At 65.8% G+C, this 170726-nt stretch carries 118 protein-coding genes and 6 pseudogenes; 67 read left to right on the top strand and 57 right to left on the bottom strand.

Annotated features, from left to right (window positions below; genetic code table 11):
* Positions 1-323: 323 nt before the first annotated feature.
* Both A7X12_RS22880 and A7X12_RS22875 read right to left on the bottom strand, forming a co-directional pair.
* Positions 324-1397, bottom strand: a complete 1074-nt coding sequence (locus A7X12_RS22880) for an ATP-binding protein (protein WP_064313748.1) — start codon at positions 1395-1397, stop codon at positions 324-326.
* Positions 1394-2071, bottom strand: coding sequence for a response regulator (locus A7X12_RS22875; protein WP_064313747.1), 678 nt, complete (start codon positions 2069-2071; stop codon positions 1394-1396). Before A7X12_RS22875 ends, A7X12_RS22880 begins: the two co-directional genes overlap by 4 nt.
* 128 nt (positions 2072-2199) lie before the next feature.
* On the opposite strand from A7X12_RS22875, the gene A7X12_RS22870 reads away from it, so the two are divergent.
* The 6 genes from A7X12_RS22870 to A7X12_RS22845 all read left to right on the top strand — a co-directional run bounded on the left by A7X12_RS22870 (position 2200) and on the right by A7X12_RS22845 (position 10712).
* Positions 2200-3324: an efflux RND transporter periplasmic adaptor subunit gene (locus tag A7X12_RS22870; RefSeq protein WP_232318659.1), complete on the top strand. Its 1125-nt coding sequence runs from the start codon at positions 2200-2202 to the stop codon at positions 3322-3324.
* 10 nt (positions 3325-3334) lie between these two features.
* Complete coding sequence (locus A7X12_RS22865; RefSeq protein ID WP_064313746.1) at positions 3335-6445, top strand: multidrug efflux RND transporter permease subunit; 3111 nt, start codon at positions 3335-3337, stop codon at positions 6443-6445.
* A 2-nt stretch (positions 6446-6447) separates the two neighbouring features.
* On the top strand, positions 6448-7842 hold the full coding sequence (locus A7X12_RS22860; RefSeq protein ID WP_064313745.1) for an efflux transporter outer membrane subunit: 1395 nt from the start codon (positions 6448-6450) through the stop codon (positions 7840-7842).
* Between the two features lie 13 nt (positions 7843-7855).
* A complete protein-coding gene (locus A7X12_RS22855; protein ID WP_064313744.1) occupies positions 7856-8404 on the top strand; it encodes a cytochrome b in 549 nt (182 codons plus the stop codon).
* 137 nt (positions 8405-8541) lie between these two features.
* On the top strand, positions 8542-10185 hold the full coding sequence (locus tag A7X12_RS22850) for an FAD/NAD(P)-binding protein (RefSeq protein WP_064313743.1): 1644 nt from the start codon (positions 8542-8544) through the stop codon (positions 10183-10185).
* Positions 10186-10211: 26 nt separating this feature from the next.
* On the top strand, positions 10212-10712 hold the full coding sequence (locus A7X12_RS22845) for a DUF1543 domain-containing protein (protein WP_064313742.1): 501 nt from the start codon (positions 10212-10214) through the stop codon (positions 10710-10712).
* Positions 10713-10835: 123 nt separating this feature from the next.
* Here the strand turns inward: A7X12_RS22845 and A7X12_RS22840 are convergent, their stop codons facing one another.
* Positions 10836-11549: a glutathione S-transferase gene (locus tag A7X12_RS22840; protein WP_269747841.1), complete on the bottom strand. Its 714-nt coding sequence runs from the start codon at positions 11547-11549 to the stop codon at positions 10836-10838.
* Between the two features lie 227 nt (positions 11550-11776).
* Here A7X12_RS22840 and A7X12_RS22835 point away from each other — a divergent pair, with 227 nt between their 5' ends.
* Together A7X12_RS22835 and A7X12_RS22830 are read left to right on the top strand one after the other, a co-directional pair.
* Positions 11777-12589, top strand: coding sequence for a glucose 1-dehydrogenase (locus tag A7X12_RS22835; RefSeq protein ID WP_064313741.1), 813 nt, complete (start codon positions 11777-11779; stop codon positions 12587-12589).
* Positions 12582-14393, top strand: a complete 1812-nt coding sequence (locus A7X12_RS22830; RefSeq protein ID WP_064313740.1) for a glycoside hydrolase family 15 protein — start codon at positions 12582-12584, stop codon at positions 14391-14393. The genes A7X12_RS22835 and A7X12_RS22830 overlap by 8 nt, the downstream gene beginning before the upstream one ends.
* A 113-nt stretch (positions 14394-14506) precedes the next feature.
* Here the strand turns inward: A7X12_RS22830 and A7X12_RS22825 are convergent, their stop codons facing one another.
* Entirely contained in the window at positions 14507-15997 is a 1491-nt protein-coding gene (locus A7X12_RS22825; protein ID WP_084445973.1) for a glycoside hydrolase family 30 protein, read from the bottom strand.
* Between the two features lie 615 nt (positions 15998-16612).
* On the opposite strand from A7X12_RS22825, the gene A7X12_RS22820 reads away from it, so the two are divergent.
* Both A7X12_RS22820 and A7X12_RS22815 read left to right on the top strand, forming a co-directional pair.
* Positions 16613-18991, top strand: coding sequence for a GH92 family glycosyl hydrolase (locus A7X12_RS22820; RefSeq protein ID WP_157105694.1), 2379 nt, complete (start codon positions 16613-16615; stop codon positions 18989-18991).
* Positions 18992-19139: 148 nt separating this feature from the next.
* The gene (locus A7X12_RS22815; RefSeq protein ID WP_084445991.1) at positions 19140-20123 is read left to right on the top strand and encodes a GGDEF domain-containing protein; all 984 of its coding nucleotides are present in this window, start codon (positions 19140-19142) and stop codon (positions 20121-20123) included.
* A 49-nt stretch (positions 20124-20172) separates the two neighbouring features.
* Here A7X12_RS22815 and A7X12_RS22810 read toward each other — a convergent pair whose 3' ends face one another.
* The 6 genes from A7X12_RS22810 to A7X12_RS22785 form a co-directional block, all read right to left on the bottom strand.
* Positions 20173-20430 (bottom strand): hypothetical protein, encoded by a 258-nt coding sequence (locus tag A7X12_RS22810; RefSeq protein WP_064313763.1) that lies wholly within the window; start codon positions 20428-20430, stop codon positions 20173-20175.
* A gap of 81 nt (positions 20431-20511) precedes the next feature.
* Positions 20512-21060 carry a 3'-5' exonuclease gene (locus A7X12_RS22805; RefSeq protein ID WP_064313738.1) on the bottom strand — a complete coding sequence of 183 codons (549 nt, stop codon included), beginning with the start codon at positions 21058-21060 and terminating at the stop codon, positions 20512-20514.
* Positions 21061-21123: 63 nt separating this feature from the next.
* Positions 21124-23511: an ABC transporter permease gene (locus A7X12_RS22800; RefSeq protein WP_064313737.1), complete on the bottom strand. Its 2388-nt coding sequence runs from the start codon at positions 23509-23511 to the stop codon at positions 21124-21126.
* A gap of 10 nt (positions 23512-23521) precedes the next feature.
* Positions 23522-25933: an ABC transporter permease gene (locus A7X12_RS22795; protein WP_064313736.1), complete on the bottom strand. Its 2412-nt coding sequence runs from the start codon at positions 25931-25933 to the stop codon at positions 23522-23524.
* 94 nt (positions 25934-26027) lie between these two features.
* Positions 26028-26708 carry an ABC transporter ATP-binding protein gene (locus A7X12_RS22790; RefSeq protein WP_064313735.1) on the bottom strand — a complete coding sequence of 227 codons (681 nt, stop codon included), beginning with the start codon at positions 26706-26708 and terminating at the stop codon, positions 26028-26030.
* 9 nt (positions 26709-26717) lie between these two features.
* Positions 26718-27965: an efflux RND transporter periplasmic adaptor subunit gene (locus A7X12_RS22785; RefSeq protein ID WP_064313734.1), complete on the bottom strand. Its 1248-nt coding sequence runs from the start codon at positions 27963-27965 to the stop codon at positions 26718-26720.
* 175 nt (positions 27966-28140) lie between these two features.
* On the opposite strand from A7X12_RS22785, the gene A7X12_RS22780 reads away from it, so the two are divergent.
* Positions 28141-29385 carry a sigma-54-dependent transcriptional regulator gene (locus A7X12_RS22780; RefSeq protein ID WP_064313733.1) on the top strand — a complete coding sequence of 415 codons (1245 nt, stop codon included), beginning with the start codon at positions 28141-28143 and terminating at the stop codon, positions 29383-29385.
* Between the two features lie 54 nt (positions 29386-29439).
* Complete coding sequence (locus A7X12_RS22775; protein WP_064313732.1) at positions 29440-30618, top strand: sensor histidine kinase; 1179 nt, start codon at positions 29440-29442, stop codon at positions 30616-30618.
* A gap of 51 nt (positions 30619-30669) precedes the next feature.
* On the opposite strand, the gene A7X12_RS22770 is transcribed toward A7X12_RS22775, so the two are convergent.
* The 6 genes from A7X12_RS22770 to A7X12_RS22745 all read right to left on the bottom strand — a co-directional run bounded on the left by A7X12_RS22770 (position 30670) and on the right by A7X12_RS22745 (position 40276).
* Positions 30670-31839 (bottom strand): pyridoxal phosphate-dependent aminotransferase, encoded by a 1170-nt coding sequence (locus A7X12_RS22770; RefSeq protein ID WP_064313731.1) that lies wholly within the window; start codon positions 31837-31839, stop codon positions 30670-30672.
* Between the two features lie 34 nt (positions 31840-31873).
* Positions 31874-32689 (bottom strand): sulfite exporter TauE/SafE family protein, encoded by an 816-nt coding sequence (locus A7X12_RS22765; RefSeq protein WP_064313730.1) that lies wholly within the window; start codon positions 32687-32689, stop codon positions 31874-31876.
* 90 nt (positions 32690-32779) lie between these two features.
* Entirely contained in the window at positions 32780-35386 is a 2607-nt protein-coding gene (locus A7X12_RS22760) for a TonB-dependent receptor plug domain-containing protein (protein WP_064313729.1), read from the bottom strand.
* A 695-nt stretch (positions 35387-36081) separates the two neighbouring features.
* Positions 36082-37611, bottom strand: coding sequence for a DHA2 family efflux MFS transporter permease subunit (locus A7X12_RS22755; RefSeq protein WP_084445970.1), 1530 nt, complete (start codon positions 37609-37611; stop codon positions 36082-36084).
* Positions 37612-37623: 12 nt separating this feature from the next.
* Positions 37624-38817 (bottom strand): HlyD family secretion protein, encoded by a 1194-nt coding sequence (locus tag A7X12_RS22750; protein WP_064313728.1) that lies wholly within the window; start codon positions 38815-38817, stop codon positions 37624-37626.
* Entirely contained in the window at positions 38810-40276 is a 1467-nt protein-coding gene (locus tag A7X12_RS22745; RefSeq protein WP_198162155.1) for an efflux transporter outer membrane subunit, read from the bottom strand. The genes A7X12_RS22750 and A7X12_RS22745 overlap by 8 nt, the downstream gene beginning before the upstream one ends.
* 113 nt (positions 40277-40389) lie before the next feature.
* On the opposite strand from A7X12_RS22745, the gene A7X12_RS22740 reads away from it, so the two are divergent.
* From A7X12_RS22740 to A7X12_RS22715, 6 genes are all read left to right on the top strand, one after another.
* Positions 40390-41007, top strand: coding sequence for a TetR/AcrR family transcriptional regulator (locus A7X12_RS22740; protein ID WP_232318657.1), 618 nt, complete (start codon positions 40390-40392; stop codon positions 41005-41007).
* Positions 41008-41028: 21 nt separating this feature from the next.
* Complete coding sequence (locus A7X12_RS22735) at positions 41029-41529, top strand: hypothetical protein (RefSeq protein ID WP_064313726.1); 501 nt, start codon at positions 41029-41031, stop codon at positions 41527-41529.
* Between the two features lie 351 nt (positions 41530-41880).
* Positions 41881-42393, top strand: a complete 513-nt coding sequence (locus tag A7X12_RS22730) for a hypothetical protein (RefSeq protein WP_064313725.1) — start codon at positions 41881-41883, stop codon at positions 42391-42393.
* Positions 42390-42653, top strand: coding sequence for a hypothetical protein (locus A7X12_RS22725; RefSeq protein ID WP_064313724.1), 264 nt, complete (start codon positions 42390-42392; stop codon positions 42651-42653). Before A7X12_RS22730 ends, A7X12_RS22725 begins: the two co-directional genes overlap by 4 nt.
* Before the next feature lie 71 nt (positions 42654-42724).
* The gene (locus A7X12_RS22720) at positions 42725-43378 is read left to right on the top strand and encodes a hypothetical protein (protein WP_064313723.1); all 654 of its coding nucleotides are present in this window, start codon (positions 42725-42727) and stop codon (positions 43376-43378) included.
* Entirely contained in the window at positions 43375-43743 is a 369-nt protein-coding gene (locus A7X12_RS22715) for a hypothetical protein (RefSeq protein WP_084445967.1), read from the top strand. Before A7X12_RS22720 ends, A7X12_RS22715 begins: the two co-directional genes overlap by 4 nt.
* Here A7X12_RS22715 and A7X12_RS22710 read toward each other — a convergent pair.
* From A7X12_RS22710 to A7X12_RS22700, 3 genes are all read right to left on the bottom strand, one after another.
* Entirely contained in the window at positions 43740-44138 is a 399-nt protein-coding gene (locus tag A7X12_RS22710) for a DoxX family protein (RefSeq protein ID WP_064313722.1), read from the bottom strand. The two genes, A7X12_RS22715 and A7X12_RS22710, sit on opposite strands and share 4 nt — an antisense overlap.
* A 4-nt stretch (positions 44139-44142) precedes the next feature.
* Positions 44143-45666, bottom strand: coding sequence for a fumarate hydratase (locus A7X12_RS22705; protein ID WP_064313721.1), 1524 nt, complete (start codon positions 45664-45666; stop codon positions 44143-44145).
* Positions 45667-45739: 73 nt separating this feature from the next.
* Positions 45740-46489, bottom strand: coding sequence for an EAL domain-containing protein (locus A7X12_RS22700; RefSeq protein WP_064313759.1), 750 nt, complete (start codon positions 46487-46489; stop codon positions 45740-45742).
* A gap of 165 nt (positions 46490-46654) precedes the next feature.
* Between A7X12_RS22700 and A7X12_RS22695 the strand changes: the two genes are divergently transcribed.
* The 8 genes from A7X12_RS22695 to A7X12_RS22660 all read left to right on the top strand — a co-directional run bounded on the left by A7X12_RS22695 (position 46655) and on the right by A7X12_RS22660 (position 58826).
* Positions 46655-47599 (top strand): hydrogen peroxide-inducible genes activator, encoded by a 945-nt coding sequence (locus A7X12_RS22695; protein ID WP_064313720.1) that lies wholly within the window; start codon positions 46655-46657, stop codon positions 47597-47599.
* 73 nt (positions 47600-47672) lie between these two features.
* Positions 47673-49364 carry an ABC transporter ATP-binding protein gene (locus tag A7X12_RS22690; protein ID WP_064313719.1) on the top strand — a complete coding sequence of 564 codons (1692 nt, stop codon included), beginning with the start codon at positions 47673-47675 and terminating at the stop codon, positions 49362-49364.
* Complete coding sequence (locus tag A7X12_RS22685) at positions 49348-50409, top strand: HlyD family secretion protein (RefSeq protein WP_064313718.1); 1062 nt, start codon at positions 49348-49350, stop codon at positions 50407-50409. Before A7X12_RS22690 ends, A7X12_RS22685 begins: the two co-directional genes overlap by 17 nt.
* Positions 50406-51791, top strand: a complete 1386-nt coding sequence (locus tag A7X12_RS22680; RefSeq protein ID WP_064313717.1) for a TolC family protein — start codon at positions 50406-50408, stop codon at positions 51789-51791. The genes A7X12_RS22685 and A7X12_RS22680 overlap by 4 nt, the downstream gene beginning before the upstream one ends.
* A gap of 138 nt (positions 51792-51929) precedes the next feature.
* Positions 51930-52751: an MlaA family lipoprotein gene (locus A7X12_RS22675; RefSeq protein WP_198162154.1), complete on the top strand. Its 822-nt coding sequence runs from the start codon at positions 51930-51932 to the stop codon at positions 52749-52751.
* A gap of 336 nt (positions 52752-53087) precedes the next feature.
* Complete coding sequence (locus A7X12_RS22670; protein WP_064313715.1) at positions 53088-56168, top strand: response regulator; 3081 nt, start codon at positions 53088-53090, stop codon at positions 56166-56168.
* Positions 56153-57025 carry a CheR family methyltransferase gene (locus A7X12_RS22665; RefSeq protein ID WP_064313714.1) on the top strand — a complete coding sequence of 291 codons (873 nt, stop codon included), beginning with the start codon at positions 56153-56155 and terminating at the stop codon, positions 57023-57025. Before A7X12_RS22670 ends, A7X12_RS22665 begins: the two co-directional genes overlap by 16 nt.
* Complete coding sequence (locus A7X12_RS22660; protein WP_064313713.1) at positions 57018-58826, top strand: response regulator; 1809 nt, start codon at positions 57018-57020, stop codon at positions 58824-58826. Before A7X12_RS22665 ends, A7X12_RS22660 begins: the two co-directional genes overlap by 8 nt.
* A gap of 3 nt (positions 58827-58829) precedes the next feature.
* On the opposite strand, the gene A7X12_RS22655 is transcribed toward A7X12_RS22660, so the two are convergent.
* From A7X12_RS22655 to A7X12_RS22640, 4 genes are all read right to left on the bottom strand, one after another.
* Complete coding sequence (locus A7X12_RS22655) at positions 58830-59816, bottom strand: LacI family DNA-binding transcriptional regulator (RefSeq protein WP_084445987.1); 987 nt, start codon at positions 59814-59816, stop codon at positions 58830-58832.
* Positions 59817-59854: 38 nt separating this feature from the next.
* The gene (locus A7X12_RS22650; protein WP_064313711.1) at positions 59855-61939 is read right to left on the bottom strand and encodes a phosphocholine-specific phospholipase C; all 2085 of its coding nucleotides are present in this window, start codon (positions 61937-61939) and stop codon (positions 59855-59857) included.
* A gap of 77 nt (positions 61940-62016) precedes the next feature.
* Positions 62017-63105: a PLP-dependent cysteine synthase family protein gene (locus A7X12_RS22645; RefSeq protein ID WP_064313710.1), complete on the bottom strand. Its 1089-nt coding sequence runs from the start codon at positions 63103-63105 to the stop codon at positions 62017-62019.
* Positions 63106-63417: 312 nt separating this feature from the next.
* A complete protein-coding gene (locus tag A7X12_RS22640) occupies positions 63418-63984 on the bottom strand; it encodes a Crp/Fnr family transcriptional regulator (RefSeq protein WP_232318656.1) in 567 nt (188 codons plus the stop codon).
* 1694 nt (positions 63985-65678) lie between these two features.
* Here A7X12_RS22640 and A7X12_RS22635 point away from each other — a divergent pair.
* The 8 genes and pseudogenes from A7X12_RS22635 to A7X12_RS22600 all read left to right on the top strand — a co-directional run bounded on the left by A7X12_RS22635 (position 65679) and on the right by A7X12_RS22600 (position 75339).
* Positions 65679-66250 (top strand): annotated as a pseudogene (locus A7X12_RS22635) (SRPBCC family protein).
* Positions 66250-67439 (top strand): annotated as a pseudogene (locus A7X12_RS22630) (zinc-dependent alcohol dehydrogenase). The pseudogenes A7X12_RS22635 and A7X12_RS22630 overlap by 1 nt, the downstream one beginning before the upstream one ends.
* A gap of 12 nt (positions 67440-67451) precedes the next feature.
* Positions 67452-68219 (top strand): annotated as a pseudogene (locus A7X12_RS22625) (SDR family NAD(P)-dependent oxidoreductase); the annotation flags it as partial.
* An 88-nt stretch (positions 68220-68307) separates the two neighbouring features.
* Positions 68308-69150 (top strand): HpcH/HpaI aldolase/citrate lyase family protein, encoded by an 843-nt coding sequence (locus A7X12_RS22620; RefSeq protein WP_064313709.1) that lies wholly within the window; start codon positions 68308-68310, stop codon positions 69148-69150.
* Positions 69151-69428: 278 nt separating this feature from the next.
* A complete protein-coding gene (locus tag A7X12_RS22615) occupies positions 69429-72584 on the top strand; it encodes a TonB-dependent receptor (protein WP_064313708.1) in 3156 nt (1051 codons plus the stop codon).
* Positions 72585-72746: 162 nt separating this feature from the next.
* The gene (locus tag A7X12_RS22610) at positions 72747-73466 is read left to right on the top strand and encodes a SapC family protein (protein ID WP_064313758.1); all 720 of its coding nucleotides are present in this window, start codon (positions 72747-72749) and stop codon (positions 73464-73466) included.
* Positions 73463-74497 (top strand): cupin-like domain-containing protein, encoded by a 1035-nt coding sequence (locus A7X12_RS22605; RefSeq protein ID WP_232318655.1) that lies wholly within the window; start codon positions 73463-73465, stop codon positions 74495-74497. The genes A7X12_RS22610 and A7X12_RS22605 overlap by 4 nt, the downstream gene beginning before the upstream one ends.
* Before the next feature lie 203 nt (positions 74498-74700).
* Positions 74701-75339, top strand: a complete 639-nt coding sequence (locus A7X12_RS22600; RefSeq protein ID WP_084445962.1) for a PEPxxWA-CTERM sorting domain-containing protein — start codon at positions 74701-74703, stop codon at positions 75337-75339.
* A gap of 69 nt (positions 75340-75408) precedes the next feature.
* On the opposite strand, the gene A7X12_RS22595 is transcribed toward A7X12_RS22600, so the two are convergent.
* Positions 75409-77277 (bottom strand): methyl-accepting chemotaxis protein, encoded by a 1869-nt coding sequence (locus A7X12_RS22595; RefSeq protein ID WP_064313706.1) that lies wholly within the window; start codon positions 77275-77277, stop codon positions 75409-75411.
* Positions 77278-77740: 463 nt separating this feature from the next.
* Between A7X12_RS22595 and A7X12_RS22590 the strand changes: the two genes are divergently transcribed.
* The 5 genes and pseudogenes from A7X12_RS22590 (at position 77741) to A7X12_RS22570 (ending at position 82540) form a co-directional block, all read left to right on the top strand.
* Positions 77741-77929 (top strand): hypothetical protein, encoded by a 189-nt coding sequence (locus A7X12_RS22590; protein ID WP_198162153.1) that lies wholly within the window; start codon positions 77741-77743, stop codon positions 77927-77929.
* A 32-nt stretch (positions 77930-77961) separates the two neighbouring features.
* The gene (locus A7X12_RS22585; RefSeq protein ID WP_064313705.1) at positions 77962-79251 is read left to right on the top strand and encodes an MFS transporter; all 1290 of its coding nucleotides are present in this window, start codon (positions 77962-77964) and stop codon (positions 79249-79251) included.
* 28 nt (positions 79252-79279) lie between these two features.
* Positions 79280-80698 (top strand): glucuronate isomerase, encoded by a 1419-nt coding sequence (gene uxaC / locus A7X12_RS22580; RefSeq protein WP_064313704.1) that lies wholly within the window; start codon positions 79280-79282, stop codon positions 80696-80698.
* 90 nt (positions 80699-80788) lie between these two features.
* Positions 80789-81539: pseudogene (locus A7X12_RS22575) on the top strand (SDR family oxidoreductase).
* The gene (locus tag A7X12_RS22570) at positions 81536-82540 is read left to right on the top strand and encodes a sugar kinase (RefSeq protein ID WP_064313703.1); all 1005 of its coding nucleotides are present in this window, start codon (positions 81536-81538) and stop codon (positions 82538-82540) included. The pseudogene A7X12_RS22575 and the gene A7X12_RS22570 overlap by 4 nt, the downstream one beginning before the upstream one ends.
* Positions 82541-82617: 77 nt before the next feature.
* Here A7X12_RS22570 and A7X12_RS22565 read toward each other — a convergent pair whose 3' ends face one another.
* Positions 82618-85725 carry a TonB-dependent receptor gene (locus A7X12_RS22565; protein WP_064313702.1) on the bottom strand — a complete coding sequence of 1036 codons (3108 nt, stop codon included), beginning with the start codon at positions 85723-85725 and terminating at the stop codon, positions 82618-82620.
* 434 nt (positions 85726-86159) lie between these two features.
* On the opposite strand from A7X12_RS22565, the gene A7X12_RS22560 reads away from it, so the two are divergent.
* The 3 genes from A7X12_RS22560 (at position 86160) to ybaL (ending at position 90549) form a co-directional block, all read left to right on the top strand.
* The gene (locus tag A7X12_RS22560; RefSeq protein WP_064313701.1) at positions 86160-88199 is read left to right on the top strand and encodes an amidohydrolase family protein; all 2040 of its coding nucleotides are present in this window, start codon (positions 86160-86162) and stop codon (positions 88197-88199) included.
* A 45-nt stretch (positions 88200-88244) separates the two neighbouring features.
* Positions 88245-88643 carry a hypothetical protein gene (locus A7X12_RS22555; protein ID WP_064313700.1) on the top strand — a complete coding sequence of 133 codons (399 nt, stop codon included), beginning with the start codon at positions 88245-88247 and terminating at the stop codon, positions 88641-88643.
* Positions 88644-88893: 250 nt separating this feature from the next.
* Positions 88894-90549, top strand: a complete 1656-nt coding sequence (gene ybaL, locus A7X12_RS22550; protein WP_064313699.1) for a YbaL family putative K(+) efflux transporter — start codon at positions 88894-88896, stop codon at positions 90547-90549.
* Here ybaL and A7X12_RS22545 read toward each other — a convergent pair.
* From A7X12_RS22545 to A7X12_RS22530, 4 genes are all read right to left on the bottom strand, one after another.
* Complete coding sequence (locus A7X12_RS22545) at positions 90525-92132, bottom strand: alpha-amylase family glycosyl hydrolase (protein WP_064313756.1); 1608 nt, start codon at positions 92130-92132, stop codon at positions 90525-90527. The two genes, ybaL and A7X12_RS22545, sit on opposite strands and share 25 nt — an antisense overlap.
* A gap of 5 nt (positions 92133-92137) precedes the next feature.
* Positions 92138-93931, bottom strand: a complete 1794-nt coding sequence (locus A7X12_RS22540) for an alpha-amylase family glycosyl hydrolase (RefSeq protein WP_064313698.1) — start codon at positions 93929-93931, stop codon at positions 92138-92140.
* Complete coding sequence (locus tag A7X12_RS22535; protein WP_064313697.1) at positions 93928-95439, bottom strand: tryptophan halogenase family protein; 1512 nt, start codon at positions 95437-95439, stop codon at positions 93928-93930. Before A7X12_RS22535 ends, A7X12_RS22540 begins: the two co-directional genes overlap by 4 nt.
* Before the next feature lie 64 nt (positions 95440-95503).
* Positions 95504-98320, bottom strand: a complete 2817-nt coding sequence (locus tag A7X12_RS22530) for a TonB-dependent receptor (protein ID WP_443029318.1) — start codon at positions 98318-98320, stop codon at positions 95504-95506.
* Positions 98321-98587: 267 nt separating this feature from the next.
* On the opposite strand from A7X12_RS22530, the gene A7X12_RS22525 reads away from it, so the two are divergent.
* The 5 genes from A7X12_RS22525 to A7X12_RS22505 all read left to right on the top strand — a co-directional run bounded on the left by A7X12_RS22525 (position 98588) and on the right by A7X12_RS22505 (position 107168).
* On the top strand, positions 98588-99616 hold the full coding sequence (locus tag A7X12_RS22525) for a LacI family DNA-binding transcriptional regulator (RefSeq protein ID WP_064313696.1): 1029 nt from the start codon (positions 98588-98590) through the stop codon (positions 99614-99616).
* Entirely contained in the window at positions 99613-101109 is a 1497-nt protein-coding gene (locus tag A7X12_RS22520; protein WP_064313695.1) for an MFS transporter, read from the top strand. Before A7X12_RS22525 ends, A7X12_RS22520 begins: the two co-directional genes overlap by 4 nt.
* Positions 101110-101449: 340 nt before the next feature.
* Entirely contained in the window at positions 101450-102631 is a 1182-nt protein-coding gene (locus tag A7X12_RS22515; protein ID WP_084445959.1) for an efflux RND transporter periplasmic adaptor subunit, read from the top strand.
* Positions 102628-105789: an efflux RND transporter permease subunit gene (locus A7X12_RS22510; protein WP_198162152.1), complete on the top strand. Its 3162-nt coding sequence runs from the start codon at positions 102628-102630 to the stop codon at positions 105787-105789. Before A7X12_RS22515 ends, A7X12_RS22510 begins: the two co-directional genes overlap by 4 nt.
* Positions 105786-107168: an efflux transporter outer membrane subunit gene (locus tag A7X12_RS22505; protein ID WP_064313693.1), complete on the top strand. Its 1383-nt coding sequence runs from the start codon at positions 105786-105788 to the stop codon at positions 107166-107168. The genes A7X12_RS22510 and A7X12_RS22505 overlap by 4 nt, the downstream gene beginning before the upstream one ends.
* 237 nt (positions 107169-107405) lie before the next feature.
* On the opposite strand, the gene A7X12_RS22500 is transcribed toward A7X12_RS22505, so the two are convergent.
* The 6 genes from A7X12_RS22500 to A7X12_RS22475 form a co-directional block, all read right to left on the bottom strand.
* Positions 107406-108062: a sensor histidine kinase gene (locus A7X12_RS22500; protein WP_064313692.1), complete on the bottom strand. Its 657-nt coding sequence runs from the start codon at positions 108060-108062 to the stop codon at positions 107406-107408.
* A gap of 112 nt (positions 108063-108174) precedes the next feature.
* Positions 108175-109320 carry an FAD binding domain-containing protein gene (locus A7X12_RS22495; RefSeq protein ID WP_084445953.1) on the bottom strand — a complete coding sequence of 382 codons (1146 nt, stop codon included), beginning with the start codon at positions 109318-109320 and terminating at the stop codon, positions 108175-108177.
* Positions 109317-109997 carry a DsbA family oxidoreductase gene (locus A7X12_RS22490; RefSeq protein ID WP_064313691.1) on the bottom strand — a complete coding sequence of 227 codons (681 nt, stop codon included), beginning with the start codon at positions 109995-109997 and terminating at the stop codon, positions 109317-109319. The genes A7X12_RS22495 and A7X12_RS22490 overlap by 4 nt, the downstream gene beginning before the upstream one ends.
* Positions 109998-110123: 126 nt before the next feature.
* Positions 110124-112361 carry a xanthine dehydrogenase family protein molybdopterin-binding subunit gene (locus A7X12_RS22485; RefSeq protein ID WP_064313690.1) on the bottom strand — a complete coding sequence of 746 codons (2238 nt, stop codon included), beginning with the start codon at positions 112359-112361 and terminating at the stop codon, positions 110124-110126.
* Entirely contained in the window at positions 112358-112834 is a 477-nt protein-coding gene (locus A7X12_RS22480; protein ID WP_064313689.1) for a (2Fe-2S)-binding protein, read from the bottom strand. The genes A7X12_RS22485 and A7X12_RS22480 overlap by 4 nt, the downstream gene beginning before the upstream one ends.
* Positions 112831-114135 carry a cytochrome c gene (locus A7X12_RS22475; RefSeq protein WP_064313688.1) on the bottom strand — a complete coding sequence of 435 codons (1305 nt, stop codon included), beginning with the start codon at positions 114133-114135 and terminating at the stop codon, positions 112831-112833. Before A7X12_RS22475 ends, A7X12_RS22480 begins: the two co-directional genes overlap by 4 nt.
* A 422-nt stretch (positions 114136-114557) precedes the next feature.
* On the opposite strand from A7X12_RS22475, the gene A7X12_RS22470 reads away from it, so the two are divergent.
* Entirely contained in the window at positions 114558-114938 is a 381-nt protein-coding gene (locus A7X12_RS22470) for a hypothetical protein (RefSeq protein ID WP_064313687.1), read from the top strand.
* Between the two features lie 23 nt (positions 114939-114961).
* Here the strand turns inward: A7X12_RS22470 and A7X12_RS22465 are convergent, their stop codons facing one another.
* On the bottom strand, positions 114962-115864 hold the full coding sequence (locus A7X12_RS22465) for a helix-turn-helix domain-containing protein (RefSeq protein WP_198162151.1): 903 nt from the start codon (positions 115862-115864) through the stop codon (positions 114962-114964).
* A 74-nt stretch (positions 115865-115938) separates the two neighbouring features.
* The gene (locus A7X12_RS22460) at positions 115939-116979 is read right to left on the bottom strand and encodes an AraC family transcriptional regulator (protein WP_232318654.1); all 1041 of its coding nucleotides are present in this window, start codon (positions 116977-116979) and stop codon (positions 115939-115941) included.
* Positions 116980-117081: 102 nt separating this feature from the next.
* Here A7X12_RS22460 and A7X12_RS22455 point away from each other — a divergent pair, with 102 nt between their 5' ends.
* Complete coding sequence (locus A7X12_RS22455) at positions 117082-121161, top strand: trifunctional serine/threonine-protein kinase/ATP-binding protein/sensor histidine kinase (protein WP_269747839.1); 4080 nt, start codon at positions 117082-117084, stop codon at positions 121159-121161.
* A 16-nt stretch (positions 121162-121177) separates the two neighbouring features.
* Here A7X12_RS22455 and A7X12_RS22450 read toward each other — a convergent pair whose 3' ends face one another.
* Both A7X12_RS22450 and A7X12_RS22445 read right to left on the bottom strand, forming a co-directional pair.
* Complete coding sequence (locus A7X12_RS22450; RefSeq protein ID WP_064313683.1) at positions 121178-121543, bottom strand: response regulator; 366 nt, start codon at positions 121541-121543, stop codon at positions 121178-121180.
* Positions 121544-121607: 64 nt separating this feature from the next.
* Complete coding sequence (locus A7X12_RS22445) at positions 121608-122297, bottom strand: response regulator transcription factor (RefSeq protein WP_332308575.1); 690 nt, start codon at positions 122295-122297, stop codon at positions 121608-121610.
* 339 nt (positions 122298-122636) lie between these two features.
* Here A7X12_RS22445 and A7X12_RS22440 point away from each other — a divergent pair, with 339 nt between their 5' ends.
* Positions 122637-123272, top strand: a complete 636-nt coding sequence (locus A7X12_RS22440) for a response regulator transcription factor (protein ID WP_064313682.1) — start codon at positions 122637-122639, stop codon at positions 123270-123272.
* 100 nt (positions 123273-123372) lie between these two features.
* Here the strand turns inward: A7X12_RS22440 and A7X12_RS22435 are convergent, their stop codons facing one another.
* From A7X12_RS22435 to A7X12_RS22425, 3 genes are read right to left on the bottom strand one after another with little or no spacing between them, the layout of a single operon-like run.
* Entirely contained in the window at positions 123373-123570 is a 198-nt protein-coding gene (locus A7X12_RS22435) for a hypothetical protein (RefSeq protein WP_064313681.1), read from the bottom strand.
* A complete protein-coding gene (locus tag A7X12_RS22430) occupies positions 123567-124139 on the bottom strand; it encodes an HdeD family acid-resistance protein (RefSeq protein WP_064313680.1) in 573 nt (190 codons plus the stop codon). Before A7X12_RS22430 ends, A7X12_RS22435 begins: the two co-directional genes overlap by 4 nt.
* 24 nt (positions 124140-124163) lie before the next feature.
* Complete coding sequence (locus A7X12_RS22425) at positions 124164-124874, bottom strand: hypothetical protein (protein ID WP_064313679.1); 711 nt, start codon at positions 124872-124874, stop codon at positions 124164-124166.
* Positions 124875-125282: 408 nt separating this feature from the next.
* Here A7X12_RS22425 and A7X12_RS22420 point away from each other — a divergent pair, with 408 nt between their 5' ends.
* The 3 genes from A7X12_RS22420 to A7X12_RS22410 all read left to right on the top strand — a co-directional run bounded on the left by A7X12_RS22420 (position 125283) and on the right by A7X12_RS22410 (position 127768).
* Positions 125283-126266 carry a cation diffusion facilitator family transporter gene (locus A7X12_RS22420; protein WP_232318653.1) on the top strand — a complete coding sequence of 328 codons (984 nt, stop codon included), beginning with the start codon at positions 125283-125285 and terminating at the stop codon, positions 126264-126266.
* Between the two features lie 525 nt (positions 126267-126791).
* A complete protein-coding gene (locus A7X12_RS22415) occupies positions 126792-127376 on the top strand; it encodes an outer membrane protein (protein WP_064313677.1) in 585 nt (194 codons plus the stop codon).
* An 89-nt stretch (positions 127377-127465) separates the two neighbouring features.
* On the top strand, positions 127466-127768 hold the full coding sequence (locus A7X12_RS22410; RefSeq protein WP_064313676.1) for a hypothetical protein: 303 nt from the start codon (positions 127466-127468) through the stop codon (positions 127766-127768).
* A gap of 218 nt (positions 127769-127986) precedes the next feature.
* Here A7X12_RS22410 and A7X12_RS22405 read toward each other — a convergent pair whose 3' ends face one another.
* The 8 genes from A7X12_RS22405 to A7X12_RS22370 all read right to left on the bottom strand — a co-directional run bounded on the left by A7X12_RS22405 (position 127987) and on the right by A7X12_RS22370 (position 139506).
* Positions 127987-130494, bottom strand: coding sequence for a TonB-dependent receptor domain-containing protein (locus A7X12_RS22405; RefSeq protein WP_064313675.1), 2508 nt, complete (start codon positions 130492-130494; stop codon positions 127987-127989).
* Positions 130495-130722: 228 nt separating this feature from the next.
* Positions 130723-131763, bottom strand: a complete 1041-nt coding sequence (locus A7X12_RS22400) for a glycosyltransferase family 2 protein (RefSeq protein WP_084445942.1) — start codon at positions 131761-131763, stop codon at positions 130723-130725.
* A complete protein-coding gene (locus tag A7X12_RS22395; RefSeq protein WP_064313673.1) occupies positions 131760-132674 on the bottom strand; it encodes a polysaccharide pyruvyl transferase family protein in 915 nt (304 codons plus the stop codon). The genes A7X12_RS22400 and A7X12_RS22395 overlap by 4 nt, the downstream gene beginning before the upstream one ends.
* Positions 132671-133750: a glycosyltransferase gene (locus A7X12_RS22390; protein ID WP_064313672.1), complete on the bottom strand. Its 1080-nt coding sequence runs from the start codon at positions 133748-133750 to the stop codon at positions 132671-132673. The genes A7X12_RS22395 and A7X12_RS22390 overlap by 4 nt, the downstream gene beginning before the upstream one ends.
* On the bottom strand, positions 133747-134673 hold the full coding sequence (locus A7X12_RS22385; protein ID WP_064313671.1) for a galactosyltransferase-related protein: 927 nt from the start codon (positions 134671-134673) through the stop codon (positions 133747-133749). The genes A7X12_RS22390 and A7X12_RS22385 overlap by 4 nt, the downstream gene beginning before the upstream one ends.
* A complete protein-coding gene (locus A7X12_RS22380) occupies positions 134670-135815 on the bottom strand; it encodes a glycosyltransferase (protein ID WP_064313670.1) in 1146 nt (381 codons plus the stop codon). The genes A7X12_RS22385 and A7X12_RS22380 overlap by 4 nt, the downstream gene beginning before the upstream one ends.
* A complete protein-coding gene (locus tag A7X12_RS22375) occupies positions 135812-137812 on the bottom strand; it encodes an HAD family hydrolase (protein WP_232318660.1) in 2001 nt (666 codons plus the stop codon). Before A7X12_RS22375 ends, A7X12_RS22380 begins: the two co-directional genes overlap by 4 nt.
* Before the next feature lie 413 nt (positions 137813-138225).
* Positions 138226-139506, bottom strand: a complete 1281-nt coding sequence (locus tag A7X12_RS22370; protein ID WP_198162149.1) for an MFS transporter — start codon at positions 139504-139506, stop codon at positions 138226-138228.
* Between the two features lie 117 nt (positions 139507-139623).
* Here A7X12_RS22370 and A7X12_RS22365 point away from each other — a divergent pair, with 117 nt between their 5' ends.
* The 3 genes from A7X12_RS22365 (at position 139624) to A7X12_RS22355 (ending at position 144407) form a co-directional block, all read left to right on the top strand.
* The gene (locus A7X12_RS22365) at positions 139624-140760 is read left to right on the top strand and encodes an ROK family transcriptional regulator (protein ID WP_232318652.1); all 1137 of its coding nucleotides are present in this window, start codon (positions 139624-139626) and stop codon (positions 140758-140760) included.
* 83 nt (positions 140761-140843) lie between these two features.
* Positions 140844-143351: a TonB-dependent receptor gene (locus tag A7X12_RS22360; protein ID WP_064313668.1), complete on the top strand. Its 2508-nt coding sequence runs from the start codon at positions 140844-140846 to the stop codon at positions 143349-143351.
* An 87-nt stretch (positions 143352-143438) separates the two neighbouring features.
* Entirely contained in the window at positions 143439-144407 is a 969-nt protein-coding gene (locus A7X12_RS22355) for a glycerophosphodiester phosphodiesterase family protein (protein WP_064313667.1), read from the top strand.
* 271 nt (positions 144408-144678) lie between these two features.
* Here A7X12_RS22355 and A7X12_RS26835 read toward each other — a convergent pair whose 3' ends face one another.
* From A7X12_RS26835 to A7X12_RS22340, 3 genes are all read right to left on the bottom strand, one after another.
* On the bottom strand, positions 144679-144873 hold the full coding sequence (locus tag A7X12_RS26835) for a hypothetical protein (RefSeq protein ID WP_084445934.1): 195 nt from the start codon (positions 144871-144873) through the stop codon (positions 144679-144681).
* A 108-nt stretch (positions 144874-144981) separates the two neighbouring features.
* Positions 144982-146055 carry an AGE family epimerase/isomerase gene (locus A7X12_RS22345; RefSeq protein ID WP_064313666.1) on the bottom strand — a complete coding sequence of 358 codons (1074 nt, stop codon included), beginning with the start codon at positions 146053-146055 and terminating at the stop codon, positions 144982-144984.
* On the bottom strand, positions 146052-146597 hold the full coding sequence (locus A7X12_RS22340; RefSeq protein ID WP_064313665.1) for a D-glycero-alpha-D-manno-heptose-1,7-bisphosphate 7-phosphatase: 546 nt from the start codon (positions 146595-146597) through the stop codon (positions 146052-146054). Before A7X12_RS22340 ends, A7X12_RS22345 begins: the two co-directional genes overlap by 4 nt.
* 268 nt (positions 146598-146865) lie before the next feature.
* On the opposite strand from A7X12_RS22340, the gene A7X12_RS22335 reads away from it, so the two are divergent.
* From A7X12_RS22335 to A7X12_RS25750, 6 genes are all read left to right on the top strand, one after another.
* Positions 146866-147573 carry a hypothetical protein gene (locus A7X12_RS22335; protein ID WP_232318651.1) on the top strand — a complete coding sequence of 236 codons (708 nt, stop codon included), beginning with the start codon at positions 146866-146868 and terminating at the stop codon, positions 147571-147573.
* On the top strand, positions 147570-148988 hold the full coding sequence (gene rfaE2 / locus A7X12_RS22330) for a D-glycero-beta-D-manno-heptose 1-phosphate adenylyltransferase (protein ID WP_232318650.1): 1419 nt from the start codon (positions 147570-147572) through the stop codon (positions 148986-148988). The genes A7X12_RS22335 and rfaE2 overlap by 4 nt, the downstream gene beginning before the upstream one ends.
* 60 nt (positions 148989-149048) lie before the next feature.
* Positions 149049-151217: a tetratricopeptide repeat-containing sulfotransferase family protein gene (locus A7X12_RS22325; RefSeq protein WP_064313663.1), complete on the top strand. Its 2169-nt coding sequence runs from the start codon at positions 149049-149051 to the stop codon at positions 151215-151217.
* Positions 151214-152407, top strand: a complete 1194-nt coding sequence (locus A7X12_RS22320; protein WP_064313662.1) for a hypothetical protein — start codon at positions 151214-151216, stop codon at positions 152405-152407. Before A7X12_RS22325 ends, A7X12_RS22320 begins: the two co-directional genes overlap by 4 nt.
* Positions 152408-152673: 266 nt before the next feature.
* Complete coding sequence (locus A7X12_RS22315) at positions 152674-160893, top strand: hypothetical protein (protein WP_157105689.1); 8220 nt, start codon at positions 152674-152676, stop codon at positions 160891-160893.
* Positions 160894-161069: 176 nt separating this feature from the next.
* Positions 161070-161243 (top strand): hypothetical protein, encoded by a 174-nt coding sequence (locus A7X12_RS25750; protein WP_157105688.1) that lies wholly within the window; start codon positions 161070-161072, stop codon positions 161241-161243.
* A 610-nt stretch (positions 161244-161853) separates the two neighbouring features.
* On the opposite strand, the gene A7X12_RS22305 is transcribed toward A7X12_RS25750, so the two are convergent.
* Entirely contained in the window at positions 161854-162060 is a 207-nt protein-coding gene (locus A7X12_RS22305) for a hypothetical protein (RefSeq protein WP_064313659.1), read from the bottom strand.
* On the bottom strand, positions 162033-162176 hold the full coding sequence (locus tag A7X12_RS26830; RefSeq protein ID WP_443029319.1) for a hypothetical protein: 144 nt from the start codon (positions 162174-162176) through the stop codon (positions 162033-162035). The genes A7X12_RS22305 and A7X12_RS26830 overlap by 28 nt, the downstream gene beginning before the upstream one ends.
* A gap of 129 nt (positions 162177-162305) precedes the next feature.
* On the opposite strand from A7X12_RS26830, the pseudogene A7X12_RS26510 reads away from it, so the two are divergent.
* A pseudogene (locus A7X12_RS26510) lies at positions 162306-163026 on the top strand (transposase).
* Positions 163027-163431: 405 nt separating this feature from the next.
* A complete protein-coding gene (locus A7X12_RS22295) occupies positions 163432-164034 on the top strand; it encodes a response regulator transcription factor (RefSeq protein WP_064313658.1) in 603 nt (200 codons plus the stop codon).
* Between the two features lie 154 nt (positions 164035-164188).
* Here A7X12_RS22295 and A7X12_RS22290 read toward each other — a convergent pair whose 3' ends face one another.
* Positions 164189-164515, bottom strand: coding sequence for a helix-turn-helix transcriptional regulator (locus A7X12_RS22290; RefSeq protein WP_064313657.1), 327 nt, complete (start codon positions 164513-164515; stop codon positions 164189-164191).
* Between the two features lie 1462 nt (positions 164516-165977).
* The gene (locus tag A7X12_RS25305; RefSeq protein ID WP_084445979.1) at positions 165978-166595 is read right to left on the bottom strand and encodes a tyrosine-type recombinase/integrase; all 618 of its coding nucleotides are present in this window, start codon (positions 166593-166595) and stop codon (positions 165978-165980) included.
* A 121-nt stretch (positions 166596-166716) separates the two neighbouring features.
* Here A7X12_RS25305 and A7X12_RS22285 point away from each other — a divergent pair, with 121 nt between their 5' ends.
* The 3 genes and pseudogenes from A7X12_RS22285 to A7X12_RS25735 all read left to right on the top strand — a co-directional run.
* Positions 166717-168081 (top strand): EAL domain-containing protein, encoded by a 1365-nt coding sequence (locus tag A7X12_RS22285; protein ID WP_064313656.1) that lies wholly within the window; start codon positions 166717-166719, stop codon positions 168079-168081.
* 100 nt (positions 168082-168181) lie between these two features.
* Positions 168182-168838 (top strand): DUF4019 domain-containing protein, encoded by a 657-nt coding sequence (locus tag A7X12_RS25300; RefSeq protein ID WP_232318649.1) that lies wholly within the window; start codon positions 168182-168184, stop codon positions 168836-168838.
* Between the two features lie 126 nt (positions 168839-168964).
* A pseudogene (locus A7X12_RS25735) lies at positions 168965-170726 on the top strand (hypothetical protein); the annotation flags it as partial.

The raw sequence follows: 170726 nt of genomic DNA, 5'->3' as shown, positions 1-170726 counted from the left end.
GCCGATGACGGCTTGTGGCATGGTATGGCTCCTGTCCATGTCGTGCGGGATCGGTAGTCCCAAGCAACTGTTCAGGGTTGTGACCAACGCGGAAGGGACCCTTGCTCCCTATCGGGCTCCAGACCCTCGGGGGGGACGGGCTCCCTTCCGCAACCTCTTCATACCACCATCCCATCAGACGGGGGGGGGATGAACGGCGGCAATGCCGAGCGATCCGCGATACGATGTCGGCGGCAGTTGAGCAGATGCAGCTTTCCCGCGTCGGACCTTGCAGGCAGCCTCCGCTGCAACGTGGTATCCGTTTGCGGCCCCGCTGCCGGGGGCTACGGCGCCTTGGAGTCCGGCAGGGGCAAGTTCAGCCTGAAAATGGATTGGGTCGCGGTCCGTGCGTATGCGGCATCGCCGCCGTGGGCGCGCGCGATGGCTCGGACAACGGCGAGCCCCAGTCCCGTTCCCTGCGTGTCCCGCGTGTCCCGCGTGTCCCTCGCGAATGGGTCGAACGCCCGATTCTGAAATCCGGAACGAAGGCCGGGACCTCCATCAATCACGCTGATCGCCGCGACGGAATCGATGAAATCGGTCTCGATCCGGAGCACGCACGGATCGGCATGGCGACGCGCGTTTTCGACGAGCGCGAGGATCGCCTGACGCAGCCGGGCTGGATCGGCGCGAACGAACCCGGGCCGCAGGTCCAGCGCCAGGCCGAAGCCCGCAGGCGCGAGCATCGATGCGAGGGCGGGCGCCAGCGCCTCGACTTCCGCCCTGACATCCACCTCCGTAAGCGTCAGCTCCAGCCGCCCACTGTCCGCCAGGCTGACGCTGCGCAGGTCCTCGACGAGGCGGGTGAGGCCGTCGACCTGCTGCAACAGTCCGGCGATCAGTTGCGCGTCGAGCGCGAATACGCCGTCCTGCGCGCCCTGCAACCGCCCGCGAAGGATCGTGAGAGGCGTGCGCAGCTCGTGGGCGATCTGGGCATTCCATGTCGAAACGTCTTCGGACATTCCCCGCAACCGTCCCGCCATCGCGTTGAAATCGGCGATGAGCAGCGCCGTCTCGCCATGGGCCTCCGGCATCGGCTCGATCCTTGTGGCAAGATCGCCCTCAGCGATGCGGCGCGCGGCGTCCCCCAAGGCGCGTAGCGGGCGGACGATCCGTCTGGACACCCACAGCGCGATCGCGAGCGCCAACAGCGCGCCGAAGAGGCAGCCGGTTAGGGTTATGCCGAGATCGAGGCTAGTGAAACCGTCGACCCCAGGTGGCAGCGGGGCGATGACCTGCAACCGTTCCAGCACCGCATACACGATGTAGAAGGTGGCCGAGGTGGCGACGATGGCCATTGTCGCCAGTGCCGCCATTGCGATTGCCAGCTGGCGGGCCAGGCTCATCCGCGTCTTCATGACCGCGACCAGAGCCTATAGCCTACGCCTCGTACGCCTTCCGGCATCTCGGGGGCGCCGGCCTGTTCCAGCTTGCGGCGCAGCTTGCTGACATGGCTGTCCACCGTCCGATCGAGCGCATCCGACCCCGGCAGGCAGGCGTCGAGCAGTTCGCTACGGCTGAACACGCGGGTGGGGGTGCGCGCCATGTGGGTGAGCAGGCGGAACTCGGTTAGCGTCAGTGCCACCTCGCCCCGGTCGGTGCGGACGAGGTGTGCTATCGTGTCGATCTCGACGGGGCCGATCCGCAACACCCCGCCGGACGCGCCCGGCCCGGCGCGGCGCCGCACCGCCTTCACCCGCGCCACGACCTCCACTGGGTTGAACGGCTTGACGACATAGTCGTCGGCGCCGATGCGCAGCGCCTGGAGCTTGTCGATATCCTGGTCGAGCGCGGTGAGCACCAGCACTGGCGTACCACCCCGTCGGCGCACTTCGGAGAGCACCTCCCAGCCGTCGACCAGCGGCATCGTGATGTCGAGCAGCAGCACGTCGGGCTTCAGCGCCAGGTGCAGGTCCAGCGCAGTGCGGCCTTCGCCCGCCTGCACCGTGCGGAAGCCCTCGCGCTCCAGATAGGCGCGGAGGATATCGGCAATGTCCTTGTCGTCTTCGGCGATCAGCGCGAGCGGGTTCATTCGGGGCAGGCTCCGACAGGCATGATGCGATCCCTATCAGCCAAAACGGAAGCGCCGCCAGTGCGTCTCCACAAACTCTCCACACAATGTCGACAGAGACGCAACCGAACGCGCGGATAGGCGCCGGCATGATGGCTCGAACGCTTTACCGAACCCTGCCGGTCGTGCTGGCGGCTGCCGGCGCGCTGGGCGCCTGCGCTGCCGACACCGCACCACTTCCGCCGACGCAGGAGGTGGAGGTGCTTACGCTGCGAATCATGGCGAGGCCCGTGGTGGCGAGCGACGAGCTGCCGGGCCGTGTCGTCGCGTTCCGCACGGCCGAGATCCGGCCGCAGATCGGCGGGATCCTGCAGCGCCGCCTGTTCGAGCAGGGCTCGACGGTGCGGGCGGGACAGGTGCTGTTCGAGATCAGCCCGGCGCCGTTCCGCGCCGATGCCGATATGGCACGCGCAACTGTGCAGAAGGCCACGGCCGCCTATGACCGCGCGCGGACCCAGGCTGAACGGCTGAAGCCGCTGGTCGCTGCCGATGCGATCAGCCGTCAGAGCTATGACGATGCCGTCGCCGCACGGAACCAGGCCGCCGCCGAGTTGGCTGAAGCGCGTGCCACGCTGCGCCGTCGCCAGGTCGACCTCGGCTTCGCCCGGGTGACCGCGCCCATCGCCGGCCGGATAGGCGCTGCCAACCTTACCGAAGGCGCGCTGGCGACTGCGGGAGACGCGACGCCGCTCGCAACGGTGCAGCAGATCGACAGGGTCTATGTCGACGTTCGCCAGACGGCCGAACGCTATGCCGCGCTGCGTGCTGCCGGCGGCGCGGCGGGGCCCGTCGAGATCATACTGGCATCGGGTGCGACGCATCCGATCCGGGGTCGCATCCTGTTTTCCGGTGTTGCCGTCGATCCGGCCACCGGCGATGCGCTGGTCCGGGTCGAGGTCGCCAATCCGGGCGAGCGCCTGCTACCGGGCATGTTTGTCCGCGCCCGCTTGCCGCGCGCGCCCATGCCTGCCGGGCTGACAGTGCCGCAACAGGCCGTCATCCGTGCCGATGACGGAGCGGCGCAGCTGGCGGTGGTGGATTCGCAGGACCGCGTGCATCTGCGGCGCGTGCAGCTGGGGTCGATGGTCGGCGGCCGGTACCTCGTGCTGTCCGGGCTTCGCGCGGGTGAGGTGGTGATCGTCGAGGGGCAGGACCGTGTGCAGCCAAACACCCCGGTGAAGCAGATCCCCTGGCGCGATCGCGGCGCAGGCTGAGGACGGAACCATGCCGCAATTCTTCATCGACCGCCCCGTCTTCGCCTGGGTCATCGCCATCGCGATCGTGCTGGCGGGCGTGCTGGCCATTCCGCAACTGCCGGTCGCGCGTTTCCCCAGCGTCGCACCGCCGACCGTCAGCATCTATGCCAGCTATCCCGGCGCCACCCCGCAGACGCTGAACGACAGCGTCGTCTCGCTGATCCAGCGCGAGCTTTCGAGCGTGAAGAACCTGCTCTATTTCGAGAGCTCCGCCGACAGCTCCGGTTCCGCCACGATCACCGCCACCTTCCGTCCCGGCACCAACCCGGAAATGGCGCAGGTCGACGTCCAGAACCGGCTGAAGGCAATCGAGCCGCGACTGCCGCAAGTGGTTCGGCAGACTGGCGTGACCGTCGAATCCGCGAGTTCCGGCTTCCTGATGATCGTCAGCTTGATGTCCGACGGGCCGCAGGATGAGGTTGCGCTGTCCGACTATATGACGCGCAACATCGTCGACGAGCTCAAGCGCCTGCCCGGCGTTGGCCGCGTCCAGAATTTCTCCGCCGAGCGGGCCATGCGGATCTGGATCGATCCGGCCAAGCTCGCCGGCTTCGGCCTGACGAGCAGCGACGTCACCGCAGCGATCACCGAGCAGAACGTCCAGATCGCGCCCGGTACGCTCGGCGCAGAGCCGACGGCGCAGGGGCAGCGCGTGCTGGTACCGCTTACCGCCGACGGCCAGCTCAAGACCATTGAGGATTTCGCCGGCGTCATCCTGAAGGCGAATATCGACGGATCGAGCGTCACGCTCGACAAGGTCGCCCGGATCGAGCTGGGCGCACAGAGCTTCGGCAACGCCACCCGAGAGAACGGTAAGGTTGCCGCTTCCGCTGCGATTCAGCTCAGCCCCGGCGCCAATGCCGTCGCTACCTCGCAGGCGGTGCGCGCGCGCATGGACGAGCTTGCGCACGCGCTGCCGGCGGGGATGAGCTGGTCGGTAGGTTTCGACACGGCGCCATTCGTACGCATCTCGATCGAGAAGGTGCTGCAGACGCTGGCCGAGGCGATGCTGCTCGTCTTTCTGGTGATGTATCTGTTTCTCCAGAAGGTGCGCTACACGCTGATCCCGGCGATCGTCGCACCGATCGCGCTGCTCGGCACGATCGCGGTGATGCTCGCGACGGGCTTTTCGATCAACGTGCTGACCATGTTCGGCATGGTGCTGGCGATCGGCATCATCGTCGACGACGCGATCGTCGTCGTCGAGAATGTCGAGCGGTTGATGCACGAGGAGCACCTCGGGCCCCGAGAGGCCACGCGAAAGGCAATGCATGAGATCACGCCGGCGGTGATCGGCATCACGCTGGTGCTTTCGGCGGTATTCGTACCCATGGCGTTCGCTGCAGGGTCGGTGGGCACCATCTATCGCCAGTTCTCGATGGCCATGGCGGTATCGATCCTGCTCTCCGCCTTCCTGGCCCTCACGCTGACTCCGGCACTGTGCGCCACGCTGCTCAAGCCGCTGGAGGACGAACCGCGCAAGAACCGCTTCTTCGCCTGGTTCGATCGCCAGTTCGAGTCTGCCACCCGACGCTATCAGGGCTGGGTGCGGGCGCTGCTGAAGCGTTCGCTGCGGATGATGCTGGTGTTCGGCGTGCTTCTCGGCCTGCTCGGTCTGGCCTTCACCCAGCTGCCCTCGTCCTTTCTCCCGGAGGAGGACCAAGGTTATTTCATGACCAGTTTCCAGCTCCCCGCCAATGCCACTGCCGCCCGCACCCGGGAGGCCGTGCAGGCGTTCGAGCGTCACATGGCCGGGCGGCCGGGCGTCGAGCGCACGGAGGCGATCCTGGGCTTCGGTTTCTCAGGGTCAGGTCCCAATGCGGCGATGATCTACACCATCCTCAAGGATTGGGGCCACCGCGGCGGCACCGACGTGCGTACGGAAGCCGCCGCCGCGGATGCGGCGATGCAGAAGACGGTGCATGAAGGCCAGGTAATGAGCATGTTGCCGCCGGCGATCGACGAACTTGGCACCTCGTCGGGTTTCGCGCTGCGGCTGGAGGATCGCGCGGGCAAGGGACGGCAGGCGCTGTTCGCCGCGCGGGATGCGCTGATCGCCGCCGCCGCGCGTAGCGCGAAGCTTGAGGGCGTCTATGCCGAGGGGCTGCCTGCCGGTGCCAGCGTACGGCTCGACATCGACCGCGCCAAGGCGCGCGCGCTGGGTGTGTCGTTCAGCGCGATCACCGACATGATCGGTACCGCGCTCGGTAGCAGCTATGTCAACGATTTCCCTAATAAGGGGCACCTGCAGCAGGTTATCGTGCAAGCCGATGCCAAGGACCGCATGACCGTGGACGACGTGCTGCGGCTGCGCGTGCGCGGTACCGAGGGCAGGACGGTCGCGCTCGCCGAGCTGGTCACGCCGATATGGACCACCAGCCCGCTCCAGCTTGCTACTTATAACGGCTACCCCTCCGTGAGCATCACCGGTACCGCCGCGCCGGGAACCTCGAGCGGCGACGCGATGCGCGAGATGGCGCGGCTGGCAGCGCAGCTGCCGCCCGGCTTCGCGATCGAATGGACCGGCCAGTCGCTTCAAGAGCGTGAGGCGGGTGCGCAGGCGCCGACGCTGATCCTGCTATCGATGCTGGTCGTCTTCCTGGTGCTGGCCGCGCTGTATGAAAGCTGGTCGATACCCATGGCGGTGATGCTGGTGGTGCCACTGGGACTGATCGGCGCGGTTTCCGCGGTGGTGATGCGCGGGCTGACCAACGACATCTTCTTCAAGGTGGGGCTGATCACGATTATCGGGCTGAGCGCCAAGAATGCGATCCTGATCGTCGAATTCGCCAAACAGTATCGCGCGAGCGGCAGCAGCCTCATCGAGGCCGCTATCGCCGCGGCACGAGTGCGCCTGCGGCCGATCGTGATGACGAGCCTGGCCTTCACCCTCGGCGTGCTGCCGCTGATGCTGGCGCACGGGGCTAGTGCCGAAACCCAGCAGGCAATCGGCACCGGCGTGTTCGGCGGCATGATTACAGGCACCGTGCTCGCGCTGTTGTTCGTGCCGGTGTTCTTCGTGGTGGTAGTGGGGCTGGCGGAACGCTGGCAGGGCCGTCGCAAGGATAAGGAGGCATGAGGATGCGCCATCTTTCGCTCGTGCTGCTGCTGGCGACGACCGGCTGCTCGATGACGCCGACGCTCACCTTGCCGACTCCACCCATCGCCGATGCCTATCCGGTGGCCGACGGTACGGAGGCGCTGCCCGAATGGCGGGGCATGTTCGGCGATCCGCGTCTGCAACGGCTGATTGCGCTATCGCTCGAAAGCAACCGCGACCTGCGCATCGCCGCGCTCAGCGCAGAGTCGATCCATGCGCAGCTGCGGGTGCAGCGCGCGCAGGCCCTCCCTGCGGTCAACGTCGACGGAAGCTATACCCGCCAGCGCCAGCCCGCGTCGGTTGCCGGCGCCGGTGTCGGCTTGGCGCCGGGCAGCGGTGCCACTGGGTTTGAATTCGGCCAGATTTCCGCGCAGGCGGCGCTAACCAGCTTCGAAATCGATCTGTTCGGGCGGCTGCACGCGATGAACGCGGCGGCGCTCCAGCGCTGGCTCGCCTCGGTCGAGGCGCGCCGAGCGGTGCGGCTGTCGGTAATCGGTGCGGTGGCCGACGCCTATTGGAACGAGCGGCTAGCCGAGGAGCAATGGGCCTTGGCGCGCGCGACGCTGGAGGACTGGAAGGCATCGCTGGACATTGCGCGTCAGCGCCGGGCGGCGGGGCAGGCGAGCGGCCTCGATATCGCCCAGGCAGAGGGGCTGGTCCGGCAGGCGCAGGCCGATCTCGCCCAGCGCGAGCGCGAACGGGTGCAGTCGACGAACGCGCTGACGCTTGCGGTGGGCGCACCGCTGCCCGCCGATCTGCCGCCCGCGCTGTCGCTCCTCGATCAGCCGGTCCGCACCGGGCTGGCGGCGGGCGCGCCCTCGGACCTGCTGGCACGGCGCCCGGATATTGCCCAGGCGGAGCATGAGCTGCGCGCGGCCAATGCCGATATCGGCGCTGCACGTGCCGCCTTCTTCCCGCGCGTCTCGCTGACGGGTGCGTTCGGATTCGCCAGCCTGGCGTTGGACAACCTGTTCCGCGGCGCCAACCGCAGCTGGTCCTATGCTCCGGCTGTCAGCGTGCCGATCTTCCGCGGGGGCGAACTGCGCGGCAATCTCGACCTTGCGAGGCTGCGAACGTCGAGCGCGGTCGCCAGCTATGAAAAGGCGATCCAGACGGGGTTCCGCGAGGTCGCCGACGGGATGGCCGCGCAGGCTACCTATACGGCGCAGGTTACCGAACAGCGCGCCGCGGTGGCCGCAGCCGAGCGCCGGACCGCGCTGGCCGCCATGGCCTACGCCGCGGGACAGACCAGTCGCCTGGAATTGCTCGATGCGCAGCGGACCTCCTACACGGCGCGACAGGCCGCGCTCCTGGCACGACGAGATCAACTGATCGCCGCCGCGGCGCTCTACCGCGCGCTGGGCGGCGACATTTGAGGAAAGGAACACGATGACGCACGCAAACTCGCGGTATCCGTTGCTGATGCGGCTGCTCCACTGGGCGCGCGCAGCGCTTCTTCTGGCATTGGTCGCGCTGGGCTGGACGATGACCAGCCTCCCCGACACCATGCCTGCGAAGTTCGCGTGGATGTACCCGATCCACAAGGAGTTCGGCGTCCTGGCGTTCGTGGTCGGCACTGTCGCGCTGGTCGTCCGCCTTCGTTCCGCCCTGCCGCCCCATCCTGCGGGGCTTTCTAAATGGGAGAGGGCGCTATCAGGCGGCGTCCATTACGCGTTGCTGGCGCTCGCGATCATCGTCCCTTTGATGGGGTATGCGATGTCCAGCAGTTTCACGCAAAGCGACGGCATACCTTTTTTCGGACACGAGCTGCCCGAAATGCTGCCGAAGAACGATCGTGCTTTTGCGGTGTTCGCGTTGGCGCACAAGACGCTCGCATACACGCTGCTTGCATTGGCTGCCCTCCACATCCTTGGCGTCATCAAGCATCGGTTCTTTGATCGCGGGCGCGAGACCGACGTGCTGCCACGAATGCTCTGACGTTACTCGGTTCTCTTTGGCAGCCCCCGTTCAGCGGCGCGTAACGCGGCTGCGGCTTCGCTGGGGGGCTGGGGCCTGCACGACAGGCATGCACCAAAGGGCATGGCACAAGGAGTCTCGTCGAGCTTTCAGACCCGATGCGCCCATCCATTGCCTTTGTCGGTGCTGGTCCGACGACGATCTACACGTTGCATGCTCTGCTGGAGGCCATGCACGGGGGCGCTGACATAACGATCTACGAGGCCCAGTCGCAGGCGGGTCTCGGCACGCCCTATCGACCTGGCTGGAACGATCCGGCGATGCTCTCGAACATCGCCAGTATCGAGATCCCGCCGATCCGGGAAACGCTGTGCGCGTGGCTCGAACGCCAGCCGAGACGACGTCTCCTGCGCCTGGGCGTTGATCCCGATGCGATTGACCCGCATGCGTTCTATCCGCGCGTGGCGCTCGGCGCATATTTCCAGGAACAGTTTGAATGGCTCGTCGCGACTGCCAGAGGGCGGGGGATGGCGGTGGACGTCGTTACCGGTGTTCGCGTGACGGATATCCGCGCCGACAGCAATCGGATCTGCCTCTCGCTCCTGCCCCGCAGAGGCACCAATTTTGAACGCGCGCACGATGAGGTCGTTCTGGCAACCGGGCACCAATGGCCGGAGGAGCCCGAGGTCAAACCCGGCTATTTCCTCAGTCCGTGGCCGGCCACCGCGCTGCAACGTATCCCGCCGGCCTCGATCGGCATTCTCGGCAGTTCGCTGACCGCTATCGACGCGGCGGTCACGATGGCGACGACGCATGGCGCGTTCGAGCAGGCCGAAGGCGAGGCGCTGCGCTACCGGATAGACCCGGACGCAGATGATTTCGCCATCACGATGATTTCCCGGAAGGGGTTGTTGCCGGAGGCGGATTTCTACCACCCGCTACCTTATGAACCGCTGGCCATATGCACCCCCGAAGCCATTTCGGCCCTGATCGAGCAGGGCGGCGAGGATTTGCTGGATCGGGCGTTCGCGCTGTTCCGCGACGAGCTTGCGGCTGCAGATCCCGTGTATGCCGAGGCTGTCGGTCTCTCTGCCGTGACACTGGAAACCTTCTGCGACCGATATTTCGCCGAGCGTCTGGCCGCGGATCCCTTTGACTGGGCGGCAGCGAACCTGGCCGAAGCACGAAGCCATTTCGAAAGCTGCCATACGGTGCCGTGGCGCTACGCGATCCTGCGGATGCATGAGACATTTGGACTGATTGCTCCGCATCTCGACGAAGAAGCACTGCATCGCTTCAACACTACGCTGAAGCCCGTCTTCGTCGACGATTACGCCACCGTGCCGCATCTCTCGATTGAACGCATGCTGGCGTTGCATCGCGCCGGCCGGCTGGAGGTCGTCGCGCTCGGGCAGGGGGGCAGTATCGATACGAAGTCTGTGCCGGGGGCGGTCGTAACGATTGCGGGCCGGCGCCGACATTTTCCGGCGTTCATCGATGCCACCGGCCAAGCCCCGCTCGGCGCGGAAGACTTTCCCTTCTCGACGCTTCTGAAGCAGGGCGTGGTCAAGGACGCGGCTGAGGCCGACGGCGCAGGCGTCAAAGGCATCGTCGTGGATGCGCAGTTCCATCCGTTGAGCACGCACCCGGCGCGGGCACAGCTTTTCTGCCTCAGCATTCCTTTCCTGCTGCAGCGACACCCCTTCATACAAGGCATCACCAGCTCCCACGAGATCGGGACGATCGTGGGCACGGAACTTGCGGCAGTGGCGGATGCCGCCTCGCTTGAAGCGGCGGCTTGAGGGATGAATGTTTGGGAGGCGGCTCGATGAAGCTGTTCGCGATCTATGTCGGCGGGGAGCATCCCTCTGCCCATATCGAGGTCCATGACATCAGGTTCGTCGTCGCGAACGCGATCCAGGACACATATGACCAGTTGCGCGCCGAATGGTGGGGTACGCCCGGCACACTGCATATCGACTGCTGGGCGGAAATTGATCGGGCCGATGGCCATTCGATCTTGCTGCGTCCCGAGCGGCCTGGCGCGCGGGAGAAACTGTGGTTCGTCAATCTCGGGGGCTATGACGGCGTCGATTTCGCCGAACGTCACAAGAACATGTTCGTGGTCGCCGGGTCGGCGAGAGAAGCAAAGGCTCGGGCACTGGCCGCCGTACCGGGGTGGAAGGATGCCCACCGCGACGATCTGTACGATGCGGACGCCATCTTCTGCCTCGACGGGTTGGCGGGCGACAGGCTGTACATCCATCTAGCACCTGCAGACGATGCAACGGTGCCTCGTTTCACCTGCAGGTATACGCCGCTTAAGTGATGGTCGCCGCGGTGCGTCCCGCTCGGAAATGGGGAACGGAATGCTCGCGACGGGCGACCTATCGAGATCGGGCATTACCCGCGTACGGCGGATCAAGCGCCCTTGGTTTCGATCATCGCGCGGTCAGCCGGCCACCTTGTGCAGGGAATGCTCGATCTCGCCGCCGCAATAGGTGTCGCCGAAATCGGCGGCGCTCTTCTGTCGAAGGGTGGCAAGCTGCGGGGTTTCCTGCATTCGGCCGGCTAGACCCCAGAGGGCAGGGGCCGCCTCCTCGCAGAGCGCCGCTGTCTTCGGCAAGTGATCTGCCATGGTGGTCCACAGAATGGACGTGATGATATCCGCGACGCCCGGCGTCGGCGTACCGAGCAGGAAACCTTTCGCCGCTGTCAGGCCTCTTCGCGCACCCATATCTTCAAAGATGTGCATCCACTTTTGCAATCGCGGTACGAAAGCGTTCCAACGCTCTTGCGTCCACATCTCGCGCCCGCCGTCCAGCGTGAGTTCGTCGATCACGTCATTGGCGTCGTTGGCGATCTTGGCAGTGCGCGCTCGATCTTCCGCCGAGGGAGGCAGCAGGTTCAGCCGCTCGCCCAGGTACATGGCAATTGCCGGCATTTGCGACAGCGCGACATCGCGTTCCCGGTCGACAAGCACCGGCGGCCCCATGAAGGCGACCGGCTGGTCGCTAGCGTCTTGCTCCATCAGCGCCGCGATCTCGTCCGCATCATGTTCGGTCCAGCGCGCCCCCGCAAAAGCAAGGATGGCTCGAAGGAACTGCCCTCGGAACGGCACCGGCCAGTAATACAGGTCGAATTCGCGCATCATGATCTCCGGCATCGGTGTGCCTCAAGAATGGCGGCGGGGCGGGATCGTTCCTGGAGGACGGCGCCGTCTTGTACGGGGCACGCCTTTGCGAGGGGCTTGGTCCCCGCATGGCCGACCGGCGATTCGCCCTTTCGGACTTCCCCTTGGAGCACCGGGTGCGATTTTCCCGATAGCCGTCGTGCTGGTTCGAGCGTTGTCGCGCGACGCGGCGCCTCGCCGTGCAGTTCTGGAGACGTTCCATGCAGACGAACAGAGGCTCTCTCGCGGGCCATGCCGCGATCGTTACCGGTGCGAGCTCCGGGATCGGCCTTGCGGTGGCGGAGGCGGTTGCTGCTGCCGGGGCCGCCGTTGCGGTGAACTATCATTCCCAGGCCGAACCGGCAGAGGCGCTCGTCCGGCGGATTGCCGAACAGGGCGGGAAGGCAATCGCCGTGCAGGCCGACGTGTCGGAGGAGGCGGAGGTCGTCCGCCTGTTCGACGAGGCCGCCGCCGCCTTTGGCCGCATCGACGTGCTGGTCTCCAACTCCGGCGTGCAGAAGGATGCCGCGGTCGCCGATATGTCGCTGGAAGACTGGAACACGGTCATCGGCATCAATCTGACCGGGCAGTTCCTGTGCGCGCGCGAAGCCGTGAAACGCTTCCGTGCGCAGCCGCAGCAGGGACGTCCCGCCCGCGGTGCCGGCGTGATCGTCGCGATGAGTTCGGTCCACGAAATCATCCCTTGGGCTGGGCACGTCAACTATGCGTCCGCCAAGGGCGGGTTGCGCATGTTGACCCGCTCGCTCGCCCAGGAAGTCGCCGCTGACGGCATCCGGGTGAACGCCGTTGCGCCGGGCGCCATCCGAACCCCGATCAACAAGGATGCGTGGGACAGCGAGGAAGCGCTCGCCAAGCTGCTTCGGCTCATTCCCTATGGCCGGATCGGGGAACCGGAAGATGTGGCGCGGGCCGTTGTGTGGCTCGCATCGGATGAAGCCGACTATGTCACCGGTACCACGTTGTTCGTCGATGGCGGTATGTCCCTCTACCCCGAATTCCGCGACAATGGGTAAGTCGCTCCGCACGATCGGCGATCACGGCATCATCGGCAATTTGGAGACCGCGGCTCTGGTCGCCCGCGATGGCACCATCGACTATCTTTGCTGGCCCGCGCTCGACAGCCCTACGATCTTCGCGGACCTCCTGGACGGCGAGCAGGGTGGCGCGTTCGAAATCGCGCCCGATCTCGACGATCCGCGTCCCTTGCAGCTCTATGTGCCCGACACCAACGTGCTGCTCACACGCTGGATCGCCGAGAACGGTAGCGCCGAGGTGGTCGATCTGATGCCGCACCCCGGAACGGGAAAAGGGCCGGACACCGATGCGCGCCGCCTGGTCCGGTTCCTGACGGTCACCAGCGGCAGGGTGACCTTCACCATGCGGTGTGCCCCACGGTTCGACTATGCCCGCGAAATCCCGCAGGTTTCGGCGATCGAGGGCGGGGTGCACTTCTCCGGCGACGATCTGTCGCTCCGTCTCTTCGCCTCGGTTCCCCTCGATCCGCAGCCGGATGGCGTGAGCGCGCGCTTCACCTTGTCCAAAGGCGAAAGTGCCTGGTTCGTTCTCGGCGACAATACCACGCCGCGCCCTGACCAGGGGGCAGTGCGGGGGCTGATCGCGGAAACGACGCGCGCTTGGCGCGACTGGGCGTCCCAATCGACCTACAAGGGGCGCTGGCGCGAACAGGTGCTGCGCTCCGCGCTGACGCTGAAGCTTCTGACGTCGGCTCGACATGGGTCGATCGCCGCCGCCGCTACCTTCTCGCTGCCCGAAACCAAGGGAGGCGAACGCAACTGGGACTATCGCGCGACCTGGATCCGGGATGCATCGTTTACCGTCTATGCCTTCCTGCGCCTGGGCTTTACCGAGGAGGCCGAGCATTTCTACCGATGGGTGAGCGGGCGCGTCGTGACCGCGGGCCGGGAAAGCCCGCTGCGCATTCTGTACGCGCTTGACGGCGGGTTGCCGGGCGAAGAGCGCGAACTCCAGCATCTTTCGGGATATGCCGGGAGCCGCCCGGTGCGGATCGGCAACGCCGCGAGCGAACAGAAGCAGCTCGACATTTTCGGCGACCTTCTCGACAGCGCCTATCTGGTCAACAAATATGGGCCTGCCATTCACCACGAGGGGTGGCAGCACGTTCGCGGCCTGGTCGAGTACGTGATCGAACATTGGCAGGAGGCCGATGCCGGCATTTGGGAGATGCGCTCCGAGCCGCGCCATTTTCTTCATTCGCGCGTGATGTGCTGGGTCGCGCTGGACCGCGCCATCCGGCTTGCCAAGAAGCGTTCGCTCCCGGCGCCGCTGGTCGCGTGGGCCGAGGCCCGCGACGCCATCGTCGACGATGTGTGGACCAATTTCCGGCATCCGGAGCATGGCTATTTCGTCCAGGAGCGCGGCGGGACCGCGCTGGACGCGGCGCTGCTGATGCTGCCGCTCGTGCGGTTCGTCTCGTCGACCGATCCTGTCTGGCTGAAGACGCTGGCCGCCATCGAAGCGGAGCTCTGCGACGACGGGCTGGTGTACCGCTACCGGAGCGGCGACGGCCTGACGGGCAGGGAGGGCGCCTTCACGACCTGCACCTTCTGGTATGCCGAATGCCTGGCGCGGGCCGGACGGCTGGACGACGCGCAGATGATACTGGCCAGGGGAATTGCCTACGCCAACCCGCTAGGCCTGTTCGCAGAGGAGACCGACGATAGGGGACTGCCGCTTGGCAACTATCCGCAGGCATTGACCCACCTGGCCTTCATCAGCGCGGCCTATTTCGTCGATCGACAGCTCGACCCGTCATACCGGCCTAGCTGGCAGCCCTGAGAGCGAAGGGCAGCCGGCTTTCGGTCGCTCGCCGTGTCGGCGAGACATCGCCGGCCCGTTTGCCGCGCGCGTACGGGCCGGTTTCCGCGGTGCCGCGTGGTGGCATTTGGCCGTCAAGGCAGCAGAACCGAGCCAAAGGAATCTGCGGGCAATCGTGTCTCCAGAATCGACCCGCCGATGCCGATGCGCAGGTTCATCTGCGCATTCGTGGGGTTGTGCGCCATGATCGCCAGGCTGCCATCGCGATTGCGGAAGGCCAGCACGTCCTCATAGCCGGTCCAGCTTACCGCTGGAATGCGCGTTGCTCCGGGGCGCACGATGCCCGCCAGATGCTTCAGCAGATAGAATTCGTGATTCCAGCGCCATCCGCGGGTCGCGCGGTTCACGCTGAGCAGCGAGTTCTGCGCCCAGCCCCAGCGGCTGACGCCTCCATCGACCAGCGCGATATTCCAGTAATTGTAGCCGCTGCAGCCGTTCGACAGGTAGCTCTTCATCAAGCTCCACACATAGCGCGCATAGCGCCAGTCGTTCCGACCGTCGCCGCATTCCTGCTCGCTCATGTAGAAGCGAAGCGTCGGATGGTTTCGTGCCAGGAAAGGCAATGCGCCGCGACCGGCCCACTGCACCCCGACGCCGCGGATGACAGCCGCCGCCGCCTTGTCGGCATAGACGGTTTCGAACAGCCGATCATCGGGGCGTTCCATCGTGCCGAAGAAAACGTCCACGTCCCGACGCGTCATTTCCCTTCCGAGGTGCGGGAGAAAGCGGGCGAGGCCGGACGGCGTCCAGCAGCAGCTGGGGAAGGGTTGCGCCGAATTGAACTCGTTCTGCGGCATGACCATGCCGATCCGAATGCCCCGTTTGGCATATTCATCGATGAACCTGCCGAAGTAACGCGCATAGGCATCGAAATAGCGCTCGTCCTGGACGAACATGTCGGTGCCTTCGGTGCCGACCTGATCCGGTCTGAGTCCATTGCTGGGCCAGCCTGTCCTGTTGGGCACCGAGGCATAATGGCCATTGGTCTTCATCCAGCTTGGAGGGCTCCACGGCGAAGCCCAGAGCCGAAGCGCCGGGCGGACATGCTGTGCCCGCTGGATGAAGGGGACGAGCGTCGCATCGTCGCGGGAGAGACGGAAGTCGCGGAGCGCGAAATCGCCCGGCGTCTCGTCATAGGAATACCAGTCACGGGCAAAATCATTGGCGCCGATCGGCATGCGGCACAGGGAAAAACCCAGGCCGGCATCGCCGAACAGCGCTTCAAAGATGGCGTCCTGATCGGCGTGCGGCAACAGGCTGATGGCATCCCACCCCATCTCGTTGAAGCAGGCGCCGAAGCCTTCCATGGTCTGTTGCGGACGATCGAACTGCAGCAGTACGTCGGCGGGATCCGCGCTGACGGAGGGGGTTAGCGCCGCCTTGTCGGCCAGTTGCCACGCGCTGGTTGCGCTCGTGACCACCCATTGCCCAGCGGGAAGCGCATAGTTTTGCCGCACCGAAGCGGCAGAAACTTGGCGTGGCAAGATCGAGGCAAGCCCGCTGGCCGCTGCCAGTGCTACGAAGTTTCGGCGATCTACCTGTGCTACCGTGCCATCTGAACGCATCGTCTTCTCCTGGAAGGGCCTGATAGCCCAAGGATGCAGGCGAACGTCTCTACCGCGCAGCCGGGCCGCTTTCCATCCTCGGCCTCGGATGGAAGGAACGCGCGCGGAAATGCCGCGGGAGAACGGCCAGGCGACCGTTCGCGGCACGTGCCGCCCGCCCCGAACATGATAGTGGCAGCGCCATCTTGCGCCCACCGTCGACCAGCGTCTCCCCGTACTTCGACGATGGAGAGATATGGAGGACCAAGCGCTGGCTGTCGGTCGCCGCGGGAGTTGCTTTCGCCGGCGCGGCATCGGCGCAGCCGGCGGCGCCCGCCCCCTTTGCGGTACAGATCGAGATGGATGCCGCCCGCCTCACGGGACCGTTGAACCGGGGAGGCCGGTTGGCCCGTCATTCTCGCGGTCGGGCAACGCCACGGCGGCAATTGCAGTGCATCACCCCCTGAACCGTCAGACCTGCAGCCGTTCGCGGGGGGGGGGATGCCCGTTCCCGCGGGAAACATCTGAATGCGCGATGCGGTCGAGGCGCGCGTCGCTTTAAGGCTTGCAGCCAGCACGATGGTCGAACACTCTCATGAATATCGTAAGCAAATGTTCTTTTGTGGGGGAATTGGCATGATGCGTGTCGTGGTCATCGCGGCGCTGGGGATCGCCAGCGTCGGGCAAGCTGCCGGCCAGCGCGACGCGGGCGGCGATCCCGCCAGCGACGTGAACCCGTTCATCGGCACGACCAATGGCGGCAACGTGTTTCCCGGCGTGTCGCTGCCGTTCGGCATGGTTGCCTTTAGCCCGGAAGAGACGCCTCTGCCGGGACAGCGCACGGCCTCCGCCGCGCCCGGGGGCTATGAGTGGCGTGCCAACGGCATTCGCGGCTTCAGCCTCACGCACGTGTCGGGCACCGGTTGCACGGGAGCTAGTGGCGATATCCCGATCATGCCTGTCACCGGCGCGGTCGAAATGTCCCCGGCATCGGCGGCCGCCGGCATGCGCTATGCCAGCATGCTCGATCATGCCGAGGAGACCGCGAGCCCCGGGCGCTACGCCGTCAGGCTAGGCAATGGCGTGAAGGTCGACCTCGGCGCGACGGACCGAACGGCCGTGGGGCGCTTCACGTTCCCCGCGGATCGGCCGGCCAATCTGCTGTTTCGCACCTCTGACAGCGAAGTCGGCAGCACCGCCTCGACCATCGCCATCGATCCCGTGACGCGCACCGTCACCGGATCGGTGACCAGCGGCAATTTTTGCGGGTATCTCGCCGCCGACCGGCGCGAGAGTTACTACACGCTGCACTTCGTCGCCGTCTTCGACCAGCCGTTCGAGGTCGGCGGCACGTGGCGCGACGACAAGGTGATGCCGGGCGCGGCGCAGGGCGGCGGCGGAACCAGCTATGGCACCGAAGGCCATCCGCCCGCCGGGAAGGGGGCGGGCGGCTGGATCCGCTTCGATCCGAAGCGCACGCCCGTCGTGACCATGCGGGTGGGTATCTCCTATGTCGATTCAGCTGGCGCCCGCGCGAATCTGGCGCGTGAAAGCCCCGCCGGCACCACCCTGGAGGCTACCCAGGTGGCGGGGCGTGCGATCTGGAACCGGCGCCTCGGCCAGATCGCGATCGAGGGCGGCGCACGCGACGAGCGGACCGTGTTCTACACCGCGCTCTACCACGCATTGCTGACTCCCAATCTCTACAGCGATGCGGATGGGCGCTACCGCGGATTCGACGGCGCCGTGCACCGGCTGTCGCGCGGGCAAGGTGCGCAATATGCCAATTACTCGGGCTGGGATGTGTACCGGTCCCAGTTGCAGCTGGTGACCCTGCTGGATCCACGGCGCGGCGCCGATATCGCCCAGTCGCTGCTCAACCAGGCGGACCAGAATGGCGGGGTGTGGGATCGCTGGACGCACCTTACCGGCGCGACGAGCGTGATGAACGGCGACCCTTCGCCGGCGTCCGTCGCCGCTATTTACGCTTTCGGCGGGCGGAGCTTCGATGCGAAGCGCGCCTACGCCTCGCTGAAGCGCGCGGCGACGGTGCCGACCGAGAAGGATCTGAGCCGCAAGGGCTGTCCGGTGCTCTGCATCGGGCAGCGCCCCGGCCTCGATCAGTGGCTGCGGCTCCATTACATGCCGGTCGGCGCCCCCGGATGGGGTACCGCGTCGGACACGCTGGAGCTGGCGGCCGCCGATTTCGGCCTGAGCGAACTGGCCCGTGCCACGGGGGACCGCGAGGGGGCACGTCTGTTCCGCGCGCGATCCGGCTGGTGGCGCAACCTGTTCAATCCCAAGGCAACCCCGCAAGGCGGGTATATCCAGCCGCGCAACGCCGATGGCAGCTGGCCCCGCTTCGATCCGGCCGGCGAAGACGCGTTCGTCGAGGGCAGCGGTGCGCAATATCTGTGGATGGTGCCATTCGATGCGGGAGGGCTGATCGCTGCGCTCGGCGGCCCCGCGGCTGCGTCCCGGCGGCTCGATGCCTTCTTCCGCAAGCCCGACGGCAGCTGGGCGGTGACCAAGTCGGGCCCGCTGCATGCGGAGATGGACAATGAGCCGTCGATCGCCGCGCCCTGGCTCTATCTGTTCACCGGCGAACCCTGGAAGACGCAGGAGACGGTGCGCGAGGCGATGCGACGCATCTGGACCAATACGCCGGCTGGCATCTCCGGCAACGACGATCTGGGGCAGATGTCGTCCTGGTATGTCTGGTCCGCGCTCGGCGTATATCCGCTCTACCCAGGTCGCGCCGATCTGGTAGTGGGCAGCCCTTCCTTCTCCGGCGTGACGATCCGCCGTCCTGGCGCGCGTATCGTCATCCGGGCGAAGGGCGCCGGGCCCGCGGCCCCCTATGTCCAGTCTCTCAAGGTCGACGGCCAGCGGCGCGAGCAGGCGTGGTTGCCGGCGCGCTTCGTCGAGCGCGGCGGAACGCTGGACTTCACGCTGGCGCCGACACCCGACCGTGCCTGGGGCAAGACGCCGCCGCCTTCCTTTTCTCCCGATTGAGGCCCCCGTCACCGGACGTACCCCGCAGCGTGATGCGAGCGTTGTCCGTCAATCCTACTGAAAGCTATTCATTTTTATGATGCGGTGAGCGCGTAGGCACCTCGCCCCCCCGCGATGCCCCTCCGTCGATTGAATGGACAAGAACGTGATGCCGCACAGAAATGCTCAAATCGACCATGTCGCGGCAGAGCCCGCCGTTGGGCCCGCCCGGGCAAGCTCCGGCCCGGAGGATGCCGTTTATCGGACGCTCCTGGAATCGACCCGCGCAATTCCGTGGAAGATCGACTGGGCGACGATGCGCTTTGCCTATATCGGCCCGCAGATCGCGGCGCTTCTTGGCTGGCCGCAGGACAGCTGGGTGTCGGTGGAGGACTGGGCCTCGCGTATCCATCCCGATGATCGGGAGCATGTGGTCAACTATTGCGTTGCGCAGTCGATCGCGGGCGTCGATCACGAGGCCGATTATCGTGCGCTGACGCAGGACCGCGGCTTTGTCTGGATCCGCGACGTCGTGCACGTGGTGCGCAACGCGGAAGGGGAGGTCGAAAGCCTGATCGGCTTCATGTTCGACATCAGCGAACGCAAGCGGATCGAGCAGGAACTCGCCAAGATGCAGCGCAAGCTGGAGGCCCTGTCGTTCGAGGACGGGCTGACCCGCATCGCCAACCGCCGACGCTTCGACGAGCGCCTCGAAACCTATTGGGAAGCGGCGCGCCGGTCGGGCCGACCCCTTTCGATGATCCTGTTGGATATCGATCACTTCAAGGGTTTCAACGACCGCTACGGCCATCTCCATGGCGACGAGTGCCTCGTGGCAGTGGCTGCGGCTTTGAAGGCGCTTGGGCGCGAGGAGGACGTAATCGCGCGGTTCGGCGGAGAGGAGTTCGTGCTGCTCCTGCCGGACACCGACGAGTCCGTGGCGTTGGAAATCGCACGGCGCTGCTGCCGCGCGGTCGAGGGGCTCGAGATCCCCAACGCCGCTTCGGATTGCAGCCCGTTCGTCACCGCCAGCCTGGGGGTGAGCACGGTGACACCTTTGGAAGGCGCGCTGGCGCGGGACTTTTGCGAGGATGTCGATCGGCTGCTGTACGGCGCCAAGCGAAACGGAAGAAATCAGCTGCTGAGCGCCTGACGAAGGGCGTCCGCGGGGCGTTGGAGCGGGCAGGCCGCCCGCCGCCAGGTCATGCGCCGATCGCTGCGAACCATGCCGCGTAGGGCGTGTTGCGCGCCAAATGTCGGTTATAGTCCGGGGCGCCGTCCTGCCACCAAGGCGGGCCGCGCTCGCCGAGCGCGCGCTTCGCCTGGTCCACGGCGGCATGGGCTGTTGCCTCTGCCGCTTCGTCCTGCGACCGCCGTGCGGCACCAACCGCGCGACGTGCGGCCATCAACGTCGCCACCAGTGTCGCGCGGTCCTTCTCCGCCAGCGCCGGATCGGACATGCGCCACAATCGCCCACGCACGACGAAATAGCGGCCGTCGGGCGTGACCGGATGCGCCGCCGGGTTTCCTCCGCCCAACGCTCACCGCCCGGCGAGATGCGCGGCGGCCGCTTCGCGAACGGCCAGCCATCGCCCTCGTTCGGCTTCCGCGTCGGCGAGCGCGCGGTGGGCGACGGCGCTGCGATCCCGCATCTCGGTGTGGACGAGCAGATCCTCGACGGTCGGCTCCAACAGCTCCGGCGGGAGGTGCGGGGCGAGCATGGCACGCGCCGCGTCGCGATGGGCATCGTCGCTATCGCGGAGCCGCAGGCTATTACGCGGCAGCCCTGCGGCGCGCAGGAGCGTGCTGAGCCACTTGCCGTCCCAGGACGGGGCGCTGGCCCGGAGATCGTGGCCGGCGAGTTGCTCGACCATCCGCTGGGCCACCGCCGCATGCGGCTCGCCGGATTCCAGCAGCGTTGCGCGGGGGATATGGTGGATCGCTTCCGCCGCGGGATCCCAATCCTCCCAATCGGGCGCCGGTCGGATCAGATGGCCTTCGGAGCGACCGTCTTCGAACACCCACGCCACTTCGATCGGATAGCTGCGCTTGCCGAGCGAAGACGCCTCGAAATCGAGAAATGCCAACATGTATGGGTAACGATAGCGACGCGAGTTTGGTTCAGGCAAGCGCGCTGGCCGCTGCGGTCCCTCCTATTCGTACCGGAGCGCCCGGGCGGGTTCGGCACGGGCGACGCGCAGCGACTGGCCCAGCACGGTGAGCACCGCGATGCTCGCCGCCAGCGCCGAGGCAGCCAGGAAATACCAGGGCGTCAGCGCGATCCGGTCGTCGAAGCCGGAGAGCCAGCGCTGCATCGCCACCCAGGCGAGCGGCCAGGCGATCAGGTTGGCGAGCAGCACCGGTCGCAGGAACTTGGCGACCAGCAGCTGGAGCACGTCGCGCGTCGAGGCCCCGAGCGCCTTGCGGATGCCGATTTCCTTGATGCGTCGTTCGGTATCGAAGGCGGCGAGGCCGTAGAGGCCGATGCAGCCGATCAGCACGGCGAGTACGGCACCGGCGGTGAACAGGCGGGCGCGTTCAAGATCCGCCCGGACATAGGTTTCGTAGAGCATCTGGTCGACCGTCTGTACCTTGAGCGGCACGGCGGGCGCGCCGCGGCGCCAGACCTGCTCGACCCGGTCGAGCACCGCGCGACTGTCGGTGCCGGCGTAGCGCAGGCTCAGGACCGGCGCGGTCAGGCCGGTGCCCTGCAGGGCATAGGCTTGCGGCTCCACCGGCTGGACCGGGCCCATCAGGCGCAGGTCGTCGATCACGCCGATTACCGTCTGCGGTGCGGTGCTGCCGGTCAGGACCTTGCCGATCGCGCCCGCCGGCGTGGCGAAGCCGAGGCGGGCGGCCGCGGTGCGGTTGAGCAGCACCGCATGCACCTTGCCTTCGCCTGCATCGTCGCTGGCGAAGCGCCGCGGATCGAACCAGCGGCCGGCGAGCAGTCGCGCGCCGTAGAGCCCGAAAAAGCCGGGACCGATCGATGCCTGGATCACCGATATCTTGTCGCCCCCGCCGCCCTCGCGCTGCATCTCGAGGATGCCGAAACTCCCGCCGCCCGGCGCGATCGAGGACTGGGCGACGCCGGTGACGCCGGGTAGCGCGGCGATTGCGGCGGCCAGATCGCGGCGCTGCGCGGAATCGAGCCCCGCGTCGCCGAACGAGGAGAGCATCGCCAGCCCCTGCCGGTCGAAGCCGAGATCGGCGGTCTGCACATGGCGGACCTGCGCGAGCAGCACGCCGGTGCCGATCATCAGTGCGATCGCGATGGCGAACTGCAGCACCACCAGCGTCGCGCGAAGCCGCCGCCCGCTGCGGCCACCGCCGGTTGCCCCGGCGCTTGCCAATACTGTCGCCGGGCGAAATCGCGACAGGACGAAGGCAGGATGCGCGCCGGCGATCAGCCCGACGATGGCGACCAGCGCGGTCAGCGGGGGCAGGATCGTCTCGCCGCCCCAATACTGCAATTTCAGATCGGTGCCGCCGATGGCGTTGACCAGCGGCAGCGCGATTTCGACCAGCGCGAGGCCGAGCAGCGCGGCGATCGCGGTGGTGGCGAGTGACTCCGCGAGGAACTGGCCGATCAGCGCGCCGCGGGTGGCGCCCAGCGTCTTGCGCATCGCCACCTCGCGGGCGCGCAGGCCGGCGCGTGCGGTGGCCAGGTTCACATAGTTGCCGATCGCGACGAGCAGCGCGAGCAACCCGACCAGTCCCAGCGTCGCCACGACGATACGGTCGCGCGGCGACTGGAGATGCAGCGAACCGAGCGGGACGAGGCGGTTGGTCAGGAGGAAGCGGCTGGCGACGCCGGTCAGGCTGGGATCGGGATGGCGCTGGTCGAACCGCTCGACCAGGCGGGTGGCTACAGGTGCGTCGGCGGGGTCGAGCCGCAGCAGCGTCTGCAGGCCCATGCCCTTGCCGAAAGGCGACGCATTCGGGCTGAGGCGAAGGAAGAGGTCGCCCGCAAGGCTCATCGCCTTGGGCAGGCGCACGACGGCGCCGACGCGGAACTGGCGCTGCTCGCCATCGACGGTCAGTTTGAGCATGCGGCCGATCGGCGCGCCGCCGGGCAGGTGGTTCTGCGCGATCCGTTCGGTGATGACCACGCCGTCGGGGGTGCGCAGCGTCGCGCCCGGATCGCCCGCGACGACGGGAAAAGGAAACAGCGCAAAGTAGTTGGCGTCGACCTGGCCGAGCTTGACGCTGGTGCTGCCGTTGCCGAGCTGCAGCGCCGCATCGTCCAGCTGCAGCCGCGTGCCGGTCAAGCCGGCATGATCCGCTTGGAGCTGGGCCAGCATCTCGCGGCGCGACGGGATGTTGACTTCGTTGGCGCCGGGGAATTGCAGCGTGCGACGCACGACCCACGTCCGGTCCCAGCCCGGCACGCCGTGATCGAACGTCGTCTCGGCGCGGACGAACAGCGCGAGGATCAGGAACACCGCCACGCCCAGCGCCAGCCCGCCGATGTTGACCAGCGTGAACAGCTTGTGCCGGGTGAACGAACGATACAGGGCGAGCCAGGCGAGGCGGTGCATCCAGCGATCCTTATTCGTAGCGCAGCGCGCGGGCGGGTTCGGCGCGGGCGACGCGCCAGGACTGGCCGATCACGGTGGCGACGGCGATCAGCACGGCCAGCCCCGAGGCGAGCAGGAAATAGGCCGGCGACAGGCCGATCCGATCGTCGAAGGTCGACAGCCAGCGCTGCATCGCCACCCAGGCGAGCGGCCAGGCGATCAGGTTGGCGAACAGCACCGGGCGCAGGAACTTCGTGACCAGCAGCTGGAGCACGTTGCGGGTGGAGGCGCCCAGCGCCTTGCGGATGCCGATCTCTTTGATCCGCCGCGTCGTGTCGAACGCCGCGAGGCCGTAGAGACCGATGCAGCCGATCGCGATCGCCAGCACCGCACCCATGGTGAACAGGCGAGTACGCTGCGTGTCCTGCTCGTAATAGCGCTTGTAGAGATTCTCTTCGACGGTGCGACCGCTGAACGGCTCGGCCGGTGCGATGCGCTTCCAAGCTGCTTCGATCGCATCGGCAGTGGTGCGAGGATTGCCGGTATAGCGGATGGTGGCGAAGGCACCCGTGAAAGCCTTGGTGCTGAAACGGTAGACGACTCCGCCCACCTGTTCGCGCGGACCCCGGAAGCGCAGATCCTCAACCACGCCGATCACCGTCATAGCGCCGTTGCCGTCCAGAGGCTTGCCGATCGCTTCCTGCGGACTCCGGAAGCCCAGCTTCGCGGCGGCATCGCGGTTGAGCACCACGCTGTAGGGTGTGTTGCTCCCCTTGGTGCGCAGCGCCAAGTCATCCCCCGGATGTGCCCGCTCGAACACCCGACCGGCGATAATCCGCGCCCCGAAGGTATCGAAATAGTTGTCGCCTACTTGCACATGCATCAGCGACGGCTTGATCGTGGATTCCTTGCCGGGTTGGAACATCGTTGTGTGGTTGGTCATGTTCTGGTCGCCAGGCGCATTCTCGGCCGTGGTCACGCCTGTCACGCCGGGCACGGCCGCGAAGGCGCGTAGCAGCGCCGCTTTCTGGTCCGGCCCCAGCGAATCCGAATAGAAGGAGCGGACGACGTACAGTCCGTCCCGCCGGAAGCCGAGATCGGCGGCCCGGACATGGGCGGTCTGCGCCAGCATCACCGTCGTGCCGATCGCAAAGGCGATGGCGATAGCGAACTGGACGATCACGAGGCCGGCGCGCAGGCGGGCACCGGCAATGCCGCCTCCCGGCGCGCGGGCCGAGGCCAGCACGGCTGCAGGGCGGAAACCGGCCAGTATCGCCGCCGGATAGAGGCCGGCGATCCCGCCGACCGCCACCACGAGCAGCATCAGCGCGGGCACGATGCTGTCCTCGCCCCAATAATGAATCGATAGGTTCAACCCGCCCAGGCTGTTGAGGAAGGGCAGGGCCAGCTCCGCCAGCGCCAGGCCGATCAGCGCGGCCAGGGCAACTGTCGCCACCGCCTCGATCAGGAACTGGCGCATCAGTGCGCGACGGGTGCCGCCCAGCACCTTGCGCACCGCTACCTCGCGGGCGCGCAGCCCGGCGCGGGCCGTGGCCAGGTTGATATAGTTGACGATCGCGATCAGCAGCGTCAACGCGCCAACGGCGCCGAGCGTGGTCACCACCGCGCTGTCCGCACGATCGAAGAGATGGTGCGCCGTCAGCGGCCGCAGCGACTGACTCCATTCGCCTTTCTTGATGTTGTCGCCGAACACCCGGCGCTCGGCGAAGCGGTGCAGCTCCCCCTCGAACGCCCTGGCCGCGGCCGCGTCTGGCAACCGCAACAAGGTTGTAAGCGACGTGCTGCCCCAATGATCGAACCATTCGTTGGCGAACCGGGCGCGGTTCATCGGCACGTAGATTTCGGAGGTCAGGCTCTGGTCCTTGCGGTTGTCCGAGATCACCGCGCCGACGCGGTAGTTGTACGTCTTGTCGCCGATCACGATGGAGAGCGTTCGTCCCAGCGGCGACTGAGTGCCGAAATAGGTGGTCGCGACCCGCTGGGTGATTACCATGGTGTCGGGATCGGCAAGCGCCCTAGTGGGGTCGCCGGCGGTCACCGGCAGCGGCATCAGCTGGAAATAGTTGGGATCGACCGCGGTCAGTTCCTCTGAACTGCTGACGGCACCTTGCCGGACGATGCCGCCCAGCGGCCAGAAGCGGGTCCCGACCAACTGCGGATAATCTGCGCGGAGATGCTCGAGTTCGGCCCCCATGCTGTACGGGCTCGGCCTCTCCGGGTAGCCCGGCATGTGGTAGGTTTCCTGGATGATGTAGAGCTGGTCGGCGCCGGGGATCCAGCGATCGAACCCCGTCTCGAACCGCACGAACAGGCCCAGCACCAGGAATACCGCGATTCCGAGCGCCAGCCCGCCGATGTTGAGGGCGGCGAACAGCTTGTGGCGGGTGAGCGAGCGGTAGAAGCTCGTAAAGGCAGACGTCATGGCGTCACTCCCGGTTCGCGGGTCTTGGAGAGATGGCGTAGCAGGGCGACGGCAAGGAGCAGCAGCACCAGCATCGTCAGCGCACGATCGAGCTTCACGCCGCCCGCCGTACGGCGGACAGAATCCGCCCGTCGAGCATGTGCACCGTGCGCTTGGCGATATCGGCATGGGCGGGGGAGTGGGTCACCATCACGATCGTCGCACCGTCGGCATTGAGCCGGGTGAGAATGTCCATCACCTGCGCGCCGTTCTCGGTATCGAGGTTGCCGGTCGGCTCGTCGGCGAGGATCAGCCTGGGTTCGCCGACGATCGCGCGAGCGATCGCGGCGCGCTGTTGCTGGCCACCGGAGAGCTGATGCGGATGGTGGTTGCGGCGATGCGCGATGCCGACCCGATCCATCGCGGCGTCGACGCGCTCGCGCTTCTCGCGTGCGGGCATCGACCGGTATGCCAGCGCCAGCGCGACATTCTCTGCGATGGTCAGCTCGTCGATCAGGTTGAAGCTCTGGAACACGAAGCCCAGCCGGTCGCGACGGAGCTTCGCCAGCTGCGCCTCAGGCACCTTGGCGATGTCCTCGCCCTCGAACAGATAGGCGCCGCTGGTCGGCCGGTCGATCGTGCCGAGGATATTGAGCAAGGTCGACTTGCCGCAGCCCGAGGGCCCCATGATCGCGAGGAATTCACCCGCCTGTACGGTCAGGTCGATCTCGGCGAGCGCGGTCGTCTCGACGTCGTCGGAGCGATAGGCGCGGTGGATGGCGTTGAGCTGGATCATGGCGGGCTCCTAGTGGATCAGCAGGGTCTGGTAGGGGGCGTAGGTGCCGAGCGGGGTGGTGATGATGCGGTCGCCGGGGGCGAGGCCGCTGGTCACTTCCACCTGATCGGGGTTGCGGCGGCCGGTGGTGATCGCCCGTCGCACGGCGCGGTTGTCGGCGGTCAGCACGAAGGCGGTGGTGCCGCCGGCGTCGAGCCAGCCGCCCGAAGGCGCGACCACGGCGGGGCGATCGGCGCCTAGGGTGAGCCGCACGTCTAGCGTCTGGCCGCGGTTCAGCCCCGCTGGTGCGGCGCCCTTGAAGCCGAGCTCGACACGAAATCGCCCCTCGGTGACTTGCGGCAGCACCTTGATCACGGTGAGCGGCAGGCTGCGCCCGTCGAGATCGGCGACGGCGGTAAGGCCGGTGCGCACGCGGCCCAGATAGAATTGGTCGATATCGGCGGTCAGTTTCCAGGCGCGTTCGGAATCGACCTGTCCCACCGTGTCGCCTGGCTTGATCATCTGGCCGGGCTGGAGGGTGAAGGCGGTCAGCCGCCCGGCGACCGGCGCGCGCACCACCAAGGCAGCGAGGCCGGCGCGAGTCATGGCGAGGCTCTCGCGCAGCTCACCGGCGGTGGCGTCGACGCCGGTGGACTGGTCGGCGAGCATCTTGCCCGCCTCCGCCGCGCTGCGGGTAAGCGCGGTCAGGCGCGCGCGCTGGTACGCCACCTCGTCGCGCAGCGGCGTGACCGCGGCGGCGGTGACGATCTGCTTGTCAAACAGGATCTGCTTCTGGCGGAGCAGCGCCTCGGCCTTGGCGAGTTCATTGCGGGCCGACGCGATGTCGCGTTCGGTCTGCTCGCGGCTTTGCTGGATCGAGAGGCGCTGGCCGCTGATCGAACTGAGCTGCCCGGCGATGTTGGCCGAGCGGCTGGCGACGTCGAGCGCGAGCGTAGGGTTGGCGAGCCGGGCGAGCGGCGCGCCGGCGGCGACCGACTGGCCGTCGCTGGCGATCAGCGCCTCGACCTGACCGCCGCTGATCGCGGTGACGTACACGGTCTGGAGCGGGGCGACCTGCGCGCGCAGCGGCACATAGTCGGCAAAGGCTGCGCGGGTAACGGGCGCGATGCGGATCGTGGCGGCGTCGACGGCGAGGCTGCCCGAGCTCGGCAGGAACCACCACAGCGCGGCCGCCGCGGCGACGACCGCCAGGCCGACGCCGATGCGAACGGCGAGTTTGCGGCGGCGCGCATGGGGGCGCTCGATCCGCCGGTCCATTGCGGCGCCATTGGTATGAAGAGGCGTAACGTCCATGGCGGACAGTGTACGATACGCCGACGTGTGATCCTAAGATGCTGATAATGATGGATAGTTCATAAGGGGCTGGCGCGGCCGGCGAACAATGTCCAAGCTAGTGTCCGATTCCGAACACTCAACTGGAGCGGTCAAGCCTGTGTCATCCGAATCGCCGACCATCCTGGTAATCGACGACGATCCCGACATTGTCCGCGCGGCGACATTGCTGCTCGAACGGAACGGCATGCGCGTTCTTGGCGCGCCCGACCCCAACGCCGCCTGGGTGCGGCTGGCGGAAGGGCCAGTCGACGCGATCCTGCTCGATCTCAATTTCGCGCGGGGACGCACCAGCGGGGAAGAAGGCTTTCGCATGCTGGATCGGCTGATCGCGGCCGATCGCAACGCGGTGGTCGTCGTCGTTACCGGTCATAGCGGTATCGCCGTGGCGGTGCAGGCAATGCGGGGCGGCGCGAGCGACTTTGTGATCAAGCCGTGGAGCAACGAGCGGCTGCTCGCAACCGTGGAGCGCGCGGTGGCGCTGCGCCGGGCGAAGCTGGCGGCGGCCCCGGCGCCGACAGGCGAGGAGGCGCTGCTGTTGCTCGGCGAGGCGCCCGCGATCGAGGCGGCCCGCGGCCTGATCGCGCGGGTGGGGCCGACCGATGCGGCAGTGCTGCTCACCGGCCCGTCGGGCACCGGCAAGACGCTGGCGGCACAGTTGCTGCACTGCGCCTCGGCCCGCGCCGATCGACCGCTGGTTACGCTGGATGCGGCGGTGGCCGATCTGGCGACGATCGAGGCGCGGGTCTCGGCGGCCGACGGCGGAACGCTGTTGATCGAGGCAGTGGACCAGCTTGCGCCGACCTTGCAGCCCGAACTTGCGCGGCGATTGGGCGGACTGCGCGTGCTTTCCACCAGCAGGCGCGATCGTGCCGGTACCCGGGCTGCACTGAGCGACGATCTGCGCTTCCGGTTGAACACCGTCGAAATCGACCTCCCGCCGCTTGCCGCCCGCGGCGACGACCCGCTGTTGCTCGCCCGGCATTTCTGCGCCTTGTACGCGGGGCGGTACGGTCAGCCCCCGCGTCCGCTGGCGGAGGAAGCGGCGCGCGCGATCGCTTCCGACAGCTGGCCCGACGGCGTGCACGGCCTGCGTCAGGCGATCGAGCGCGCGGTGCTGCTCGGGGGTGGCGACGCCATCGATATCCCCGCGTTGGGACTGGCCCTGCCTGAAGACACGCCGGAGCCGCGGGCGATCAAGGCGGATCTCAATCTGGGGCGTAGCGAGGCGACGCTGGTCGCCGCAGCGCTCAAGCGGCATGCCTTCAACGTCAGCCGGGCGGCGGCGGAACTGGGGCTGACCCGTGCTGCGCTCTATCGGCGGATGGCGAAATATGGGTTGTGAGCGAGGTTTTGCCCCTTCCGCAAGCGGCGGGGGGATTTGCAGGGGGTGGCGAGCATGACCATGCGGGGGTGGGCGGCACTGCTGCGCGGCATGTTGCTGCTGGTGGCGGGCGGCGCGTTCGCCGTCGCATGGAGCTCGGAGCTTTACGCCAGCGCGCTGGTTTCGGCGTTGGCGGCGCTGTGGGGGCTGGGGACGGGGATCGTCGAGGCGCAGCGGCCGAAGCTGGTACCGGTGGCCGCGCCGATGCCCGCGCCCGACCCCGCGCATCGCGAGCGGCGACTGACAGCGCTACTCGATCTTTCCCCCGCACCGATCGTGACGCTCGACGGAGAGGGGCGGCTAACCGCGATCAACCGCGCGGCGCGGCGGTTGTTCGGGGCCGCGGACCTCGTCGCCGATCCGCCGGCGCTGCTGGTCGAGGCGATCGGCGATGCCTCGGGCCGGGCGGCCACGGTGGCGATCGGTGGGCGCAGCTATGCGCTCACCACCAGCGACTTCGCGCTCGGCGGCGCACAGAGCCGGCTCGCCGCACTGATCGACATCGATGCCGAACTGAAGGCGGCCGAGGCGGCGACGCTGCGCGACCTGGTGCAGGTGCTGAGCCACGAGATCGTCAACGCGCTCACCCCGATCGCGTCGCTGAGCCGCACCGCCGCGGACATGCTGGAGGAACCAGCGCCGTCGATTCCCGCGCTTCGCGATGCAGTGGGGACGGTAGCGCGGCGTGCAGAGGGGCTGCAGCGGTTCGGCGAAGCGTATCGCTCGCTGGCCCGGTTGCCCGCACCGCGCTTCGCGCCGCTCGACCTCCGCGAGGGAGCGGAAGATCTGGCGCGCCTGTTCGCCACGCGCTGGCCGGCCCTGCCGCTGGCGTACGAGGCGGCAGCGCCGGTGCGTCTGCACGGCGATGCCGACCAATTGAGCGCCGCGCTCTGGGCGCTGCTCCAGAATGCCGCCGAGGCGGTGGGCGAAGGAGACGGTGGGAAGGTGGGCCTGTCACTGTGGCGCGACGAACGTGCCGCCTATTGGCACGTCTGGGATAACGGCCCCGGCGTCGCGGAGCAGGATCGTGCGGCGATCTTCCGCCCGTTCTTCACTACCAAGCCGCAGGGCAGCGGCGTGGGGCTTGCGCTCGCCCGGCAGATTCTGCTCGCCCATGGCGGTGACCTGGCGCTGCTGGGAGGCGAGGGCGGCGCGCGGTTCGAGGCGATGCTGCCGATCGCCCCACTCGGCTGACAACGGACCCGCGCCGCCCCGAGCGGCGGCGCGGGCCAGGCACCGCAATCCTCAGGCCATCAGCACCTTGTCGACGGCGATGCGGAACTTCTCCATGTCCGCCGCCGAGCCAACGGTGACGCGCGACATGGTCGGATAGGCGGTCCAGGAGCGGCCGATCTGCACGTTCTGGGCGAGCAGGGCGGCCATCATCTCCTTCGGCGCCTTCCCCTTCCATTCGACCATGAACATGTTGGCGTGGCTGCCCGGCAGCACCTTCAGCCCACGGTTCTGGAGATGGGCGATGGTCTTTTCGCGCACGGCGATCATCTCGTCCCGCCGCGCCTTGATCTCGGCGGCGAGCGGGATCGAGGCGGTACCGCAGGCGACTGCGGTCATCGGCAGCATGTTGGTCACCTGGAAGCCGTCATAGCGCATCATCTTGTCGTGCAATGCCGGCGACGCGAAGGTCAGGCCGAGGCGCATGCCGGCCATGCCGAACAGCTTGGAGAAGGTGCGCATCACCAGCACGTCGTCGCGGCTCGCCACCAGCTTCGCGGCATTGGGCGCATCGGCGAAGTGGATGTACGCTTCGTCCACGATCAGTACCGCGTCCTTGGGCTTGTTCTCGGCAAGCCAGACGATGTCGGCGATCGGGGTCAGCGTCCCGGTGGGATTGTTGGGCGAGCAGACATAATAGAGCCCGGCATTCGGATCGGCCGCGAGCATCGCCTTGACGTCATGCTGGTACTGGGGCCCGAGCGGCGCCTTGGTGACCTTGGCACCGATCCAGACGGCAGTGCGCCAGATCTGTTCATAGGTGGGATCGGCGGTGACGATGCCGCGCGTCGGGGAAGCGAAGGTGACGGCGGCGCGGTTGAGCGGGTCGCTGGAGCCGGGCCACGCCTTGATGTGGCTGGCCGGCAGGCCCTCGACCGCTGAAACGGCGGCGAACAGCTTCGCATGCTCGTCGTCCGGCTCGTAGCGATTGCCTTCGGTCACGATCTTCATCGCCGCATTCGCGCCGGCGGGCAGCGGCCCGGTCCAGCATTCGTTCGATCCGATGCGCACGGCGCCCACGACGGCTTTGGCCGATTGCTGGGCGAAGGCGGGTGTCGCCCGGCCGATTGCGACGGTGCCGCCGAGCAGGGCAGCGATGCGGGCCATGTCGCGCCGCGAATAGCCGCGACCACGCAGGTCTTCGCTGAGTTCGGGCGTCGTGAGCGTTTCGAGGATGGTCATGTCGAGGTCTCCCTGTTTCCTATGAAGACGCGCGTCAGAACTTGAGCGCATTGTGGAACATCACCAGCGCGATGACGATGAGGTAAATGCCGAATACCCGCTTCAGCATCGCGGGTTGTAATGCATGGGCAGCTGCGACCCCGAGCGGGGCGGTGAGCATCGACATGCTCGCGATGGCGACGGTGGCGGGCAGGTTGACGAAGCCGAGCGAACCCCAGGGAAGCCCCGGTTCGCGCAACCCGATGATCGCGAACCCGATCGCGCTCGGCACCGCGATCAGCGTGCCGATCCCGCTTGCCGTTCCTACTGCGCGATGGATCGAGCGCCCGCACAGCGTCATCACCATGATCGCGATCGTGCCGCCGCCGATGCCGAGCAGCGACGAGAAGGTGCCCAGCCCGCCGGCGATCGCGACGCGGGTGACGCCCCCCGGCATCTGATCGCTGATCACCCGGTTGCCGAGCTTGGGCACCAGGAAGTTGACCGACATCAGCAGCACGCCGGTGGCGAAGACCATGGTCAGCACCCGGCCGTCGACATGGCTCGCGAGCAGCACGCCGATGCCGTCGCCCAGCACTACCCAGGGGGCCCAGGTCTTGAGGATCTCGAAATCGACCGAGCCGCGCTTGTGGTGACTCATCACCGATCGGATCGAGGTGATGATGATCGTCGCCGCGGAGGTGCCTATGGCGACATGGGCGTACTGGCTATGCTCGCCCCCCAGCAGGGGTAGCATCAGCAGCAAGGCAGGGACGACGACAAAGCCGCCGCCAATGCCGAACACGCCGCCGGCGAAGCCTGCGGCGAGCCCCGCGACCAGCAGGCCCAGCAGCGGGATCAGCCAGTCCATGGAAGATGTAAGCAATGCACAGCACTCCCGAGATTTGTTCTTGCGCGCGGAGGACGGGACCGGGAGCGCGCGCACCCGGTCCCTGCGAGTTCAGAATTTCAGGCTGATCCGGCCGTAATAATATCCGCCATTGATCCCGTAGGGCGAGATCGCCGGGTAGACGTTGGAGGAATAGGAACGTGACCCCGCGGCAAGCTGCGCCGCGCGGATATTCTCGAAGGAACGCTTGGTCGGATAATGGTTGAACAGGTTGTTCGCGCCGACCGAGAGCTTGAGGCCACCGGTGATCTTCACCCCGCCTTCCAGATCGATGATGAAGGCGGCGTTGACCGGCACCTGGAGGTCGGCCCCCTTGAGCGGGCTGTTCCCCGGCGTCGATTCCAGCGCGTAGACCTTCGAATAGTAGCTCTCGCGGAAGTTGAGGCTGAACCGCCCCAATTCCCAGAAAGCGCCCAGGGTGGCCCGGAACTTGGGCGTGCTGTTCTCCAGCTCGATGATCGTATAGTTGTTGATCAGGGCCGACAGCGCCGGGTTGGCCTTGTTGACGTACAGCGCCGAGGGCAGGGCGGCGATGCTCTTGACCTTGTTGTCGTTGTAATTGGCCGACAGGGTCCAGTTCACCTCCCCGATCGGGCTCGTCATGTCGTAGCTGGCAACGAAATCCACGCCGCGCGTGCGCATCTTCGCGCCATTGACGAAGGTCTGGATCGAGACGGTGCCGTCGATGTTCCGCTCGCCGTTGACGTCGGTGAGCACATAGCTGGGGATGGTGCCGCCCAACGCGGTGGCGACGGCGTTGTAGACGGACTGCTGGTTGTAGGTGTTGTAGGTGTCGGCATTGTAGGCGACGCAGTTCGCCTTGTTCGAACCGGCATAGCCCTGCGGGCAGTATTTGCCGTTGAACCCGTAGAAGGAGCTGGAGATCAGGATCCGATCGCGGATCTCGATCCAGTAGGCGTCAATCGTCACGTTGAGGTGCGGACTTGGCGTCACGACGAAGCCGGCGCTGAAATTCGTCGACTTCTCCGGCTTCAGGCCCCCGAACCCCAGCGACTTCGCACCCGGCGAATTGGCCGGTAGCACGCCCGAAACGCCGCTTGGGGCGACGTTGATGCCCGAATAGAAGCCTTCGGCCAGTGTCGGCGCGCGGAAGCCTGTCGAGACGGTACCGCGCACCGCGAACGCCTTGGAGATGTCGTAGCGGCTGGTCAGCTTGAAGACGGTGGTATCGCCGAAATCGCTGTAATGTTCGTGCCGAACCGCACCATCGACCAGCCAGGCGTCGACCGGCTTCACGCTGATGTCGAGATATTGCGAGAAATTGGTGCGGCTGTGATTCCCGGCATCGTTCGGGCTGTAGCCGAAGAAGGATTGTGCGCCGCTGCCGTAATAGGAGGCGGGATCGCCGGAGACGATACCATAGGTCTCCCGGCGATATTCGAGGCCGGCTGCAACGTTCAGCGGATCGCCGAGGCCGATATCGAAGGCATGGGTCAGGTCGAGCGTGTTGCTCCACTGGCTGGCCTTGAAGTCGCCATTGTGGAAGTTGGTCGGCGTGAAGCCGGTATCCTTGTAGAGCGCGGCATTACCCGAATTGTCGACATAGACGCCGACGAAATCATCGCCATAGGTGGAGGCGATATCGAAGGTCGTGTCCCCCAGTGTTCCGCGGAATCCGCCGGTTACGGCGTAGTCGGTCTCGCTGATCCGCTCGAGCGGCTGGAAGCCCATCGGGTAGAAGGGTACGCCCGCCTTGCTGGTGATCACGTCCGGCGTGCGCACATTCTCATAGGCGCGGGCATTTTTGTGGCCATAGCTGCCGAAGGTGTAGAATTCGAAGCCGCCGAAGTCATAGCCCGCATTCACCATCACCGATGTCTGGTCGATCTCGGGATCGCCCTCGATGCGGTTGGTATAGGGGTAATAGGGCAGGTTCTTGATCGCCGGATACAGCGTCAGATATTTGGTGGCGTTGGCGCTGTTCCCGAAGACTTGCGGGTTGACGTCGCCCCGGAAGCTGAAGCCCTTGTGCTTCTTCTCGGCGGTAATGTTCACATACGCATTCTCGATCGGCGCAAAGCCGATATTGCTGGAGAAGGCGTAGGTCTTGCCGCCTTCGTCATAATAGCGACCGCCGGTGACGTCGATGATGCCGCCGTGATCGGCCTTTTTCTGGATGATGTTGATCACGCCGGCGATCGCGTCGGTGCCATATTGCGCGGCGGCGCCGTCCTGCAGCACTTCGATATGGTCGATCGAGTCCGGCAGGATGAAGCTGATGTCGGGCGCCGCGCTGCCGCCATAGGGGCCTCCGGCGACGGAAACGTTGGCGGTGCCGTGGCGGCGCTTGCCGTTGAGCAGGATCAGCGTGTGGTTGGGGCTCAGGCCGCGCAGCTTCATCTGCAGGTTATGCGCCTGGAGATCGCTGCCGAACGCCTGGGCCTGCACGCTGGGCAGGTTCTGTGCGAGTGCCTGGACCAGGTCCGGCTGGCCGGTGCGGGAGAGATCGGCGGCCGAGAGCAGCTGGATCGGCGCCGGGCTGTCGGCGGCGCGCAGGCCGGTGACACGGGTGCCGGTGACGATGATGTCGCCGCCCTCCTGCGCCGGTGCGGTGCTGTCTTGGGCAAAGGCAGGCGTGGCGGCGAGCGCCAGCGTGATGGCTAGAACCGTGAACGATGCCGTTTCGCGAAAATGCATTCGATCGTGCCCCCCGAAGGCTGATGGTTGTCGTTCGCTCCTGGATACGGTCTGTTTTTTCTCGTCTTTCTCGTCGCTTGGTGTCGGCTCGCGGTGGGACACGGATGTCCGTTCCCGAAAGCGCAGCGGCGAGCGGGTGGAAGGAGCCGACACAGGGTACGCATGGGCGATCGCGTCGAGACGCGACGGCAGGTCACCGCGCCGCGCGGAATTTCGGGTCGCGGCAATGTCACGCCAGAGCTTGGGTTCATACTGGGCCGAGCGCCGAAGACGCGGGCCGGGCGAGAAAGACGGCAAGCAAATAGCTCCATCTTTCCAATATTCAGAGCATCATGCCACTCCGACCCGGACGTAAAATCCCCGGGCTGCGTGCGACACTATATTATTCGGTTGAAAGCAAACCGCTCCGGCAGCGAATATAGTCCCTGCCTGAGCGCATCCGGATCGCCGCGATAGCGCTTGGTACATGATGTTCGGTCATTTGATCACCCCGTTTTCTGATCAAAGCACCGATTCAAACATCCGACCCCTGGATTTTTTTCTTGCTTGTTATGAGGATGCTATCGGCGGGGCGGGGGATGTCAATGCGCGAATGACGTATGTCGTAACGTTTCTGTCGCATCTATGACACATAGCCCGCTCCATCGCTGGAACGGGCTATTCGTCTTTGTATTAGCTTACGAAAACGTCGGCGGTCAGTGGGCGGCGCTGGTATCGACCTTGCCGCGCGGGCGTGGCGTGAACCAGATGATCCCGGCCGCGAACACGAAGATGATCGCCGACAGCAGGAAGACATGGGTGGTCGCCAGCGTCAGGCTTTCCTGGCTCACCACGCGTTCCACCGCCGCGCGCACCTGGCCGATCGAAAAGCCTTGCGCGGTGAGCGTGTTCATCGTCGGATCGGTGTTCAGCCGCGAGACGATCTCGCTGCGCGCGATGCGTGCGCTGTCGTCCCAGATGCTGGTGGAAATCGAGGTGCCGATCGCGCCCGCCATGGTCCGCAGGAAGCTCATCACGCCTGCCGCCGAGGCGGTTTCCTCCGGCAGCACCGAGCCCAGCGCGAGCGTGGTCAGCGGGATGAAGAAGAAGGGCATGCCGAATCCCTGCAGGAACTGCGGGAAGGCAAAGGTCCAGAACCCCGCCTGGCTGTTCCAGTAGACGCGAAGCAGCGCCGACAGGCCGAGCCAGAGGATGCCGAACGATACCAGCAGGCGCGGGTCCATCTTTTTCGACAGTTTCGCGACGACCGGCGACATGAATACCGCCGCCACGCCGGAGAAGGCGGTGGCATAGCCCGCATAGGTGGCGGTGTAGCCCTGGCTGGACTGAAGCCACTGGGGAATGATGACCGCCGAGGCGAAGAAGGTCGCGAAGGCAAAGGACAAGGATATGACCGATACGGTGAAGCCACGGTGCCGGAAGACCCTGAGATCGACCACCGGATTTTTCGCGGTGATCTCCCACGCAAGGAACACCAGAAAGCCGACTGCCGCGATCACGCCCAGCCAGACGATCATCGCGTCGTTGAACCAGTCATGCTCGCGGCCGAGGTCGAGCATGATCTGCAGCGCGGCGATCCACAGGACGAGCAGGGCAAGACCCCCCTTGTCGATCGGCAGCTTTTCGGTCGCCGTTTCGGCGCGGGTAAGCAGGCGCATCGCGCCGAAGACGCAGATCGCGCAGACGGGAATGTTGATGAAGAAAATCCAGTGCCACGACCAGTTGTCGCTGATCGTGCCGCCGGCAATCGGCCCGAGGATCGGTGCGACGACCGTGGTCATCGCCCACAGCCCCATGGCCTGCGCGTGCTGCTCGGGCTTGAAGATGCGGAGCAGCAGGGTCTGGGTGAGCGGCATCAGCGGACCGCCGCACAGGCCCTGGCCGATGCGGCAGGCCACCAGCATGCCGAGCGTCGTCGACATGCCGCACAATACCGAGAAGACGCCGAAGCCAATCATCCCGATGATGAACACCCGCACCACCCCGAACCGGCCGGCAAGCCAGCCGGTCAGCGGCACGCAGATCGCCTCGGCGACGGCGTAGGAGGTGATGATCCAGGTGCCCTGGCTCGCCGAGATGCCCAGGCTGCCGGCGATGTGCGGCACCGAGACGTTGGCGATGGTGGTGTCCAGCACCACCATGAAATTGGTCAACGCCAGCACCACGCCGGCGAGGATCAGCGAGGGCCCCTCCAGGAAGCCCCCGCGCTGCATCTGGCCGCTCATGGCAGGCAATCCTTACTTGGCCGAGGTATCGATCTCGGCATCCATCGACAGGCCGACCCGCAGCGGGTGCTGCTGCAGTTCCTTCGGATCCAGCGCGACACGCACGGGCAGCCGCTGGACCACCTTGATCCAGTTGCCGGTGGCGTTCTGCGCGGGGATCAGTGCGAAGGACGAGCCGGTGCCGCCCGAAAAGCCGACCACGCGGCCGTGATATTCAACGTCGCCGCCGTACAGATCCGACGTCAGCTTTACCGGCTGGCCCACCTTCACGCGGGTGAGCTGGCCTTCCTTGTAGTTGGCGTCGACATAGAGCTGGTTGAGCGGCACGATCAGCATCAGCTGCGCGCCCGGCGCGACCCGCTGCCCCACCTGCACGGCGCGGCGGGTGACCACGCCGTCGAACGGCGCGCGGATCGTGGTGCGCGTCAGGTCCAGCTTGGCCTGCTCCACCTTGGCGCGGGCTGCGAGTACCTCGGGCGCCGTGTTGGCGTTGGTGCCGCGAACCAGCGCATCGTTCGCCGCCAACTGGCCGCTGGCCGCGACGCGGGTCGAGGTCGCCTGTGCGAGACCGGCCTTGGCGAGTTCGAGATTGGCGCGGGCCGCCTGGAAGGCATTGGTCGCCGAACTCAGCTCTTCGCCGGAAACCGCGCCGTTGGGGGCGAGCTTCTGGCGACGGCCGAGGTCGATCCGGGCCTTTTCGAAATCGGACTCCGCGGCGGTCACCTGCGCGCGGGCGCGGGCGATATCCGCCTCGCGTGCCTGCACCTGCGCCGCGAGCGCTTCGCTGGTCGCCGAGGTCTGGCCGAACTGGCGGGTGGCGCGGGCAAGATCCGCCTCGGCCTGGGCCAGGGCGATGCGGGCGTCACTGTCGTCGATCTGGACGAGCACATCGCCCTTGTGGACGGTCTGCGTGTCCGCCACCGCGACGCGGAGCACCTGCCCCGCCACCATCGGCGTTATGCTGGCGCTGTCCGCCCCGACATAGGCGTTGTCGGTGCTCACATAATGACTGCCCACCGCCATGTAATAGCCACCATAGCCGAGGCCGGCGAGCAGCACGAGGCCGCCCACGCCAAGCATCAGGCGCTTGCGTAGCGACTTGCGATGGCTGTCATCCGCATCGACGGGAGCCGGGGTGGGAGCGGGCTCCTTGCGGTCGGCGGCGTCGCCGCGCGCGGAGTGGATGCCGGGTTCTGCATCAGCCATGGGTCGGTACCTCGGAAGCGGCAACCGCCGCATTGTTGGTGGAAAAGCCGCCGCCGAGCGCGCGGACGAGCTGGACGTCGAGCGCGAACGCGCGCGCTTCCAACCCGGCAACGATCTGGCGGTTCTGCAACACCCTCTCCTCGGCGGTCAGAACATCGAGAAACCGCGACAGCCCGCCTTGATAGCGTTGCTGCGCGATCGCATAGGCCTGTTCGGAATCTGAAAGCGCCTTGCGGCTCAGATCCAGTCGCGTGGCCAGCGCTTTCTGGCTCGTCACCGCATCCGCTACCTCATGATAGGCGGTGGTGACGCTGTTGTCGTATTTGGCGACCGCCTCGTCATAATTGGCGCGGGCGCCGGCATATTGGCCACGCAGTGCGCCACCATGGAAGATCGGCAGGCTGATCGCGGGCCCTGCCTGGAGCACGGAGGCGCCATTGCCTTTGACAAGGTTGTCAAGGCCGAGCGAGCCATAGCCCGCCAGCGCGCTCAAGCGGATGGAGGGGTAGAAGGCAGCGCGCGCGACCTTGATCCGGCTGGCGGCGGCTTCGACCCGTGCGCGGGCGGCGGCGATGTCGGGGCGCCGGCCGATCAGATCGGTCGTCACGTCGCCCGGAATGCCCTGCGCCTCGGTGGGGCCTGCCGGTAGGGCGATGCTGAGCCCGCGATCCGGACCCTGACCCAGCAGCGCGGCGATACGATTGCGGGTGAGGCCGATGTCCTCGTCCGTCGCAGCGAGCTGCGCCTGGGCGGCCGGCACGGCGGATGCTGCCTGCTTTTCCTCGGCGCGGGTCTCGAGGCCATTGGTCACCCGGTCGGTGACCAGCTTCTGCGTCTCGACCCGGACCTGCAAGGCGCGCTCCTGCACGCGGCGATCGGCCGCCAGGCGGGCGAGGTCGGCATAGGCCGCGGCAATGTTGGTGGACAGCGCCAGCCGGGCCTGCTCCAGCTCCAGCCGCGCCGCTTCCGCTTCCGACGTCGCGGCGGCGAACTGGGCGCGGTTCTTACCCCACAGGTCGAGGTCGAAGCCCAGGTTCAGCGTGCCGTAGCCGATGGTCTGCACGTCCGACGGGATCTTGATCGGCAGGCCGTCGCCGGTGTTGATCTTGTTGGCCGCTGCGGAGCCGCTCGCATCGATCGTGGGCAAGCGCGAGGCCCCGGCCTGCACGGCATAGGCCTGGGCAGCGCGCAGGCGGGCGGCAGCCGCAGCGAGATCGGGCGCGCTACGGAAGGCCTCGTCCATCAATGCGTTGAGCTGCGGATCGTTATAGGCGGTCCACCAGTTGGTGACGGGCCACTGGCTTTGCGTATTGCCTGCAAGGGACTGGCTGGCCGCATAGCTGTCCGCCGAACGGATTTCCGGTCGGGCGCCGAGATTGGGGACAGGCGCACAGGCCGCCAGCGCCGAGGCGGCAGCCGCGGACAACAACAAGGGCCTTGTCGGGAAACGACTCATCATGTGCTGAAAAACCGTACTAGTGGGTACGAGTTCCAAATGGGAGGCGCGTTCGCTCTTGTCAATAGAAAATCGTACCCTATAGTACGGTTATGGAGATCGTAACACCTAAGTGTATGGGTAAGCGTGAGGCGCGAAAGCAGGATCGGCGTGCAGCGATCCTCGCGATCGCGAAGCGTCATTTCATGGAGCAGGGCTATGTCGGCGTCTCCATGTCGGCAATCGCTGCGGAACTGGGCGGTTCCAAGGGGACGCTGTGGAGCTATTTCGCGTCGAAGGAAGAGTTGTTCGACGCCTGCGTCGATGAAGTAACGCGCGAGTATCGCGAGCAGGTGATGCAACTGCTCGTGCCGTCGGACAATCTGCAGGCTACGCTGTGTGCGTTCATCCGTAGCCTGTTGCGCAAGGTGACTTCACGTGAGGCGATTCAGCTGCATCGCGTCATCCATGCGGAAGTCGAACGATCGCCGGAAATGGGCGAGATCTTCTTTCGGCGTGGTCCCCAGCGTACCCGTGAAATGTTGGCAGCCTATCTGGAAGATGCGATGCACAAGGGGCAGCTGCGGCGCTCCGATCCTTTGAAGGCGGCCTTTGCGCTGACCAGCCTTTGCATGGGCTCGCAGCAGCGCGCGATGCTCGGCTATCAGTTCAGCGAAGCCGAGATGGAGGAGGAGGCCGACTATATCGTCGATCTGTTCCTGCGGGCATTTGCACCGGAACCACGGGCGGCCTAGCCGCTGCGCGAGGGGAAAAGCATGGCACGCGCAGATCGGACCGACCGGTGTTTTTCGCGTATCGCGTCGGCTGCGGCCGCGCTTCTGCTCGCCGGTTGTCAAAGCGACCCGCCCGTCGCCCCACCGCCCTCGCTTTCCTATGCAGACCTGCCGGTGGCGGGGACGCTCGCGGATGCAAAGCGCGCCGGCTTCGACAACTGTATTCGGATGGATGGCGGACACCTGCGGTGTCGTCGGTCGGGTGTGATGCTGCTTGGCGAGGGGCCGTACGAGGCAGCCCTGGACCTGATCGGCGGCGACGGCAGCGGGGGCTTTCGACAGATCACATTTTGGCACGACCGCGATCAGTCGGCGGTGATGAAGGTTGGCGAGGCGCTGAAAAAGCAGGGCTGGTCCTACAGCTACACCGGCGAGGGCGGACGAGGCGATCAGATGGTCTTCACCCGCGCGGGCGTGCCGGTCCATTTCTCCATCGATCTCAGCTATTGGGGCAAACGGCGGGTGCGGATCCTGCCGGAATAGCAAGCGCCTATATGCAATTCTAATGCTGGAAGCCCGGCTTCGCTCTCGAAGCTTAATGCGCGGCTGCGTAGCTTGATGATGCCGGCGCTGGTTGGGGCCGGTGTTTGTCAGGAGTGCATGCAGCATGGTTGCCCGGTTCGTCACCGCGTCCGCTTTCGGTATCACCCGTCCTTGGATGGGCGAGGGGCGTTTTGCCTTGAGAAAGGCCGGGTCGCGTTTCGCGCGCGCCGGGCGGCACGGATTTCTGGGGGGACCGATTGGAGCCGGGCGCCCGTTGGCCTTGGCCGGTTGCTTCGATCCGGTCCGTGGCCGCGCACGCGCTACCCGGCTGGCGGCGTGAGGCGCGCGGCCATGGAACTTGCCTATCACTATGCGTTGCCCAGCGCCCCCGATCGGGCGCCACTCGCGGCGATCGTCCGGGAGGCGCTGTGCGAAGAAGCCGACCGCTGCGCGATCCAGGATCTGCGCTGGCCGGCCGTACTGGAGCGTCTCGAAACCCTGCGCGAGCAGGGGCGTCGCAGTGTCCGCATCGTGGATGCTGCGTGCGGCAGCGGAAGCCTGCTGCTGGCGGCGGTCCGTCGCGCGCGCGCGCTCGGCTTCCTGGCAATCGAAGCAAGGGGCGTGGAACGCGATGCGGCGCTGCTCGCCCGAGCCCGCAGTGCGGCGGCGACTCTATCGGACCCTGCGATCGATCTGCACTTCGACCTGGGGACGCCCGAGCCTGCGATGCGAGAGGAAACCATGTTTCCCGCCGACATCCTGCTCTACGCGGCAACGCCGGAGGCGCTGGCGTCGCTGGTCTGGCTGGCGCGGCGCGCGGCCTATCTCGCCTTGTCGGGCCCGACAGAGGGTGTCCTGCGATGATCCGGGCCGGAGACCGGCTCTGGCGGGCGGCCGGGGCGATCCTGCTGATCACTGGCGGCCTGGCCGGCGCGCTGAGCGACTTGGGCGACGGGGAAGGCAGCGCCGTGCTGCTGCTCGGCTTCCCGCTGGCGATGCTTGGTCTGGTGTTGGCGGTGCAGGGGCGCCGCGCACCGCTCGCGATCCGCGTCGAGTGCAGCCGACATCGCCTGCTGCCCGAGCGCCTGCATGCGCGTCGGGCATCCCGACGACACGAACGCTGAACCGCCGTCGGCCGCCCTCGTTTCGGCGCGAATCCGTTGCCGGAACGATCTTGATGACATAGTCGGCAGGCATGAAGATATCGCATATCGGCGTCGCCCTGCTTGCCGCCTTGCTGCCGTCCTTGTCCGTAGCCGCTATCCGGCAGGACGCCGCCCGAGCCGATGACGAGGTGGACCTCGCCAAGATCGACGTGAAGGATGCGATCGAGTGCCGTCTGGATGCGCCGGTCTATAATCGCTTCGCCATGGCCGTGACAGGCGAGGAGCAGCTAGCGGCCAAGCGCGGCTGGAAAGCGGTGAAGTCCGCCAATTTCATGATGCACGAATATGCGCTGCCGGCGCCGATCACGGTCGCCGGCGAATATACCACCCAGCGCGTCGCCTTCACGTCCAGCGGCGTGCTGGCCATTCTCGATCTGCCGGATCCCGCGGTGCTGGCGCGCAAGGAGCATATCGAGAACGCGATGCCGTCTGACGGCCTGGTCGACGCGCTCGTCGCATCAGGCAAGGCGACACGGGAGCAGGCGGAGGCCGAGATCAAGTTTCGCAAGTTCCTGGGAGAGCGGGTGATCCGCGACGTCACCGATCCCGCGAATGGGGACAAATGGCGTGGCCACACGGTGATCGCGCGCAACATCTCCAACGTTGCCAGCCATCCGGGCAAGACGCTGTATGGCTGCTCGTACAAGATCGAGCTGCTCGACAAGGACGGTAACGCGCTGTGATCGGTGCGCGGCTTCGGCTGCGGCTGGTAGGTGCCGCTGTCCTGTTCTCCACGCTATCTGTGCCGATTCGCGCGTCCGCCGCGCCACTTCAGGAAGAGGCGGACGTGTTCATCGGCACGCTCGAGCGCGACGGCAACGCCCTTATCCTGCGACGCTGCGATCTCGTGGAAAATCGCTACACATTAGTCGATGCGCCCGGTGCCCATGTGGTGGACAAGCTCCGCAAGGCGAAGCTGCCCGCCTATGGCGAGGTGATCGCGCGCTATGTGGAGGGGGAGGATGGCGGCTCCATCCTGCGGGTCGAGCGCGTCGAGACGCTGACCCCGGGCAAGAGCTGCCATCTCGCGGACGCGCTCACCGGCTAGCGGGCGCCGCGGAGCACGCCGCCCGCCCAGAGCGCCCACCAGCAAAGCAGAGGCTGCGCGAACAGCCGCGGCGCGTGATAGGCCCAACCCAGTCCGGTGCCGGTGGAGAGATCCTGCACCGCATGCTGGAGGTTCGCCGGGAACACGCACAGCGCGTAGAGCGCCAGCATCGCGCCGGCTGGCTTGCGCAGCCGTACCGTCAGCAGCGCGAGCGCGCCGGCGATCTCGCAGAGGCCGGTGCCCGCGATCACCAAAGCCGGATAGGGCACCCAGCCGGGGGTGATGTGCAGGAACGGGCCGGGCACCATCAGGTGCAGCACGCCCGCCAGGAGGTACAGGCACGCCAGCAGGATGCGCGCCCAGCGGCGCGACGTTGTCTCGGCTGGCGCGCCCATATCCTTAGGCCTGCTGGAGCAGCCGCTCCTTGGCGATCTTCTCGCGCCACACCAGCGGGCCGGTGTGGTGGACGCTCTCGCCGGTTGCATCCACCGCGACGGTGACGGGCATGTCCTTCACGTCGAACTCGTAGATCGCTTCCATGCCGAGATCCGCGAAGCCGACGACGCGCGCGCCCTTGATCGCGCGGGCGACGAGATAGGCCGCACCGCCCACCGCCATCAGATAGGCGGCCTTGTGGTTGCGGATCGCCTCGATCGCCACCGGCCCGCGCTCGGCCTTGCCGACCATCGCGATCAGCCCGGTTTGCGCCAGCATCATCTCGGTGAACTTGTCCATGCGGGTCGCGGTGGTGGGGCCGGCAGGGCCGACCACCTCGTCGCGCACCGGATCGACCGGGCCGACATAGTAGATCACCCGGCCCTTGAAATCGACCGGCAACTCCTCGCCCTTGGCCAGCATGTCCTGGATGCGCTTGTGCGCGGCGTCGCGCCCGGTGAGCATCTTGCCGTTCAGGAGCAGGCGGTCGCCCGGCTTCCAGCTCGCCACCACCTCGGGGGTCAGCGTGTCGAGGTCGACACGGATCGATTCCTTCGAAGGCGCCCATTCCACCTTCGGCCATTCGTCGAGGCTCGGCGGGTCGAGATAGACCGGGCCGCTGCCGTCGAGGCTGAAATGTGCGTGGCGGGTCGCCGCGCAATTCGGGATCATGGCGATCGGCTTGGACGCGGCGTGGGTCGGATAGTCGAGGATCTTCACGTCGAGGATCGTCGCGAGCCCACCCAGGCCCTGCGCGCCGATGCCGAGCGCGTTGACCTTGTCGAAGATCTCGATGCGGAGCTTCTCGATGTCGTTCTGCGGCCCGCGCAGTTTCAGCTGCGCCATATCGATGTCACCCATCAGCGACTGCTTGGCGAGCGTCACCGCCTTCTCCGCGGTGCCGCCGATGCCGATGCCGAGCATGCCCGGCGGGCACCAGCCGGCGCCCATTTTCGGGACCATCTCGAGCACCCAGTCGACGATCGAGTCGCTCGGGTTGAGCATCGCGAACTTGGACTTGTTCTCCGATCCGCCGCCCTTGGCCGCCAGCTCGACATGGACATGGTCGCCGGGGACCATCTCGACGTTGAGCACGCAGGGCGTGTTGTCCTTGGTGTTGACGCGGGAGAAGGCGGGATCGCGCAGGATCGAGGCGCGCAGGCGATTTTCCGGGTGCAGATAGGCACGGCGCACACCTTCATCGACCACGTCCTGCAGCGAGCGTTCGCTGTCCAGCACGCACTTCTGGCCCCATTTGATGAAGACGGTGACGATGCCGGTGTCCTGGCAGATCGGGCGGTGCCCTTCCGCGCACATGCGGCTGTTGGTCAGGATCTGCGCGATGGCGTCCTTGGCGGCGGGGGACTGCTCTGCTGCATAGGCGTCGCCCAGCGCGCGGATATAATCCATCGGGTGGTAATAGGAGATGTACTGGAGCGCGTCGGCGACGCTCTCGATCAGATCGGTTTCCTTGATGAGGACGGTCATGGATCCTGCCTGCGAAGAAATGGGCGCCCGGTGCGGGCTTCACCGTTCCTCTATAGGCCAAGTCGCGGCAGGACTAGGCCCCGGCACCGATCGTCGGCAGCACACCGAGCGCGGGCCGGGCATACCAATAGCCCTGGTGATAGCGCACGCCGAGGTCGCGCAGCACGGTTGCCTCCTCGGCGGTCTCGATCCCTTCGGCGATCAGCAGCGTGTCGAGTTCGTTGCACAGGCCCACCATCGCGCGGACGATCGCCCGGCGGCGCGGGTCGGTGTCGATGCCGCGCACCAGCGCCATGTCGAGCTTCACTTCGTCTGGTGCGAATCGGGCGAACAGATCAAGGCCCGAATGGCCCGCCCCGAAATCGTCGACCGCGACCTTGAAGCCGATCTGCTTGTAGGAATCGATAATCGTCGCAACGTGGTCCGGGTCGGCGATCAGCTGGTTCTCGGTGAACTCGAAGATCAGCCGGTCGAGCGGCATCGCCACTGCGCGCGCGGTCTGCAGCGTCAGCTGAATGCACGCGACCGGAGAGTAGACGGCGTTGGGCAGGAAGTTGATCGACAGCTTCGCCCCCGTCTCCATCAACCCCGCCGCCATGGCGGTTTCGATCGCCTTGACGCGACAAGCCTGGTCGAAAGCGTACCGATTGGCGTCCGTGACCTTTGACAGGATGCCGAGCGCGCCCGACCCGTCGATACCGCGGACCAGCGCCTCATAGGCGAAGGGCTTGCCGGTTGCCGTATCGACGATGGGTTGGAAGGCCATCGCGAAGGCGAGATCGAAATCGGTACCGTCCCGGCACCCCTGGCAAATCTTCCGCATTTCCATTCGCCTGTCATAGCGCCGATTTGCTAACGTATACCAAACGCGCGCGCGCGATTATCAAATTGATTCCAAAAGAATATTGCTAGGCCTCGCAGATTTGGGACGGAATCCGCCGAAGATCCCTGTGGCGGCAGCGCATGTTCTTCGCCATCCATCGTCCTGATGATCCGAAACGCCGCGTCTCTGGATTTTGAAAAGCAGGTTACCCTGCGCCAGTTGCGCTATCTCGTCGCGCTGGGGGCAGAGGGCAGTTTTACACGCGCCGCTGCCGTCTGCGGTGTCAGCCAGCCGTCGCTTTCCCAGGCAATCCGGCAGCTTGAGGATGCCTTGGGTGCCCCCATGGTCGAACGCGGCGCGCGGGCCTTTCTCACGCCGTTGGGCCGGGAAGTGGCGGACCGTGCGCAGCGGATCCTGCTGGAGGTGCAGGATCTTGGCGATCTGGCAGGCGCCGACGATAGCGCGCTGCTGGGTACCATTCGACTGGGCGTGACGCCCACCATCGGTGCGTATCTGTTGCCGCGCCTGGTCGCCCGCCTGCACCAGCAATTCCACGATCTGCGCGTGCATGTCCGCGAGAATCCGCCCGCGCTGCTGGTCGAAGGGTTGGGAGCGGGCGCCTATGACGTCATCCTCGCGCAATTGCCGCTTCAGGCTGCCGGCGCGCATGTCGAGCGGCTGTTTCGCGAGCCGCTGCACCTCGCCATGGCCGCCGACCATCCACTGGCAGTGCGCGAGTCGATAGGGCGCGAGGATCTGGCGGGGCAGGATCTGCTCACGCTCCAGCGCGGCTATCGGCTCGCCGAACAGACCATCGCCATCGCTGAGGAAGCCGGCGCGCGGGTCCGCGACGACTATGAGGGCACCAGCCTCGATGCGATCCGCCAGATGGCCGGCATGGGGATGGGGCTGGCGGTGCTGCCCGAACTCTATGTGCGACAGGAGATCCGGTCGGGCGACGATGTGGTGGCGCGTCCGTTCCGTGCCGGGCGGCACTATCGCGAGCTTGGCCTCCTGTGGCGCAGCGGCGTGGCCCGATCCGCCGCCTATAAGAGACTGGCGCAGGAGCTAGTGGCTTGCGTGAAGGATATAGGTATTTCCTATCGGTGATATAGCCGGCGTGCCATTGTTCTTATAAGGCTCCGCCCGCACTTCACCGATCCGGAAGGGAGTTGGTGGAGCGATGGCAAAACAGAAGATCGGATGGGGGCAGGTACGCGGCTGGCTGGGGGAGGTGATCGGCCCCGATGGCGGCTATCTGCGGCTGGCGATGGTCTATGGCATCGCGATCAGCCTGCTCTCGCTGGCGACGCCGATTTCGGTGCAGCTGCTGATCAACAGCGTTGCCAAGATCGCGCTGCCCGCGCCGCTGATCACCCTGTCGGCGCTGTTGTTCACGCTGCTGCTGATCGTCGTCATCCTTGCGGCGCTCCGCGTCCACATCATGGCGTTGTTCGAGCGGCGGCTGTTCGCGCGGACCATGGCGGAAATCACCATCCGCGCCGTCCACGCCCGCAACCCCTTCTTCGCCGATGCCCGCCGCGTCGACCTGTTCAACCGCTATTTCGACCTGATGACGGTGCAGAAGAGCGTGCCGAGCCTCGTCATCGGCGGCTTCACCATCCTGCTGCAATCGGTGGTGGGGCTGGTGGTGACCAGCTTCTACCACCCGTTCTTCCTCGGCTTCAACGTCATCCTGATCGCGCTGGTGTGGCTGATCTGGCAGCTCTGGTCGCCCGGCGCGATCCGCTCGGCGGTGGCGCTCAGCCATGCCAAGCACGATGCCGCGCGCTGGCTGGAAGGGCTGGGCACCTCCAACGGCTTCTACAAGTCGAGCCGCCATCTCGATTTCGCGATGGACGGGTCGGAGACGATGACCGCCGCCTATGTCGCCGCGCACCGCCGCCACTTCCGCTTCAGCTTCACCCAGACCTGCGCCTATCTGCTGCTCTACGCCACCGCGAGCGCCGCGCTGCTGGCGATGGGCGGCTGGCTGATCCTGCAGGGGCAGCTTTCGATCGGCCAGCTGGTCGCCGCCGAGCTGATCCTGTCCGGCGTGTTCTACGGGCTGGGCCAGCTCGGCACCTATCTCGATGCGTTTTACGACATGGTTGCGGCGGCCGAGGAAGTGTCGCTGCTCTATGCCATCCCGCACGAGACCCACACCCGCAACAGCGAGGCACCGGGCAATGGCGAGGTGCGGCTGCGCGAGGTCGAGGCCGGCGACGCCCGCATCGACCTGACCATCCCGGCGGCCAGCCAGCTGGTCGTGGTCGGCGCGCCGACGATGGACAGCCGCCTCGCCATGCTGCTCAAGCGCAACCTCCAGCCCGATCGCGGGCTGGTGATGGTGGGCGGCGTCGATCTCGAGGCGCTCGACGTCTATCGCCTGCGCTCGGACGTGATCGTGCTCGATCGCCCGACCATCGTCGAGATCAGCATCCGCGACTATCTGGGGCTGGCCGGCGCCGGCATTCCGGCGGGCAGGGTGCTCGATGCGCTCGCGCTGGTCGGGCTCGATGCCCGCATCGGCCAGTTGCCCGAGGGGATGGAGACGCCGCTTGCCGCGTCGGGCTATCCGCTGTCGATCGGCGAGCTGATGGCGCTCAAGCTGGCCAACGCGCTGCTCGCGCGGCCCAAGGTGCTGCTGCTCGGGCCGCTCTACGATCTGACCCCGCCAACGCGATTGACCGCCGCGCTCGACGCGCTTCGCGACGCAGGAACCACCGTGCTTCTCTTCACCGGCCGCCCCGAGGCGATCCGCCGCGACGGCTATCTGTGGCTGGGCAAGGCCAGCCAGGCACGGTTCGAAACGCTCGACGCGCTCCGTGCTACCCTCACCGCGCAGGAGGCAGGCAATGCCCTTCAGGCCTGACCATATCGGCCATTTCCCGACGCTGGCCGCCATGCGCCCGCCGCGCATCGCCCGCGCCATCGCCTGGATGATCGTGATCGCCGTGGCGCTGATCGGCGTCACCATGGTCTATGTCCCCTGGGTGCAGACCGCGCCGGGGCGGGGGCAGGTGGTCGCGCTCGATCCGCACGACCGGGTGCAGTCGGTCACCGCGCTGGTGCCGGGGCGAGTCGAACGCTGGTTCGTCACCGATGGCCAGGCGGTGAGGAAGGGCGATCCGATCGCCAAGATCTCGGACAACGACCCCGCCTTGCTCGAACGCCTCGCTGCCGAGCGTGACCAGGTGCACGCCGAAATCGCCTCGCTGGAAAGCGCCCGCGCGGTCGCCTCGATCGACGTGAACCGCGCCCGCACGCTGTTCAACGAAGGGCTGGCGGCGCGCCGCGACTACGAACAGGCGCAGATCCGCGTCGCCGATCAGGGCGCCAAGCTCGCGGAATCGCGGGCCAAGCTCAACCGGATCGAAGTGTCGCTCAACCGCCAGGCGGTGCAGATCGTCCGCGCCCCGCGCGACGGCCGCATCCAGACGCTCAACGCCGCCGCCGGCGCGACTTTGGTCAGCGCGGGCACCGAACTCGCGACGCTGGCCCCCGAGGGCGGCACCGAGCGTGTGGTGGAGCTGATGGTGGACGGGCGCGACATCGCGCTGGTCCGCCCCGGCCGCCGCGTACGGCTGGAGTTCGAGGGCTGGCCGGCGATCCAGCTCAGCGGCTGGCCGTCCATGGCCTGGGGCCTGTTCGACGGGCGGGTGCGCTCGGTCGACCCCTCGGCCATGCCCGACGGCCTGTTCCGCGTGCTGATCGAGCCGATGCCCGGCACGCTCGCCTGGCCGGGCGACCGCTTCGTCCGCCTCGGCGCCAAGGTGCGCGGCTGGGTGCAGGGCGAGACGGTGCCGGTGGGCTATGAACTCTGGCGCCAGCTCAACGACTTCCCGCTCGAATTCGGCACCGCCGCCGGCAAGGGCGAGGAGAAGAGCATGGACGTCTACAAGAAGAAAAAGAAATGACCCGGCTGCTGCTCATCCTGTGCGCGCTGGTCTGTGCGGCGCCCGCCGCCGCGCAGGGGCCGCTGACGCTCGACCAGGTGCTGCGCTCCTCGGCGCAGAACGCCCCCCAGATCATCGAGGCGCTGGCCAAGCAGCGCCAGGCCGAGGGCAAGGCGCTGAGCGCCGAGGGCGCCTTCGACGTGGTGTTCGACGTGGACGCGCAGACACGGCCCTTCGGCTATTATGACGGCGCGGTGGTGGAGGCGAAGGCCAGCCGCGCCTTGGATAACAATGGCGGCGGGCTATACGCGGGCTACCGCGTCTCGCGCGGCAAGTTCCCGGTCTATGAGGACAAGGCCTACACCAACCAGCTCGGCGAGTTCAAAGTCGGCGCGGTCTTCTCGCTGCTGCGCGACCGGGTGACCGACGAGCGCCGCACCAAGCTGCGCCTCGCCGACCAGGATGTCGATGTCGCCCGGCTGGAGCGCGAGATGGTGGCGATCGGGGTGCAGCGGCGCGCGATGAGCGCCTATCAGGCCTGGGCCGTCGCCGGGCTGCGCCTCAAGACCTATCGCGATCTGCTGGCGCTCTCCGAAAAGCGTCGGTCGCAGCTGGCGCGGCAGGTGCAGCTCGGCGCGCGCCCGCAGATCCTGATTACCGAGAACGATCAGAACCTCGCCCGCCGCCGCTCGCTGGTCGCCCAGGCCGAGCAGAAATTCGCCGAGGCCGCCAACGCGCTTTCCTTCTTCTGGCGCGATGGGGATGGGGCGCCGCTGGTGCCGGCGGCCGAGCAGCTGCCCGAAGCACTGCCCGAACTGGCGATCGCACCCCGCAAGGTGGGACCCATCCTCCGGCCCGACCTGAAGACGGTGCTGGTGCGGATCGACCAGTCGCTCGCACGGCTCGATCTCGCCGAGAACGACCTGCGGCCGCGGCTCGATGCACGGGCCGAGCTGGGCAAGGACGTCGGCGCCATCGGATTGGGCGGGCCGTCGCGCACGCCCGCCGAGGCGATCGTCGGCGTCAAATTCTCGGTGCCGCTCGAACGGCGCAGCGCGCGCGGACGCATCGCCGAGGCCAAGGCCGAGATCGACGGGCTGCGTACCCGCCACCGCATGCTGGAGGAGCAGATCGCCATCGAAGTGAAGGGCATCGCCATCGGTATCGAAGGTGCCGACCGGGTAGCCGATCTCGCCGCGCAGGAGGCTGAACTTGCGGGCAGGATGGCCGTCGCCGAGCAGCGCCGCTTCGATATGGGCGCAAGCGACTTCTTCCTGATCAATCAACGCGAGGAGAGCGCCACCGATGCCCGGTTGCGGGCGCTCGACGCGCGGTATCAGGCGCTGGTGGCGCGAGCGGACCTTGCCGCCGCCACCGCCGACCGGAGCGTTCTCGGGCTGTGAGCCGATTTTCTATTCGGGCGAGTGCGGAAGCGCCGCGGCGGCAACGTCATGGTTTGGAATCGCCAACGAAAGAAGATCCTTGCGACCCTCCAGGTCCACGCTCCCGATCCTCGATTTTTCCCCCGTGCGGCCGCGCTGATGCTGGGTACCGCGATCGGCGCGATGGTCTTCGTACCTCCCGTCGCCCCCGCGCTCGCGGCGGCGGTGACGACGCCCGTCATCGTCGCGCCGGCACCCGTGGATGCCGCGGAGGAGCAGGAGCACGAGATCGTCGTGTCGGGGCGGCATCACGGAACGCCGGGCGATCCGCTGGAGAAGGTCAATGCGCTTTCCTTCTCTCTGACGCAGCATCTCGATGACGCTGTCACAGGGCCGGCTTCCAGATCCTATGCGAAAGTGGTTCCCAAGCCGATCCGCTCGGGCCTGCGCAACTTCTTCACCAATTTGCGCGAGCCGGTGGTGGCCGTCAATTATCTGCTGCAGCTGAAACCCGGCAAGGCGGTGGAGACGGTCGGCCGGTTCGCCATCAATACCACGCTCGGCATCGCGGGCACGGTGGATGTCGCCAAGCGGTGTCCGTTCAACCTGCCGCTGCGGCAGAACCGCTTTTCCGACACGCTCGGCTTCTATGGCGTGAAGCCGGGGCCGTTCCTCTATGTGCCGGTCGCCGGGCCGACAACGGTGCGCGATGTGGTGGGCGGCATGGTCGATTTCTTCGCCTCGCCCTTCGTGCTCGGCGGGCCGTTCCGGTCCCGGCCCTATGTGATCGGGTCGGCCGTGGTCCGTATCCTCGATCGCCGCGACCAGAAGGAGGAAATCCTCCAGACGGTGCGGGATAGCGAGGACCCTTATGCCGTGCGGCGCGACCTGTACCTCCAGCGGCAGCGTGCGCGGGTGGAGGCGTTGCGCGACGCCCCGCCGCCCCATAGCTGCCGGCGCAAGGCAATGGCGGCCGGCTAGGCCCTGCTCTCCTTGGCGATCTGACGCACCCTTTCCTCGATCACGCCGCCGCCTCGCATCGCCCTCGATCCCCGACGACAGGAAGCCGTTCGCGATGCGCCATGGGGGGTGCGGCGGAAAGGGGGCACGTCCGTATCGGTCTCCGCGTCCAGCACCGCCGCGTCCGGTATCACGGCGCGATCTGCACGCAGGGCGGCATGCCGGGCATCGCCCGGTCGCGGCCTGTCCGCACCTGCGGGCGGGGTTGCGGCACAGTGGTAAAGCCGGGTACCTGCTTTCGCATCTATCCCCTTGAGTTTCTTTATGTCGCCCAGCCAGCGAAGCCATAGCTCCTCTTTGCCCCTCTACGCCGGTCTCGCCGGGCTGCTGGTGCTCCCTTTCGGGGCGGACACCGTGCTGCCCTTGGGTACCGCGACTTGGGCCGGCTATCTGCTCCCCACCGTGATTGCCTATGTCGGGCGCCGGCCCATGCTGCCGCTGATAGTGGCGGCACTGGCAACACTGCTGAACTTCGCCGGTTTCACCCTGGCCCCTCCGGGCGTCGATCCGCAGGTGGTGCTGGTAAACCGGATCCTGGGCACCGCGATCATCTGGATCCTGGCGGGGATCGGCTTCGCCTTCGTGCGCAACCGGTTGGCGATCCAACGCGAAGAGTGGCTGCAATCGGCGCAGGTCGGGCTGGCCCGCGCCGTGGCCGGCGAAATGCCGCTCGATGAACTGGCCACCGCCGCCTTGCGCTTCCTGGCCGATTACAGCGGCGCGCAGGCGGGCGCCATCTTCGTGCGCGATCCCAGCGGTGCGGGGTTTCGGCGCCGGGGCACCTATGCGGTGCCCGGCGATGCGCCACTGCCGGAATGGGTGAAGCCGGGCGAAGGCCTGCTTGGCCAAGCCATCGCGGACCGCCGGCAGTTCGTGCTCGATCAGCTACCCGATGGCTATCTCTATTACGGCTCGGGTCTGGGGCAGGCGCAGCCGCGGGTGCTCCTTATCGGCCTCACCGAGGCGGACGGGGAGATCAATGCCGTCATCGAACTCGGCTTCGGTGGCGCCGTAGACCCGCTGGTGCAGACGATGCTGGAACGGGTCGCGGGGCAACTCGGCGTCTCGATCCGGTCGGGCAAGTACCGCGCAAGGCTGCGGGATCTGCTGGAGCAGACGCAGAAGCAGGCCGAGGAACTGCAGGTCCAGAGCGAGGAACTGCGGGTGAATAATGACGAGCTCGAGGCCCAGAGCCGCGAATTGCAGGACACGGCTGCCCGGCTGGAGGCACAGCAGATTGCCCTTGAGCAGAGCAATGCCGAACTGGAAGCGCAAACCCGCGCGCTGGAGATGCAGCGCGACGAGCTGGCGCGCGCGCAGACCTCCCTGGAGCATCAGGCCGCCGATCTGGAGCAGGCCAGCCGCTACAAGTCCGAGTTTCTCGCCAATATGAGCCATGAGCTGCGCACGCCGCTCAATTCGCTGCTGATTATGGCGCGATTGCTGGCGGAGAATCGCGCGGGGAATCTCAGCGCCGAGCAGGTCCGCCATGCCGAGACGATCGAGACATCGGGCAATGACCTGCTCTCGTTGATCAACGACATTCTCGACATCTCGAAGATCGAGGCCGGCAAGCTCGAGCTGCAACCGCGGCGCCTTCGCATCGCCCCGGTGCTGGACAAGCTGAAGGCGGTGTTCGGCGCTTCCGCCGCCGCCAAGGGGCTCGATTTCCGCATCGAGCAGGCGGCCGGCGCGCCGGGCGATATCGAAACCGATCCGCAGCGGCTGGAGCAGGTGCTCAAGAACTTCCTGTCGAACGCGATCAAGTTCACCGCCAAAGGCGCAGTGTCGCTCGGCGTGTCGCGGCGGCCCGATGGGCGGATCGCCTTCACCGTGCGCGATACGGGGGTGGGCATCCCGGCCGAGCAGCAGCAGGTCATCTTCGAAGCGTTCCGTCAGGCGGATGGGACGGTCAGCCGAAAATATGGCGGCACCGGCCTTGGCCTGTCGATCTCGCGCGAGCTGGCACGGCTGCTCGGCGGCGAAGTCGCGGTGGAAAGCACGCCGGGAGAGGGGAGTGCCTTCACGCTGATCCTGCCCGAGTCCTACGACCCCGCGCTGGTTCAGACGCCGGCTCCGCTGCCCAGCCCCAGCCCGGCGCCGATCAAGCCGCAGCCGTCGAATCCCAAGCCCGGCCGCCGTCGCGGCGCGGAGCCGGCCGAGGATGATCGCGAGAAGCTTTCGGGGGATTGCCGCGTGATCCTGATCGTCGAGGATGATCCGGTGTTCGCCCGCATCCTGTGCGATATCGCCCACGACCTCGGATTCCAGTGCCTGATCGCCGGCACCGCGGATGAAGGGGCGCTGCTCGCGCGCCAATATGTTCCGAACGCCGTGATCCTCGACATGAACCTGCCGGATCATACCGGCTTGTCGGTGCTCGATCGGATCAAGCGCGACGTGCGTACGCGGCACATCCCGGTGCATGTGGTCTCCGTCGACGATGACAGCCAGGCGGCGCTGTCGAGCGGCGCGGTGGGCTATTTGTTCAAGCCGGTGAAGCGCGAGCAGCTGGTCGACATGCTCGAGGGGCTGGAAGCCAGGATGTCGCAGCGGATGCGGCGCGTGCTGGTGGTCGAGGATGACGCCCAGCAGGCGGAGAGCGTCAAGGCGTTGCTGGCGTCCCGCGACGTGGAGACGGTGCAGTCGCACTCGGCCGCGCAGACCTTCGAACTGCTGGGAACGGACACGTTCGATTGCATGGTGCTCGACCTCAACCTGCCGGATGCGTCGGGCCTCGATCTGCTGGACCGGCTGAGTGAGGATGACAGCGTCGGATTTCCGCCGGTGATCGTCTACACCGGTCGCGATCTCAGCCAGGACGAGGAGCTGCGCCTCCGCAAATATTCGAAGTCGATTATCGTGAAGGGCGCCAAGTCGCCCGAGCGGCTGCTCGACGAGGTGACCTTGTTCCTCCATCAGGTCGTGTCGGAGCTGCCGGAGCCGCAGCAGCAGCTGATCGCCAAGGCGCTGGGCCGCGACGCTGCATTGGAGGGCAGGTCGATCCTGGTCGTCGAGGACGACATCCGGAACGTTTACGCCCTTACGAGCATTTTCGAGCCCCATGGGGTCAAGGTACGCATCGCCCGCAACGGGCGCGAGGCGCTGCACGCGCTCGATGAAGCAGCGCGCAAGCTCACCGATCCGGTCGATCTCGTATTGATGGACGTGATGATGCCGGAGATGGACGGTCTCACCGCCACGCGTGAGATTCGCAAGCGCCCCTGGGGCAAGACGCTGCCGATCCTCATGCTGACCGCCAAGGCGATGGCGCGCGACCAGCAGGAATGTCTGGACGCGGGCGCCAACGACTATCTCGCCAAGCCGCTCGACATCGACAAGCTGCTGAGCCTGGTACGGGTGTGGATGCCGCGGTGATCGACGACGTTTTTTCGCCGCAGGAAGAGATCGAGCTGGACCTGCTGCTGGAGGCGATCTGGCGGCATTATCAGTACGACTTTCGCGGCTATGCGCGCGGCTCGCTGCACCGGCGCATGGAGCGGGCCTGTCAGCGGTTCGGCTGCGAGAGCCTATCGCAACTCCAGCACCGCTTGCTGCGCGATCCGGCCATGTTCGCCGAGCTGATGGGGTTCCTCACCATCCAGGTCAGCGAAATGTTTCGCGATCCGGCCTATTTCCGTGCGTTGCGGGAGAAGGTTGTGCCGCATCTCCGCACCTGGCCGTCGCTGAAGGTATGGATCGCCGGCTGTGCCAATGGTGAGGAGTTCTACTCGCTCGCCATCCTGTTCCGCGAAGAGGGGCTGGAGGATCGCACGATCTTCTATTGTACGGACATCAGTCCGGCTGCGCTGGCCAAGGCCGAAGCCGGAATCTTCGACCTGGAACGTATCGCGCAATTTACGGACAATCACCGGCAATCCGGAGGGCGTAGTTCCCTTTCGGATTACTATACTGCAGCCTATGGTGGCGCCGTGTTCGACAAAAGCCTCCGCGCCCGCGCCGTGTTCGCGGAACACAGCCTCGCCACCGATCAGGTGTTTGCCGAGGCGCAACTGGTCTCCAGCCGAAACGTGCTGATCTATTTCGACCGCACGCTGCAGGACCGTGCCCTGGGCCTGTTCGGGGAATCGCTGGTCCGCGGCGGGTTCCTGGGGCTGGGTGCCCGGGAGACCTTGCGGTTCTCGCGCTATTCGGAGGCCTTCTCCGATTTCGAGGCCGGCGAGCGTATCTACAGGCGCAACACCGCCGAATTGCAGGCGACGGCGGATGCGTGAGCCGGTGAAGGTCCTCGCCGTCGACGACGTGCCCGAAAACCTGATCGCGCTGGAGGCACTGCTGGCGCAGGAGGGGCTGGAACTGCTTACCGCCGCCTCCGGGATGGAGGCGCTGGAGCTGCTGCTGGTGCATGACGTCGCGCTGGCGCTGCTCGACGTGCAGATGCCGGGCATGGACGGCTTCGAACTGGCCGAGCTGATGCGCGGGACCGAGCGTACCCGGCGCGTGCCGATCATCTTCCTCACCGCGGTCGCCACCGACGAGCGCCGCCGCTTCCGGGGCTATGAAACCGGGGCAGTCGATTATCTGCTCAAGCCGGTCGACCCGCAAATCGTGCGGAACAAGGTGGAAATCTTCGTCGAGCTGGCGCGGCAACGGCAGGAAATCGCGCATCAGCGCGATCGTCATGCGGGTGCGCTGGCGCGATTGAAGGCCCATCGGGACAATTCCCCGCTCGCGATCGTCGAGTTCGATGCCGAGCAGCGCATCATCGCCTGGTCGGCCGGGGCGGAGCGTATGTTCGGGTGGCGCGCGGTGGAGGTCTCGGGTCTGCGCCCCTCCGAACTCGAATGGCTGGACGCCGAGCACGCCGCGCTGTTCGACACGATGATCCGCGGCATGATCGCCGGCGAGCAGCTGCGCGACATGCGGCAGCTGCGGATGCGCACCTCCGTGGGGGTGACGGTCGATTGCGAGGTCTACGGATCCGCGCTGCTGGGTGCAGATGGGACGCTTCTGTCGGTCAACACCCAGATCCTCGACGTTACCGACCGCGTCCGCGCCGAGCAAACCCAGCGCCTGCTGATCGGCGAGTTGAATCACCGGGTGAAGAACACGCTCGCGTCGGTGCAGGCGATCGCCACGCAGACGCTGCGCCATTCGACCGGTCCCTCGGACTTCGCGCCCACCTTCATCGGCCGCATCCATGCATTGGCGCGCGCCCATTCGCTGCTGAGCAGCACCACCTGGCAGGGGGCCAGTCTCCGGGAACTGGTTGAGGGGCAGCTGCAAACCGGCACGATCGACCCGGATCGCCTCGACACGGGCGGCCCGGCCATCGATCTTGCGCCCGAACCTGCCTTGCATCTCGCGCTGGTGCTGCATGAGCTGGCGACCAACGCCCATAAATACGGTGCCTTGGCGGTGCCGGAAGGGCGGGTCGGCCTGCATTGGGGCGTGCGCGGCGGGTTCCTGGAGCTGGACTGGGAGGAACGCGGCGGTCCGGCGGTGGCACCGCCTAGCCGGCGCGGGTTCGGCACCACGCTGATCGAACGCAGCCTGAAGGCAGAGGGGGGGAGTGCTATTCCCAGCTATGGCCCACAGGGCGTACGCTGGAAGCTTTCCATCCCCTATGCAAGCGCCGTGCGGCTCCGCCGGGATGCACGCCCCGCGCGCCGCCCCGCCGCGCCGCTACCGGCCGGCGGCGTCACCGCGTTGGCGGGCAAGCGTGTGCTGATCGTGGAGGACGAGCCGCTGGTGGCGCTCGAACTAGCGACCATTTTGGGCGACGCGGGCGTGGACGTCGCCGGCCTGGCCGCGACAGCCGACGAAGCGATGGCCGCCCTGGACGCGACATCGCCGGATGCCGTTCTGCTGGACGGGAATCTCCAGGGAGCGCTGGTCGACGAGGTGGCAGCCGCGTTGATCGCCCGGAAGATCCCGTTCCTGTTCGTGAGCGGCTATGGTCGGGACCATCTGCCGATCGGCCTGGACGCCATTACGGTCATCGAAAAGCCGTTCGACGCGCGCACGTTGATCGGCGCGCTGCACGGTGCGTTCGCGATGACCGAAGCGGCCTGAGCCCTACGCGGAATCGCGCACGACCAGCTCCGGCAACATCGCCACCGAACCCACCTGCTGTCCGGCAATGCGCGCCAGCAGCAGTTCGACCAGCAGGTTGGCGCCATAGGCTACATCCTGCCGAATCGTCGTGAGCGCCGGCGACGTGTACCCCGCAAGCGGAATGTCGTCATAACCGATCACCGCCACATCCGCCGGGACGCGCAAGCCGCGACCCGTCAGCGCGCGAATTGCGCTCATCGCAATCACGTCGGATGCCGCCAGGATGCCATCCGGCGCGGGATTGGAGGCAAGATACGCCACCATCTCGCGATAGGCATCCTCCATGGTCAGGTGGATCGGCACCACGGTTGACGATACGCCCTCTGCGCCCGCAATGGCCGTGCAGAAGCCTTCGTATCGATCGGAAAATTCCGGTGCTTCCGGGTTGCCCAGGAAGGCGAGATTGCGGCAGCCGCGCGCGATCAAGTGGCGAGCAGCCAGTTCGCCCCCGGTCAGATTGTCCGTGCCAACCGAAATCTGGCGCGATTCGAGGCGGGTAGCGCCCCAGACCACCATCCGGTCATAGGTGGCGGCGACGCGCTCGATGAGGTCGAACTGGTCGGACTGGCCGATCAGGATGATCCCGTCGACGCGCCCCGATGCGATGATGTCGTCCAGCCAGCGCGGTCCCTGCGGAACAACGCGAGACAGGAACAAATCATAGCCCCGGCGTGTCAACGCGTCCGCAAGGTCGCCCAGCAGCGCCATGAAGAATGGATCGGACAGCGCCTGATCGACTTCATGCCCCAGAGGTACGACCACACCGATGGCGCCGGTACGCTGCTTGCGAAGCGCGCTCGCCGTCTGATTCAGGCGGAACCCATGCTCCTGCGCGAGCGCTACGATCCGCTCCCGCGTGCCCCGTGCAACACGAGGATGATTGGATAAAGCGCGCGATGCGGTCGAAACCGAAACGCCCGCGATCTTTGCCAGCTCTACCAAGCCCACCGACTTCAACTGCCCCGCCCCCCAACGCACTTATTCTGTCAGCGCTGACAGTATCGCGTGAAATCGATTTGTGAAACCTTAACATTCGTCAATGGAGGCTCTGACAAGCCATCGCTGCCGGTTTCGATTTTTCCGGCGAGCCGTCGGCGAAACGCGGGCAGGGCTGGATCGGTCAGGACGAGATCGTACCAACCACCCGTATCGGCCAGCGCAACGCGCGTTTCGCCCGCGCCGACCGATCGGAGTGCCGGATGGCGTAACCATTCGGATTCAATACCTTGCGGCAGCTGGAGGACTAGCGACGGCGCCCCGCCGCGCCGTTGCAGCCACCGCACTGCTCCGCCATGCGCAGGCCCCTGTCCCGCAAAATGACGGTGAAAGCCGTTGGGGCCGAGCAGCCAAAGATCGTACCTGCCTTTTTCATCGAGCGGCCATTCGGCGTCGATCGTCCCGCCCTGCTTCAGGGTGTAACGGCGCGGCACGGAATCGAGCCGCAGCCGATCATAGACATGCACCACCGCCGGCACGCCTGCACATTCGAGGCGCAACGCGATCCGCCGCGAATCGATTCCCACCTCATGAACATCGAGCGCATAGGGGAGTGCCCGGGCGCGGCGGACGCCGGGCTCCTGGAGAGGGGCCTGACCTGCCGCAAGCGGCGCGGTGGGCTCGGGCTGGCCGGTCAATGCCGCAGCGCGCAGCGCGTCCGGACGCGGATCGGGGAGTGCGGCGGAAGGCCGCTTGTTCGGGGTGCGGAAATCGAAGGCACTGGTAAGATCGCCGCACACAGCGCGGCGCCACGCCGAGATATTGGGCTCCTGCACGCCGAACCGCCGTTCGAGAAAACGGATCACCGAGGTGTGATCGAACACCTGCGAGTTGACCCAGCCGCCACGGCTCCAGGGGGAGACGACATAGCAGGGAACCCGTGGCCCCAGGCCATAGGGACGGCCGATCAGTTCCGGGCGCTCGGACTGCTCGTCGGCCACGCTCGGGATCTGATGATAATCGTTGGCCGTGTCGATCTGCGACAGGCCCGCGAAGCCGCCGGGCACCGCGGGATCGCGGGAGGGTGGGCAGGGCGGCGGCACATGATCGAAAAAGCCGTCATTCTCGTCGAAGTTGACGATCAACACGGTGCGCGCCCAAACCTCGGGATTGGCCGTCAGGGCGTCGATCACCGCGGCCGTGTACGCGGCACCTTGCGCCGGGCTCGACGGGGAAGGGTGCTCGCTGCCCTTCGCATCGGCGATGACCCACGATACCTGCGGCAGCTTGCCCGCCAGCACGTCGGCGCGCAGTTGGTCCAGTCCGTGGGTGGTGAGCGCGCGCTCGTAAAGCGGCGAGCCGGGCTGGGCCTCGCGATAGGCGGCGAACCCGACCAGCGGATTGTCGGTGAAATTGTCCGCCATGTCCTGATAGATGCGCCAGTCGATCCCGGCTGCCTGCAGTCGCTCCGGATAGGTGGTCCAGCGATAGGAGTCCGGATGACCGCCCCTGGTGGCGAGCTCGTCGTGCGAATTGCCGATCGCCGGCCCGCCCATCGTGCCGCTGGGGTCGTTGGTGCCGGTCCACAGGAACAGGCGATTGGTGTTCGTGCCGGTATGGACGGCGCAGTGATAGGCGTCGCAGATCGTGAAGCTCTCGGCGAGCGCGAACTGGAAGGCCAGGTCCTCACGGGCAAAATGGCCCATTGCCCGCTCGGTCTTGGCAGCGGCCCAGCGCTGCATGCGGCCCTGGTCCCACGCGGCCTGCGCATCCGGCCAGCTGTGCGGCGTACCCGCCATCCGCATCAGTTCGAAATGCTCGGACGTGGAGAGGTGGAATGGGGCCACCAGTCGCCCGGCGGCGGCTTCCTGCGCCCAGATGCTGCGCCCGTCCGGCAGGGGCGCGGTCACCGGATCGCCGAAGCCGCGCACGCCCTTCAGCGTGCCGAAATAATGATCGAAGCTGCGGTTTTCCTGCATGAGGACCACCACGTGCGCGACATCCGCGATGGTGCCGCTGCGCACGTCGGCGGCGATGGCGGCAGCCCGCGCGATCGAGGCCGGCAATGCGGACGCCATTGCCGCTTGTGCGCCTGCTGCCAGGAACCGCCGCCGCGTCGTGCCGCTGTTCGCCATCGCCGTTTTAACTCCGTCAGATCGAACCAATATGTGCAGGTGCGTGAAGCAATCGCGTGACGGATTGATGACGACGCTCAGCCCTGCGCCAGGAAAAGGTCGTCAAGTTCCTGATCGTGCGTGTCGGTTTCGTAGCCATGGGTCGTGCGCCACGCCGCGTCGAAGCAGGTCGAGGCATAGCGGCGGCCATCGTCGCAAAGGAGCGTGACGATGGACCCGGCTTGCCCCGCGGCACGCATTTCCCGGATCAACGTGGCGCAGGCCCAGATGTTGGTGCCCGTCGACACGCCGCAGGGGCGACCGAGGACGCGGCTGATCCGCAGCGCCCCGGCGAGGCTTGCGGCGTCCGGTACCGTGATCATTCGATCGATGACGTCGGGGAGAAACGAAGGCTCGAGCTGGAGCCGCCCGATGCCCTCCACGCAGGACGGGGAACCGTCGACGGTGGTGACGCTGCGATCGAGATAGTGCCGGTGGAAAACCGATGCTTCCGGATCGGCGACACATAGCCGGGTTTCCAGCCGACGATAGCGAAGATAGCGGCCGATCGTGGCCGAGGTGCCGCCCGTACCCGCGCCGCAGACGATATGGGTCGGGATGGGATGCGCTTCCTGCGCCATCTGCTCGAAGATCGATTGCGCGATATTGTTGTTTCCGCGCCAGTCGGTCGCCCGTTCGGCATAGGTGAACTGGTCCATGAAATGGCCGCCAAGCTCGGTGGCGAGCCGCTGGGCTTCGGCGCGGACCGAACGCGGGTCCGCCACTTCGTGGCACCGCCCGCCATGGAATTCGATCGCCTCGATCTTTTCCGGGGACGTTCCGCGTGGAAGCACCGCCACGAAGGGGAGGCCGATCATCCGGGCGAAATAGGCTTCCGAGACCGCCGTCGAACCGCTCGATGCCTCGACGATCGTCGTTTTCGGCCCGATCCAGCCATTGCACAGGGCGTAGAGGAACAGCGAGCGGCCGAGGCGATGCTTGAGGCTGCCCGTCGGATGGCTGGACTCGTCCTTGAGGTACAAGGTTATGCCCGGCGCACCCGGCAGGGCCACGCGCACCAGGTGCGTATCGGCGGAGCGATTGAACTCGGCATCGATCGTTCGGACGGCTTCGTCCACCCAGGCGCGGTCGCAGCGGGCGGGGCGGGGCAGGGTAGCGTCGGTCATCGCGCGCCCTTAGCGGCACGACTGCGGGCGCGTCGACCCTGGACGCAAGGATTGTGCTGCGTCGTCCTGCGCTGTGCGGGCGCGGGTGCGGCGGTGTGGTGCCGTTGGGCGTTGGCGGCAGCGGGGGGCGGGGGAGCATCCAAAGCAGCGACGATCGCGGCTCGTTTCCGCCGCCTGCCCGCCCTCGCGTCGAGGTGCGGGGGGATCGCCGGGGTGCTGGTCCATGCTCGGCCGGCAGCCGGATAGGCGGTGTGGTCAGGGGATGACGGGCACGATCCTTTCCCCGCGCTTCCTTCGCCCCCGGTCGGTGACCTAGCCTGCGCGCAAGGCCTTGGGCAGCGATGGGATGCTGGTCGCCGGAGCCGAACCGGCGGGCGCAACCGCCGCGGGCGCACGGCCCACGAATCGAACGATCCCGCTGCGCCACTCAATGACGTTGTCGCGCCGCATTGCCTGGAGGGTCCGGTTTACATGCACACTAGTAAGCCCAAGCGCATCCGCAAGCACTTCCTGGGTCAACGGCATGGCGAAGTTGTCCGGGCTTGCCCGGCCGGCAAGAAACAGCCGCTCGTGCATTTCCATGAGCCAGTCATGGATGCGCTCATATGCGCTCATCCGTCCTAGCCTAGCGATGTGACGGAGCAGATAGATTTCATCGAGTGCCGCGCTTCCGGCATAGGCGTCGCGAAGCCCGTCGCTGTTAGCGAGCGGGGCAGAGCAAACAATCGCGTCGCATAGAGCCGTTATCGTACTGGGCGCCGCCGGCTGAGAGATGCGTGAGTTCTGGATAAGGTCGCCCGGCATCAGAAAGCTCAAAATCTGCCGACGACCATCGCTGAACAGCCGAACCCGCCCGAGCCATCCATCGAGCACCATCATAGGGCCGGGAAGCCGTTGCCCTATCAAAATGAGGTCCCGAGAGGCACGGATTCGCTGCGGCAACTCCATCGCAAAGCGGAGGGCGCGGCGCTCATCCTCGCTAAGCGAGGTAAGTGCACCCAACCTGGTGAGCGCCGATACGTCTGCTTCCAAGGTGGGCGTTTTTAGCATCATTTCGAGAAACGCATCGGTGTTCGCTAAAGTTCAGAATATATAGGCCAAAAATAACAAATAGAAAATATTACTATGCAGGGGTTTGATGGAATGTATGTCGGGTGGGTAATTTCCGATGCGCGAGCTTCCGCACTTTAATTATCGCACATTTAAGTTTGATGCCTACCGAAATCCGTCCATATTGGCTCTGTCAAGGGTTACGATGTCTGACCCTGTCGATCGAGAATAAAGTCAGTTGGCTACGCATTGCGATTCAATGTGGAAGGTCTGGCTGCTGGATGCGGCTTAATGTAGGCATAGGTGATCGTTTCATTGGACGGTTTATGGAATGCCAAAATTAGCAGCCGTGCCATCAGGGCGGATAGCAGAACGCCATGGCTCGTGGCGGAGAACTGGGGCCTTGACCGAGCTTTACAGGGCGAAGTGGGATGCGGATCGGCAGTTCGAGATCTATCGCATCGGCGGCGGCTAAAGACGCGGCCATAACCTTGGGGTTGGAGCACCCCATGCGATGCGCTCATGCGTTGAGGCCGGATGCGGCATTTCGCGGCGTATATGCGGTGGTGACCTTCAGCGATCGTGCCGAGTTCGATCAGTGTGTTGCCCCGACCCGCCTCCCATCGGATCCGCTTGCAAGATTTTGTTGAATGTACCAGATGGGCTCGCTCGGGGTCCTGCAATGCCAGTTGTCACTGAGGTTGTTTCAGCCGTTAGAGCACCTCCGGGAGCATTCCCAACAGCGTCGTGCGAGCCCGGGCGCTGGAACGTACATGCAGGTCACGGATGTGAGGGGCTGCGACAACTGGGCCAAAATGTGATTGTGTCTTACTGCCTTATGCCAATTATTTGCCTCCACCTTCAAGTGGGGGCCTTCCGGCAAGGAAAAGTTGGGCCCCTACGTCACATCGACCCGGCCGGGGTGATGTCTGGTCCGCCGTCAAGGACGGGCCGTCGTAGCGGATGATACTCAGTAGCAACACGGTTTGCGGTGGTCTCCGAAAGCAACCGAGTTGGTCGATTATATTTTCGTCGTAATATCAGGTGCTTATAAAAGCATAGGCGATATCGCTATTCATTAGCATGGTCTTCTTCGTGCCAGATCTCGGACGCGGTCTTAGCTAGGTGCCTGATTGCGCCGTATGGAGGGCGAGCGACACCGCAGAGAGCGCTTGGGCAATGAGGTTCGTAAAGCACACGGAAGTAGTCGGATTGCATATGGGGTCCGCAGGTATTGGGGTTCCGCGTTACCCGCATGTCTGCCCAGCCAGTCCAGCAAAAATCTTGGGCCGTACCTCAGCTGTGCGTTCGCCTCGGCCTGGCCCGCCGAACGATCGCGAGGTGCATGCCGAACAGCGCGCGCCCGGTTCGACCGAGACCAATCCCGCCGCCACGTCGGCCCCGTCCCCCGCCGAGGGCGATGACGATCTTCCCCCCAAGCTGCCCGGTTCGCCACACGGCTAACAGCCAACGGAGGCATTATGGCTGAGACGATGAACCGCGCGCCGTAGGACGATGCGCCGCTGAGCACTGCCAACCATCAACGCCAAGCGATCGATCAGGCCACAGATGACCTTATCGCCCAACGCGGCGACACGCTTGTCGCGCGTGCGGTGACGATTGTCGCGCGTGCGGTGACGATCAATCGCACGGGCGCAGAACTCTACGCGTTCTGGCGCGATTTCAGCAACCTCCCCTCTGTGCTGGATAATGTCGTTCGCATCGAAGTACTTGATCGCGAGCGGAGTCACTGGGTGGTCAAGTCGCCGGGTGGTGGCATCGTCGAATGGGACTCGCGGATCACCGAGGATCGAGAGGGCGAGTTTATCGCTTGGGCATCCGAAGAAGGTGCGGATATCCCAATAGGGGCTGCATTGAATTTCGCGATGCCGGCAACCGCGGCACTGTGGTGGTTGCGACCATTAACTATGACCAGCCGTTCGGCACCCTCGGCCGCTTGATCTCGCGCATCTTCCAGCGCAAGCCGAAAATGCAGGCGCAACGGGATCTTCGCCGCTTCAAGCAACTCATGGAAACCGGTGAGATCGCGACCTCGTCCTGTTCCAAGCAACAGCTCAAAGAGGAGCGGAACTGATGCGTGCACTCGCCTGGCACGGCAAACACGACGTTCGCGTTGACACCGTTGATGACCCTGAGATCCTCAACCCTCGCAACGCGATCATCAGGATTTCTTCGACCACCATATGCGGGTCGGACCTGCATTTGTATGACGGTTTTATCCCTACGATGATGGCCGGCGATATTCTAGGCCACAAGTTTATGGGTGAGATGGCCGAAGTCGGCACCAAGTCGACGCTCAAAAGGGCCAGTGTGTGGTGGTGCCGTTCACTATCTCGTGCGGCTCCTGCTACCATTGCCGCAAGCACCAGTACTCGGCATGCGAGAACGGGTTGCCTGCCGACAATCAGGACATCGGCCAGGAACTCTACGGCCAGCCGATGGCCGGCCTGTTCGGCTATAGCCACCTTACAGGCGGCTATGCGGGCGGTCAGGCTGAGTATGTCCGCGTGCCCTTCAGCGATGTCGGCCCGATCGTGATCCCTGACGGGATCGAGGACGAGGAGGTGCTGTTCCTCTCAGATATCCTTCCCACAGGCTGGATGGCAGCGGAGAATGCCGAGATCGAGCCGGGCGACACCGTGGCGGTGTGGGGCTGCGGCCCCGTTGGGCTGTTCGCGCTGCAGTCGGCCTTCCTGATGGGTGCCGAGTGCGTCATTGTGATCGATCATTTTCCACGTCGCCTTGAGCTCGCACGCCGCTTTGGTGCGGAGACGATCAACTTCGAGGAGACCGACACGGCCGTCGCCCTGTTCGAGATGACCGGCGGCATCGGTCCCGATGCAGTTATCGATAGCGTCGGCCTGGAGGTGCGCGGCTTCTTTGTCGACAACGTGCTGGACCAGATCAAGAAATCGACCTTCCTCGGTACCGATCGCATCCACTCGATCCGCCAGGCGATCCTCGCCTGCCGCAAGGGTGGGTGCGTTTCGATGCCGGCGGTCTATGGCGGCTTTGTCGACAAGTTCCCACTCGGCGCGCTGATGGAGAAGGGGCTGACGCTCAAGACCGGCCAGACCCATGTCCAGCATTATATGCCCGCGCTGCTCAACGCGATCATGGAAGACAAGATCGATACGACCTTCCTGATCAGCCACACGCTGCCGCTGGAGCAGGCGCCGCAGGGATACAAGATGTTCCACGACAATCAAAATGAAGTGACCAAGGTCGTGCTGAAACCCGGCATGGCGCTGGCGGTCGAATAAGGAAAGACGCGCATGGCGGACAAATTTGCGATCGTAACCGGCGCCTCGAGCGGCATCGGCCTGGAACTGGCGCGGCTCGCGGCGCGAGATGGCTATGACATGCTGGTGGTGGCGGACACGCCGCTGGTCGACGCGGCAGCCGCGCTGAAGGGCGAGGGTGTGGAGGTGCAGTCCGTCGAGACCGACCTTTCGACAATCGACGGCGTCGACCGGCTGCTGGCGGCCGTGGGCGGGCGTCGCGTCGACCTGCTATGCGCCAACGCCGGCCACGGGCTCGGTGGTGCCTTCCTGGATCAGGAAATCTCTGAATGGAGGCACGTGGTCGACGCCAACGTCACGGGCACGCTATACCTACTGCAGAAGGTGCTCCGGCAAATGCGCGATGCGGGCCAGGGCAAGGTGCTGATCACCGGCTCGATCGCTGGCTGGATCCCGGGGAGCTTCCAGGCGGTCTACAACGGTACAATGGGCTTTGTGGAGAATTTTGCCGCGGCCATTCGCAATGAGTTGAAGGAGGTGAAGGACATTACCATCACCACCCTGCTGCCGGGGCCCGTCGAGACGCAATTCTTCGAGCGCGCCGGTATGATGGATACCAAGGTGGGCCAGAGCGAAAGCAAGTCGGACCCAGTGGACGTCGCAAAGGATGGCTGGAAGGCGCTGATGAAGGGCGCGAACAGCATCGTCTCCGGCGTTTCGAATAAGCTGCAGGTGGCCGGTGCCGGCGTGCTCCCGCAGTCAGTCACGGCAGAACAGCATCGCAAGATCGCCAAACGGGGAGTGGCAACGCGTGAAGCCACGCGCCGAGCTGTTGCCAGCCGGGACGTGATGATGCCATGGCATTCCTCTAGAACGAGGAGGGGATGCCATGCGTCTAAGGTCGCTATTATTCGTGCCTGGCGATCGGCCGGAACGCTTTGCAAAGGCTGCGGCGAGCGGCGCTGACGCGTTGATCCTCGATCTCGAGGATTCCGTCGTGGCTGAACGCAAGCGGCTCGCGCGTGAAGCAATTGCGGCGTGGCTTGCCGACCCTGCCGACGTCGTGACATTCGTCCGCGTCAATCCTTTGGATACCGCCGCATTGGCCGACGATCTGGCCGCTTTGGCGCATTTGCGACCTGCGGGGCTTGTGCTGCCCAAAGCCAACGGCGCCGCAACGATTCGGACGTTGGTTGCCCAGGTGGCAAAGGCTGGTGGCGTCTGTCCTCCCATCCTGCCTATCGCTACGGAAACAGCGTCGGCTCTGTTCCAGCTCGGCAGCTATGGGGAGGTCGTCGCACATCTGGCGGGCCTCACCTGGGGTGCGGAGGATCTGCCAGCCGCCATCGGGGCCTCCACGGCCCGTGAAAGCAATGGTGCGTACACGGCACCTTTCGCCATGGTGCGATCGCTGGCTTTATTCGCAGCCCACGCGGCGGGCGTCGCGGCCATCGAGACGGTCTTTCCCGACATCGCCGATAGGGAGGGCTTGGCCTCCTATGTCGCGCGTGGCCGTCGCGACGGGTTTACCGGCATGCTGGCAATCCATCCTGAACAGATTGAGACGATCAACCGCGGTTTCTCCCCCAGCGAGGAGGAAATCGCCGCCGCGCGCGCTATCGTGGAAGCTTTCGAGACAAATCCAGAGGTGGGGGCATTGCGACTGGGGGGGCGAATGATTGATCGGCCTCACCTAGAGCAAGCCCGCCGATTGTTAGCGCGCGCGGAATAGCCGCAGGGTGGCTTAAAACGACCAATGAAAACCGTTTCAGTCTGACAGGCATGATGCGATGCGAGGCGCGGTGGCTGCCTTCATCTCCGCTGTTACAGTAGATTGCAGTCTGTCACCCGGAAAACACACCGAATGATAAAATCAAACCTGTCTAACAGGTCTATGTTTCAAAGATTGACAATGTTGGCATCGATGGTAGCGGTACCGTCGTTGTGGACGCATCGGGGCGCTCGCAACAAAAACGGTTTCCGACGCATAATGTCGGCAGAGGAGGGGACATGAAGAGCGTTTCGCGTTCGATCATTTGGTCGCGCTCGGCTTCCATGATGGCAGTAGCTGCGTGCATGGTTATGCCAACGATTGCACAAGCGCAGTCAGACAACGTTGCCAACTCGGCTTCTTCCCAAGAGGGAGCGCAGGGCGAAGATATCGTCGTCACCGGTATTCGCGCTTCACTGGAGCGATCGATTGCGATCAAGCGCGAGTCTCCGGGCATCGTCGACGCAATTTCGGCCGAAGACATCGGGAAGTTCCCGGATACGAACCTTGCGGAGTCGCTACAGCGCATTCCGGGCGTGTCGATCAATCGTACCAACGGCGAAGGTTCGCAAGTTACGGTTCGTGGCTTCGGCCCCCAGTACAACCTCGTCACGCTGAACGGTCGCCAGCTCGCTTCGGCGGCGATCGCGGTGGTCGGCGGTGACCAGAATGCGGATGGTGCGCAGGGCACCACGCGTTCCTTCGATTTCTCGAACCTCGCGACCGAAGGCGTTCGTACGCTCGAAGTGTACAAGACCGGCCGGGCGGCGGTGCCGTCGGGTGGTATCGGCGCGACGATCAACGTCGTTACTCGCCGTCCGCTGGACCCAGGCGCGAAGCCGGGCCTGAACGGCAGCGTCGGTGCCAAGGCAGTGTACGACACGAGCGTGGATGGCTGCCTGGATTGCGGCGCGAAGGTGACTCCGGAATTCTCGGGCGTGGTCGGTTGGAGCGATGCGGATCAGCGCTTCGGCGTCGAGCTGTTCGGCAGCTATCAGAAGCGCAACTTCACCTCGATCGCGGCAACGTCGAACGACTGGAACATCGTTCCCTACAGCAGCTTCGTTACTGGGGGCTTCACCCGCAACAATACGGTGTGCCCGGCCAGCCAGACGACGCTGAGCTCGAGCTGCACCATCGTTAAGGGCGCGCCCAGCAACACCAGCCAGCTGGTCGCGATCCCCAACGACAGCCGCTATCACTATGCCGAGGGCAGCCGCGAGCGCATCAACGGGCAGGCGGTGGTGCAGTTTAAGCCGACTGACACCCTGACCCTCACCGCCGATGGTCTCTACGCGCAGAACCGCCAGCGCGAGACGCGGTCGGACCTGTCCAACTGGTTCAGCCGCCCGTTCGACGAGGTGCATTTCGACGGCAACACCACCGTCGCCACCGCCAACTATCTCCACGAGACGATCAACGGCTTCAAGGACGAGGGCTTCGAGGCCCAGTCTCGCGCCCAGAAGAACAAGCTGACCGACTTCGGCCTCAACGCCGAGTGGCAGATGGCGAGCAACCTTTCGATGCGCCTCGACGGGCACATCTCGAAGTCGTCGAGCCTGCCGGACAATCCCAACGGCGTCAGCTCCACGCTGGTCGGCATGGGCGCCAACGTCGTGGCCGCGCATTCGGTGGACTATAGCGGCGCCGGCATTCCGAAGCAGGACATCACGCTCGGCTCCGTGCCGCTCGACCTGAACTCGTTCGGCAGCCAGATCGGTCGCACCAACAAGTCCACCCAGGAACAGCTGGTGCGCGAAGTCCGCGCCGACTTCGGCTGGGACCTGGGCAACGAGAGCAAGTTCGAGTTCGGTGCGAACTATCGCAAGACCGACATGCGCCAGACCTTTGTCAGCACCCAGCAGACGCTGGGCGACTGGGGCATCGCCAATCCGGGCGACGTCCAGCGCCTCGCGCCGGGCCTGGTCAAGCCCTTCTGCCTCGAGTGCAAGTTCGACAAATATGATCCGGGCTCGGATCCGGACTCGAAGCTCGCCTTCCGCGGCGATGCGTCGAAGCTCTATCCGATCCTGTCGTCCTATTACGCGGGCCGTGGCAACGCCATCGGCATCACCGGCAACAACAACAACCGCGTCAAGGAAGACATCTGGGCGGCCTATGGCCAGCTGACCTGGAAGGGCGAAGTGGGCAGCGCGCCTGCACGCCTGGTCGCCGGCATCCGCTACGAGCACACCAAGTCGCGCTCGATCTCGCAGGTCGCGGTGCCGTCGGCGCTGGACTGGGTGTCGGACAACGACTTCACCGTGGTGGTTTCGCTGAGCAACACCACCCAGTTCGATGAATCGCATTCCTATGACAACGTCCTGCCGCAGGTCGACTTCCAGGTCGAATTGCAGCGGAACCTGCTGGCCCGCCTGTCGTACAGCAAGACGATCGCACGGCCGAACTACAACAACCTGTTCACCGCCACCACGGTGGGCGGCCCGCCGCGTCCGACCAACAATGGCGGCATCCCCAGCGCTTCGGTGGGCAACGCCCGCCTGTCGCCGCTGATCTCGGACAATTTCGACGCGTCGCTGGAATGGTACTTCAAGCCGGACAGCTATGTCTCGGTCGCCTTCTTCGACAAGCGGGTGCATAACTTCGTCGGTAACGGCCAGTTCACGTCGCCGCTGTTCGGTCTGCGCGATCCGAGCTCGGGCGCGGCGGGCAGCCGTTCGGGCCAGGCGAACGACGCGCTCAAGGGGCTTGGCGCGGACATCAGCGATGTGAACCTGTTCGTCATGTCGGCGCTGATCGCCAACCGCGGCTCCGTTGCGGCAGCGACCTCCGAGTTCCAGGCGAACTACAACAACTCGACGCGCGCGCTCGACGACAACTACGTCAAGGCGATCAACAACCAGTACGACCTGCGCGGCAACTCGGCCGATCCGCTGTATCAGTTCCAGGTGACGCAGCCGATCAACAACAAGGATGCCGAAATCTACGGCGTCGAGCTGGCCGGCCAGTACTTCCTCGGCAGCACCGGCATCGGTGTCGCTGCGGCGTACACGCTGGTGCGCGGCGACGTGGGCTTCAATCTCGGCGCCAACCCGGCCCAGGATCAGTTCGCGCTGCTCGGCCTGAGCGACACGTTCAGCACCACGCTGATCTACGACAAGAACGGCATCTCGGCGCGTCTCGCCTATAACTGGCGCGACAAATATCTGTCGGGCATCAACCGCCAGGGCTCGCGCAACCCCGAGTTCACCGCGCCCTTCGGCCAGCTCGACATGAACATCAGCTACGAGGTGACACCGCAGATCGCGCTGACCCTGGAAGGGATCAACCTGACCAAGGCGAGCGTGCGGACCTATGCCCGCGACATCAGCGAGCTTTGGTTCGCGCAGGAACTCGATCGCCGCTTCCTGGCAGGTGCGCGCTTCAAGTTCTAGGCTACCGCGCATCTGCGCGAGTGGAGGGGGGAGGGTCGCTGCCTGGTGCAGCGGCCCTTTCCTTTGTCCGTCGCGGATGTGGGTGGTTGAGGGGGCGACGGCTTTGCGCCATGGTCGCTCGCGAACCGGGCCAGATGCCCGGAAGATATGGATGTGTTTCGAATGACGAACCCGGTCGCGCTGGACAATGTGCTCCACCAGGACCTGCGCGTCGCCTTCCGCCACGGCGCGGAATTCGGCGATGCCGCCAACCAGATACTGATCTTTCCCACCGAGTTCGAGGCGGTGCAGCGCGAATTCCCGATCCTGTTCCGCGAGGCGGAAGGCGAGGGGCTGCAGGCGGTCGCGCTCACGGGCTTCGATCTGGACGAGAACCTCTTCTTCGACGGTGACCGCTGGACCAGCCGCTACATACCCGCACTCCAGCAGCGCGGGCCGTTCTCGATCGGTATTCCGGGCGACGGCGCGGATCCCGACGAAGGGCCGACCGTGCATGTCGATCTGGACGATCCGCGCGTGGGCACGGACGGCGGCGAACTGCTGTTCCTGCCGCAGGGCGGGGCAAGCCGGTACCTGGAGCATGTCTCGCGCGTGCTGGGGCGGATCCATGCCGGTATCGGCGCGGCAGCGCCGGTCTATGCCCTGTTTCAGGAACTGGGCCTGCTCGAAGCCAATGTGATCGAGGTGACGTTGCACGACGCGCAGCGCTACCGGATCGACGGCTTCCAGATGCTGTCGCGCGAAAAACTCGATGCCCTCGATCCGATCGGGCTGGAACGGTTGCACCGGGCGAACGTGCTGGGCCTGGCCTATCTGGTGACCGCCTCGCTGGGTAACGTCAGCGCGCTCATCGAGCGCAAGAACGCCGGCACGCCCCGGTGAACGTGCTGGCCGGCCAAGCCCCCGCCGTGCGGGTGTGGGAAGCGATTGCGCCGGATGCGCTTCCCTTCGAAAGGCTGATGGCCGAACAGACGCCTACCATTCTGAAGGGCGTCGCCGCCGACTGGCCGCTTGTCCGTGCAGGCCTGCAATCGGCGGGTGCCGCCATGGACCTGCTGCGGCGCTTCGATGCCGGTCGCCCGGTGGTGACCTTCATCGGCGCACCCGAGATAAACGGGCGGTTCTTCTATGACGAGGCGGTCACCGGCCTCAATTTCGCCGGCCGTCGCGAGCCGCTGACAGCACTGCTCGACGCGATGCAACCGCAGATCGGCAACGTGGAAGCGCCCAGCTTTTATGTCGGCTCGACCGATTTGGACGAATATCTGCCAGGCTTCCGCGCGGAGAATGATCTGGCGCTCGATCATCCGATGTTCGCGCAGCACCTCGCGAGCATCTGGATCGGGAACCGCACCACCGCGACCTGTCACTACGACATGTCGCACAACCTTGCCGTCTGCGCCGTCGGGCGGCGGCGCTTCAGCCTGTTCCCGCCGGACCAGATCGCCAATCTCTATCCGGGGCCGCTGGAGCCGACGCCGGGCGGCCAGGTCGTGAGCATGGTCGATTTCGGGGCGCCGGACTTCGATCGCCACCCTGGCTTTCGCGAGGCCATGGCGCATGCGCAGGTGGCGGAACTCGACGCCGGCGACCTGCTCTTCTATCCGGCGATGTGGTGGCACCATGTCGAGGCGCTGGCGCCGTTCAACGTGCTGGTGAACTATTGGTGGAACACCAGCCCCGGCTTCCTGGATACGCCCCAGCTTACCTTGCTGCATGCCCTGCTCAGCCTGCGAGACCGCCCCGCACCGGAGAAGGCTGCATGGAGGTCGCTGTTCGACTATTACGTCTTCGGCGATGCCGAAATACCGGCGGCGCACCTGCCCGAGGCCGCGCGGGGGCCGCTGGCACCGATCGATGCCCTGCAGGCCAGAAGACTGCGGGCGCAACTTCTCCATAGGCTCAACCGATAACGGTTAACGCCTGGCGGACCGGGTGAACGGCGAAAAACGCCGTTTCGTCGCAAGTTGCTGATTTTCCGGGTCAAGCCGAAGGAATTAGCCGACGAAGCGACGGAACTTGCTGCACCGCCGCAAGGTTCGGACGCTGCCATGATACGGGCATTAACCATGCGACCGGTCGTGGCGCGTTGTACCCTGTTCAGGAGGATTTGCGGATGATTAAAGGCGCTTTGAGCGCGGCGGCCCTTGTTGCGGGCCTGTCGCTTTCCCCGGTCGCGGCTTCGGCTGCGCCGATCATCGGCGGCGCGACCGCCGTCGACCTTACGGCCACCAAGACCTTCCAGATGCTCGGCTTCGGCGTCACCACCTACGGCACGGCCAGCTCGTTCATGGTCGGCAACGACATCGTTGCCGCCTTCCTCGTGACCGGCGGCACCCGCAATGACTCGACCGGTGCGCTCGTTGTCGAGCACAATGGTTCGGGCCTGAACTTCACCTCGGGTGGCAACACCCTGAGCATCGGCAATTTCGTGATCGACACCGCGGCCGGCATCGTGCGCGGCAGCGCATCGGCCAACGGCGCCGCTCTCGGCTCCAACCTTTCGCTCTTCACGCTCGGCGCCAATTCGGCGCTGACGCTGACGAACGAAGCGGCTGCCGCCTTCACCACCACGCTCGGCGGCCCGAGTCTCGCCGGCGCCACCATCGGCACCGCGACCCCGACCGTCGTGTTCGGCCCGAGCGGCGTTCCCGAGCCGGCCAGCTGGGGTCTGATGATCGCCGGCGTCGGCTTTGTCGGCGCGTCGCTGCGTCGTCGTGCCGGCCGCACCGCGCGCCTCGCTGCCGCCGCCTGAGCGCCCGTAGCGGATATGGAAACGGCCGGGAGATCGCTCTCCCGGCCGTTTCTTTTTAGTCTGCTGCGCTCAGAAGCTCGCCCATTCGCCGTCGTCGGCCGTGGCCATTTCGGCGGGGAGCGGCTTGACCGGTGAAACATAGCCGGTGTTGCGCGGCGCCGGCTGCGGCCGTGCCGCGCGCTGCGCCGGCATGGGGCGGCCCGAGCCTACCTCGAACTTGTGTGCCTGGTCGCTGAGGCCGGTAACCTCGGCGTTGAGATTGCGCGCTGCAGCCGAGGTCTGCTCCACCATGGCCGCATTCTGCTGGGTGCTGTGATCCATCGTCTGGACGGCGGTTGCGATCTGCGAAATCGCCGTGGCCTGGGCCTGGTTGTCCGCCGCCATCACGGTGACCAGCTGGTGCACCTCGGTCGTGGCTTCGGAGATGCTTTTCAGGGCGCCTTCGACCTGCTCGACGGTCTGCACCGCCTCCACGATGTCCTTCTGGGTCGCGCTGAGCTGGTCGCGCGCGCGGCTGGCTTCTTCTTCCGAGCGCATGGCAAGTTGCGAGACAAGGTCGGCGACGACGGCGAAGCCGCGGCCCGCCTCGCCGGCACGACCGGCCTCGACCGCGGCGTTCATCGCGAGGACGCGGGTCTGGAAGGCGATCTTGTCGAGACCTTCGATCACGTCGTCGATGCCCTTCGCGCCTTCCGAGACGCGCGTCATCGCCTGGACGGCGGTGTCGGTGATGGTGCGGCCGTTCTCCACCGATTGGATGGCGCCGTTGGTGCGCTGTACCGTGGTTTCGGCAGCACGGGCGGTGGCCTTGAGTCGCTGGTCCATCTGGGTGACCGCTGCGGCCGTCTCTTCCAGGCTGGCGGCATTGGCTTCGGTGCGCTTTGCCAGATCCTCGGACGCGGCGGCGATCTCGCCGGAGCCTGTGCGGATCGTCGTCGCGCTTTCCAGGACCTGGGCGATGAGCGTGCGGAGGTTGGTCACGGCCCGGTTGAAATTGCCCTTCACCGGCTCGAACTGCGGCGCCACCTCGACGTCGATCGAAGCGGTGAGGTCGCCATGCGACAGGGCGTCCAGGCGGGTGTCCAGCGCGTCGATGAGGCGGGCCTGCTGCACATCGGCTTCCGCCTTCGCGCGCTGCGTCGCCTCCTGTGCAACGGCGTTCTCGCGGAACACGGAAACGGTCCGCGCCATCGCGCCCAGTTCATCGCCCCGGTCGGTACCCGGCACGGCCGCCCGGAGATCGCCACCGGCAACCGCCTGCATCGCGGTGCGCAGGCGGTCCAGCGGATCGGTGATGCCGAGGCGCGAGACGAGATAGCCGAGCCCCTGGCCGAGCAGGATCGCGATCACGCTGATCGCAACAAGGGTCCAGACCGTGGATTGGCCGGACGACTGCAGGGCGTGCGAGGCGTCGGCCGCAGTTTTGGTGCGCGCGTCGTTGAAGGTGGACAGGCGCTCGGCCATGGCCTGGACCTGCGGATCCACTTCCCGAAGCAGGGCGAGGGCGGCGGCATCCTCGTTGCGCAGGCCGAGGGTGATGGCGCGCTGGGTCTTGTCCTGCAAGGTTTCGAGCTGCGAGCGGACGTCGTTCACCACCGTCTGGGCGGTGGGATCTTCCTGCGCAATGTCGGTCAGCAGCGTCTTGGTCTGCTCGTAATTGTGCTTTTCCTCGGTCTCGGCTTCGCGGGCCATCGCGCTGCTGCCGTCGTTCGCGACGGCCCGGTACCCCGCATAGGGCATCGCGGCGATCAGCCGGTTGAGCCGAGCGGTATGTACCGCACCGGGGAGCGTGCCGAGCGTCAGTTCGGAATAATCGCGATTGGCGTGGTTGAGGCTGCTGGCAGCGATGCCGGTGAGGACCAGGCTCACCACGTTGATCATCGCGACGACGGCCAGGATCTTCACGGGCACGCGCACCCGCGCGAGTAGCTGTTTCATTCCATAATCCTTATGCTCCGGCGTGGAATGGAGCCGGAGGCGTTACCTCTTCTTATAGGAATCCGAGGGCACTTCGGGCCCTGCCATGGTGACAAAAAGCGCGTCTAACGGGCTGCCAAACAAGCAAAGTCGCCGGCACGAACGGGTGGCCGACACGCAATACGGAAACGTACGAATGGCGTTGCCGGCGGGCAGGGGGGAGCGCCCGGGGCGAAGCGCCCGCCGCTTGCCGGTTCGGCAAGTGTTCCCGGCATGCCGCACAAGGCCATCCACGCGCATCGGGCGTCTAGGTCGAGATCGCCACGTCGCCTTATCGAAACATCAATCGTTGAAGCGCCACTCTCCCCATCTCGACGAAGATGCACTGATCGAATACCGTATATATTCTGAGAAGGATTTCCTTCACCCGCCGGGGTCGCTAACGATTGGGGAGGAGGTCGCTGGAACCGGCACTGCGAGCGCGATGCTCGACGGACCGATCGGAGCGGTGCGCTTCCTGTTCGAACGCGCGGCGCGGGGGCTGCCCCTGGCCGAAGGCCAGGGGATATCGACCGCCGCCGTCACCGGCGTCTACCCGGTTCGGCGGGGTGCGGAGGTCGAGGCGCGGTTTGGGCCGGATCTTTGCGTGCGGAGCACGATCGGGGTCGCGTGATCCCGGGACGGCGGAGTGGGATTGGAGAGTTGATGGCGAGCAAGGGCGAAGCCGCGGTACGCGGCGCCGTGGAGCGGGTAGGGCGATATCGCTGGGTGATTTGCGGGCTGCTGTTCGCGGCCACCATCATCAATTATATCGACCGTCAGATGATCGGCGTGCTCAAGCCCACGCTGATGGCGGACCTGCACTGGACCGAGCAGGACTTCGCCGGCGTTATCATCTGGTTCCAGTTCGCCTATGCCGTGGGCTACATCCTGTTCGGCAAGATCGTCGATCAGGTCGGCGCGCGCGTCGGCTACACCATCGCCTTCGTCGTCTGGCAGGTCGCCCATATCTTCCACGGCGCCGCCCACAACATCACCCAGTTCGCCATCGCCCGCTTCGCGCTGGGCATCGGCGAATCCGGCAATTTCCCGGCAGGCATCAAGGCGGTTACCGAGTGGTTCCCGGCCAAGGAGCGCGCCTTCGCGATCGGCGTGTTCAATGCCGGCGCGAACATCGGCGCGGTGCTCACGCCGCTGGTGATCCCGTACATGGTGATCGCCTGGGGCTGGCGCTCGGCCTTCGTCATCACCGGCGTGGTCAGCTTCGTCTGGCTGATCGCCTGGTGGATGCTCTACCGCAGCCCGCGCGAGCACCCCAAGGTCACCGAGGGCGAGCTCGCCTGGATCGAGCAGGACCCCGCCGACAAGGTGCAGAAGCTCGGCTATGGCTCGGTGCTCCTTCGCCGCGAGACCTGGGCCTATGCGCTCGGCAAGTTCTTCATCGATCCGGTGTGGTGGTTCTTCCTGTTCTGGCTGCCGGGCTATCTGTTCGAGCGCTACCAGCTCGATCTCAAGACCTTCGGCCTGCCGCTCGCCGCGATCTATCTCGTGTCCGACATGGGCAGCGTCGCCGGTGGCTGGCTCTCCTCGCGGCTGATGCGCGCAGGGTACACCGCCAATGTCGCCCGCAAGCTGACGATGCTGGTCTGTGCCTTTGCGGTGCTGCCGGTGCTGTTCGCGGAGTCGCTGAGCAGCGTCTGGCTGGCGGTCGCCGTGATCGGCATCGCCACGGCGGCGCACCAGGCCTTCTCGGCCAACCTCTATGCGCTGCCGGCGGACATGTTCCCGCGCGGCGCGGTGGGCTCGGTGATCGGCATCGGCGGCACCGTGGGCGCGGTGGGAGGCATCCTGATGTCCTTCTATGCTGGCGAAGTGTTGGCACGGATCGGGAGCTACTGGCCGCTCTTCGCGGTGGCGGGCAGCGCCTATTTCGTCGCGCTCGCCTGCGTGCACTTCCTGTCGCCGCGGCTCGCCCGCGTCGACATGGACGCCTGATTTTCCTCTGACGTACCCGGAGTCTCCGATGGCCAAGCCGCTCAAGCTCGATCCCGACCGGCTGTTGCCGGCCGAGGACCGCACCCGCGCGATCGCGCGCGAACTGTATCGCGAGGTGGCCGAGCTGCCGATCATCAGCCCGCACGGCCATACCGATGCGAGCTGGTTCTCGACCAACGCCAACTGGTCCAACGCGACCGAGCTGCTGCTCTCCCCCGACCACTACATCTACCGCATGCTCTATTCGCAGGGCGTGTCGCTCGATGCGCTGTGCGTGCCGAGCAAGGCAGGCATGCCCGCCACCGATCCGCGCGCGGCCTGGCGGAGGTTCGCCGAGCATCTCTACCTGTTCCGCGGCACGCCCTCGGCGATGTGGCTGGGCCATGTGTTCGGCGAGGTGTTCGGCTTCGACGTCGCGCTCGACGGCGAGACGGCGGACTTCTACTACGATACGATCAACGCCAAGCTGGCGAGCGACGATTTCCGCCCGCGCGCGCTGTTCGATCGCTTCAACATCGAGTTCCTCGCCACCACCGAGGGCCCGCAGGACGATCTCTCCGCGCACCACGCGGTGCAGGCATCGGGCTGGCCGGGCCGCGTCGTCACCACCTATCGCCCGGACGCGGTGATCGACGTCGAGCATGAGCAGTTCCACGGCGCGCTCAAGATCTTCGCCGAGAAGACCGGCGAGGACGTGTACAGCTGGGACGGCTATCTCGCCGCGCACGCCAAGCGTCGCGCCGATTTCCGGGCAGCGGGCGCTACCGCGACCGACCATGGCCACCCGACCGCCCGCACCGCGAACCTGAGCAAGGCCGAGGCCGCCGCGCTGTTCGCGAAGATCCTCGGCAGCGACTGGACCCCGGCCGATGCCGAGCTGTTCCGCGCCCAGATGCTGACCGAAATGGCGGCGATGAGCGTCGAGGACGGGATGGTGATGCAGATCCACCCGGGCAGCTTCCGCAACCATAATGGCGGCCTGTTCGCCAGCCATGGCCGCGACAAGGGCGCCGACATCCCGATGGCGACCGACTATGTCCACGGCCTCAAGCCGCTGCTCGATCGCTTCGGCACCTCGACCGAACTCTCGATCATCCTCTTCACGCTCGACGAGACCGTATATTCGCGCGAGCTGGCGCCGCTGGCCGGCCATTATCCGTGCCTCAAGCTGGGCCCGGCCTGGTGGTTCCACGACAGCCCCGAGGGCATGCGCCGCTTCCGCGAGCAGGTGACCGAGACGGCGGGCTTCTACAACACCGTCGGCTTCAACGACGATACGCGCGCCTTTCTCTCGATCCCGGCGCGGCACGACGTCGCGCGGCGGATCGACTGCGGCTTCCTGGCGCAGCTGGTCGCCGAGGGGCGGCTGCTCGATTGGGAAGCGGCGGAACTCGCCTTCGAACTGACCAACGGCCTGGTGCGGCGCGCGTACAAGCTCGGCGCCTGAAGCCGGGCGGCGGCAGGGCGGGTCGCTGATCCGCCCGCCGTCCTTCGTATCTAGCACCCCTCCCGGCAGCGGAAGGGCGAGGGGACAGTGTTGACCAACCCGTTCGATCTTGCCGGCCAGGTGGCGATCGTCACCGGTGCGAACACCGGCATTGGCCCGGGCATCGCGCCAGCGGGCGCGGACATTGCCGCGGTCGGCCGCACGCCCGCCAGGGGAGCCGCAGGGACGGCGCGCGCGCATGGCCGCCGGGTCGCACGAATTCCGCGGATTCCGCCACCGCGATGCCTGTGCAAAGGGTTGTGGACGAGGCTGTGGATAAGCTGGGGAAAATCGACATACTGGCAATCCATGCGGGGTTCCTCCGCCGAACCGACGCACTCGATTTCACCGGGGAGGATTGGAATGTGGCGCTCGATACCAATCTGATGTCGGTGCTCTTCCCGCGTCAGGCCGCCGGCACGTGCAAGGTGCGCCGTTTCGGCCCGACCGGTGCGCATGGCCGGAGAATCAACACCGCCCCGGTGCCGCGTTTCCGGGGCAGTGTCCGCGTGCCCGGCTACACCGCGTCGAAGCCCGGAACCGCGGGCCTTACCAGGCTGCTCGCAACGAATGGGCGGGGAAGGGCGTGAACGTGAACGCACCCGGCTATATTGCCGCGAATTCGATGGCCGCCCAGCGGGCGGACGAAACGCGCGACCACCAGATCCTTGAGCGCATCCTGGCCGGGCGCCGGGGCGAACCCGAGGATCTGGGCGGCGCTGCGGTCTTTCTTGCGTCCCGCGCATCGGACTATGTGCTGGGGCATGTTCTCGCCGTTGACGGAGGCTGGCTGGCACGATGACATTCGCATTTTTCGGGGAAATGATGTTGCGGCTGTCGCCGCCGGGTCGCGAGCTGCTGTTGCAGACGCCGAAGCTGGACGTGGCCATCGCCGGCGCGGAGGCCAATGTCGCGACCGGCCTTGCGTGCCTGGGCCATGACGTGCGGATGATCAGCGCCGTGGCGGACAACCCGCTGGGTGCTGCGGCGATCGGCGAACTGCGGCGACGCGGCGTGGATACGCGGCACGTGATTGCCGAAGCCGGCCGGATGGGCCTCTATTTTCTCACGCCCGGCGCAGGGCTTCGCGCCTCCGAGATCGTCTATGATCGCGCGCATTCGGTCTTCGCGACGCGTGCGGCGGAGGCGTGGGATTGGGATTCGCTGCTTGCCGGCGTCACGCGGCTGCACCTGTCGGGCATCACCCCGGCGCTGGGGGCCAACACGGCCGCCGCCGCCATCGCCGCTGCCGAAGCGGCGAGTGCGCGCGGCATCCCGGTGTCGTTCGACGGTAATTATCGCGCAAAGCTCTGGGAGGCCTGGGACAGCGACCCCCGCGCGGTGCTGACCACATTGATCGGCCATGCCGAGATCCTGTTCGGCAATCATCGCGATATCTCGCTGCTGCTTGGCGAGCATTTTCCGGGCGATGGCCCCGAGCGGCGGCGTGAGGCTGCCGAGGCGGCGTTCGCGGCCTTCCCCAAGCTCCAGCTGATTGCCTCCACCGCGCGGCACGTCGACGATGTGGACAGCCACCGCATCGCGGCGCGGGTCGATACCCGTGCGGGCGCGCACCAGACCGAGGAACTGCGCGTCAGCGGCATCGTGGATCGGATCGGCGGAGGCGATGCCTTCGCTGCAGGCGTGCTGCACGGGCTGCTGGAGGGCGGCGATGCTCGCGCGGCGGCGGAAGCGGGGCTGGCGCTGACGGCGCTCAAGCATTCGTTGCCGGGGGATGCCAGCCTGTTCACCCGCGCCGATCTCGCGGCGTTCGCGGAAGGCGGGCTCGACGTGCGTCGCTGACCGAGTTTGCAGCGAGGCAACAAAAAAGGGGGGGGCGGCTGCATCGGCAGCCGCCCCCCCATTCTTTTTTGCTCCTTTTAGAAGCTGCCGCGCAGGCCGACCAGGAACTGGCGGCCGGGCTTGTAGGAGGTGAAGGCGGCGTTCGGGAACTGGAAGTAGGAACGCAGCGTCGCATTGGTGAAGTTCGACACGTTGATGGTCAGCTGCGGCGCCTTCTTCACGCCGAAGATCTTGTCGAGATCGAACGACGAGGAGAAATCCCAGGTGGTGTAGTCGGTTGCATACAGCGCCGCTGCCGGGATGCTGTTCTGCGAGTTGCCGCTGCTCTGCGAACCCTCGCGCGACGTGGTCGACACGCGCAGCATCACGCCGTTACGCTCGTAATAGCCGGTGATGTTGTAGGTGAACGGCGACACGCCGTACGCCACCGCTGCGCCGTCGTTCGACTGGTCGACGATGGTCGCGTTGGCGTTCAGGCCGAAGCCGCGCACGCCGAACTTCTCGGTGAGGAAGTCGAGCGGCTGAACCCACTGGAATTCCAGGCCGTTGATCTTCAGCTTGTTCGCCACGTTGATCGGGCTGGTGATCAGCACGGTCGCCTGGCTGGGCCCGCCGCGTGCGTTGAGCGCGATCTGCTGGGTCGGGTTCAGCGAGTCATAGGTGATGCCATATTGGGTCAGCGCCGAGAACGGCACGGTCACGTTCTGGTTCTGGGTGAAGCCCTCGATCGACTTGCGGAAGGCGTTGAAGCTGATCACGCCCTCGCGGCCGGTGTAATATTCGAAGCCGAGGTCGATATTGGTCGAGAAATAGGGCTTCAGATCGGTGTTGCCCAGGGTCAGCTGGTCCGCCGACGGGGCGGAGAAGCTGGCGCCCGGGAGCAGCAGCGACGGATCGGGGCGCGTCATCGTCCGCGAGGCGGCGACACGGACCACGGCATGCTGGCCGAGGTCATAGGCGATGGTCGCGGCCGGCAGCCACTTGGAATAGTTGGCGCGGGTGTCCAGCCGGTTGGTGACGTTCGGGTACAGGCTGCCGTCCGGCAGGCTGACGCCGGCCACCGTGTTGCGCGGATCGCGGACCGAGATCTGGCCCGTGACGCGCTGGATGGTGTTCACATAGCGCACGCCCGCGTTGAAGCGCAGCATGTTGCCGCCCACGTCCTGCTCGCCATTGACCGTGGCGAAGAAGGACTTGGTGATCTCGCGGATCGTCCCGCCGGTCGCGCCGGTGTTCACGCCGCCGCTCTCCGGCGCGTTGTCGTGGTAATAGTCGTAGTTGCTGGCCTTGCGGAACGCATCCCAGTCGACCGTCACGAAGCCGGCGGGGCCGGGCTTCAGATAGGTGGGGAAGGCCGCGTTGGGGATCAGCGAACCGCCATAGGTGACGGCGCCGGTCTGGCCTGCCGTGTAGTTGGTGCCATAGCCCGGATAGGTCGGGTAGCCGGCCGGCGCCGCACCCGGCGCGTTCAGGCCCGCGCAGGCCGGCTGCGTGTTCGGCAGCGGCAGGTTGGCGCTCGGATTGTTGCCGCACACCGCATTCTGCCACGCCTGGCTGTTGTCATAGCCGCGGATGCGACGCGAGACATCGTCCCACGCACCGCCGACCTTCAGGTTCAGCGCGCGATCACCCCAGGTCAGGTCGCCGCGCACGCCCTTGTTCTTGTTCAGGCGGCGCTCGTCCTGCAGATTGACGCGGCTGCCGGTGTACCAGCCGAAATTGGCGGGGTTGTTGAGATCCAGGCTGCTCTTGATGTCCGGGATGCCGCCATTGTTGGTGTACGTCACGGTGCCGCCCTGGCCCATGATCGTCGTCGCGCCGACCGTGGGGCTCTCGCGGTGGAAGGTCGAGCGGGCGTAATTGCCCTGCAGCGTGGCCTTCAGCTTGTCGTCGATCTCCCATTCGGCGCCCGGGTTGACGCTGAACAGCTCGGTCGTCTCGTAATAGGGGCGGAATTCGTCGAAGAACTGGGTGTTCGCGAAGGTACCGCTGGTGACGGTGCAGCCCGCGCTGCAATCCGACTTGTCGAACTTCAGGTTGGTCGGGATCGCCGCGCCGTTACGGCCGATCCAGGCCATGTCCTCGCGGATCAGCTCGTTGTGCTTATAGCCGTACAGGCCGTCGACATAGAAGTGCAGCGTATCCGACGGGCGATACTCGGCGCTGACGATCGCGTTGATGCGATCGCGCGGGCCGCGCACGTCGGCGATGCGGCCGAGGCGCGGGATCAGGCCGTTGTCGATCTGCTGGATCGTCGCGCCGGGGTTGTTGGCGAGGAGGAAGTTCTTGTCGATCACGGTACCGGCGGTCAGGCCGGCGCCGGCGCCGGCCGGGACCACGGCGGGAATGGTCCAGTTGCCGCCGCCCGTGCTGTTGCAGCCGGTCGCCGCGCCGCACTGCGCCGCCGTCAGCGCCGGGTTGGTGTAGCCGATCGTCTCGAAGCCCTTGGTGCGGGTGAACAGCCGCTGCGCCGAAACGCCGGCGAGAATGCCGACCGTGTCATTGTGCCAGCTGCCGATCAGCGAGCCGCGTCCGCCGATCCGCTTGTCGGGCTCCTGGTTCGAGCCCTGGATGTTGTAGGCGATGAACGAATCTGTCCGGTCAAACGGACGGGCCGAACGCAGATCGACGTTACCCGCCGCGCCGCCTTCCAGCAGGTCGGCGGTGTAGCTCTTGTTCACGGTCAGCTTGGTGAACAGGTCGGTCGGGAAGAAGCTGAGATCGACCGAGCGATCGGTGCCCTGCGCATCGGTGGCGCCCGAGGAGGCCACCGCGATCGGCGCGCCGTTCAGCGTGACGTTGGTGAAGTTCGAGCCGAGGCCGCGGATCGCGACGTTCACGCCCTCACCGGTCACGTCACGGGTGATCGTGATGCCGGGAATGCGGTTGAACGACTCCGCGATATTGGTGTCCGGGAACTTGCCGATGTCTTCGGCGAAGATCGAATCGGTGAAGCCGGTCGCATCCCGCTTGGCGTTCACCGACTTGGCAAGGCTGGAGCGATAGCCGGTGACGACGATGTCTTCCACCGGCCCCTGCGCGTCGGGCGCCTCGGTGGTCTGCGGTGCGGCGGGGGCCGCCTCCGGCGCGGTCTGCGCCCAGGCGGTGGAAGCGCAGGTGGCGCTCAGGATCGTGGCGCACAGCAGGGCGGTGCGGGCAGTGCGGAAGCTGGAAATGCTGGTCATACTCAGGTCCCCTCGAAGTGGTCCGGCCTGTGGCCGGTCCTTTCCTTCTGTGTTGGTGGCCGCGCACGTATGGGCTCTGCCGCAGACGCCGGAGGCGCGCCGCAGGGGAGGTTCGTTCGCGGTGTTTGGTTCAGAGGTGCCGAGTCAGGGTGGATCTGCGCCGCCCGCGACGCTGGCCCTTGCGATCGGTTCGCTTGGCATCAGAAGCGTCGGTCGGCTCATCCATCCTCTTCCCGGGGTACGCGTCGGCTTATGGTGCCGGCGTCATGTTAGCGGTATCTTTCATGCTTTGGTCTGGCCGTCAATGGGTCGATGGTCAGGCCAAGCGTCTTTCAAGACGGGGTGTTTCATTCGCAACACAATTGCCTAAAGGCGATAATTGCCTGACTCGATCACGCGTGTCAGACCCCCGGCACCATCCTGAGGATCCCGCCATGCGCTCACTCCGTCTCGCCCTGCTATTGGCCACCGCCACGGTTCTTCCTGCCGCCGCCCAGACCCAGAAGGCGGATCTCATGACGCCGCCGGCGGATGCGCGGCACTTCACGATCAGCTCGACGGCGGGCAAGCATGGCGATGTATGGTCGTGGACGCTGCCGGACGGTGCGACCGCCTATCGCATGTCGATGTCGCTGCGGGGCTGGATCACCGAAACGGACGAAGTTGTCCGCCTCGGCCCGGACAAGCGCCCGATCGACATCGCCGTACGCGGGTTCACCGACAGCGGCGACGCGACCGAGACCTTTACCGTCGACAAAGCCGGAATCGCGCACTGGAAAACGGCGGTAGACGCGGGCGAGAAGCCGTTCGGCAAGGCCCGCTACAACAGCTATGGCGGTCCCATGCTTGCCCTCGAGCAGGATGTCGACGCGCTGGTCGCGGCGGGTCCCGCCGGGGTCGACCTACTGCCCACGGGCCATGCCAGCATTACCATTGGCAAGGCGGTGGAGATCGACGGGCCGGGCGGCAGGAAGGTCGTGAAACTGGCCCATGTCAGCGGCACCGGATTCTCGCCCTCGCCAGTGTGGCTGGATGCGCAGAACCATTTCTTCGGAAGCGCGGGCGTGCTCTCGCTGCTGCCAGCGGGCTATGAGGCGGCCGGCCCGAAGCTCAAGCAGATCCAGGACGAGGCCGAGGCCGAGATGGTGCGCGATGTCGCCCACCGCTTCCTTGCCCCCGCCAATCGCACGCCCACGCTGATCGACCATGTGCTGCTGTTCGATTCCGTCGGCGGTAAATATGTGCCGGACCAGGCGGTGCTGATCGCCGACGGCAAGGTCGCCAAGGTGGGGCCGGCCGGCAGCATCGCCGCACCGAAGGGCGCGACGGTGCTCGACGGGCGAGGCCGCACGCTGCTGCCGGGGCTCTGGGATTCGCACCAGCATGTCGGCGGCGACTGGGAACTGCTTCAGAACGTCGCCACCGGCATGACCAATTATCGGAGCCCGGGCTCGTCGATCGAGGATGCGCAGAGCATCTTCAAGCGCCGCGCGGCGGGAGACCTGCTTGCGCCGGACGGCAAGGTATCGGTGATCATCGACAGGAAGGATCCGCTCGCGGCGCAGGGCGCGCTGACGGTCTCGTCCGCCGCCGAAGCCGTTGCCGCCGTCGACCGGATCAAGGCGGCGGGCATGTGGGGGGTGAAGTTCTACACCTCGATGAACCCGGCCTGGATCGCGCCGGCAGCAGCCGAGGCGCACAAGCTGGGACTGCACGTCCATGGCCATGTGCCGGCCGGCATGCGACCGCTCGATGCGGTGCGGGCCGGCTATGACGAAGTGACCCATATCAACTTCATTATGATGCAGGTCATGCCGCAGGACGTGGTCGACAAGGCCAACACCGCCGCGCGGCTGGAAGGGCCCGCGCGCTATGGCAAGGACGTGGATCTCGACTCCGCCGAGATGCGCGCGTTCTACGCCGAACTGGCCAAGCGCAAGACCATCATCGACCCGACGCTGGTCGTGTGGGAGCCGCTGATGACCTCGGACGGCAGCGCCATTCCGCCGGAATATGCGGCCTATGCCGATATCGCGCCGCCGGCCGTGGCGCGTGGCTGGAAGATCGGCGGCTACCCGCTGTTCGGCGGCCTGACGCGCGACGACTTTCGCAAGAGCTTCGACAAATCGGTCCAGCTGGTCGGCCGGTTGTACAAGGCGGGCGTGCCGATCGTGGCAGGGACCGATGGCTATGGCCTGGAACTGGTTCGCGAGCTCGAGCTGTACCAGCAGGCTGGCCTGACCAATGCCGAGGCGCTGCAGACCGCGACGATCGTGCCCGCCCGGATGGTGGGGATGGACGACCGGATCGGTGCGATCGCGCCGGGCAAGACCGCCGATATCATCCTCGTCGAGGGCGATGTATCCCAGGACATCGGCAACCTCCGCCATGTGCGGACGGTGTTCCTCGACGGCTATCGGCTTGACGGTGACGCCCTGCGCACGGCGAGTGGGTTGACGGGCATGCCCAAGTAACATTTCGTTACGGCACCATCGCGCGGTCGGCGCGTTGATCGCGTGATGGCCCATGCCTCCACCCCCATGCCCGATCGAGGCATCCGACGGCGCCTAGCGCTGCCGGTGGCGGTGTGGACCTTCGTGCTGGCGCTGCTGTTCGGTGCGGTGGCGCCGCTCGGCCCGCCCGACACCCTGGCCCATGGCCCGGCGTTCAACCCCGCGACGACCAGCGTGGCGATTGCCGCCAAGCGGAGCGACCAGGGCGCTGGTTTCTGGCAGAGCGTCCGCGGCGTGCGGCACGACGGTGCCTCGGGCAGCGGAGCCGTGCTTGCCTTGGCGCCGGCGCTTGCGGCGATCCTCGTCCTCCTCGTTCTTCCCTATGCGTGCACGCCTTCCAAGGTGCTTCGCCCCGTGCGCTGCGGCGCGCGCGGCGCGCGGTCGCCACCGGGACACCGCTGCTAAGGCGCCCCGCGCGCCTTCACGCCTGAACTTCGTCTTCGCCGCCGTCGCGGCGCTAGAGGAGGACGATATGCGTACAAGAAGAGGCAAGCGGCCCCCCAAATGGTTCGCCATCGCCGTCTGGTCCGGCATCGCCGGCGCCGCGGCGGTATTGGCAGCCGCGATCGGCGTGGCCCAGTCCTGACCTGCATCGACACCGGTCGCCTTCAGGCGCGACCGGTGTCGAACCAGTTTTTCATATCAAGGAGGATCGATGCCGCATCATGCGCCCCTGATCGCCACCATCGTCGCCGGACTCGTCGTCGCCTTCATCTTCGGGGCGATCGCGCACCGGATCAAAGTCTCGCCGATCGCCGGCTATCTGCTCGCCGGTGTCGCGGTGGGGCCGTTCACTCCCGGCTTCGTCGCCAATTCCGGCCTTGCCAACGAACTCGCCGAGATCGGCGTGATCCTGCTGATGTTCGGCGTCGGCCTGCACTTTTCGCTCCGCGACCTGATGTCGGTGCGCCGGATCGCGGTACCGGGTGCGGTGGTGCAGATCGCTGCCGCGACCGCGATGGGCATCGGCCTCGCCTATGTCGCCGGGTGGGGATTGCAGGCAGGCATCGTCTTCGGCCTTGCGCTGTCGGTGGCGAGCACGGTGGTGCTGCTCCGCGCGCTGCAGGGGCACGACATCGTCCAGACCGAGCGCGGGCGGATCGCGGTCGGCTGGCTGATCGTCGAGGATCTGGCGATGGTGGTGGCGCTGGTGCTGCTGCCGGTGCTGGGCGAAGTGATGAGCGGGGAGGGCGGCGGGTCGCTGCTCCAGCCGCTGCTCTCCACCTTCTTCAAGGTCGCAGGTTTCGTCGCGCTGATGCTGGTGGTCGGCCGTCGGGTGATCCCGTGGACGCTGCAATGGGTGGTGGGCACCGGCTCGCAGGAGCTGTTCCGGCTGGCGGTGCTGGCCATTGCTCTCGGCGTGGCGTTCGGCGCGGCGCTGGCGTTCGACGTGTCGTTCGCGCTGGGCGCCTTCTTCGCCGGCATGATCCTCGGCGAGACCTCGCTCAGCCGGCGCGCGACCGAGGAGACGCTGCCGTTGCGCGACGCCTTTGCGGTGCTGTTCTTCGTCTCGGTGGGGATGCTGTTCAATCCGTCGGTGCTGGTCGAGCAGCCGCTGGTGCTGCTGGCGGCGGTGGGGATCATCCTCGTCGGCAAGTCGCTGGCGGCGTACGGCATCGTCCGGCTGTTCGGCTATTCGAACCATACCGGGCTCACCGTCGCGGTGAGCCTTGCGCAGATCGGCGAATTCTCGTTCATCCTGGCGGGCCTCGGCACCGATCTCGGGCTGATGCCAGCGGCGGCGCGCGACGTGGTGCTGGCGGCGGCGATGTTGTCGATCTTCCTCAACCCGTTCCTGTTCGCCTGGGTCGCCAAACGCTACGAAGCGGCGGAAGCCGATCGCGAGGCGGTCGCTCCGGTGGATTTGCCCAAGGGCCATGTGATCCTGATCGGCTATGGCCGGGTGGGCAAGATGATCGCCGAGGATCTCCAGCAGCACGGCAAGGCCTTCGCGCTGATCGAGGACCAGAACGATATGGCCGAGCAGGCGCGCAAGGCGGGCATCACCGTGGTGGCGGGCAATGCCGTCGACGTGCGGACGCTGGTCGCGGCGCAGATCGGCCAGGCGAGCAAGCTGCTGATCGCCATCCCCGCCGGGTTCGAGGGCGGGGCGATCCTCCAGCATGCCCGCGAGCTTGCGCCCGGCGTGCCGGTGGTGGTGCGGGCCCATTCGGCCGACGAGGTCGCGCATCTCGAAGGCCTGGGCGCCGACGAGGTGGTGATGGGCGAGCGCGAGACCGCCAACCGGATGATCGAACTTGCCCGCGGGATGCCGGCGGGATCGGATCAGCCGGCGATGAGCCCCGCATAGGCCGGCAGGCGGTGGAGGGTGGCGCCGTTCAGCGCCTCCACCACTGCCAGCCCTTCCACCAGGGCGGGCGGCAGGTCGACGGGCGCTGCCGAGAGGTTGAAGGCGCAGACGAGGCGCGCGTCGCCGGCGGTGCGGGCAAAGACCAGCAGCGCCTCATCGGCATGGAGCACCGCCATCGCGCCTTCGACCAGCGCCGGGTGCTGCTTGCGCAGCTCGATCAGCCGGCGGGTGAGGTGGAGCAGCGAGGCGGGGTCGGCCTCCTGCACGTCCACCGCGCGGCCCAGATGATCGGGGCCGAGCGGCAGCCAGGGACGCGCGCCCGAGAAGCCGGCGTTCGGTGCATCGGCGACCCACGGCATCGGCGTGCGGGCGCCGTCGCGGCTGAGCGTGAGCGGCCAGTTGGCGATCGCCTCGGGGTCCTGCAGGTCCTCGAAGCCGATCTCGACCTGGGTGAGGCCCAGCTCCTCGCCATAGTACAGGATCGCATTGCCGCGTAAGGAGAGCAGCAGCAGCATCTTGAGCGCGGCGAAGGCGGCGCGATGCTCGGGGGCGACCCAGCGTGAGAGCGCGCGGGGGGCATCGTGGTTTTCGAACGCCCAGCTCGGCCAGCCCACGCCCGGCGCCTCGGGCCATTCGGCGACGGCGTCGCGCACCAGGGCGGGCGTCAGGCGATCGGCGTAGAGGAAGTTGAAGCCATAGGCGCTGTTCAGCCGCGTGCTCCCGGCAGTGAACAGGTGCATCTCGGCTTCCGGCGAAGGCCCGCCGACTTCGGCGACGGTGAAGCGGCCGGGATAAAGATCGGCCAGCGCGCGCAGCTTCTCGAGCAGCAGCGGGATGTCGGCATGGCTCTGGTTGTGGACATGTTGCTGGAAATCGAAGGGGCGGGTGCGTGGGGTGCCCGTGTCCGGCGCCGGCGGATTATCGCGCAGCTGCGGATCGTGCATCGTGAAGTTGATCGCATCGAGCCGGAAGCCGTCGACGCCGCGATCCAGCCAGAACTTGGCGGTGGCGAGGGTGGCGGCCTGCACCTCCGGATTGTGGAAGTTCAGGTCGGGCTGCTCGCGCAGGAAATTGTGGAGATAATATTGGCCGCGCCGCGCGTCCCAGGTCCAGGCCGGGCCGCCGAACACCGACTGCCAGTTGTTGGGCGGGCTGCCGTCGGGCTTGGCATCGGCCCAGACATACCAGTCGGCCTTCGGGTTGGTGCGGCTGGTACGGCTCTCCTGGAACCAGGGGTGCTGGTCCGAGCTGTGCGAATAGACTTGGTCGATCAGCACCTTGAGGCCCAGCGCATGGGCGCGGGCCACCAGCGCGTCGAAATCCGCCAGCGTGCCGAACACCGGATCGACGCCGCAGAAATCGGCGATGTCATAGCCGAAGTCCCGCATCGGTGACGTGAAGAAGGGCGAGATCCACACCGCATCCACGCCGAGCGCCGCGACATGATCGAGCCGTGCGGCAATGCCGGGCAGGTCGCCCACGCCGTCGCCGTTCGAGTCCGCGAAGCTGCGCGGATAGATCTGGTAGATCACCGCGCCGCGCCACCAGGGCCGGGTTTCGGTCGAAAGCTCGCGCATCGTCATCAGGTTCACTTGGAGGCTCCGGCCGCGCAGACGGCATAGCCGAACGCGGGAAGGGAAAGGAGGAGGCTGCCGGGGGCGGCGGCGTGGGCGGGGCAGGCGCCCGCCAGGGTGCGGAAGCTGGTGGAGCCGGTTTCAACCTGGACATTGCCCGTCCAGGCCTCGGCACTGGTATTGAAGGCGATCACGGTCTCGGCGCCGGTCTTCGGATCGAAGCGCGAGACGGCGAACAGGCCGGGCTTGTCGCTGGCGAAGCGGGTGACCTGACGGCCGCGGGTGAGCGCCGCATGGCTGGTGCGCAGTCGGGCCAGCGTGGCGATCTCGCGGAACAGCGGGTGGCCGGGGTTGAAGCTGGGCGTTGCGGTGGTCGCGTCGGTGCCGAGCAGCTTGTTGTCGTTGTAGCTCGCCACCTTGCTCCCGAACATATCCTCGCGGGAATCCTGGTCGTTGCCGTCGCTGACGAAGCCCTGCTCGTCGCCCGAATAGATCGTCGGCACGCCGCGCAGTAGCAGGAGCATCGCCTGGGCGAGCTGGACGCGCTGGAGCAGTTCCGCCTGGCCGATCTTCGGATTGGCCTGCTGGATGAAGGTCGCGGCGCGACCGGCGTCATGGTTGCTGACGAAGGTAGGCAGGCGGTGCGCGGTCTTCTCGCCGCCTTCGTACAGCACGTCCGCCGCGAACACCTTGGCGAGCCGATCGGTGCCCTTGCCGGCGGCGACGTCGATCACCGCCTGATTGAAGGCGAAGTCGAGCACCGCGGGGAATTTGTCGACGCGGGTGTGCTCGGCCAGTGCGGCGACTTCGGGATCGGCCACCTCGCCGAAGATGTGGAAGTTCGGAATGCCCCTGGCCTCGGCGCGCGCCAGCATCGCGGGGACAAAGGCCTGCCAGAATGCCGGATTCACATGGCGTGCGGTGTCGATGCGGAAGCCGTCGATACCGAAGCGATCGATCCAGCCGCCGAAGATGTCGATCATACCGGCGACGACGCGCGGGTGCTCGGTCATCAAATCGTCGAGGCCGACGAAATCGCCCATCGTCGAGCTCTCGCCCGCAAAGGTCGAGTTGCCGCGATTGTGATAGTAGATGGGGTCGTTGAGCCAGGCGGGCACCTTCACCGACTTCTCGGCTTCCGGGATGACGGGCGTGTAGGCGTAATCCGGCCGGGTGAGCTTGGCGAAATTGGCGGCGCTGTGGTCGTCGTCGCCAGCAAAGCCGGGATTGATCGCCGCTCCGGCGATGCCCCCTTTACGGCGGTACGGATAGTCGGCGCGGCTGCGATAGCTGCAGTCGCCACACTCCTTGAACTGTATGACGTCCGCGGTGTGGTTCACCACGATGTCCATATAGACCTTGATGCCGCGCTTGTGCGCCGCGTCGACCAGCGCGTTGAACTCGGCATTGGTGCCGAAATGGGGATCGACCTGGGTGAAATCGGTGATCCAATAGCCGTGATAGCCGGCGGATTCCTGCCCTTTCGGCCCCTGCACCGGCTTGTTCTTGAAGATCGGCCCGACCCAGATCGCAGTGGCGCCCAGCGCCTGGATATAGTCGAGCCGGTTCAGCACGCCCTTCAGGTCGCCGCCATGGTAGAAGCCCTTCGATGCCGGATCGAAACCGGTGACCAGCCGGTCGCCGGTCAATCCGCCCCGATCATTGGCGGTGTCGCCATTGTCGAAGCGATCGGGGAGAAGGAAGTAGAGTATTTCGTCCTCGGGCAGGCGGTCGCGATAGGTCTGCGCCATGGCAGGCGTCGCGGCGAGCGCGGCGGCGAGCAGGGCGAAGGCGGTCGAACGGATCATGCGGCAATCTCCGCGCCCGCGGCGCCGTGCGCGCGGACGAAGTCGCTATGGGGGAGCATCTGCGCGACTTCGCGCGCATTGAGCTTTGCGAGAAGGTCGAGATATTCGGCGATCTGCGCGACCGGCGGCTGATCGGCGAGGGGGTGGTATCTCCGTGCGATGATGCCCTGGCCGACAAGCACTTGCAGCCAGGCGACGTCGCTGAACAGATCGCTGTCCTCGCGGACGATCTCGCCGGCTTCGCGCCAAAGCGCGATTTTGTCGGCGAGGCCGTCGGGCAGGGGAGTCTCGCGTCGTTCGCGCCAGAAGCGTTCGTCGCGGTCGTTCGCCCAGTAATGGAGGATCAGGAAGTCGCGGATGCGTTCGCTCTCGTGCGCGGCCTGGCGATTATAGCTGTCGCGCAACGGCGTAACGGCCCGGCCGCCTGGCAGCAGCTTAAGGACGCGTTCCACGGCGGACTGGATCATGTGGATACTGGTCGATTCGAGCGGCTCTAGGAAACCGCTGGCCAGTCCGAGCGCGATGACATTGCCCGCCCAGGCAAGCTCGCGCCGCCCGGTATGGAAGCGGATCGGGCGGGGATCGGCAAGCGCGGGTTCGTCCAGCCCGGAGAGCAGCCGAGCGGCGGCCTCGTCGTCGGACAGGTGCCGGCTCGAATAGACGATGCCGTTGCCGGTGCGGTGCTGGAGCGGGATCCGCCATTGCCAGCCTGCATCATGCGCGGTGGCACGGGTATAGGGGGTGAAGTCTCGGGCGCGGGCGCTGGGTACCGCGAGCGCGCGATCGCAGGGCAGCCAGTGCGACCAGTCCTGATAGCCGACGCCCATCGCCTCGCCGATCAGCCGCGCGTGGAAGCCGGTGCAGTCGAGGAACAGGTCGCCTTCGATGCGGCGATCGCCGTCGAGATGCAGTGCCGCCACGTTGCCATCCTCGCCATTGCGGGAAACGGCTTCGATCCGCCCTTCGTGCCGCACCACGCCGGCGGCTTCGGCATGGTCGCGCAGGAAACGGGCATAGAGGCCGGCGTCGAAATGGAAGGCATAGGGCATTTCCGGCAGCACGCGAGCGGTGCGGGCGGGGCCGCGCTGCATGCGGTTGGCGCGCGCGGCGACATTGTTGAGCGCATAGGCGGCCAGCGGCTCGGCCACGCCTTCCGCAAGCCCGCGCAGCCAGGTGTGGCGAAAGGCGAGCAGGCCGTTGTCGCGGCCGACATCGCCGAACGCGTGCATGTAACGGCCGCCCTTGGTCCAGCCGACGAACTCGATCGCCAGCTTGTAGCTCGCCTGGGTGGCGGCGACGAAGGCGTCCTCGTCGATGCCGAGGCTGGCGTTGAACATCCGGATCTGCGGGATGGTCGCCTCGCCGACGCCCACCGTGCCGATCGCATCGGATTCGACGAGCGTGACGGTGAAACCGGCGCCGAGGAAGCGGGCCAACGCTGCCGCGGCCATCCATCCGGCCGTGCCGCCGCCGGCGACGACAATGCGATATGGTGCTGCGGTTGCCATGGCTTACCCCCTTCGGTGCCGATGGAGCGGCCCGGTCTCCTGGCGAAGACCGGGCCGCCGTCCGTCAGAACTTGTACGTGATGCCGAGATAATAATCGCGGCCATAGCGCTGATATTCGCGCACCAGACGGGTATCGCCCGCCTCGGTGGTGATGAACGGCGCGTCCGTGAGGTTCTTGGCCTGCGCCAGGATCGCGAGACCCTTCAGCGGACCGGTCTGGAACTCATAGCCGATCTGTGCATCGAGCACGCCTTCGGACTTGCCGGTGCGGAATTCCGGATTGGCCGAGAGGCCGGCCAGTTCCGCCAGGAAGCTGTCGCGCCAGCGATAGGTGGCGCGCGCCTGGAAGCCGTTCTTTTCGTAATAGGCCGTGCCGGTGGCGATCCACTTGGACTGGCCGGGCAGGGTGACCGGCGTGTTCGGGTTGCTGCCATAGACGACGCGGCTGTCGACATAGGAGCCGCTGGCGAAGATGCCGAACCCGTCCAGTGCGTTGGCGAACATGCTGAACGGCACCGATGCGGTGGCTTCCACGCCGAGGATGTCGCCGCGGCCGGTATTGTCCGGCGTCTTCACCAGGCCGAACTGCGCATTCTGGGACCGCACGATCGCCTGTGCCGCGGGGGGCAGGGCATTGAGCAGCGCCGAGAAGTCATACAGCGTGCTGTTGTTCGGATCGACGAAGTCGGTCAGGTGCTTGTAAAAGCCGGCGACCGAGAGATAGCCGCCGCCGCGCAGATATTTCTCCAGCGAGATATCAATGTTGGTCGACTGGTAGGGCCGCAGGCGGAAATTACCGCCGTCCGAGCTGAACGGGCTGTTCTGCGGCAGGCCGCCCAGGCCGAGCTTCGACAGGTCGACATTCACCGCCTGGGTGATGCGCTCCTGGTCGAGGCGCGGGCGCACCATCGTCTGCGCCGCACCCATCTTCACGTAGAAGGTGGGGAGCAGTTCCAGGCTGAACGTCGCTGACGGCAGGAAGTTGGTGTATTTGGTGCTGTCCGCGACCGGCGCCACGGTGACCACGCCGCCCTGCAGCGCCGCAATCGCGCCCGAGGAGCCCTGGTCGGTATGCACCACCTGCAGGCCCAGCGTGCCCTTGAGCGACTTGCCGCCGACGGTGCCGTCGATCGTCAGCTTGGCATAGCCGGTATAGACTTTCTCGGTGACGGTGTTGTCGCGCACCAGCGAGCCGGGGCGGTTGTCGAACACCGGCCGCAGCAGGCCGTAGACCTTGAGCGGATCATAGGTCAGCATCTTCGGCACGCCGAGATAGGCGAGCGCCACCTGTTCGCCGAGCACCGCATCCGAGGGTACCGCGAAGCTGGTTGGGGTGCCGCTGGCGATCGTGCAGCCGGTGCCCGCGCCCGGCGGGCAGAGGAAGTAGGAGGTGTAGCGGCTCTGCTTCTCGCGACGGCTGAAGTTGCCGCCGATTTCCCAGCTCTTGACGATGCTGCCGCTGAACTCGCCGTTGAAGCTGGCGCGCAGCGACTTGAGGTCGTCTTCGAAGTCCGGGCGGTTGAGGAAGCCGGCCTGCACCACCGATTGGGTGCCGTTATAGCCCCAGCCGCGCGGATCGGTCAGCCGGATGACGTTGGTGTTGGTATAGTCCAGCGTCGGCACGATGCTGTAGGTGCCGTTCGCATTCTGGTTGATCTTGATCGTGTCCTTGGCACCAGTCTGGTTATAGCCGGTGCCCGAATAGGTCTCGAGCAGGAAGTCGGTACGGGTGGCGTGGCTCCAGCTGGCGTCGACGACGAAGTGGATGCTGTCGCTCAGCTTGAAGTCGTTGTTCCAGCCCAGCGAGATGTTCTCGGCCTTGCGCCGGTTATAGTCGTTGCGCTGCACCGCGACGACGTTGGAGATCGTCGCGCTGGTGACCAGGCCGTTCTGGACGGTATAGCCCGGCTGGATCGTCGCGTTCGAGCCATAGGCCGGCGCGATCGGGAACTCGATGCCGCGCAGGCGCTGGGTTTCCTCGAAGTGCGAATAGAGGCCGTCGAAGGTCGAGTGGAAATTCTCGCTCGGCTGCCATTCCACCGTCGCGACGCCGCCATAGCGCTTGAGCAGGTTCGACTGCACATAGGGCTTGGCGCCGCCGAGGAAGAGGTTGTTGCCGGCGTTGGACTCGGTCGGGAAGCCCCAGGCGGCGTAGCGCTCGATCTGGGTCGGCGTGTTCTGCGCGGAGAGCCCGATCGCGATGCCCAGCGTGTCGTTCGCGAACTTGTCGACATAGGTCGCCGAGGCGCGATAGCCGTAGCGGGTCCCGTCCGGGTTGAGCTTCTTCTGCTCGTTCATCTGGCCGCGCGCGGCGACGACGAAGGTGCGCTGCGACTGGGCGAGCGGGCGCAGCATCCGCAGGTCGACGGTGCCGGCAATGCCGGCAGCGATCAGCGACGCGTCCGCCGACTTGTAGACGTTGACGTTCTTGAAGAACTCCGAGGGATACTGGTCGAACTCGACACCGCGGTTGTCACCCACGGTCACCTGCTCGCGGCCGTTGAGCAGCGTGGTGGAGAAGTCGGGGCCGAGGCCGCGGATCGACAGGCGCTGGTCGCGACCTTCGAGGCGCTGGGCGGTGACACCCGGGATGCGTGCCAGCGAGTCCGCGATCGAGACGTCGGGCAGCTTGCCGATGTCTTCGGACGAGACCGAGTCCACGATCATCGTGTTGTTGCGCTTGATGTTGGCGGAGGTGGCGAGGGCGGCGCGGAAGCCGGTGACGACGATGGTCTCGCCGGGTCCGTTATCCTGAGCGTCGGCCGCAGGCGTGCCGCTGTCCTGCGCAAAGGCGGCGGTGGTGAAGCTGAAAGCGATCGCGGCGGCGCTGGTGCCGAGGGCGATGCGGGCGGCACGACGGCCGCGGAACGTGCTGAGCAAGGTGTCTCTCCCCAATCTGTCTCTACCCCCGGCTCTTGGGTGGCCGGATGAATGCCCGCCCCATGCGGGATGCGCCGGTTCTGCGCAGTGCCGCATTCAATCTTGCAAAAGGGGGTATGGAGGCCAGTCGCTCACATACGTATTCAGACCCGTTTCGGGCCTTCTGTGGCTTTTACGTACCCCCGGCGCGATTGACGCGGTGGGCCGATCGCGCCCATGCATAATATGCGATGCGGCGAGGACGGCCGCACGCGGGGAGGAAGCAGGATGGGCATGCAACGCAAGCCTACATCATTCGATATTGCCCAGCTGGCGGGTGTTTCGCAGCCGACCGTATCGCGGGCGCTGCGCGGCGAAGCCGGCGTCAACCCGGCGACGCGGCTGCGTATCGAGTCGATCGCCAAGCAGTTGAACTACCGGGTCGACAAGGCCGCTTCCAATCTTCGTACGCGGCATTCGCAGACGCTGGCGCTGTTATTCTTCGAGGATCCGACCTCGGACGATTCGCTCATCAATCCCTTCTTCCATTCGATGCTGGGATCGATCATTCGTGCCTGCGCCGAGCATAATCATGATCTGCTGATCAGCTTCCAGCAGCTCTCCAGTGACTGGCACAACGATTATGAGGATGCGCGCAAGGCCGACGGGCTGATCCTGCTAGGCTATGGCGATTTCGAGCTCTACCGCGCGCGGCTCAAGGCGCTGCAAGATGCCGGCACGCACTTCGTTCGCTGGGGATCGGTGCTCGCCGAGGGCGCCGGGCTGACCATCGGCTGCGACAATCGTGGCGGCGGCGGCGAAGCGACGCGGCACCTGCTCGGGCTGGGCCGCAAGCGAATTGCATTTTTGGGTACGGCCTCGAGCCACTATCCCGAGTTTCACGAACGCTATCGCGGCCATGCCGAAGCGCTGGCCGGGGCTGGGCTCTCCGCCGACCCGGCGCTGCAGATCGATGCGATCACCACGGAGGATTCCGGGGCGGCCGCAGCACGGGCGCTGCTCGACAGCGGCGCGGACTTCGACGCGATTCTCGCGGCGAGCGACCTGATCGCGATCGGTGCGATGCGGGCGCTCCAGGCTGCGGGCAAGCGCATTCCAGAGGATGTTTCGGTGATCGGTTTTGACGATATTCCCGCAGCCAGCTCGGCCAGCCCGCCGCTGACGACCGTCATGCAGGACGCCCGGGTCGCGGGCCGTACGCTGGTAGAGACGCTGATCGGGCGGATCCGGGAGCGGCCGGTGGGCCCGGCCTTGCTGCCCACCAAGCTGATCGTCCGCACGTCGTGCGGGGCATGAGGGTGGAAAAGCCGCGCCAGTCCTTCGCCGGCCTTTGGAACATCAGCTTCGGCTTTTTCGGCATCCAGATCGGCTTCGCGTTGCAGAATGCGAACATGAGCCGCATCTTCCAGTCGCTCGGCACGCGGCTGGACGATTTGCCGGCGCTGTGGGTAGCGGCACCTCTCACCGGGCTGCTCGTCCAGCCGATCATCGGACATCTCAGCGACAAGACGTGGCTGGGCAGGCTGGGGCGACGGCGACCCTATTTCCTCGGCGGCGCGATCCTCGCGGCGCTGGCGCTGCTGCTGATGCCGGAGAGCCCGGCCCTGTGGTTCGCCGCTGGGTTGCTCTGGGTACTCGACGCCTCGCTCAACATCTCGATGGAGCCGTTCCGCGCCTTTGTCGGCGACATGCTGCGCAAGGACCAGCACAGCGCCGGCTATGCGGTGCAGACCGCGTTTATCGGCATGGGCGCCGTGCTGGGATCGATCTTTCCCTGGGCGCTCGAGCATCTCGGCGTCTCCAATGCGGCGGTGGCGCATGGCGTGCCGGATACGGTGCGCTACGCCTTCTGGTTCGGCGGGGCGGCGCTGTTCTGCTCGGTGCTGTGGACCGTGCTGACCACGCGCGAATACAGTCCGGCGGAGATGGCGGCGTTCGATGGTCCAGCCGCGGCGGACGACGGTGCGGCAGTTCGGCTGCTCGCGGCTCGGCGGCCGACGGCGGGGCTGTCCTGGATCATCGCGGGCGCGCTGGTCGTGTTCGCCGTCGCGCAGTTCCGACTGGAGAAGGAAGTTTACCTGCTCGGTGGCCTGCTCGCTGCCTATGGCCTCGCACAGATCGTGGCGATCCTGCGCGCGCGGGCAGGGCGTGCGAGCATGCTCGGCCACATCGTCGGCGACTTTGCGGGCATGCCCCAGCTTATGAAGCGGCTGGCGCTGGCGCAGTTCTTCAGCTGGTCGGCGCTGTTCATCATGTGGATCAACACCACGCCGATCGTCGCGGGTGCTTTCTATCACTCGCCCGATCCCAAGAGCGCCGGATACCAGGAGGGTGCGAACTGGGTCGACGTGCTGTTCGCTACCTATAACGGCGTCGCAGCGGTGGCGGCGCTTACCGTGCTGCCGCTGCTCTCGGCGCGCTTCGGCAAGGCGCGGACCCACATCTTCGGCCTGCTCTGCGGCGCTGCGGGCTATGCGAGCTTCTTCCTGGTCCGCGATCCGGCGTGGCTGATCGCCAGCGAGGTCGGGATCGGCATCGCCTGGGCGTCGATCCTCGCCATGCCCTATGCGATCCTCGCCTCCAGCCTGCCTCAGGCGAAGCTCGGCATCTACATGGGGCTGTTCAACGTCTTCGTGGTGGTGCCGCAGCTGCTGGTGGCAACGGTGATGGGTTCGATCATGAACCGCTTCTTTCCGGGGGAGCCGATCTGGACGATGGCGTTCGCGGCCGGAACGCTGCTGCTGGCCGCGTGCGCGATGCTGCGGGTGGCGGCGCTCTCGCGCGATTGAACGCACGCGAATGGCATTGCAGAAGGTTCCGCGGCTGGAAGGGTAGTCGGCCCATGGGCCCGGCCTCCAGCGGGCACGCGGCCATATCGTCTGCGGCAAGCGCCATGTAAAATGTTCGGAGTGATTTCGCATGGATGTCTATGGAGACAAAGATGTCGCATGAAGCGGCCGCCGGCATCCGTGCTGACCTGCCCACGGTCCTGGTTCTGTCCGGGAGGGTTCAAGTATGGCGCTGGTATAACGTGATATAAACCTTCGATTATATACTTTAAATGTATCATACCTTGGCATCATTGAAGCTGGTCTGCGCCCATTACTAGGTTGCGCGGAGGAGATTTCGATGGCCTACCGCTCGCACTGGCGCATTCCGCCTTTAACCCTCGCCCCCGTCACCCTTGTGCTCATCGCGGCGCTGGCCGCTTGCAGCGACCACAAGCCTTCAGCTCAGAACGGCAGCGTTCCGGTGACCGTCGCCTTGGCCATGCAGGGGCCGGTCGCAGCGACCTTGCAGGGGCTTGGCCATGTTCAGGGGTTCAATACGGCATCGGCGCGGGCGCAAACATCCGGGCTGATCACCTCGATAGACTTCCAGGAGGGGCAGACGGTGCGCGCCGGCCAGCCGCTGGCACAGATCGATCCTCGTCCTTTGCGCGCGCAGCTCGCGCAGGATGGCGCTGCGCTGCAACGCGACCTCGCCGCGCTGGCGAATGCCCGCGACAGCCTCGCCCGGGCCGCCCCCCTGGTTTCGCAGGGCCTCGCTTCCGCCCAGCAAGTGGAGGGATATCGAGCGCAGGTGGCGCAGCTTGTGGCCGCCGCCGCTGGAGACCGGGCGATGATCCAGCGAGATCGACTGGCTCTCGGCTATGCAACGATCCGCGCACCCATTGCCGGCGTGACCGGCGTTCGGCTGGTGGACACCGGCAACCTCGTGGGCCTAACCGATCCTGCGGGCGTCGTCACCGTCGTCCAGATACAGCCCATCGCCATCGTCTTCACGCTGCCGCAGTCCACGATCGGTGCGATCCGCAGTGCCATGGCGGCGGCCACCGGGACGGGCCCGCTGGTCGAGGCGATCGGGCAAGAGGGCGGCGGCGTGCTCGATCGCGGTCGGCTGCTCGCCATCGACAATCGCGTCGACGATGCGAGCGGGACCGTGACGTTGAAGGCGATCTTCCCAAATGCCGGGAAACAACTCTGGCCGGGTCAGCAGGTAACGGCGCGCGTCGTGCTCGGCACCGATGCGCGCGCGGTGTCCATCCCGGCCAGCGCGTTGCAGCGCAATGCCGGCGGATCCTATGTCTGGGTTGTCGACAAGGCGAACCGTGCGGCGCCGCGCCCGGTTTTGACAGGACCCCGTACGGGCGACAGCATCGTCGTCCGGCAGGGGGTGGCCGCCGGCGAGCGGGTCGTGACGGACGGTCAGTTCGCCCTTTCGACCGGGGCCGTGGTGACGATTACCACGCCCGCAGCCGCAGCGGTCGCTCGACGAGACAATCCCGATCAGCTGGGGCTCAACCCGTGACCGCCGCCGCGACCGAGCCTGAAGCGACGCCGCGCGGCGGCCTGTCCGGCTTCTTCATCCTGCGACCCGTGGCGACGACCATGATGGCGATCGCGTTGCTGCTGGGCGGCTTGATCGCCTATTTTCAGCTGCCGGTCGCCTCCTTGCCGAACGTGAGCGTCGCCACCATCCAGGTCACGGCGCAGCTGCCGGGTGCCGATGCGCAAACCAATGCCTCGGCAGTGGCGACGCCGCTCGAGCGCCAGCTCGGGCAGATACCGGGCCTCACCCAGATGACGTCGTCGAGTGCGCCCGGCTTCGTGCAAATCGCGCTGCAGTTCGCACCGTCTATCACTCCGCAGGAAGCGGCACTGCAGGTGCAATCCGCGATCAATGCGGCCCAGGGCAGCTTACCCTCGACGCTCGTCTCGCCGCCGACATATCGTATCACCAATCCCGCCGAGACGCCGATCCTGATTCTCGGGCTCACCTCCAAAACGCTGCCGTTGACGACGGTGGATGATTACGCCGAGAGCCTGTTGCTCGGGCGGCTGTCGCAGATCCCCGGTGTCGGCCTCGTCACCATCGGCGGCCAGCAGCAGCCTGCGATGCGGCTGGAGGTCGATCCGACGCGCCTGAGCGCCCACGGCTTGACGATGGAAGATCTGCGTACGGCGCTTCAGCGCGCGACGATCGATGCGGCGAAGGGCACGATCCGCGGCGCGCGCCAGAGCTTTGGACTGTCCACCAACGACCAGCTCGACACGCGCGTCGACTTCGCGAACATGGTCGTCGCGTGGCGCGCGGGGGCGCCGATCCGCATGTCGGATATCGGGGCGGTGGCGATCGGTCCAGCCAGTACCCAGCTTGCAGGCTGGTTCGATCGGGATCCGGCGATCATCCTCAATATCCTGCCGGCGCCGGGCGCCAATGTGATCGACACCGTGCAACGCGTCCGTGCCGAGCTGCCGCGACTCCAGGCAGCGCTGCCCAAAGGCGTTTCGGTCAATATCGTGTCCGATCGCACCACCACCATCCGCGCTTCCGTCGCCGATGTGCGAACCACGCTGATGCTCACGATCGCGCTGGTGGTCGCCACCATCTTCGTGTTCCTGCGCGAGCCGCGCGCGACGATCATCCCGGGCGTGGCGGTTACGCTTTCGATTATCGGAACCTTCGTGGTGATGCGCGCGCTGGGTTTCAGCCTCGACAACCTGTCGCTGATGGCGCTGTCGATCGCCGTCGGCTTCGTCGTCGACGATGCGGTGGTGATGGTGGAGAACATCATGCGCCATATCGAGGACGGCGCGCCGCCGATGCGCGCGGCCTTGCTGGGCGCGGGCGAGATCGGCTTTACTATCCTGGCAATTTCCATCTCGCTGTGCGCCGTGTTCATCCCGCTGCTGCTGATGCAAGGGCTGGTGGGCCGCATGTTTCAGGAATTCGCGATCACGGTCGTCGTCGCGGTGCTGTTGTCGGTGGTCGTCTCGCTGACCGTCACGCCGATGATGAGCGCCTGGTTGCTGCGCGCCCGCGCACCGGACGAGGCCCATGGGCGCGTCTACCTCGCCCTCGAGCGGGGCTTCGCTGGTCTTTCGAGCCTCTATGCAAGGGGCCTCGATGGGGTCCTGCGGCATCAGAAGCTCGCCCTTGGTGCGATGGCGCTGACCGTACTGGCAACGGCGCTGCTCTTCGTGACGATCCCGAAGGGCTTCTTCCCGACACAGGATACGGGGCTGCTGGCCGGCATCACCGAAGCCAGCGCGGACATTTCGACCGCGGGGCTGGCCGCGCGCCAGAAGGCGTTGGTCGATACCATTCTGCGCGATCCGGCGGTCGCCAGCGTCGCCAGCTATATTGGCGCGGGGGCGACCAATCCCTCGCCCAATCAGGGGCGCATGTTCATCGCCCTCAAGCCGTTCGGGCATCGCGGCGCCGACGGGGGCGCCCAGCAGGTCATCGCGCGTCTGGGCAGGGCGGTGCAGGGCATCGCCGGCATCCGCCTCTATCTGCAGGCGTCGCAGGACATCACCATCGGCGCGCGCGCATCGAAGAGCCAGTATCAGTTCACATTGGTCGATGCCGATCCGCAGGAACTGGCGCTATGGTCGGGCCGGGCGGTCGCGGCGTTCCGGGCGCTGCCGGGCCTGACGGACGTGACCAGCGATGCGGGCGCCTCCGGTCCCCAACTGCGCATCCGCATCAACCGCGACGCCGCCGCGGAACTGGGCATCGCTGCCGAGGATGTCGACACCGCGCTTTACGATGCCTTTGGCGAGCGCCCGGCGACCAAGGTTTTCAACGCGCTCAACCAATATGACGTCATCCTTGAGGTCGCGCCCCAGTTCCGCGCCGATCCGGATGCGCTGAACGGCATCTACCTCCGCGCCGCTTCCGGCGCGCAGGTACCGCTGTCGCAGGTGGCCGCGGTTGAGACCGATGCAGCACCGCTGGTAATCAACCATCAGGGCGGCTTCCCCTCGACCACCATCTCGTTCAATCTCCGGCCAGGCGTCTCCATCGGCACGGCGGTGGCGGCAGTGAACAAGGTGCGTGCACAGCTGCATCTCCCCGTCACCGTGCAATCGGCTTTCCAGGGCAATGCCGCGGCCTTCCAGACCGCGCTCTCCGGGCAATCCATGCTGATCCTTGCAGCGCTGGTGGCGGTCTATCTGATCCTCGGGATGCTCTACGAGAACGCCATCCTGCCGCTGACGATCCTGTCGACCCTCCCCTCTGCCGGACTGGGTGCGCTGCTGACGCTGCTGCTGGTCGGGAGGCCGCTCGACGTGATCGGCATCATCGGCATCGTTCTGCTGATCGGTATCGTCCAGAAGAACGGCATCATGCTTGTCGACTTCGCGATGGAGCAACAGCGCGGAGGGGCGACACCGGCCGAGGCGATCCGAACGGCCTGCCTCGAACGATTCCGGCCGATCCTGATGACGACGATGTGTGCCATGCTGGGCGGCGTTCCGCTCATGCTCGGTAGCGGCGCCGGCGCCGAGATCCGCCAGCCGCTGGGGTACGCGATCGTGGGCGGGCTCGCCGTCTCGCAGTTGCTCACATTGTTCACAACCCCTGCTGTCTATCTGGCGATGGCGCGCTTGCGCGGCCGTGACCGTGCCGACCATGCGGCCTCCGGCCCAAAAAATGCGATGATGGAGAACGCGCAATGATCGCGCGCCTGCCTGCCACCTTGCTCCTCGCCACCGCGTTGACGAGCTGCGCTCTCGGCCCCCGGCCCACGCCATCGGTTCCGCCGGTGCCGGCGGCGGCTTGGAACGGCACTGCCGACGCTGCGGCCTGGCCGGATAGCCGATGGTGGCAAGCCTTCGGGTCACGCGAGCTCGATCAGTTGGTCGCCGATGTCCAAGCGCACAACGACGATCTCGCCGCTGCCAAGGCTCGGCTGGAGCAGGCCGATGCCCAGGCGCGTATTGCCGGCGCGCCATTGCTGCCGTCGCTGAGCGCTGCGCCGATCGCCGATGAAACGCGCCGCATCGCGCCGAATGGCGTGGTTCGTCGCTACGGCACGCTGAACGGTGTCTTTTCCGCCTCCTATCAACTCGATGTCTGGGGCAGCAATCGCGATACCGCACGCGCGGCGCGTGAAGATGCCCAGGCCGTTGCTTTCCAGCTCGCGGTTACCCGCGTCACGATCACCGCGAGCGTCGCATCCACCTATCTGCGGCTACTCGGAACGCTCGACCAGATCGCTTCCGCCAACGCCCAGGTCGAGAACGCCCGCGCGGTTCTCGACGGACTGAAGCGCCAACAGCAAAGCGGCCTGATTCCGGGCTTGCAGGTCGAGCAGCAACGCGCGCTCACCGATCAGCTTGCGGCGGATCTGCCGCCCCTGGAGGCGCAGCGCACCCATCTGCTGGATGCGTTGGCACTCCTGACCGGGCGAAATCCGGAAGGATTCCGGATTTCCGGCACATCGCTTCAGGAGATCCGATTGCCCCCTATCGTGGCAGGGGTGCCGTCCGACCTGCTCGTTCACCGACCGGACATCCAGGCTGCGGAACGCGACCTCGCCGCGGCGGGCGGCAATGTCAGCGCGGCACGGAAGCGCTTCCTGCCGTCGTTTTCGCTCACCGCAACCGGCGGTGCCGGCAGTATCCTGCTGGGCTCTGCCATCTCGGGCCCCACGTCGATCTTCGATATCAGCCTGGGCGTTCTCCAGTCGATCTTCGACGGGGGCCGGCTGCGCGGGCAGCTTCAGGATGCCAACGGCCGCTACCACGAACTCGCCGCGACGTATCTACGTTCGATCCATCAGGCGTATGGCGACGTCGAAGACACACTCGCCAGCGCGCAGGCCGCGCGCGAGCAAGTCGCACGCGAAGACGCCGCGCTCGCAAGTGCCTTGCGGGCGTCCAACATGGCAAGGATGGCGTTTGCAGCGGGCACGACGGACATGCTGCCCGTGCTGATTGCGCAGCAGGCGCTCGCCACCGAAGAGGCGAGGGCGGCGCAGGCCAGGCTGACGCAGGCTACCAGCATCGTAGATCTCTACACGGCGTTGGGCGGCGGCTGGTCGATCGCAGAATGAATCGGTCCGGATCAACGCGAGCGACAGTTCATTCTTAGCGCCGAAACGATCGCTTTGATGGCATTCGTGTCGGCTTGACCGCGTCAGGCATCTCGGGCGCAGTCCAAGGGGTGGGTGGCTGGCAGTTGCAGGCTTGAGACCGTGCGGCACGATCGATCCGTTTGTCGCAATGCGCCGGCCGCGGGCCCAAGTGCCGGCGGCCAGATGGGCGGGATCCCGCAAAAACAAGTCGATCGCTCATTGCGGGTGAAGGTTCAGGTAAAGATTGAACCGGGTGCCGGGGCTTGCCTGCTCCCAGACGGCGATCGCGTTGAGGCGCTTCACCGTAGCGTCGATCAGCAGCGAGCCCAATCCGCGTTGCGCCGCCACGCGCGGCCGACCGCGGCCTTTATCCTCGATGGTCAGCCGGGCTTGGCCTGCAAGGGTTGAAAGGGAAAGCGCCACCGCGCCGGGGCAATCGGCAGGATAGGCATGCTTGCAGGCGTTGATGATGAGTTCGACCGCCAGCATCCCAAGCGACGCCGCAGTTTCGGCGGATACCTCCACCTGGTCCAAGGACACGAGAAGCGTTCGATGTTGCGGCAGGCTCGCCTGCAGGTGCGCGCAAAGCTCGTGCAGATAGTCGCTGAGATCGATGCTATCGTCCGTCTCGGCAACGTGGAGGTGACGATGCACGCTCGCAATCGCGCAGAGCCGATTCACCGTACGTTCGAGCGCTTCCCTCCCGGCGGCGTCTTCCGTCTCGCGCGCTTCGGCAGCAACAAGACTCAACAGCACCTGCAAATTGTTCGCGATCCTGTGGTTCGCCTCGTCCGCGACCGTGGGAACCCGCATGGGAGGTAAGATCGTCGCGCGCCGCGAGGCCTCGGCCCGGGCATTGATCCCTGCGTCCATTTTGAAGCTCCCGTTACTAAGGTCTGCTGCCGTGATTGCCCTCTTTGCTGGGGGTGCCGCTATAATACTGAAGTGCAAATGGGCTATTCCGGGGCAGTGATCCTGGATTGGGTCATAACCTCGCCCAGCGTCGCCCGAGTTGCACGCCATATTCGAGCAGGGTCTGACCATAGTGCAGCTGCTCACGCTGAAAACGGTCCAGGCGCTGGTCGATCATGGACCTGGGCGCGACCAGGGCGTCGGCAAGCGCTTGCGCATCTCGCGCAGCCTTGGCGGCCCCGCCTGCGGTATGTGGGCGTACGATGGAGGCCGCATCTCCGATCAGTACGGTCCGCCCGAAAACGGTTCGCGGCGCTGCGAAGTCTACGATCGCCTGCAGGAACGGTTCGGCAGTCAGCGTAATCAGCCGCGCGAACATCGGATGGAGGTCGGCGATCGCGCGCGCTTTCAGTTCTGTGATGACGCTTTGGCGCGCCATCCCGCGACGGAGCGACGCGCGGCGCTGAATCCCGTCGCGGGTGACGAGCAGGTCGTCTCGCTCTGCCGCGTTTGCGCCGACATACCACACCCAGTTCATCTGCCGCTCGCCGGGCGTGGTCTCCAGATTCTCCCCCGGGATGAAATAGGCGAGGGCATGCCCCCCGGATCGGGCATCGCCAAAGGTGAAGACATCCGCAAACGTGTCGGTGATGTCTTGCGGCATGTCACGTTCGGGTACCGTGCCCCGCCATGCGACATATCCGGCATAATGCGGGTTCAGATCCGGCAAAAGCCTGCGCCGCAGCGGGGACTGTGCGCCGTCCGCGGCGACGAGCAGGTCGGCGGCAACGGCACCAACGCCACCGATATCGATCTGAAGCCCCTGCTCGTTGCGCGTGGATCGTTCGACGGTTGCGCCGCGGTGATAGCGCTCCCCGGGGAACAGCTTCATCAAGGTGGCATGCACTGCGGCCCAGCTCGTGAACTGCTGTGGCATCCGCTGCAGCGCGCCGAATTCGCCGTCGAAGCCGAGTGTCCTGCGGCCGCGACAGCTTGTCGTCGGCAGATGCGCGCCGTCGGAGGGATGGAACAAGGCTGCGAGCTCTGGCTGAACCACGAGGCCGGCGCCAGCCGAGTGCATTGCGCCGCCGTCTTGCTCGAAGACATGTACGTCGATGCCCGCGCGATGAAGCGCGAGGCCGGTGCCGAGCCCTGAGATCGAACCGCCGGAGACGACGACGCGAAGGGGCGCCTCGGCAGATGGGAGAGCGCCGATCACCGTGCTGCAGCCATCTGGGAAGGGTCGCGGCGTTCCGTCGCGCGAAGGAGCGCCAGCGCGATTGCCTGCACCGGTTGCGCGCCGGCGAAGAGGAGGTGGTCGTCGAGCAGGAAGGTCGGTACAGCGCGCACCCCGGAGCGCCTCGCGCTCTCCGCCTCCTGCTCCACCAGCTCCCAAAGTTCGGCGCTGACTGAAGGGCCGTGAACAAACCCGGCAGCGAATGCGATCTCTTGCAAAACCTCGCTGCGGCCGATGTCTCGGCCTTCGGTGAAATAGGCCTGGAACAGCAGCTCGACGACCTGCGACTGCAGGCTCGTGCCGCCGGCGCGGCGTGCATCCGCGATCAAGACATGGGACGCCAGCGTATTAGGCGTGCGGGCGATACGGTCGAAGTGGAAGTCGATGCCGAACTCGACACCCGCTTCTTTCACGCGCGCGTCCATCTCGTCGCTGGTGGCGATGCTGCCGAACTTCGCGGCACGATATTCCCTGCGATCCATGCCCTTGTCCGGCATGTCGGGGTTGAGTTGATAGGGGCGCCACTCGACGTCGAAGTCGAAGCCCCGGTCGGCCACGATTTGCAGTGCCGCTTCGAGCTTTCGCTTGCCGATGAAGCACCACGGGCAGATCGTATCGGAAACCACGATGATGGTGTGGGTATGTGCCTTGATGCCCATGTCTCGTTCCTCGTCTGAAATTCAGGCTGAAGGCAGGGCGCCGATATCCGACCGAGACCCACCCCCAGCATCCGATCCGCGGCGATGCGCGATCAGCGCGCCCGCCTCGGCACGAAGCGCGCGACCTCACACGCCGATGGCCGCTTTCACCACCGCGGGGGTGAGCGGCATGTCGCGCAGCCGCGCGCCGGTCGCGTCGGCGATCGCATTGGCGAGGGCGGCGGAGGTTGGGCCCTGCGCCGTCTCGCCCGCGCCGAGAAAGGGATCGCCGGGCCGATCCATGACGTGCACGGCCACCGACCCGGGCACCTCCTCGAAGCGCAGGATCGGGTAGCTGCCCCAGTCGAAGCTGGTACGGCGGCTGGCGTCGTAGGTCACCGCTTCGCGCGTTGCCCAGCTCAGCGACTGGAGGATGCCGCCTTCCACCTGGTTGCGGATCCCGTCGGGGGAGGCGGGCTGGCCGGCATCGACTGCGGCCTGCACGCGGTGCACGGTGATCGCCCCGGTTTCATGCTCGACCTCTATTTCCATCGCGATGGCGCAATAGGCGCCGATATTCTTGTAGCGGGCAAAGGCCATCCCGCAGCCGCGACGGCCGTCGCCGCGCGGGCGCGTCTTCCAGCCGAACCGTTTCGTCGCCTCGATCATCACGGCGCGTGCGCGCGCGTCCTCCATGTGCGCGAGACGAAAGGCGAGGGGGTCGACGCCGCCGGCCAGCGCGAGCTCGTCGAGCACGCTTTCGATCGTGAAGATGTTGAGGTGGGCCCCGAGCGAGCGCAGCGCCGACACGCGGAGCGGCATCTCGGGCACGAAATGATAGCGCACGTTCATGTTGGGGAAGACGTAGAGCGGGTTTGCGTTCCGGTCGCCGTCGCCTTCGGGCATCGGGATCGGCTTGGGTTCCGGGGCGGGAAAGCCCGGGCGGATCTCCTGCGCCACGGCATAGCCGCCGGCGCCGACGGGGCGGTTGTTGTGCGAATTGCTCCACACCTCATAGTTCCAGTGCGCGATCCGCTTGTCCGGCCCGATCGCCGCCTCGACCCGTGTCACCATGCCGCAGCCGCAGGGTTCCCAGCCGAATTCCTGCTCGCGCATCCATTGGAGCCGGATCGGGCGGCCGGGCAGCGCCATCGCGATCAGCCCGGCCTCGGCGGTGACGTCGTCGGCACCGTTCTGGCCGTAGCAGCCGGCGGAGGGCGTATGGATGCAGCGCACCTTCTCGGGCGGCAGGCCGACCAGCTCCGCGACCGCGCGGTGCATGTCGAACACGCCCTGGCTATGCGACCAGAGGGTAAGGCCGCCCCCCTCGGCAAGCGCCACGGCGCAGGACGGGCCGATCGAGCCATGGCTGTACCAGGGCCGGCTGAAGCTGCCGCGCACCGTCTTCCACACCGGTCTGGCGCCATCGTGTGTATTCAGCACGCTGATCTCGCGTGCGGGCAGCTTCTCCAGGCGATGCGGCCCGTCGTCGACGGGCAGTGGCGGCTTGTCGCGGATATAGTCGCTGTCCTGGGCGACGCGCATCGCCTGGATCGCTTGCCATTCCCGTTCCGCCACCACGGCGAGGAATTGCCCGTTCTGGATCACTGCGACCACACCGGGCATCCTGCGCGCGCGCTCGGCCTGCGGCGCGGCCAGGCGCGTGCCGTAGCTCGGGCCGCGCACGACGCGGGCATGCAGCATGCCGGGCAGGCGCAGGTCCTGCACATAGGCGGCACCGCCGGTCAGCTTCGCCGGAATGTCGACGCGGGGCAGGTCGCGGCCCAGCGTGCGATAGCGGCGCGGATCGCGGCGTGGTGCGTTCGGCACCGCCTCGACATGCAGCAAGAGCGCCGCCGCCAGCACGCCATAGCCCAGACTGCGACCATCGGGCGCGACCACCTGCGCCTTGCCATTGGTCGAGAGGCTCTCCGGTTTGACGCCCCAGCGCCTGGCCGCGGCGCGGGTGAGCAACATGCGGACATTGGCGCAGGCATTGAGGATCGCCGTGCCGCCATCCTGCATCGAATGGCTGCCGGCCGTGAGCCCCTCGTCGGGCGTACGGCCGGTATCGGCGGTGACGAGGTCGATCGCGGAAGGTGGCACGTCCAGCTCTTCCGCCGCGACCTGCAGCAGCGCGGTGCGAATGCCCTGGCCGAGTTCGGCCTTACCGGAGAAGACGGTGATCCGGCCCTCGGGTGGGACGTGCACCCAGCTGTCGAGCACCGGATGATTCTTCAGGCTGCCGGGTAGGTCCGGGCGGACCGGCGGGGGCGCAGCCCCCCCTTCGCCGCCGCCCGCAAGCTGGGCAAGTCCATGGCCTGCCATGCTGAAGGCGACGAGCAGGCCGCCACCAGCCAGCAACTGGCGTCTGGTCGCAGTCATGCGGCCGCTCCGTCACCGGCGATGCCCGCCACCCGGCGAATGGCGCGCAGGATGCGCATATGGGTGCCGCAGCGGCAGAGATTGGTTTGCATGTGCGCGCGGATCTTCTGCTCGGTCGGGTGCGGATCGGCGTCGAGAAGTGCCTGGGCGCGCATGATCATGCCGGCGATGCAATAGCCGCATTGTGCCGCCTGCTCGTCGCGGAATGCCTGCTGCAGTGGGCTCATCCGATCGGAGCTTCCCAGACCTTCCACCGTGCGCACCGGACGATCGCCGACGGCGCCGACCGGGGTTACGCAGGCGAAGATCGCCTTGCCGTCGAGCTGGACGGTGCAGGCCCCGCACTGGCCCAGACCGCACCCATATTTCGGGCCGTTGAGGCCGAGATTGTCCCGCAGCACGTAAAGCAGCGGCGTTTCCGGGCTCGCATCGACCTGATGTCGAGCGCCGTTCACGGTGATGGCGAGGCTCATGGCTGGGCACCTTCCTTGCGTGCCTTCGCGACGGTGGCGGGCAGCTTCTTCCAGTCGGGCTGATCGGTGTAGCGGGCGCGAAGATAGCCGAGCACCGCGGCGATCTGTTCGTTGGTCAGGGCATCGGCGAAGCCGGGCATCTTCGGGCCGCGGTCGGCGACCGGGGGCTCGATGCCCTGCAGCACGGCCTGCGCGGCGTTGGTCGCGTCGCCGTCGCGCACCGTGGTGGCGAGCGCGAGGGTGGGACGGTCCTGTCCCATCATGGGTGCGCCCGGGCCATGGCATCCGGCACAGGCGCCGGCGAACAGCGCCGCGCCTTCCGGGAAGCGGCGGGCGGCGGCCTCGGCATGGTCGGGCAACCGGGTCTGCGCGGGCGCGGTGCCGCCGCCCATCTTCGAGGCGATATAGGCGGCGATCGCGCGCACCTCGCTTTCCGGCACCTGGGAGAGGCTTTCCACGACCGGACCCATCGGGCCGGCCGCGGCACTGTGATCGGGCGAGATGCCGGTGCGCAGATAGGTGACGAGGGCGTCCTGCGTCCATTTCCGCGCGGCGGGATTGGCGGCGTTGAGCGCCGGCGCCCGCCAACCTTCGGCAATGCCGCCGGCATAGGCCCGGGAGCGGATCTCGCCGCCCGCGAGGTTGCGCGGAGTGTGGCAGCCGCCGCAATGGCCAAGACCCTCGACGATATAGGCGCCGCGATTCCACGCGGCGGAGCGGCTGGGGTCGATCGGCGTTTCTCCGCGGTGGAGGAACAGCAGCTTCCACCCGGCGAGCAGCGGGCGAAAGCCGAGCGGGAAGATCAGCCGGTTGGCGGGCGCCGCCTCGTGGACCGGGCGGCGCGTCATCAGGAAGGCGTAGATCGCGTCGAGGTCCGCATCGCGGACGTGGGTGAAGTGCTCGTAGGGAAGGGCGGGGTACAGATGGGCGCCGGTGCGGCTGACGCCGTCCTTCATGGCTCGGCGAAACGCGCTGGCCGACCAGGTCCCGATGCCGGTTTCCGGATCGGGTGTGAGGTTATCCGAGTACAGCGTGCCGAACGGCGTCGCGAGGGCGCGGCCGCCGGCGAGCGGCACGCCGCCGTCGCGCGTGTGGCAGACAGCACAGTCACCGAGCTTGGCGAGCATCGCGCCGCGCGCGACCTGCGCCGGTGCAAAGCTGTTCGGGGCAGGCGGCGTGATCGGTGCGATTCCCGGGCGCCAGCTGAGTGCCAGCGCGATCAGCGCGCCGGTCAGCCCGAGCAGCAGCAGCGCCATCACCCACCGCAATCTGCTGCGCGTGACACGGTGAAGGATTACCATGAACGTGATCCCCGGAAAGCGTCCATGGGGATATGCCCCTCGCGGGGTGTACTTGCTTGCGCAATTGCGTGTCGCTTTGAACGATTCGAACGCATCTTTCGAGGTAGCCGCGTCTCCGTCGGCCAGATCCTCGACGCCAATGTGCGTGGGGGCCGGTCGCGTCGGCAACTACCGCGAAATGGGGGCTTTCCAGGCCGATACCTGTTCCCAGACAGCCCCAGGCCGCCCCTTCCAACGCGACAAAGCCGAGCGTGCCGTTTTGAAAACGGCCGCTTCGTGCTCCTACACGGGCGCGAGAAGGTCGCCCATCCTCCTTGTCAGGCCGGCTGGCGGTAAGGGAAAGCGGTGCCCATGCCCCCCAGGAGCTACCGCATGGTAGCCGGCAGCGAGGCCGATCAGGCCCGTCAACCCGTATCAGGCCCGTGAACGCGTCGGAATTCTTCGAAAACAATCGGATCTTTCAGGACATGGTGGCCCCGGGCGCGACAGAAAGTCGACAAAGAAAGGAGGGCTGTTCCATGGAGTTTCATACATCCTTTGTCCCCGGCAAGGTCTCGCGCGATCGGCCCGTTGCGAGCGCGCAGGCCGTGCTGCGTGCCGCGGCGCCCGACCCCGCAGGTGCGCCGGTAGCACACGCGTTGCTGGAGGATGCGACGGCCATTCGCATTGCGCTGCAGGCCTTCGAAAACTGGTCCGGCAGACAAGATCCTGAATCGTCGCGAGAAGCGCGGATGGCGTTCGAAACGTTGAAGCAGGGTTGTGCCCGTCTTGCCGAGCGCTTGCGCCAGCACCATCCCGGCTGACCCGCCTTCCGGCACTGCCGGGATCAGCCGTAGCGATGCTCTCGACGCCAAACGGCGGGAGTGGCGCCTTCCAGCCGGCAGAATACCCGGGTGAAGTGACTCTGGTCGGCAAAGCCGCAAGCATCGGCGATTTCCGCCAGACCGATGTCCGGCCGACGCAGCAGGTGCTTGGCGTGTTCCACTCGGCGAACGAGCAGCCATTTGTGCGGGGGCATGCCCACCGTCTCCCGAAATGCACGCGCGAAGTAGCCGGCGGACAACCCGCAGGCTTCCGCTAGCGCTTGCTGAGGAATGCTGCCGCCGATGTTGGCGTCTATCATTTCCTTCGCACGGCGCTCCTGCCACGGGGCGAGCCGGCTTTTGGCGGCGGCGCGCTGAAGCGCGAGCTCTCCATACCGATCGGCGACATGCGTCGCGAGTGCCAGGCTTACATGCGACAGGAAGAGCAGGTTCGCCTCCTCCGGCCGGAGGAGGGACGGCAGGATCGCGTGCACAAGCGCGGCGAACACAGGGTCCGACATTGGCTCACCGGCCTGGTAGCGTAGCGTGTGGACGCGGCGCTTTTCGTTCGTCTGCAACGCGCTGTTGAGTGCTTCCAAGGGTACGTGAAAGTTGACGCAGTCATAGGCCGATCGAAGATTGGCAGACCAGGGCAGGCGATAGTCGTAGAGCTGAACCTCATTCGCGCGTTGCTGCTGGAACGACAGCTTGCGATCCTTCAGCAGGATGTCGCCGCTATAGTCCACCAGCTGGATCGACAGCATGAAGGCTTCCTCCTGGGCATGCGGCAAGGTCAAGCCATTGTTTTCCGTGCCGGACCATGCCCGTGTCGCCGAAATGCGGTGGACGCCGACGCCGAGATCCAGTGTGGAGATCGCCGGCGCGCGCAAAAAGCGTTGCGACCGGTTCTGGTAGGCATCGGTCACCGTCATGTCCTTGGCTGCGAACCTCCAGCCTAGCAGCCGTGGCGACGGCCTGCATTGCAGCCTTTGCCGAACATTTAACGGATATTGCTGTTTCCGACGGCGCGAGGCGGCGCGAGGCGGCGAGCCGACGCCGTCGCTGCCCGATACGCGCCTGGCGTCATGCCGGTGCTTCGCTGGAAGGATCGGGTAAAGCTTGCTTGCGAACTGAAGCAGCAGGCCAGTGCGACATCGGCTATCGACCGCGAGGTATCGTCCAGCAGGGTGCGCGCATGCACCAGTCGCCGCTCGCTGAGAAATCGGTGTGGCGGCACCCCCATGGCTTCCTTGAAGGCGCGGGCGAAGTGGAAAGGGCTGAGGCACGCAACCTCTGCCAGGTCGGTCAAGCGCAGGGACTGTTCGAGATGGCTCTCTATGAAGTCGATAACCCGGGCGAGGCGTTTGCTGTCCAGGCGCCCGCGCGCCGAATTCCGCGACAATGCCGCGACCGGACGCCCGGCGTAGGAGCAATGCACGTGCGTGAGCATGGCCATGGCAATCTGCTCGACCAGCAGCTTGCCGGCGGCGGTCTCCTGTTCCAGTTCCTGCAGCACCCGTAGCGCGAGTTGTCGCACCAGTTCGTCGTCGATGTCTGCCAGGTACGGAATGTCGTGTGCTGCGCCGTTTTCGGACCGCAGGCCATCCAGCGCGACGAACATCTCCGCGCTGATGAACAGATGGAGGATCCTGGAAAGCGAGGCCGACAGGAGGATATCGTCTTCCTTGAACCCGATCGGGCAGAACCAGATGGTTCCCCTGTTCACCGGCGTACGCTGGCATAGCGCGCCGGCGCGCCGCTGCACATAGCCAGGCGTCGGGTCGAGCGCGATCGTGATTTCCATGTGGCGGGGCTCGACCGGCAGTATCTCGCCCCGCGGATGCGCCCGCAGTTCGGCCTGGATGCCGGACCAGCCTCGGCCGGCCGAACTTGCGAGCAGTGCTGCGACCGGGAATTTCTGGTACCCGAAGGTCTGCAAGGACGTCACGTCATATACTCCAGGAAACGCGGCGGACCCCCAATTGTCCTTCTGTTGCGGTGGAACCGCACCATTGATCAAAAGCACGGCAATTTCAGTCAAGCCAAAGCCAGCGCATGCACTACCGTGAATACAGGAAATCGGCCCTGCGATCATCCCTTGGGAAGATCGCTAGGTCAGACGGTGCAGGGGCTTCTCGCGAAGATGTCGGGGTTCAAGGATCATTTCGTAGGCCGATTGCATGAAACGGCGCTCCTCGCAAACATGTTGGAAAGGGTGCGCACCAGCCGCCGATCGGAATTGCTGCTGCTCTCCGGACCGCCCGGCATCGGGAAGTCTGCGCTGGTGGATCGCGCCCTTTCCGTGCCGCAGGCGGCCGATTGCCTGCGGGCGACGGGAAAGTGCGAGCTTGCCCCTGCCCAGGCAAGTGCCATCGTACAGGCCATCCGACTGGCCCTCGACGAGCTTCTCGTCGCGGATCATCAGACCTTCGGCGCCGTCCGCCACCGCGTGCGCGAGCGGCTGCTGGCGGGCGGGCAGCTCGTCTCCAGCCTGATCCCCGAAGCGGAGGCGCTGCTGGAGCATTCGGGACATACGGCAGAGCTGTCGCCGACCTTGGTCAAGGAGCGCCTGCAGCAAGATCTCGTCACGCTCATCCGCGCGATCGCAGAGGACGGCCGTCCGTTGATCCTGTTCCTCGATGACGTGCAATGGGCCGACGCCCTTACGGCAGGCGTCTTGACCGACCTGTGCGACAACCCGGGCAGCAACCTGTTGATCGTCGCCGCCTTCCGAGACGCGGTGGCACCGGCAAATCTCGATCTGCAACGGTTGCGCACGTCCGCCGTGCCGGTCACCGAAATCGGCCTGTCGCCGATCAGCGCCGCCGCCACAGCCGAACTGCTCCACGCCGTATTGCCGATCGAAGCGGCCGATATCGCCACCCTAGCGGCGGCAGTGCATGCGCGTTCGGCAGGCAACCCGCTGTTCATCGAACATTTGCTTCGATCGATGCGCGAAGATGCCGACGCGGTGTCGCGCTCGCGGAAAAGTGGCTTCGGGCGCGACGGTGAAGGCGTCTTCGCATTCATGCGCCACCGGCTCACCAGGCTCGAGCCGGAAGAAAAGCAGATATTGCGGGTCCTTGACTTGCTGGGCGGCCAGGGGGCGATCGAGCTAATTGCGACCGCGCTGCGCTTGCCAGAGGCGGCCGTCGCGACGGCGGTCGAGACGCTGACGACGTTCGGGTTGCTCAAGAACATCCCCGGCGGGATCGCTTTCGCCCACGACCAGGTACTGGAGGCGGCGCGTTTGCTGGGCAGCGAACGACTCCGGCCCCGCCAGCATGCCCAGCTTGCGCGGCTGATGCTCAGGCGCTCCAGGCAGGGGAAAGAGCCGTGGCACGTTGCCGCTTCGCAGGCGCTCGGCGCGATCGGCGGCGGGGGCGCGGCACTGCGTCCCCGCGACCGGCGGCGGTTCGCGCGGCTATTGCTGCAGGCGAGCCGGCGCGGGTTGAAGTCCGGCCTGATCGACCAGAGCGCGGCCTATATCGACGGCGCGGATGCGCTGGTATCGCCGGAGTGGTGGTCGTGTCGTCCTCGGCTGGCCGCCGCGATCCGTCTGCTCCGCGCCGAAACGCTGCTGCTCCGCGGCGATATGCGGGGGTCCGAGGCGATCGTACGGGAGTTGGGGGGGCGGAACTTGCCGCCAGCGCAGGCCGGACAAGCCTATCGCCTGTTGGCGACCATCCGGACGATGCGGTCCGATTACGATGGGGCGATCGCCGCCGCACTGGAAGGGTTGGCGCTGCTCGGTCAGCCACTCGCCCGAAATCCTTCCGATGCAATCTGCGACGCCGCGCACGAGGCCGTCCAGGCCTTGATGGGGCCGCGGCCAGATAGCGATCTGGCGGAGCGTCCGCTCACGCGGGACCCTGTGCTGCGCGCAACAACGTCGCTGCTGTCGACGTTGATCGTCGCGACCTTCTCCGGCGACAATCTGCTGTTCACCCATTTGGCAAAGATCGTGGAACTGACGATCACTCGGGGGAGCACGCCGCACGCGGCCTATGGTCTCGCCTGGTATGGCGTGATGATCGCCAGCCGCTATAGGCGCTATGCGGATGGGTTCGCCTATTGCCAGGCTGCGCTGACGCTGGTGGAGCATCATGGCCTGGAGGACCAGCGCACGGCGACTCTTCTCGCTCTCGATCAGCTTGCGCCCTGGGTGCAGCCGTTCTCGAAGGCGCTCGACTATGCGCGCGCTGCGGTCGATGCCGGGCGTATGACCGGCGATGCCGCGATGACATGCTATGCGCGCAACCACGTCGTCTCCGATCTGTTGCAGATGGGGCATCCGCTTTCGGAAACGCGTGCGGAAGCGCTGGAAGGCATAGAGCTCACGCGGCGCTACGGCTTTCGGGACATCGAGATTCTCCTGGATTCGCAGCTGCGCCTGATCGAGACCCTGCAGTCCGGCGGCGATCCGCTTCCCCGCGTGTCGGACAGCGACGCGGTTTCCGGTTCCACTGCCTTCTGGCGCGCGCTGTATCGCGGCATGGAGGCTTTCCTGACCGGCGACAGTGCGACAGCACGTTGTTTTCTGGCGCAGGCAGAGGACACCGCATGGTCGCTGCCGGCGCACATCGATCTCGGGTATCTCGCCTTGTTCCAGGCGCTGGCCGCGGCGGATGCCGACGATGCTATGATGGCGCTTGCGGCGATGGCGCCCGCCTATGCGAGACTAACAACATGGGCGGCGCTGAACCCGCCGACCTTCGCGCACAAGCACATGCTGGTCGAGGCCGAGATGGCGCGGCTACGCGGCGAGGGCGCGGCGGCGCTCCGGCTGTTTGAAGATGCTATCGAGGCTTCGGGCGACTTCGTCCACGAACGTGCGCTGGCACATGAGCGGGCGGCATTGCATTGCTCGGCCGAAGGCCTGTCGGTGCTGGCCAGCATGCATCGTGCAGCTGCGAGCCGGGACTATCGGACCTGGGGCGCGACTGCAAAGGCCAATATGCTGGCAGCCCCTGACATGGCGTCGTCGCGCGAGACACACCTGGCGAAAAGCTTCCCGTCGACCGAGCAGGTACTGGAGGCAGTGCTCGCGCTAGCGGGGGAGAAGGATCCCGACACGATACTGCCCAATGTCTTGGGGGCGTTGCTGACCCAATGCGCGGCCTCGAGCGGCATGCTGCTGCTCCTCAATGACGGAAATCCGCTGGTCGAGGTCGTTGGGGAGCGCCGGTACGGCGACATCGACGCTCGACGCGTCCAGGCCGTCCCCACGCAGGAGTTCCTTGCCGAGCCGACATTGTTCGCGCTGCTGCGGCTGGAGCGACCAACATATCTCGAGCAGGGGGAAGCGCTGGGATGCCCCCTGCTCGCGGGCGATCAGAAAATCGGCGTTGCCTATCTGCGGCCGGACACGTCCGCCGAGGCGCGCGGTACGCTGAACTTGGACTTGGTGGGCGCATTCGCAAACCATGCCGCGGCCTGGGTCGAGGTGGCGCAGCGTAGCGCACGCCAGGCGGCGGAAAACGACCGCGAGACGCGCTCTCGAGAGGCGCTGCGACTGGCGCGCATCGAGCTGGCGCGCACCTCGCAGCTTGCGATGATGGGCGGGCTTGCCGCATCCATAGCGCATGAGGTGAATCAGCCTCTGGCCACGATCATCGGCAGCGCCGACGCAAGCCTCCGCTGGTTGCGCCGGGACGTGCCGGACATCGACGAGGCTGTCGCCGGTCTTCAAGGTATCCGCGCAGGCGCCCGACGTGCGGCAGACATCATTGCCTCGCTACGGTCGCTGGCGAAGCGCGATCAGGCTTCGCTGGTGCCGCTGGCCCTCGACCCCTTGATCGGCGAGGTCGTCCGCATGACGCAGACCGAAGCCGAGGCGCAGGGCGTCGCGCTCGTCGGTCAGCTCCACAGCGGTGAGGCGCGGGTCCTCGGTGACCATGTCCAGTTGCAGCAGGTGGTGCTCAATCTGATTACCAACGCGCTCGACGCCCTTTCCGAGAAGACGGGGGGCGACAAGCGGATATGGGTTCGAACCGATGTCGTGAACGGTACGCTGGAGGTTGTCGTGCGCGATACCGGTGCCGGCATCCCGCAGGCCGTGCGCGATCAGATCTTCATGCCGCTTTACACCACCAAGGGCAAAGGCATGGGCATGGGACTGGCGATCTGCCGGTCCATCATCGAAGTGCATGGCGGGGCCTTGACGCTGGATGCGACCAGCAGCGACGGGACGGTCTTTCGGATCAGCCTTCCCGTGCTCTAGCGCCGGGGGGAGGGCGCTAGCGGGTGACCAAAGCGCGCGCGATTGCGGCCAGCAAGATCTCGCCCTCCAATGGTTTCTCCAGTACCTCGACGATCCCTGCAGCCATGGCCTGCTCCCTGGTGCTGTCTTGGGCGAACGCCGTCATCATGACGATTGGCGTGCGATCGCCGTCCTCGCGCAGCTTGCAGGCGAGCTCGATGCCGGACATATCGGGCATCTGATAATCGGAGAGAATGCATGCGATCTGCGCCCGTTCGGCCTTCCGGAACGCGGTGGCGGTAGAGAACAGCGACACGGCGTATCCGAACGACCGCAGGAGACTGCCGAGCGCCTCCAATACCAATCTGTCATCATCGATGATGGCAATGACCGTATTCTGCAAGGGATCCTCCCGATATCTCGCCGGAAACTGTCACGCCCCACCGGCCGGGCCTTGCCAACAGGTCTTACGAGTCGAGGGCGCGGCTCTGCAGCGCGGTCCAGGAGCGGACGAGATCCGGCACGGTGCGAACGCCCATCTTGCGGAACATGCTTGCCCGGTGGAGCTTGACGGTGATCTCGGCTAGTCCCAGCTCGGCGGCGATCTGCTTGTTGAGCAGGCCGCGCGTCACACCCTGCAAGACCTCGCGTTCGCGCGGCGTGAGCTTTTGCCAGCGCTGCTGAAGCACGGCGTGCTGCTCGCGACGGCCCCAATGCTCTCTGGCGCGGCCGATCGCTGCCGCAACGGCGTCGATCATGTCCTGATCGCGAAAGGGCTTCGGCAGGAAGTCGATGGCGCCCTGCTTCATCGCTTGTACTGACATCGGGATGTCGCCATGCCCGGTCATGAAGATGATCGGAATGCTCCATCCGCGCTCCGCCAGCCGCTCGCGCAGTTCAAAGCCGCTCATCTGCGGCATGCGGACGTCGAGGACGACGCAGCTGGGTACGTCCGGAGCCGGCGCATCCAGTGCTTCTTGCGGGCTGCCATAGCACCGCGTCGCGAATCCAACTGACCGCAACAGGCTGTCCAGCATGATGCGCACCGCCGCATCGTCGTCGATGATGATCACGACAGGTTCGTCTTCTCGCGCCATGGCGAGGCTCTTCGGGTCGCGTACCGCGTTCATCTGGTTCGAGGCATGCACCGCCCGCATCGCAAGTCCTTCCCTGTATCTACTAGGATTTCACCAAAGGCGCCGGATCCGCGCAATCACCCTTGAGTGTTACGGCGCCTGACATGCCGTTGATTCCAGGCTGCGGGCGCGTGCCCCGCCCGTCTCAATCCGCGCTGTCCGAGCGGACGCTAAACATCTGTATGATGGCGCCGCTCCCCGATGACAGGTGAAGCACGGACGAAGCTATGCCGCGTTCGGGAGAAGTCATGGTCGTCAGGGCAATGTCAGGATTGGAGGGCGCGCGCGCCGCTTTCACCGAAAGATGCTTCGCGGTCGGGCGCGCGGGCCGTGTCCTGGATTTCGGTTCGTGAGAGCGACATGAAAGCTACCGTGAGCATCATCGACGATGACCTTCAACTGCGGCAAACGCTCGACAGTCTTTTACGGACCGAGGGCCATCTGGTACGCTTGTATGCTAGTACCGCCGAGTACGCTGCGGATCCGAGAGCGGCAGGGCCTGTCTGCTTGCTGCTGGACATCCAGCTTTCCGGTGAAAATGGCCTGGATTTCCAGGAGATGCTTTGCGCCCGCGGCGACAGCACGCCCGTCGTTCTCATGACCGGCCATGGCGACATCCCCATGACCGTTCGGGCAATGCGCGCAGGCGCTATCGACTTTCTTCCCAAGCCTTTCGAGGCCGAGCAGCTGCTGGCGGCAGTCGCAAGCGCGTTGGAGGCAGACCGCCGCCAAATGGCGAATGCGGCCGAGGTCGCGGAAATCATGGTGCGCCATGGCCAGCTCAGCGCGCGTGAGCGCGAGGTGATGGCACTGGTCGTTGCCGGGCTGATGAACAAGCAGATCGCAGCGCGGCTGGGAATAAGCGAAGTGACGGTGAAGATTCATCGGGGCCAGGTCATGCGCAAGATGGCGGCCCCTTCCTTCGCAGATCTGGTCCGCATGGCAGAACAGCTTGGCGTTCGCGATCCGAATGTCGGCCGATACAGCGGTAGCTAGGCACCCGAGAATGTCGCGGAGGAGGGCGCGTCATGCCATCCTCCGCGGATGTTCGGCTGCCGGCCTTACTTCCGGACGAAGGCGAGAAGGTGGGGATTGGTCACGTCTGCATGCATTGTGCGCTGGCGATGCGGGAAACCCTTGCAGAGCTTGATCCACCCATTCCGAAGATCTTGATCTGCAACTGTGCCGCCGCGTTGTTGTAGGCGGCGGCATGGTCCTCGTCGCCATGCCGCCGCCAGGTGTCGCTGACCGGCTGTGATACCTTCGGTAGACGAAGCCGCCGCGTGTGTTTCATGCGGGACCTAGCCTATCGAACCTGCGATTCAGACGCCGCAGTCGGGCGGAGATGCGGATGGAGGCCAGTCCCCCCGTTACCAGACTCACCGCAATCAACAGACTCAGAAGCGAAACCCCTAGCGCTTCCGATTCTCTCGCAAGGACAAGGGCGGCCATCAGGTCGACCACGCCGGTAAGGATGAGCGGGAGGCGTTCGGTGGGGGTGCGGAACGCCGTCATCAGTTTCAGGATGCCGCCGATCGCGAGCCATAGCCCGAGTGCCCAAAGGAGACTGAAGGCGCCCGCGAATGGATCCAGGAGGGCCAGCAGCCCGGCAGCGATCGAGATGCCACCGATGAAAAGATCGAGCGAGTGCCCCCGATTCCGTGCCGCGCCGAGGTTGTTGATTGTCGAGAGCACGCCGAAGGCGATCATCGCGCAGCCGAAATAGAGGCCGAGCGCAAAGGTGCTCGCGAATGGATACAGCAGGGTCGTGAAACCAACGAGGATCAGCAGCGCGCCCTGCAGGGACGTGACGTACCAGTAGTGCGCGCTTCGACGCACCAGCTTCATCTTGCCTTCTACCATGCGATTGACTCCTCGCGACTCAACTCAGGACTTGAAGGTGTACGGGATCGACAGGTCGCCGATGGCTGCGCCTCGTTCCGAATGGATCGTGGCGTCGAAGTCGACGCTCTTCTTCGAAGACGGCACGTGCTGGAAATAAAGCCAGCCCTCCAGTGAGCCGCCTGGATCGAGAATGCCCTCGGGCAGTACGTTTCGGCGCATCTCGGGCGTGGGCAGCTGGACGTCCGCGAACGCCGTATCATAATAGCCCCAGCCATAGGGTTGGCCATAAAAGGCACCCCGATACCAGGGCATGCCCGGGTAGAGGCCGGCATAATAGGGTGCGACGCGGAACCGGCTCCAGCGGAAGCCCGGATCGGTGATCGGGTAGTAGGGGCCGAGGGGGAGCGCCTTCGCCACCGAGCTGTCGATCTTGTACAGCGGCAGCGCCGCATAGCTGGTGCCGTCGGTCGCATCGAGCTTGAAGTCGGCGTATCGAACCCGAATGGGTTGGGCGCCATTGTTGGTGATCTTGACCTTGATCGGCGTGACTGCGCTCTCGATGTCAACGATGCCCGGGAAGTCCGGCGTCATGGTAACGATGTTCACACCTGCTGCGCTGGACGTGGCGCCGCCGTGCGGGGCGAGCGTTGCACCCGGCGCGGGGTGCAGCTGGTCGGCGCATGCGGAGAGCGCGAGAGCGCTTCCCGCGAGCAGCAGGACGGTAGTCGTTCTGGTCAGATATTGTGCGTTCATTGGCGGCCTCCATGTGTGCTCAAGGAAAAGGCCAAGGGCTGAGACAAGCGACGTGATGTTCCGCGCGATTTACCGGTGAACCGGCAATGCCGTGGTCGCTTGACGGGAGCTTGAATCGGGCCCCGGCGATGGCCCGCGCCGCTGCGTCGATAGTTACTGCAGCGAATGAGGATGCAATCTCCATGTGACCTCCAAATTCCCAAAGCCGAATGGCAACGAGGAATTTGGGGAAGCACAAAGGTCCGATGAGAGATACGAAAGTATATTCAGACTTTGGTGTGAATACGGGCAGCCTGTCCTGCACATTTCCCCGGACGGGCGCGGCACCCGCCAGACTAAACACTAGTATGCTGACATCTGGGCGGGCAGGGCAGGTATAGCGCAGGCAAACTCGTCGAAAGGCTTGTCGTGCCGTTCATCACGCAAGAGCTGCCAACCCTGGCGCGGTTTCGCCGCGTGTCTCCCAGCATGTCGATCGTGCTGCTGGGCTTGTGTGCCGATGTCATCATCGCGTTGCTCAAATTCTCCGCCGCGCGGGAGAGTGGGGGAAGCGCGCTGTTCGCCGAGGGTGTGCACAGTGTCCTTGATGCGCTGACTGAGGTGATCCTGCTTTACGGGCTTGCCGCTGCGAGGCGGCCGGCCAACCGGGATTTCCAGTTCGGCTATGGGCGCGCGGCCTTCTTCTGGAATCTCGTCGCTGCGATGCTCATCCTGGCGGTCGGTGCAGGCTTCGCGTTCCGAGAGGGGTGGCATCAATATGTGTCGCCCCAGCCTTTGGGACCGACTTCGACGAGCTTCCTGGTGTTGCTCCTGTCCTTCCTGATCGATAGCGGCTTTGCCGTCATCACGTGTCGAAAGGTCGTTCGCGCCTCAAGCGATCACAACCTGTTCCGTTACCTCAAGCGTTCGCGCGATGGGGCAACAATGACGGTGCTCTTTACAAGCTTTGCCTCGTTAGCCGGGATCGTCGTCGCCGCGCTTGGCATGGTGATGAGCGTTCGTTTCGGCTTTCCCGCTGCCGACGGCGTGGCATCGCTGGCGATTGCCTCGATGATGGCCGCGACGGCACTGCTCCTTGCCAATGAAAGTCGCAGCCTGATCATCGGCGCGTCGGCGTCCCCGGAGATCGAGCAGAGCGTGTTGCGTGCCACCGCAGAGGTGCCGGAGGTGCGCGCCGCGAATGGGCTTTTTTCGGTCCGGATAGGACCCGAGCACCTTTTGGTTTCGATCAGCGTGGCGTTTCGAGCGGATCTGACGACGGAAGAGATAGAGCGGGCGGTGATCGCTGTCGAAGGCCGCGTCAAGCACCATGTGCCCCAAGTTTCGCTGGTGTTGATCAAGCCGCAAAGCGAATCCCGCTTTCGCGAGGTGCAGGCAAAGCGGGGCTGGTAGATTGCCCCATCGCAAGTCCAGGAAGGGACGGGACGTCACGTGCAAGCGCCAACGCGGCTGCAGTGCCGCTCGCCCGGGCCAACGCTGCGGACCGTAGGATCTTGGCGCTCGAAGACTCTCTCATGCGGGGAGTGGCGACGCCAGGCTGGCGGTGCCTCGTTCCGGAGCAGCTGGCGGTGAGCCGGCCTCGTCGCGCGCGACTGGGCCAGATTGTTCGGCGGTTTGGTCGTCTGGCAGCTTTTGTCGCGTTGGCGCCCAACATCGAATACGGCTGGTTCCCGGCGCGCTCCGATCCCATGGCTGCCCTGACAATCGCATCCATCCAGAGTCTGTGGGGTGGTCGGAAATCTGGGCGGAGAATAAGATAGAGTGCTGTGGCTGGGGCGGCGTATGGAAAGGTGATATGGCGCTCTTGGTGCAAGATCATACGAAGGTTTATAAGACCTTGGTATTCTAAAAATGTTCCGAGAATCTCCAATATATTTTGTGTGTCAAGGCAATGACGCGAATAAATGGGAGAACGTCATGAAAAATCTGATTGCTATTCTCGCAGCTTCGGCTGCGGGAGTAACGGCGACGTCGGCTATGGCGCAGGACAAGGTGCCATTTGCTGGTGCGCATGTCGGCCTGGAAGCCGGCTGGGGCCGCGTCGGCGGCGGTCACCGGGTTGCCGGGGACGGCTTCGTATACGGCGCCACGCTGGGCTACGACCTTGCGCGCGGCAATCTGCGCGTTGGGCCGGAGGTCGAGGTCGCCGACTCGACGCAGTCGGAATGTCGCCCGGATGCGGCGGCGGGTGCTGGTGCGCGGCGGTGCGAGCGGTCCGACCGTGACCTCTATATCGGGGGCCGCCTGGGGTACGTCGTAAACCCCAAGGTGCTGGTTTACGGCAAGTTCGGCTACAGCAACGCGCGTTTCTCCACGCGGTTGGAGGATGCGTTCGCCGGCAACGTCGATCGTGCGGCGGACCGGGATGGATATCGTCTCGGCGTCGGCGCCGAATATGCGATTACCCCCGCCGTCTACCTTTCGGGGGAGTATCGCTACTCGCACTATTCGGCCGACGTGCACCGCAACCAGATCCTCGCTGGCGTTGGTCTGCGCTTCTGACCCCGGCCTGGGGCGGCCGCGCCGCAGCCGCTCCAACCTCCCCCCGCAGATCGAAAACCGCTCCAATGGAGCAACTGAAGGAGTAGACAATGATCCGTACGATTTTCGCTGCTTCGGCGGCCATTCTCTTGAGCGTCGCCGGCCAGGCGAGCGCGCAGACGGTCGCGCAGGACCGCAGCTTTACCGATACGAACGGCTTCCGCGCGGTCGAGTCACCGGGGGGCTACGCGCCGGCATCTCCCGCCATCGACGGTCCCGTGACGCCTGCCACGAAAATCGACTTTGTGGCGCAGACCCTGACTCCGTCCCAAGCCTTTCCCCCGCCGGCGCCGCGGAAGACCTATCCGCCATGCACCAAACAGCGTCGGGACGAATGCCTCCAGCGTAAGTGACCCAGGCCCATGAATGGTCTTGGACGTGAAGGAAGAGATGATGCGAAAGATCAGCGCAGCGCTTTGCCTTGCGGCGACCGGCGCTAGCGCGGCGCCGGCGCTTGCCCAGGATCGGGGCTTACTGATTGCATGAGGGTGCGTTGCGGCTGGGCCAAGTTCCCTGCGGCCCATCGGCACTGGGGTTCGAGGTCGCCAGCGTGGCCGGCGACCTCGGATCCTTAGAAGAATACCCGCGCCGAAGCGGTCAGCATGCGACCGGGCAGCGTGCGGCCAAGCACCACGCCATAGCTTGGGATCGTCGCATCGCCGATGTCGACAAATGCCACGGTATTGAACAGGTTGCTGGCGTTGAGCGCCAGCGACAGGCGCTCGATGGGCCGCACCTGCACAAAGGCGCCGACGGTGGTGAAGCTGGGCATCTTCAGCTGGTTCACGTCCTGCGAGTAGCTCGAGGTTTGGCCGGCGATGTTGACGCCAACCGTGACCAGATCCTTCTCGAACTGCGGGGTAAGGCTATAGATCGCCGCCGCCTGGTGGCGCGGCTTCTTGCCAACTACTGCCGGATCGTTCGCCGCGGTGATCTTGCCGCCCGACAGGGTCAGGTTGCCGCTCACGCTGAACGGCCCCTTGCGCACCCGGGATTCCAGCTCCGCGCCATAGGTGCGGTAGGAGCGCTGGACCACGCCATAGACCTGGTTGCCATTGGCGTCGTTGTAGATCTGTGAATTGGTCTCTCGCGTCAGGGCGTGGAAGGCGGTGACGTTCACGATCACGCCGCCGTTCCGGTATTTGAATCCGCCCTCCACCTGGCGCACCGGGTCATAGGCAGCGCTGCTGTCGGCAAGCCCACCGGTCGCGCGGTCGAGCGCTGGAGAGAACAGGATGCTGTCGGCGCCGGCGCGTGCGCCGCGGCTATAGCGCGCGAATACGGACAGAGCCTCCGCCACACGATAGTTGAGGCCGGCCGAATAGGAAACATAGTGATAGTTGTAGTGTACCGGCCAGCGCGTCGCCGGATCAATGAAGGGCACCGCCGCTTCGGGCCCGTCCAGGTCGATCTGCCCGTCGCCGTTCATGTCTTGGGCCCGGGTGCTCTGATCGGCGAAGGCGGTGCCGCGTACGCTGCCCGTATCATAGCGGAGCGAGCCGCCCAGTGCGAACCGGCCCTTTTGCAAGTTGAAAGACGCGTAGGGCGCGGTGATGTCATAGCGCACATCGGCGTTGCGGGCGATGCCGGGCTGGCCGAGGAAGCCATAGTCCACCACCCCGTTCTGGGTTATCAGCGTGCCGTTGGCCCGCCGCACATCGACCAGCGCCGACTTGCCGCCGCCGACCACGTCCTGGAATACCGACGTCATGCCTTCGGAAGTATTCAGGTCCTGCAGCGCCTTGTACACGCCGAAGGTGGTCGTCAGCGTGCTGCCCCCAAGGTTCCAGGCGCGGCTTGCACGGAAATCATTGGTAATGTTGCGCATGCTGTCGATGCCCGCGCGGTAGAAACCGGTCGCCATCAGCAGACCGTTGCCGTTGACCGTCGCTGGGTTCAGCTGGCTGCCCTTGGCAGGGCCGGTGGCATAGGTCAGCACATTGCCGGGCTGGCCGGTGAACTGCGACGCGAGATCTGCAGCCGGAGCTACCGACAGGGGTACGACCTGGTTGAGCACGCCGCTGTTGTCGGCATAACGGAAGCGCTCGGCGAGCGTCCATCCGGCCAAGGTAAACTGCGCCTCGAAGCCGAGGGCCTTGGCCTTGGCGCGCATATCGTCCTGCATATTGGTATTCGAAATCGCGCCGGCGAAGCCGGGTGCGACGCGCGTCGAGATGTAGCGCGACTGGGCCGTGTCCGAACTGATATCGAAATTGGCGACATTGCGGAAGCTGGGTTTTTCGTTCGTGCCGCTTACCGCCACCGGATAGGTGTAATAATAGGGAAAGCGGTCGTCGAGCAGCTTGGCGTTGAAGCGGATATAACCGTTGGCGAACTGGCGGGTAACGTTCAGCTTTACCTGACCGCCCTGGAGGGCGTCGTAGCCGGTGTGGCGCGGACCCTCACCCTGGCGATAGAAGCCGCCGATGTGGAAACGCCAGCCGCCGCCGAGCTGGCCGCCATAATCGGCATCGAGGCGATGGGTCTTGTAGTCGATGCCGCTCGAAGCCTGGACCGAGCCACCCTCGACCTCGCCGGTTTTCGAGACGAGGTTCACGACGCCACCAGGGGCGTTGGACGCGAAGGTCGAAGACGACCCGCCGCGGATGGATTCGATCTGCGCGACGTTCAGGTCGGCGCGCAGGAAGATATCGGACGGCGCCACGAAGAAGTCCCCGAATTCGAGGACGGGAAGGCCATCTTCCTGCAGCTGCAGATATTTGGCGCCAGCATTCACCAGCGGCAGGCCGCGCACGGTATAGCTGTTGTTGGCGACGCCGGTGCCGGCCTCGGCGCGGATGCCGGGCACGTTGCGCAGCAGATCGGCGAGTGAGATCGGCGCCAGCGCGGAAATGTCGCGCTCCTTGAATGCGCTGGTCGAGGTGGCGCTGTTCAGCGGATCGCGCGCCTTGGCGACGCCGGTGGAGATCGAGGCGTTGTCATCGACCGTCCGGCTCGCCTCCCACGCAGTCTGGGGGGAAGGACCATCCTGCGCTTGCACCGTGGTTGTGGCACACGCGCATAGGATCGCCAGCGCCGATGCCCCAGAGCGAATGTAAGCAAGTTTTTGGACGGCCATTTAATTATCTCCCGCGAGTTTCGCCGGAGTTAAAGATGGTAGGCGTAAAATGGGTTTATGTCATACTAGGTGGTTCTACGGTGCTATTCTTGCGAGGCGTTGCCGAGAACGGAAAAGCACTATTACCTATCTTCCGGCCGTCCTTCGACAGATTTGTTCGACGCGGTTTGCCGGGTCACTGCGCATCCCGGCGAAAACCACCAGTATATCGCCGGTCCGGCAAAGCACTTAGCGCGCGCGTCGTCGACGCGTCTGGTAAACGCGCTCGATCCGCCGGTCGGATAGGGGCGTGACCGAACAAGCATTGCCCTTGGCGGTGTCGGTCGCCGCCGAAGGGACATTTGTCTGGTTTGGAGATCGAGACACCCGCATTTGAAGATGCCTTGTCACGAACGCCAAGATGCCCCGGATCTTGTGTTTGAGGCGAAAGCAATAAAAGTACCGAATGCCGCCATGCACCGTGCGTGGCCCTTGAAAGTCCCGCACCAGATCGCCGATGTCCGCAAAAAGTGCGGCAAGGATACGCCTGTCGGAGAGGAGGTGCTTGGCATAGAGCGCCCCGTCTCCATAGCTGTACCCGGCGAGTAGGCGCGTCGCCTCTGCGACGGTCCGGCGGCCATGATGGTGATCTACCGCGAAACGCGGGTCATATCGCAGCGCGATGCCCCGCCCCAGGGCGCGAAACAGGAAATCGGTGTCTTCCGCTGCGATGAAGGGCGCGCCCGCCCCGAAACGCGCATCGAAGCTGCCGATCCTGTCCAGCACGCATCGCGTGAACGCGAGATTTGCGCCCATGGCAAAGCCACCGGGGAACGCGGCAGGATCGGCCACCATCGGATGATCCTCCAGCTTGATCGTAACGGGCAGGTCCGCCGGGTTGCCCAGCAGGATGCGGCCGCCGATGATTACGGGCCCCGGGAATTCGGAGAAGCAGGTGGATAGGGCTTCGAAATAATGGTCGTGAAGGACGCAATCGTCATCCGTCATTGCAACGATTGCGCCGCGCACCGCGGCTAGGCCGCAGTTGCGGGCATGCGCGAGGCCAGGGCGCTCCTCGCGGAGCAACAGCACGGGGAAAGGCTGCGCCGCGCACCAGGCCGCCAGCAACGATGGCGTCGCATCCGACGAGCCATTATCGACGATTACGACCTCGATCGAAATGTTCGGATGGCGCGTGGCCGCGCGGTGGATCGACCCCAGCAAGCCAGGCAGCGCGCCGGCACGGTTCCGCGTGCAAACCAATAGGCTGATCGCGACAGGATCGCTCATGATGCGACCGGCGCCGCCGCCGGTGCTGCCCTGTCGTCGGCCCGCCGCACCAGCGGGGACGTCGCGGTCCAGGCGCGGATATAGGCTCCCAGCTTGCCATAACTGTTGTCGAACACGGTGTGCGGGATGCCGAGCAGGGTCGCAAGGATGTGGCCGTGCAGACGATCGGTAGCAATGATGGTGCCGCGCGACAGCAGCCTCAGGCCGCGGGCGACGCGGGCGCGCGCCTGCGCCTCCCGCGCCGCGCTATCCGTGCCTTGCGGCAGATCGGCATCATCCTCCAGCCAATCGACGATCGTTGCCCCGGAAAGCGACGTATCGCGGACGGCCTTGCGCTCGATATCGGTGCGCATCAGGGCCAGTATCGGCGTGTCGTCCGGCCCGCGTGGCTGCGGACCCAGCGCAAATGCCGAATCCGGCGTCAGGTGGACTTGGCAGGCGAAATGCGCCGCCGCGATCGCGAGGCTTTCCCGGTCGCGCACGTGCAGCGTGAAATCCGGATGGCATGCGACGCGTTCGGCGAAGCGCGACAGCGCGCCATCGTCCGTGAAATGGATCGACTGCGGCAATTGCACCACAGGCCGGTCGCGAACGGCGCCAAGCAGCGCTTCGCGGAACTGCTGGTGATGCGGCCAGAGATCGCCGAGGTTTCCACCGCCGTGCAGGAACAATGTCCCGCTGGGACAGGCCTGCCGAAAGGCCAGCGGATCGAAGTCGTGCCAGGTCGAGATATAGTCCGGGGCGCGGCCCGTGATCGCACGCAGCATCCGGCATTCGCCCAGCCAGATCGCGCTGTCCCCGACATTGGCGTGATCGGGGAAATCGACCAGCGCATAGGCGTCGCTTGGGCCGATATGCGCGCGATAACGGGATTGCAGCAGCGCCTGTTGCGCCGTGACGACATCGGTCATACCGCGTGCAGTGCCTCGCTATCCTGCATCTGCACCTCGGCATAGAGGCTTTCGCAGCGGGCGAGCCAGCGTTCGTGCGTGAACAGGCGCAGCACGCGATCCCGTGCGGCAGTGCGCGGGATGGTCGATGCCGTATCGATGGCGTCGGCAAGCTCCGCGACATTCCCGCAAGACGCAAACGCTCCGGCCTCGCCGACCACTTCGCGCGCCGCGCCCATGTCGAATGCGGCGACCGGGAGCCCGCACGACATCGCCTCCACCGCGACAAGGCCGAAGGGTTCGTCCCAGCAGGGGGTGAATAGAAAGACGGACGCGCGGCCCAATTCCGACGCGAGCGCGGCGCCCTTCAGATGGCCGCCATACCGCACCTGGCCTCCGATCAACGGCGCGACCTCCGCGGCCCAATAATCCGGGTCCTCGATCGCGCCGAACAGCGTCAGTGGGATTCCGGCTCGGATCGCGGCCTGTGCCGCCAGGTGCGTCCCCTTGTTGGGCGTGATCCGCCCGCACCAGACTGCGGTGCCGTCCCCCCGATCCACGAATGGCCAGCGCGCGGGATCGATGCCGTTGTGAAGCACGGATGCTTCGGGAGGCGCGCCCTGCGGCCACCACGCCGCGAGTTGCCGGGCCGAGGTGACGGTCAGGCGATGCCGCGGGGCCGGACTTGATGCAACGAACCAGTGCAACGCGTCATAGGGCGGCACGTGGAGCGAGGTGACCGTCGGCGTGACCGCGGTGCGCCGGGATTCCAGCGGAAAGCGGTGGAGGCTGTTATTGTGGACGACATCGAATCCGCCGCCGGCGATGCGATCGCATGCCTGCGCATAGCCCGCATCGAGATGCGCGATCAGCGGGGCGGAGCCGCGATGCTCGGCCCAGGGGAAGGTGCGCTCATAATGTTCGGCGAGCACCGGATCGATCGTGAAGCGCGGATCGCTGTCGCCCGCCGCAAAGAGCACGACGTCATGGCCTCGCGCCTGCAGTCCCGCGGTGAGGTACCAGCAAAGCGATTCCATGCCCCCGGCAAAGGGCTCGGCGATGCGCTGGCGGACATGTGCGAGGATCGCGATCCTCACGCGGCGACCGTACCCGGCGTCTGCGCGGCGTTCGCTTCCAGGACGCGGATCACCTGCGCCGTATTGGCATAAGGCTGGTGACTCTGCTGCCCCGTCAGCGCCAGGTCCGCCTCGGCCGGGCGGCGCAGGATGCGGATCGGCCGGCCGGCGGTATCGTCGACCAGGCCCATCAGGCGGAACGCGTGCAGCCAATGCCCCATGGTGCGGTATCCCCATTTGCGCTCGAACAGTTCGGCATTGCGGACGACGCTGTCGATATGGTGCACCGGCGGCATGTGGTGCGGGTGATATTGGTGATAGGCGAGCCCGCCCTTGATCCAGGCAATCGGTATGCCGGCCTGGTCCAGCGTTTTGCCGAAATCGGTGTCTTCCCCGCCATAGCCGACATAGCGCTCGTCAAAGCCGCCTGCGGCAAGGAAGGTCGCGCGGCGCATGGCGAAGTTGAGCGACCAGAAGCACCGATAATCGGCACACACCTCGAGCCCCTGGGCCGGCGGCCCGCGGCGATCCGAATGGCGCTGGGCGACCGCTGCGAACGCCTCATAGGACCAGTCCCCGGCGGTAGCGCCGCCCGGCAGATACATCACTTCGCCCATCAGCAGCCCGTCAAATTCGGCGGCGAAGCGCGAATAGTCGGCCAGCAAATCGGGGGCGGGGATGCAGTCGATGTCGAGAAACACCAGCGTTTCGCCACTCGCCGCCTGCGCGGCCGCATTGCGGGCGGCAGCGAGCGGCAGCGCGTCCGCGACGATGCGCATCTGGCGGATCGGGAAGGGCGCCTCGGGAAGCTCGTACAGCGCGTCCTGCATCACAGCGACGATCAGTTCGGCGGGCGGCAGCGTCTGTCGCGCCAATCCGCGCACCACATTTGCAAGGTGTTCGGCGCGGCCTTTGGCGAGGGTAACGACGGAAATCTTCGTCATAGCGTTCGTGCTTCCATGCTGGAGGCGGGAGGAGGGTTGCAGGCTGGCGTCCAGAGCCGATCGGCGAGGGCCTCCAGCCACAGGGCAACCTTGTCGGCGGGCATATCCTCGATCATCGCGCGTTGCCGGGCGGGCGCGTGCCCCGCCAAGGTCTCCGCGATCGCGGCGGTCCAGTCGTGCGCGGACGACGGCAGGTGCGGGCGAACGGTGGCGACGCCGGCCGCCTCCAGGCAATCTGCCTTGCGATGCTGCTCATCGAAATAGCGCCATTCCGGTATCGCCAACCAGGGGCGCGCGGCAGCGAGGATCTGCTGGCAGGTCGTGTTACCGGTCGAGGCGATCACGAGATCCGCCGCGGCGATATGGTCTGCGGCATTGTCGACCCAGCCGCGATGTTCGATATTCGCGGGCTCGGTGGCATGCCACTCGCGCTGGACGGTGCCGATCGTGATCCAGCGTGCGGAGGGGCGGGCGCGGGCGCCGACGCCCAGCGGCGCCTGGACGAAGCCGCCGCCGCCGCCGCCCGACAACACCAGGATCATCTCCTCGTCGGACGCGACGCCGATGCGCTGGCGCGCCACTTCGCGCTCCCGCACGCGCGTGTCCACGCCCAGACCGCCCGCGAAGCAGGTGCGTCGGCGCATCGATGCGTCCCAATCCGGCTGCGCGAGATCGGCATGGAAGGGCGCCAGCAGGCCCGCGGCGCCGTCATAGGCCGCTTGGTGACCGGGATCGGTGCGGTTGCCATGTTGCAGCACCTTCACGTGCGGTACCGAGCAGATGCGCGCCAGCTGCGCGATTTCGGCCGAGACATCGCAGATCATCAAGGCCGGGTCCGCAGCATCGAACCAGCCGCTGATGGTCGCCATCGCTGCGCGGATACCGGGCCAGCCGAGAGGCGCGCAGTGCAACGTCCGGGGGGTGGGCACCCAGTCCATAGAGCCCTGTTCGGCACCGCTCGGTTCAAACAGCGAGGGGATGCGCCGGATTTCCACGTGCGACGGCAGCGCCGGGAAGATGTCGTCGCGCGCGCAAAACAGCGTCAACGGTCGATCGGTCGGGAGCGCGTGGACAATCGCCGCACAGCGCTCGGCATGGCCGCGGCCCTGGTGGTGGACGAAATAGCCGAAAGGGCGAGTCATGCCGCTACCGCGATCGGTGCTGCGGGCGTCGCCAGCCCCAACTGCGCCAACCCCTCCAGGACGCCGTGTGCATGGGCGGCGGAGACGCGGTGCAGGCCCGGGCGGGCGGGGAGATCCGCCAGTTCTTCCCCGGCATTGCCGACGACGATGGCATGGCCGCAGGCGGTGAGCATGTCGCGGTCGTTGCCGCTGTCGCCGGCCGCGACGACCTGCGCCAGCGACCAGCCCGATTGCCTGGCATAGGCTGCGATCGCGCTTGCCTTGCCGCCCATCGGGGCGATGACGTCGATCAGGTGGCCATGCGAAAAGATCACCTTGGCACGCAAGCCGGCGCGGGCCAGCGCCTCGCGGATCCTATCCGTGTCGGCGGCATCGCCGAAGAAGCTCAGCTTGTGCGGACCCGCGGTTTCCGGCGGCTGGGGCTGGATGCCCAGCGGTAGGAGCGTCCGCGCGACGGCGTCCCGATCCCAGCCTTCGTCGAGACTTTGCGCGAAGCGGGGACATTCCTGCCACCTGCCATCGGTTCCCGCGAGCATCAGCCGCGTGCCCACGTCGACGATCAGGGCGTCGGGGGCGGGGAGTTTCCATGCGGCCAGGATGTGCTGCGCCGAGTCGAGACTGCGGCCCGTGGCGACCAGGAAGGGAAGAATGCGGGCATCGCGCCAGGCGGTGAACGCCGAGGCGCCGTCACTGCATCCCGTCAGCGTGTTGTCGATATCGCATGCCAGCACCTGCGGGGTGGCAAGATTGCGATACAAGCGCAGGGATTCGGCGGCGTAGGCGTCCCAGCGGTAGCGCTCCACACCCCGGCGTCCAGCGGAGGACAGCGCGGCGTGACGTTCCGGATCGTCGAGGATGTGTGCGATCGCCTCGCCGATGGCGCTCGTGTTGCGCGGATCGACGAGTACGCCGTGGCCGATGTCGGCGATGATCTCCGCCGGGCCGCCATTTTGCGTAGCGACCACCGGGACCCCGGCATCGGCGGCCTCTAGCAGCGTCAGGCCGAACGGCTCGTGAAGGGCCGGGTTGACGAACACGCCACCCTTTGCGGCGCGTGCATATAGCGCTGCGACATCGGCCCCGTCATGGCGTGGCGGCAGCGCGATGCGACCGGCGAGGGCGGGCCCCGCCGCCAGCGCGCGCAATTCGTCCAGAACCGCCCGTTCCTCACCGGAAGCGAGCTCGTGCTGCCCTGCAAGTATGACCAGATTGGCGCGGGCTTGCAGCGTCGGGGACGCGGCATAAGCCCGCACCAGCGCCGCAAGATTCTTCTTCGCTACTGGCCGTGCCACGGCGAGGATGATGGGACGCGACGGATCGGCCAGCCAGGCGCGCAGCCGGTCGACCAGCGTGGCGGGGCTTCCGGTCATGGCATGGCTGGGGACGCCGGGTGCGATGCAATGGACACGGTCGTTCAGCGGGACTCCATAGCCGCCGATCTGCCGCGTCACTTCTTCCTGTGTCGAGACAATCACGGCCCCGGCGGCTTCGAGCGCAGTGCGTTCGGCGGCGATGCGCGCTTCAAGACCTTCGCACTGGATGCCCTGCCGGCGCTTGTCGATGCCCAGTGCATGCGGCGTGTAGACGAAGGGGATGCCGAAGCGCCGCTCGACCGCGATCGCCACGGCGGCGGCGTCGGCAAAATGCGCGTGCAGGACGTCCGGCCGGCGCGGCAGACGGTCCAGGTGGCCGCAAAAGGCGTCAATAAACGCGGGCAGGTTCGCGGCGAGTGCCTCTTTTTCCAAATAGGCCGTGCAGCCGGTGGTGATGCGTTCGATCACCAAGCGCGGTGCCACCGCTTCACGCGCGACGGCATAACCATCCCCGATAGCTTCGTCGGTGAAAGCACGCGTTACGATCGAAACCTCGGCTACCCCAGGCTGCCGGGCTTGATGCCCTGCGGCTTCAAGAATGTAGGCGATATGCCCGCCGGTATCCGCGGTCAGCCCGTAGGCGACCGGCGGGGCCTTGAGGCAGCCCCCGAGTGCGATGTGCATGATGAACAAGAAGCACCCCTTTCCTTAGGAAGGGGGAACGCCATGTTTTCCGCTTCGATCCTCGTAGCTTACGCAATTAAGGATTTGTTCCCCAAGGGACGTATCTTGCTGCACCCGCGCACCCGGCCACTGCGGAGCATGACGGCATCTCCTCCGCTGGCGCGGTGCTGATACCGTCCAACATGTCGATAGGAGCCAAGGGCTCCAAAGGATCGATCCGGATTCGGGTGGATCGGATACCGTAGAAGCCCACGCACTCTGGAAGGTTCGGTTCCGGGAATCGAATTGTATGAATACTGAAAAGAAATCCAATTATTTAGACTGATATTGTCATACTAGATACCGTGCTAGGTGCGAGCCAGAGGAGCCATTGAAAAATGGCGCACCCGACAGGAAAGCGATGGGCACTCGGGTCATTGGGAGATACGCGTGCGCGCGGCGGGAGGGGGCCGTTTTGCGCCAGGATCGCGCCGAAGCAAGGTGAGGATCGCCAAGCACCCCATCATCGGTAGAATGATCGCGCCCCCGGCGACATAGGACCAGCCTCGGAAGCTGCCCACCAGCACCGCGATTACCGAGCTTCCCAGCCCGGATGCACATTTCAACACCGCCAGAAACAAGCCTACCGGCAACGCCTCCAGTCGCATCTGGCCGGGCGATCGGGACTGGATGCTGAGCGCCAGCAACGCCCAGATGGCCAAGTTCATGCCGGCCTGCGCCGTGCCGAGCAGGACGAGGGACATCCTGCTCCAGCCCTCGTCGTGCAGGAACGACAGCAGGATCATGCTCGCCATCGCGACCAAGGCCAGCAGGTGCGCGGCGGCGAGCAATCGTGCCGGTCCGACGTGGCGCGACGCCGCCATCCAGAGCGGCAGCGACAGGGATTGCGCCAGCGTGATCGTCGCAAGCGCGTAGCCAGCCCATGCCGGATCTCCTCGCACCGCCGTTCCGAAAAAGGGCAGCGCCCGGTTGAAGGCGGGCAGCAGGCCTGCCTGCACCGCGATCAGCCCCAGCAGCAGCCGATATCCCGGCTGGCGCCACAGCGATCGCAACAGATGGCGTCCCGTCTTTCCGGGCGCGGCGGCTGCGGCGGATACGGGGGAGGGCGCGGGCAGGCGGCGCGTGGCGCCCACCGCGATCAGCAGCGTAACGAGGTACAGTGCGCCGGCGATCGCTGCGCAGATACCGAAAGCCTCGCGCTGGGCGGCGACGTCGCGCATGCCGAACAATCGCGCCGCCGCGATGCCCACCAGCGCGCCGCCGATCGAGCTGAAGATCAGCCGGAAACCCGAGACAAGCGATGCGGCGCGCGATCCCGTGGCGACGCGCACGAGCAGCGTGTTGTGGCCGATGTCGCACAAGGTATAACCGAGCCTGCAAACCAGGATGGCCGCCACGATAGCGGGCCATGCATGCCCGGTCGCCGGCGCGAAGGTGAGCCAGAAGCCGATCGCCCCCAGCGGCGCCCCCACCAGCACCAGCCGGGCGAGCGCGTTGGCCTTGCCGTGGCGGTCGGTCCCATAGGCGACCGCGAGATCGGCAAGCCCGTCCCAGATCATCGCGGCGGCAAGAACGCCGCCAGCGAGCCAGGCGGAAAAGCCCGCGATGGCTACCAGATAGAATAACAGAAAGCTCTCGAAGCTGGCCCAGAGAATGCTTTTGCCGAGATTGCCGCTGGCGTACCCGATCTGCACAGCCAACGAGGCCGGGCCAGAGCAAGCGGAACCGGAAGCGGATACGGGAGCCATCGGCATCGGATAGCCCGGCGGCCTTTTCGTTTTTTTGACATGATGAAAATATATCGAAGGCCGATGCCCGCCGCGCCCCGACCGCAACTGATGCTGACCGAGATGCAGAAGCGCGTGCTGCTGCATCTGCGCATCGCAGGTCCGCTCCCGCGAATCGATCTCGCAGTTGCCCTCGATACCAACAGCGCGACGATGACGCGTGTGACGCAGCAACTTGTCGCCCTGGATCTGGTCACCGAACTGCAAGCGCAGGATCATGGATCGCGCGGCCGGCCCAGCGTGCCGCTGACGATCGCCGGCCGGGGGGGCTGGTCGGTCGGCGCCACGGTCCAGCCGGGTTGGCTGGAACTGGTTGTGGTGGATTTCCGCGGGCAGCCCTTGCTGCACGACACGCAGCCTTTCGACGATCCCGATCCGCGCGTCTTCGCCCGGACCCTGGACGCGCGACTGCGGGCCCTTGTGTCGCAGCATGGCTTCCTCAGGGGCCGGTTCCTCGGGCTGGGCGTCGCCGTGCCCGGCTACGCGCTGGACGGCGACCTGAATCGCCGCGCGGTGGTGCAGCGCTTATCGGGCTGGAGCGACATCCCGCTCGCCGAGACCTTCGGCGACGTGCTCGACATGCCGATCTGGATCGAGAATGATGCAACGGCGGCCGCGCTCGCCGAATATTACCAGCCCGGCATCATCGATCGCTATCGTTCGATCCTCGTACTGTTTCTGGGCCATGGCGTCGGCGGCGGCCTTGTCGCCGCCCGCGATCTGTTTCGGGGTGATCACGGCAATGCCGGCGAGATCGGCAAGCTGTTTCCCGGCGACGCGCCCCGTCCCTCGGGCGTCGATCTGATCGATACGTTCCGCAGAGCAGGAGTCGCTATCGAGTCGCTTTCCGACGTCGCGGCGCTGCTCGTACCCCATGAAGCTTTGATCGCAGACTGGATCGAGCGGGTCGCGCGGCAGTTGGAGCAGGCGGTGATCGGCGGCGCCGTCTGGCTGGATCCGGGTGCCGTCATCATCTCCGGTGCCCTGCCGAGCAACATATTGGAAAGACTGGCGACGCGCATCGAGCAACTGAGCGCGCCGCGCCATCGCGGGTATCAGGCGCCGGTGCCGCCGATGCTGCCCTCAACCCTCGGCAGCCGGGCAGTGGCGATCGGCGCCGGCATGGCGCCCATCCATGCGATTACCGCATCGCCGCGATGATCTTATTTAATTTCATGTAAGCAAATAAAAGAGTCACGAAGCAGCGCCACGTGCCCCGCATCAGGCAAGAACGGGGAACGCAGATGACGAAACGACTTTGGCTGGCAGGTGTTGCGGCACCGGCCCTTTGGATGGCAGCGACGCAGGCGCAGGCGCAGGCGCAGACACAGCCCGCTCAGCCGGTTGCACCGGATGCTTCGGCGGAGCAGCCGCAGGATATCGTCGTCACCGGGTCGGCACGCGCCCAGCGCCGGTTCGACGTCTCCTACGCGGTCAACACGCTCTCGCAGGACGATGTGCGCAAGCTGGCGCCGAAGAGCATGACCGAGCTCGTGGGCGCGCTACCCGGCATCCATATCGAGCAGACCGGCGGCGAGGTGCAGAACATCACCCGCGTGCGCGGCATCCCGACCGATCGCGGCTATCTCTACTACCAGCAGGACGGGCTGCCGCTGTTCCACGAGCTCGACGGCTTCTTCTTCAACCAGGGCGACGGCATGAACCGCTTGGACCTGATGACGGATAGGGTCGAAGTGGTGCGCGGTGGGCCGGCGCCTATCTATGCCTCGGGTGCCGCGGCGATCGTCAACGTCATCACGGTGAGCGGCGATCAGACCCCGCACGGGGCGGCGCAGGTGACGCTGGGCACCACGGGCCTCTACCGGCTGGAGGGCTATCAGTCCGGTCCGCTCGGCAAGCGCACCACCTTCGCGGTCGGCGGCTTCTATCGCTACAATGACGGCTATCGCGACAATGGCTTCCCATCGGACAAGGGCGGCCAGATCCGCGCCAACATCCTGCGCACGCTGGACAATGGTACGCTGAAGATCTCCGGCCAATATACCAACGACCATAACCTCTTCTATTTGTCGATCCCCACCGCCGATCCGCGCAACCCGTCGATCAGCCTCAACAACTATATCGACTATTTCACGGGCACGCTGAACACGCCGGCACTGCGGGCGGCGACGATCAAGTATCGCGACGGTGCCGGCGCGATCGAGAGCCGCACCGGCGACCTTTCGAACGGCCGCCACATGCGCTTCGGCAATGTCGCGCTCGATTATGAAGGCGATTTCGACGCCTGGCATGTTTCCGCCAAGGCCGGCTACACCAATGGCCGCAACGATTTCGACGCGCTCTACTCCACCTCGAACCCGGCGGACGGCACGGCCTTCGCCAGCAGCTATCTGGGCAAGGCGCAGGCGGCGTTCGGCGCTGGCGTGACCCGCATGGGCTATGCCCTGGCCGGCACCGGCGGCGCGACCGTCTATGATCCCGGCACCGCGTCGGGGTTGGTGGTGCAGGCGCAGTATCGCTCGATCAGCGCCGATTTCTATTCGGGGCAGGGCGATCTCAGCATCACGCGCAAGTTCGAGACGGGCTGGGGGAGCCATGACATCCGCGTCGGCAGCTATGCCGCACTTTGGGGGGTGAACTCCTTTGCGGTCTACCAGAATTATCTGATGGAGGTGCGGTCGCAACCCCGCTTGCTCGATCTGGTCGCCTACGGCGCGGACGGATCGGTGAAGGGCTATGTCACCGATCGCGGCTCGCTGAACGACGCCGCCTCGCTCAATGCCGGCGGGTTCGATGCCAAGGTGATCGCGCTCTATGGTGCCGACACCTGGGACGTGACCAGCCGCCTGCGCATCGATGCCGGTATCCGCCACGAATGGTATCGCTATGACGGTTTCGGCCAGCTGACCGCTGCCGCCAATCTCGGCGACCCGACCACGCTGGCCGACGATGCGACTCGCGCGTTCACCGGGGCGGTGGGCACCAGCAAGCTCAACTTCCAGGCCACCAACTGGACGCTCGGGGCGAACTACGACTTCAGCGGCCATCTTGGGCTTTACGCCCGTGCTTCACGGCTGGAGATCCCGGCGACCGCCTCTGTCACAACGACCTATCCCACGCCGTCGCTCGCCCCGACAAAGGCGCGCCTGTACGAAGCGGGGCTCAAGGCGGCGTTTGGCCGATCCTATCTCTACGTCACGGGGTTCTACACCAAGTTCGACCCGCTCAACGCCAGTTTCACCGCCTTCAACCCACAGACCGGGCGCAGCGACCAGACGGTCAACTTTGTCGGCACCGCCGAGAACAAGGGCGTCGAGGCGGACGGCCAGATCCAGCTGGGCGGCCCGTTCTCGCTGGCGGGATCGGTCACCGTGCAGGATCCGAAATACCTCAACTTCAGCAGCAATACCGGGGCCGATGGCAGCAAGGCCAACGGCAAGCAGATCCTGCGCGAGCCGAAGCTGTTCCTGAACGTCCGGCCGACGCTGGACTTCCATCTCGGGTCGGACCGGCTGAGCGTCTATGGTCGCTACGACTATATCACACGCCGCTATGTCGACTTCTTCAACAACACGGCGCTGCCGGCCTATGGCTATTTCGGCCTCGGTGCGATGCTGGAGCATGGCGACTGGCGCTTCCAGCTGGCCGGCGACAATCTCACCAACGCGCACGGCCTGACCGAAGGCAATACCGCCGGCGACCGTCTGGCCGGACAGGGGACGCCCACCGCGATCTTCGGTCGCCCGCTGTTCGGCCGCAACGTGCGGCTGATCGTCAGCAAGAAATGGTGAGGCGGGGTTTTCCCTCCCGCTGAATCACGCCTTGGGGAAGCCCGCCGCCGGGCTTCCCCGCTTATCTGCCTCGCTACGGAATTGCCCATGAAATCGCTTCGCTGCCTGATGCTCGCGGCGCTTGCCGCCGCCGCGCTGCCGCTCCCCGCCCGGGCGGGGGACACCGCCGAAATGATGCGTCGCCTTCGCGACCCGAAGGGCGGGCTGATCGTCGTCGCCCATCGCGGTTGCCACCGCGCCGCCCCGTACAGCGGGCTCGGCCTGGCGCCGGAAAACTCCTTTGCCGCGCTTGACCAGTGCGTCGCGCTGGGCGTCGAAGTGATGGAGACCGATGTCCGCCGCACCCGCGACGGCTATCTGGTGATGGTGCATGACGAGACCGTCGATCGCACCACCGACGGCCATGGCAAGGTGAGCGACCTCACGCTCGCCCAGATCAAGGCACTGCACCTGCGCCAGGACATGGGCGGCGCCGCGCAGCCGTTCACCGGCCAGACGGTCCCGACGCTGGCCGAGATGCTGGCCCATGCCAAGGACCGCATTCTGCTCAACCTGGACGTGAAGGACGCGATCTACGGCGAAGTGGTGGCAGAGGTAGCGCGTGCCGGCCTGCAGGACGGCGTGGTGGTCAAGACCTTCGCCGGTGCCGGATCGTTGCCGCTGGCGTCGATTTCTCCCTATGATCTGGTGCCTTTCGCGGTGATCCCGGTCAGCGGCGACGGCAGCGGGGTCGATGTGCCGGCGATCGTCGACGCACAGATGGCGGGCAGGCGCCGTCCGATAGCGATCGAGCTTCCCTATCTGGCCGAGGCGCGGCTGGCGCCGATTGCGGCGCGCACGCGGGCGCTGGGGGTACGGCTGTGGGTCAACACGCTGTTCGACGGCTTTGTCCTCGGCGGCTTCAGCGACCTCGATGCGCTCCGCGACCCGGAGGCAGTATGGGGGCGACTTTGCGGTGCGGGAGTCTCGATCGTCCAGACGGACGAGCCCGCGGCGCTTATCCGCTATCGTGGACGCGCGGGTAATCCGTGCATTTCCAGCGGGAAAGGCAAATAGAAGCAGCGCACGCCACCTCGTCGAGCGATCCGCCGCAATGAGCCTCCGCTGGGTTTGCCGGAGGCCGTTGCCGGTGGGCTCGAGCGGCCGGCGATGATTGAACCGGTCGACCCATGCCAGCGTGGTATCTTTGTCCGCCATGCAGCGCCTGCCCAAGCGCATCCAGGACGAAGCCGGCATGCGTCGTCCTGCTGGCCCGACAGCCGACGATCTGGCGCGCATAGGTGTCGATGACGAATGGCGCGTAGACGAACCCCGCCCAGGTCGCGATCTAGGTAAAGTCCGATTCCCGGAGCATGGTCGGTGTCGGCGCGCGGAAGTGCCGGTTCCTCCGTTCGGGAGGGCCGGGCGTGGCCTTGTCGCTGCGGGTGCTGCGCAACGGCTCGCTGCGGATCACGCCGGCCAGACCCATCTCCCGCATCAGGTGGGCGACGGCAATGGCGCGCCCGATCTGAAAGGGCTGCATTTGGCTTGATCGACAGCGATTCCAGCCTCAGCCTGCATGTGGACGGCGCCGGGCACATCCCCCCTCCAATATGAACGCGGTGTCCGACGTTACGAGGTTTGTCGGCAATCAGCCGATATGGTCCATCGCCGCGCAGATATGGTAGAGCGAACTGGCGGGAATGTAGGTGACCAAGGGTTCGCCCGTTGGATCGAAATGATCTATCCACCCGCCCGGATGCGCTGGGGCGAGGAAGCGGTGCCATGTCGCGTCCAGGACCAGGTCGCGCGTCGCATCCTGCAATACCCTTGCCGCTTCCATCGCAGGCCATAGCCGGCAACTTGCCGCGATCACACCGTCCTGCCCCATCCGGTCGACGATCCGCCCATCGGCGACAGTTCCGCGCAAGCCTTGCCGCATGAGTCGCGCCGCCCTGTCGCCCGTATCGAGACCGGTAACCGCAGTGGTGCGTTCGAGCAGCCAAATCCATTCGAAGTGGTGGCCCGGTTCGAAGGCGCGGGCGGCGTTCACGGGCGTCCAGTTCGCGGCGAATTCCTCGGTCAGTACGTCGTCGACGGTAGATAGAAAATACCCATCGAACAACGCGATCATCGCGGCGATGCGCGGGGCGAGATCGCCGCACGCCCCCGTCTCCTGCAGCGCCAGCAGCGATTCGAGCAGATGCATGTGCGGATTCTGTCGCCGTGGCAGGACCGTATCCGGCCAAGCCTCGGCATAGCCCCCTGCGGGGTGCGCCAGCGCCCGATCCATGAAGTCGAGCGTCCGATGCACCAGGGCAATGAGGCGCGGCGCGGGATTGAGCCGGATCAGCGCTGCCAGCGCCAGGAGAACGAAGGCATGGGCGTAGAGATCGCGACGACCGTCGAAGACGTCGCCCTGCCGGGTGCAGGCAGAAACCCAGCCCGGCCGCCCGTCGGCCTGCCAGTACCGGGCAATCATGGTTTCGCCGACGCGCCAGGCGAGATCGTCGCCGCCCCGGAACCAGCCGCGCCGCCCGGCGGTCGCGAACACGTGGATTTGCCGGGCCTGTACCATCAGCCGGCGCGGCACGTCGGGCTGCGGCTTGCCGTCTAGCGTAAGACGTTCGACGAAGCCGTTCTCATCCTGTCCCGCATCGTTCCAAAGCGGCAGCGCCTGCCGGCGCAGCCAGTCGGTCCAAAAGACGGGATCTGCGGGTGTCACTCGCTGGCCAGCAGCCGGGCGACGAAGCAGTCGAGATCGTCGCCGGCAAACAGAAACCCGGCAATTCCCGCCCGGGTGGCCGCCGTCAGATCGCTGGCCCGGTCTCCGATCAGGAAGCTGCCGGCGCGATCGATGCGATGGCGGGCAATCAGCCGGTTCAGCATGCCGGGCGCCGGCTTTCGGCAATCGCACGCGGTCGCATATTGCGGCACGCTGCCATGGGGATGATGCGGGCAATAGGCGAAGTCGTCGATCTGTGCGTCGGCGGGCAAGGCCGCCTGCATCGCGGCATGGATGCGCCAGACCGCCGCTTCTTCGAAATAGCCCCGCGCCACACCCGACTGGTTGGTCACGACGAACAGCCGGTAACCGCATGCGGCAAGCCTGGCCAACGCGCGCTGCGCGCCGTTGACCCAGAGCATATTCTTCGGTTCCGACAGATATCCGGTGTCGACGATCAGCACCCCGTCCCGATCGAAGAATACCGCACGCGCGAGCGCAGGTTCGTTCGATGCTCTGTGATCCTGCGAGATTGGTGTCATTTCGAATTCATACCGCGCTGTCTGGTTGAATAACCTACTCTGTCGCTGTTAGACAAGGAGATCGCGTTCGCAGATCTTGTGGTGGGATGACGATGTCGATGATCCAAAGCGCACTGGCTACGTATTAATGCGTAGCCTGGGGACATTTTCCGCCCTTCTTGCCCTTTGTTTTGGCCATGTTGCTAACGCGCGGGTCTCCGCCGTTGCCCTGGCGCGCGATGCAGGCTGGCAATGGGCGGTTATACCGGCCGGCGGTTTCGATCTGGCTGTGGCGCGGCGTCCGGTCGGTGCCCGCTCCGACGTGCTGACCGTGTATTTCGAAGGCGACGGCTTCGCCTATGCCGCGCGGGGGCGCCGCGCGATGGACCCGACGCCGATCGACCCGGTCGCGCTGCGGCTGGCCTTGCAGCATCCGGGCAGCGGCCCCGTCGCCTGGCTTGCGCGCCCGTGCCAATATGGCTCCCGCGCCCGCAACTGCCACAGCGATTATTGGAGCGTCGCCCGCTACGCTCCAGAAGTGATAGACGGCACCGCTGCCGCGCTCGACCGGCTGAAGGCGGATGCCGGCGCATCGCGGCTGATCCTGGTCGGATATTCCGGCGGCGGGGCCCTGGCAGCGCTGCTGGCCGAGCGGCGCGGCGACGTTGTCGGGCTGGTGACGGTCGCCGCCAATCTCGACCTTGATGCCTGGACCGCCGCCCATCGCCTGACGCCGCTGTCGCGCTCGGTCGATCCGGCCACCGACGCGGCACGCCTGTCTCGGCTGCCGCAGGTGCATTTCGTGGGTGCGGAGGATCGCAATGTCGGCCCGGCCATCGCACGCGCCTTCGCGGGCAAGATGGCAGCGGGTGCGCCGGTCGCGATCGTCACGGTTGCCGGCCAGGACCATGGCTGCTGCTGGGCCGGGCAATGGCCCCTGCTGGCAATCTACGACGATCTTGCGCGGATTCCGGGCTGGGGGAACATGAAACCGTGATCTGGAACCTCTCCCCCTCCGATCGCCCGCATGTACTGGTGGTCGGGGATGCGATGATCGATCGCTACATCATCGGCGAGACGCACCGCATCTCGCCGGAGGCGCCGGTGCCGGTGGTGCGTGCCGGTCGGGAGGAGATGCGCGCCGGCGGTGCCGCCAACGTGGCAGCCAATGTTGCCGGTCTCGGCCCGAGATGCAGCCTGCTGACGATCTGCGGCGACGATGCCGCCGGCGCGGACCTTGCCCGGCTGATGGCCCATCACGGCGTTGCGCTCGATGCGGTGGTGGAGGCCGGCCAACGCACCACCCAGAAGACCCGGCTGATTTCCGGCGTGCAGCAAATCGCCCGGATCGACCAGGACGGCACCGCGGGCGCGGCGGCGCGGGCCGAACTCGCAAGCCGCTTCGAACAGAGCCTGGACGGCGTCTGCGCGGTCATCTTCTCGGACTATGACAAGGGAACACTTGCCGATCTTCCGATGCTGATCGCCATTGCACGGCGCCGCGGCGTGCCCAGCTTCGTCGATCCGAAAGTGCCCGATCCCGCCCGTTATGCCGGGGCGTCGTTGCTGAAGCCGAACGCGCGGGAGTTTCACGCGCTGTTCGGTGCATGCCCGGAGGAGCGGATCGCAGCCCGCGCGCAGCAGGCGCTGGCCGAGCTGGATCTCGACTATCTCGTCGTCACCCGCGGGGCGAAGGGGATCCTGATGGTATCCCGCGACGGCGACGTGGTCGAGCACCCGACCGAGGCGCTGGAGGTGTTCGACGTGACCGGTGCAGGCGACACGATCATCGCCGCGCTCGTCGCCGGCATCGCCGAAGGGTTGCCGATGGCCGCCGCGATCGACCAGGCGAACCTTGCCGCCAGCATCGCGGTTTCCCGGCCGGGCACCTATGTCGTGACCCGCGCCGATCTGGAAGAGCGGCTGGACCGGCGCGGCCACGGCGCGAGCAAGCTGGTCTCGCTGCCGCTGCTGCTCGCGCGGCTGGACCAGGCACGCGCGGGCGGCGCACGGATCGTCTTCACCAATGGCTGTTTCGACATGCTGCATGCCGGCCATGTCCGCCTGCTGGAGCTGGCCCGGCGCAAGGGCGACCTGTTGGTTGTCGGCCTCAATGCCGATGCTTCGGTGCGGCGGCTGAAAGGCCGTGCGCGGCCCGTGAACGGCCTTTCCGACCGGGCAGAGGTGCTTAGCGCGCTGACCTCGGTCGATCATGTCGTGGCGTTTGAGGAGGATGCGCCGCTCGACCTGATCCGGGCGATCCGGCCCGATATTCTGGTCAAGGGCGGCGATTATCGTGCCGAGACCATCGTCGGCGCCGATTTCGTGCGGGATGCCGGCGGGGAAGTCTTCATCGCCCCGCTGTTGGCGGGACGGTCGACCACCGCGATGCTTGCAGCGATCGGATCATGACCGCGCCATGCCCCGCCCTCCCGATCTGTACCTCCTCCATCGGATGAAGAAGCCGCACCTATGAACACGCCAACGCAGAACCTGACCGTCGAGCAGGCACTGGCCCAGGCCAACGCCCATTGGAATGCCGGACAGGCCGATCAGGCCGAACGGCTGTGCCAGCAGGTACTGGCGATGTGGCCGGGGCAATCGGATGCCCTGCACCTGATGGGGCTGATGGCGCACGCCTATGGCAATCTGGATCTGGCGATCGACCATCTCCGCGGCGCCTGCCAGGCCCCGCGGGCGCCGGCCATCTATCTGAGCAACCTGGCCGAGATGTGCCGCCAGGCCGGCCAGCTGGCCGATGCCGAGCAGGCGGGCCGACGGGCGGTGACGATGGACAGCAATCTGGTAGCCGGCTGGAACAACCTCGGCATCGTTCTCCAGGAAGCAGGCAAGCTGGAGGAGAGCCTGACCTGCCTGGAGCGGGTGGTGGCGCTGCAGCCGGACTATGCCGAGGCGCACAACAATCTGGGCAACACGCTGAAGCGGCTGGGGCGGCTGGACCAGGCGCGGACGCAGTACGAACGGGCATTGGCGCTGGCGCCCGGTTATGCCGAGGCGATGAGCAACCTCAGCCATCTGCTCAACGATCTGGGCCGGCCGGACGAGGCGCTGACGCATGCGCGCCGCGCGATCGACGCCAATCCGCGCCTGTCCGACGCCTATATCAACGCCGCCGCGGTGGAAGTGGCGCGCGACCGCTACGAGGACGCGCTGCGCTGGATCGATTCGCTGCTGATTTCGGTGCCGATGCATGTTGGCGGCCTGGGCGTGCGGGCGACGATCCTGCGCCGGCTGGGGCGATTGGACGAGGCCGCGGCCGATGCCCGCCGTGCCGTGGCCGCGGCGCCGGAGAGCGGCGAGGCGCAGAACATCCTGGGCGAGGTGCTGCAGGCGCAGGACCGGATCGACGAGGCTCTGGCGGCCTTCGACCGTGCGGCGCAGCTGCCCGGCTTCGGCCGCGAAAAGGCGTTCATCAACCGCGGCGTGCTGCTGATGGAGCAGGGCGACCGTGCCGGGGCGAAGACCGCGTTCGAGCAGGTGCTGGCGCAGTTCCCCCGCTCCGCCGCCGCCTGGTTCAACCTCGCCGATCTGCGGCGCTTCGAACCCGGCGATCCCGCGATCCCGGCGATGGAGGAGCTGCTCGCCGCCGGCGGCGTGGAGGTGCAGTCGGATCGCACCGCGCTGCAGTTCGCGATCGGCAAAGCGTGGATGGACGTCGGCGATGCGGAGCGCGCCTTCACCTATCTGGATGCGGGCAACCGGGAGAAGCGGGCGACCTTCGCCTATGATGCCGATGCGATCGAGCAGTGGATGTCGGACATCATCGCCGCCTTTCCGGCCGAGCTGCTCGCCCGGCCCCGCGCCACGATCACGGGCAGCGATCTTGCCGTGTTCGTGCTCGGCATGCCCCGCTCGGGCACCACGCTGATCGAGCAGATCCTGGCGTCGCACCCCGCGATCGCCGGCGCCGGCGAACTCTCGACGCTGCAACGCCTGGTCCAGCAGGGCGGCGGCTATCCGGCGATCGCCCGGCAGCTCACGACGGAAACCGAAGCGGCGCTGGGGCGGCACTATCTGGACGCGATCCGGCCGATGGCGGGCAATCGCCGCCGGCTGGTGGACAAGATGCCGTCGAACTTCCTGTTCGCCGGGCTGATCCACCGCATCCTGCCCGAGGCGCGGATCGTGCACGTGCGCCGGGACCCGGTGGATACCTGCCTGTCCTGCTATACCAAGCTGTTCAGCCGCGAGCAGCTGTTCAGCTACGACCAGGTGGAACTGGCGCGTTTCTATCGCAGCTATGAACGGCTGATGGCGCATTGGCGTGCGGTGCTGCCGCCGGACCGGTTCCTTGAAGTGCGCTACGAGGATGTGGTGGAAAACATCGAGCCGGAGGCGCGGCGCCTGACCGATTTCTGCGGGCTCGACTGGAACCCCGCCTGCGTCGATTTCCATGCGACCGCACGCACGATCCGCACGGCCAGCGTCAACCAGGTGCGGCGCCCGCTCTACGGCAGCAGCATCGGCCGCTGGCGTGCCTATGCGGGCTATCTCGGGCCGTTGCTCGAAACGCTGGGCATTGATCCGGCCGAAGCGCAGGATGCGCCCGCGGCTCCCAAGGCGAAACCCGCTGGCAAGGCCTCGGCCAAGCGCGCGGAGAATCCGGTGGCGGCGCGTTGAGCGGCGCGGCGGCGGACACCAAGGCGCTGGAGGCGCAGGCGCAGGCGCTGCTTGCAGCCGGGCGCGGCGCCGAGGTGGAGGCGATGCTGCGGCCGATCCTGGCCGGCGGCAGCGGTCCGGTGGGGCTGTGGGCGCTGCTGGCCCAGTCCTATCGCGTGCAGGGTCGGGTGGCGGAAGCGCGGCCGATCCAGGAAATGCTGGTCGATGCGCTGCCGGGCCACCTTCCCACCCGGTTCGACCTTTCGGAGACGCTGTTGCTGCTTGGCGATTTCGAGCGCGGCTGGCGCGAGTATGGCTATCGTTACAGCCTGGCGCACACCACGCGGATCGAACGCAAGGTGCAGCGCCCGCGCTGGGACGGGCGGCCGATGCCGGGCCAGACGCTCCTTATCCACGACGAGCAGGGCTATGGCGACACGTTCCAGTTCCTGCGGATGGTCGCCTGGGCGAAGCAGCGCAGCCAGGCGCAGGTAGTGCTCGAGATCAATCACGAGATGGCGAGCATCGCGCGGCGGATGCCCGGCTTCGATGCCGTCACGCTGCGCGGCGAGTTGCCGCCGCCGTTCCACGCGCACTGCGAGATGATGAGCCTGCCGATGGTGATGGGGCTCAAGCTCGGCGATCTTCCGGGCGATCCGATGCCCTATATCACCGCCTTGCCGGACCGGCGGGCAGCGTGGCGGGCGCGGCTGGCGCAGTATTCGGGGCTGAAGGTCGCGTGCCTGTGGGCGGGGCGGCCGACGCACATGAACGACGCCAACCGATCCATGTCGCTGGCGGCGCTGGCGCCGCTGGGGCAGGCGCGGGTGACCTTCTTTTCGATCCAGAAGGGACCAACCGAGGGAGATGCGCTGCGGCCGCCGCCGGGCATGAACCTGGTCAGCCTGAGCCCCGACATCCACGACTTCGAGGACACGGCGGCGATCCTCTCGGAAGTCGATCTGCTGATCTCTATCGACAGCTCGCCGGTCCATCTTGCCGGCGCGCTGGGCCGCCCTGCCTGGGTGATGTTGCCGCTGCTGCCCGACTGGCGCTGGCTGCAGGGCCGCGACGATTCGCCCTGGTATCCTTCGGTGCGGCTGTTTCGCCAGACCGAGTGGGGCCGGTGGGACCAGGTGATCGCACGCGTGGCTGCAGCGCTCGCGGACCTAAAGGCTGCCCCCGCGCTCGATTCTGCTAGGCTACGGTAAAATACAGTAGCAGTTGACTCAAATGATGGCCAAGATCAGGGTAAATGCGGATTAATCGATGACGGCAAGAATTGTTAGGTGAGGAACTTGCGTAGAAGGAATTTTGTTTCGGGCTGATTTTCAATGGGGTGCATGCGCCAAGAGGTATAATCATATCTCTTGTTTGCCATGATCGTAGTGAGTTGGCCGAAGATTCCGGTGCGCAGAATTTTGGGGCATGATCCATGCATTCGAATCGCGACCGGGCCATCCTGGCAAGTTCCTCCATGCTGATACTGGGTGTTGCACTCGCCACGCCGCCGGTCCTGGCGCAAGATACGACCATCGCGACATCGGTCACCACCGGAACGACGTGGAGCGGGGCGAGCGCGCCGGGCAGTAATTTCACCATTACCTCCACCGGCACGATCAACACCGCCGATCCGAGCGCCCTCACCATCACCGGCGGGGCCGGGGCGGCGGTGGGCACGCTGTCGAACGCTGGCCTGGTCAACGACACGGCGGGGGCGGGTGTCGCGATCCGTGTCGGCGCGAGCGGTACCGACACGATCAGCGTCGCCGAGCTGAACAACGCCGCGACCGGCACGATCTCGGCGGTCGTGACGGGGGTTTTCATCAATGCGGTCGGCACGATCGGCGTGCTGACCAACGCCGGGCGGATCAGCGGCCGCACCGCAGTCACCAATTCCGGATCGATTGGATCGCTCAGCAACACCGGCGTGATTGCCGGCACGACCCGCGGTATTCAGAATGCCGCCACGGGCAGAATCGGCACGCTCAACAATTCCGGCACGATTACCGTGGCCGCGGGGGCCGCGGGTGCCGCGGGCGGCATCGCCAACAATGGCGGCTCGATCCTGACGCTGATCAACACCGGTACGATCATCAGCAGCTCCAGCAGCGGCATCGGCAACAACCAGGCCTCGTCCTCGATCGGCCAGATCACCAATAGCGGCCTGATCAGCGGCGCAACCGGCGGCCTCTGGAATTCGGGGACGATGTCCCAAGTCACCAATACCGGCCGGATCATCGGGGCCCAGGCCGGCGTGTTCCATGCCAGCGGGACGATCGGCACGATCAACAACAGCGGCACGATCAGCGGCGGCAGCTATGGTATTTCGATCGGTGCTGGCGCGTTCAATTCGCTGATCAACAGCGGAACGCTGAGCGGCGCCATCGCGCTGTATCTGGCATCGGGCGTGTCCGTGCCCAACGTCACCAACAGTGGCGTGATCGCCGGCACCATCAACAATCGCAGCACCAATGCGCTGACGATCAACGGCGGTACCGGCGCTACGTTCGGAACCCTGACCGGCAGCACGCTGACCAACAAGGGCACCATCATCAGCACGCTGGCGAACCTGGCGTTTGCATCGGGCAATCTGGTGCTGAACGACAATATCAACGCCACGGGCCAGACGGTCACCAATAGCGGCGCGAATCTGCTGCTCAACAGCATCATCAACGTTGCCGGCGCCTATACCCAGACCGCCGGCACGCTCACCGTGGACCCCCTGGGCGGCGTGATCGCCACCGGCGCGGTTACCGCCAGCGGGGGGACGATCCGGTCCACCTTCGTCAGCACCGGCAACTATCTGGCAGGCACCTATACGCTGCTCGGCGGATCGAGCCTGAACCTGACCGGCGCAAACGTCACGATCGGTAATCTCACCGGTCTGAGCCGGTCGTCCATCACGAGCGGCACGGCGCTGCAGCTATTGGTCAACAACGACTATGTCGGCGGCACGCTGGCTTCCGCCAGCAATGCCGGGACGCTGACCAGCGCCAACACGGGCCTGTACGTCGCGACGACGGGCAGCATCGGAACCTTCAGCAACACCGGCACGCTGGGCGGCTCGCAGTTCGGCGTAAACAACCGCGGCACGATCGGGCTGCTGAGCAATTCGGGCCGCATCACCAACAACAACTTCACCGCGCTGTGGAACCAGGGCAGCATCGGCCAGCTCGTAAATACCGGCACGATCACCAACAGCAGCTGGGCGATCCTGAACACCGGCACGATCGGTACTCTGACCAACAGTGGCGTCATCGCCGGCGCGGGCAACGCGATCCAGAACAACGCGGTCATCAACCTGCTGAGCAATAGCGGGACGATGTCCGGCGCGAGCAACGCCGTGGCGGGCACCTTCGGCACGGTCGCCAACAGTGGCTTGATCCTCGGCAACATCAACGGGTTCGGTGGTTCGATCGCGACGATCATCGGCGGCAGCAACGGCACGGTCGGCACCTTCACCGGCTTCAATGGGGTGAGCCAGGGTACGATCGGCGCAAGCGGCAATCTCAATTTCGCGTCGGGCGCGCTGCTGCTCAACGATTCGATCATCGCTGCCGGGATCTCCGCCGCCCTGCTGACGATATCCAACACCGGCGCCGCCATCACGCTGTCCACGATCGTCAACGTCAACGCCAATTTCAGCCAGAGCGCGGGCACGCTGAACCTGGGCAGTGCGGGCCGGCTGGCCGTAACCCAGGCGGCTACGTTCACCGGCGGCACCATCAGCGCGGGCGCCAACGGATTTTCCTCCACCTCTACCTACCTGAAGGGTGCGACCGGCGGTACGCTGGTGAGCGGTGGAGCCGGCTCGAGTTACGCCGGCGTCAGCATCGTGGCGAGCGGCGGCTTTACCGGCCTGGCCTTTGGCAGCGCTACCAGCGGCAACAACCTGCTGCTGTCGGCCAACAACATCTATGTCGGCGATACGCAGGCTTCGATCAACAACAGCGATTCGATCAGCGGCACGACCTGGGCCCTCTACGTCGCGAACACCGGCGCGATCGGCACCCTTATCAACAGCGGAACGCTGACCGGCCTGAATGATGGCCTCAGCAATAACGGCAGCATCGGCAGCCTGTCCAACAGCGGCCTGATCAGCGGCGGGCAAAAGGGCCTGGGCAACCAGAGCACGATCACCAACCTTGTCAACACCGCCACCGGCACGATCCTGGGCGGGACTGCGGCGGGCCTGCAGAACGACACGTCGATGGGCACGCTGACCAATGCCGGCCTGATCTCCTCGGGTTCGGCCGGTTTCGCCAATTACGGCACGCTCGGCCTGCTGAGCAACAGCGGCAGCATCAACGGCGGGCCGCAGGGCATCTATCTCGACGGCAACAGCAACACGGGCGCGATCAACAACAGCGGCACGATCACGTCGGGGCAGAGCGCCGTCCAGATCAGCGGCACGCTGGGGTCGCTGGTCAACAGCGGCTATATCGGCAACGCCACCAATGCGGTGAACGTCGCCGGCACCCTGGCCGCGCTGGTCAACGCCAATGGCGGCACGCTCAGCGGCAACAATGTGGTCTATATCTCGGGAAGCCTTGGCGGGCTTTCCAACAGCGGCGTCATCAAGGGCAGGATCGACAACCAGACCGCCAACAACCTGACGATCACCGGCGGTGCCGCGGGCACGATCGGTACGCTGACCGGCACGTCGGGCATCGGTACGATCAACAACACGCTGAGCAATGTGGTGTTCGCATCGGGCAACCTGCTGCTGAACGACCGGATCATCGCCACGGGCCGCACCGTCAGCAACACCGGTGCCAGCCTGTCGCTGACCAGCAACATCAGCATCACCGGCAACTACAGCCAGTCGGCCGGCACGCTGAGCCTGACGCCGGGCACCAGCAGCCTGATTGTCAGCGGCGCGGCGAACCTGAGCGGCGGCACGGTTCTGGCGAACCTGTCCAGCACCGGGAATTACCTGGCGAGCAGCTATACGCTGGTCTCCGGCGGCGCGAGTTCGTCGCTTTCCGGTGCGACCGTTTCGGCCGGCAGCATCACCGGCTTGGCGAGTTCGTCGAGCATCAGCGGGAACAACCTGCTGCTGGCGATTGCCAACGATTATGTCGGCGGCGCGCTCACGACGCTGGCCAACGCGGCGTCGCTCACCAGCGCAGCCACCGGCCTGTACGTCGCGACGACCGGCAGCATCGGCACGGTGTCGAACACCGGCACGCTGGGCGGCCTGCAGTTCGGCGTCAACAACCGCGGCAGCATCGGCATATTGAGCAATGCCGGCCGCATCACCAACGCCAATTTCACCGCGCTGTGGAACCAGGGCAGCATCGGCCAACTGGTCAACACCGGCACGATCACCAACAGCAGCTGGGCGATCCTGAACAGCGGCACGATCGGTACCGTGACCAATAGCGGCGTCATCACCGGTGCCGGGGTGGCGATCCAGAACAATGCCGTCATCGCCGCCGTCAACAACAGCGGCACGATGTCGGGCCAAACCGCGCTTGCCGGCACGTTCGGCACGGTCCTCAACGCCGGCTTGATCCGCGGCAACATCAACGACAACGGCGGCGTGATCGGCACGATCATCGGCGGCACGGGCGGCGCCATCGGCACGTTTACCGGCGCGACCGGCACCACGCAGGGGACGATCGGCGCGAGCGGCAACCTGACCTTCGCCGCGGGCGCGCTTCTCCTCAACGACACGATCACCGCGGTCGGCATCGCCGCCAGCGCGCTGACCGTGAGCAATACCGGCGCAGACATCACCCTGTCGACGATCGTCAACGTCAACGGCAATTTCAGCCAGAGCGCGGGCACGCTCAACCTGGGCAGCACCGGCCGCCTGGTCGTGACCCAGGCGGCGAGCATCACCGGCGGCACCATCGCGGTCAGCGGCCTGTCCAGCACCGGCAACTATTTCGTGGGCACGACCGCGGGCACGCTCGTCTCGGGCGGCGCGGGATCCAACTATACCGGTGCCAGCATCAGCCTGGCCGGCGTCTCCGGGCTGCTCGCCGAAGCGACGACCAGCGGCACCAACCTCGTGCTGGGCATCAGCAACGACTATGTCGGCGGTACGCTCGCGGCGCTCGACAACAGCGGCAGCATCGGCGGCGTGGCCAACGCGGTCTACATCGCCGCGACGGGCAATCTAGGAACGCTGGACAACAGCGGCACGCTATCCGGAACCGACAGCGGCGTGTTCAACGCCGGGCAGGTGGCGCTGCTGCGCAATGCCGGCCTGATCGAGGGCGGGAACCCCGGCCTCTTCAATGCCGCGACGGGGCGGATCACCGCGCTGGTCAACACCGGCACGATCAAGACGGCCAACGATCCTTTCGGCACCGGGCTGCAGAATGCCGGCAGCATCGGCACGCTGACCAACAATGGCCTGATCGGCAACAACCTCGGCATCTTCAACAATGGCGGCACGATCGCCCAGCTGGACAACCAGGGCACGATCGGCGGTGCGACGGCGCTGTTCACCACCGGCAGTATCGGCGGCATCACCAATAGCGGCATGATCCGTGGCGCGATCGTCAACAATTCGGCCAATGACCTGACGATCGCCGGCGGCAGCGGCAGCACCATCGGCACGATCACCGGCGTCAGCGGCCAGACGAGCATCGTCAATGCCGCCAGCAACCTGGTGTTCAGCGGCGGCAACCTCGCGCTCAATGCGGCGATCGACGTGACCGGCCACAGCGCGCTCAACACCGGCGCGGCGCTGACGCTGCCGGGCATGGTGAGCATCACCGGCAACTACACCCAGTCGTCCGGATCGCTGATCCTCGACCCCGGCGTCGGCGGACTGGCGGTGAGCGGCGTCGCCACGCTGTCCGGCGGCTCGGTCGTCGCCGCGCTGTCGAGCTCTGGCACCTATCTGGCGGGCACGTCCTACACGCTGATCCAGGGCGGCGTAGGTTCGTCCTACAGCGGCGCAAGTTTCGCCTCGACGGGCGTTAGCGGCCTCGGCGTGACGACCTCGGTCGCCACCATCGGCGGCAGCACCAACATGCTGCTGTCGGTCACCAACGACTATATCGGCACTTCGCAAGGTTCGCTGGCCAACACCGGCACGCTCAGCACCGCGACGGCGATCTATGTGGCGTCCGGTGCGACGGTGGGCGTCCTGTCGAACAGCGGCACGCTCACCGGCACCGCCAATGGCGTGCTGGCGCAGGGCTCGATCGGCACGCTGTCGAACAGCGGCCTGATCCAGGGACCGAATGCGCTGGTCGCGGCCGGTGGTATCGGCACGGTGTTGAACAGCGGTGCGGTGCTGGGCAACGTGCGCAACCAATCGGCTAGCGCGATGACGCTGATCGGCGGCACCAGCGACTATGGAACCTTCTCCGGCCAGGGCGGTGCCCAGGGTACCATCACCAGCACCGGTGCCGACGTCGTGCTGGCATCGGGCAAGATCCTGCTCGACGATGCGGTGGTGGTGACCGGCCACCGCCTGACCAACAGCGCCGCCACCGTGCGGCTCGACCGTGCGGTGAACGTCACCGGCAATTTCAGCCAGACCGGCGGCACGCTGGAGATGACGCCAGGCACCGACACGCTGATCGTCAGCGGCACGGCCGCGCTCAGCGGCGGCACGATCGCGCTCGACGGCTTCTCCGCCACCGGCAATTATCTGGCCGGCTCCGGCGTTGGCACGTTGGTGCAGGGCGGGGCGGGCTCGACCTATGGTGGCCTCACCTACACCGCGAACATCGTCGGTATCGAGGTCGGCGGCGCCACCCAGGGCACCAATCTCGTGGCGCAGATCGCCAACGATTATGTCGGCGGGACGCTGGCGGCACTGAACAACACCAGCGCGCTCAACGCCACGACCGCCATCTATGTCGCTGGGACGGGGTCGATCGGCACGCTGACCAACAGCAACACCGTTACCGCTACCACGGGCCTGGTCAATAACGGCACGATCGGCGCGATCGCCAACAGCGGTACGCTCTCGGCGCCGAGAGCGATCTACAATGCTGGCACGCTGGGGCCGATCACCAACAGCGGCGTGATCGCGGGCAATATCCAGAACGCATCCAGCACAGATCTGCGCATCGCCGGCGGCAGCGGTGCCAGCTTCGGCACCCTGACCGGCTTCGCGGCCGGCAGCCAGGGCACGATCACCAATCTCGCGAGCAATCTGGTGCTCAGCGGCAACCTTCTGCTGAACGATGCGATCAACCTCGGTACCCGGGGGCTGGTTAGCACCGCCGCGCTGCAGCTGAACAATGTGGTGCGGGTGACCGGTAACTACAGCCAGACCGGCGGCGCGCTGCTGATCGGGGTCACCTCCACCAGCGTCTATGGCCAGCTTCAGGTCAGCGGGTCGGCGAGCCTCACCGGCACGAACGTGCGGCTCATCGCGCTGGGCGGCACCGCCCTCTCGGCAGGGTCTGCCTTCACGGTGGTCAAGGCGGGAGGCGCGTTGACCTATAGCGGGCTGACGGCGTCGATCAGCGGCTTCGGCGGCAGTTTCTCCACCGCCACCGGCGGCGGCACTTCCGACTTGGTGCTTACGGTGCTGAACAACGTTCCGGCGACGCAATTCGCCCCGACCGGCGTTTCGGCAGGCGGTGCTGGCGTCGGGACCGGTGCTGCGCTGGACGCTATCATCGCTGCAGGCAATGGCCCGGGCGGTGCGGCGGCGCTCCCGGTGATCAGCGAGGTGCTGCTGCCGCTCGCCGCGCTGCCATTCGCGGAGCAGGAGCGCGCGATCGTCCAGCTTTCGCCGACGCAGCTGACGCCGCAGGTCGTGGCCATCGCGGTATCGCCCGCGGTCAACGCGATCATCCAGCACCAGGAAGTACTGGCGGCCAATGCCAGCGGTCGCGAGGAGCGTGGCATGGCGGCCGGCTCGCAAGGTCAACGCGGCAGCGTGTGGGGACAGATCCTGGTCAACGCCGCCAAGCGCGGTGAGGCCAGCGGCGCATCGCCCTATGCAGCCAACAGCTTCGGCGTCATGGCTGGCGTGGACCTGATCGGCACCACCAACCTGGTCGTCGGTGGGGCGCTGAGCTGGGTGGGCAGCACCGCCAATGGCCGGTCGGACCTGACCGGCAGCCGCACCCGCCTCAACAGCTTCCAGGGAACCGCCTATTTCACCTGGCAGCCGGGCGATCCGGAAAAGAGCGGTCTCGCGATCGATGGCCAGCTCGGCTTCGGGTATAATCACTATCGCCAGCACCGCCGGATCGACTATCTCGGCCGGAGCGCTGAAGCGTCGTATAACGGCAGGCAGTATCTTGGCGGCCTGCGCGTGAGCTATACGGTGCCGCTGGGCGAAACCGCTTCGTTGACGCCCTTTGCCGGCGGGCGTGCAGTCCATCTCGATAATGACGGCTATACCGAAAGCGGCGCGGGCACCGCCAACCTGCAGGTACGCAAGCTCTCGGTCGACTCGTTCAACCATGAGGTCGGGGTGCAGGGTGCGGCGATCTTCGACACCGCTTCGGGGCGTTTCGCGCCGTCGCTGAAGATCGGCTGGACGCATAACTACAAGAACGGCCCGATACCGCTGAGCGCGGTGCTGGGCGGAGTGGTCTTCACCAGCAACTCCACGCGCGGTGCGAGAGACGGTGCGATGGTCGGCGTCGGCATGAGCTTCATGCGCAGCGATCGTCTGCGCATCGGGGTGCAATATGATGGCGAACTCCGCAGCGCGTTCCAGAGTCATAGCGGTACCGTGAAGCTGACGGTTAACTTCTGAGGCCTCCGGCGCCGAACGGGCCGACCAGGAGCTAGATGGCGGGAGCGAGGTCAGGTCGCCTACGGCGCGCGTGCGGCCGCCGTGCGCACAGGGGGCGCCGTCCTCCAGGAAAACGACCGGCATGCGAGAACGTCGACGGCGACTGGATCAATGCGTTCCGCGAGCAGGCGGCGGAGGTGCCGATCGTATCGCGCACCGGCATCCAGCGGGAGCGCTCGTCCGGCTCGGTCAAGGCCAGCGTGCACCAGCCCGCTGCGGTGATCAACTTCGCTTTTGGGCGCGAGGACATGCTTTTCCAGGGCGTGCTGGCCGCGACGAAGCCGGAGCAGGTCAGGCTTGTGTGCGGTTAGATGCGGGGAATCCGGCGCAGTCGCTCGGGCGAGCACCGGAATGTCGCCGGAGCAACGAACAGCGCAACAGAGCAGGATGGGAGATTTTGTGATGGCGCATCCGGCTCATTTTGAACCTGTAGCCTCTGCCTTCCGTGATATGGCCGTCTAACCGTCAGCAACAAGCGATGCGAGCTTCGACCTTGTAGCGTTCTCGTTTGTCTTCAAGCGCTCGAGATAGTCTGACCAGTATTGCATGATCCGGACGCGCTCGCCCCAAGGCTCGGCGCTGAGATAGGCGAGACGGACGTCATTTTTCTCTACGTCCGCGAACTGGCGTTCGATCGCATCGGGGTGCCATTTCTTGCTGTCGTTGAGGAGACTGCTTGGCTATCGCGCGGAAGCCGTAGCCCGTCATCTGCGGTTTCTCGTATCCCAGGCGTTGCAGCGCGGCGTAGATAGTGTCGTCGGAGATTTGGCGAGCGTCTGGCCGGACGCTTGGAAACAGAAGTTTCGACTTACCGCTCACCTTTCGCTCCATAAGGAGCACGAGGACCTGCTTTGATAGTGGTACGCGATGCGGACGGCCCATCTTCATCTTCTCGCCGGGGATGGTCGAGAGCTTTGCGGATTAGTCGAACTCTGCCCATTCTGCCGCAAGCAGTTCGCCCGGACGCACAAAGCCGTGTGGGGCGATCCGAAGCGCCAAGACAACCGATTGCTGACCCGAAAAGCCGTCTATGCCGCGCAAGAGCGCGCTGAGCTCGTAGGGCTCGATGATTGCGACATAATGCTTGACCTTGGGCGTTATCAAGGCGCCCTGAAGATCGCCGGCCACGTCTCGCTGGGCCCTTCCGACGGCGATAGCGTACGAATGACGCTGCTGCAGGTGCTGTGGAGGCACCGTGCCGTCTCATAGCGGCCTCGGACCTCTACGGTCCTCCCAACGGTCAGCAGTTCAGGCGCACAGATGTCGCCGACCGGTCGAGTCCCGATAATACCAAAGCTCGGAAATCGTGACTCCTAGGGCTTTCGGGTAGCTGCGTTCCCTGATTCAGCATGGCGAACGGATAGGACTTTGCCATGCCGGTCCCCCTTCGCCCTGATTTGGATGGGTCGTTTGGTCACATAGGCCTCCCGCAATTCGAAGGACGCGCGCAAGCGCGGCGCTTGCTAGCGTTGGCGGCCATCTACGAAGGGGCCAGCCGGACGGAGGCGGTGCGGATCGGCGGGGGACGTGGCAGATTGTCCGGGACTGGGTGGTCAAGTTCAACGCGTCCGGTCCGGACGGGCTGATCGATCGGAAGTCGTCGGGGGAGGCGTCGCGGCTCAACTCACCGCGCGGCGTTGGGCGAAGCGCGGAACCCGGCCTTCTGCGCCGCACGACCAGCGAACCCAATCCGCCTACCTCTTCGGCGCGATCTGCCCGCAGAAGGGCAAGGCGGCCGGCCTCGTCATGACGTTCTACAATACTGCCGCTATGAACCTGCATCTAGCGGAAATTGCCAGGCAGGTGGCCTCTGGCTCCCTTGCCGTTCTACTCATGGATTAGGCCGGTTGGCACATGATCGCCAAGCGCGCCGTGCTTGGCAACATCAACATGGTCCTGCTCCCTGACAAATGCCCCGAACTCAATCCCCAGGATAATGTCTGGCAGCTCCTGCGCTATAACTGGCTGTCGGACCGGGTCTTCGTCTCCTCCGACAACATCGTCGACCATTGCTGCGAGGCATAGAACAAGCTCATCGATAAGCCTTGGCGCATCATCTCCATCAGGCGACGCAGATCGGCGAGTGGGTCATGATCAATGCAGGTTGGTATAGCACAGGCCAGCCCCGGTCGGTCGGTGCTGCCCCAACAACCAGCGTCGGTTGAAGCTGCCGATCTGGCTGATCCACAGCTCGGCTTCTCGTCACAACGATCGAGGCGCGAGCTACCGAATACGGTACTGTCGTATCAAATTTGACTCAACTGATCGAGAAATATGCAGTACTAACGTATTAATGGGGGTGGAGGCGGAGTCAACCAGGAGTGGGACGCATGGTAAAATGCTGGTGCATTTAAATGTCGTTGTTGGAAATATAAACGTGCCGATTAATGCATATCCATGGGATGTTAAGCAAAAATGGTGTGCCTTTCTAATAATTAAAATGAATTATAATAATATACCCAAAATGTGCATAATATAAATTACATAGGACGGCAATTGATGGAGAGTAATGAAGTTTTCATTATCGAAAGTGATGAATTAATATCTAGGGAGATTTTTGATCTTCTAAATAATATTGGATATGAGATAAAAATATATACTAGTGCTTACGATTTTCTATCAGATAATAACGCACCTGCTGGTGTGGTTGTTATGGATTTGCGGTTAAAGGGAATGAGTGGCCTGCTACTGCAGCGCAAGCTCCAGGCAAATATTAACGTGGAGACCATTTTCATGAGTGGTGTCGCGCAGGTCGAGGATGCCGTGAGCGCTATGAAGGCTGGTGCGTTCGAATTTCTTGTTAAGCCTTTTCGTCCGCAGACCTTGATCGATGCGGTTGGCGCAGCGTTCGAGCGGTTGTGGGCCAGTCGGCTCGATCGAATGGCGGCGGAGTCGGCGAAGGCTGCTTATGAGAGCCTTAGCGACGCGGAGCGCGAAATCGCGCAATTGCTCGCGCGCGGGCTCCGCAACAAGCAGGTTGCCCATTTCTCCAGCCGCGCAGAGAGCACCGTCAAGGTGCATCGGGCCCGCATCATGAAGAAAATGGGCGTCCAATCGCTCGCCGAACTGGTCCGCCAATTGCGGCATGTGGGGTTTGGATAGGGCGCCTCGCCAGCGAGGGCTTTGGCTCCCGGCATGTAGGTGGCGCGGGTCAGTCGCGCGCTATCGGGGTGCCGAGTTCGGCGGGCGGCCGCAATGCCGAGCGACGTTGCAAGAGTGCTTGTAAACTTGGCGAACGGGTCCATTCCAGTGCGGGTTAGTCGATTGCCCCCGCCCGCCGAAGGGCGTCGATCACGCCGGCAAGTGCCGCCTCGCTGTCAATCTCGATGCGGGGCTTTCGGGGCGGGCCTGCGCGCAGTGGCGTCAGTAGTTCGACCAGCGTCGTGCCCAAGCAAGACGAAAGTGAGGCGACTTTTTCCAGCGAGGGATTTCCCACGCCGTTTTCGAGGCTGACGAGGTAGCTACGATGTAGGCCTGCCCTGTTCGCCAGTGCCTGTTGCGTTAGGCCGGCGGCCTCGCGCGCAAGGCGCAGATTCCGCGAAAGGGTGATGAGTTCGGGTAGGTCGGACTTCTCTGGTGGCATTGGGCCCACGTTAGCGTGTTTTGGATCCCGCTGGCCAGTACCTTCGCACCTGCCTCGCTGGCGGAGAAAGAGGGTTATATACGTCAATTCTCTTCATCCGAAGGGCTTCCGGTCAGCAATCGGGGGACGAAATCCCGGGTAGGAATGCATAATATATTCGACTTATAGCGTTTTCATGCTACATGTGCACTCGTCCACGGTTCCAATGGTGAATGCGCGGTCGCCCTGTCTTGAAGGGGTGTTGCGATTCCAGGCGCCCTTGCGCGCCATTTTCGCGTCGCGGTGCCTGATCGGTGCTGATCGGGCGCCGCAGCGGGCCGCGCGGGAAGCCAGAGCGTTGCGGGGCGCTGCGCCACGCAGCGGCTTAACGGCAATAGACCATTTGTCACTGCCGGCGGCGGTAAGGGAAACGCTACCGAGTCTATTCGATCTACGTATGAAAAACTAGTTTGATGATGTGGTTGCGATTAGCCTTGTTCTGTTTATTGATTGCCACGCCAGCTGGATGCGGGGAAAGCAACGAATTTTCACAGCAGCCGTTCGAGGCTTATACTTCCAACGACGCCATGCGTGCCGACGTCCTAGCACGTTGTGATAGTCATGTTGCCGACAACAGGCCCTTGTATTCGCAGTCGGATGATACCGAATGCAAAAAGGCCAGATCCGCAGAGTTCGTAAAATCCTGGCGTGCAGCGGTCCGGCCAAGTGGCCCGCGTCAACCTTCGTAAATTCGGGCGGCCCTCCCATTAAGAAGTGATCCGAGCGAAGGATGCGACTGCGTGCCTAGCCGCAAGGGAGTCGCGGCGGTCTCTTGGCGATAGTGTCCGGGCCAATGGTCCAGTGAAAACAAACGGGATTTCTTTCTAGCGGATTGCTCGCGACGCCGGTCAGTGGAATCGATTCCGCTTGGCCGCCGTCGGTTGTCCCATGCCAGATAAGCCGGTGTAGCTTTTAAAGTCGACTGAAAGCTCAATTTCCCGCGTACCGGAAATTAGATTGCTCCGCGCCTCAGTCCTATAGAACGGTTGTACGAAAAGCGCTGGATGCTCGAAGTTTCCTAACTAGAATCACGGCAAGAAATGTTCCTGGATCGCAACAAAAATGGTGTTCGGCGATCACCTCCCCAGCGGCACATTTCGTCGCACAATTGGCGGAACTGGTCGCGTTATTTTCGATTGGGACCATTTAATTCCGCGCCAATTTGGCCATATGGCTCGGTGACGCCACGCGAGGCCATGCTTCCGCAGTCATGTGGGTTGATTAGACGGCAGGGATTGATTTTTGCTGAAAAATCAATGGGTTGCAAAAAATTTTCTGAAACCCAATAACTAGTTTTGTTTCGGCGCGCAAGTGCGACAGCGCGCGCAAGACGTCGCGGGGGCGATTTCGCTATGCTGTACCCCATGCGATCGGGAGATCTCGCACGGCACAAACGACGAAATTGCCAATGGCGCTCAGAACTTTACCTCGCGCGAGAAAGCTCAGGGAAAGTCATTGCATTTACGCGCCACATTCTGCGAGCGATACTTCGCTCCTCAGGGCCTGACGCGCTGGCGTAAATCGCGGTAGTTCGCATGTCCGCATGGCCCAGCCATCGTTGAACGAGGTTGAGCGGTACCTGTGATTGTATTGCGGTGACGCCAAAGCAATGCCGCAACCCTTTCGGCATTGCATGCGATCCGCTTAATCCCGCCGCTTCCATGACCTTGCGGATACGTCGATAGGCTGTAACGCGAGAAAAGGTCCATAGGTGTAGCGCCTCCGCGCCCGGCGCGAGATGCGGTCGCAGATTGTGCGCGTCTATCAGCAAATTGATAAGCTCTGACGGCACTGGCACAGCGCGGAATATGCCGCGCTTCCGTTTCTTTAGGCACTCGATGATAACGAGCTTCGCATGGACGTCGATGCTCGCTGAAGTCAGGGATAGTGCTTCTGATATTCTGCAACCGGTAGCTGATATCAACCAGCATAGTGTCAATGTCTTCAAATCGAAGTGTTCTGCAGCCTTTAGGAATGCTGTTCGCTCCGAGTTAGTGAGATACTTGCGCTTTCCATTTGCATCGTAAATCGTATGTTGCATCACTAGCGACCCTTCATTTGATATCTTTATTTTGGCTGGATGCCGCCGTAAACCGCAATCGTCCAACCGTGTAACAGAACTAGTTATTCCGTCTCTCCAAGGAGGAGGCGCGGTTGCCTCCATGGCCGTCGCGGGGGCGAAGATGCTGGCTGGAAAGGTCGGGCGTTACTTTGGAGGTGCAAAGCGGCGCTCGGTCGCTGTGGTGCTCGAGCAGGATGCTTCGCAGCAGCTCGTTGCCTGCGCTGCCTTGGTGGTGATCGTTCGCATCGACAATCTCGAAATGGTCCGCGCTGCGTTTGGGGATGTGGCCGCGACCGAGGTGTCGGACGCGGTCCGGGCTGCCCTGCAGAAGCGTCTAGGCGAGTTGCCGGTGCCCGCTGGACAGGGCTTGGTGCAATCCGGTGCCGAATTCGGCTTCGTAGTGTATGTGGTTCCCGACGCTGGAACGACGGCACGCCAACTTCTGCACGCGCAGGTCGACCCCTGGTTGGCGGATATCGGATGTCACCCAATACCGACCGTGGGCGGGGATGTGCATGTCGCGCTGTCCTGGGCCTTTGTGGATGCCGAACTCGATCCAAATGCGGAGGAAGCGCGCCATCTTCTGCTGCTGCAGGCTCGGGATCAGCTTCCGCGGCGGGCCTGTGGGGGAGGGTTGCATTTCTTCCATGCGGACTGGGTGCGTCTTGACATGGGTGCTGCGGCGGCAGGGTACGCCGAACTGATACGAGGGGAGCTTCAGTTCGCTTGGGAGCCGGTGCGCTCGATCGACGGCGGCGCGTTGCTCTTCATGCGCGCGATCGCGGCGGTGCCAGGCACGGTCGGTCAGGTTATCGATCGAGAGGGGAATTATCGCGCCTTAGAGCGCTTGGGTCTGGTGTCTGCCTTCGATCAGGTCCTGATTCGGTATGGTGTCGAACGGCTTGTCCGTGACGAGGGTGAGGCGGTGTGTGTCGCGGTTTCTGCCGTGAGTTTCCGGTGGTCGGCCTGGTGGAATGGCGTGGCGTCTCACCTTGCGACGCATCGATCGCTTGCGGAGCGGCTGTTCATCGCCGTCGATTGCGATCAGTTTTCTGTCGTTCCGGGCGGGGCGGTGGAGCTTGCGGATCGCTTGCGGAGCCTTGGTTGCAAGATCGTGCTGCTCGGCTTTGGCGGTGCGCAGGTGGGCGTTGCCAGCGTGCTCGCACTGCAGCCCGATGTCATTACGCTCGATCCGTTTGTGGTCCGGATCGCTAAGCAGGGAGATCGAGGCAAGCTCCTTTTGCGTCATGTCTTGGCCCTGGCCGAGAGCTTGGCGCCCTGCGTGGTGGCGGAGGGTATCGACATGCTCGGTCATGCCGCGGTTGCCGCGGAGTCGGGCGTGTCTTGGGGCTGTGGCGACTATTTCGGCGCGCCCAGCTGGGTGGGGCCCGGCCTGATGAGCGGTGCGCGTAGCCGCCCCGCGCCATTCCCTGGTTCCGACAGGGTTGGTGGGGGCGTGCGGTGAAGCGCCCGCTGGAGCCGAATGAAATCGGGCCGGATCTGGACGCTCAGGCGGCCCGCCTCTGGCGTGGCTTGGTTCTCGCGGTTCCACTGTCATTGCTTCTGTGGGCGATCATCTTCTTCGCGGCGTGGTCTTTGCTTGCGTGATGGGCGGCGCCTTTTCTTCGACCTTTGTTGGGATGGTTTGCGTGGTCCGTACACGGTTCAAGAGTTTGCTTGTCTTGCTCCCTCTGTTTGTCTGGGGTGGCGCGACTTCCGCGCAGGGTGTGGTGCAGTCGCGTGGCAGTGCGGGAAACGCGCCCGGCGCCGTTGGGGCGCCGGTGCAGCATGGGGCGCGGGTGGCGCCCTCTGGGGCAGGGGAGCAGTGGCTCTCTCCCACTGTGTTCCTGGCGGCCGCGAACGCGATTTCTCTCCGCGCCGCCGCTGGGGGGGCGGGAGAGATTTACGACCAGGTTTCCCCGGCAATGAAGGCGCGCTTTTCCCGAGAGGCCTTCGTTGCGGAACTGGGCAGGCGCCTTACCGGAAAAGTAGCGGAGCGAAACTGGCAAAATGTCAGCCAGTTTTATGTCGAGAAGTCGAAAGAAAAATATAATCTCGCCTCAGGTGAATATATATCGGTGAGGCTGTTAGTTTCATTTCGTGATGATTCTTCCGTATCAAAATATAGATCGGAAACAATTTCTTTTCAGCATGTGGAAAGTGGTGCGTGGCTACTTTCTGGATATCAAATTGATACGTACGAGATGCCAAAAAATAAATAAATTATCTGCAATGAAAACTGATGTTGTGATCCGGGGTGGTAATTGAAGGGAAGTGTTATGAAGTATAATGATCTTCAGCCTAGGGCCCGATCAAGGAGGGGCGCTGCTGCGCATGTCGGTCGTGTCGTGGGCATCGAGGGAGCGCTGACCAAGAACATGCGCCGCCGCGTGATGGCGATCCTGCGCATGTCGTCCATGTATGTCGTGTTCGGGCGCAAGGCTAAGGTCGGCGCTATCGGGTATCAGGGCGCCATCAAGATGTCGTTTGCGCCGCCGGGCGATGGTGGAATCGCGCAGCATTGGGTTGATCTGTCGGGGCTGGGGCGGATCGGGCTGGCATCGGTCTTCGCTGTTGCAACCTCTGCGCTATGTTCCACGGAGGCAACTGCGCAGGTGGCGTATTCTGGCATCTGCGTAACGGGCAATTTGGGCGGCACCGGCAATGCGGACTCCGCAATTTTCGATAGCCGCAATTTGGCCATTGAGAAGGGGCGGGCCTGTGCCGGCAATTTCGGCGCGCAGAGCGGCGATAGCCTGGTCCAGATTTATTCGGCACCCAGAAGCGGTACCGGCGGGATCATTCAGATTGACTCCACGCGCCAGACGATCGGCTTCGGCCCAGGCGGAAATGGCTTCGCCCTGATGTCCAACGGGGCGGATGTCACCGGGTTGGGCGGCGGCGTGATCCTGGACGGCATTGCCGGGCAGAATCTTAACGCGGGAAGCAAGTTCGCAGTGAACGGCGCGCAGCTGTACGCCGTCTCCACGTCGACTTCCACGGCCCTCCAGTCTCTGTCGACCGGTGCCTCACTGTCGAGCTCTTGGGTTAGCTACCTGTCGACCGGGCTAAACAACCTGACCTCCAACGTGAATATCGTTGCGGCCAGCACAGCAAGCCTGTCGACCGGGCTAAACAACCTGACCTCCAACGTGAATATCGTTGCGGCCAGCACAGCAAGCCTGTCGACCGGGCTGAGCAACCTGACCTCCAATGTGAATATCGTGGCGACCAGCACGGCGAGCCTGTCGACCGGGCTGAGCAACCTGACCTCCAATGTGAATATCGTGGCGGCCAGCACGGCCAGCCTGTCGACCGGGCAGTCTTCGCTGTCGACGGGGCTTTCAGGCGCGAATAGCGGGATCGCGTCGCTGTCGACGGGCGTCGCGAGCAACGTCGCCTCGCTGTCGACGGGCCTCAGCACGACGAACAGCGCGGTAGCGGATCTCTCGACGGGCGTGTCCGCGGCGACCAGCGGGGTGACCTCGCTGTCGACTGGGCTGAGCACGACGAACAGCACGGTCGCGGATCTCTCGACGGGTGTCGCGAGCAACGTCGCGTCGTTGTCGACGGGCGTGTCCACGGCGAACAGTGGCGTGACGTCGCTGTCGACCGGGCTGAGCACGACGAATAGCACGGTCGCGGATCTCTCGACGGGTGTGTCCGCCGCGACCAGCGGCGTAACCTCGCTGTCGACTGGGCTGAGCACGACGAACAGCACGGTCTCGGACCTCTCGACGGGCGTCGCGAGCAACGTCGCGTCGCTGTCGACGGGCGTGTCCGCGGCGACCAGCGGGGTGACCTCGCTGTCGACGGGGCTGAGCACGACGAACAGCGCGGTCGCGGATCTCTCGACGGGTGTCGCGAGCAACGTCGCATCGTTGTCGACGGGCGTGTCCGCCGCGACCAGCGGGGTGACCTCGCTGTCGACTGGGCTGAGCACGACGAACAGCACGGTCGCGGACCTCTCGACGGGCGTCGCGAGCAACGTCGCGTCGTTGTCGACGGGCGTGTCTGCCGCGACCAGTGGCGTAACCTCGCTGTCGACCGGGCTGAGCACGACGAACAGCACGGTTGCGGACCTCTCGACGGGGGTGTCCGCCGCGACCA

It is taken from the genome of Sphingomonas sp. TDK1 (assembly GCF_001650735.1).
Classification (GTDB): domain Bacteria; phylum Pseudomonadota; class Alphaproteobacteria; order Sphingomonadales; family Sphingomonadaceae; genus Sphingomonas.
Note: the sequence above shows the minus strand (reverse complement) of the source record. Positions and strands in the feature narration are given on the sequence as shown.

Bases quoted from the DNA above. Each gene is read 5' to 3' on its own strand.
- A7X12_RS22880 (WP_064313748.1), bottom strand. From the start codon at position 1,397: ATGAAGACGCGGATGAGCCTGGCCCGCCAGCTGGCAATCGCAATGGCG.
- A7X12_RS22875 (WP_064313747.1), bottom strand. From the start codon at position 2,071: ATGAACCCGCTCGCGCTGATCGCCGAAGACGACAAGGACATTGCCGAT.
- A7X12_RS22870 (WP_232318659.1), top strand. From the start codon at position 2,200: ATGATGGCTCGAACGCTTTACCGAACCCTGCCGGTCGTGCTGGCGGCT.
- A7X12_RS22865 (WP_064313746.1), top strand. From the start codon at position 3,335: ATGCCGCAATTCTTCATCGACCGCCCCGTCTTCGCCTGGGTCATCGCC.
- A7X12_RS22860 (WP_064313745.1), top strand. From the start codon at position 6,448: ATGCGCCATCTTTCGCTCGTGCTGCTGCTGGCGACGACCGGCTGCTCG.
- A7X12_RS22855 (WP_064313744.1), top strand. From the start codon at position 7,856: ATGACGCACGCAAACTCGCGGTATCCGTTGCTGATGCGGCTGCTCCAC.
- A7X12_RS22850 (WP_064313743.1), top strand. From the start codon at position 8,542: ATGCGCCCATCCATTGCCTTTGTCGGTGCTGGTCCGACGACGATCTAC.
- A7X12_RS22845 (WP_064313742.1), top strand. From the start codon at position 10,212: ATGAAGCTGTTCGCGATCTATGTCGGCGGGGAGCATCCCTCTGCCCAT.
- A7X12_RS22840 (WP_269747841.1), bottom strand. From the start codon at position 11,549: ATGCCGGAGATCATGATGCGCGAATTCGACCTGTATTACTGGCCGGTG.
- A7X12_RS22835 (WP_064313741.1), top strand. From the start codon at position 11,777: ATGCAGACGAACAGAGGCTCTCTCGCGGGCCATGCCGCGATCGTTACC.
- A7X12_RS22830 (WP_064313740.1), top strand. From the start codon at position 12,582: ATGGGTAAGTCGCTCCGCACGATCGGCGATCACGGCATCATCGGCAAT.
- A7X12_RS22825 (WP_084445973.1), bottom strand. From the start codon at position 15,997: ATGCGTTCAGATGGCACGGTAGCACAGGTAGATCGCCGAAACTTCGTA.
- A7X12_RS22820 (WP_157105694.1), top strand. From the start codon at position 16,613: ATGATGCGTGTCGTGGTCATCGCGGCGCTGGGGATCGCCAGCGTCGGG.
- A7X12_RS22815 (WP_084445991.1), top strand. From the start codon at position 19,140: ATGCCGCACAGAAATGCTCAAATCGACCATGTCGCGGCAGAGCCCGCC.
- A7X12_RS22810 (WP_064313763.1), bottom strand. From the start codon at position 20,430: ATGTCCGATCCGGCGCTGGCGGAGAAGGACCGCGCGACACTGGTGGCG.
- A7X12_RS22805 (WP_064313738.1), bottom strand. From the start codon at position 21,060: ATGTTGGCATTTCTCGATTTCGAGGCGTCTTCGCTCGGCAAGCGCAGC.
- A7X12_RS22800 (WP_064313737.1), bottom strand. From the start codon at position 23,511: ATGCACCGCCTCGCCTGGCTCGCCCTGTATCGTTCGTTCACCCGGCAC.
- A7X12_RS22795 (WP_064313736.1), bottom strand. From the start codon at position 25,933: ATGACGTCTGCCTTTACGAGCTTCTACCGCTCGCTCACCCGCCACAAG.
- A7X12_RS22790 (WP_064313735.1), bottom strand. From the start codon at position 26,708: ATGATCCAGCTCAACGCCATCCACCGCGCCTATCGCTCCGACGACGTC.
- A7X12_RS22785 (WP_064313734.1), bottom strand. From the start codon at position 27,965: ATGGACCGGCGGATCGAGCGCCCCCATGCGCGCCGCCGCAAACTCGCC.
- A7X12_RS22775 (WP_064313732.1), top strand. From the start codon at position 29,440: ATGACCATGCGGGGGTGGGCGGCACTGCTGCGCGGCATGTTGCTGCTG.
- A7X12_RS22770 (WP_064313731.1), bottom strand. From the start codon at position 31,839: ATGACCATCCTCGAAACGCTCACGACGCCCGAACTCAGCGAAGACCTG.
- A7X12_RS22765 (WP_064313730.1), bottom strand. From the start codon at position 32,689: ATGGACTGGCTGATCCCGCTGCTGGGCCTGCTGGTCGCGGGGCTCGCC.
- A7X12_RS22760 (WP_064313729.1), bottom strand. From the start codon at position 35,386: ATGCATTTTCGCGAAACGGCATCGTTCACGGTTCTAGCCATCACGCTG.
- A7X12_RS22755 (WP_084445970.1), bottom strand. From the start codon at position 37,611: ATGAGCGGCCAGATGCAGCGCGGGGGCTTCCTGGAGGGGCCCTCGCTG.
- A7X12_RS22750 (WP_064313728.1), bottom strand. From the start codon at position 38,817: ATGGCTGATGCAGAACCCGGCATCCACTCCGCGCGCGGCGACGCCGCC.
- A7X12_RS22745 (WP_198162155.1), bottom strand. From the start codon at position 40,276: ATGATGAGTCGTTTCCCGACAAGGCCCTTGTTGTTGTCCGCGGCTGCC.
- A7X12_RS22740 (WP_232318657.1), top strand. From the start codon at position 40,390: ATGGGTAAGCGTGAGGCGCGAAAGCAGGATCGGCGTGCAGCGATCCTC.
- A7X12_RS22735 (WP_064313726.1), top strand. From the start codon at position 41,029: ATGGCACGCGCAGATCGGACCGACCGGTGTTTTTCGCGTATCGCGTCG.
- A7X12_RS22730 (WP_064313725.1), top strand. From the start codon at position 41,881: ATGGAACTTGCCTATCACTATGCGTTGCCCAGCGCCCCCGATCGGGCG.
- A7X12_RS22725 (WP_064313724.1), top strand. From the start codon at position 42,390: ATGATCCGGGCCGGAGACCGGCTCTGGCGGGCGGCCGGGGCGATCCTG.
- A7X12_RS22720 (WP_064313723.1), top strand. From the start codon at position 42,725: ATGAAGATATCGCATATCGGCGTCGCCCTGCTTGCCGCCTTGCTGCCG.
- A7X12_RS22710 (WP_064313722.1), bottom strand. From the start codon at position 44,138: ATGGGCGCGCCAGCCGAGACAACGTCGCGCCGCTGGGCGCGCATCCTG.
- A7X12_RS22705 (WP_064313721.1), bottom strand. From the start codon at position 45,666: ATGACCGTCCTCATCAAGGAAACCGATCTGATCGAGAGCGTCGCCGAC.
- A7X12_RS22700 (WP_064313759.1), bottom strand. From the start codon at position 46,489: ATGCGGAAGATTTGCCAGGGGTGCCGGGACGGTACCGATTTCGATCTC.
- A7X12_RS22695 (WP_064313720.1), top strand. From the start codon at position 46,655: ATGATCCGAAACGCCGCGTCTCTGGATTTTGAAAAGCAGGTTACCCTG.
- A7X12_RS22690 (WP_064313719.1), top strand. From the start codon at position 47,673: ATGGCAAAACAGAAGATCGGATGGGGGCAGGTACGCGGCTGGCTGGGG.
- A7X12_RS22685 (WP_064313718.1), top strand. From the start codon at position 49,348: ATGCCCTTCAGGCCTGACCATATCGGCCATTTCCCGACGCTGGCCGCC.
- A7X12_RS22680 (WP_064313717.1), top strand. From the start codon at position 50,406: ATGACCCGGCTGCTGCTCATCCTGTGCGCGCTGGTCTGTGCGGCGCCC.
- A7X12_RS22675 (WP_198162154.1), top strand. From the start codon at position 51,930: ATGCTGGGTACCGCGATCGGCGCGATGGTCTTCGTACCTCCCGTCGCC.
- A7X12_RS22660 (WP_064313713.1), top strand. From the start codon at position 57,018: ATGCGTGAGCCGGTGAAGGTCCTCGCCGTCGACGACGTGCCCGAAAAC.
- A7X12_RS22650 (WP_064313711.1), bottom strand. From the start codon at position 61,939: ATGGCGAACAGCGGCACGACGCGGCGGCGGTTCCTGGCAGCAGGCGCA.
- A7X12_RS22645 (WP_064313710.1), bottom strand. From the start codon at position 63,105: ATGACCGACGCTACCCTGCCCCGCCCCGCCCGCTGCGACCGCGCCTGG.
- A7X12_RS22640 (WP_232318656.1), bottom strand. From the start codon at position 63,984: ATGATGGTGCTCGATGGATGGCTCGGGCGGGTTCGGCTGTTCAGCGAT.
- A7X12_RS22620 (WP_064313709.1), top strand. From the start codon at position 68,308: ATGCGTCTAAGGTCGCTATTATTCGTGCCTGGCGATCGGCCGGAACGC.
- A7X12_RS22615 (WP_064313708.1), top strand. From the start codon at position 69,429: ATGAAGAGCGTTTCGCGTTCGATCATTTGGTCGCGCTCGGCTTCCATG.
- A7X12_RS22610 (WP_064313758.1), top strand. From the start codon at position 72,747: ATGACGAACCCGGTCGCGCTGGACAATGTGCTCCACCAGGACCTGCGC.
- A7X12_RS22600 (WP_084445962.1), top strand. From the start codon at position 74,701: ATGATTAAAGGCGCTTTGAGCGCGGCGGCCCTTGTTGCGGGCCTGTCG.
- A7X12_RS22595 (WP_064313706.1), bottom strand. From the start codon at position 77,277: ATGAAACAGCTACTCGCGCGGGTGCGCGTGCCCGTGAAGATCCTGGCC.
- A7X12_RS22590 (WP_198162153.1), top strand. From the start codon at position 77,741: ATGCTCGACGGACCGATCGGAGCGGTGCGCTTCCTGTTCGAACGCGCG.
- A7X12_RS22585 (WP_064313705.1), top strand. From the start codon at position 77,962: ATGGCGAGCAAGGGCGAAGCCGCGGTACGCGGCGCCGTGGAGCGGGTA.
- uxaC (WP_064313704.1), top strand. From the start codon at position 79,280: ATGGCCAAGCCGCTCAAGCTCGATCCCGACCGGCTGTTGCCGGCCGAG.
- A7X12_RS22570 (WP_064313703.1), top strand. From the start codon at position 81,536: ATGACATTCGCATTTTTCGGGGAAATGATGTTGCGGCTGTCGCCGCCG.
- A7X12_RS22565 (WP_064313702.1), bottom strand. From the start codon at position 85,725: ATGACCAGCATTTCCAGCTTCCGCACTGCCCGCACCGCCCTGCTGTGC.
- A7X12_RS22560 (WP_064313701.1), top strand. From the start codon at position 86,160: ATGCGCTCACTCCGTCTCGCCCTGCTATTGGCCACCGCCACGGTTCTT.
- A7X12_RS22555 (WP_064313700.1), top strand. From the start codon at position 88,245: ATGGCCCATGCCTCCACCCCCATGCCCGATCGAGGCATCCGACGGCGC.
- ybaL (WP_064313699.1), top strand. From the start codon at position 88,894: ATGCCGCATCATGCGCCCCTGATCGCCACCATCGTCGCCGGACTCGTC.
- A7X12_RS22545 (WP_064313756.1), bottom strand. From the start codon at position 92,132: ATGACGATGCGCGAGCTTTCGACCGAAACCCGGCCCTGGTGGCGCGGC.
- A7X12_RS22540 (WP_064313698.1), bottom strand. From the start codon at position 93,931: ATGATCCGTTCGACCGCCTTCGCCCTGCTCGCCGCCGCGCTCGCCGCG.
- A7X12_RS22535 (WP_064313697.1), bottom strand. From the start codon at position 95,439: ATGGCAACCGCAGCACCATATCGCATTGTCGTCGCCGGCGGCGGCACG.
- A7X12_RS22525 (WP_064313696.1), top strand. From the start codon at position 98,588: ATGGGCATGCAACGCAAGCCTACATCATTCGATATTGCCCAGCTGGCG.
- A7X12_RS22520 (WP_064313695.1), top strand. From the start codon at position 99,613: ATGAGGGTGGAAAAGCCGCGCCAGTCCTTCGCCGGCCTTTGGAACATC.
- A7X12_RS22515 (WP_084445959.1), top strand. From the start codon at position 101,450: ATGGCCTACCGCTCGCACTGGCGCATTCCGCCTTTAACCCTCGCCCCC.
- A7X12_RS22505 (WP_064313693.1), top strand. From the start codon at position 105,786: ATGATCGCGCGCCTGCCTGCCACCTTGCTCCTCGCCACCGCGTTGACG.
- A7X12_RS22500 (WP_064313692.1), bottom strand. From the start codon at position 108,062: ATGGACGCAGGGATCAATGCCCGGGCCGAGGCCTCGCGGCGCGCGACG.
- A7X12_RS22490 (WP_064313691.1), bottom strand. From the start codon at position 109,997: ATGGGCATCAAGGCACATACCCACACCATCATCGTGGTTTCCGATACG.
- A7X12_RS22485 (WP_064313690.1), bottom strand. From the start codon at position 112,361: ATGACTGCGACCAGACGCCAGTTGCTGGCTGGTGGCGGCCTGCTCGTC.
- A7X12_RS22480 (WP_064313689.1), bottom strand. From the start codon at position 112,834: ATGAGCCTCGCCATCACCGTGAACGGCGCTCGACATCAGGTCGATGCG.
- A7X12_RS22475 (WP_064313688.1), bottom strand. From the start codon at position 114,135: ATGGTAATCCTTCACCGTGTCACGCGCAGCAGATTGCGGTGGGTGATG.
- A7X12_RS22455 (WP_269747839.1), top strand. From the start codon at position 117,082: ATGTCGGGGTTCAAGGATCATTTCGTAGGCCGATTGCATGAAACGGCG.
- A7X12_RS22445 (WP_332308575.1), bottom strand. From the start codon at position 122,297: ATGCGGGCGGTGCATGCCTCGAACCAGATGAACGCGGTACGCGACCCG.
- A7X12_RS22440 (WP_064313682.1), top strand. From the start codon at position 122,637: ATGAAAGCTACCGTGAGCATCATCGACGATGACCTTCAACTGCGGCAA.
- A7X12_RS22435 (WP_064313681.1), bottom strand. From the start codon at position 123,570: ATGAAACACACGCGGCGGCTTCGTCTACCGAAGGTATCACAGCCGGTC.
- A7X12_RS22430 (WP_064313680.1), bottom strand. From the start codon at position 124,139: ATGGTAGAAGGCAAGATGAAGCTGGTGCGTCGAAGCGCGCACTACTGG.
- A7X12_RS22425 (WP_064313679.1), bottom strand. From the start codon at position 124,874: ATGAACGCACAATATCTGACCAGAACGACTACCGTCCTGCTGCTCGCG.
- A7X12_RS22415 (WP_064313677.1), top strand. From the start codon at position 126,792: ATGAAAAATCTGATTGCTATTCTCGCAGCTTCGGCTGCGGGAGTAACG.
- A7X12_RS22410 (WP_064313676.1), top strand. From the start codon at position 127,466: ATGATCCGTACGATTTTCGCTGCTTCGGCGGCCATTCTCTTGAGCGTC.
- A7X12_RS22405 (WP_064313675.1), bottom strand. From the start codon at position 130,494: ATGGCCGTCCAAAAACTTGCTTACATTCGCTCTGGGGCATCGGCGCTG.
- A7X12_RS22400 (WP_084445942.1), bottom strand. From the start codon at position 131,763: ATGAGCGATCCTGTCGCGATCAGCCTATTGGTTTGCACGCGGAACCGT.
- A7X12_RS22395 (WP_064313673.1), bottom strand. From the start codon at position 132,674: ATGACCGATGTCGTCACGGCGCAACAGGCGCTGCTGCAATCCCGTTAT.
- A7X12_RS22385 (WP_064313671.1), bottom strand. From the start codon at position 134,673: ATGACGAAGATTTCCGTCGTTACCCTCGCCAAAGGCCGCGCCGAACAC.
- A7X12_RS22380 (WP_064313670.1), bottom strand. From the start codon at position 135,815: ATGACTCGCCCTTTCGGCTATTTCGTCCACCACCAGGGCCGCGGCCAT.
- A7X12_RS22375 (WP_232318660.1), bottom strand. From the start codon at position 137,812: ATGCACATCGCACTCGGGGGCTGCCTCAAGGCCCCGCCGGTCGCCTAC.
- A7X12_RS22365 (WP_232318652.1), top strand. From the start codon at position 139,624: ATGCCCGCCGCGCCCCGACCGCAACTGATGCTGACCGAGATGCAGAAG.
- A7X12_RS22360 (WP_064313668.1), top strand. From the start codon at position 140,844: ATGACGAAACGACTTTGGCTGGCAGGTGTTGCGGCACCGGCCCTTTGG.
- A7X12_RS22355 (WP_064313667.1), top strand. From the start codon at position 143,439: ATGAAATCGCTTCGCTGCCTGATGCTCGCGGCGCTTGCCGCCGCCGCG.
- A7X12_RS26835 (WP_084445934.1), bottom strand. From the start codon at position 144,873: ATGCAGCCCTTTCAGATCGGGCGCGCCATTGCCGTCGCCCACCTGATG.
- A7X12_RS22340 (WP_064313665.1), bottom strand. From the start codon at position 146,597: ATGACACCAATCTCGCAGGATCACAGAGCATCGAACGAACCTGCGCTC.
- A7X12_RS22325 (WP_064313663.1), top strand. From the start codon at position 149,049: ATGAACACGCCAACGCAGAACCTGACCGTCGAGCAGGCACTGGCCCAG.
- A7X12_RS22315 (WP_157105689.1), top strand. From the start codon at position 152,674: ATGCTGATACTGGGTGTTGCACTCGCCACGCCGCCGGTCCTGGCGCAA.
- A7X12_RS22295 (WP_064313658.1), top strand. From the start codon at position 163,432: ATGGAGAGTAATGAAGTTTTCATTATCGAAAGTGATGAATTAATATCT.
- A7X12_RS22290 (WP_064313657.1), bottom strand. From the start codon at position 164,515: ATGCCACCAGAGAAGTCCGACCTACCCGAACTCATCACCCTTTCGCGG.
- A7X12_RS25305 (WP_084445979.1), bottom strand. From the start codon at position 166,595: ATGCAACATACGATTTACGATGCAAATGGAAAGCGCAAGTATCTCACT.
- A7X12_RS22285 (WP_064313656.1), top strand. From the start codon at position 166,717: ATGGCCGTCGCGGGGGCGAAGATGCTGGCTGGAAAGGTCGGGCGTTAC.